The sequence below is a fragment of the Deinococcus wulumuqiensis R12 genome (assembly GCF_011067105.1).
Lineage (GTDB): Bacteria > Deinococcota > Deinococci > Deinococcales > Deinococcaceae > Deinococcus > Deinococcus wulumuqiensis.
The window spans coordinates 1,712,914-1,940,662 of the sequence record NZ_CP049357.1 but is presented as its reverse complement, the minus strand read 5'-3'; the positions used below and the strand labels follow the sequence as shown (position 1 = coordinate 1,940,662).

At 66.8% G+C, this 227,749-nt stretch carries 200 protein-coding genes, 5 tRNA genes and 1 riboswitch (2 of these 206 running past the window's edge); of the genes, 112 read left to right on the top strand and 93 right to left on the bottom strand.

Annotated elements, in window-relative coordinates:
• Together G6R31_RS09390 and G6R31_RS09385 are read right to left on the bottom strand one after the other, a co-directional pair.
• Positions 1-57, bottom strand: the beginning of a protein-coding gene (locus G6R31_RS09390) for a guanyl-specific ribonuclease (RefSeq protein ID WP_017871555.1). 402 nt of this gene lie to the left of the window's left edge; only the first 57 of its 459 coding nucleotides appear in the window; its start codon is at positions 55-57; the stop codon falls past the left edge of the window.
• A 56-nt stretch (positions 58-113) separates the two neighbouring features.
• On the bottom strand, positions 114-941 hold the full coding sequence (locus tag G6R31_RS09385; RefSeq protein WP_017871556.1) for an undecaprenyl-diphosphate phosphatase: 828 nt from the start codon (positions 939-941) through the stop codon (positions 114-116).
• Positions 942-997: 56 nt separating this feature from the next.
• On the opposite strand from G6R31_RS09385, the gene G6R31_RS09380 reads away from it, so the two are divergent.
• From G6R31_RS09380 to G6R31_RS09360, 5 genes are all read left to right on the top strand, one after another.
• Positions 998-1,585 carry an aminoglycoside phosphotransferase family protein gene (locus tag G6R31_RS09380; protein WP_017871557.1) on the top strand — a complete coding sequence of 196 codons (588 nt, stop codon included), beginning with the start codon at positions 998-1,000 and terminating at the stop codon, positions 1,583-1,585.
• A 52-nt stretch (positions 1,586-1,637) separates the two neighbouring features.
• On the top strand, positions 1,638-2,333 hold the full coding sequence (locus G6R31_RS09375) for a MotA/TolQ/ExbB proton channel family protein (RefSeq protein ID WP_017871558.1): 696 nt from the start codon (positions 1,638-1,640) through the stop codon (positions 2,331-2,333).
• 2 nt (positions 2,334-2,335) lie between these two features.
• The gene (locus G6R31_RS09370) at positions 2,336-2,752 is read left to right on the top strand and encodes an ExbD/TolR family protein (RefSeq protein ID WP_025568111.1); all 417 of its coding nucleotides are present in this window, start codon (positions 2,336-2,338) and stop codon (positions 2,750-2,752) included.
• Positions 2,753-2,780: 28 nt separating this feature from the next.
• Positions 2,781-5,276 (top strand): hypothetical protein, encoded by a 2,496-nt coding sequence (locus tag G6R31_RS09365; protein WP_164993979.1) that lies wholly within the window; start codon positions 2,781-2,783, stop codon positions 5,274-5,276.
• An 88-nt stretch (positions 5,277-5,364) separates the two neighbouring features.
• On the top strand, positions 5,365-6,060 hold the full coding sequence (locus tag G6R31_RS09360; RefSeq protein ID WP_017871562.1) for a hypothetical protein: 696 nt from the start codon (positions 5,365-5,367) through the stop codon (positions 6,058-6,060).
• 220 nt (positions 6,061-6,280) lie between these two features.
• Here G6R31_RS09360 and G6R31_RS17030 read toward each other — a convergent pair whose 3' ends face one another.
• Complete coding sequence (locus tag G6R31_RS17030) at positions 6,281-7,408, bottom strand: acetate--CoA ligase (RefSeq protein WP_235044838.1); 1,128 nt, start codon at positions 7,406-7,408, stop codon at positions 6,281-6,283.
• A 181-nt stretch (positions 7,409-7,589) separates the two neighbouring features.
• Entirely contained in the window at positions 7,590-8,345 is a 756-nt protein-coding gene (locus tag G6R31_RS17025) for an AMP-binding protein (protein ID WP_029732713.1), read from the bottom strand.
• A gap of 130 nt (positions 8,346-8,475) precedes the next feature.
• Between G6R31_RS17025 and G6R31_RS09345 the strand changes: the two genes are divergently transcribed.
• Positions 8,476-9,252 (top strand): type III pantothenate kinase, encoded by a 777-nt coding sequence (locus G6R31_RS09345; protein ID WP_017871563.1) that lies wholly within the window; start codon positions 8,476-8,478, stop codon positions 9,250-9,252.
• A gap of 132 nt (positions 9,253-9,384) precedes the next feature.
• The gene (tnpC, locus tag G6R31_RS09340) at positions 9,385-10,779 is read left to right on the top strand and encodes an IS66 family transposase (protein WP_380025067.1); all 1,395 of its coding nucleotides are present in this window, start codon (positions 9,385-9,387) and stop codon (positions 10,777-10,779) included.
• Positions 10,780-10,927: 148 nt separating this feature from the next.
• Here tnpC and treY read toward each other — a convergent pair whose 3' ends face one another.
• The 7 genes from treY to hisJ all read right to left on the bottom strand — a co-directional run bounded on the left by treY (position 10,928) and on the right by hisJ (position 23,084).
• Positions 10,928-13,798: a malto-oligosyltrehalose synthase gene (treY, locus tag G6R31_RS09335; RefSeq protein WP_017871545.1), complete on the bottom strand. Its 2,871-nt coding sequence runs from the start codon at positions 13,796-13,798 to the stop codon at positions 10,928-10,930.
• A 102-nt stretch (positions 13,799-13,900) separates the two neighbouring features.
• Positions 13,901-15,742, bottom strand: coding sequence for a malto-oligosyltrehalose trehalohydrolase (treZ, locus tag G6R31_RS09330; protein ID WP_081608325.1), 1,842 nt, complete (start codon positions 15,740-15,742; stop codon positions 13,901-13,903).
• 299 nt (positions 15,743-16,041) lie between these two features.
• Entirely contained in the window at positions 16,042-16,623 is a 582-nt protein-coding gene (locus G6R31_RS09325) for a CAP domain-containing protein (protein WP_017871543.1), read from the bottom strand.
• Between the two features lie 722 nt (positions 16,624-17,345).
• The gene (locus G6R31_RS09320) at positions 17,346-19,715 is read right to left on the bottom strand and encodes an EAL domain-containing protein (RefSeq protein WP_152423765.1); all 2,370 of its coding nucleotides are present in this window, start codon (positions 19,713-19,715) and stop codon (positions 17,346-17,348) included.
• Between the two features lie 198 nt (positions 19,716-19,913).
• Entirely contained in the window at positions 19,914-21,644 is a 1,731-nt protein-coding gene (locus tag G6R31_RS09315; RefSeq protein WP_017871541.1) for a DNA polymerase/3'-5' exonuclease PolX, read from the bottom strand.
• Positions 21,641-22,309 carry a class I SAM-dependent methyltransferase gene (locus tag G6R31_RS09310; RefSeq protein ID WP_017871540.1) on the bottom strand — a complete coding sequence of 223 codons (669 nt, stop codon included), beginning with the start codon at positions 22,307-22,309 and terminating at the stop codon, positions 21,641-21,643. Before G6R31_RS09310 ends, G6R31_RS09315 begins: the two co-directional genes overlap by 4 nt.
• A complete protein-coding gene (gene hisJ / locus G6R31_RS09305; RefSeq protein WP_017871539.1) occupies positions 22,302-23,084 on the bottom strand; it encodes a histidinol-phosphatase HisJ in 783 nt (260 codons plus the stop codon). Before hisJ ends, G6R31_RS09310 begins: the two co-directional genes overlap by 8 nt.
• A gap of 177 nt (positions 23,085-23,261) precedes the next feature.
• On the opposite strand from hisJ, the gene G6R31_RS09300 reads away from it, so the two are divergent.
• The 7 genes from G6R31_RS09300 (at position 23,262) to G6R31_RS09270 (ending at position 31,348) form a co-directional block, all read left to right on the top strand.
• Positions 23,262-24,002: a TIGR00730 family Rossman fold protein gene (locus G6R31_RS09300; protein ID WP_318825951.1), complete on the top strand. Its 741-nt coding sequence runs from the start codon at positions 23,262-23,264 to the stop codon at positions 24,000-24,002.
• Positions 24,003-24,051: 49 nt separating this feature from the next.
• Positions 24,052-25,035 (top strand): quinone oxidoreductase family protein, encoded by a 984-nt coding sequence (locus tag G6R31_RS09295; protein WP_017871537.1) that lies wholly within the window; start codon positions 24,052-24,054, stop codon positions 25,033-25,035.
• Positions 25,036-25,059: 24 nt separating this feature from the next.
• Positions 25,060-26,280, top strand: a complete 1,221-nt coding sequence (locus G6R31_RS09290) for a TCR/Tet family MFS transporter (protein WP_017871536.1) — start codon at positions 25,060-25,062, stop codon at positions 26,278-26,280.
• 358 nt (positions 26,281-26,638) lie between these two features.
• Positions 26,639-26,932 carry a DUF485 domain-containing protein gene (locus G6R31_RS09285; RefSeq protein WP_017871535.1) on the top strand — a complete coding sequence of 98 codons (294 nt, stop codon included), beginning with the start codon at positions 26,639-26,641 and terminating at the stop codon, positions 26,930-26,932.
• Positions 26,929-28,512 (top strand): solute symporter family protein, encoded by a 1,584-nt coding sequence (locus tag G6R31_RS09280; RefSeq protein ID WP_017871534.1) that lies wholly within the window; start codon positions 26,929-26,931, stop codon positions 28,510-28,512. Before G6R31_RS09285 ends, G6R31_RS09280 begins: the two co-directional genes overlap by 4 nt.
• 69 nt (positions 28,513-28,581) lie before the next feature.
• Positions 28,582-30,018, top strand: coding sequence for an IS4 family transposase (locus G6R31_RS09275; protein WP_081608361.1), 1,437 nt, complete (start codon positions 28,582-28,584; stop codon positions 30,016-30,018).
• Between the two features lie 64 nt (positions 30,019-30,082).
• Positions 30,083-31,348, top strand: coding sequence for a M24 family metallopeptidase (locus G6R31_RS09270; protein ID WP_225983129.1), 1,266 nt, complete (start codon positions 30,083-30,085; stop codon positions 31,346-31,348).
• Between the two features lie 72 nt (positions 31,349-31,420).
• On the opposite strand, the gene G6R31_RS09265 is transcribed toward G6R31_RS09270, so the two are convergent.
• Complete coding sequence (locus G6R31_RS09265) at positions 31,421-33,754, bottom strand: transglycosylase domain-containing protein (protein ID WP_051056486.1); 2,334 nt, start codon at positions 33,752-33,754, stop codon at positions 31,421-31,423.
• Between the two features lie 299 nt (positions 33,755-34,053).
• Between G6R31_RS09265 and ttcA the strand changes: the two genes are divergently transcribed.
• The gene (gene ttcA, locus G6R31_RS09260; RefSeq protein WP_017870476.1) at positions 34,054-34,944 is read left to right on the top strand and encodes a tRNA 2-thiocytidine(32) synthetase TtcA; all 891 of its coding nucleotides are present in this window, start codon (positions 34,054-34,056) and stop codon (positions 34,942-34,944) included.
• A gap of 109 nt (positions 34,945-35,053) precedes the next feature.
• Here ttcA and G6R31_RS09255 read toward each other — a convergent pair whose 3' ends face one another.
• From G6R31_RS09255 to G6R31_RS09240, 4 genes are read right to left on the bottom strand one after another with little or no spacing between them, the layout of a single operon-like run.
• Complete coding sequence (locus G6R31_RS09255; RefSeq protein WP_017870475.1) at positions 35,054-35,575, bottom strand: hypothetical protein; 522 nt, start codon at positions 35,573-35,575, stop codon at positions 35,054-35,056.
• Between the two features lie 16 nt (positions 35,576-35,591).
• Positions 35,592-36,599 (bottom strand): prohibitin family protein, encoded by a 1,008-nt coding sequence (locus G6R31_RS09250; RefSeq protein WP_025567725.1) that lies wholly within the window; start codon positions 36,597-36,599, stop codon positions 35,592-35,594.
• A 36-nt stretch (positions 36,600-36,635) separates the two neighbouring features.
• Complete coding sequence (locus G6R31_RS09245; protein ID WP_017870473.1) at positions 36,636-37,013, bottom strand: YchJ family protein; 378 nt, start codon at positions 37,011-37,013, stop codon at positions 36,636-36,638.
• Positions 37,014-37,058: 45 nt separating this feature from the next.
• Positions 37,059-38,003 carry an SEL1-like repeat protein gene (locus G6R31_RS09240; protein WP_017870472.1) on the bottom strand — a complete coding sequence of 315 codons (945 nt, stop codon included), beginning with the start codon at positions 38,001-38,003 and terminating at the stop codon, positions 37,059-37,061.
• An 84-nt stretch (positions 38,004-38,087) separates the two neighbouring features.
• Between G6R31_RS09240 and gltX the strand changes: the two genes are divergently transcribed.
• Complete coding sequence (gltX, locus tag G6R31_RS09235; RefSeq protein ID WP_025567724.1) at positions 38,088-39,509, top strand: glutamate--tRNA ligase; 1,422 nt, start codon at positions 38,088-38,090, stop codon at positions 39,507-39,509.
• A 78-nt stretch (positions 39,510-39,587) separates the two neighbouring features.
• Here the strand turns inward: gltX and G6R31_RS09230 are convergent, their stop codons facing one another.
• The 4 genes from G6R31_RS09230 to G6R31_RS09215 form a co-directional block, all read right to left on the bottom strand.
• Entirely contained in the window at positions 39,588-40,043 is a 456-nt protein-coding gene (locus tag G6R31_RS09230) for a hypothetical protein (RefSeq protein WP_017870470.1), read from the bottom strand.
• Positions 40,044-40,332: 289 nt separating this feature from the next.
• On the bottom strand, positions 40,333-41,520 hold the full coding sequence (locus G6R31_RS09225) for an ABC transporter permease (protein WP_017870469.1): 1,188 nt from the start codon (positions 41,518-41,520) through the stop codon (positions 40,333-40,335).
• Positions 41,521-41,822: 302 nt separating this feature from the next.
• Positions 41,823-42,266, bottom strand: coding sequence for a 3D domain-containing protein (locus G6R31_RS09220; protein ID WP_017870468.1), 444 nt, complete (start codon positions 42,264-42,266; stop codon positions 41,823-41,825).
• A gap of 605 nt (positions 42,267-42,871) precedes the next feature.
• A complete protein-coding gene (locus G6R31_RS09215; protein WP_017870467.1) occupies positions 42,872-43,561 on the bottom strand; it encodes a pyroglutamyl-peptidase I in 690 nt (229 codons plus the stop codon).
• A gap of 133 nt (positions 43,562-43,694) precedes the next feature.
• On the opposite strand from G6R31_RS09215, the gene G6R31_RS09210 reads away from it, so the two are divergent.
• The 7 genes from G6R31_RS09210 to sdaAB all read left to right on the top strand — a co-directional run bounded on the left by G6R31_RS09210 (position 43,695) and on the right by sdaAB (position 48,912).
• Positions 43,695-44,483, top strand: coding sequence for a type 1 glutamine amidotransferase domain-containing protein (locus G6R31_RS09210; protein WP_152423609.1), 789 nt, complete (start codon positions 43,695-43,697; stop codon positions 44,481-44,483).
• Positions 44,480-44,785, top strand: a complete 306-nt coding sequence (locus G6R31_RS09205; protein WP_017870465.1) for a putative quinol monooxygenase — start codon at positions 44,480-44,482, stop codon at positions 44,783-44,785. Before G6R31_RS09210 ends, G6R31_RS09205 begins: the two co-directional genes overlap by 4 nt.
• 97 nt (positions 44,786-44,882) lie before the next feature.
• A complete protein-coding gene (locus tag G6R31_RS09200; RefSeq protein WP_017870464.1) occupies positions 44,883-45,722 on the top strand; it encodes a DNA-formamidopyrimidine glycosylase in 840 nt (279 codons plus the stop codon).
• On the top strand, positions 45,722-46,123 hold the full coding sequence (locus G6R31_RS09195) for a four helix bundle protein (protein WP_017870463.1): 402 nt from the start codon (positions 45,722-45,724) through the stop codon (positions 46,121-46,123). The genes G6R31_RS09200 and G6R31_RS09195 overlap by 1 nt, the downstream gene beginning before the upstream one ends.
• Positions 46,124-46,186: 63 nt before the next feature.
• Entirely contained in the window at positions 46,187-46,831 is a 645-nt protein-coding gene (pdxH, locus tag G6R31_RS09190; RefSeq protein ID WP_025567876.1) for a pyridoxamine 5'-phosphate oxidase, read from the top strand.
• 74 nt (positions 46,832-46,905) lie between these two features.
• Entirely contained in the window at positions 46,906-48,264 is a 1,359-nt protein-coding gene (locus G6R31_RS09185) for an FAD-dependent oxidoreductase (RefSeq protein ID WP_017870461.1), read from the top strand.
• 75 nt (positions 48,265-48,339) lie between these two features.
• Positions 48,340-48,912: an L-serine ammonia-lyase, iron-sulfur-dependent subunit beta gene (gene sdaAB, locus G6R31_RS09180; protein WP_373284360.1), complete on the top strand. Its 573-nt coding sequence runs from the start codon at positions 48,340-48,342 to the stop codon at positions 48,910-48,912.
• A gap of 396 nt (positions 48,913-49,308) precedes the next feature.
• On the opposite strand, the gene G6R31_RS09175 is transcribed toward sdaAB, so the two are convergent.
• Both G6R31_RS09175 and G6R31_RS09170 read right to left on the bottom strand, forming a co-directional pair.
• Positions 49,309-49,383, bottom strand: a tRNA-Val gene (locus G6R31_RS09175).
• 16 nt (positions 49,384-49,399) lie between these two features.
• Positions 49,400-49,475: transfer RNA gene (locus tag G6R31_RS09170), tRNA-Ile, on the bottom strand.
• A 161-nt stretch (positions 49,476-49,636) separates the two neighbouring features.
• On the opposite strand from G6R31_RS09170, the gene murJ reads away from it, so the two are divergent.
• The 3 genes from murJ to G6R31_RS09155 all read left to right on the top strand — a co-directional run bounded on the left by murJ (position 49,637) and on the right by G6R31_RS09155 (position 53,109).
• A complete protein-coding gene (gene murJ / locus G6R31_RS09165; RefSeq protein ID WP_081608254.1) occupies positions 49,637-51,226 on the top strand; it encodes a murein biosynthesis integral membrane protein MurJ in 1,590 nt (529 codons plus the stop codon).
• An 87-nt stretch (positions 51,227-51,313) separates the two neighbouring features.
• Positions 51,314-52,246, top strand: a complete 933-nt coding sequence (locus G6R31_RS09160; protein WP_017870458.1) for an NAD(P)-dependent oxidoreductase — start codon at positions 51,314-51,316, stop codon at positions 52,244-52,246.
• A complete protein-coding gene (locus G6R31_RS09155) occupies positions 52,243-53,109 on the top strand; it encodes a DegV family protein (protein WP_017870457.1) in 867 nt (288 codons plus the stop codon). Before G6R31_RS09160 ends, G6R31_RS09155 begins: the two co-directional genes overlap by 4 nt.
• Before the next feature lies 1 nt (position 53,110).
• Here the strand turns inward: G6R31_RS09155 and G6R31_RS09150 are convergent, their stop codons facing one another.
• Positions 53,111-54,295 carry an RNA-guided endonuclease InsQ/TnpB family protein gene (locus G6R31_RS09150; protein ID WP_017870456.1) on the bottom strand — a complete coding sequence of 395 codons (1,185 nt, stop codon included), beginning with the start codon at positions 54,293-54,295 and terminating at the stop codon, positions 53,111-53,113.
• A 183-nt stretch (positions 54,296-54,478) separates the two neighbouring features.
• The gene (locus G6R31_RS09145) at positions 54,479-55,558 is read right to left on the bottom strand and encodes a quinone-dependent dihydroorotate dehydrogenase (RefSeq protein ID WP_017870455.1); all 1,080 of its coding nucleotides are present in this window, start codon (positions 55,556-55,558) and stop codon (positions 54,479-54,481) included.
• 43 nt (positions 55,559-55,601) lie between these two features.
• On the opposite strand from G6R31_RS09145, the gene G6R31_RS09140 reads away from it, so the two are divergent.
• Together G6R31_RS09140 and G6R31_RS09135 are read left to right on the top strand one after the other, a co-directional pair.
• Entirely contained in the window at positions 55,602-56,783 is a 1,182-nt protein-coding gene (locus G6R31_RS09140; RefSeq protein ID WP_017870454.1) for an alanyl-tRNA editing protein, read from the top strand.
• Between the two features lie 133 nt (positions 56,784-56,916).
• Positions 56,917-58,602, top strand: a complete 1,686-nt coding sequence (locus G6R31_RS09135) for a bifunctional metallophosphatase/5'-nucleotidase (RefSeq protein WP_017870453.1) — start codon at positions 56,917-56,919, stop codon at positions 58,600-58,602.
• An 85-nt stretch (positions 58,603-58,687) separates the two neighbouring features.
• Here the strand turns inward: G6R31_RS09135 and G6R31_RS09130 are convergent, their stop codons facing one another.
• From G6R31_RS09130 to G6R31_RS09120, 3 genes are all read right to left on the bottom strand, one after another.
• Positions 58,688-58,942 carry a hypothetical protein gene (locus G6R31_RS09130; protein WP_017870452.1) on the bottom strand — a complete coding sequence of 85 codons (255 nt, stop codon included), beginning with the start codon at positions 58,940-58,942 and terminating at the stop codon, positions 58,688-58,690.
• Between the two features lie 143 nt (positions 58,943-59,085).
• A complete protein-coding gene (locus G6R31_RS09125; RefSeq protein ID WP_017870451.1) occupies positions 59,086-59,553 on the bottom strand; it encodes an Rrf2 family transcriptional regulator in 468 nt (155 codons plus the stop codon).
• Between the two features lie 48 nt (positions 59,554-59,601).
• Positions 59,602-60,462: a DUF1028 domain-containing protein gene (locus G6R31_RS09120; protein ID WP_017870450.1), complete on the bottom strand. Its 861-nt coding sequence runs from the start codon at positions 60,460-60,462 to the stop codon at positions 59,602-59,604.
• A 58-nt stretch (positions 60,463-60,520) separates the two neighbouring features.
• Here G6R31_RS09120 and pyrF point away from each other — a divergent pair, with 58 nt between their 5' ends.
• The gene (gene pyrF / locus G6R31_RS09115; RefSeq protein ID WP_017870449.1) at positions 60,521-61,342 is read left to right on the top strand and encodes an orotidine-5'-phosphate decarboxylase; all 822 of its coding nucleotides are present in this window, start codon (positions 60,521-60,523) and stop codon (positions 61,340-61,342) included.
• A 42-nt stretch (positions 61,343-61,384) separates the two neighbouring features.
• On the opposite strand, the gene G6R31_RS09110 is transcribed toward pyrF, so the two are convergent.
• The 10 genes from G6R31_RS09110 to G6R31_RS09065 all read right to left on the bottom strand — a co-directional run bounded on the left by G6R31_RS09110 (position 61,385) and on the right by G6R31_RS09065 (position 71,727).
• Positions 61,385-63,181, bottom strand: a complete 1,797-nt coding sequence (locus G6R31_RS09110) for an AlbA family DNA-binding domain-containing protein (protein WP_025567418.1) — start codon at positions 63,179-63,181, stop codon at positions 61,385-61,387.
• Between the two features lie 77 nt (positions 63,182-63,258).
• Positions 63,259-63,453 carry a transporter substrate-binding domain-containing protein gene (locus G6R31_RS09105; RefSeq protein WP_029732772.1) on the bottom strand — a complete coding sequence of 65 codons (195 nt, stop codon included), beginning with the start codon at positions 63,451-63,453 and terminating at the stop codon, positions 63,259-63,261.
• A 154-nt stretch (positions 63,454-63,607) separates the two neighbouring features.
• The gene (locus G6R31_RS09100; RefSeq protein ID WP_081608252.1) at positions 63,608-64,186 is read right to left on the bottom strand and encodes an ABC transporter substrate-binding protein; all 579 of its coding nucleotides are present in this window, start codon (positions 64,184-64,186) and stop codon (positions 63,608-63,610) included.
• 70 nt (positions 64,187-64,256) lie between these two features.
• On the bottom strand, positions 64,257-64,964 hold the full coding sequence (locus G6R31_RS09095; protein WP_017870447.1) for an ABC transporter ATP-binding protein: 708 nt from the start codon (positions 64,962-64,964) through the stop codon (positions 64,257-64,259).
• Complete coding sequence (locus G6R31_RS09090) at positions 64,961-65,794, bottom strand: ABC transporter permease (protein WP_025568107.1); 834 nt, start codon at positions 65,792-65,794, stop codon at positions 64,961-64,963. Before G6R31_RS09090 ends, G6R31_RS09095 begins: the two co-directional genes overlap by 4 nt.
• A 405-nt stretch (positions 65,795-66,199) precedes the next feature.
• The gene (locus tag G6R31_RS09085; RefSeq protein ID WP_017870445.1) at positions 66,200-68,716 is read right to left on the bottom strand and encodes a glycosyltransferase family 1 protein; all 2,517 of its coding nucleotides are present in this window, start codon (positions 68,714-68,716) and stop codon (positions 66,200-66,202) included.
• 224 nt (positions 68,717-68,940) lie between these two features.
• Entirely contained in the window at positions 68,941-69,807 is an 867-nt protein-coding gene (gene lysX, locus G6R31_RS09080; protein WP_017870444.1) for a lysine biosynthesis protein LysX, read from the bottom strand.
• A gap of 77 nt (positions 69,808-69,884) precedes the next feature.
• Positions 69,885-70,058 carry a lysine biosynthesis protein LysW gene (gene lysW, locus G6R31_RS09075; protein WP_017870443.1) on the bottom strand — a complete coding sequence of 58 codons (174 nt, stop codon included), beginning with the start codon at positions 70,056-70,058 and terminating at the stop codon, positions 69,885-69,887.
• Between the two features lie 99 nt (positions 70,059-70,157).
• Positions 70,158-70,499, bottom strand: a complete 342-nt coding sequence (locus tag G6R31_RS09070; RefSeq protein ID WP_017870442.1) for a hypothetical protein — start codon at positions 70,497-70,499, stop codon at positions 70,158-70,160.
• 113 nt (positions 70,500-70,612) lie between these two features.
• Positions 70,613-71,727 (bottom strand): IS630 family transposase gene (locus tag G6R31_RS09065; protein ID WP_164993948.1). Its coding sequence is split into 2 segments (ribosomal slippage): positions 70,613-71,301 and positions 71,301-71,727, totalling 1,116 coding nucleotides; the frame shifts between segments, so codons are not numbered across the junction.
• 203 nt (positions 71,728-71,930) lie between these two features.
• On the opposite strand from G6R31_RS09065, the gene G6R31_RS09060 reads away from it, so the two are divergent.
• Together G6R31_RS09060 and G6R31_RS09055 are read left to right on the top strand one after the other, a co-directional pair.
• Positions 71,931-72,767, top strand: a complete 837-nt coding sequence (locus G6R31_RS09060; RefSeq protein WP_114671024.1) for a transposase — start codon at positions 71,931-71,933, stop codon at positions 72,765-72,767.
• Between the two features lie 268 nt (positions 72,768-73,035).
• Positions 73,036-73,710 carry an ABC transporter ATP-binding protein gene (locus G6R31_RS09055; RefSeq protein ID WP_017871458.1) on the top strand — a complete coding sequence of 225 codons (675 nt, stop codon included), beginning with the start codon at positions 73,036-73,038 and terminating at the stop codon, positions 73,708-73,710.
• 218 nt (positions 73,711-73,928) lie between these two features.
• Here G6R31_RS09055 and G6R31_RS09050 read toward each other — a convergent pair whose 3' ends face one another.
• Together G6R31_RS09050 and G6R31_RS09045 are read right to left on the bottom strand one after the other, a co-directional pair.
• A complete protein-coding gene (locus G6R31_RS09050) occupies positions 73,929-75,035 on the bottom strand; it encodes an NADH:flavin oxidoreductase/NADH oxidase (protein WP_017871457.1) in 1,107 nt (368 codons plus the stop codon).
• A 104-nt stretch (positions 75,036-75,139) separates the two neighbouring features.
• A complete protein-coding gene (locus G6R31_RS09045; protein ID WP_017871456.1) occupies positions 75,140-75,775 on the bottom strand; it encodes an LON peptidase substrate-binding domain-containing protein in 636 nt (211 codons plus the stop codon).
• A 641-nt stretch (positions 75,776-76,416) separates the two neighbouring features.
• On the opposite strand from G6R31_RS09045, the gene G6R31_RS09040 reads away from it, so the two are divergent.
• The 5 genes from G6R31_RS09040 to G6R31_RS09020 all read left to right on the top strand — a co-directional run bounded on the left by G6R31_RS09040 (position 76,417) and on the right by G6R31_RS09020 (position 88,433).
• Positions 76,417-77,340, top strand: coding sequence for a polysaccharide deacetylase family protein (locus G6R31_RS09040; RefSeq protein WP_017871455.1), 924 nt, complete (start codon positions 76,417-76,419; stop codon positions 77,338-77,340).
• On the top strand, positions 77,337-78,704 hold the full coding sequence (locus tag G6R31_RS09035) for an MFS transporter (protein WP_017871454.1): 1,368 nt from the start codon (positions 77,337-77,339) through the stop codon (positions 78,702-78,704). The genes G6R31_RS09040 and G6R31_RS09035 overlap by 4 nt, the downstream gene beginning before the upstream one ends.
• Before the next feature lie 471 nt (positions 78,705-79,175).
• The gene (locus tag G6R31_RS09030) at positions 79,176-82,559 is read left to right on the top strand and encodes a helicase-related protein (protein ID WP_017871453.1); all 3,384 of its coding nucleotides are present in this window, start codon (positions 79,176-79,178) and stop codon (positions 82,557-82,559) included.
• A gap of 49 nt (positions 82,560-82,608) precedes the next feature.
• The gene (locus G6R31_RS09025; protein ID WP_017871452.1) at positions 82,609-86,631 is read left to right on the top strand and encodes an Eco57I restriction-modification methylase domain-containing protein; all 4,023 of its coding nucleotides are present in this window, start codon (positions 82,609-82,611) and stop codon (positions 86,629-86,631) included.
• The gene (locus G6R31_RS09020; protein ID WP_017871451.1) at positions 86,628-88,433 is read left to right on the top strand and encodes a DUF262 domain-containing protein; all 1,806 of its coding nucleotides are present in this window, start codon (positions 86,628-86,630) and stop codon (positions 88,431-88,433) included. The genes G6R31_RS09025 and G6R31_RS09020 overlap by 4 nt, the downstream gene beginning before the upstream one ends.
• Positions 88,434-88,652: 219 nt before the next feature.
• Here G6R31_RS09020 and G6R31_RS09015 read toward each other — a convergent pair whose 3' ends face one another.
• From G6R31_RS09015 to G6R31_RS09000, 4 genes are all read right to left on the bottom strand, one after another.
• Complete coding sequence (locus G6R31_RS09015) at positions 88,653-89,873, bottom strand: DNA cytosine methyltransferase (RefSeq protein WP_017871450.1); 1,221 nt, start codon at positions 89,871-89,873, stop codon at positions 88,653-88,655.
• A 217-nt stretch (positions 89,874-90,090) separates the two neighbouring features.
• Positions 90,091-90,360, bottom strand: a complete 270-nt coding sequence (locus tag G6R31_RS09010) for a hypothetical protein (protein WP_152423757.1) — start codon at positions 90,358-90,360, stop codon at positions 90,091-90,093.
• A 230-nt stretch (positions 90,361-90,590) separates the two neighbouring features.
• Complete coding sequence (locus G6R31_RS09005; RefSeq protein WP_017871448.1) at positions 90,591-90,848, bottom strand: hypothetical protein; 258 nt, start codon at positions 90,846-90,848, stop codon at positions 90,591-90,593.
• Positions 90,849-91,688 carry a transposase gene (locus G6R31_RS09000; RefSeq protein ID WP_161618026.1) on the bottom strand — a complete coding sequence of 280 codons (840 nt, stop codon included), beginning with the start codon at positions 91,686-91,688 and terminating at the stop codon, positions 90,849-90,851.
• A gap of 167 nt (positions 91,689-91,855) precedes the next feature.
• On the opposite strand from G6R31_RS09000, the gene G6R31_RS08995 reads away from it, so the two are divergent.
• Entirely contained in the window at positions 91,856-92,668 is an 813-nt protein-coding gene (locus G6R31_RS08995; RefSeq protein WP_164993977.1) for an IS5-like element ISDra5 family transposase, read from the top strand.
• Positions 92,669-93,162: 494 nt separating this feature from the next.
• On the opposite strand, the gene G6R31_RS08990 is transcribed toward G6R31_RS08995, so the two are convergent.
• Positions 93,163-93,996 carry a hypothetical protein gene (locus G6R31_RS08990; RefSeq protein WP_017871253.1) on the bottom strand — a complete coding sequence of 278 codons (834 nt, stop codon included), beginning with the start codon at positions 93,994-93,996 and terminating at the stop codon, positions 93,163-93,165.
• Between the two features lie 37 nt (positions 93,997-94,033).
• Here G6R31_RS08990 and G6R31_RS08985 point away from each other — a divergent pair, with 37 nt between their 5' ends.
• Positions 94,034-94,828, top strand: coding sequence for an alpha/beta fold hydrolase (locus tag G6R31_RS08985; protein ID WP_017871254.1), 795 nt, complete (start codon positions 94,034-94,036; stop codon positions 94,826-94,828).
• Positions 94,829-94,838: 10 nt separating this feature from the next.
• Here the strand turns inward: G6R31_RS08985 and G6R31_RS08980 are convergent, their stop codons facing one another.
• The gene (locus tag G6R31_RS08980) at positions 94,839-96,197 is read right to left on the bottom strand and encodes a glycogen synthase (RefSeq protein ID WP_017871255.1); all 1,359 of its coding nucleotides are present in this window, start codon (positions 96,195-96,197) and stop codon (positions 94,839-94,841) included.
• 101 nt (positions 96,198-96,298) lie between these two features.
• On the opposite strand from G6R31_RS08980, the gene G6R31_RS08975 reads away from it, so the two are divergent.
• Positions 96,299-96,388 (top strand) — tRNA-Ser (locus G6R31_RS08975).
• Between the two features lie 62 nt (positions 96,389-96,450).
• Here the strand turns inward: G6R31_RS08975 and ruvB are convergent.
• The gene (gene ruvB, locus G6R31_RS08970) at positions 96,451-97,452 is read right to left on the bottom strand and encodes a Holliday junction branch migration DNA helicase RuvB (protein ID WP_017871256.1); all 1,002 of its coding nucleotides are present in this window, start codon (positions 97,450-97,452) and stop codon (positions 96,451-96,453) included.
• A gap of 69 nt (positions 97,453-97,521) precedes the next feature.
• The gene (locus tag G6R31_RS08965) at positions 97,522-98,208 is read right to left on the bottom strand and encodes an SCO family protein (RefSeq protein WP_017871257.1); all 687 of its coding nucleotides are present in this window, start codon (positions 98,206-98,208) and stop codon (positions 97,522-97,524) included.
• A 156-nt stretch (positions 98,209-98,364) separates the two neighbouring features.
• Between G6R31_RS08965 and G6R31_RS08960 the strand changes: the two genes are divergently transcribed.
• Positions 98,365-98,889: a M23 family metallopeptidase gene (locus G6R31_RS08960; RefSeq protein WP_017871258.1), complete on the top strand. Its 525-nt coding sequence runs from the start codon at positions 98,365-98,367 to the stop codon at positions 98,887-98,889.
• On the opposite strand, the gene G6R31_RS08955 is transcribed toward G6R31_RS08960, so the two are convergent.
• Together G6R31_RS08955 and G6R31_RS08950 are read right to left on the bottom strand one after the other, a co-directional pair.
• On the bottom strand, positions 98,852-99,676 hold the full coding sequence (locus tag G6R31_RS08955; protein ID WP_025567796.1) for an AAC(3) family N-acetyltransferase: 825 nt from the start codon (positions 99,674-99,676) through the stop codon (positions 98,852-98,854). The genes G6R31_RS08960 and G6R31_RS08955 overlap by 38 nt on opposite strands.
• Positions 99,677-99,898: 222 nt before the next feature.
• Positions 99,899-100,138 (bottom strand): hypothetical protein, encoded by a 240-nt coding sequence (locus tag G6R31_RS08950; RefSeq protein WP_017871260.1) that lies wholly within the window; start codon positions 100,136-100,138, stop codon positions 99,899-99,901.
• Between the two features lie 228 nt (positions 100,139-100,366).
• On the opposite strand from G6R31_RS08950, the gene dnaG reads away from it, so the two are divergent.
• Positions 100,367-102,127 (top strand): DNA primase, encoded by a 1,761-nt coding sequence (dnaG, locus tag G6R31_RS08945; RefSeq protein WP_051056507.1) that lies wholly within the window; start codon positions 100,367-100,369, stop codon positions 102,125-102,127.
• 157 nt (positions 102,128-102,284) lie between these two features.
• On the opposite strand, the gene G6R31_RS08940 is transcribed toward dnaG, so the two are convergent.
• From G6R31_RS08940 to G6R31_RS08920, 5 genes are all read right to left on the bottom strand, one after another.
• Positions 102,285-102,485, bottom strand: coding sequence for a histidine phosphatase family protein (locus tag G6R31_RS08940; RefSeq protein WP_017871262.1), 201 nt, complete (start codon positions 102,483-102,485; stop codon positions 102,285-102,287).
• Between the two features lie 75 nt (positions 102,486-102,560).
• Complete coding sequence (locus G6R31_RS08935) at positions 102,561-103,019, bottom strand: histidine phosphatase family protein (RefSeq protein ID WP_017871263.1); 459 nt, start codon at positions 103,017-103,019, stop codon at positions 102,561-102,563.
• Complete coding sequence (locus G6R31_RS08930) at positions 103,016-104,647, bottom strand: NUDIX domain-containing protein (protein ID WP_017871264.1); 1,632 nt, start codon at positions 104,645-104,647, stop codon at positions 103,016-103,018. The genes G6R31_RS08935 and G6R31_RS08930 overlap by 4 nt, the downstream gene beginning before the upstream one ends.
• On the bottom strand, positions 104,644-105,603 hold the full coding sequence (locus tag G6R31_RS08925) for a GNAT family N-acetyltransferase (protein WP_017871265.1): 960 nt from the start codon (positions 105,601-105,603) through the stop codon (positions 104,644-104,646). Before G6R31_RS08925 ends, G6R31_RS08930 begins: the two co-directional genes overlap by 4 nt.
• Complete coding sequence (locus G6R31_RS08920) at positions 105,600-106,205, bottom strand: GGDEF domain-containing protein (protein ID WP_025567431.1); 606 nt, start codon at positions 106,203-106,205, stop codon at positions 105,600-105,602. The genes G6R31_RS08925 and G6R31_RS08920 overlap by 4 nt, the downstream gene beginning before the upstream one ends.
• Positions 106,206-106,507: 302 nt before the next feature.
• Between G6R31_RS08920 and groES the strand changes: the two genes are divergently transcribed.
• Entirely contained in the window at positions 106,508-106,795 is a 288-nt protein-coding gene (groES, locus tag G6R31_RS08915) for a co-chaperone GroES (protein ID WP_017871267.1), read from the top strand.
• 74 nt (positions 106,796-106,869) lie between these two features.
• Positions 106,870-108,516, top strand: a complete 1,647-nt coding sequence (gene groL / locus G6R31_RS08910; RefSeq protein WP_017871268.1) for a chaperonin GroEL — start codon at positions 106,870-106,872, stop codon at positions 108,514-108,516.
• Between the two features lie 72 nt (positions 108,517-108,588).
• On the opposite strand, the gene G6R31_RS08905 is transcribed toward groL, so the two are convergent.
• Positions 108,589-109,047, bottom strand: coding sequence for a hypothetical protein (locus G6R31_RS08905; RefSeq protein WP_152423729.1), 459 nt, complete (start codon positions 109,045-109,047; stop codon positions 108,589-108,591).
• A 157-nt stretch (positions 109,048-109,204) separates the two neighbouring features.
• Here G6R31_RS08905 and G6R31_RS08900 point away from each other — a divergent pair, with 157 nt between their 5' ends.
• Entirely contained in the window at positions 109,205-109,867 is a 663-nt protein-coding gene (locus G6R31_RS08900; RefSeq protein ID WP_017871270.1) for a GNAT family N-acetyltransferase, read from the top strand.
• Positions 109,868-109,898: 31 nt separating this feature from the next.
• Here G6R31_RS08900 and G6R31_RS08895 read toward each other — a convergent pair whose 3' ends face one another.
• Complete coding sequence (locus tag G6R31_RS08895; protein WP_017871271.1) at positions 109,899-110,255, bottom strand: hypothetical protein; 357 nt, start codon at positions 110,253-110,255, stop codon at positions 109,899-109,901.
• On the opposite strand from G6R31_RS08895, the gene G6R31_RS08890 reads away from it, so the two are divergent.
• From G6R31_RS08890 to G6R31_RS08880, 3 genes are all read left to right on the top strand, one after another.
• Positions 110,254-110,763 (top strand): P-loop nucleotide/nucleoside kinase family protein, encoded by a 510-nt coding sequence (locus tag G6R31_RS08890; RefSeq protein ID WP_017871272.1) that lies wholly within the window; start codon positions 110,254-110,256, stop codon positions 110,761-110,763. The genes G6R31_RS08895 and G6R31_RS08890 overlap by 2 nt on opposite strands.
• A gap of 45 nt (positions 110,764-110,808) precedes the next feature.
• A complete protein-coding gene (locus tag G6R31_RS08885) occupies positions 110,809-111,825 on the top strand; it encodes an LLM class flavin-dependent oxidoreductase (RefSeq protein ID WP_017871273.1) in 1,017 nt (338 codons plus the stop codon).
• Positions 111,826-112,040: 215 nt separating this feature from the next.
• Positions 112,041-113,672 carry a M20/M25/M40 family metallo-hydrolase gene (locus G6R31_RS08880; RefSeq protein ID WP_040384555.1) on the top strand — a complete coding sequence of 544 codons (1,632 nt, stop codon included), beginning with the start codon at positions 112,041-112,043 and terminating at the stop codon, positions 113,670-113,672.
• Between the two features lie 464 nt (positions 113,673-114,136).
• On the opposite strand, the gene G6R31_RS08875 is transcribed toward G6R31_RS08880, so the two are convergent.
• Both G6R31_RS08875 and gntA read right to left on the bottom strand, forming a co-directional pair.
• Positions 114,137-114,784: a DUF1989 domain-containing protein gene (locus tag G6R31_RS08875; protein ID WP_017871275.1), complete on the bottom strand. Its 648-nt coding sequence runs from the start codon at positions 114,782-114,784 to the stop codon at positions 114,137-114,139.
• A gap of 5 nt (positions 114,785-114,789) precedes the next feature.
• The gene (gene gntA / locus G6R31_RS08870) at positions 114,790-115,587 is read right to left on the bottom strand and encodes a guanitoxin biosynthesis heme-dependent pre-guanitoxin N-hydroxylase GntA (protein ID WP_017871276.1); all 798 of its coding nucleotides are present in this window, start codon (positions 115,585-115,587) and stop codon (positions 114,790-114,792) included.
• A gap of 271 nt (positions 115,588-115,858) precedes the next feature.
• Here gntA and G6R31_RS08865 point away from each other — a divergent pair, with 271 nt between their 5' ends.
• The 5 genes from G6R31_RS08865 (at position 115,859) to G6R31_RS08845 (ending at position 122,448) form a co-directional block, all read left to right on the top strand.
• The gene (locus tag G6R31_RS08865) at positions 115,859-116,788 is read left to right on the top strand and encodes a LysR family transcriptional regulator (protein WP_017871277.1); all 930 of its coding nucleotides are present in this window, start codon (positions 115,859-115,861) and stop codon (positions 116,786-116,788) included.
• Positions 116,789-116,861: 73 nt separating this feature from the next.
• Complete coding sequence (locus G6R31_RS08860; RefSeq protein WP_114671024.1) at positions 116,862-117,698, top strand: transposase; 837 nt, start codon at positions 116,862-116,864, stop codon at positions 117,696-117,698.
• Between the two features lie 441 nt (positions 117,699-118,139).
• Positions 118,140-118,514, top strand: a complete 375-nt coding sequence (locus tag G6R31_RS08855) for a roadblock/LC7 domain-containing protein (RefSeq protein ID WP_017870097.1) — start codon at positions 118,140-118,142, stop codon at positions 118,512-118,514.
• A gap of 78 nt (positions 118,515-118,592) precedes the next feature.
• Positions 118,593-121,532 (top strand): insulinase family protein, encoded by a 2,940-nt coding sequence (locus tag G6R31_RS08850; RefSeq protein WP_025567317.1) that lies wholly within the window; start codon positions 118,593-118,595, stop codon positions 121,530-121,532.
• A gap of 160 nt (positions 121,533-121,692) precedes the next feature.
• Positions 121,693-122,448, top strand: a complete 756-nt coding sequence (locus tag G6R31_RS08845; protein WP_017870099.1) for a hypothetical protein — start codon at positions 121,693-121,695, stop codon at positions 122,446-122,448.
• A 6-nt stretch (positions 122,449-122,454) separates the two neighbouring features.
• Here the strand turns inward: G6R31_RS08845 and G6R31_RS08840 are convergent, their stop codons facing one another.
• From G6R31_RS08840 to G6R31_RS08830, 3 genes are read right to left on the bottom strand one after another with little or no spacing between them, the layout of a single operon-like run.
• Positions 122,455-122,895: a 23S rRNA (pseudouridine(1915)-N(3))-methyltransferase RlmH gene (locus tag G6R31_RS08840; RefSeq protein ID WP_017870100.1), complete on the bottom strand. Its 441-nt coding sequence runs from the start codon at positions 122,893-122,895 to the stop codon at positions 122,455-122,457.
• A 34-nt stretch (positions 122,896-122,929) separates the two neighbouring features.
• Entirely contained in the window at positions 122,930-125,869 is a 2,940-nt protein-coding gene (locus tag G6R31_RS08835; RefSeq protein ID WP_017870101.1) for a transglutaminaseTgpA domain-containing protein, read from the bottom strand.
• Positions 125,866-126,822 carry an AAA family ATPase gene (locus tag G6R31_RS08830; protein WP_017870102.1) on the bottom strand — a complete coding sequence of 319 codons (957 nt, stop codon included), beginning with the start codon at positions 126,820-126,822 and terminating at the stop codon, positions 125,866-125,868. The genes G6R31_RS08835 and G6R31_RS08830 overlap by 4 nt, the downstream gene beginning before the upstream one ends.
• Positions 126,823-127,662: 840 nt before the next feature.
• On the opposite strand from G6R31_RS08830, the gene G6R31_RS08825 reads away from it, so the two are divergent.
• From G6R31_RS08825 to G6R31_RS08775, 11 genes are all read left to right on the top strand, one after another.
• On the top strand, positions 127,663-128,007 hold the full coding sequence (locus G6R31_RS08825; protein WP_161617892.1) for a hypothetical protein: 345 nt from the start codon (positions 127,663-127,665) through the stop codon (positions 128,005-128,007).
• 210 nt (positions 128,008-128,217) lie between these two features.
• On the top strand, positions 128,218-129,384 hold the full coding sequence (locus G6R31_RS08820; RefSeq protein ID WP_017870104.1) for a pyridoxal phosphate-dependent aminotransferase: 1,167 nt from the start codon (positions 128,218-128,220) through the stop codon (positions 129,382-129,384).
• Positions 129,385-129,438: 54 nt separating this feature from the next.
• Complete coding sequence (locus G6R31_RS08815; RefSeq protein ID WP_017870105.1) at positions 129,439-130,227, top strand: AIM24 family protein; 789 nt, start codon at positions 129,439-129,441, stop codon at positions 130,225-130,227.
• 91 nt (positions 130,228-130,318) lie between these two features.
• Positions 130,319-131,497 (top strand): undecaprenyldiphospho-muramoylpentapeptide beta-N-acetylglucosaminyltransferase, encoded by a 1,179-nt coding sequence (gene murG / locus G6R31_RS08810; protein ID WP_025567313.1) that lies wholly within the window; start codon positions 130,319-130,321, stop codon positions 131,495-131,497.
• On the top strand, positions 131,490-132,902 hold the full coding sequence (gene murC, locus G6R31_RS08805) for a UDP-N-acetylmuramate--L-alanine ligase (protein ID WP_025567311.1): 1,413 nt from the start codon (positions 131,490-131,492) through the stop codon (positions 132,900-132,902). Before murG ends, murC begins: the two co-directional genes overlap by 8 nt.
• A complete protein-coding gene (locus G6R31_RS08800) occupies positions 132,899-133,771 on the top strand; it encodes a UDP-N-acetylmuramate dehydrogenase (RefSeq protein ID WP_017870108.1) in 873 nt (290 codons plus the stop codon). The genes murC and G6R31_RS08800 overlap by 4 nt, the downstream gene beginning before the upstream one ends.
• 116 nt (positions 133,772-133,887) lie before the next feature.
• Entirely contained in the window at positions 133,888-134,787 is a 900-nt protein-coding gene (locus G6R31_RS08795; RefSeq protein WP_017870109.1) for a cell division protein FtsQ/DivIB, read from the top strand.
• Positions 134,784-136,388 (top strand): cell division protein FtsA, encoded by a 1,605-nt coding sequence (ftsA, locus tag G6R31_RS08790; RefSeq protein WP_025568151.1) that lies wholly within the window; start codon positions 134,784-134,786, stop codon positions 136,386-136,388. Before G6R31_RS08795 ends, ftsA begins: the two co-directional genes overlap by 4 nt.
• Positions 136,389-136,472: 84 nt before the next feature.
• On the top strand, positions 136,473-137,585 hold the full coding sequence (ftsZ, locus tag G6R31_RS08785) for a cell division protein FtsZ (protein ID WP_017870110.1): 1,113 nt from the start codon (positions 136,473-136,475) through the stop codon (positions 137,583-137,585).
• 246 nt (positions 137,586-137,831) lie between these two features.
• Positions 137,832-138,539 (top strand): AzlC family ABC transporter permease, encoded by a 708-nt coding sequence (locus G6R31_RS08780; RefSeq protein WP_017870111.1) that lies wholly within the window; start codon positions 137,832-137,834, stop codon positions 138,537-138,539.
• Positions 138,536-138,832, top strand: a complete 297-nt coding sequence (locus G6R31_RS08775; protein WP_017870112.1) for an AzlD domain-containing protein — start codon at positions 138,536-138,538, stop codon at positions 138,830-138,832. Before G6R31_RS08780 ends, G6R31_RS08775 begins: the two co-directional genes overlap by 4 nt.
• 258 nt (positions 138,833-139,090) lie before the next feature.
• On the opposite strand, the gene pfkA is transcribed toward G6R31_RS08775, so the two are convergent.
• The 6 genes from pfkA to G6R31_RS08745 all read right to left on the bottom strand — a co-directional run bounded on the left by pfkA (position 139,091) and on the right by G6R31_RS08745 (position 142,032).
• Positions 139,091-140,095, bottom strand: a complete 1,005-nt coding sequence (pfkA, locus tag G6R31_RS08770; protein ID WP_017870113.1) for a 6-phosphofructokinase — start codon at positions 140,093-140,095, stop codon at positions 139,091-139,093.
• A 13-nt stretch (positions 140,096-140,108) separates the two neighbouring features.
• Positions 140,109-141,050, bottom strand: a complete 942-nt coding sequence (gene rsmI / locus G6R31_RS08765; RefSeq protein ID WP_017870114.1) for a 16S rRNA (cytidine(1402)-2'-O)-methyltransferase — start codon at positions 141,048-141,050, stop codon at positions 140,109-140,111.
• Positions 141,040-141,261 carry a hypothetical protein gene (locus G6R31_RS08760; RefSeq protein ID WP_017870115.1) on the bottom strand — a complete coding sequence of 74 codons (222 nt, stop codon included), beginning with the start codon at positions 141,259-141,261 and terminating at the stop codon, positions 141,040-141,042. Before G6R31_RS08760 ends, rsmI begins: the two co-directional genes overlap by 11 nt.
• A 79-nt stretch (positions 141,262-141,340) precedes the next feature.
• Complete coding sequence (locus tag G6R31_RS08755; RefSeq protein WP_017870116.1) at positions 141,341-141,769, bottom strand: hypothetical protein; 429 nt, start codon at positions 141,767-141,769, stop codon at positions 141,341-141,343.
• Positions 141,770-141,865: 96 nt separating this feature from the next.
• Positions 141,866-141,939: transfer RNA gene (locus G6R31_RS08750), tRNA-Gly, on the bottom strand.
• A 16-nt stretch (positions 141,940-141,955) separates the two neighbouring features.
• Positions 141,956-142,032: transfer RNA gene (locus G6R31_RS08745), tRNA-Pro, on the bottom strand.
• A 203-nt stretch (positions 142,033-142,235) separates the two neighbouring features.
• Between G6R31_RS08745 and metK the strand changes: the two genes are divergently transcribed.
• Positions 142,236-143,462, top strand: a complete 1,227-nt coding sequence (metK, locus tag G6R31_RS08740) for a methionine adenosyltransferase (protein WP_017870117.1) — start codon at positions 142,236-142,238, stop codon at positions 143,460-143,462.
• Positions 143,463-143,597: 135 nt separating this feature from the next.
• Here the strand turns inward: metK and coaD are convergent, their stop codons facing one another.
• From coaD to G6R31_RS08725, 3 genes are all read right to left on the bottom strand, one after another.
• Positions 143,598-144,107 carry a pantetheine-phosphate adenylyltransferase gene (coaD, locus tag G6R31_RS08735; RefSeq protein ID WP_017870118.1) on the bottom strand — a complete coding sequence of 170 codons (510 nt, stop codon included), beginning with the start codon at positions 144,105-144,107 and terminating at the stop codon, positions 143,598-143,600.
• An 11-nt stretch (positions 144,108-144,118) separates the two neighbouring features.
• Positions 144,119-144,697, bottom strand: coding sequence for an RsmD family RNA methyltransferase (locus tag G6R31_RS08730; RefSeq protein WP_017870119.1), 579 nt, complete (start codon positions 144,695-144,697; stop codon positions 144,119-144,121).
• A 126-nt stretch (positions 144,698-144,823) separates the two neighbouring features.
• Positions 144,824-145,381 carry a hypothetical protein gene (locus G6R31_RS08725; RefSeq protein WP_017870120.1) on the bottom strand — a complete coding sequence of 186 codons (558 nt, stop codon included), beginning with the start codon at positions 145,379-145,381 and terminating at the stop codon, positions 144,824-144,826.
• A 152-nt stretch (positions 145,382-145,533) separates the two neighbouring features.
• Here G6R31_RS08725 and mobA point away from each other — a divergent pair, with 152 nt between their 5' ends.
• Positions 145,534-146,127 (top strand): molybdenum cofactor guanylyltransferase, encoded by a 594-nt coding sequence (mobA, locus tag G6R31_RS08720; protein WP_152423569.1) that lies wholly within the window; start codon positions 145,534-145,536, stop codon positions 146,125-146,127.
• Between the two features lie 305 nt (positions 146,128-146,432).
• Here mobA and era read toward each other — a convergent pair whose 3' ends face one another.
• Entirely contained in the window at positions 146,433-147,383 is a 951-nt protein-coding gene (era, locus tag G6R31_RS08715) for a GTPase Era (protein WP_017870122.1), read from the bottom strand.
• A 122-nt stretch (positions 147,384-147,505) separates the two neighbouring features.
• On the opposite strand from era, the gene G6R31_RS08710 reads away from it, so the two are divergent.
• Positions 147,506-147,811, top strand: a complete 306-nt coding sequence (locus tag G6R31_RS08710; protein ID WP_017870123.1) for a hypothetical protein — start codon at positions 147,506-147,508, stop codon at positions 147,809-147,811.
• 78 nt (positions 147,812-147,889) lie between these two features.
• On the opposite strand, the gene rocF is transcribed toward G6R31_RS08710, so the two are convergent.
• The gene (gene rocF, locus G6R31_RS08705) at positions 147,890-148,795 is read right to left on the bottom strand and encodes an arginase (RefSeq protein ID WP_017870124.1); all 906 of its coding nucleotides are present in this window, start codon (positions 148,793-148,795) and stop codon (positions 147,890-147,892) included.
• Between the two features lie 125 nt (positions 148,796-148,920).
• The gene (locus G6R31_RS08700) at positions 148,921-149,463 is read right to left on the bottom strand and encodes a GNAT family N-acetyltransferase (RefSeq protein WP_017870125.1); all 543 of its coding nucleotides are present in this window, start codon (positions 149,461-149,463) and stop codon (positions 148,921-148,923) included.
• Between the two features lie 56 nt (positions 149,464-149,519).
• Here G6R31_RS08700 and G6R31_RS08695 point away from each other — a divergent pair, with 56 nt between their 5' ends.
• A complete protein-coding gene (locus tag G6R31_RS08695) occupies positions 149,520-150,161 on the top strand; it encodes a metallophosphoesterase (RefSeq protein ID WP_017870126.1) in 642 nt (213 codons plus the stop codon).
• Here G6R31_RS08695 and G6R31_RS08690 read toward each other — a convergent pair.
• Positions 150,158-151,111: an alpha/beta fold hydrolase gene (locus G6R31_RS08690; RefSeq protein ID WP_051056478.1), complete on the bottom strand. Its 954-nt coding sequence runs from the start codon at positions 151,109-151,111 to the stop codon at positions 150,158-150,160. The genes G6R31_RS08695 and G6R31_RS08690 overlap by 4 nt on opposite strands.
• 260 nt (positions 151,112-151,371) lie before the next feature.
• Positions 151,372-152,304 (bottom strand): MBL fold metallo-hydrolase, encoded by a 933-nt coding sequence (locus tag G6R31_RS08685; RefSeq protein ID WP_017870129.1) that lies wholly within the window; start codon positions 152,302-152,304, stop codon positions 151,372-151,374.
• Positions 152,305-152,552: 248 nt separating this feature from the next.
• Between G6R31_RS08685 and G6R31_RS08680 the strand changes: the two genes are divergently transcribed.
• The 3 genes from G6R31_RS08680 to G6R31_RS08670 all read left to right on the top strand — a co-directional run bounded on the left by G6R31_RS08680 (position 152,553) and on the right by G6R31_RS08670 (position 154,859).
• Positions 152,553-152,804 (top strand): ribbon-helix-helix domain-containing protein, encoded by a 252-nt coding sequence (locus G6R31_RS08680; protein ID WP_051056476.1) that lies wholly within the window; start codon positions 152,553-152,555, stop codon positions 152,802-152,804.
• Positions 152,795-153,142: a type II toxin-antitoxin system PemK/MazF family toxin gene (locus G6R31_RS08675; protein WP_017870131.1), complete on the top strand. Its 348-nt coding sequence runs from the start codon at positions 152,795-152,797 to the stop codon at positions 153,140-153,142. The genes G6R31_RS08680 and G6R31_RS08675 overlap by 10 nt, the downstream gene beginning before the upstream one ends.
• Before the next feature lie 514 nt (positions 153,143-153,656).
• Positions 153,657-154,859, top strand: coding sequence for a DUF6575 domain-containing protein (locus G6R31_RS08670; RefSeq protein WP_152423567.1), 1,203 nt, complete (start codon positions 153,657-153,659; stop codon positions 154,857-154,859).
• A gap of 12 nt (positions 154,860-154,871) precedes the next feature.
• Here the strand turns inward: G6R31_RS08670 and carB are convergent, their stop codons facing one another.
• The gene (gene carB, locus G6R31_RS08665; protein WP_017870132.1) at positions 154,872-158,072 is read right to left on the bottom strand and encodes a carbamoyl-phosphate synthase large subunit; all 3,201 of its coding nucleotides are present in this window, start codon (positions 158,070-158,072) and stop codon (positions 154,872-154,874) included.
• A gap of 166 nt (positions 158,073-158,238) precedes the next feature.
• On the opposite strand from carB, the gene G6R31_RS08660 reads away from it, so the two are divergent.
• The 29 genes from G6R31_RS08660 (at position 158,239) to G6R31_RS08520 (ending at position 194,682) form a co-directional block, all read left to right on the top strand.
• Entirely contained in the window at positions 158,239-158,748 is a 510-nt protein-coding gene (locus G6R31_RS08660; protein WP_017870133.1) for a hypothetical protein, read from the top strand.
• A 129-nt stretch (positions 158,749-158,877) separates the two neighbouring features.
• Positions 158,878-159,354 carry a hypothetical protein gene (locus tag G6R31_RS08655; RefSeq protein ID WP_017870134.1) on the top strand — a complete coding sequence of 159 codons (477 nt, stop codon included), beginning with the start codon at positions 158,878-158,880 and terminating at the stop codon, positions 159,352-159,354.
• Positions 159,355-159,758: 404 nt separating this feature from the next.
• A complete protein-coding gene (locus G6R31_RS08650) occupies positions 159,759-160,967 on the top strand; it encodes an argininosuccinate synthase (protein WP_017870135.1) in 1,209 nt (402 codons plus the stop codon).
• A complete protein-coding gene (locus tag G6R31_RS08645; RefSeq protein ID WP_017870136.1) occupies positions 160,964-161,407 on the top strand; it encodes a GNAT family N-acetyltransferase in 444 nt (147 codons plus the stop codon). Before G6R31_RS08650 ends, G6R31_RS08645 begins: the two co-directional genes overlap by 4 nt.
• Positions 161,404-161,586, top strand: a complete 183-nt coding sequence (locus G6R31_RS08640; protein ID WP_017870137.1) for a hypothetical protein — start codon at positions 161,404-161,406, stop codon at positions 161,584-161,586. Before G6R31_RS08645 ends, G6R31_RS08640 begins: the two co-directional genes overlap by 4 nt.
• On the top strand, positions 161,583-162,119 hold the full coding sequence (locus G6R31_RS08635) for a GNAT family N-acetyltransferase (protein ID WP_017870138.1): 537 nt from the start codon (positions 161,583-161,585) through the stop codon (positions 162,117-162,119). The genes G6R31_RS08640 and G6R31_RS08635 overlap by 4 nt, the downstream gene beginning before the upstream one ends.
• Positions 162,116-163,516, top strand: a complete 1,401-nt coding sequence (gene argH / locus G6R31_RS08630) for an argininosuccinate lyase (RefSeq protein ID WP_017870139.1) — start codon at positions 162,116-162,118, stop codon at positions 163,514-163,516. Before G6R31_RS08635 ends, argH begins: the two co-directional genes overlap by 4 nt.
• 113 nt (positions 163,517-163,629) lie before the next feature.
• Positions 163,630-164,118: an HIT family protein gene (locus G6R31_RS08625; RefSeq protein ID WP_017870141.1), complete on the top strand. Its 489-nt coding sequence runs from the start codon at positions 163,630-163,632 to the stop codon at positions 164,116-164,118.
• A gap of 47 nt (positions 164,119-164,165) precedes the next feature.
• Positions 164,166-164,648: a GNAT family N-acetyltransferase gene (locus tag G6R31_RS08620; protein ID WP_017870142.1), complete on the top strand. Its 483-nt coding sequence runs from the start codon at positions 164,166-164,168 to the stop codon at positions 164,646-164,648.
• A gap of 132 nt (positions 164,649-164,780) precedes the next feature.
• Complete coding sequence (locus G6R31_RS08615; RefSeq protein ID WP_017870143.1) at positions 164,781-165,236, top strand: GNAT family N-acetyltransferase; 456 nt, start codon at positions 164,781-164,783, stop codon at positions 165,234-165,236.
• A gap of 34 nt (positions 165,237-165,270) precedes the next feature.
• Positions 165,271-165,804: an N-acetyltransferase gene (locus G6R31_RS08610; protein WP_017870144.1), complete on the top strand. Its 534-nt coding sequence runs from the start codon at positions 165,271-165,273 to the stop codon at positions 165,802-165,804.
• 135 nt (positions 165,805-165,939) lie between these two features.
• The gene (gene carA / locus G6R31_RS08605) at positions 165,940-167,124 is read left to right on the top strand and encodes a glutamine-hydrolyzing carbamoyl-phosphate synthase small subunit (protein ID WP_017870145.1); all 1,185 of its coding nucleotides are present in this window, start codon (positions 165,940-165,942) and stop codon (positions 167,122-167,124) included.
• Positions 167,125-167,313: 189 nt separating this feature from the next.
• Positions 167,314-167,398, top strand: a riboswitch (cyclic di-GMP riboswitch).
• A 97-nt stretch (positions 167,399-167,495) separates the two neighbouring features.
• Entirely contained in the window at positions 167,496-169,526 is a 2,031-nt protein-coding gene (locus G6R31_RS08600; RefSeq protein WP_164993976.1) for a DUF11 domain-containing protein, read from the top strand.
• Between the two features lie 139 nt (positions 169,527-169,665).
• Positions 169,666-172,686, top strand: coding sequence for a DUF11 domain-containing protein (locus G6R31_RS08595; protein WP_029732804.1), 3,021 nt, complete (start codon positions 169,666-169,668; stop codon positions 172,684-172,686).
• Positions 172,687-172,688: 2 nt separating this feature from the next.
• A complete protein-coding gene (locus G6R31_RS08590; RefSeq protein WP_017870294.1) occupies positions 172,689-177,746 on the top strand; it encodes a YML083C domain-containing protein in 5,058 nt (1,685 codons plus the stop codon).
• A 93-nt stretch (positions 177,747-177,839) separates the two neighbouring features.
• Complete coding sequence (locus G6R31_RS08585) at positions 177,840-180,398, top strand: DUF11 domain-containing protein (protein WP_017870295.1); 2,559 nt, start codon at positions 177,840-177,842, stop codon at positions 180,396-180,398.
• A gap of 255 nt (positions 180,399-180,653) precedes the next feature.
• Positions 180,654-182,957 (top strand): uracil-DNA glycosylase, encoded by a 2,304-nt coding sequence (ung, locus tag G6R31_RS08580; protein WP_081608241.1) that lies wholly within the window; start codon positions 180,654-180,656, stop codon positions 182,955-182,957.
• A gap of 116 nt (positions 182,958-183,073) precedes the next feature.
• A complete protein-coding gene (locus G6R31_RS08575; protein WP_017870297.1) occupies positions 183,074-183,823 on the top strand; it encodes a hypothetical protein in 750 nt (249 codons plus the stop codon).
• A 195-nt stretch (positions 183,824-184,018) separates the two neighbouring features.
• A complete protein-coding gene (locus G6R31_RS08570) occupies positions 184,019-184,402 on the top strand; it encodes a P-II family nitrogen regulator (protein ID WP_017870298.1) in 384 nt (127 codons plus the stop codon).
• Complete coding sequence (locus tag G6R31_RS08565) at positions 184,399-185,712, top strand: ammonium transporter (protein ID WP_017870299.1); 1,314 nt, start codon at positions 184,399-184,401, stop codon at positions 185,710-185,712. Before G6R31_RS08570 ends, G6R31_RS08565 begins: the two co-directional genes overlap by 4 nt.
• Before the next feature lie 343 nt (positions 185,713-186,055).
• Positions 186,056-186,373, top strand: coding sequence for a V-type ATPase subunit subunit G family protein (locus G6R31_RS08560; RefSeq protein WP_025567149.1), 318 nt, complete (start codon positions 186,056-186,058; stop codon positions 186,371-186,373).
• Positions 186,370-188,451, top strand: a complete 2,082-nt coding sequence (locus G6R31_RS08555; RefSeq protein ID WP_025567148.1) for a V-type ATP synthase subunit I — start codon at positions 186,370-186,372, stop codon at positions 188,449-188,451. The genes G6R31_RS08560 and G6R31_RS08555 overlap by 4 nt, the downstream gene beginning before the upstream one ends.
• A gap of 19 nt (positions 188,452-188,470) precedes the next feature.
• A complete protein-coding gene (locus tag G6R31_RS08550) occupies positions 188,471-188,767 on the top strand; it encodes an ATP synthase subunit K (protein WP_017870302.1) in 297 nt (98 codons plus the stop codon).
• Between the two features lies 1 nt (position 188,768).
• Positions 188,769-189,326: a V-type ATP synthase subunit E gene (locus G6R31_RS08545; protein WP_017870303.1), complete on the top strand. Its 558-nt coding sequence runs from the start codon at positions 188,769-188,771 to the stop codon at positions 189,324-189,326.
• An 18-nt stretch (positions 189,327-189,344) separates the two neighbouring features.
• Complete coding sequence (locus G6R31_RS08540) at positions 189,345-190,322, top strand: V0D/AC39 family V-type ATPase subunit (RefSeq protein WP_017870304.1); 978 nt, start codon at positions 189,345-189,347, stop codon at positions 190,320-190,322.
• Complete coding sequence (locus G6R31_RS08535; RefSeq protein ID WP_017870305.1) at positions 190,319-190,666, top strand: V-type ATP synthase subunit F; 348 nt, start codon at positions 190,319-190,321, stop codon at positions 190,664-190,666. The genes G6R31_RS08540 and G6R31_RS08535 overlap by 4 nt, the downstream gene beginning before the upstream one ends.
• A 90-nt stretch (positions 190,667-190,756) precedes the next feature.
• Positions 190,757-192,505: a V-type ATP synthase subunit A gene (locus G6R31_RS08530; RefSeq protein ID WP_017870306.1), complete on the top strand. Its 1,749-nt coding sequence runs from the start codon at positions 190,757-190,759 to the stop codon at positions 192,503-192,505.
• Complete coding sequence (locus tag G6R31_RS08525) at positions 192,502-193,917, top strand: V-type ATP synthase subunit B (protein WP_017870307.1); 1,416 nt, start codon at positions 192,502-192,504, stop codon at positions 193,915-193,917. The genes G6R31_RS08530 and G6R31_RS08525 overlap by 4 nt, the downstream gene beginning before the upstream one ends.
• Before the next feature lie 90 nt (positions 193,918-194,007).
• Positions 194,008-194,682 (top strand): V-type ATP synthase subunit D, encoded by a 675-nt coding sequence (locus G6R31_RS08520; RefSeq protein WP_017870308.1) that lies wholly within the window; start codon positions 194,008-194,010, stop codon positions 194,680-194,682.
• Between the two features lie 108 nt (positions 194,683-194,790).
• Here the strand turns inward: G6R31_RS08520 and G6R31_RS08515 are convergent, their stop codons facing one another.
• The 12 genes from G6R31_RS08515 to G6R31_RS08460 form a co-directional block, all read right to left on the bottom strand.
• Positions 194,791-195,714 (bottom strand): MJ1477/TM1410 family putative glycoside hydrolase, encoded by a 924-nt coding sequence (locus G6R31_RS08515; protein ID WP_025567146.1) that lies wholly within the window; start codon positions 195,712-195,714, stop codon positions 194,791-194,793.
• Positions 195,711-196,499, bottom strand: coding sequence for a hypothetical protein (locus G6R31_RS08510; protein ID WP_017870310.1), 789 nt, complete (start codon positions 196,497-196,499; stop codon positions 195,711-195,713). Before G6R31_RS08510 ends, G6R31_RS08515 begins: the two co-directional genes overlap by 4 nt.
• A complete protein-coding gene (locus tag G6R31_RS08505) occupies positions 196,483-198,657 on the bottom strand; it encodes an Agd3-related carbohydrate-binding protein (RefSeq protein WP_025567144.1) in 2,175 nt (724 codons plus the stop codon). The genes G6R31_RS08510 and G6R31_RS08505 overlap by 17 nt, the downstream gene beginning before the upstream one ends.
• A 168-nt stretch (positions 198,658-198,825) precedes the next feature.
• Complete coding sequence (locus G6R31_RS08500; protein WP_017870312.1) at positions 198,826-201,039, bottom strand: Agd3-related carbohydrate deacetylase; 2,214 nt, start codon at positions 201,037-201,039, stop codon at positions 198,826-198,828.
• A gap of 184 nt (positions 201,040-201,223) precedes the next feature.
• On the bottom strand, positions 201,224-202,090 hold the full coding sequence (locus tag G6R31_RS08495; RefSeq protein WP_017870313.1) for an NAD-dependent epimerase/dehydratase family protein: 867 nt from the start codon (positions 202,088-202,090) through the stop codon (positions 201,224-201,226).
• Complete coding sequence (locus G6R31_RS08490; protein WP_017870314.1) at positions 202,087-202,830, bottom strand: nucleotidyltransferase family protein; 744 nt, start codon at positions 202,828-202,830, stop codon at positions 202,087-202,089. The genes G6R31_RS08495 and G6R31_RS08490 overlap by 4 nt, the downstream gene beginning before the upstream one ends.
• 79 nt (positions 202,831-202,909) lie before the next feature.
• Positions 202,910-203,944 (bottom strand): NAD-dependent 4,6-dehydratase LegB, encoded by a 1,035-nt coding sequence (locus G6R31_RS08485; RefSeq protein ID WP_017870315.1) that lies wholly within the window; start codon positions 203,942-203,944, stop codon positions 202,910-202,912.
• Positions 203,941-205,347, bottom strand: coding sequence for a hypothetical protein (locus G6R31_RS08480; RefSeq protein ID WP_025567921.1), 1,407 nt, complete (start codon positions 205,345-205,347; stop codon positions 203,941-203,943). The genes G6R31_RS08485 and G6R31_RS08480 overlap by 4 nt, the downstream gene beginning before the upstream one ends.
• Positions 205,341-206,897 (bottom strand): GT4 family glycosyltransferase PelF, encoded by a 1,557-nt coding sequence (gene pelF, locus G6R31_RS08475; protein ID WP_017870316.1) that lies wholly within the window; start codon positions 206,895-206,897, stop codon positions 205,341-205,343. The genes G6R31_RS08480 and pelF overlap by 7 nt, the downstream gene beginning before the upstream one ends.
• A gap of 425 nt (positions 206,898-207,322) precedes the next feature.
• The gene (locus G6R31_RS08470; protein WP_017870317.1) at positions 207,323-208,126 is read right to left on the bottom strand and encodes a hypothetical protein; all 804 of its coding nucleotides are present in this window, start codon (positions 208,124-208,126) and stop codon (positions 207,323-207,325) included.
• Positions 208,127-208,129: 3 nt separating this feature from the next.
• Positions 208,130-208,750 (bottom strand): mismatch-specific DNA-glycosylase, encoded by a 621-nt coding sequence (locus tag G6R31_RS08465; RefSeq protein WP_081608243.1) that lies wholly within the window; start codon positions 208,748-208,750, stop codon positions 208,130-208,132.
• Positions 208,743-209,339 carry a sulfite oxidase-like oxidoreductase gene (locus G6R31_RS08460; RefSeq protein WP_017870319.1) on the bottom strand — a complete coding sequence of 199 codons (597 nt, stop codon included), beginning with the start codon at positions 209,337-209,339 and terminating at the stop codon, positions 208,743-208,745. Before G6R31_RS08460 ends, G6R31_RS08465 begins: the two co-directional genes overlap by 8 nt.
• A 379-nt stretch (positions 209,340-209,718) precedes the next feature.
• On the opposite strand from G6R31_RS08460, the gene G6R31_RS08455 reads away from it, so the two are divergent.
• Positions 209,719-210,648, top strand: coding sequence for a DUF4032 domain-containing protein (locus tag G6R31_RS08455; protein ID WP_017870320.1), 930 nt, complete (start codon positions 209,719-209,721; stop codon positions 210,646-210,648).
• Between the two features lie 84 nt (positions 210,649-210,732).
• Here the strand turns inward: G6R31_RS08455 and G6R31_RS08450 are convergent, their stop codons facing one another.
• Positions 210,733-212,082, bottom strand: a complete 1,350-nt coding sequence (locus G6R31_RS08450) for a M17 family metallopeptidase (protein WP_017870321.1) — start codon at positions 212,080-212,082, stop codon at positions 210,733-210,735.
• An 82-nt stretch (positions 212,083-212,164) separates the two neighbouring features.
• Here G6R31_RS08450 and panD point away from each other — a divergent pair, with 82 nt between their 5' ends.
• The 4 genes from panD (at position 212,165) to G6R31_RS08430 (ending at position 217,010) form a co-directional block, all read left to right on the top strand.
• Positions 212,165-212,527, top strand: a complete 363-nt coding sequence (gene panD, locus G6R31_RS08445; protein WP_017870322.1) for an aspartate 1-decarboxylase — start codon at positions 212,165-212,167, stop codon at positions 212,525-212,527.
• A 480-nt stretch (positions 212,528-213,007) separates the two neighbouring features.
• Complete coding sequence (locus G6R31_RS08440; RefSeq protein WP_017872011.1) at positions 213,008-214,276, top strand: HD-GYP domain-containing protein; 1,269 nt, start codon at positions 213,008-213,010, stop codon at positions 214,274-214,276.
• Between the two features lie 282 nt (positions 214,277-214,558).
• Positions 214,559-216,379, top strand: a complete 1,821-nt coding sequence (locus tag G6R31_RS08435; protein WP_017872010.1) for an alpha-amylase family glycosyl hydrolase — start codon at positions 214,559-214,561, stop codon at positions 216,377-216,379.
• Between the two features lie 241 nt (positions 216,380-216,620).
• On the top strand, positions 216,621-217,010 hold the full coding sequence (locus G6R31_RS08430) for an NADH-quinone oxidoreductase subunit 15 (RefSeq protein WP_017872009.1): 390 nt from the start codon (positions 216,621-216,623) through the stop codon (positions 217,008-217,010).
• 217 nt (positions 217,011-217,227) lie between these two features.
• On the opposite strand, the gene G6R31_RS08425 is transcribed toward G6R31_RS08430, so the two are convergent.
• The 3 genes from G6R31_RS08425 to G6R31_RS08415 all read right to left on the bottom strand — a co-directional run bounded on the left by G6R31_RS08425 (position 217,228) and on the right by G6R31_RS08415 (position 220,233).
• Positions 217,228-218,424 carry a transposase gene (locus G6R31_RS08425; protein ID WP_164993975.1) on the bottom strand — a complete coding sequence of 399 codons (1,197 nt, stop codon included), beginning with the start codon at positions 218,422-218,424 and terminating at the stop codon, positions 217,228-217,230.
• Positions 218,425-218,537: 113 nt separating this feature from the next.
• A complete protein-coding gene (locus G6R31_RS08420) occupies positions 218,538-219,437 on the bottom strand; it encodes a carbohydrate kinase family protein (protein WP_025566830.1) in 900 nt (299 codons plus the stop codon).
• Positions 219,438-219,549: 112 nt separating this feature from the next.
• The gene (locus tag G6R31_RS08415) at positions 219,550-220,233 is read right to left on the bottom strand and encodes an HAD family hydrolase (RefSeq protein WP_017870657.1); all 684 of its coding nucleotides are present in this window, start codon (positions 220,231-220,233) and stop codon (positions 219,550-219,552) included.
• Positions 220,234-220,327: 94 nt separating this feature from the next.
• Between G6R31_RS08415 and G6R31_RS08410 the strand changes: the two genes are divergently transcribed.
• A complete protein-coding gene (locus G6R31_RS08410; RefSeq protein WP_017870658.1) occupies positions 220,328-221,074 on the top strand; it encodes an SDR family NAD(P)-dependent oxidoreductase in 747 nt (248 codons plus the stop codon).
• A gap of 19 nt (positions 221,075-221,093) precedes the next feature.
• Here the strand turns inward: G6R31_RS08410 and G6R31_RS08405 are convergent, their stop codons facing one another.
• A complete protein-coding gene (locus G6R31_RS08405) occupies positions 221,094-221,543 on the bottom strand; it encodes a response regulator (RefSeq protein ID WP_017870659.1) in 450 nt (149 codons plus the stop codon).
• Between the two features lie 255 nt (positions 221,544-221,798).
• Here G6R31_RS08405 and hisF point away from each other — a divergent pair, with 255 nt between their 5' ends.
• The 7 genes from hisF to G6R31_RS08370 form a co-directional block, all read left to right on the top strand.
• Complete coding sequence (hisF, locus tag G6R31_RS08400; protein ID WP_025566832.1) at positions 221,799-222,584, top strand: imidazole glycerol phosphate synthase subunit HisF; 786 nt, start codon at positions 221,799-221,801, stop codon at positions 222,582-222,584.
• Between the two features lie 44 nt (positions 222,585-222,628).
• Positions 222,629-223,300 (top strand): bifunctional phosphoribosyl-AMP cyclohydrolase/phosphoribosyl-ATP diphosphatase HisIE, encoded by a 672-nt coding sequence (hisIE, locus tag G6R31_RS08395; RefSeq protein WP_017870661.1) that lies wholly within the window; start codon positions 222,629-222,631, stop codon positions 223,298-223,300.
• Positions 223,301-223,338: 38 nt separating this feature from the next.
• Complete coding sequence (locus G6R31_RS08390; protein ID WP_017870662.1) at positions 223,339-223,557, top strand: hypothetical protein; 219 nt, start codon at positions 223,339-223,341, stop codon at positions 223,555-223,557.
• A 205-nt stretch (positions 223,558-223,762) separates the two neighbouring features.
• On the top strand, positions 223,763-224,359 hold the full coding sequence (locus tag G6R31_RS08385) for a TetR/AcrR family transcriptional regulator (RefSeq protein ID WP_017870663.1): 597 nt from the start codon (positions 223,763-223,765) through the stop codon (positions 224,357-224,359).
• 105 nt (positions 224,360-224,464) lie between these two features.
• Positions 224,465-225,922, top strand: a complete 1,458-nt coding sequence (locus tag G6R31_RS08380) for a TolC family protein (RefSeq protein ID WP_017870664.1) — start codon at positions 224,465-224,467, stop codon at positions 225,920-225,922.
• A complete protein-coding gene (locus tag G6R31_RS08375; protein ID WP_017870665.1) occupies positions 225,919-226,956 on the top strand; it encodes a TolC family protein in 1,038 nt (345 codons plus the stop codon). Before G6R31_RS08380 ends, G6R31_RS08375 begins: the two co-directional genes overlap by 4 nt.
• A gap of 3 nt (positions 226,957-226,959) precedes the next feature.
• Positions 226,960-227,749, top strand: partial view of an efflux RND transporter periplasmic adaptor subunit gene (locus G6R31_RS08370; RefSeq protein WP_017870666.1) — the 5' portion only. The gene runs 437 nt beyond the window's last position; 790 of the gene's 1,227 nt are visible here — the first part of the coding sequence; its start codon is at positions 226,960-226,962; its stop codon lies off the right edge, out of view.

Here is a 227,749-nt window from a genome sequence, read left to right as displayed (position 1 = left end):
CGAGCAGGACGGCAGCAGCAGCGAAAGCAGCAGCGCGGGAACGCGAAGGGCAGACATGGGGCGCAGGGTAGACCGCGCCGCCTGATACGAAGCTGACGAAACGCGCCGCCCGGTCACGCCAGCGACCCGTTTTGCATCACGCCCGTCGCCACCAGCGCCAGAATAATGACGCCGACGATGATGCGGTACACCGCGAAGCCCTTGAAGTTGTTGGTGGACACGAAGCGCAGCAGCCAGCCGATGGCGAGGTAGGCCACCACGAAGCTGGTGACGCTGCCGATCAGCACGTTGGTCAGGCCGATTTCCCCGAAAATCAGGTCGCGCGAGTCGTACAGGTTTTTCAGCGCCGCGCCGCCGAGGGTGGGCACGCCGAGGTAAAAGCTGAATTTGGTGGCGGTCTGGCGGTCCAGGCCCAGAATCATGCCGCCCAGAATCGAACTGGCGCTGCGCGAAAAGCCCGGCCACAGCAGCGCGAGGCATTGCAGCGCCCCGATCAGGAAAGATTTGGGCACGCCGATCTGCTCGATGGCGGTCACGCTCGGACGCACGCGCCGCGACTCGATGAGCCACATCAGCACGCCGCCCACGATCAGTGCCCACGCCACCACGCTGGGCCGGAACAGGTTGGCCTTGATGGTGTCGCCGAACAGCAGCCCCAGCACGACGGCGGGAATGGTGGCGACGAGTACGCCCAGCCAGAGATTCTGCTGCGACTTGTCGTGCCCGATGGTCCTGATCTGCAAAAAGTCGCGCCAGTAGTACACCAGCACGCTCAGGATGGCTCCGCCCTGAATCACGACCTCGAAGGCGTCCTTGACCTCCTTGCTCCAGGGCACCCCCATCAGGTTGCCGGTCAGAATCAGGTGGCCGGTGGAACTGATGGGCAAAAATTCGGTGATGCCCTCCACCACCCCGTAAACAATCGCGTAGAGCCAGTCCATATCCTGCGGAGTGTAGAGCCTGCGGGGAGCCGGGCGCCTCCGCGTAAAGTGGGAGGGTGCCTTCTCCCTTCGACCCCTGGCTGGCCCGCTGGTCCCTGACCCCGGACGGCGCGGCCCGGCGCACCCACAGCAGCGACCTGCTCCCGGTGCGGTGGCTGGGCGAAAGCGGGCAGAGGCAGGCGGCGATGCTCAAGCTCGCCCGCAGCGACGAGGAGCGCCGGGGCGCGGGGCTGATGGCCTTCTGGCAGGGCGACGGCGCGGCGCGGGTGCTGGCTGTCAGTAAGGACGGCGCCGCGCTGCTGCTTGAGCGGGTGAGCGGCCCCCGTTCGCTGACCGCGCTGGTCCATGCCGGGCACGACGACGAGGCAACCCGGCTTCTGTGCGCCGTTGCCGCTCGGCTGCACCGTCCGCGTTCCGCTACGTTGCCGCCGCTCCTGCCCCTCTCTGATACGGATTCCGCTTCATTCCTGCACAGTCGGGCCTGTACAGTTGGGAAGGCGCCGCCTGTGCATCCATATCGCAGAATCCGTATTTTTTCCTACTCGCATCCGCTCTGCTGCGCAGCTTTGCAAGTCGGATTGAATCTGAAACGACCAGATTCAATCGGAATCCGTATGAGCGAACGGGCGCGGCGACTTCTGTAACCCGGTGCGCTGTCTTCACCCTTGCCATGTGAAGCCATGCTAAAGGTGAAGGGTGAATGTTCTGGATCTCGCCCGCGCCGCCGGTCCCCTGCTGTGGGTGCTGCTGGCCCTGTCCCTGTACGTCGTCTATCTCGCGGTGGCCCGCTTGCTGGCGCTGATGCGCATGGGCCAGGACGCCTCGGCGCTGATCGAGCGGGCGCGGGCGCTCACCGCCGAAAGTGGCCCGCAAGTGGCGCTGCGTGAGGTGGAACTCTCGGGGCTGGACATCCCGGCGGCGCAGGTGCTGCGTGCGGGCCTGAGCCGCGCCGACCGGGGGCCGGAGGCCGCGCAGGCCGCCATGAACGCCGCGCTGATTCAGGAAGACGGTCGCATGTACGCGGGCCTGAGCGCCCTGGGCACCGCCGCGCAGGTCGCTCCGCTGCTGGGGCTGCTCGGCACCGTCATCGGCATGGTGCGCTCCTTCCTGGTGTTCAGCGGCACCACCAACCCCACCCCCACCGAACTGGCGCAGGGCATCAGTGAGGCGCTCATCAACACCGCCGCCGGACTGATCGTCGCCATCGTGGCGTATGTGGCCCGCAACGCCCTGCGCAACAAGGCCAACGCGGTGGCCGCGCAGGCCGAGCGGGTGCGCGAGGAACTCCCGAGCTGGCTGCTGCGCCCGGTGGCCGCGCCCGCCGCCCCGGTGCGTCCGGTGCCCGCCGCGCCTGAGCGCCCGGTGATGGCCCCGACCGGCGCGAGGCTGTGAGCATGAGCCTGCCGCGCAGAAGGCTGCGGGACGAAGCGGAAGGCGTGACCTTCGACTTCGCGCCGATGGTGGACATCGTGCTGCTGCTGCTGATCTTCTTTTTCCTGACCAGCAACCTGGGCGCCCGGCAAAACGTGTTGCCGCTGGACCTGCCCCGCGCCAGCACCACCGTGCAGGCCACCCCGGACATTCCCATCGTGACCGTGCATGAAAGTGGGCGGCTGTACCTCAACGGCTACGTCACCAACCTGGAGCAGCTGGAAAAGAAACTGCCCGCACTGGTCAAGAAATCCGGCGGCGTGGTGGGCGTGCGTGCCGACGAACGCGGCAACTACGGAACTGTGGTGCAGGTCATGGACGCCGTGAAGAAAGCGGGCGGCGAACGTCTGGCGCTGGGCACCCGTTCCGGAGACCAGTGACCTTTCGCCTCCCTGGAGGACCCTGTCTATGACGCCTTATTCCCGCTCACGCCACTTCGACCTCCACGACCCGGACGTTCGGGAGCGGCTGTGGTCGGCGGCGGCCACCTTCGCCCTGCACGCGGCGCTGGTCGCGGGGCTGACCCTGACCCGGCCCGAACCGCCGGTCAGTGTCGCCCTGCCACCCGACACCCGCCGCGCCCCGCTGGAAGTCGTGGCCCTCGCGCCCGAAGCCCCGAAAGCGGACGCCGCGCCGTCCCCGAGCACCCCCACCGTCACCCTCACAGCCCCGAACACCACATCCCCCGACGTGGCCCGCCCCGACACGCAGCCGCGCCCGGATGAGCAGGCGGCCCCGGAGCCGGAAGCGCCCACCCCGCCCGAACCTGCCCCCACCGAGCCGGACCCCGAACCCTCGCCGCCGGAACCGCCCGAGCCGGAAACGCCAGCACCCGAAACGCCGGAAGCCCAGACGCCGGAAGCTCAGGCCCCGGAAACTCAGCCCACAGAAACTCAAGTTCCAGAGCCACAGGCCCCGGAAAGTGAGGCACCCGCCCCTGAGTCTCCGGTGACCCCCGCGCCCACCCCGCAGCCCGCCGAGGTGCTTCAGCCGCCGGTTGCCCGGCCACAGCCGGTGGAGACGCCGCCCGTCCCCCAGACTGCGGAATCCCAGTCTCAGGAGTCCCAGACTCAGCAATCCCAGACTCAGCAATCCCAGTCTCGGGAACCCCAGGCACAACAGGCCCCAGCCCCCCAAACCCCAGCGGCCCAAACGCCGACCCAGACCCCGGCCTCCCGGTCGCCAGAGGCCCAGGCTCCCACCGGGCAGCCTGCGCGCAGCGCTCCGGCCCAGGCTCAGGCCAACGCCCCCGCCGGGTCGGTGGTGCCCGAACCGACGTTGCCTGAAGCCGCAGCGCCTGAGGCCGCTCCCGAAGCTGCTCCCGAGGCCAGCACCCCGACCGAATCGCCTGCCGTACCGGCCCGCGAAGCCGGGGGAGCACAGCCCGAAGCGGCAGCCGAACCTGCCGCCGCCCGCCCGGAAACGGCGTCGCCCGGTTCACAGGCCGCCGGTCCCGAGGCGGCTTCCCCGGTGGCCGTCACCCCCCGCAACGAGACGCCCGATGCCGCCGCTTCTGCCGGGCGGCCCAGTGCGGGGCGTGTGGTGGCGGCGCCGTCCGACGCGCCCTCCGGAGAGGCTGCGCCCGCCCGCACGTCCGGCTCGCAGGCGCTTCCCATTCCGGCGACCCCGATTCCGGCCACGCCGCAGGGCCGGGAAAGCAGCGGGGAGGCCGGACCAGTCGCAGCAGGACCAGTCGCGGCCCGGCCCGGTGCATCGGTTCCAGGTCCCGCCTCCTCAAGTCCGGCCGCTTCCAGACCGGCCACCGCCAGCCCAGCGTCCTCTGCCGCAGTCAGTGGGGACCGTTCCGACGTGTCGGGCCTGCCCCGGCGTGAGGACACCCTCCCGGAGAGTGCTCCGGTGGCGGCCAGCCCGTCCCGGGGCCAGACGGCGGCGAGCGGCGGCGCGAGTGCCCCCCGCACCGCGCCCGCCGCGCCGCGTGGTGGGGAAAGCGGCGCGGCGACCCCCTCGGCTCCGGCAGCGGCCCGTCCCGGCGCCACCAGTGGGGCGAATGCGGCCCAGTCCAGTCCAGCCCAGTCCAGTCCAGCTCAGTCGAGGCCCGCTCCGTCCGGTGCGTCCGGCGGAGGGGCCAGTGGCGAAGGAACCAGTGGCGAGGGGGTCAGCGCCCGCGCTCCCCAGGGCGGCGCTCCGGCAGCGACTGCGGCCCCGGCCACGTCAGGTCGTCCGGCCACCGGGACAGGCAACGCGGGCGCGGGCAACGGTTCCGGCAACGCCGCCCCCGCCGCTGCCCGACCCGGACAGGGCAGCGGCAGCGCCCCCGTGGACCTCGGCCTGACCGCCACCCGGGGAAATGGCAACAGTGGCCCCGGCAATGCGGGCACCAGTGCTGCGGGCGCGGCCCCGACCCCCTCACGGCCCGGTGCTGGCGGTGCAGGAAACGCGGGCAGCGGCACCGGCAGCGGCGCGGCTCCAGCGGCTGGGCGTGGTCCCGGCACCACGGGAACCGGCGCTTCCGGCAGCGGCCCGGCCCAGGGCACCGGCCCCGGCACGGCGGCGCGGGGCGGCGGCACGTCCCAGGGCGCGGGCACCGAGACCCGCCCGCTGACCTGCACGGTGGTCGTGGACGTGCGCGGTCTGGGCCGACTGGAAAGTGCCATGACCAGCTTCGTGATGGACAGCGCGGGCAATCAGGTCTGGCCCGACGCCGAACTGGTGAGGGGGGTGTCGACCCAGCTCGTGCAGGAAGGCAACCTGCAGCACTACGTGCGCTCCGAAGCGGACCTGGCGCCGTACAAGAATGTCACCCGCGTCAAGGCCAGCCGCCTGCGCCCCACCAAGTTCGCGCCCAACTCCAACTACCTGACCGACGTGGAACTGTCTGCCGACGCGGCCCAGGCGTTCCGCTCGGCGGGCAAGGCGTGCCGGGTCGTGTACCTGCGCGACTGAGCCTTCACTGAGCTGCCCCCGACTGTCTCCGGACTTCTCACCTCGCCATCAGCTCCGCGTCAACATTTTCCTTCCCAATGAGGTTGCTATGCGTAAAAGTCTGTTGCTGACCCTGTCCGTACTGCTCTCGGCCCCCGCTCTGGCCTGGGTGCCCAAGCTCGAGGAAACCACCGCCAAAAACGTCATCGACGGCGCTTATGGCCGCCGCGACCTGGCCCCCACCTACCTGACGGTGGACCTCGGCGTCAAAGACGGCCAGTTCGTCTCCGGCCCCGAGAGCGTTAAGGTGTTCGACGGCGGCGCCCAGTGCGTGACCGACTGGCTGGCCGCGCCCGGCGACTTCAGCCGGGGCAGCCGCGTGGCCTCGGTCACCGCCAGCGGGCAGGCCGACCAGCTCTACTTCCAGGCCACCGACGCCCGTGACAGCTTCAAGAACCTCAGCGCCGCCGACGCCCTGGGCGCGGACCTGAGCCAGGCCCGCCTCGCCGACGGCGAACTGCGCGTGGACCTCGCCGTGCGCGGCCTGCCCAGCGAAAAGGCCCGCGACGCCTACCTCGTGCGGATGCGCGGCGCCGACGGCAAGATGGTGACCCCCGTTCGCCGCAGTTACGTCAACGACTTCAAGCAGGGCGAGGACGGCAAGTGGAGCGGCACCCTGGTCTATTACTTCAAGCCCCTGGATGCGGGTGTCGGCGCCAGTGACCGCGTGGACCTGCTGCTGCGCACCGAGGCCGACACCAACTGCGCCTACAGCGTGGGCCTGAACCTGGCAAGCTTCCAGTAATACGGATTCCGCTTAATTTCTGCACAGTCGGGAAAGCGCCGCCTGTGCATCCATATCGCGTAACCCGTATCTTTTCCTACTCGCATCCGCTCTGCTGAGCAGCTTTGCAAGTCGGATTGAATCTGAAACTACCAGATTCAATCGGAATCCGTATAAGCAGAGGGTGGAGGGGAGAGGGCTGAGGGACAAACCCCTCTGCTCTCTCCCCTCCACCCTCTCCCTACTGGGTCAGGCGCCCCCGCACCGTGTCGAGCGCGTCCGGGTTTTCCAGGCTGGTCAGGTCGCCCGTCACTTCACCTGTCAGCAGCAGGTCGCGCAGGAGCCGCCGCATGATTTTGCCGCTGCGGGTGCGCGGCACGGTGGGCGTCACCACGACCTTGCCGGGGCGGGCAATGGCGCCTACGCCCGCCACCACCGCGTCGGCCAGTTCGTTTTCCAGCCACGTCAGGTCGGTGTCGAAGTTCAGGCCCGCACGCGGCACCACGAAGGCCACCGGCACCGCCCCCTTGATGTCGTCGGGCATCGCGACCACGGCGGCCTCGCTGACGGCGGGGTGGGTGAGCAGCGCCGCTTCCATCTCCATCGTGCCGAGGCGGTGCCCGGCCACGTTCATCACGTCGTCGAGGCGGCCCGTGACCCACAGTTGCCCGTCCGCGTCGAGCAGCGCGGCGTCGGCGGCGGCGTACTTGCCGGGGAACTCCCTCAGGTACGTTTCCACGTAGCGGTCATGGTCGCCCCAGACGGTCCGGGCAAGGCAGGGAAACGACTCGGTCAGCGTCAGCGAGCCGAGTTCGCCGGGGGCGCAGGGCGTGCCGTCCTCATGCACCACTTCGGCGCGGTAGCCGGGCAGCGGGTGGCCGCAGGAACCGGGGCGGGTGGGGGTCAGGCCCACCATGCTGCTCGCCCACGCCGTGCCGGTTTCGGTCTGCCCGTAGGTGTTGTTCACGAACATGGTGCCGCCCCCCAGAATGTCGTGCGTCCACTGCCACGTTTCGGGGTCGAGCGGCTCACCCACCAGCGCCACCAGCCCCATCCGGCTCAGGTCGTACTTTTTCACGGCGTCGTCGCCCGCCCGCCGCAGCATCCGCAGGGCGGTGGGGGCCGTGAACACCTTGTCGGCGCGGTACTTTTCGATGATCTGGTAGGGGCGCTCGGGCGTGGGTGTGTCGATGCTGCCCTCGTAAATCACGTGTGTGGCTCCGTGCGCCAGCCCGCCGACCAGCGCGAAAATCGGGAAGGTGAGCCAGCCCACGTCGGCGGTGCACCAGTACACGTCGTCCTGTTGCAGGTTCAGCGCCCATTTGACGTTGGCATAGGTGCCGGTCAGAAAGCCCAGGCCCGAATGCACCAGCCCCTTGGGTTTGCTGGTGGTGCCGGACGTGTAGAGCAGTTCTCCGAATTACGTGATGCGCGGAACAGCACCCCGCATCACTCCATTCTCTGCTTCGCAGCTTTGCAAGTCCGCCCTGCTCAGTGTTTTGCACTCGCTCCGCTCGCCAAAAAGACGTTACGTCTTTCTGTCAAATGCTCTAGATGATGAAGCCGGGGTCGTTGGCGTCCAGCGAGACGGGTTCGGCGCGGCGGGTGGTTTTTTGCAGCAGCTCGGCAAAATCGAGTTCCTTCTCGCCCAGCGGCAAAAAAGGGTCGATGCGCCGCGCCACGATGACGGTGGGTTTGTCCAGCCCCTCCAGCGCCTCGTCCAGCGTCGCCTTGAGGTGAATGTTGCGCCCGCGCCGCAGCGTGCCGTCGGTGCAGACGATCACTTTGGGCTGCGCGTCCACCAGCCGGTCACGCACCGCCGAGGCCGAGAAGCCCGCGAAAATCACCGAATAGATCGCCCCGATGCGGTAGCAGGCGTGAATGGCGATAAACGCCTCGGGCACGTTGGAGAGGTAAATCGCCACCCGGTCGCCCTTCTCCACGCCGAGGTCTTGCAGCGCGGCGGCGAAGCGGGCGGCAGCGTCGGTCAGGTCGCCGTAGCTCCAGGTTTCCTTCAGGCCATCTTCCCGCTCGTAGTACAGCGCCACGCGGTTTTTGGGGTGGCGGTCGAGGCAGTTCACGCTGACATTGCCCTTCGCGCCGGGAAAATACCGGAAATCCCCGAAGATGCCTTCCAGGGCGGTGGTCGGGGGCACGTCCCAGGTCAGTTCTCTGGCGATATCCAACCAGTAGTCGCTTGCGGGCATCTCGCGCAGGAGCCGCGCCTGCCCGGGCGTGACGGGGGCGGTGCGTTGCAGCGTATCGGTGGGCGGCACGAGGGGAGCCGTCAGAAGTGCGGTGTCCATGAGAGTCCTCCGGGGGGCGGATTGTGCTGTGGACACAGCATAGCGGAGGAACCTAACGAACGTTTGTCCGGTTGTCTGGCACACGGGTGGCCCGGCGCCGCTGCCGCTGCTACCCTCTACAATTCTCCCCGTGCCCGCTTTTCCCCTGCTCGCCGTGGACATCGGCAACACCAGCACCGTCATCGGTCTGGCCGACGCCTCGCACGCCCTGACGCACACCTGGCGGATTCGGACCAACCGCGACGTGTTGCCCGACGACCTCGCGTTGCAGCTGCACGGGCTGTTGACCCTGGCCGGCGCGCCGATTCCCCGCGCCGCCGTGCTGAGCAGCGTGGCCCCCCCGGTGGGCGAAAACTACGCGCTGGCGCTCAGGCGACACTTCATGATCGACGCCTTTGCCGTGAGTGCTGAAACCCTGCCCGACGTGAAGGTGGAACTCGACACCCCGACGGCGGTGGGGGCCGACCGGCTGTGCAACCTGTTCGGGGCCGAAAAGTACCTGGGGGGGCTGGACTACGCGGTGGTGGTGGATTTCGGCACCTCGACCAACTTCGACGTGATCGGGCGCGGGCGGCGCTTTCTGGGCGGCGTGCTGGCGACGGGTGCGCAGGTGAGCGCCGACGCCCTGTTCGCCCGCGCCGCCAAACTGCCGCGCATCACCCTCAGTGCCCCTGAGAATGCCATCGGCAAAAACACCGTCCACGCGCTGCAATCGGGGTTGGTGTTCGGCTACGCCGAGATGGTGGACGGGCTGCTGCGCCGCATCCGCGCCGAGTTGCCGGGGGAAGCCGTCACCATTGCCACCGGGGGCTTCTCGCGCACGGTGCAGGGCATCTGCCAGGAAATCGACTACTACGACGAAACCCTGACCCTGCGCGGTCTGGTGGAGTTGTGGGCGAGCCGGTAAGTGGGGGAATGGTCTAATACGGATTCCGATTGAATCCAGCAGATTTCTGGATTCAATCCGACTGAAAGGAGTAGGAAAAGAGTAACTGCTCAGCAGGGGGACTTGCGAAGCGGAAACGGGTAGAGTAGGGGCATCACGCAAGAGACCTGTCCTAACTGCGAACGACTTGCTGCCGAGGTGACTCGCCTCCAGGCTGAAGTCGCCGCATTGCAAGCCGAGTTGCGGGCTATCAAAACCCTGCTCGGTCTGAATAGCAGCAACTCCAATCAACCACCGAGCAAAGACCCGCCCTGGAAACCCAAGAGCGAGCGTCAGAAGAGCGAACGCTCTTCTGGTGGACAAAAGGGACACCCAGGGAAAACGCTGAAATTCAGTGACCAGCCCGACGAAATCCAAACGCTATCGCTCACCGGAGCCTGCTCTTGTGGGACTGTCTGGGACGAGGTGGATGTCACCGATCATCTTGCTCGACAGGTTCACGATTTGCCAGAACTGCGTCTCCATATCACCGAGTACCAGGCCGAAGTGAAACTCTGCCCGAACTGTGGCTGTCGTGGACAGGCCAATTTCCCCGAGCATGTCCCTGGTCAGGTGCAATACGGTCCGCAACTCCATGCCTTCACGACCTTGCTGAATGTGGGGCATTTCATTCCATTGGAGCGGGTCACCCAGATTACGGACGCGCTTTTTGGCGCGTCCATCAGCGATGGTACGGTGGTTCTCAACATCAACCTGGCTTCAGAACGCCTTGAGCCTTTCGAGGACGAGCTGAAAGCTGGCCTGAGGCAACAAGCCGTACTCCATGCGGATGAAACGGGCACCAAGGTGAATGGGAAGCTGAACTGGTTTCATGTGGCCTGTTTTGCCAGGGGAACGCTCTATACCTTGCACGAGAAGCGCGGCTACGCGGCTCTTGAGGCGGCTGGCGTGTTGACCGACTTTACGGGCGTCGTGGTTCACGACGCTTGGAACACCTATTTCCGTCTCCCTGGAGAACACGCGCTGTGCAATGCTCACCTGCTGCGCGAACTGCGCAAACTGGATGAGCATGACCAGCAGCCCTGGGCCGGTGAACTGCGGCGGGAATTGCAGCAGGTCTACCATGCCCAGAAGACGGGGATATTGACGAATGAGCAAAGAGCGGCGTTCTATACGCGATTTGACGAACTGGTGCTGGCGGGTCTGGAAGCAAATCCGGTGCAGGAACCTGTTCCAAAGCGGCGGGGGAAGCCCAAACAGCTTCCGGGACGCAACCTGGCCTTGCGGTGTCAGCAGCACCGCGCAGCGATGCTGCTTTTCCTGGAGCGTGCTGACGTGCCGTTTGACAACAATCAGGCGGAACGTGACATCAGGATGGCCTGCGTAAAACGCAAGGTTTCGGGTGGGTTTCGCTCGGAGGTCGGAGGTCAGGCGTTCTGCCGGATTCGCAGCTTCATTTCTACCCTTCAGAAGCAGGGCGTATCAGTTTGGACTGGCTTGGTTGACGTTTTTCGTGGCGTCTTACCCAAACTCGACTTCTCGTGCTGAGCAGTTACGGAAAAGATACGGATTTCGCGATATGGATGCACAGGCGGTGTAGTTCCGACTGTGCAGGAATTTAGCGGAATCCGTATAACGTCGAACGGTCAAACCGCTCAAAGCCCCCTGGACCCTCAGCGGTTAGACGGTTAGACAGTCAGCCCTTGACCAGCAAAGCCAAAGGAAAGTCCTCCAGCACCTTCGCCACCGGCACCTTGCCGCCACGGGCGCGCAGTTTTTCGCCGGTCAGGACGTTGGTGTAGGTGCCCGCGTCCAGCGTCAGGGTGCGGTTGCCCCAGCTTTCGGCCAGCGCCCAGGGGGTCTTTTCACGGGTGAGCGAGAGCGTCAGGCGCGGGGCCACCGTGACGGCGCTCTGGCCTGCGTGGTCGCGCGCAAAGGCGACGAGGTATTTGCCCGCTTCCAGCGGGCGGTAACGGCCCTGTCCGAACAGCTCCGGGTGGGCCTGCCGCGCTTGCAGGGCGGCCCAGGTGGTCATCACCTTGACCGCGCCGTCCTCGTAGTGGCCCAGCAGTTTGCGGGCGAGCGCGAGGTCGTGGCCTTTTTCCAGCCGGGTCAGCACCCGCCCCAGCCGGGCGTAGTCCACCGGGCGGCGGTTGTCGGGGTCCACCAGCGACTGGTTCCAGCTCTCGGTGCCCTGGTAGGTGTCGGGCACGCCGGGGGCGGTCAGGCGAATCAGCGTCGCCGAGAGGCCGTTTTGCGCTCCGTAGGGGCTGATGCGGCGGTGCAGCCCGCCCAGCGCCCCCAGAAAATCGTCGTTCGTGAAAAGTTTTTGCACCACGTCACTCAGCGCCGCCTCGTACTCCTCGTCGGGGGAGGCCCAGGAGGTTCGCAGTTTCGCCTCCCGCGCCGCCTTTTGCATGTAGGCGTTCAGGCGGTCCACGAAACCGCCGAGATTGCCGCTGAGGGGATAGGCCCCCAGCGCGTTTTGCAGCAGCACGTACAGGTCGCGGGTGGTGGGGGCGGGGCCGAGGTCGGTCTCGTGCAGTACGGAAAGCAGCAGCGAGGAATGCTCGCGCAGAAAGTCGGCCCAGCCTTGCGGGATTTCGCTCAGGACATGGATGCGGGCGCGGGTGTCCTCGCCGCGCTTGGTGTCGTGGGTGCTGCCGCCGAGCATGGCGTGGGGCCAGTGCTGCGCACGCCGCGCCGCCGCCGCGTGGAAGTCTTTTAGGGGCGTGCCGAAGTGCGCCGGGTCGCCGCCCACCTCGTTCAGAGAGATCAGGCGGGCGAAGCGGTAAAACGCCGTGTCCTCCGCGCCCTTGGCCGTCACCGGGCCGGTGAGCTGCTGAAACTTCAGCGCGAAGTCGGCGTAGGCGGCCCGCGTTCGCTCGTCTGGCGCGTTCAGCGTGAGCACGTTTTGCAGAAAGTCGAACACGCTCGGCGGCACCGGCTGCCCCTCGCGGCGGTTGTGGGCCTTGGCGTCCCGGACCGCCTGCGCGATTTTGGCGTTGTCGCCGGGTTCACGCTCGCCGTTTTCGCGGACATAGGTGCGGTACACCGGAAAACAGGCGATGACTTCCCGAATCGCCCCCCGCACGGCGCTGAGGGTAAAGTCGCGTGAGGTCAGGTCGGCCTCGGCCAGCCGCTCCAGATGCTCGGCCAGCACGTTGACTTCACCGGGCAGGCTCACGCGCTGAATCAGGTGCTTGCCCCGGTAGAGGTGGTCGGGGTAGCGGTCACGGTCGCCGGTAAAGCGGCGGTAGACGGCGCTGAGGTCGTCCTCGTGCGCGGTGTCCACGAACACGCCGCTGAGTTCGGCCAGAAAGTCGTAGCCGGTGGTCCCGTGAACCGCCCAGGCGTCGGGCAGCTTCTCGCCGGGTTCCAGAATCTTTTCGGCCACCACGTACAGCGGCTTACCTTCCCCTTCCTGCCCACTGCCTTCCTGCCCGTCCAGAGGTCGGCCCAGCACCGCGCCCGCTCCGGCCTGCAGCGCCCGGAAGTACCCGGCGGGGTCGTACAGCCCGTCGGTGTGGTCGAGGCGCACGCCCTGAATCAGCCCTTCGCGCAGCAACTCGAACAGCAGCGTGTGCGCCCAGGCAAAGACGCGGGGGTCTTCCATCCGCAGCGCGGCGAGGTCGTTGATGTCGAAAAAGCGGCGGTAGTTGATTTCCTCGGCGGCGACCTGCCACCACGCGAGGCGATAGTTCTGCTCGCTCACGAGCTGGTCGAGTTTCTGCGGGTCGGCGTTCACGCTCTCCAGCACGCTGCTCAGGGCCGCCCGCACGCTGGGCGCGCTGCCGAGCAGGGTAAAGAGGCGGCGCGACGCCACTTCGACTTCCTGCGCCCGGCTGAGCTTGTCGGTGTCGGTGAGCTGCGGGTCGTTGCTGCGCGGCAGGTTCTGGATGCTGCGGGTGATGCTGGCGAGTTCGGCGCTCGCTTCATCCGGCACTTGCCGCCCCAGCGCGCTTGGCACCCACGACAGCAGCAGGGCGACGCTGCGCGGCGACATCGGCAAGCGGCGTTCCCAGTAGCGCAGAAAAAAGCGTCCCGTTCCGTCCTGCTCTTCCCAACTCAGTTGCAACTCGCCGCGCTCCAGCACCCGCCCGTACTGGTCGCCCAGCGTGGGCAGCAGCACCTTGCCTTCCAGCGCCCTTTTCAGCGGCTGCCAGGAAATGTCGAAAAAGTGCGCGTAGCGGCTGCCCTGCCCGTGCCGGAGCACGTCTTCCCAGTAGGGGTTGTGCCCGCCCTGAATGCCCATGTGGTTGGGCACGAAGTCCACGATGACGCTCAGGCCGAGGTCCCGCGCCGCGCTGGAAAACCGCCGCAGGCCTTCCAGCCCGCCGAGTTCGGGGTTGATGCGGGCGTGGTCGGTCACGTCGTAGCCGTGGGTGCTGCCCGGCGTACTGGCCCAGATGGGGGAGAGGTACACGGCGGACACCCCCAGCCGCGCCAGATACGGCAACTGGCGGCGGGCGGCGGCGAACGGAAACCCGGCGTGCAGTTGCAGGCGGTAGGTGGAGGTGGGCAGGGTGACGGGGCGGGCCTGTTCGGTCGGGGAAGGTGTGGTCATGGGGGTCCTTTCAGGCGGGGGAGGGCAGAGGGCTGGGCGCAGATGGCGGATGGCGGATGGCCTGGGGCGGTTAGACGGTTAGACCTTTTGACCGCCCCCGGCTCAGTCTCCCAGCAGCGCTGCTTCTCCCGCGCCCAGGGTCGGTTCTGCCCGCCCCTCGGTGTGCAGCAGCAGCCGGGCAGGCAGCGCGAAGGGAAGGGACAGCTCGGCCACCTGCCGCGCCTGCTCGCCGAGGTTCCACAGCAGCACCCGCTTTCCCGCACTGGTCACGGTCCGCACCCACAGCAGGTCGCCGTCGTGCCCGGTGGTCAGGTTCCCGCGCTGGCGGTTTTGCAGCACGGGGTCGTCGCGCCGCAGCCGCAGCAGGTCGCGGTAGAGCCTCCAGGTCTTGGCGTGTTCGCCCTGCTCGCGCTCGGCCCAGTTGACCTTGGAGTTCAGGAAGGTCTGCTCGGCCTGCGGGTCGGGCACGTTCTCGCCGCTGAAGCCGCTGAAAGAGCCGAATTCCTTCTTGCGGCCCTCGGTCACGGCGCGCCCCAATTCGCCCGCGTGGTCGCTGAAAAACTGGAAGGGCGTGCTGGCGGCCCACTCCTGCCCCTGAAACAGCAGCGGGGTCATGGGCAGCGTGAGCAGCAGCGCGGCGGCCCCCCGGTACTCGGCCAGGGTGACGCCCCCCGACTGGTGCAGCCGCTCACCCAGGGGGCGGTTGCCGATCTGGTCGTGGTTCTGGATGCAGTAGACGAAGTTCGGGGCCTCCAGCCCGTCCGAGGAGTGCCCGCGCCCGTGCTCCTCGCCCCTGACGTCCCAGAATTGTCCCTCGTAGCGCCAGCCCCGGCGAATGGTGTAGGCCAGCGCCTCCGCGCCGCCCCGGTAGCCCGCGTAGTAGCCCTCCTGCTCGCCGGTCAGGGTCACGCGCACCTCGTGATGAAAGTCGTCGGTCCAGATGCCGTCGAGCCTGTTCTCGGTGACCAGGGTAGGCAGGTTGCGGTGGTCTTCGGCCAGCAGCAGGTGGGTGCCGCCGAGGGCATGGATCTCCTGCGCCAGCTCGGTCAGGATGTGGGTTTCGCTGTCGTCGGTCATGTACGGGGTGGCGTCGAGCCGCAGCCCGTCGAAGCGGTAGTCCTGCAGCCACATCCGGGCGTTGCCGGTCACGTACCGGCGCATGTGGGCTTCGGCAAAGTCCAGGCCCATGCCCCACGCGCTCGAAAAGCGGTCGGTGAAGTAGGTGGGCGCGTAGCTGCTCAGGTAGTTCCCGGCGGGGCCGAAGTGGTTGTACACCACGTCCAGAAAGACGCCCATGCCCAGGCCGTGCGCGGCGTCTATGAAAGCCATCAGGTCTTCCGGGCGACCATAGGGCGCAAACGGCGCGTAGAAGGCCACCCCGTCGTAGCCCCAGCCGCGCTGCCCGTCGAAAGCGGCCACCGGCATGATTTGCAGCGCAGTCACGCCGAGTTCCTTGAGATAAGGCAGCTTTTCCAGCGCGGCGTGGTAGGTGCCTTCCGGGGTAAAAGTGCCCACATGCAGCTCGTAGAACACGCACTGCTCCAGCGGCAGCCCGCGCCAGTCGGTGTGCTGCCACGCGTAGGCGCTCAGGTCCACCACCTCGGCCTCGCGGTGAACCCCGTCCGGCAGGAAGCGGGCGTAGGGGTCGGGGGTGGGCACGCCGTCGAGCACGAAGATGTAGCGGCTGCCGGGCTGCACAGGCAAGGTGACTTCGTATACCCCGCCGCCCAGCGAAGGCATCACGTGTTCGGTGCCGCCCACCCGCACGGCCACCGTCTGTGCGCGGGTGGTCCACAGGCGAAAGCGCGTGCCGCTCCCGTCCGGCAAAGGATGAGCGCCCAGGCGGGTTTCGGGGTCGTGGTGCGACCGCGTGCCGGAAGCGGAGGAGCCGGACACGGCAGAGCGGGTGTCAGGGGAACTGGAAGCAGGGGCAGGGTTCGTCATAGGTGGCTTGCACGGGCCGCGTGCCCGCCTACCCTAGCGGGGGCCAGCGCTCGGGCAGTGTGGTCCAGGCCCGGTTTGCGGCGGAGCGGAACCCGGCCCTGAAGGGGAAGGCCGCCCGCAAAGGACGCGCGACCACAACAGGAAGGACCCGGCTTCCCCCCTCACTGGGTCGCCGGGTCCTCGTGTTGTCGCGTGTGTGTTGGCCCCCTCTTCCTGGGCCAACTGGCGCCGGGTCCTCTCCCGTTCCTGCGCCTTACTTCCTGTTGCTTCCTGCTTGCCTCGCCTGTGGCTTGCCCGGCTCAGCGGGTGCCGAAGTCCTGCACCCAGTAGGTGCCGAACTTGCTGCCGGGCTGGTAGAGGTAGCTCATGCCGACTTCCTTCAGCTTGGGGTCCATCAGCGTCTGGCAGTGGTTGGGGCTGTCGAGCCAGCCCTGAATCACGTCGTGGACCGTGTACCCGGCGGCGATGTTCTCGCCCAGTTCCTGCCAGCCGGTGTAGCCCGACTGCTCGGCGCGCTGCTTCATGGTGCTGCCGCTGGGCGAGGTGTGGGCGAAGTAGCCCTGGTCGGCCATGTCTTTGGCGTGGGTCTTGGCGGCGGTGGCCAGGTAGCCGTTCCAGGTCACGGCGGGGGCGGCGGGCATGTAGCGGCTGCCGCAGGTGCGGCCCTGGGCGCGGGCGGCGTTGAGCTGCTCGAAGACGCTCTGCTCCTCGGCGCTGCGGGTCTGGGCGCCGCTGTCGTGGGGGGTCCGCACGGGGCTGTTGGTGGCGCTGGTGCTGCCGACGGCGGTGGGGCCGGAGGGAGCGGAAGGCGCCGAGGTGCCGCCACAGGAAGCGAGCAGGAGGACGGGAGCGAGCAGCAGGGGGAGGAATTTGTGGGTCATGAGGGGCAACTCCTGTGGGCGAGAGGGCGAAGAGGCGGGGGAGACCCGGGAAGACCCGGCGTTCTCAAGTGCCCCCAAGGTAGTCAGAGGCCCCTCTCCGGCCCTTTACAGCTCCGGTTTCTAAATACCCGCGCGCTTTTCCCTGAACCTCGCCACGCTCCGGCCCGCGCCAGGACGCCGTTTCTGTGCTGAACCCTCCGCCCGGACTGGCAACTGCCCGCCCCTTTTTTGTCAGACGGCCCCTATTCGTTGCAGTAAGACTCCTAAAAGCGTGGGGATGTATAAAAGCTTGACTGACATTTATCGGATTTACCGATTTATTTTGGTACAATGTAAATCTGATGTATAAATGAACTAGCCTCTCGGTTTTGTCAGAGTCCTGAATACCGTAGGGGGCGGAGGCTGCCCAGGTGCCCTACCCCCTGCGGCAGAAATCGCCGGGAAGTCCGTCCCTTTTCCGTCGGCTGTCCGCGAAGCGGAGCCGTCATACGGATTCCGCTTCATTCCTGCACAGTCGGGCCTATACAGTTGGGAAGGCGCCGCCTGTGCATCCATATCGCGGAATCCGTATTTTTTCCTACTCGCATCCGCTCTGCTGCGCAGCTTTGCAAGTCGGATTGAATCTGAAACTACCAGATTCAATCGGAATCCGTATCATTCAGCGTCGAACGTCGTTCGGGCACCTTGTCCCGAATCCACGTTTGTTTCGTTGTGGCCCTGGGTCAGGAGGGCTGCGCCGGAGGCGGGTCGGCGTGGCCCGGGGCCGGGTAGCCCCAGTCCGGGCGCAGGCGGTGCTGGCCTTCGGCCACGAGGGCGCGGGACTCGTACACGTCGAGGGCCGGGGAAAACAGGTAGCCCTGCCCCGAGTCGCAGCCCAGGGCGCGCAGGGCCGCGAGTTGCCGGGGCTGCTCGATGCCCTCGCCCACCACCTTCAGGTTGAGGTTTTTCGCCATGGCGACGATGGTGCGGACCAGTTCGGCGTTGCTGTCATTGTTCAGCATGCCCTGCACGAACGAGCGGTCGATCTTGAGCGCGTCGATGGGGTAGCGCTGCAGGTAACTCAGCGAGGAATACCCGGTCCCGAAGTCGTCGAGGTGCAGCCGCACGCCGAGTTCGCGCAGCCGCTCCATGTGGTGCCGCACGTCGCCCGATGGGGACAGCAGGCTGCTCTCGGTGATTTCCAGTTTGAGGTGCCGGGGGTCGAACCCCGTCTGGCGCAGCAACTCGGCCACCCACCCGGACACGTCGGGCAAGGCGAGGTGCTGGCCGCAAAAGTTGACGCTGAGGCTCAGGGGCGGGTCGCTCGGGTAAAGCTCGGCCCAGCGCGTCAAATCACGGCAGGCGCGGCGCAGCACCCAGCGGTCGATTTCGGGCAGCAGCCCGCTGTCTTCGGCAATCGGCGTGAAGTCGTCCGGTCCCAGCAGCCCGCGCTCGGGGTGTTGCCAGCGCACCAGCGCCTCGAAGCCCTCGATGCGGCCGCTGGCGAGGTCGAGGACCGGCTGATACTGCACCCGCAGCTCGTCCCCGGCCAGCGCCCGGCGCAGTTCGTGCTCCATGCGGTTGACGTACAGGATGTGCTCGCGCATTTCGGGGGTAAAGGTCCGGTGCGCGGCCCGCCCGCTGTCCTTGGCGCGGTACATGGCGATGTCGGCGTCGCGCAGCACCGCCATGGCCGAGTCGTACTCGGGGTGGCTGTGGACGATGCCCACGCTGACCGACATGGTGACCTGCTGGCCGCTCGCCGCCCCGCCGAGCTGCATGGGCCGGCGCAGCGCTCCCTGAATACGGCCAGCCACCCGCGCCGCGTGCTCCGCGTCCTGAAGCGGCTCGAGCAGAATGGTGAATTCGTCGCCGCCCAGCCGCGCCACGGTGTCGGTGGCCCGCAGGCAGGCGCGCAGACGCCGGGCCATCTCGACCAGCATGGCGTCGCCGGTGGGGTGGCCCAGGGTGTCGTTGATGCCCTTGAAGCGGTCCACGTCCAGAAACAGCACCGCGTACTGCGGCCCGCCCGGCAGCTTGGAACGGGCGATGGCCTGGGTGAGGCGGTCACTGAACAGCGCCCGGTTGGGCAGCCCGGTCAACGAGTCGTGCAGGGCGTCGTGCTGCGACTGCCGCGACAGGGCCTCCAGCTCGGCGGTCCGGGCCTGCACGCGCTCCTCGAGCTGGGCGTTGAGTTCGCGCAGGGCCTCCTGGGTGCGGCGCAGCTCGGTCACGTCGGTACCGTGGCCCAGGTAGAGCAGCAGTTCGCCGCTGTCGTCGAACAGCGGGGTGTAGTTGCGCAGGTGGTAGACCGTTTCACCGCTGGGGGTCACCATCTGTTCCTCGAACTGCACGGTGCGCCCGGTGCGTGCCGCTTCGTCCAGGTGGCGCTCGCGCTCTTCGGCCAGCGACACCGGAACACCGCGCTGGGCCACGTAGTCGGCGTCGGTGTGGCCCATGATCCACTCGCGAATCTGCGGATTGCCGATGGCCGCCGGGTTGCAAAAGCGGTAGCGCCGGTCAGGACCCAGAATCGCCAGCGAAGCGGGCAGCGCCGTGAGCAGCGACTCGTAAAAGTGCTGCCGGTCGGTCGGCACGCCGCTGTCGGATGGACTGTGGCTCTCGGTGCTGGTCAGCGACACCACCACGTACGCCACCGCGTCCTTCTCGCCACTGGCAGCGTGGACCGGCATCAGCGAGGCTTTGCTGAGGTGGGGTTGGCCCGAGGCGCCGCGCAGCGAGAGCGGCACCTCGTCCAGCCGCTCGCCTTGCCAGACCCGCCGCAGAAGGCTGCTCAGCCGCAACTCTTCCAGCGGGGAACTCAGCAGTTCGGCGAGCGGCTGCTGGGCTGCGCCCGGTTCCCAGCCCAGAAGCTGACACGCCGCGTTGCGGTGAACCACCATTTCCTGACGGTCCACCACGAAAATCGGCATGCCCAGGCCGGTCATCAGGTGCTGCGCCCACCTCGTCGTCTGCGCCGCGTTCCGCCCGCTGTCCAGCGCCCCCCGGACCAGCCGCAGCAGGCTCTGCCACTCGTGCAGGCTGGGGGCCACTTCGGCACGGAGGCCAGCCTGCCGGAGAAGCTGGTCGAGGTCGGGAATCGGCGTGGGCATCAAAGGTACCAGGTGCGGTGTCGCCAGGGCGGCGCGGCTCAGCCCCGGACAGGGCTGCGGAGGAGACTCGGGGGCAAAACGTGCGCCGGGGGACCGGGGACCCGAGGTCGGCGCGGCGCTGAAACTCAGGGCGCCCGGCGCAGGGGGTGGGCCTCGGGAGGTCCGGGTCAACGACGCTGCGAACTCAACATGGGGTCATTATGCACGCTCTGCCGGGGCCGCGCTGCTCCGCGCCGAGCGCTGCCGGGCCACGAAGTCCAGAAACGCCTGGCGCCCCAGCGAGTTGACCACCTGCGCCGGGGTCAGTCCGGCTTTGCGGGCCACCGCCACCCCGTAGCGGGCGTCGCCCAGCCCAGCGGGCACATGCGCGTCGGTGTTGATGGCCCAGGTCAGGCGCCCACGCCAGCGCAGCACCCAGCGCCAGTCGAGGTCGAGGCGGGCGGGGTTGGCGTTGAGTTCGACCACCGTGCCCGCCGCCTCGCACGCGCCCAGCACGGCGTCCACGTCCAGGGCGTACCCGGGGCGGCGCAGCAGCAGGCGGCCCGTGGGGTGTCCCAGCACCGTCACCAGGGGGTGCGAGGCGGCGCGAATCAGGCGCTCGGTCTGCCGCTCGGCGTCCAGCGTGAAACCGCTGTGGACGCTCGCCACCACGTAGTCGAGTTCGGCCAGCACGTCGTCGGGGAAGTCCAGCGAGCCGTCGTCCAGAATGTCCACCTCGCTTCCGGCCACGATGGGCAGCCCGGCCCGCTGCAACTCGCGCACTTCCTTCAGTTGTGCCCGCAGCCGCTCCACGCTCAGGCCGTTCGCGTAGTGCGCGGCGCGGGAATGGTCCGCCGTGCCGAGGTACTCGTGCCCCAGCCGCAGCGTTTCGCGGGCCATTTCCTCGATGCTCGCGCCGCCGTCGGACCACGTGGAATGGGTGTGAATCATGCCGCGCAAGTCGCTGACTTGCAGCAGGTCCTCCGGGGCGGGCAGGGCGCTCCACAGGCCGTCATGTTCGGGTTCGCGGTACTCGGCGGGGCGCAGCGTGACGCCCAGGTGCCGGGCCACGTCCGCTTCGGTGGGGGCGGGGACGACCTGGCCGCCCCGGAGCAGCCCCCGTGACCTCAGTTCCAGGCCCCGTGCCTGCGCCGCGTCAATGAGTTCCTGGCGGTACGCGCCGCTGCCCCCCATGAGCAGGTCCAGCGTGCCGCGCGCTTCCTCTGGCACAAAGGCGACCTCCACCGGCACGCCGTCCAGCCTCCCGGCCAGCACGGGGCGCTCCGGCACGCGTTCCAGTTCCTCCACCACGCCCGAAAGGCGCTCGGTGACGGCCTCCGGCGTGCCCGTCACGGTGACCCGCGCCACGCGCACCGTGTCCAGGCCGCGCCGCACGTCCCCGGACACGCGGGCGTCCAGGTCCGCCAGGCGGGATACGAGCGCCTCCGCCGCGTGCAACCCGGCGTCCAGGCGCTGGCGGGTCCGGGCTTCCAGCAGGAACTCCACGTTTTCCAGAATTCCGGCGGCACTCTTTGCCCCGAAGCCCTTCAGGGCCGCCAGTTCGCCGCCCTGCGCCGCTTCCCGCAGCCGCTCCAGCGAATCTATCCCCGAGAGCCAGAGGGAACGGATCTTCTTCGGCCCCAGCCCGCGCACGTCCAGCAGTTCCAGCAGACCGGGCGGCAACTGCGCGGCTGCCGCGTCCAGCGGGGCAAAGCTGCCCGTGCGGGCGAATTCGCTCAGTTCCGCCGCGATCCCCTTGCCCACGCGGGGAATCCCGGCGAAGTCCTTTGCGAGTAGTTCGGGCGTTTCTTCGGGCAACGTTTCCAGGCTGCGGGCCGCGCCCCGGTAGGCCCTCGACTTGAATTCTTCCTCGCCCAGAATGTCCAGCAGGTCAGCCGTGCGCTCCAGAGCGCGAACGAGGTATTTGCGGGCAGGCAGGGGCGCGGTCATGTGGGCAGTCTACGGGCCAGCACCACGTACCGCTCCTCACGGTAAAGCATCCCCTGTGCCCCTGCCTGCGCGTCCCAGTCGCTTTGCCGGGCTTCCTCTGCCATCCACTCGCAGCGGGTTTGCCAGTCGGCCCAGGTGGGCGCGTGGGCCAGCACCGAGGCCCGCCACTCGCCCAGCACCTCCCAGCCCACCGCCTGGAGCCGCTCGGGCACCTGCGGTACATGCAGGCGCGGCCCCACGTACAGGAACTGGGCGTCGGGGGCGGCCAGTTCAGGCAGGCGCAGAATCACCGAGGTCGGCCCACGCCGCGACACGATGAAGTCGAAGGGACCATTCAGGTCAGAGGGAATGTCCGTTTTGCCGTTCCAGAGGTGGAAATCGGCATGTGGGGCATTGTGTCGGGCCAGCTCCAGCAGTTCCGGCGCGAAATCGTAGGCGGCCCAGCGGGCAGCGAGTGGTCCGAAACGCGCAGCGTCCGGCCCGTGCCCGCAGCCCGCTTCCAGCACCCGCGTCTGCGGCGTCAGCAGGTCAGCCAGCAGCAAGTCGAAGGTGAGTTCGGGGTCGGGGCCGCTCAGCGTGCGCTGCCAGGGATGAAAGTATCCGCCCAGTTCGCGGGCGAGTCGGCCATAGCGTTTCTGCGCCGTTTCGGTGCGTCCCTCAGCCACGCTGCTTCCTCCCTTTGTACGTCACCACTTTTCCCCCCACCTCCCGAATCTCCTTCACCGCGTCGGTAAAACGGTGCCCGACTTCTTCCGGCTTGTGCGCGTCACTGCCCAGCACGAAGGGGATGCCGCGCTCGGCGGCGGCCCGCACGAGGTCGGGGGCCGGGTACGCCTCGGCCACGGGCTTGCGCCAGCCTGCCGTGTTGAAATCCAGCGCCAGCCCCTGCCCGGCCACCACGTCGAGCGCGTGCAGCGCGGCGTAACCTTCTGGGTCGCGGTGCCCGAATTTCTTGGGCAAGTCCAGATGGCCAATGGAGTCGAACAGGCCACTTTTTGCCGCGCCCTCCACCAGCGCGTAATAGTCGCGGTAAAGCTGCGTCAGGTCGCGTGCTTCGTACTCGTCCACGAATTCCGGGTTGTCGAACCCCCACGCGCCGAGGTAATGCACGCTGCCGATGACGTAATCCCAGTCGTGCATGTTCAGCACCTGTTCCACAAACTTCTCCGTGCCGGGGTGCAAGTCGGCCTCTAGGCCCAGCCGCACGTCCAGCCGCCCGGCAAACTCCTGCTGCACCGCCTGAATCTGGGCGATGTACTCCGGCAACTGTTCCAGCCGCATCCGCCAGGGCGCGTCGTACCAGCGCGGCATGGGCATGTGGTCGGTAAAGCACAGGCCCGCGAGTCCGGCGTCCAGCGCCGCCTGCGCGTACTCGCGGGGGGTACCGCTGGCGTGGCCGCACAGGGGCGTATGCAGGTGCGAGTCGCAGAGGCCGGTCATGGGGTTCAGGCTAGCGCTGAGGGGCCAGCGCCGCGTGCCCCCTTGTCTCCCCGGCGCCCGGAGGCGCACCTTGCGGCATGGACAACGGCATTCCGCACGACCAGCTCGACCACATGACCGAAGACGCCTGATACGGATTCCGATTGAATCTGGTCGTTTCAGATTCAATCCGAGCGGATGCGAGTAGGAAAAAATACGGATTCTGCGATATGGATGCACAGGCGGCGCTTTCCCGACTGTGCAGGAATTAAGCGGAATCCGTATGACGGATGTTCCGCGTCCTGGGCGAGTTTTCCATCGGATTCGACCGCATGGCGCATCTCAAGGTGCCGCTGGTCACGGTGTACGGCAGCGCCCGCACCGCGCTCACCGACCGCTTTTACGGCCTGGCGCAGACGCTGGGGCGCGAATTGGTGGGGGCAGGTTTCGGCGTGGTCACGGGCGGCGAACCAGGGCGCCTACGAGGCGGGCGGCGTCAGTGTGGGCCTCAACATCGCCTTGCCGCACGAGCAGCGGCACAATCCCTACCAGACGCTCTCGCTGGAGTTCGAGTATTTCCACGCCCGCAAGGTGATGCTGGCCCGCTATTCCCACGCCTTTGTCGCGTTTCCCGGCGGCTTCGGCACATTGGATGAGATGATGGAGATTCTGACGCTGGTGCAGACCCGCAAGATGCGCCCGGTGCCCATCTATTTCGTCGGCGAGGCGCACTGGCGCGGGCTGGTGGAGTGGTTCCGGGCCTCGCTGGTCGAACAGGGGGCCATTGCCGCCGACGACCTGAAGCTGTTCAAGCTGGTGGACGACGTTTCGCGGATTCCCGCCGACGTGCTGGCCTACCACGACCCCGGCACCGGCGACGGTTTCAAGCGCCCGACCGCTGCCGACACCGAGAAGGCGCGGGGCGAGCAGCCCACCTGAGCCTGCGGGCGACAGTAAGGGCTCGCAAGTGCCCAGTTAAGCTGGGGCCATGTCTTACGCCGTTTACGTGGAAAGGTTCGGTGGCCCCGAGGTGCTGCGCTGGCGCAGTCAGCCAGACCCTTCGCCTGCGCCGCTCGCCGGGCAGGTGCATCTGGAAATCAGCCACACCAGCGTCAATTACGCCGACGTGCTGGCCCGGCAGGGAAGGGGCGACAAGGCGGGAACGCTCCCCTTCATTCCCGGTTTGGACGCGCTCGGGAGCGTCACGGCGCTGGATGAAAATGTCCAGAACCTAACACTCGGCCAGCGGGTCGCCTGCTTTCCGCTGGGCGGCAGCTACGCCGAGGCACTCGTGGCGCCGGCCCACCTCTGTTTTCCGGTGCCGGCGGGCGTGCCGGACGCGGCGGCGGCGAGCCTGACCACGCTGGTGACGGCCTACAACGTCGTCCACCACGCCGGGCGCGTGCAGCCGGGCGAGACCGTGCTGGTTCACGCGGCGGCGGGCGGGGTCGGGCACCTCGCCGTGCAACTCGCGCGGCTTGCGGGGGCGGCCCGCATCGTCGGGGTGGTCAGCGGACCGCAGCGGGCCGACTTCGTGCGCGGCCTCGGTGCCGACGAGGTGGTCGACCGCCGGCAGGCCGACTTCGCCGAGCGGGTCCGGGCCGTGACAGACGGGCGCGGGGCAGACGTGATTCTGGATTCGGTCGGCGGCGAAACGGCGGAGCGCGGCCTGGGCGTGCTCGCTCCCTTCGGACGGCTGGTGCTCTACGGCCACGCGAGCGGCGAGGAAGCGCGCCTGCCGTCCAAACCGCTGCACCGCCAGAGCAAAAGCGTGATCGGCTACAGCAGCGGCCACCACCGCCAGGGCCGCCCGGAAGTCGTGCAGCAGGCGGCGGCGCGGGCCTTTGACCTCGTGGCGGCGGGGCAACTCCGGGTGCAGGTCGGCGCCGAGTTCGCTCTGGCAGACGCGGCGCAGGCCCACGCGCTGGTGGAAGGCGGCGACGTGCTCGGGCGAGTGCTGCTGCGGGCTTAGCCGCCTTCCACTACAGTGGGCCAGATGCCGCGCCGTCCGCCCGCCCTGCTGTTCATTCTGCTCACCGCCCTGATCGACGTGATGGGCATCGGCCTGATCATTCCGGTGCTGCCGGGGCTGGTCAAGGAACTCGCCGGGTCGGAAGTCGCCGGGGCGCGGTTTATCGGCTGGCTGACGGCGGCGTACGCGCTGATGCAGTTCGTGTTTGCCCCCATTCTGGGCACGCTCTCGGACCGCTACGGGCGGCGGCCCGTGCTGCTGCTGTCGCTGCTGGGCATGGCGCTCGATTACCTCGTGCTGTTTTTCGCGCCGAACCTGTGGTGGCTGCTGGTCGGGCGCCTGGTGGCCGGGGTCACGGGGGCCAGCCTGACCGTCGCCAACGCCTACATCGCCGACGTGACGGCCCCCGAGGACCGCGCCAGAAACTTCGGGATGCTGGGGGCCACCTTCGGCCTGGGGTTCATCCTGGGGCCGATGCTGGGCGGGCTGCTGGGCGAGTACGGGCTGCGTGTGCCCTTTCTGGTCGCGGCGGGGCTGACGGCGCTGAACTTCCTCTACGGCCTGCTGGTGCTGCCCGAGTCGCTGCCGCCCGAAAAGCGCGGCGCGGTGCAGGGAGGCACCTTCAACCCCTTGACCCCGCTGCGGGCGCTGGGCGAGTTCCCGATTCTGCGCCGCCTCGCCGCCACCTTCGTGCTGCTGGGGCTGGCCGGGCAGACGATTTTCAGCACCTGGGTGCTGTTCACCGAGAGCACGCTGGACTGGACCCCGAAGCAAAACGGCGTGGCCCTCGCCTTCTACGGTCTGCTGACGGCGGGCGTGCAGGCGGGACTGATCGGCTGGTTTATCGGCACCTTCGGCGAGCGGCGCACCATCATGACCGGGCTGGTCGCGTCCACGCTGGAATTCGTGGTCCTGAGCGTGGCCCGCAGCGGCCCCATGCTTTACCTCTCGCTGGTGGTCGGGGCGCTGGGGGGACTGGCGCAACCCGCGCTGCAAGGCCTGATTTCCCGGCAGGTCAGCGAGCAGGAACAGGGCCGGGCGATGGGCGCCCTGACCAGCCTGAACAGTCTGGTGGGCGTGTTCGGGCCTGTGGTCGCCACCAGCGTCTATGCCTTCGGCACCGCTGCGGGCTTTCCGGGCGCGGCCTTTGCGATGGGCGCCGCCCTCTCGGTGCTGGGCACGCTGCTGATTCTGGGGGTGCTGCGCGGGCTTGATGGTGGACGGGGAGAGGCGGAATCCGTCTGATACGGATTCCGCTTAATTCCTGCACAGTCGGGAAAGCGCCGCCTGTGCATCCATATCGCAGAATCCGTATTTTTTCCTACTCGCATCCGCTCGGATTGAATCTGAAACTACCAGATTCAATCGGAGTCCGTATGAGCGCCCCCCCACCTTCACGCAGGCACGGGGCGGTGTTCCCTGTCCTGGGGCAGAGGCCCAGCGCCGTCTAGATCTGTTCCAGGCCAGGGAACGAAGTTTTTACACCGGGTCCATTGCATTCGCCTGAGGGGAGACCTACTCTAGCGGCGTTCACACAATTTCGCTGCCGGACATGCGGTGCGCTCACCGCCGGTCGGCCCTTTCCCTTTTCTCAGGAGGTTTCATGACGGTCGCCGCCACCTCTGCTCCCCCCGTGCGCAACGCGGCCTACCGCGAACTGATGCGCCAGAAGAACAGTTTCATGATCAGCATGACCATCGCGTTCATGGTGCTGTTTTTCCTGCTGCCGCTGCTGGCCGGGTTCAACAAGCCGCTGATGGCGACCAAGGTGTTCGGTAACGTCAATTTCGGCTACGTGCTGGCGTTCCTCGAATTCATCATGGGGTGGGTCATGGCGCAGATTTATGTGGCCCGCGCCCGCACCTTCGACCGTCTGGCACTGGAGGCCCAGCAATGACCTTTCTGATGGCGGCCATCATCGTCCTGCTGACCCTGGGGATTACCTTCTGGGCCTCGGGGCGCAACACTTCTGCCGGGGACTTCTACGTCGCCGGGGGCAAAATCACCGCCACCCAGAACGGCATCGCCATCGCCGGGGACTACATGTCGGCGGCGTCCTTCCTGGGCATCACGGGCCTGATTGCGCTGAACGGCTACGACGGCTTCATGTACTCGGTGGCGTGGTTCATCGCCTACCTGACGGTGCTGTTCATCGTGGCCGAGCCGCTCAGGAACCTCGGCAAGTACACCCTGGCCGACATGCTGGTCTACCGCCTCAAGGACCAGAAGGTGCGCTTCTACGCGGCGTTTTCGACCATCGTCGTTTCAACCTTCTACATGATTGCCCAGGTGGTGGGCGCGGGCAGCCTGATTTCGCTGCTCTCGGGCGGGGCCATCAGCCCGACGCTCGCCATTCCGCTGGTCGGGGCGCTGATGATCGTCTACGTCGTGGTCGGTGGCATGCTGGCAACGACCTGGGTGCAAATCGTCAAGGCCATGCTGCTGATGTTCGCCACCATCGTGATGACGGTGCTGATTCTCGCCAAGTTCGGCTTCTCGTTCAGCAACCTGCTGGGCGAAGCTGCCCGCGTCAACGGCCAGGAATTCCTGGTGCCCGGTGCCAAATTCAAAAACCCCATCGACCTGATTTCGCTCTGCCTCGCGCTGGTGCTGGGGACGGCGGGGCTGCCGCACATCCTGACCCGCTTTTTCACCGTGCCCACCGCCCAGGACGCCCGCAAGAGCGTGGTCGTGGCGATGTGGCTGATCGGCGGCTTCTATGTCATGACCGCTTTCATGGGCAACGCGGCCAACGTGCTGGTCGGCAAGGACAAAATCATCGAGGCCAACGCCGCAGGCAACATGGCCGCGCCGCTGCTGGCCCAGGCACTCGGCGGGGTGGGAACGTTCACGGGTGAACTGTTCCTTGCCTTCGTGGTCGCCGTCGCCTTCGCCACCATTCTGGCGGTGGTCGCGGGCCTGACCATCAGCGCGAGCACGTCCTTTACCCACGACATCTACAACGGCGTGCTGCGCGGCGGCACCGTCAGCGAGCAGGAGCAGTTCAAGGTGGCGCGGATGGCGACCATCGCGGTCGGCGTCATCTCCATCATCCTGGGCCTGCTCGCCAAAGACCAGAACGTGGCCTTCCTGGTGGCCCTGGCCTTCGCCATCGCGTCGAGTGCCAACCTGCCAGTCATCCTGTTCACGCTGTTCTGGCGGCGCTTCAACGCCACGGGCGCGGTGTGGGGCATCATGGGCGGCCTGATCGTCACGCTGGCGCTGATTGCCGTCAGCCCCAACATCATGGGCATCGACCCCCCCGAAAAGACCAAGGCCCGGCACCCCATCCAGGCCCAGGCGATTTTCCCGTTGGAAAACCCCGGCATCGTCAGCATTCCCGCCGGGTTTGCCCTCGCCGCCATTGGCACCATGCTCGGCAAGCGCCGCCCCGAGGACGACGAGAACTTCGAGGCCATGCAGTACCGCGCCTACACGGGTGCGGGGGTGGACGGCTCGGTGGCGGCCCACGACTGAGCGTAGAGAGAGGAAAGTTCGGCCCCTTCCCACACCTTGTCATTCCCCAAATTGAGGCAGTCTATGTAGGTGACGACCTTTCACCCGCTACAGGCAGAGCAATGGGCACTGAAGCACTTTGGTGCTGTGGATCTTGGAGATCGGCGTAGAAATCAACGAGCAGTACGCATTGCGCAGGGGATGGCTTCCCGATCCGGGAAGTCCATCCCCAAGCTTTTTGACCGTAGAGCAGATGTCAAAGCGGCGTATACCTTCATGTCACGCAAGGAGGCAACCCCTGAGCGCCTTCAAACACCTCACCGCAACCATGTACGCGCAGCACTGGGGCAGGCAGGAACCTTCTTGCTGCTTGAAGACAGCAGCGAATTCATCTGGTCACGACATCAGGAGACTCCCGGCCTTGGGCGGACCGGGGATCTCAGATCCCCGGTTCGGCAGGGGTTTACCCTCCACACGACACTTGCTGTGAAATGGCAAAAACCCCATCAGCAAAGTGGGCAACGGCTTCCCGTTCAGGTTCTGGGCATACTCGATCAGGAGTATTACCTCCGGCAACCCGCACCCACAGCGTCAGAGAGCGACGCTGAGCGACGCCAGCGGGAAAACAAGGAAAGTGCGTTGTGGACAAGAGCAACTGAACGCATCGGAAAAGGGCCGGACGACCAAGACGTTCGATGGGTCAGAGTCTGTGACAGAGGGGCAGATATTGAGGTCTTTATGCGTGGCGTCATCGCTCAAGGACAGGGTTTCGTTGTCAGGGCAGCCCAAAACCGGCGGCTTCTTGATCCGAATGCCCGCACACGGGAGTGCATTGGGCATGTCTTTGAGGCAGCCAGGGCTGCCTCGCCGCTTGGAAGTTACACCATAGACCTTCGAGGGAGAAAAGGTCAGAAAGCACGTGCTGCACACGTTGAAGTGAGTGTTGTTCGTGCGTACCTTTGGCCGACACCAATGGCGGGTGGTCAAGGTAAACCTCGTCAGGAAGGGATACGGGTCAGCATTGTTCGTGTGGCAGAAAAGCCTTCGGATGACGTGAAAGAACCGTTGGAATGGATGCTGCTCACGGATGCCGACATTGAGACCTTTGAGGAAGCGCACGAAGTGGCGCTTCAGTACCAGGCCCGTTGGCTGGTGGAAGAGTTTCATAAAGGGTTGAAGACGGGCCTGGGAGCAGAGCGGCTCCAGTTGGAAGCGGGTCAGCGTCTCAAAGCCATGATTTCGATGATGAGTGTGGTGGCCACAAGGTTACTCGCGCTACGCGAGGATTCACGAGAACGCCCAAATGATCCAGCTCAGAGCGCTGGGTTGAGTGCCGTCGAACTTCAGGTGCTGAGCAAGGTTTTGAAACGGCAACTGAAGACTGTGCAGGACGTCATTTTGGCATTGGGAAGGTTGGGAGGACATATGAACCGAAAAAGCGATGGCCTGCCAGGGTGGCAGGCCTTGTGGGAGGGAATGAATATGCTTCAGGTCTATGTCGAGGGGTATAAGTTAGCTCGCACCTAATTTGGGGAATGACAAGTTCCCACACCGGGAGGGGGTTTTTGCCGTCTCCGTTATGCTGCTGGGCATGTCCAACCCAGCCACAGCCAACCCCATTCCTGCCATGCAAGCCGCCCTCGCGCAGACCGACCTGGGCGGCTGGCTGGTCTATGACTTTCAGGGCCTCAACCCCCACGCCCGCCGGGTGCTGGGCATTCCCGAAGGCGTGTTTTTGACCCGGCGCTTTTTCGTGTGGGTGCCGCGTGAGGGGCAGGCGGTCGTGCTGCACAACCACATCGAGGGCGGCAACTGGGGGCGGGTCACGCGGGACTGGGGCGCGAGGCTGCGGCCTTTCGGGTCACACGCCGAACTCGACGCCGCCCTGCGGGACGTGGTGGCGGGGCAGTCGCTGGCGATGGAATACAGCCCGGACGGAGCGGTGCCCTATGTCAGCCGGGTGGACGCTGGAACCGTAGAACGGGTGCGCCGCGCCGGGGCCGCCCACATCGCCAGCAGCGCCGACCTGCTCCAAGCCTTCCTGGTCTGGATGCCCGACGACCTCGCCGCGCACCGCCGGGCCGCCGCCGTGCTGATGGAAGCCAAGGACGCCGCCTTCCACCTCATCCACGAGCGACTTCAGGCGGGCCAGCCTGTGACCGAATGGGAAGTGCAGCAGCTCATCATGGAGCGCATTCACGCGGCGGGGATGCAGGCGGGGCACGACGTGAACGTGAGTTTCGGGGTCAACGCCGCCGACAGCCACTACGAACCGAGCGCCGAGCGCAGCGCGACGCTGGAGCCGGGGCAGTGCGTCCTGATTGACCTGTGGGCGCAGGAACCGGGCCGCCCCTTTGCCGACGTGACCTGGGTGGGCCACGCGGGCGAACCTTCGGCGGAATATCTGGACGCCTGGGCCGCCGTGCGTGCGGCACGCGACGCGGCAGTGGGACTGTTGCAAAGTCGCGTGCAGGCCGAGGGCTACGGGCGCTTGCAAGGCTGGGAACTCGACCGCGCCGCCCGTGACGCGATGGGGGAGACGTGGAGCCAGTTTTTCCTGCACCGCACCGGACACGACCTGGGCGTGCAGATTCACGGGGCGGGGGCCAACCTCGACGACTATGAAACCCGCGACACCCGCACCCTCACGCCGGGCCTCGCCGTCACCGTCGAACCCGGCACCTATCCCGCTGCTCCTTTTTCTGCGGGTCGGGGGGGCTTCGGCATCCGCTCGGAGGTGGACGTGTACCTCGCGCCGGGTGGCCCCGAAGTCACCACCCACGTGCAGCAGTTTCCCTTCGTGCTGGGCGTGGGCGACTGGGCAACGGTGCGGGCGCGGGGCTACGGCGAAGGGTAAAGAGGGAGAGGGCAGAGGATAGAGAGGAGAGGGTTTTGTCCTTTCCTCTCTATCCTCTGCCCTGTGCGCGCCCTACTGCCGGGGCGGCAGCGTCAGCTCGGGGGGAAGCCAGGGGTTCGTCTCCGGCTGAGCCGGGTCGCTGGGGGCCGGTTCAGCCGGGGCCGCGTCATCCGGTTGCACGTCGGTCGGGAACGCGTCCGTCGGCAAGGCGGGGTCAGTGGGCAGGTCGCCGGGCAGCGTTTCGGTGGGTGGTATTTCGCTCGGTGGCGGGTCGCTGGGAACGGGTTCGCTCGGCAGCGGCTCGGCGGGGTCGGGTTCACTGGAACTCGGCTCAGGCGTGCTGGGCACAGTCCAGGGCAGGGTCGTGTCCGGGGAAGTCGGAGCGGCCTGTTCAGTCTGTGCGGGCGGTGGCAGGGCGGGCTCAGGTGTGGGTTCGGCTTCCGGCTCGGCCTCCCGCTTGCTGCCGTCGTGACCCACTGGGGCTTGGTCGGCTTCCTCGGTGCGGAAGGCCATGTTCAGGCGGTAGTAGGTCCGGTACACGATGCCCTCGGGCGGCACGAAGGTCGCCGCCTCGCGCCCCGCCAGAGCGCCCGCCGTCGCCTGCTGCCAGACCGGGGTGGGAATGTCGCCGCTGTAGGCCCAGTTCGGCATGGCCCCGCCTTCCTGCTTGCCGACCCAGACCGCGCCGCTGGTGAGAGGTGTGACCCCCGCGAACCACAAGTCCTTGATGTCGTTGGTGGTGCCGGTCTTGCCGCCCACCTGCCAGCCCTCGATTCTGGCTTTGGTCGCCAGGCCGCCCTGGTAGGCGCTCAGGTCGTTGACCACACCGCGAATCATGTCCAGGCCCAGCCACGCCACCCGCTTGTCCCACACCCGTTTGCCCACCGGGTCGGGGCGCTGGTAAAGCACTTCCCCCTGGGCCGACTCGACCCGGCGCACTGTGCTGGGCGCGTAGTACAGGCCGCCGTTGGCGAAGGGCGCGTAGGCCGCCGCCAGTTGCAGCGGGCTGGCCTCCAGCGTGCCGATGCTCAGGCTCAGGCCGCCGTCCCTGGGCGGGGTCAGGCCCAGGTCGCGCAGTTTGGCCTCGAAGGTCGGAATGCCGATTTCCTGCGCCATCCGCACGGTGGGCAGGTTCAGGCTGTGGTTCAGGGCGTAGCGCATGGAAACGTACACGCCCGTCCAGGTGCCGGAGTAGTTCTTGGGCTGGTAGTCGCCCGAAATCGGTGAATCCAGAATGGTGTCGCTCTGTTTCCAGCCCTTTTCCAGCGCCAGGGTGTACAGCAGCGGCTTGATGGAACTGCCGACCTGACGGCGGCTCTGGGTGGCGTTGTTCCACTCGTTGGGCCGCCCGCCGGTCAGTTTCTGGCCGACCAGCGCCAGCGCCTCACCGTTCTGCGGGTTGACCAGCGCGATGCCCAGCGTGGCCCCGTCGGGCAACTGGGCGTTGCGGCTGGCCTGCTCGGCGGCCCGCTGCGCCTGAAGGTCCATGCCGGTAAAGATTTTCGCGCCGCCGTAGAGCGTGCCCCGGTCCACCTTGCCCGCCAGTTCGCGCTCGACTTCCTGGAGGTAGTAGAGCGAACGGTACTGCTCCCCCTGCGGCGTCATGCTCGCCAGATTTTCCGCGAGGCGCGAGGGCCGCTCCAGCACGGCGGTCCGCACGGTGCCGTCGGGATTCCAGCCGATGCGCCAGCCCGCCGGATAGATGGGCGTGATCCAGGCCTGTTCGGCCTGCTGCTTGGTGATCTGCCCGTCCTCGACCATGCGCGTCAGCACCGAGCGCATCAGGGGGCGGTAGGCCTTGAAGTCCTTGTAGCGGCGGTTGGGGGCCGGAATGATGGTCGCCAGATACACGCTCTCGGCGAGGTTGAGTTCCCAGGCTTCCTTCTTGAAATAGGCCCGCGCCGCGCCGCCCGCGCCGATGATGTCCTGCGGCCCGCCGTCGCCCCAGTAGATGACGTTGAGGTAGGCGTTCAGAATCTGGTCCTTGTTGAAGCGCTTGTCCACCTGATAGGCCAGCACCGCTTCCTTGAACTTGCGCTCGGCGGTGCGTGCGCCTCCCAGGTCGCGCAGCAGGGTGTTCTTGACGACCTGCTGGGTAATCGAACTGCCGCCTTCGAGGTCGTTGCGTAGCAGCCCCTTGAGCAGCCCGCGTGCCACGCCGATGGGGTCCACGCCGCTGTGCTGATAGAAGCGGCGGTCTTCGCTGGCGACCACGGCCTTTTGCAACCACGAACTGATTTGCTTGGGGCCGAGCAGTTCGCGGTTGACGTTGGTGCCGCTCGCCAGACTGGGCGAGAGCGTGCCGATCAGTTCGCCCCGGCGGTCGAAGACGCGGGTCTGTCCACTGAAATTAATCACGTCCAGGTCGGAAACTTTGGGGAGGTCGCGGCCCCATAGCAGCCACATGCCGCCGAACACCAGTCCAATGGTCAGCAGCACGCCCAGAATGAGGGTGGGCAGGCAGCCGCAGCCCCGCGCCTGTCCCGAAGTGGGTGCCGGAGACGGCGGGACAGGCACAGGAGTGGGCGTGGGGGCCGGGGGTTGGCCCTGGGGCGAGCGCGTCATACGCCCACAGCATAGACGCCCATTCTGAAAGTCGCGTCAACCCTTTGGCGGAGACCACCCATCGGGCGGGAACGGCACGGGCGAGCCGCACCCTTGCTAGCATGTGCCCCACTGCCCGCGCTGGCGCGGAGGCCCAACCTATGACCCTGAATCCGAATACCCTGACCCCACCCGACCTTTCCCGCCTGTTCGCCCCCATCGTGCGCGGCGCAGGGCAGGCCATCGGGGACTACCGCATGATCGAGCAGGGGGACCGGGTCATGGTCTGCCTGTCGGGGGGCAAGGACAGTTACACCCTGCTGGACGTGCTGCTGCACCTGCAAAAAAAGGCTCCCATCGACTTTGAAGTGGTGGCGGTCAACCTCGACCAGGGACAGCCCGGTTTCCCGAAGGACGTGCTGCCGCGCTACCTGCAAGGGCTCGGCGTGCGCCACGACATCCTGACCGAAGACACCTACAGCGTGGTCAAGGAAAAGACGCCCGAAGGCAAGACCACTTGTAGCCTGTGCAGTCGCCTGCGCCGGGGCATCCTGTACGCCCACGCCCGGCAAATCGGCGCGACCAAAATCGCGCTGGGTCACCACCGCGAAGACATCCTCGAAACGCTGTTCATGAACCTGTTTTTCGGGGCGCGGCTCAAGGCCATGCCGCCCAAGTTGCAGTCGGACGACGGCACGAACGTGGTGATTCGCCCGCTCGCCTACGTCGCCGAGGCCGACATCATCCGCTACGCGCAGGCCCGCGCCTTTCCCATCATTCCCTGCAACCTGTGCGGCTCCCAGCCCAACCTGCAACGCAAGGTCGTGGGCGAGATGCTGGCGGGCTGGGAGCGCGAGCATCCGGGGCGGCTGCAAAATATCCTCCGCAGCCTGACCCGCGTGACGCCGAGCCACCTGCTCGACCGCGACCTGTACGACTTCGCGTCCCTGAGCGTGACCCCGGCGGAAGGCGACACCGGCTTCGACGCCGAAAGCTACCCCGAGCGCGAGTTCATGGCGGGCCTGAGCGAGCTGAGTCTGCTGCCGCAGTAATGCTCAGCACGGCGCCCCCCGGCTGGAAGCCCTGAGCCAGCCCCGCTGCGGAGGTAAACCAGAAAGCGGGCCGGGCGGACAGTTCATCCGGCCCGGCCCGTTTCTCTGGCTACCCCCTGACGCGCCACTCCTCTGTCCCGGCCCCGAAGCGTTCGCGTAGAAAGCGGCCCTGGGTGAGCAGGCGGTCGGCGGCGGCGTGGTCACGGCGCAGGGCTTCGTGTACGCCGTTTTCCATCAGGGTGAGCTGTTCGTCGAGCAGTTGCTCGGGGCTTTGGCCCTGGGCGGTGAGCTGCCGCCGGGCGCCTTCGGTCAGGTGCAGGTAGGCCCGCACCGTGTCGGGCAGGTAGCTCTGGCGCGTCTGGGCGAGCAGGTAACGGGTGCGGGTGTCGGCGCTGCTCGTCTCGCTCAGGCCGTCGTGGACGAGGCACAGCAGCGCCCACGCGCGGCGCCGGGCCGGTTCGGGCAATTCGAGCAGCAGGGTCGCCGGGGCCGCTTCCTGCTCGGGCACCGGGTCGGGCAGTGCCGGAAAGGTCGCCCCGGGGGGCAACTCCTGACGCCGCGCCTGATGGTCGCGGTAGGTGACGAACCCGATGACCCCGAACACGACCAACAGAATCAGGAGTGCGGCCATGACGTCATCCTACCGTTCAGGGCTTGGCCGCGCCGTTGCCCGCGCTGGTGCCGGTCTGACCACTCGTCCCCCCTCTCCCCGGGGTCACGCCCAGGTCTTGCAGGTTGAGCAGGAAGTTGCCGTCCGTCGGCAGCATCACGGTCTGGATGCCGGGCGAGAGCTTTTCGGCCACCGTGAGCTGAATCAGTTGCGGGTTCTCGCGCAGGGCCCGCCCGCGCAGCGACAGCGCCTCGGCCTCGCCCCTGGCCGTCGCCACCGCCGCCTTCGCCTTGCCTTCCGCTTCGACCACCGCCTGCTGCGCCGAAATCTGGGCCTGCTGGAGCCGGTTTTTCTGCACCGACACCTGCTGCTCGGCGGTCTGCTTTTCCTCGATGGCCTTGGCGACCGATTCGGGAATCTTGAGTTCGCGCAGCAGCACCGAGTCGAGGATGAGGTGGTTGCGGCTGAATTCCTCGCGCAGGGCGCGGGTCACGCTCGCCTCCACCTGCTTGCGCTGGGTCGAAATCAGCTCGGCGGCGCCAAATTGTCCGATGGCGTCGCGCACCTTGCTTCTGACCTGGGGCCGAATGAGCGTGCGCTGGTAGTCGCGCCCGAGTTCCTTGTGCAGGATGGCCGCCTTGCTCCGGTCGATGCGAAACTGCACCGTCACGTCCGCCGTGATGTTCAGCCCCTCCTGACTGCGGGCGTTGATGGCCCCCTCGTCGCCGTCCTGCACGCCGTTTGCCAGGGTCACTTCCTGCAAGCGGGCGTCGTAGAGGTTGAGTTGCTGCAACCCCGGCACCACGAAATGCACCCCTTCTTGCAGGGTGGACAGCCCGCCGCTGAGCTTGTTGAAGGCCACCCCCACGTACCCCGCCGGCACCACGCGCACGCTCTGAAAGAGCAGCACGGCGGCCAGCGCCAGCCCGCCGAGCAGCAGGGCGCGGTTGGGGGCCAGACCGGGGGCGGGGGGCCGGGGGCGCTTGCTGCGGGCCTGCGGCGGCGTCACGTCACGAGGTGTCACGTTCTCAGGCGTCTGGGTCATGCCTCCAGTACGCGGCTGGGAGGGAAAAAGTTGCGGCTACTCGGCGGCGTCGAGGTACACCCAGCGTCCGTCCCACTGCACGAAGCGGCTGCGTTCGCGCATCCGGTGGGCTTGCCCGCCTGGGCCTTTCATGCTCGCCGTGAATTCCACCTCGCTCTCCTCCGCGCGGTGAATCCGCAGGCCGGTGTACTTCACCCCGTCGTTCAGGTCCAGATCACTGGGCACGGTGTCCGGGTGCCACGTCCGGCGCACGTAGTCGCTGTCGGCCAGCGCGTAGGCGGCGTAGCGCGAGCGCATGAGAAGCTCGGGGGTCGGCGCGTCCCGCTCGCCGGTATGAAACGGCTGGCAGCAGGCGGCGTAGCTGCGCCCACTGCCGCAGGGGCAGGGCTTGAAGGGAGGATGAGGCTGGGGCATAGGTGGATGCTAGCGGGGCCGGAGCCAGTGTTCAGGCGCCGGGGGTCAGACGCGGCAGCCCACCCGCCACAGCAGGTAGGTCCTGTACGCGGCGGGGTCGAACACGTCCTGATGGTCGGCACGGGTGATTTTCTTTTCGCATTCCAGGCCCATCAGGAGGTGCAGGGCATTGGTGGCTTCGTCGTGGTCGCCGCTGAGTTGTCGCTCGTGCAGCCGCCGTTTGAGAAACCAGACCGCCGTCTGGGGCTGCGCGGGAAAGTGGGGGTGGTCCTCGACCAGCACGAGCGCCATCTGCACCCACATGGCCGAGTTGTCGGTGCGCCGCGCCATCTCCAGCGCCCTGGGATAGTCGTGCGAATCGAGGTAAATCCCCATCAGCCAGTCCAGCGCCGTGCCAGCGTCCGGGTCGAGTTTGAGCACTTCTTCCAGAGAGGCGCGGGTCTGCCCGGCACTCGCCTGGAATCCGGGCAGGCGGGGGTCTTCGCGCCCGGGGTCGGTCTGCCGCGCCATCTCCAGCGCGACTTCTGCGCGCAGGTTGCCGCCCGAATGTGCGTAGGCACGCCGCAGATACCGGGCTGCCCGTTCGGGGTTTTTCGGTTGCCCCAGCAGGCTGTACGTGTAGACGTTGAACAGCAGCAGTTCCGCCGTGGCGAACTTGCGGTCGGCGGCCTTCGCGTACCACTTCAGGGCGACTTGGGCGTCCTGCGGGGTGCCCTGGCCCGTCGTGAACAGGTCGTAGGTGCGGGCGTACATGAACTGCGCCAGCGGGTCGCCCGCCTGCGCCCGCCCTGCGAGCCGCTCGCGCCATTCAGGAAGGCGCCGCACGTCCACCTGGCCCAGGCCCACGTCCATGACCCGAGCGAACGCCTGCGCCTCGGCCAGCGTGACCTGGGTGGTCAGTGGATACTGCGCCGCCTGTCCCGGCAGCGGAAACCCGGCCTGCGCCGAGGCCCCTCCAGTCAGGCAGAGCGCCAGCAGCAGCCGTTTCATGGCAGCAGGATAAGGCCACGCGGGGGGAACGCGCACCGGCCCCTCACCCGGCGGCGAGCGCCCGGCAGCCGTATGCTGTTTCCCATGTCTGTCGTCACCCGCATTGCCCCCAGTCCCACCGGCGACCCCCACGTCGGCACCGCTTATATCGGCCTGTTCAACCACACGCTCGCCCAGCAGAGTGGCGGGCGCTTCATCCTGCGCATCGAGGACACCGACCGCAACCGCTACGTGCCCGACAGTGAAAAACGCATTTTCCAGATGATGGCGTGGCTGGGCCTGACCCCCGACGAAAGCCCGCTGCAAGGCGGCCCCAACGGGCCTTACCGCCAGTCCGAGCGCTTTTCACTCTACGGCGACTATGCCCGGCAACTCGTGGCGTCCGGCCACGCCTACTACGCCTTCGAAACGTCCGACGAACTCGCCGCCCTGCGCGAGCAGGCGCAGCAGGAGGGCCACGTCATCGCCATTCCCAGCCGTGATCTGGACCCGGCGCAGGCACAGGCGCGGGTGGACGCGGGCGAGGCGGCCGTCATTCGCCTCAAGGTGGACCGGGACGGGGAAACGGTGGTGAACGACCTGCTGCGCGACCCCATCCACTTCGCCAACACGGAAATAGACGACAAGGTGCTGCTCAAGGCCGACGGGTTCCCCACCTACCACCTCGCCAACGTGGTGGACGACCACCTGATGGAAGTGACCCACGTGGTCCGCGCCGAGGAGTGGATCACGTCCACGCCCATTCACGTGCTGCTCTATCGCGCCTTCGGCTGGGCAGAACCCGTGTTCGCGCACATGCCCCTGCTGCGCAACGCCGACAAGTCCAAGATTTCCAAGCGCAAGAACCCCACCAGCGTGGAGTGGTACCAGCAGCAGGGCTACCTGCCCGAAGCGATGCTCAACTTTCTGGCGACGATGGGCTGGACGCACCCGGAGGGTCAGGAACTCTTCGACCTGGCCGAGTTTCAGCGGGTGTTCCGGCTGGAGGACGTGACGCTGGGCGGCCCGGTGTTCGACCTCGCCAAGCTGCGCTGGTACAACGGCAAGTACCTGCGCGAGGTGCTGAGCGAAGACGAAGTGGCCCGCAGGCTGCACGCTTTCCTGGCGCAGAACAAGGTGGACTTGCCCCTCGACGACTCTTTCCGCGCCGTCACCCGCCTGATGACCCCGCGCATCGACGTGTTTGCCGACTTCATGGACAAGACCGCCTACTTCTGGTCGGACGACTACCCCACCGACGAAAAGGCCCAGAAAGCCATCGACGCGGGCAAGGAATTGCTGCCCGACCTCGCCGCGAAGCTCAAGAACCTGCCGGTGTGGGAAGCGGCGAGCATCAAGCAGATGTTCCACGACTACGCCGAAGAAAAGGGCCTGAAAATGGGCAAGGTGATGCCCCCGGTCCGCGCCGCCGTCGCCGGAACGATGGAAAGCCCCGACCTGCCCGAGATGCTCGAAGCCCTGGGCCGCGAGCGCGTGGCGGCGCGGGTGGAAAAAGCTGCTCGCTGAGGAGGGGAGAGGGTGAAGGGTGGAGAGTCGAGGGAAAAAACCCTTTTCTCTCCACCCTCCTCCCTTCCCCCTCCCCCCTCAGCGAAGCTGCGCCGTGCAGCTCCCGAACTCGCTGCCCGAGAGGAACAGGCGGCCCGACAGACGGGTGGCGTTGGGCGTGGCGTTGTCGATGCGGCAGTTGAAATCGGTGCCGTTTTCGGACCAGTAGAAGTCCAGGCGCTGCGAGAGGCGGCTATAGGACACGGCGGGAAACAGGGTCGCGCCGGCTTCGGCCCGGCCCCGCTGCGCGGCGAGCAGTCCGGCAGGACCCAGGTTGCTGTAGATGCCGGGGGCCGCTTCGAGCACCTCGGCCAGTCGGAAGGTCATGCGCGAGCCGACGGCGAGGCTGCCGCCCTCCACCTCCCAGGTCTGTCCGGCCAGCAGCGGGGCCGAGGGCGCCGGGGCCGGGGTCTGGTTGCGCCCCAGCGCGTCGAGGGTGGGGGCGCACGAGGGCAGCAGCGCGGCGCAGGCGAGCAGGGGCAGCAGTTTGTTCATGCCCTGAACTGTAGCCCAGCCCGCTTGAGGCCGGGTGAATGGCGAGCGGAGGGGGAAGGGAGGAGGGCAGAGGGTGGAGAGTCGAGGAAAAAACCCTTTTCTCTCCACCCTCTCCCCTCCACCTTCTCCCCACTCATACGGATTCCGATTGAATCTGGTCGTTTCAGATTCAATCCGACTTGCAAAGCTGCGCAGCAGAGCGGATGCGAGTAGGAAAAAATACGGATTCCGCGATATGGATGCACAGGCGGCGCTTTCCCGACTGTGCAGGAATTAAGCGGAATCCGTATCAGCGCAAAATCCGCGCCGGTTCCACGCCTGCCGCCCGCCGCGCCGGAATCAGGGATGCGAGCAGCGTGGTGCCCAGGCCCACCAGATTCACCCATAGCAGGTCCTGCCAGCGCACCTGCACCGGCAACGCGGTGATGAAGTACAGGTCGCCCGGCAGCTGAAAAGGCCGCACCGTGAAGTACGCCGCGATGCCCAGCCCCAGCAGGTTGCCGAGCAGCAGCCCCGCCAGCCCCAGTACCATGCCCTCGATGACGAAGGTGCGGACGATCACGCTCCGGGTCGCGCCGATGGCCCGCAGGATGGCGATTTCCTGCGTCTTTTCGAACACGGCGAGGGTCAGCACGTTGGCGATGCCGAATGCCGCCACGATCACGATCAGGAACACCACGAAGGCGATGACGCGCTTTTGCAGCGCGAGCTGGTCGAGCAGCGTGCCGTAGATGTCCTGCCAGGGCAGCGCCGAGTACGGCTGGGTGCGTGTCAGGTCGAGTCCGGCGGCGCGGGCCTGTTCCGGGTCACGCAGCCGGAGCTGGTAGCCGGTGACGTTGCCGGTCTGCTGCAACGCCTGCAACGTGCCCAGACTGGTAAAGGCGTAGGCCGAGTCGATCAGGTAATTGCCGGTGGTAAAGACGCCCGCCACCTTCAGTTCGGTGCGCCGCTGCTGCGAGTTGAGCAGCCGCACCGTGTCCCCGGTAAACGCACCCACCGAGCGGGCGAGGGCCGCGCCGAGAAGCACCTGTCCCGGCCCCAGCGCGGCCAGCGTGCGGCTTTGCTCGGGCGGCAGCTCCAGCACCTGCGCGGCGGCGGGCGTGACCCCGAACAGCGTGGCGAAGTCCACCCCGGCGTCCCGGCCCTGCTCGGCGGGCCGCGTGAGCAGCCCCTTGTCGGCCAGAAAGGGCGTGAACGCCTCCACCCGCCTGTCGGCACGAATCAGCCGCTCGAGTTCGGGGCTGACAGGCCGGGCAGCAAACGAGTTGAGGCTCAGGTGGGGACTGGCCCGCAGGGTGGCGTTCACCAGCGCCCCGGAAAAGCCGTTGGTCAGGCTCAGCGCCGCGATCAGGACCATCACGCCCACCGCGATGCCCAGCACCGTCAGCAGGTTCTGCGTGCGCCGCCGGGCGAGGTGGGCGCGGGCCAGCAGCCAGGAGAAGGCGGCGGGGCGGGGGGAGGGCGTTGAAGCGGACATGCAGGGCCGAGGCTAGCGCAGCCGGGCACCGGGCAAAGCGACAGCGGCAAAAAGGGCCCCGGCCCGCGCAGCTTCGGGAGCTGTGCCGGGCCGGGTGACGGTCATGCGGGTTTGAGCCAGGTGTCCTGATACGGATTTCGCGATATGGATGCACAGGCGGTGTAGTTCCGACTGTGCAGGAACTTAGCGAAATCCGTATCTTTTCCTACTCCTTTCAGTCGGATTGAATCCAGAAATCTGCTGGATTCAATCGGAATCCGTATGACTCTATTTGGTCAAACTCCAGCGGAGAGAAGAGCTGTTCAGCGCAGCGCGGTCACGCGCACGGTGCTGGTGCCGAAGTTGATGGCTTCGCGGTAGGTGGGCATCCAGATGTCCACCTGGTTGGTCTTGCGGGCGTGCATGGTGTCCTCGACGATAAACACGCGGCCCGAGAAGTTGTACCGGCCCGAGAGGTCCTGAATGCTTACGCGGGTGCCGTAGGGAAAGAGCTTGAGCATGTCGCGCGACATGGCGATCACGCCGGGGCGGGTGCGGGTGCCGGTGGCGGTGATGTGCGGGGTGGAGTCGGTCTGGTTGGGCAGGCTGTTGTACGCCGTCGCCTTGAGCACCGCGCTGCGGCCCGCCACGCGCGAAGCGCCGAACAGGTCCCCGGACGTGGCCTGCGCGGAAGCGGGGGAAAGGGCCATCACGCTCAGCAGCCCCAGGGCGGCGACAGACAGCACGGACTTGAGTGGGTACGACATCGGTTCTCCTCTGGGGCTTGCCTCGGCAACGGCCCCGGCCAAACGGCCTTGGTTCTCTTGATGGCAGGGGTTCTCTTGATTGCAGCTTGTCTTGCTGGCCTGATGCTCGTGGTTCAGTAACTCGTGGTTCAAATTCTCCAGGCAGATGTCACGGTCCAGGGGGTCCTGGCGCGGCATCCGGCCCTGTTCCGCCTCTCCGCACCGGGTGCGGGTATTCCGCGTCCGGCGCTTGCCTTTCCGGGGCGACAGGCAGAACCGGGCAGAGAACTGCACCAGATGAGCGTAGAGACTGCAAATAAGTGATTTCTGAGAGAAATACTTTTCCGACACATGTTCGGCAGCTTGCCCTCCCCCCGGCTTCTCAGACTTGTCAAGAAAGTGCGATGGCTGCCTGCTTCGCCAGATGAGGAAGACGACAAGCGGGGTGCCTCCTTCCTCATCTGGACAGCGGTCAGCAGGCCCGGTTTCGGGGGTCAAATGTAGGCGGAGTGGGAGTAGAAAAGTAACGCTGGTTGCAGCTTCGGCCCCTTCGGGGGTCCTGTCCCCGTCCGTGCCCGCAGCGGTGGGGGGGCCATCAGCTTCCCGTCAGTCCCGGATATGAAAAATCACATCTTTCCCATCTGCTCCTGGGCCGGCTCACTTGGGGCAGGCTCATTCTGGAACGCCGTTCTCTCTGCAATCGTTTCCGCCGCCACCCGCACCGCCCGCGTGATTTCGCTCTGCGGCAGGTAGGGCAGGGGCGGGCGGTCAGTCGGGACCGAGAGGGCGACCGCCGCGTTGGCCGGAACGTGCAGAAAGCCGCAGGGCACCGCGCCGCGTCCCTGCTCGTTCAGCCAGTGCAGCGCGTGGTAAAGCACGAAGTTGCACACGTACAGCCCCGCCGAGTTGGAAATGTCCCCCGGAATCTCTGCCCCGCGCCACGCCGCCAGAACCGCCCGCAGCGGCAACGTGGCGAGGTGGGCAGCGGGTGCGTCCGCCCGAATCGGCTGGTCCTGATAGGTCTGCCCGGCGTTGTCGGGAATGCGGAAATCCATGACCCCGACGGCCACCCGCTCCAGGGTCACGTGGGGCCGCCCCGCCGCGAGGCCGGTGAGCAGCACCGCGTCCGGCGCCCGCTCGCCCAGCAGCCGGGTCAGGGTCGCCCCCGCCGCGTGGGGTTCCACCGGCAGCAGTTCCGAGTGAACGTGCCAGCCGCCCGGCAGCTCGGTCCCGTGCAGTTCCCGCGCCGCGTGGGCACTGGGGTTGTCGGGGTGGGTGTGAAACGGCTCGAAACCGGTCAGCAGCAGGGTGGGCATGGCTGAAGATAGGCGAAGGGGCCGCAGCGCAGCCACACGCACCATCCACACGCCAACCGGACCGGGCGTCACTTTATTTTTCACAGTGCTTTGGTTTCACTCGCCGGGAAGGGGGATGGCCTATGCTCTGCCCATGACGACTTCCACTTCTTCTTCCCGGCGCATCCTCGTGGTGATGTCCAGCGCCCAGCAGCTTGCGCTTCAGGGCCACGAGACGCACAACACCGGCTACTTTCTCAACGAGTTCGGCGTGCCCGCAAAGCGCCTGACCGACGCCGGGTACGAACTGGTGATCGCCACTCCACGCGGCAACGTGCCCGCGATGGACCAGAGCAGCGACCACGCCATGTTCTTCAAGAACAAGGAAGAACACGAAGAAATCAAGGCGTTTGTCGGCGACCTGCTCAGCCACGCGAGCATTCAGACCACTGAAGCTGTCGCCGCTGAGGGCACCCAGGGCTACGCCGCGCTGTTCCTGCCCGGCGGTCACGCCCCCATGACCGACCTGATGGTGGACCCCGGGCTGGGCGACATCCTGCGGCAGTTCCACGCCGCTGCCAAACCCACCGCGCTGATTTGCCACGCGCCCACCGCGCTGCTCGCGGCGCAGGCCGACCCCGTCGCCTTCCAGAAGGGTATGGAAGCGGGCGAGCAGCCCAGCGCACAGGACTTCACCTACCAGGGCTACCGCGTGACCGTGTACTCCAACGCGGAGGAGGAGGCCACCGAAAAGACCTTCGAGGCCCCGATGCTCTACTACCCCGCCAACGCACTCGCCCAGGGGGGGGCCGATGTCCACAACGGTGAAGCGATGAAGCCCAATGTGGTCCGTGACCGCGAACTGCTCACCGGCCAGAACCCCTTCAGCGACGAGCCGTTCGTCGGGGAGCTGCTGGACATGCTGGGCGGGGCCAGGGCATGAGTCCGGTCAGCGTTCACGCGGTCCTGACCCCTAAGCCCGAGCACCTGGCCGAGGTCGAGGCCGAACTGCGCGTGATGGCCCGCGCCTCCCGCCAGGAGGAAGGCAACCTGCGCTACGACCTGACCCGCGAGCGCACGGAGAGCGGCGTGCGGCTGCATATCAGCGAGCGTTACCGCGACGAGGCTGCGGTGCAGGCCCACCGCGACTCCGCCCACTATCAGGCCTACCGCGCCAAAGCTGCCGGTTGGCTGGCCGAGCCGCCGCAGGTCAGTGTGATGGAAGAAGTGGACGTGGCCGGGTAAAGCAGCGCTGCGAGGCACAGGCCGCTCCCCGTGTGGGGGCGGTTTTTTCATGCCCTGGACTGCGGTGTTCTGCCCAGCTTTGGCCTATGCTCGCGCCATGCCCGAACTGCCGGAAGTGGAAACGACCCGCCGCAAAATCGAGCCGCTGCTGCGCGGCAAGGTCATCGAGCGGCTGGCCCACGACGCCCCGCACAAATACCCGAACACCCACCTCGCGCACGGCAAGCGGGTGCGTGCCCTGACCCGCCGGGGCAAATACCTGCTGCTGCACCTCGCGGCGGCGGACGCGGCGGAGACGCAGCCGCACGACCTCGAACTCATCGTCCACCTCGGCATGACGGGCGGTTTCCGGCTGGAAGAGGGGCCGCATACCCGCGTCACCTTCGAACTCGAAGGCGGCGAGCGGCTGTACTTCAACGACCCCCGGCGCTTCGGCAAGGTGGCGGCGGTGTCGCCCGGCGAGTACGCCTCCATGCCCACCCTCGCGGCGATGGGGCCGGAGCCGCTTTCGGACGACTTCACCGAGGCCGAGTTCGTGCAGGCGGCGGCGGGGTGCGGCGCGGTCAAGGTCTGGCTGCTCTCGCAAAAGCCCGTGAGCGGCGTGGGCAACATCTACGCCGACGAGAGTTTGTGGCTGTCCAAAATCCATCCCGCGCAGACGAAATTGACTGCCGACGAAGCGTCCCGGCTCTATCACGCGGTGCGCGAAGTGATGCACGAGGCGGTCGAGCGGGGCGGCAGTTCGCTCGGCAACGGCGTCGGCAACTACCGCCAGCACGACGGGGAGGGCGGCGGCTACCAGACCCGGCACCACGCCTACGGCAAGACCGGGCAGCCGTGCGAACGCTGCGGCACCCCCATCGAGAAAATCGTGCTGGGGCAGCGGGGGACGCATTTTTGCCCTGCTTGTCAGCAGGTGAGAAAGGCGGATAGCTGATGGCAGATGGCGAGGGCTGGGCCTCGGCTCTTAGTGAAGGGGGATTTTTCGGCTTTGAGCGGCTGGAGGTGTATCGCCTGTCCGTACGACTGGCTAAGGAGGTCTACTCGCTGACCCGCCGCCTTCCCGCAGACGAGCGCTTCGGGCTGACCAATCAATTGCGCCGGGCCGCCACCTCAGTCACCCTCAACATCGCTGAAGGGCGGGGCCGAGGGACGGACCGTGACTTTGCGCGGTTTCTGATGCAGGCGCGGGGGTCGTTGTACGAAGTGGTCAGCGCTCTTCACCTCACCGCAGAACTGGATTACCTGCCTGCCCAGGATTGTAAGGAGGCGGTCACACTGGCTCAGACGCTCGCATCCAAATTGACCGCTTTCGCGCAAAAATTGAACCCATCATGAGCCATCTGCTTTTTGCTATCTGCCATCCGCCATCGGCTCTCTGCTCTCCCCTGAAGGCGTCACATGACTGATTTAACTTCTATGCGAATCTCCTACACCCGCGCCGAACTGCGCCGGGCTGACCTGAAGGCCGACCCGCTCGCCCAATTTCAGACTTGGTTTGGCGAAGCCCTCGCCGCCGAACTGCCCGAACCCTACGCCATGCAGGTCGCCACGGCGAACGCGGCGGGCCGCCCCAGCCTCCGCACCGTGCTCCTGCGGGGCGCGACCGAAGAGGGGCTGACCTTCTATACCAACTTCGAGAGCCACAAGGGGCTGGATTTGGCGGATAACCCGCAGGCCGAAGTGCTGTTCTACTGGGCCGAGCTGGAGCGGCAGGTGCGGGCTTATGGCCCGGTGGTCAAAGTGCCTGACGCCGAAGCCGACGAGTATTTCCACGTTCGCCCCCGTGAAAGCCAGCTTGCCGCGCACGCCAGCGACCCGCAAAGCGCTCCTCTCCAAAACCGGGAGGCGCTGGAAGCCAAATTCACCGCGCTGCACGGACGGTTTCCCGAAGGCACGACCATTCCGCGCCCCGAGTTCTGGGGCGGCTACCGCCTCCAGGTGCAGGAGTGGGAATTCTGGCAGGGACGGCCCAACCGGATGCACGACCGCTTCCGGTATGCGCGGGAAGGAGACGGGTGGCGTCTGGAACGGCTGATGCCCTGAAGGAAGAGTCACGTGCCCTTGCTCTCCATCCCGGTTGCGGCCCCCCATTCCCGGCACCCACTAAACTTTCCCTTATGACGCTTTACTCCCCCGAACGCCCCCTGCGCGTCGCTGTCATCGGCTCCGGCCCCAGCGGAATCTACGCCGCCGAAGCGCTGCTCAAGCAGACCGAGTTTCCGGTGGAGGTGGACGTGTACGACCGCCTGCCGACCCCCTACGGCCTCGTGCGCTACGGCGTGGCGCCCGACCACCTGACCATCAAGAGCGTGACCAAGGGCTTCGAAAAGACCCTTTCCGACCCCCGCGTGCGCTTCCTCGGCAACGTGGAATTCGGCAAAGACCTGACCGCCGAGGACGCCCGCGCCCACTACGACGCGGTGATGTACACCGTCGGCGCGAGCAGTGACCGCCGCCTGAACATCCCCGGCGAAGACCTGCAAGGCTCCATGAGCGCCACCGAATTTGTCGCGTGGTACAACGGCCACCCCGACGCGGCGACCCGCGACATGCTGCTGGGCGCCGAGGGCGTGGCGGTGGTCGGCGTGGGCAACGTGGCGCTGGACGTGAGCCGCATCCTCGCCAAGACGGTGGGCGAACTGCGCGAGTCCGACATCGCCCCGCACGCGCTGCCCGCGCTGGAACGCAGCAACGTCAAGGACATTTACATCCTCGGGCGGCGCGGCCCGGCGCAGGCGGCGTTTACCACCAAGGAACTGCGCGAATTCGGCGAACTCTCGGGGGCTGAACCCGTCGTCAAGCCTGCCGAGGTACAACTGCGCGAAGAAGAGGAAGCGCAGGTCACCGACAACGTGAAGAAGAAGAACATTGAGGTGTTGCGCGACTTCGCCATCCGCACGCCCGAGGGCAAAGAGCGCCGCGTTCATCTGCGCTTTCTGGTGTCGCCCGTCGAGATTCTGGACGACGGCGAGGGAAATGTGGCGGGCCTCAAAGTGGAGCGCAACCGCCTGGACGAAAACGGGAATGCCGTCGGCACCGGCGAATACGAAACGCTGCCCGTGCAGATGGTGCTGCGTTCGGTGGGCTACCGGGGCGTGGCGCTGCCCGGCGTGCCCTTCGACGAGGGGCGCGGCGTGATTCCCAACGAGGAAGGCCGCGTGACGGGGCAAATCGGCGAGTACACCGCTGGCTGGATCAAGCGCGGCCCCAGTGGGGTGGTCGGCACCAACCGCAAGGACGCGACAGACACCGTGGCGCACCTGCTCAGTGACGCCCGCGACGGCAAACTGCTCTCACCCGCACGGCCCACCCGTGCCGACGTGGACGCACTGCTCGCGCAAAAGGGTGCCGACGTGTTCACCTTCGAGGACTGGCAGGCCCTCGACGCCCACGAACTCGCCCAGGGCAAAGAGCAGGGCCGTCCCCGGCACAAGGTGGCGCTGAAAGAAGAAATGCTGAAGCTGCGTCGGCGCTGAGGGGAAAGCGGAGAGGGTGCAGGGGAGAGAGAAACAGAACCCTCCACCCTCCTCGCTACGCCCTACACTTGTTTCATGTCCCTCCTCGACATGATTGGCCCGGTCATGATCGGCCCGAGCAGTTCCCACACGGCGGGTGCTTGCCGTCTGGGGCTGGTGGCCCATTTCCTCCTCGGTGAGACGCCCGCGAGCGCCCACATCGGCCTGCACGCTTCCTTTGCCAAGACGGGGCGCGGACACGGCACGCACCTCGCCCTCATCGCCGGGATTCTGGGCTACGCGCCGCACGACCCGCGTCTGGCCCGCGCCTTCGGGGAAGCGGAAGCCGCCGGGCTGAAGTTCGAGTTCGAGGACGTGGACCTCGGTGACGTTCACCCCAACACGGCGCACATCGTCCTCAGGGGCAAGACCCAGGAAGTCACCGTGCAGGGCAGCAGCACCGGCGGCGGCGTGATTCTGGTCACGCAGGTGCAGGGCCTGGGCGTGAATTTCAGCGGGGCGAGTCCCACGCTGGTGGTGCGCTACGCCGACGCGGTGGGCATGATCGCCCGCGTGACCAACGTCATCGCGGCGGCAGGCGTCAACATCGCCACGCTGACCTGTACCCGCGCCGCACGCGGGGGGCAGGCGTCAACATCGCCACGCTGACCTGTACCCGCGCCGCACGCGGGGGGCAGGCGCTGCTCGCCATCGAACTCGACGCGCCGCTCTCGCCGGAAGCGGTGGCCTTTCTGGGCAGCTGGCAGGACGTGAACTGGGTGCGGATGCTGCCCAAGTTGATGGACGGCTGAAGGCGGGAGGGTCAGACCGTCGAACCGTCAAAAGGTCTGACCGCCTGATACGGATTCCGATTGAATCTGGTAGTTTCAGATTCAATCCGAGCGGATGCGAGTAGGAAAAAATACGGATTCCGCGATATGGATGCACAGGCGGCGCTTTCCCGACTGTGCAGGAATTAAGCGGAATCCGTATGAGTCGAATCTCAAGCGGTCAGGCTGTTGGGGATGGCAAAAAGAAAACCCCGGCAACTGCCGAGGCTTTTTCTGGTGGGCGGTATAGGACTTGAACCTACGACCCTTCGCGTGTGAAGCGAATGCTCTACCACTGAGCTAACCGCCCGTCTCTCACCAGATGTTGGTGGGCCCTGCCGGATTTGAACCGGCAACCAATCGGTTATGAGCCGACTGCTCTGACCGTTGAGCTAAGAGCCCGCTGTGAACGGTCTTTCGCCCTGCGTCAAGGCGAGAGGAAGTGTAGCAGCGGCCCCCAGGCTTGTCAAACGAGGCCGCGCGGGGGCGGGGCACGCTGGACAACACGGCGAAAAGGAGCCGCAGGACGCCCGGACCGGCGGGGGGCAGAGTACAGTAGCCGCGTGACTGTGCCGCCCGCTGCCCCCGATCCCCATGCGCCGCCCCAGGGTCCAGCCTCGCCCGCTCCCGCACCTGCTCCCGTTCCCAAAAGGTCGCTGCGGGCCAACACCCTGATTGTCATGGCCGGGACGCTCGGCTCGCGGCTGTCGGGCATCGTGCGCCAGCAGGTCATCAACCTGTTCGACACCACGCTCACCGACGCCTTCAACGTGGCGATCAGGGTGCCCAACCTGATGCGCGAACTGCTCGCCGAGGGTGCCCTGGTCAACTCGTTCATTCCGGTGTACAAGACGCTGGACGCCGCCGAGCGCCGCCGACTCGCGCAGAGCTTCAGCGGCCTCTTGATCGCCATCAATCTGATCCTGATGGCCCTGGGCATCTTCGCCGCGCCCTGGGTGGTGGGGCTGCTGACCTCGGCAGACGCCAACATCGACCGGGCGGTCGCCATCTACATGACGCAGCTCGTCATGCCGTTTCTGACCCTCATCAGCCTCTCGGCGGTGGCGATGGGGCTGCTCAACGCCGACGAACATTTCCGCGAAAGCAGCTTCGCGCCCGTCGCCTTCAACATCGCCAGCATCGCCGCGCTGCTGCTGCTGCCCGACAACGCGACCTGGCTGGCGTTCGGCTGGCTGATCGGCGGGGTGGCACAACTGCTCGTGCAGCTTCCGGCGCTGCGGCGCTTCGGCCTGCTGCCCGAGCCGCGTCTGGGGGGACACCCCGCGCTGGGGCGGGTGCTGCGGCAGATGGCTCCCTTTACCCTCACCGCCGGGGCGCGGCAGTTCCTGAACCTGTACGTGACGCGGCTGCTGACCGACGCCTCGCAGTTCAAACCCGGCACCCAGACCGGCTACAGCAATGCCGAGGCCCTGTTCACGATGGCGAACGGCCTGTTCGTGGTGTCGCCCGCGCTCGCCGTGTTTCCCCGCTTCTCGCAGCACGCCGCCGAGGGCAACTGGGCCGAGTTCCGCTCGCTCACGGTACAGACCATTCGCACGAGTACCTTTCTCGCCGCGCCGGTCAGCGCCCTGCTGCTGGTGCTCGCCCCCTACGCCGTCAGCATCTACAACCTCAAGACGGCGTTCGACCCCAACCGCTTCGAGGCCGGGGCGGGCATCCTGGCGGGGTGGGCGCTGGCGCTGATTCCCTGGGCGGTGGTGACCATTCTGCTGCGGACCTTCTACGCCCGCGAACGCACCCGCGAGGCGGTCATCGTCAGCGCCGTCGGGTTCGTGCTGGAAGTGGGGCTGTACCGGCTGCTGGTGCCTGGGCTGGGGCTGTTCGGGTTCGGCCTGAGCACCACCATCAGCGGCCTGCTGATGGCTTTCGCCCTGGCGCTGATGTACCAGCGCTCGCTGGGGTTTCCCTGGCAAGCGGTGGGCGAACACCTGGGCCGCGTGGTGCCGCTGGCGATGCTGGCCGGGCTGGTCGCCTGGGCCGTATCGCGCTTTTTGCCGGCGCCCGGCTTTTTCGTGCCGGGGTTGCTGGGGCTGGCGGTGGCGGGCGGCGCGGGGCTGCTCGTCTACCTGCTGGGCGCCACGCTGCTGAAGATGCCGGAAATGGCCGGGTTGCGGCGGCGACTGCGGCGCTGAGGCGGGGACACACCGGGGGAGAGGGCCAAAACTTTGACCGGGTTCAGTTTTTGACTCCGGCTGCCGTTCAGACACTAGCCTGAAAGGATGGGCACTCTTTCCGCCGCTTCCGCTGCTGACCCGCACGCGGGGAGCGCCACCACCACCGCGTTTCTGGGTCTGGGAGCGATGGGCTATCCGATGGCGGCCCATCTGGCGCGGCAGGCGGCAGCCAGCGGGGGCCGCGCCCTCGTGTGGAACCGCACCGAGGCCAGGGCGCAGAAACACGCCGAGCATTACGGCAGCGAGGCCGTTTCGTTAGCGCAGGCCGCGCGCGCCGACCTGCTGTTCACCTGCCTGCCCACCAGTGCCGAGGTGGACGACCTCATCGCCGCGTTGACCCCGCACCTGCGCCCCGGCACCGTCTGGGTGGACTGCACCAGCGGACACCCCGACGCGGCCCGGCGCCAGCGTGAGCGGCTCGCCGCGCTGGGCGTGAAGTTTCTGGACGCCCCGGTCAGCGGTGGCACGGGCGGCGCCGAGGCCGGCACCCTGACGGTGATGCTCGGCGGCCCGGCAGACGAGGTGGAGGCTGCGCGCCCGCACCTCGCCTTTGCGGGCAAGGTCGTGCGGGTGGGTGAGACCGGCGCAGGCTTCGCGGTCAAGGCCATCAACAACGTGCTGCTCGCCGTCAATCTGTGGGCGGCGGGGGAAGGGCTGGCGGCGCTCGGGCGCGGCGGCGTGGACCTCGGCGCGGCGCTGAGCGTCATCAACGCGAGCAGTGGCCGCTCCAACGCCTCGGAACACCTGATTCCCCAGCGGGTGCTGACCCGCGAGTTTCCGGCGACCTTTGCCCTCGGCCTGCTCGCCAAGGATGCCGGGATTGCGCTGGACGTGGTGCAGAGCGCCGGAGCGAGTGCCCCCACGCTGGCCCAGGTCGCGGGACTTATCCGCGCCGCGTCGCACGTGGTGGGACCCCATGAAGACCACACCGCCGCCCTCAAACTCATTGAGCAGATGAACCGCCAGGAGATCAAATGACCCCGACTGACCCCCGCCCGTTCGCCGTCGTGACCGATGGCGGCATGGACCCGCTGCCCAGCCTGCACAACGACGTGCCGGTGGCACCTTTCTCGGTCAACTTCGGGGAAAAGTCCTACCCGATGACCGAGATCACGTCGCAGTGGCTTTATCAGGAATTGCGGACCAACCCGGTGCATCCCACCAGTTCGCAGCCTTCGCCGCAGCAGTGGGTGGACGCTTTTGCGCGGGCGGGCGAGGGCGACATTCTCGCCATCACCGTCAGCTCGGGGCTGAGCGGCAGCCGCAACGCCGCCGAGCAGGCGCGTGACCTCTCGGGGCGCCGGGTCACCATCCACGACAGCATGACCATCAGCGGGGCGCAGTCGTTTCAGGTCCACGCCGCCCGCGTCGCCGCCGAGCGGGGCGAGAGCCTGGACACCGCCCTGGCCTGGATGCGGCAGGTCCGCGACGAAACCGAGTTCTACTTCACCATCGAAACGCTGGACTACCTGCGTAAGGGCGGGCGCATCGGGCGGGTGGCGGCGGCGATGGGCGGGCTGCTCAATCTCAAGCCCGTCATCACGGTGGACAAGTCCGACGGCACCTACGCCAATGTCGCCCGCGTCCGCAGTTTCAAGGGCAGCATCGAGGCGATGACGCAGCAGGTCACCAAGCGCTACGGCGAAGGCACCCCGCTGCGCGTCGCCCTGATGTACGGCTCGCACCCCGAGGACGCCGACGCCGCGCTGGAGCAGCTCCGGCAGCGTCACCCCATCGTCTGGACGGACCGGGCGGGCGTGAACCCGGTGCTGAGCGTGCACGTCGGCCCCCGGGCGCTGGAAGTCACGGCGGCGCCGGGCGACTGGCCCTGGGAACGGTGACCTACTCCCCGTCCTGAAGGACGGGGCTTCTCAGCCCACGCATAACTTCTACGTTCTGGACTGATGGCAAGGCCCTTGCCAGAATGTTCAGAGCGGCGTTCCAGTCGGCATTTGCCGTATGACCGCAACTCTGACACACAAACCGCGACCTACTGACCCGGCTCTCCCGGCAGGTGTGCCCGCATTTGCTGCACGCCTGACTGGTGTAGCGGGGGTCTACGGCGATAACCGTCCGAGCGGCGCTTGCAGCCTTCTGGGACAGGAGAGAGAAGAACTGACCCCAACCGACATCGTGGATTGACCGGGCCAAGTTGCCCTTGCCCATCCCCGACACGTTCAGGTCTTCGTGTGCCACCAAGTCGTTCTCCCGGATGAGCTTGGCAGCCGTCTTGTGGTGGAAGTCCAGCCGTTGCCGCGCCACTTTGCGGTGCAACTTGGCGACAGCAGCTTTGGCCTTCTTCCGGCGATTGGAACCGCGTTTTCTGCGGCTGAGGGAGCGTTGCCCCACCCGCAGCGCCTTCATGCTGGAGTTGAAGTAGCGCGGGTTCTCCACAAACTCCCCATCGGAGGTGATGCAGAAGTATGTCGTTCCCACGTCCACGCCCACTGAGCTTCCCGTTTCGGGAAGCGGCTGGGATTCCACTTCGCACACGTAGCTGACGTACCATTCCCCGCAGTCCCGCGTGATGGTTGCCGTTTTCAGCTTGCCCTCTAGCGGGCGGTGCAGCCGGATTCGAATGTTCCCAATTTTGGAGAAGAACGCCGTCTTGTCGGACACGCTGAACCCAGACTGTGGGTAGCAGATGGAATCGTACCAACCTGCCCCCTTGAATCTGGGATAACCGGGCGTCTGCCCTGCCCTCACGCGCCTGAAAAACGCCTTGAACGCTTTGTCCAGTCGTTTGAGCACATCCTGAAGCACCTGCGAATAGACCCCGGCGTATTCCGGCAGCGCGGCCTTGATTTCGGTCAGGGACTTCATCTGGTCGTACCCGGTGACCGTCTTCCCGGCTTTCTTGTAGGCGTCCCGACGTTCCTGCAAAGCGGCGTTGTACAGGCTGCGGCAGAGCTGTAGCTGCTCGGTCAACGTCGCTTCCTGCGCTTTGGTAGGGCGAAGCCGATAGCGGAATGCCTTGAGATGCGTGGTAGTTTGGATTTGCGTCACCTCCCTTAAGGTGATTGCCACGGCTCAGGGTGTTGGAAGCACCGCTGGGCCTTTGCTGTTTCAGCATACCACGCTGCAAGGCTTTAGCTCTGGACAGAAGCATCAGTACCGCCCCCTTCGGGGGCCTGGGCTATCCATCTCCGGGTTTCAACCCGGAGCATTCCGCCCAGACCCTTTTCTGTAAGAGGGGAGGGGGGAAGGGTATTACCCCTGCCCCACCACCTCGGCCACGTTGCGCACGCCGTCGCGTTCCAGCAACCGGACCAGCCCGGCGTTGATGTCGCGCACCAGCCCTGGCCCCCGGTAGATGAGGGCCGAGTAGACCTCCACGAGGTCGGCCCCGGCTCTCAGCTTGGCGTAGGCGTCCTCGGCGCTGAAGATGCCGCCCACGCCGACAATCGGCACCCGGCCCCGCGTCAGGCGGTAGGCGCTCCGCACCAGTTCGGTGGAGCGGGCCGTCAGCGGGCGTCCGCTCAGGCCCCCGGCCTGCTCGCGATTGGCGTGGGTCAGGCCGTCACGGGAAAGGGTGGTGTTGGAAATGATGAGGCCACCCGCGCCCGCGTCCAGCACCGCGCCCACGCTCGCCTCGAAGTCGGCGGGGTGCAGGTCGGGGGCCAGTTTGACCAGCACGGGCGGGCGGCGCAGGCGACGCACCCGGCCCGCGTCCACCTCCTCCAGCACGGCCCGCACGAGCTGCGCGAGGTCGTCCGCCGCCTGAAGCGCCCGCAAGCCCGGCGTGTTGGGGCTGCTCACGTTGACCACGAAGGCGTCGGCCACGTCCTGCAGGGCACGCACGCATTTGCGGTAGTCCTCGGCGGCGTCCTCGTTGGGGGTGGCCTTGTTCTTGCCGATGTTGACCCACACGGGCGCAGGCCGCTCCCCCAGCGCGGCGAGGCGGTCATGCAGCGCCTGTGCCCCGGCGTTGTTGAAGCCCATGCGGTTAATCAGGGCTTCGTCGGGGGGCAGTCGAAAGAGGCGGGGCCGCTCGTTGCCACTTTGCGCGAGCGGCGTGACCGTGCCGACCTCGACAAAGCCGAAGCCGAAGGCACTGAAGGCGGGGACGGCCTGACCGTTCTTGTCCAGGCCCGCCGCGAGGCCCACCGGCGAGTCGAAGGTCTGCCCCCACAGCGTGCGCCGCAGCGCCGCGCCGCCCGGCACCGTCAGCGTGCGGGCCAGCCGGGGGAGCAGCGGCAGACCCGAGGCGAGTTCCAGCCCGCGCAGGGTGAGGTGGTGGGCGTCCTCGGCGTCCATGCCGAACAGCAGCGGGCGAACAGTCTGGTACATCGCCTTTCAGGATAACGGGGCGGCGTGACCTATCCTCGCCCACATGACCCGCGCCCTGTACCATGAAGACGGCCTGCACCTTCAGTTTTCTGCCCCCGTGACCGACGTGCAGGGGCAGGAAGTCGCCCTGGCCGCCACGGCCTTTTACCCCGAAAGCGGCGGCCAGAGCAGCGACGTGGGTGCCCTGAGCTGGGCAGGCGGCGCGGCGCGGGTCACGCACGCCCGCAAGGACAAGGCAACAGGCACGATTTGGCACCGTCTGTCGGGGGACTTGCCGCCACTGGGCGCGGAAGTGACCGGCGAAGTCGAAGCCGCCCCCCGCTGGCGGCACACCCAGCGCCACAGCGCCGAGCATCTGCTGGCGCAGGCGTTCCGGCGCGTGAATCCGGTGTTCGAGGTCGCCTCGGTGAGCATAACCGGCCCCGAATGCCACATCGATTTTCTGGGCGACCCTGCCGAAGTCCACATCCAGGCCGCCGAAACGTTGCTGCGCGGGACGCTGGGCAGAGACGACCTGACGCTGGAAACGCCGATTGTCCCCGAAGACGAACTGGCAAATTATCCGCTGCGCCGTGAAAGCAAGGTGGGCGGGCAGGTGCGGCTGGTTATCTTCCGCGACCCGGTGGGCGAATATTTCGACGTGAGTGCGTGCGGCGGCACCCACGTTCCCCGCGCCGCCATGTGCGCCCCGGTGGTCGTGCTGCGTTCCGAGCGGGTGCGCGGCGGTCAGACCCGCGTGGTGTTCATGGCGGGCGAGGAGGCGAGCGAGTACCTCAGCGGCGTCTACCGCGAGGCCCGCGCCCTGGCGCAGAGCTTCAGCGTCCCGGTGGAGCAGCTTCCCGAACGGGTGGACGCGCTGCGGGCCGAGTTGAGTGCCGCCCGCGCCGACGCCGAAACGCTGCGCCGCGAACTGGCGCGGCACCTGCTGGCCTCGGCCCCGGTGCAGGGTGACCTCTCCCTCAAGACGCTGACCCTGAGCGACCCCGCGCTGCTGCTGCCGGTGCTGACGCAGGTGGCGGCAGGTGAAGTGGTCGCCGCCGCCGAACCGGGCGGGCGCTGCGGCGTCGCCAGCGGACGGCCCGACGTGAAAGCAGGTGAGCTGCTGCGCTCGGCCCTGGCGGTCACGGGCGGCAAGGGCGGCGGCAAACCCGACCTCGCGCAGGGAACGACGCCCGACGCGGCAGGCTTTCTGGCGGCGGTGCGGGAGGTGCTGGGGCAGAGCTGACAGTACTTGAAAAAGAGACAAGTCAAGTCCTTTTTCTTCCGGGAAGGGGGAGAAACTCGCCCTTCCATCACCCATCATCCATCACCACTTTCTGACGCTGCCCTGATAAGGCCACCCCTAAACTGAGAGGCGCATGAAAAACAACCTTCTCCTGATTGGTGCCGCCCTGACCCTGAGCAGTTGCTCGATGGTCGCTGGCCCCGCCACCCAAGACGTGACCGTGATTGGCGTCAACGACCTGCACGGCAACCTGCTGCCCACCTCTTTCCGCGTTCCCGACCCCGCCGACCGCAGCAAGACCCTCACCGTCCAGGCGGGCGGCATTGAGGCCATCGGCGGCGTGCTGGACGAAGCCCGCAAAGCCAACCCCAACACCATTTTCGTGGGCGTGGGCGACATGACCGGGGCCAGCCCGCTGGTCAGTGCCCTGCTGCGCGACGAGCCGACCATCAAGGCGCTCAGCGACCTGGGGATGGCGGTCAACGTGGTCGGCAACCACGAATTCGACTATGGCGTGCAGGAACTCGCCCGCTTCCAGAAGGGGGGCTGTAACTCCAACGCCCCCGAGAAAGCCTGTGTGTTCGACAAGACCTTTGCGGGTGCGGGCTTTACCTACCTCGCCGCCAACGTCAAAAACAGCGCGGGTCAGAACGTGCTGCCCGCCTACAAAATCGTGCAGAGCGGCAAGGCCCGCATCGCCTTCGTGGGCGCGGTGCTGCAGGCGACCCCCACCGTCGTTTCGCCTTCCGGTGTGGCGGGCCTGAAGTTCGAGGAAGAAGCGGCTTCCATCAACGCCGTGATTCCCGCCATCAAGGCGCAGAAACCCGACGCCATCATCGCGCTCGTTCACCAGGGCGGCACGGCCAAGGACGCCTTCGACGTGGTGGACTGCAAGACGCTCAGCGGCGACATCGTCAAGATTGCCCAGACCCTCGACCCGGCAGTGGGGGCCATCATGACCGGGCACACCCACCGGGGCTACAACTGCACGGTGGCCGGGCCGGACGGCGCCCCGCGCCCGGTGATTCAGGGCGACGCCTACGGCCACCTGCTGCAACGCCTCGACCTGCAGGTGGACACCCGCGCCCACAAGCTGCTGGCGGTCAAGGCGAGCAACGTCGTGGTGAACGCCGCGACTGGCCCCAAGAACGCCGCCATGACCGCACTCGTGAAGCGGGCGCAGGAAATGACCGACCCCCTCGCCAAGCGTCAGGTCGCCACGCTGGGGGCCGAGCAGATCACCCGCACCGCGAATGCCGCTGGTGAAAGTCCGCTGGGCCGCGTGATTGCCGACGCGCAACTCGCCGCCGCGAGCAGCCCCGACAAGGGCGGAGCCGTCATCGCCTTCATGAACCCCGGCGGCATCCGCGCCGACCTGCCCGTGAACGTGCCCAACGCGAGCAAGGGCGTGACCTACGGCGACGTGTTCACGGTGCAACCTTTTGGCAACGTGATGATGGTGGTGTCTCTGACCGGCGCCCAGGTCAAGGAAGCCCTGGAGCAGCAGTTCGACAACCCCGCGCCCGGCCAGAACCGCATCCTGCAAGTCAGCCGGGGCCTGACCTACACCTGGGACGCCGCCAAGCCCAAGGGTGAGAAGGTCAGCGACCTCAAGCTGGGCGGCGTAGCCCTCGACCCCGCCGCCACCTACCGCGTGACCATGAACAACTTCCTGGCAGACGGCGGCGACGGCTTCACCGTCTTTGCCAAGGGCACCGAGCGCCTCGGCGGGGCGGTGGACCTCGACGCCTTGCAGGAGTACCTGAAGGCCGGGACGGTCACGCCCGACGACGCGGCCCGGATCACCAAGCTGAACTGAAGAAGTTGATGGGGGAGGGCAGAGGGGGAAGGGAAAAGACCTTCGACCCTCTGCTCTTTTTTGCGGCTTTTCTACGGAACCCGGATCAGGCTTCCAGGTCACCCAGCAGCGACTGTATGAAGGCTTCGGCCTCGGCGCGGCTGGGAAAAGAGCGTACGGGCGCAATTTTGTCCTGAAAAAACACGGCGACTTCGTAGGCCCCGGTGAGTTCGTGGCGTTCTTCCAGCGGGTCTTTTTCGCTTTCCCCGACCCGTTGCAGCTGGGGGCGCACCATCACGCCGTCGATGCGGCTGACGTTGATCCAGACACTCTCGCCCTCGACTTTGACAAATTTGGTCATGGTGTTCCTCATACGGGTTCCGCTTAATTCCTGCACAGTCGGGAAAGCGCCGCCTGTGCATCCATATCGCGGAACCCGTATTTTTTCCTACTCGCATCCGCTCGGATTGAATCTGAAACTACCAGATTCAATCGGAATCCGTATCAGGCGTTGGGCTTGAGCAGGTGCCCGAGGCAGTGGCCGTAGCTCACGCCCTGCCGCGCGTCGGTCACGAGGTCCTCGACGCTGAATTCCTGCAGCACGCCGAGCATGGCGTCGCGCATCCGGGTGTAGACGGTGGCGCGGGCATGGCAGCGTCCCTCCTCCACGCACGGCTCGTGCCAGTTGAGGCTGATACACGACAGCGGGGCCACCGGGCCGTCCACCGCCCGCACCACCTCGCACAGCGAAATCAGGGTGGGTTTACGGGCCAGCGCGTAGCCGCCGCCGATGCCTTTTTTGCTCTTGACGATGCCCTTGGTGGACAGCGCCGCCAGAATACGGACGAGGTAAGGACGGTGAACGCCCGTGTTCTCGCTGATTTCTTCGCTCGACACCCAGTGCTCCGGGTTCTGTGTGCCCAGGAATCCCAGAGCCTGAAAGGCGTAGACATCGGTGGCCGACAGGCGCATGACACAGAGTTTACCCCGCGAGTGCGGGCAGAACTGTTCGGCAGGTGGTCAAAAGGGTTCGGGGTAGCGCTTCTGCAGGTACGCCAGCGCCACGGGGTCCACCGCGCCGCCCGCTGCCCAGCGCTCCTCCAGGTTCTCGGTGCCGTAGAGCGCCCAGGCCGCCGCCTCGGTGTCGGGGTCCCAGGGACCGGCGGGCAGCGACGTGGCGTAGTCCTGCCGGATGAGCAGCCCGCGCAGCCACTTCAGTTCGTCCCCGGTCAGCGGGCGGGTCTGCTGCGGGCGCCCGAACAGCAGGTCGTGAAGGTCCAGCAGCCGCGCCAGTTCGCCGCAGGGGTCGGGGTGGTCGTCGGCCCGCAGGTTCACCCAGTCGTCGGTCAGGCCGCCGTAGCCGCGCCCCGGTCCCGCGCACACCAGCGCCGCCGACTGCCGCCCGCGCCGGTCACCGCCCGCGTCCTCTCCCGCCCGCAGCGTGGCGAGCAGGCGGTGGGGCAGGGGCCGCTCGCTGCCCGCTTCCCAGGCCGCCCGCATCGCTTGCACTACCTCCGGCCCGGCGAGGACGTTGCCCTGAATCGCCACGTCCGGCCCGGCCCAGCCGCCCGCCCAGCGGTGACAGTCCGTGCCGGTGAACGTCGCACTTTGCCCGTTTGCCCCCACCAGACCGAACTGGCGCTGCTCTATCTCTGTGTCTCCTTCCCGAAACCGCGTGGCGATGGCCTGCGGGTCAAGCCCCTGGGCCAGCAGGTTCAGCCCGTCGGGACCGAAGTTGGGGTTGACATAGCTCTGGGTCGCCACCGCGCCCACGCCGCCGCGCACGAAGGGCACCAGCGCCCCCACCGCCAGGAACTTGCTCGCCACCGCCACGCCCAGGTCGCCGGTCCGGGGGTCGCGCCCCACGACAGAAAAGGTCATGCCCGGCAGTCTACCGGCCCCGCTCCCCCCTCACAGCCGCCCCTTACACTGGCAGACGATGACTTCCCCCCGCTTTGCCCAGGCCGTCACCGAGCGCACCCTTTCGCTGAACACCCGCCTGTGCGTGGGCCTCGACCCCCGGCTGGGTGAGTACCGGGACGTGGCCGCGCTCCGGCAGCACACGCTGGACGTGCTGGAAGCGAGTGCGCCCTACGCCGCCTGTGTCAAGCCGCAACTCGCCTTTTTCGAGGCGCTGGGGCTGCCCGGTTTTACGCTGCTGGAAGAGGTCTGCGCCGCCGCCCGCACGCTGGGCCTGCCGGTGCTGCTCGACGGCAAGCGCGGCGACATCGGCACCACCGCCGCCGCCTACGCTGCGGGCTGGCTGAGCGGCCCACACGCGGGCGACGCCCTGACCGTGAACCCGTTTCTGGGCTTCCAGACGCTGACGCCCTTCGTGCAGGCCGCGCGGGAAAACGGCGGCGCGATTTTCGTGCTGGTCAAGACCTCCAACCCCGACCAGCAGGACGTGCAGGGCCAGGGTGTCAGCGAGCGTGTGGCCGTCGAGTTGGCCCGGCTGGGGGCCGAGGAAAGCCTGGAGCCGGGCCAGTACGCCAGCGTGGGCGCGGTGGTCGGGGCCACCCATCCCGCCGACCTCGCCACCTTCCGCAACCTGATGCCGCGTGCGCTGCTGCTGCTGCCGGGGCTGGGGGCGCAGGGCGCGAAAGCGGGCGACCTGGCGGGGGCCTTCCATTCTGGCGGCACCGGGGCACTGGCGAGCGCGAGCCGGGCGGTGCAGTACGCGCAGGGGCTGGACGTGGGCGCGGCGCGGGAGGCGGCGAAGGGCCTGCGCGACGAACTGAACGCGGCGCTGGGGGTGTAAGGGCCTCCAAGCCCTCGGCCCTCCACGCTCTGCCCTTTGCCCTTACCCCTCCACCCGCAGCCCCGCGCCCTCGCCCAACTCGTAGTAGGCGTCCCGCGTGCCGCTGCCGAGTCGCCGCAGCATCCCGGCGTTCACCAGCCCGCGCAGCACCCGCCACGCCTGCTGGTTGGTCAGGCCGCAGACTTCGCGCAGGTCGGCGTTGCGGACCCGGCCCCGTTCGCGGGCCAGCGTCAGGGCGATGGCGCGGGTTTCGCCCGCAGACGGTCCGGCAGGATTGGCCGGAGCCGGATCAGGAGCGCGGCGCGGCGCAGCGGGGCCAGCGGGCACAGGCGACGGAGCAGCGGCAGCCGGGGCCAGCAACGTCGGGCGCCCCACGGGTTCGGGCAGGCCGGGGGACACGCTCAGGCCGCGTTGCCGCTCCTGACCGAGGGACTGGGCCACGTCCGGCGCGAGGTGGTAGGCGATGCCGCGCCCGACCCCGGCCCGCACGATCAGCCCGAGGTCTTCCATCTGGCGCAGCAGCCTCGGCGTGCGGTCCTCGGGCAGTTGCAGGGCGCGGGCGAGCTGGGCGCGGGGGGCCTCGCCCTCACGCGAAAGCACACTCAGCACAATCAGCATGTCGAGCGAGAGTTGCGGCAGTTCTTCCTGCTTTTTGGCGACAAAGCGCACGAAATCCGAGTCGAAGGCCGACCCGTGCAGCGTCAGCGTCACCGCGTCGGGGTAGTTGTCGTATTCGGGCGGCTCCTTGCCGTGACGCAGCATCAGGCTGAACATCTTGTCCACGCCCACACCCGCCTGCTCGACCAGCCCCAGCCGCGCCAGAACCCCCGCCAGCAGCGGATTGCGGCGCTTGGGCTGGTGGCGCAGGATGTTGCCGGGCGTGATGCCGCCGGGCAGCCCGCCGGGGTTCATGATTTCCAGTCGGTCGGGGTAGTGGTGGACATGCACCACGTCGCGCAGGGTGTAGTCGCGGTGCGAGAGGGCGTTGAGCAGCGCCTCGCGGTACACCGATTCGTCGTGGTCCCAGACCTCCACCCGGAACAGGCCCACCTGCACGGGTGTAAAGCGGTTGCGGGCCTGAATCAGTTCGGACAGCCGCAGCAGCAGCGCGGGAATCGGGCGGCGCAGGTCCTCGCGGAACTGAAACTCCACGTCGTTGGTGGCGTGGTGGAAATAGCAGACTTCGGCCTGGGGCAGATGCGCCCGCAGCGCCGCGCCCGTGCCCGCCAGCAAAATCGCCGCCAGCGTGGGCCGCAGCGCCCCGCCGCTGGGCACGAGCAGGCCGAGTTCCTGCAAAAAGTCGAGGTCGGGCAGGTGGGCGGCCTCGATGCGCCGTCCCAGCAGCCGCAACCTGCCCACCTCGGCGGGGTCGAGGTCGGCCAGCGAAGCGTCGGGCGGCACGACGGCGGTGTAGTCCTGGTCGGCCACCGGCTCGCCTTCGCCCGGCAGCACGGGGACGAGGTGCGCTCCGTCCCAGGCCATCACCGCGCCGTCGGGGGCGGCCAGCACATACGGCGCTTGCGGCACGAACACCGTCAGCACCCGCGCCCCGCCCGGCACCCGCTGATGCTGCACATTGACCGTGAGCCGCCCGCCCGACAGCTCGAAGATGGCGTGGGTAATCATCAGCGGGTGCAGTTCGCCCGCGTCGCGCTCGGCGTGGGGGTCGCCCACCACGTCCACCCCCACCATGACCGTGCCGCCGCGCGCGTTCGCCAGCCCCACCGCGTAGCGGGCGAGTTCCTGCGGCGTGACGTTCAGCGGCAGGTGCACGCAGGTTGGCCCGGCGGGGGGCAACACCCCGAGGGGGGACAGGGCGTGGGCGGGTTCGGTGGTCACGAGGGAAAAGTATACGGCGAGCCGGGACACCGGGCAGCGGTCACGTGCCGCCCCCGACTCTCCCGGCTCCTGGTCCCTTACTTGCAGCGAACGTCGCGCCCGAAGTACTTCTGCGACAGCTTGAGATAGGTGCCGTCCTCCGTCATCTTCTTCATCTGGGCATTGACCGCCCCTGTCAGCGAGGCGTTGCCCTTCTGAATGGCGAAGCCGACCCGCTCGGTGGTCAGGCGCTGGCCGACCTTCAGCGTCTTGCCGTGGGCGCTGCCTTTCATCTCATACGGATTCCGCTTCATTCCTGCACAGTCGGGCCTATACAGTTGGGAAGGCGCCGCCTGTGCATCCATATCGCAGAATCCGTATTTTTCCTACTCGCATCCGCTCTGCTGCGCAGCTTTGCAAGTCGGATTGAATCTGAAACGACCAGATTCAATCGGAAGCCGTATCATAGGCGAAAAACTGGTCGACCAGAATGGCGTCGACTTTCCGGGCGGTGAGGGCTTGCAGCGCCGCAGTGGTGGACGGAAACGTCTTGACCTGAGCGCCCTGAACCCCGCTGGCAATCTTGCTGTAGGTGGTGCCGACCGCCACGCCGATGGCCTTGCCCTTCAGGGCCGCCGCCGTGGCCGGGCCGTTCGTCGTGGTCAGAATGGTGCCGCCCGAGCAGTAGTCCGGCGCGGAAAAATCGACGGCCCGCAGGCGCTCGGGGGTGATGCCGTGCGAGGCGATGACCATGTCGTAGCGGTTCTGGCCCAGGCCGATGAGCAACGTGTCGAATTTGTTGTACTTCCACTCCACCTTGACGCCGAGGCGGCGGGCAAGTTCTTCGCCCAGTTCGACCTCGAAGCCGGTGAGCTTGCCCCCTTCCTCGTAGAAAAAAGGCTTGTAGGGCGGGTCGGTGGCGATGACGATTTTGCCCGATTTCAGCAGCTCGCTCAGGGGACGGGCCTGGGCCGCCTGGCTCAGCGGCAACAGGGTCAGGCCCAACATGACGGACACTCTGTTCATAGCCAACCTCCTGCAACCTCTGCTGGAATGGTTGGACTATGGCCGCCGGAGAGGGCAAAGTTGATGGCCCTCAGCCTGCCAGCACCCGCTTCAGTTCGCCCACGCTCAGGCCCTTGCTGGGGGCGTCCAGCGCGACCTCGCCGCCGCGCAGCGCGACCACCCGCTGACCCAGGTGCAGCGCCTCGTCGAGCTGGTGCGTCACGAACACCACCGTCACCTTCTGCTGCCACCAGATGCCGAGCAGTTCGTCGGCCAGCGCGGTGCGGGTGGCGTGGTCGAGCGCACTGAACGGTTCGTCCAGCAGCAGCAGTCCCGGACGCACGGCCAGGGCGCGGGCGATGCTCACGCGCTGGCGCTGGCCGCCCGAGAGTTCATGCGGGCGGCGAGACTCGTACCCGCCCAGGCCCACCAGCCGCAGGGCGTCCGTCACCCGCGCCGCCTTCTCCCCGGCGTTCAGCCCCTTCAGTCCGAACGCGACATTCCCGCCCACCGTCAGCCAGGGAAACAGGGCCGCTTCCTGCTGCACCAGCGTCAGCGCGGGGTGCGGGCCGCGCACGACCTCGCCGCCGAGCCGAATCTCGCCCGTCTGGGGCCGCAGGAAGCCCGAGAGCAGCGACAGCAGCGTGCTTTTGCCGCTCCCCGACGGCCCCACGATGCACAGAAACTCGCCGGGTTCGACGTGCAGGTTCAGCGGCCCCACGCCCGCCCCGCCGCGCCCGTAGCGGTAGGTCACGCCGCTCAGGTCGAGGCTCTGTCCCAGTGCGCCGTGGGCCGTCATGCACCGACCTCCAGCCCGTAGTTGCGCCGCACCCGGCCCTCGACCAGCCGCAGCAGCGCGTCGAACACGCCCCCGATGATGCCGATAATCAGGATGGTGGACAGCACCAGCGCCACGTTCGCGGTGTTGCGCCCGACTTCGAGTTGTTCGCCCAGACTCTTGGCTCCGGCAATCAGCAGTTCGCCGCCCACCAGCGCCCGCCACGCGAAACTCCAGGCGGTGCGCAGCCCGCTGAGCACGTTGGGCAGTGCGGCGGGCAGCGACACCCGCAGCAGCAGCCCCAGCCCGCTCGCGCCCAGGGTGCGCCCCGCCGTCCGCAGCGTGGGCGGCACGTTGAGCAGCGCCCCCGACACCGCCAGCGCCACCGGAATGAAGCCTTCCAGAATCACCACGGCCAGCACCGCCCGCTCGTTCAGCCCGAAAAACAGGATGGCGAAGGGCACGAAGGCGATGCTCGGCACGCTTTGCAGCCCCGTCAGGTACGCGCCCAGCGTGGCCCGCAGCGGCCACCACGCGCCCATCAGCAGGCCGACCACGCCGCCGAGCACCACCGCCGCCACGTACCCCGTCAGCACCCGGCGCAGGCTGCCGCCGATGGCCGCGAGCAGCTTGCCGTCCTGCGGCCCGGTGCCCCACAGCCCGTAGGAAATCTCGGTCCACACGGCACTGGGGCCGGGAAACACGTAGGGCGGATAGAGCTGCAATTTGTCGGTCAGCAGCCACCACACGGCCAGAATCAGCGCCAAGCCCAGCAGTTGCCAGCCCAGCACCTGCCAGCGCGAAGGTGCGGCGCCCTTTTCCCGGCGCGAGGAGGGGAGAGAAGCAGTCATTGACCCAAAAGGTACACTATTTTGTTGACCAAAAAGCTCATCTTTGGCGCGGTTGTCTGCAAGGTACGGCTTTGAAAAAGAGTTTGGGGATCTGCTTATCTACCACCCCTGATGTAACGCACGCTGAAGCCAAAACGGAACGCCTGCAAAGGTATGCCGGACTGCGGTGGAGTGTAGTTACAAACCCGTGACTTTATACGGATTCCGCTTCATTCCTGCACAGTCGGGCCTGTACAGTTGGGAAGGCGCCGCCTGTACATCCATATCGCAGAATCCGTATTTTTTCCTACTCGCATCCGCTCTGCTGCGCAGCTTTGCAAGTCGGATTGAATCTGGTAGTTTCAGATTCAATCGGAATCCGTATTAGTCATGGGTAGTTGATAGCTTCATTGCAACGGAATTGGCTCACGCCCACTTGATCAGTCCCGCTTCGAGGTCGTTGCTCAGGCCCTCGATCAGCGGCAGCATCCGCACGCCCACCGAGTACAGGCCGCTGTCGTCCAGCAAGATTTCGGCGCTGTAGCTCTGCCCCTCGCCGTGGGTCAGCGGGAAACGCCGCACCTCGTCGCCGCGCTTGAGGACCGCTTCCACGCGCAGTTCCTCGGGGCGAATCCCGGCGGGGTCGACCTGTGCCGACACCGTGACCTTCTCGCCGGGCCGGGCGGTGGCGGGCAGGTGGGCCTGCGCGGTGATGCTGGTGTGCGGCCACTGCTGCCGGACCCACGCCTTCCACCCGGCGATTTCGCGGGCGCGGGTGCTGCCGTTTTCGCTGAGCCTCGCGCCGCGAAGCGACAGGGGAATGTAGTACTGCCGCACGTAGTCGATGACCTGCCGCTGCATGGAAAAGCGCGGGCTGACCGTTTCGATGGCGTCGCGGACGGTGTGCGCCCAGCTTTCGTCGCCGGTCTTCTTGCCGTAGTAGCGCGGGGCGATGTCGTGTTCAAGGCGCTGGTACAGGTCGAAGGCGTCGGCGTCGTCCTGCACGTTCAGGTCGGCGTATTCGCGCTCCTCGCCGATGGGCCAGCCGTTGGTGCCGTCGTAGCCTTCGCGCCACCAGCCGTCCAGCACGCTGAAGTTGGGCGAGCCGTTGAAACTGGCCTTCATGCCCGAGGTGCCCGAAGCCTCCAGCGGGCGCCGGGGGTTGTTCAGCCAGATGTCCACGCCCTGCACGAGGTGACGGGCCACGTGCATGTCGTAGTTTTCCAGAATCACGATTTTGCCCTTGAACTCCGGCTCCTGACTGACGCGGTAAATCTCCTGAATGAACGCCTTGCCGGGGTTGTCGGCGGGGTGCGCTTTGCCCGCGAACACGAACTGCACCGGGCGCTCGGGGTTGTTGACGATGGCCGCGAGGCGCTTTTTGTCGCGCAGCAGCAGCGTGGCCCGCTTGTAGGTCGCAAAGCGGCGGGCAAAGCCGATGGTGAGGGTGTTCTCGTCGAGCAAGCTGCCCACGTCCGCCACGTCGGCGGCGCTCGCCCCGTTGCGCTGAAGCTGTTCGCGCACCCGGCCCCGGATAAAGGCAATCATCTCGCGCTTCATCTCGCGCTGCACGTCGCTCAGTTGCTCGTCGCTGAGCTTCTCCACGGCCTGCCACATCGCTTCGTCTTCCAGGCGCTCGGTCCAGTCGGCGGGGAGCACGGTGGACAGCAGGTCGCGCATCCGCTGGCTGGTGAAGGTCAGGTTGTGCGCCCCGTTGGTGACGTGACCGATGGGCACTTCACGCTCCTCGGCGCCGGGGTACAGGAAGTTCCACATGCCCCGGCTGACTTCGCCGTGCAGTTCGGACACGCCGTTGGCCGCCCGGCTCATGTTCAGCGCGAACACAGTCATGGAAAAGGCCGGGACCATGTGACCGTCCCACTGCTGGTCGTGCCGAGCCAGCCCGTACAGTTCGTCGCGTCCGGCGTGTAGCAGGCCCGGCCACTCGCCGATGTACTTGTCCATCAGGTCGTAGGCGAAGGCGTCGTTGCCCGCCGCGACGGGGGTGTGGGTGGTAAACAGCGTGCTGCTCGCGGCGGTTTCATGAGCGGTGCGGAAGTCCAGCCCGCCCGCCACGTACTCGCGCATCCGCTCCAGGCTCATCAGGGCGGCGTGCCCCTCGTTCATGTGGTACACCTCCGCCGGCACGTCCAGCGCCCGCAGTGCCCGGATGCCTGCCACGCCCAGCAGGACGTACTGCTGAACGCGGAGTTCCTGATTGCCGCCGTAGAGCCGGGCCGTCAGCTTCTGGTCTTCTTCGCTGTTTTCCGGCAGCTTGGTGTCGAGCAGCAGCACCCGGATGCGCCCGACTTGCAGTGTCCAGACCTTCACGGCAATCTCGCGCCCGGCAATCCTGACCGAGACCCGCACTTCCTCGCCTGCCGCGTTGACAGCGGGGTGAATCGGTAGGGTGGTCAGGTCGAGTTCGTCGTACGCCTCGTTCTGCCAGCCGTCCTTGTCGAACAGTTGCCGGAAGTAGCCCTGGTGAAACAGCATCCCCACGGCGGTAAACGGAATGTCGAGGTCCGACGCGCTCTTGCAGTGGTCGCCCGCCAGCACGCCGAGGCCGCCCGAATAGATGGGCAGCGACTCGTGGAAGGCGTACTCCATGCTGAAGTAGGCCACCGGCTTCATCTGCGCGGCGTTGCTGACCGCCCAGGTGTCTTTTTTGCCCATGTAGGCGTCGAAATCGGCCATCACCTGCGCGTAGCGTTCCAGGTAGGCAGGGTCCTGCGCGGCGGCGTTCAGGCGCTCTTGGTCCACTTCCAGCAGCAGCCGCACCGGGTTGTGCTGGAAGCGCTCCCAAAGTTCCGGCGACAGGTCCTGGTAGAGCCGCTGCGCGTGCGGGGTCCAGGACCAGTACAGGTTGTACGCGAGTTCGGACAGCCGCGCAATTTCGGGCGGGAGCTGCGGCAGCACCGTGACCTTGCCGATGACGTTCATATGTCCGGCAGCTTACACGAGCCTCTCACGGAGTGCGTGAAGGGCAGAGTCAGGCGCCCGCGGCCCCTCTGCCCCCTCCCGTCTTTGCCTCATACGGATTCCGATTGAATCTGGTAGTTTCAGATTCAATCCGAGCGGATGCGAGTAGGAAAAAATACGGATTCTGCGATATGGATGCACAGGCGGCGCTTTCCCGACTGTGCAGGAATTAAGCGGAATCCGTATCAGTTCAGCAGGCTGATGGCGTACTCACCCATCAGGCGCGGAATGTTCACGCCCGTGGTGCTGACCGAGTTCTTGAACTCCATCGTGTGGTTGATTTCGATGACCAGCAGCCCGCCCCACTTGTTCTGGCGCCCCGGGTCTTCCACCAGGTCAATCGCCACGATTTGCCCGTCCACGGCGGCGGCGGCCTTCTCGGCGAGGTCGGCCAGTTCGGGCGTGACCTCGCACTTGCTCGCCTTCGCGCCCCGCGCCGTGTTGGTAATCCAGTGCTCGCTGGTGCGGTAAATCGCGCCGATGCAGCGCCCGCCCACCACGAAGGCGCGGATATCGCGCTCGGGCTTGTTGACCAGTTCCTGCACGTAGAACACGCCGTGCTGCGGTCCGCCCAGCACTTCCTTGTGCTCGATGACGGCTTCGGCGGCGTCGCGGTCGTTGAGCTTGCTGACCATGCGCCCCCACGAACCGACGGTGGGCTTGAGCACCACCGGATACCCCATCTCCTCAATCAGCTTCAGGGCGCTTTCGCCGTCGAAGGCGACGCCCGTGCGCGGGGTGGGCAGCCCAGCGGCGGCGAGGCGCGAATTGGTCGCCAGCTTGTCGCCGCACACTTCGATGACGTGCGCGGGGTTGATGACCTTCACGCCGAAGCCTTCGAGCGCACGGGTCACGGCGTGGCCCCGGCTCTGGCTCACGCAGCGTTCGATGGCGACCTTCCAGGGCACGTTGGCCTGGCCTGCTTCATCGAAGGTGAGGGTGAGCTGCGGCGTGTACACCTTGTCGTAGGGCACGCCGAGGTCGTCGAGGGCCTCGAACAGCATCTTCTCGTCGGGGCGAATACGGTCGTAGAGAACGGCAAGTTCGGCCATAAGGTTGCCTGCGGCAAGTCGAAAGGTCCAAGGGTCTAAGAGTCGGAAAAGACCCTTAGACCCTCGACCCTGCGGCCTTACTCGCCCCAGTCCTCCGCTTCCTGCGGGGCCGCCTCGAGGCGGGGCGGGTCGATGGACACCACTTCGTATTCCACGCCCGTTTCGTCGTCAATCACCAGTTCGCCCAGTTCGGGGTTGGTCAGTTCGATGGTCGCGCCGGTTTCGGGGTTTTCAAATTGAACAGTCGCCATAAGTGCTCCTTACGTTTGAGAGACTAACAGGCTACTGGCTTTTCAATTGAAATTGTCTAGACCCCTTGTGTCTGCCTGAACCCGGCGTGCGTGTCGTGTTCAGAGTCCGGTCGCCACGTCCTCGGTCAGTTCGAGTTCGATGCGGGCGCGGCAGTGCGGGCAGTCCACCAGGCTCACGCTCACGCCGTCCACGCTCTCGATGACCGGCGCGGTCGCCAGCATGTCTTCCGTGACCTCGAATTCCTCGCTGCAGCCGGGGCACACCGTCAGGATGCCCAGCAGCTCGAGGTCGAAGTCCTCGCCGCTGTTGTGCGTCACTTCCATCTCGGCGTTGCACGAGTCGCACACCAGCACGTCACCGACCTGCAATTCGGCGCGGTCGCTGTCGGTGAGTTCGAGCACTTCGCCGCACACGGGGCAATCGATTTCCAGGGTCGCCATATCGCCTGAGTCTAGAGCGAATTACGCTCTGCCTCGCAGCTTTGCAAGTCGGACAGAAACGCTCCGCTTTTTCTGTCAAATGCTCTAGTGGATGACCAAGGGCATGATTGAGGCTATTCGACTTGCTTGTAGTGACGCGCCATTTTGCCTCTTGCTGCCTGGGTCGTGAATTCCCAATTCACTTTGACTGCCCTGGCGTTTCTGTGCCGCTCCCAGGCGGCAACTTCCGTCTCAAGTGCTTCTTTCGCCGCTATACGGCGATCCAGACACTGACGTTGCAGAGCGGCCCATTCCATCTCGGCCATATTCAGCCAGGACGCGTGTTTTGGCGTATAGATCCACTCGAACCGCTTTCTCAAGCGGTTCGCTTCTTCTGCGGGCAATGTGTCGTAGAGCGCTGCTGGTGAATGGGTCGAAAGCTGGTCCTGGATCAGCCGGATTTTCTTCGCCTCTGGGTAGCGTCGATCCAATGCTTGCAAACGAGCTGCGTATTCCTGTGACGTTCGCCGCTCAGTCACCGTCACACTGCGCTGCCCCGTCAGCGGCTCAAATTCGATAAAGAGATTAACTGTCCCACAGCGCTTGTACTCGTGATCGACCCGTGCCGGGTATCCCGGCACGGGTGGGAGCGGCTCACGAACATGATCGAGAAGCTGGACAGATTTTTCATCGAGGCAGACCACTGGATATTCAGGGTCATAGGGCAAAGCGTACGTATCCAGCACTTCCTCCATACGCCAGACAAAGTCTGCCCCTACTTTGGAGACGCACCAGCTCTCGACCTGCCAGGGTTTGAGTGCGTTTTTTTAAGCGTTTTTCGGACGGTCTCATCAGAAATACTGTCTACGACGCCTAAAGCGACAAGACGATCAGCGAGAAGCTGCATCGTCCACTTCGCGTACCCCTCTGGCGCATCCGAGCAGGTTTCTGCGATCAGGATCGCCGTGGCTTTCGGATCAAGTTTTGGGGGCTGCTTGGGGCGCGGTTTTTCGTAAAGAGCAGCAGCTACCCCGTCAGTCGCATATTTTCTGCGGATTTGACCGATCATTCCTTTGCTGACGGCCAGCCGTTCAGCGATCACCTTGTCATGCAGCTGTTCATCTGCCAGGAGAAGGACACGTGCGCGAGTCATGACTCGCGCACTGATCATTCCCTTCTTCGTCATATCGATGAGCTTCTGACGCTCAGCTTCAGGAAGGTTGACGACGAATCGCTTTTGGCGTCCCATGCAGCATTATAAGCCTTCTCATGCCCTTGGTCATCCACTAGAGCATTTGACAAAAAGACGTTATACGGATTCCGATTGAATCTGGTAGTTTCAGATTCAATCCGACTTGCAAAGCTGCGCAGCAGAGCGGATGCGAGTAGGAAAAAATACGGATTCACCTCGGGTGCGGCGCAAGAAGGGGCGAAAAAAGCGAAGCTGGGGTTATGCGAACCAGCCAGCTTCTGGAATATTTTAGCCTGCCCGACCTCTTCACACTGGCCTACGTCCTTGTCGACGACCATCTCCAACTGCTCAGCGCCATGGGAAGCTACCAGCTTCCCATGGCCCGCAACCGTCAGGCCACTCCTTCTGAACTGATCACTATCGCCCTCGTGGGCGACCTTCTTGGTCAGAAGAACAGCGAGACCTGGTTCGCCCTCGTTCGTCAGCTTTACGCCGACCTCTTCCCACACCTCCCCGAACGCAGTCGCTACCACCGCCATTTACTCGCAGCCAGGCATCTCATCGCATCTTTCGGGCTGTCCCTCAGCCCGAAAGATGCAGACATCCTCATTATCGACAGTAAACCCCTCCCCATTGCTCAGGGTGCCCGAATGAAGCGGCCCAGACAGCAGTCAGAAGCAAAAATAGGCCCAGGGAGTATGGGCTGGGTGATGGGCTACAAGCTTCACGGCGTCGTCGACACGCAGGGCTACTTCACGAAGTTTGCCATTGTCGCTGCCAACGAATCCGAGCAGGGCGTGGCCCGTGAGCTGCTCTCTGAATACGAACGCAGCCGCACGCTTGGGGACAAAGGCTACGTCGGGAGTGGCGTGTACGCCAAGTCACGGGAGAACGCGAAGACACCGGTGGCATGGCCACCGGTGCTGGGGAAACTAAGAAAGCGCATAGAATCGGTCTTTTCCAGGTTAGCGAGATGCTGCTCTCTGGGTGAGGTGCAGCTGAATTCCTTCCAGGCCGTCGTAGCCCGCACGTGCCGTGCGGTTGCGGCCCACAACCTGATGCTGCACCTAGAGCGCTACGTGCGTTCAGCAGCTTAGATTCCGCCGCACCCGAGGTGATTCTGCGATATGGATGCACAGGCGGCGCTTTCCCGCCTGTGCAGGAATTAAGCGGAATCCGTATTACGTCTTTTTGGCGAGCGGACTGGGACAGCTTGCAGAGAGCGAGTGCAAAACACGGAGCAGGGCAGACTTGCAAAGCTGCGCAGCAGACTGGTACAGCTCCGCAGGAGAGAATGGAGTGATGCGGGGTGCCGTTCCGCGCATCACGTAATTCGGAGAACTGCTCTAGAGGCACTGCTCTAGAATGCCCGCCGTGTCTGCCGCCCCCCCCGCCCTCGAAGCCCGCCACGTCGTGCAGCGTTACGGCTCCGCGACCATCCTGCACGGCGTGTCGCTGACGGTGGCTCCGGGCGAGGTGGTGGCGGTCAGCGGTCCCTCGGGCAGCGGCAAAAGCACCCTGCTGCACCTGCTCGGCGGCCTCGACGCGCCCACGGAGGGCGAAGTCTGGTGGGCCGGTGAACGGGTGGACACCCTCGACACCCAGACCCGCTCGCGGCGCCGGGCCGGGCGGCTGGGGCTGGTGTTTCAGCACCATTACCTGCTCGAAGACCTGACGCTGCAGCAAAACGTGCTGGTGCCGGGCATGCTCGCAGGAAGTCCCGACGCGGGCCGCGCCCAACAACTGCTCGACCGGGTGGGGCTGGGCCACCGCACCGCTGACTTTCCGGGCGTCCTGAGCGGTGGCGAGCGGCAAAGGGTCGCCCTGGCGCGGGCGCTGGCGGTGCGGCCCGCCGCTGTCCTGGCCGACGAACCCACCGGCAGTCTGGACCGCGCCGGGGCCGAGCGGGTGGCCGAGTTGCTCATCGAACTGGCGCGGGCCGAGGGCGCAGGCGTGCTCCTCGTGACCCACGACGAACGTCTGGCGGCCCGTGCCGACCGGACCTTGCATCTGCTGGACGGACGGCTGGGAGAGGGTTGATACGGATTCCGATTGAATCTGGTAGTTTCAGATTCAATCCGACTTGCAAAGCTGCGCAGCAGAGCGGATGCGAGTAGGAAAAAATACGGGTTACGCGATATGGATGCACAGGCGGCGCTTTCCCGACTGTGCAGGAATTAAGCGGAATCCGTATGAGAGGAGAGGGTGAAGGGGAAGAGTCTTTACCCTCTCCTCTCAACCCTTCACCCTCCCCACCCTCACCACCCGGCGCGGGCGTACTGCTCGGGCAGGGCGGGGCGCAGACCCAGTTCGCGGGCGGCGCGCTGCGTCCAGTGCGGATCACGCAGGAAGGGGCGGCCCAGCGCGATCAGGTCGGCGTCGCCGGATTGCAGCACGGCCTCGGCCTGGGCGCCGGTTTCGATCATGCCGACCGTCATCACCGCGATTTCCGTCTCGGCGCGGCTGACGGCGGCGGCAAACGGCACCTGATAGCCGGGGCCGACCTCGATCTGTTGCGCGGTGGTCAGCCCCCCACTGCTGATGTCGAGCACGTCCACGCCCTCGTACTTCAGCAGGTGCCCCAGCTGCACCGTCTGGTCCACGTCCCAGCCGCCCTCGGCCCAGTCGGTGGCGCTCAGGCGCACGAACAGCGGCAGGTGGTCGGGCCAGACGTGGCGCACGGCGCGAACGACTTCGAGCAGCAGCCGGGTGCGGTTCTCGAAGGAGCCGCCGTAATCGTCGGTGCGGGCATTCGCCAGCGGCGACAGGAACTGGTGCAGCAGGTAGCCGTGCGCGGCGTGAATCTCCACGGCGTCGAACCCCGCCACCTGAGCGCGGCGGGCGGCGGCAGCAAACGCGTCCACCACGCCGCGCAGCTCGCCCGCGCCCATCATCAGCGGGGTCGGGAACAGGTCGTGAAAGCGCTGCTCGTCCGGCCCGATGACCTGCCAGCCGCCCGCTTCCGGGGGCACCGCGCCCTTGCCGCGCCAGGGGGCGTAGGTGCTCGCCTTGCGCCCGGCGTGGGCGAGCTGCACCCCGATGCGCCCGCCGTGCCGGTGAACGAAATCGGTGATGTGCCCCAGCGGCACGATCTGGCGGTCGTCCCACAGCCCCAGGTCCTCGGGGCTGATGCGGCCCTCGGGCGAGACGGCGGTGGCCTCGGCCAGAATCAGTCCGGCCCCCCCGAGCGCGTACTGGCCGAGGTGAACGAGGTGAAACTCGTTGGCGACACCGTCCGTGGCCGAATAGGTGCACATGGGCGAGACGACCACCCGGTTGGGCAGTTCCAGACTGCGGAGTTTGAGGGGTGTGAACAGCAGCGGCGAGGCGGCGCCGGACGGGGAGGGGAGAGAGGGTTCGGTCATGGCCGAAATTTAAGGGGTGCTCCAGCCGTCTGACCAGGGCCGGAGGCGCCGCGTGAGAAAAGGAGCGAGAAACGGCGAAGTCGGGGGCGGCCCCATTCCCAGGTTCAGTGCAGCGCCGCGCTGTCTGTGGCGGGCGTTGCCGGGAGCGCGGCGAGCAGCAGCTCAAGCCGTTCGAGCAGGGTGGGCGCGGCCAGCGCCACGTTGCAGGCAGGCGCGGCCCGGTCGGCGCTCAGGGCGCACAGCAGGCTGGCGGCGTAGCTGGCGAGCAGCAGCGGGTCGGCCGGAGCTTCCTGCCTCAGCACGGCGGCGCGTTCGGGCCAGGAGCGCTGCATCCCGGCGAGCAGGGCGGCGGCACATTGCTCGGTGTATTCGGCGGCACTCTGCGCGGGCCGGGGCAGCGGCCACAGCTCCGCGCTGGCCATCAGGTAAGGCTCGCCGAACGACAGCCCGGCGATCCGGAAGCGCTCGCCGCCGACCACCAGAATCGAACTCGTGCCGTCCTCGTGCTGCTCGGTCTGCATCAGGTGGGCCAGCGTTCCCACCCCTGACACCCGCTCGTGCAGCGGGGCCGCGCTGTCACGGCTGCTGCGCTTGATGTACACCACCCCGAACGGCTCGCCGCTGGCCTGCACCCGCCGCAGCAGGGCGCGGTAGCGCTCCTCGAAGACATACAGCGGCAGCACCTGTCCCGGAAACAGCACCGTGGGCAGGGGAAAGAGAGGAAGAGGGAGGCTCGACATAAAAGGAGACCAGACGGGTTGGTCCTACGTTCTGGGGTGGCCCCCGCCTACGGACACAGCTCACCATTTCGCGCCGTGCCGGGCAATTCTGCCGCCTGTCCCACCTTTCGCCGCCTCCGGGGGGGGCTTTGTGTGAGCAGGCTTACCGAGTGCGCCCCGGAGGCAGCGACCAACCAAAAAAAACCCCCTCACAGGGAGGGAGTTTCTTTGCTGGTCGAGGCGGCGAGATTTGAACTCACGACCCCTACCACCCCAAGATTGACGGCCCTGTCCCATATCTTCCCGGCATTTCGGGAATCGCCCTCCCAGACGCTGCTTTTCCGGGAGCCCTTTCACGGTTCTTCCCGACGTTTCCCAGGTCGTAGCACCGCCGTAGCACAGGCGTAGCACAGAAGGCCGTTTGAAATCCCGCCGCGCTGGACAGTGCTTTTCCCTCCTCAGCTCCAGTTCGGGTGCAACGGGCCCAGGCCGGGGCGATACGTATGCGGTCCTGGTTGCACCTCCTCTTTCTTCTGTCGGGGTCCTGCGACTTTTGAGGAAGGGTTGGCATGCCCCCCGGCCGCTGCATGCCCCAGGCCCCAGCGGCGTGTACGATCAGGGCATCCGCAACTGAATCCAGCGTGCCAGGAGGCCAGCTCATCATGAGTGCACTTCATGCTCTTCCCGCCATCAACCCGGCCCTGGGGGACCTGGGCTTTACCCCACGCGACCGCCTGGTAATTTTCCACGCAGACGACCTGGGCATGTGCGAGGCGAGTGTGTCGGCCTACAGGGACCTGCTGGAGGTGGGGCTCCTGTCGTCTGCCAGCGTGATGATGCCCTGCGCCTGGAGCCCCCTGGCCGCTCAGGTCGCCCTGGCGCACCCGGCGAGTGACGTGGGTGTTCACCTCACCCTGACGAGCGAATGGGCGGGCTGTCGCTGGCGCCCCCTGACCTGCCCGGAAGATTCCAGTCTGGTCGACGAGCATGGCTTCTTCCACGCCACAGTGCAGGGCGCGCGGCGGACGGACGCGGTCACGGTGGGCCGCGAACTCCGGGCGCAACTGGAGACTGCTCTTGCCTGGGGCCTGGACGTCACGCACATGGACGCTCATATGGGCACGGCCGCCGATCCCCGCTACGTGCGGGAGGTCATCGGGCTCTCGGCGCAGTACGGCGTCCCGATGAACTTTCCGCGTCTCCAGGCCGCCGCGTGGCTTGAACTTGGCCTGGACGCGGCGCAGGCTACGCAGGCCGAGGCGCTCGCGGCGGAACTCGAAGCGCAGGGCTTCCTTCTGATTGATCACGTCCGGATGTTGCCCCTGGAAGTGGGCGGCGACCATGCGGCGCTCACCCTGCAGCTGCTCCGTGACCTGCCGCCTGGCATCACGCATTTCATTTTGCATCCCGCGCGGGACACCCCGGAACTTCGCACGCTCTGTCCGGACTTCGCGGGCCGGGTGGCGAACAGGGCGGCTTTTGCCCGCGAGGAGCTGGCGCGTGAAATTCGCAACCTGGGGATTGAAGTCATCGGGTACAGACCGCTGCAGCAGCTGTTGCGCCGCCGGCTGGGAGTCGAGCGGTGACGGCGGCCCTCCCCGAAGTTGCCGTCACCTCTCCCCACGTGCGCTGGCGCTACGCGCTGATGAACCTCGGTCTGGTCATTCCGGCACAGGTCAGCAGTTTCTTCTTCCTGTACTACGTCGATCACCTGAAAGCCGATCCCCTGAAGTTCGCAGCGGTGATGTCCGTCTTCGCGCTGTACAACGCCGTGGACAACCCGGTGATTGGGTATCTGTCCGACCGGACGCGTTCGAGGTGGGGGCGCCGCCTGCCCTACCTGCGCTTCGCCACCCTGCCCTGCATGATCGCCCTGGCGCTGCTGTTCAATGCGCCTTTTGACGGCGTGGAGAGCCCCACGGCCTTGCTGGTCTACTTCGCCGTGCTGTGGGTGCTGTGGGAGACGACGGGGACCATGATAGGGAGTGCCTACCTGAGTCTGCTGCCGGAGATGTTTCGCACCTTCCCCGAGCGAACCGACGTGGCCGTGAAGATGAACGTCGTGCAGGTGGTCGGCTTGCTGATCGGCCTGGCCCTGCCGCCTCTGCTGGCCGCACAGATCGGCTGGGGTCCGATGGCGCTTCTGTTCGCGGTGGTCGCCTGCGTCGCGGTGTACAGCAACCTGGGACAGATGTTCGAGTCGCCGCTTCCCCGCCAGTCTGCACTCCCACTTGTTCATGCCCTGCGGCATACCTTCGCAAACCGCAGTTTCCTCACCGTAGTCACGGCCCAGACGATGCGTTTCGTGGCCACTGGCACGCTGGCCACCGGGATGGGCTTTTTCGTGAAGTACAGCCTGGGCCTGAACAGTGGCCTGTCCACCACGCTGCTGCTCGCCGCGGCCTTCGTCACTGCGGGGCTTTGCCTGTGGCCCTGGCGGGTCATCGTCGCCAACAGGTACGGACCGCGGACCACCCTGCTGCTGGCCTTCGCGCTGTGTGGTCTGGCGGTCTTGCCCCTCTTGGTCATTCAGACCTTTGCGGCGGCTCTCGCAACCACCGTGCTCTTCGGTGTGGGGCTGGCGGGCCTGATCCTGATGGGCGACGTGATTCTTGCGGACGTCATCGACGAGGACGAGCTGCGTACCGGGGAGCGGCGCGAAGGGTCGTACTACGGCTTGGCAGGCCTGATCACCACCCTGAGTTCCGCCATTGTGGCCGCCGTGTTCGGTTGGGTGGCGCACCGCTACGGGTACGACCCGAAACTTGCCGCGCAGCCTGAAAGTGTCGCGCAGGGCTTCCGCTTTTTCATGACCGTGCCTCCCCTGATCGGCTCAGCCCTGGCATTCGTGCTGCTGCTGTTCTATCCGCTCCACGGCTCCAGACTGCGGGAGGTTCGGGAGGCTCTGATGCGGCAGTCGAGATCGGTGGCACGGCCAGCGCAAGACTGACGTGATACGGATTCCGATTGAATCTGGTAGTTTCAGATTCAATCCGACTTGCAAAGCTGCGCAGCAGAGCGGATGCGAGTAGGAAAAAATACGGATTCTGCGATATGGATGCACAGGCGGCGCTTTCCCGACTGTGCAGGAATTAAGCGGAATCCGTATCAGCTACTGCGGGGCCGATCAAGCGAATGGAGGTGGCGGTGCCTACCGGGACCCGCTGGTCGCCTGTTCCCTGCGGGGAAAGGCCAACCCCGATCCCCCGGGACGCCCAAGCACAAACAACTCAAAATGCTGGCGTGGGGGAGTCAAAAAGAGACGACCTCTACTCTGAGCAAGTGGCGTGCTGACTTGGGCGGCGAGGGTTGAAGCCCTGGTCGCAACACCCTGGAGATTGGCGGGGCTTTCGCATAGCCGCCCGAGGTGGACTCCAAAAGACTTAACAAAGAACTCCTAGGCTAAGCTGTCGCTGACAGCATGCCGAAGATCCTCGACAACATTGACCTCAAGCTTATCGATGATTTGCGAAGCTCCATGCAGAGCGCCGTCCGGGCCGACTTCTGCGTCGGATACTTCAACCTGCGCGGCTGGAAGCTTATCGACGACCTTGCGGATCAGTGGTCAGGGCAGGACGGAGCCAAGACTCGACTGATCGTGGGCATGCAAGAGCTTCCCGAGGGCGAGTTGCGCTCCTCCCTCTCCCTACTGGAAAAGAATGACGGCCTGGACAACCAGACGGCCCTGCGCCTCAGGAAGCGGGTGGCTGAAGCTTTCCGACAACAACTGATGCTGGGCGCGCCCTCAAACAGCGATGAGGCTGGCCTGCGTCGCCTGAGTCGTCAGCTGAAGGAAGGCAAGGTGCAGGTCAAGCTGTACCTGCGCTCGCTGCTGCACGCCAAGTTGTACCTTCTCCACCGCAAGGACCACGTCTCCCCCCGCGTCGCATACGTCGGAAGCAGCAACCTGACCTTCGCGGGCCTCAAGCGGCAGGGGGAGCTGAACGTGGACGTGGTGGACGGCGACTCCACCGAGAAGCTCGCGCAGTGGTTCGAGGACCGCTGGAACGACCGCTGGGCGCTGGACATCACCCTCGAACTCGCGCAGATCATCGACGACAGTTGGGCCGGGCAACAGGGGCACACGCCCTACCAGATCTACTTGAAGATGGCTTACCACCTTTCACGGGAAGCGCGGGCGGGTGTGGGCGGATTTCGCATCCCGAAGGACATGGCGCGCATCCTCTTTCCCTATCAGGCGGCGGCGGTCCAGATCGCGGCCCATCACCTCAACAAGCGCGGCGGCGTGATGCTGGGCGACGTGGTGGGCCTCGGCAAGACCCTGATGGCGACAGCCCTGGTCAAGGTGATGCAGGAGGCGCAGGACATCCGCACCCTCATCGTGTGCCCCGTCAACCTGGTGCCGATGTGGCGGGACTATGTTCACCGCTACGGCCTGCTGGCGAAGGTGCTGCCTATCAGCCAAGTCACGGGCACCCTGGCTGATGAAAAGCGCTACCAACTCGTCTTGATCGACGAAAGCCACAACCTGCGTAACCGCGAGGGCAAACGCTACCGGGCCATCCAGGAATACGTGGCCTTCAACGAAAGCAAGGTCATCCTGCTCTCGGCCACCCCCTACAACAAGAGCTACGAAGACCTGGGCGCGCAACTGCGCCTCTTCGTTCCTGAAGACGTCGACCTCGGCATTCGCCCCGAACAACTCATGCGCGAAGTCGGGGAGGCCAACTTCCGGGCCAAGTTCCAGGCCCCGGCGCGCAGCATCGCCGCCTTCGAAAAGAGCGAGTATCCCGACGACTGGCGCGACCTGATGCGGCTGTATCTGGTCCGGCGAACCCGCAGCTTCGTGCAGGCGAACTATGCCGAGGTCGACGAAGCCAGCGGCAGGCGCTACCTGACCTTCGGCGATGGGCGCCGCAACTATTTCCCGGTGCGTCGCCCCCGCACCGTGACTTTCGCGGTCGACGAGAGTAATCCCCAGGACGCCTACGCCCGCTTGTACGCCCAGGACGTGGTGGACACCATCGGCAAGCTGCTGCTGCCCCGCTATGGCCTCGGCAACTATGTCAACGACAAGACCAAGGGCAGCGCGACGCCCACCGAAAAGGAGCAACTGGCCAACCTGGGCCGCGCCGGAAAACGCCTTATCGGCTTCTCGCGCACCAACCTCTTCAAGCGGCTGGAAAGCGGCGGGGCCACCTTCGTGCAGTCGCTGGAGCGGCATGTGCTGCGGAACTACGTCTTCTTGCAGGCGCTTGAGGCCGGGAAGCCGCTGCCGATTGGCCCGCAGAACGCGGAACTCCTCGATGAGCGCGATGACGATGAGGAGACCCTTTTCACGCAAGACGGCGATGAAACCACCCCGGCCGAGAGCGCCGACGAGGTGGTCGGTGACGCCGAGACCGATGAGCTGGCTCTGACCGAAGCCGCCTACCGTGCCCGCGCCCAGAAGGTCTATGGCCTCTACGAAACGACCTACAAGAAACGCTTCAAGTGGGTACGCTCGGAGTTCTTTACCAAGAAGCTGGCCGAAGCCCTCCGCAAGGACGCCCGTGCCCTCCTGGGGGTACTGGCGCAGGCGGGGGAATGGCGGCCCGAGAACGATCCGAAGCTCAATGCTCTGCACGAGCTGCTGACCCAGACCCACCCCAATGAAAAGGTTCTGGTGTTTACCCAGTTCGCCGACACCGTGGACTATCTGGTGAGCGAACTCAGGAAACGGGGCGTGACGCATATTGCGGGCGCCGTCGGCTCCAGCGAAGACCCCACCGCACTCGCCTGGCAGTTCTCGCCACGCAGCAACGACAAGGATTACGCGCCGCAGTCGCAAATCCGGGTGCTGATCGCCACGGACGTGCTCTCGGAGGGACAGAACCTTCAGGACGCCCACATCGTCGTGAACTTCGACCTGCCGTGGGCCATCATCCGCCTGATTCAGCGGGCGGGGCGCGTCGACCGCATCGGGCAGGCGGCCGAAGAAATTGAGGTGTACTCTTTCCTGCCCTCGGAAGGCGTGGAGCGGCTCATCAACCTGCGCTCACGCGTGCGCCAGCGGCTGGCGGAAAACGCGGAGGTGGTCGGTACCGACGAACGCTTCTTCGAGGACGACGAGGCTCAAAAGCTGGTCGACCTGTACAACGAGAAGTCCGGTCTGCTGGACGGCGACGCCGACAACGAGGTGGACCTGGCCAGCTACGCCTTCCAGATCTGGCAAAACGCCCTCAAGGCCGACCCCACCCTCAACGCGAAGATTCCGGCTTTGCCCGACGTCGTCTACAGCACCAAGGCCCATCAAGAGACGCTGGCGACCCCCGACGGCGTGCTGGTCTACATGCGGACGGCCAGCGGGTATGACGCCCTGGCCTGGATGGACGGGCGGGGCGAAAGCGTCACCCAGAGCCAGCTCAAAGTCTTGCAGGCGGCTGAGTGCGCGCCGGATACACCTTCTCTCGAACGCTGGCCGGGGCACCACGAACTGGTCAAGGCCGGCATCGACCACATCAACACGCAGGAGGCCGGGCTCTCGGGCGGCGAACTGGGCAGACCCAACGGGCCCCGTGCGCGAACCTACGAACGCCTCAAAAGGTATGCCAACAGCATCGACGCCACGCTTTACGCTTCGCCGGAGCTGACGCGAGCCATCGACGACATCTACCGTTATCCGCTGCGCTCTACGGCGGCCGACACCCTGGCCCGGCAACTGCGAACCGGGATTGACGACGCGACCCTGGCCGCGCTGGTGCTCAGCCTGCGCGACGATGACCGGCTCAGCCTCAAGAACGAGGACGACGAAGTGGCCCGCGAGCCACAGGTCATCTGTTCCCTCGGGCTGCGCTGCCTGTGACTTTTCGCCCACCGCTCCCTCCCCACATCGCCCTGCCTGGAGACTTCCTATGATCAAAGCCACCCTGAGCGTCACTGAACTCAAGCATCTGCGTCAGAGCCTGCGGGACTTTGACTTCACCGAAACCATGAGCCTTCTCGGCTGGAGCCGGGCCAGCGGCAGCAGCAACGTAACGGTCGGCGAGGAGACGTTCAAGCTCAGGCCCATCGCCCGGCTGGGTGGCGTGCAGGTCATCGAGGTCACGGGCGGCCAGAACCCTGGCACGCTGCCGCTGGAGGGGGTGCGGCACAAGGTCAGCGACGAGGTGGTCAAGACCGCCCACGAGCACGTCCTGGTCTTCGTGAACGAGGGGCGCAACCAGAGTCACTGGTACTGGGTCAAGCGCGGCCTGAACGAGGAAGGCAAGCACAAGGCGCAGCCGCGCACCCACACCTACGTGAGGGGCCAGCCCGACGACCTCTTCGTGAGCAAACTGTCGGGGCTGTTCGTGGACATCGGGGAGCTGAACGAGGACGGTGAGCTGCCGGTGTTGGAAGCCGCGCAGCGCCTGCAAAATGCCCTCGACAGCGAACACGTCGTCAAGAAGTTCTACAACCAGTTCAAGGACGTGCGCGAGGAATTCGCCTCGCAAATTCGGGGCATCAGCGACGACCGTGACCGGGCGTGGTACGCCAGCGTCATCCTCAACCGCCTGATGTTCGTGTACTTCCTGCAAGGCAAGGGCTTCCTGGGCCGCCCCAACAGTGGCAGCGACGGTGACCGCCGCTACCTGCAACAGCACATGGCCGCGAGCCGCAAGCGGGGCGCCGACCGCTACTACAGCGAGTTCCTGCATCACCTCTTTTTCGATGCCTTTGCCAAGCCGGAAGACGGGCGCAGCGACGAGACCAGGACAATGGTGGGGCAGATTCCCTACCTCAACGGCGGCCTGTTTCTCAAGCACAGCATCGAACTGAAGTACCCGGACATCGCCATCCCCGACCACGCCTTCGACATCATCCTGAAGCTGTTCGGGGACTACGAGTGGAATCTCAGCGACGACGATAAGCACGCGGGCGGCCTCGACCCGGACGTGCTGGGCCACATCTTCGAGAAGTACATCAACCAGAAGGGTTTCGGGGCGTACTACACCCGCCCGGAAATCACCGAGTACCTGTGCGAGCAGACGGTACGCAAACTGGTGCTGGACAAAATCAAGGCCTACCGCCCCGACGACAAGCAGCTTCACCTCAACCTCGGCGACGCCCTGACCCGCGCCGACGTGGGGCTGGTGCGCTGGCTGCTGACCGCCGACGACGGCCTGAAGCAACTCAGTCTGCTGGACCCGGCCTGCGGTTCGGGCGCGTTTCTAGTGTCGGCCCTCAAGACCCTGCTCGACATCTACACCGCCCTGATGGGCCGCATCGACGCCTTCAACGACCCCACCCTGAACGCGTGGCGCAGCGACCTGCGCGGCAAGCACGAGAGCGCCAACTACAACCTCAAAAAGAAAATCATCACCGAGAACCTGTACGGCGTCGACCTGATGCCCGAAGCGGGCGAAATCGCCAAGCTGCGCCTTTTCCTCGCGCTGGTCAGCAGTGCCAACAAGCTCGAAGACCTTGAACCGCTGCCCAACATCGATTTCAACATCCTGGCGGGCAACAGCCTCATCGGGCTGCTGGAAGTGGACGAGAAGGCCTACAACGCCCAGCGTGGCGGCAAGGGCGCAGCCGTCACGCCCCTGCTGGGCATCGGCTCGGTGACCTACAGCGACATCGTGAAGGAGCGCCAGCGTCTGCTGCGCGACTACCGCAACGCCAGCAAACTGGGCATCCAGAACCTCACCTCTTTGCGCGAGGACATCCAGCGGCAGAAGGAAACCGCCTACGAAACCCTCAACGCCCTGTTGCACAAGCAGTTCCATGACCTCGGTATCAAGTACGAGCAGGCCACCTGGGACGCTGCCAAGGGCAAGGAAGGCAAAAGCACCAAGCGGGCGCTGACCCTGGCTGACATCACGGCCCTCAAGCCCTTTCACTGGGCCTTCGAGTTTGCCGAGGTGATGGAGCGCGGCGGCTTTGACGGCGTGATTGCCAACCCGCCGTGGGACATCGTGAAGCCCAACGGCAAAGAGTTCTTGCAGTCGCACGCGCCGACCATTCAAAAGAACAAGATGCTGATTAAGGACTTCGAGAAGGAGCAGTCCAAGCTGCTGGCCGACGACGCTATTCGCGCCGAGTGGTTGGCCTACCAGTCGAGCTACCCCCACGTCAGCGCCTACTACCGCGCCGCGCCGCAGTTCACGCATCAGTCCAGCACCGTCAACGGCAAAAAGACGGGCAGCGACCTGAACCTCTACAAGCTGTTTCTGGAGCAGGGCTACCGCTTGCTGCGAGACGGCGGCGAGTGCGGCATCGTGATACCCAGCGGCGTATACACCGACCTGGGCGCGAAGGGATTGCGCGAGATGCTATTCAACAAGACGAGCATCACGTCACTTTTCGGTCTTTCTAATGAAAAATTTCTATTTGAAGATGTACATCACTCATTTAAGTTCTGCATTTTGACTTTTGGTAAGGGTGAGCAAAGTTTTGATTTTCCGGCGGCTTTTAGAATTAATCCTCGGGAAGCTATTGGGAAAGATAAGCTGCGAAATTTCTTGTATGATAGTAACCAGCATATTGTAATGAAAGTTGATTTGATTCGACGCCTCTCGCCCGACAGTCTGAGCGTGATGGAGTTCAAGACCGAACTGGACGCCCACATTGCCCAGAAGATGCTGAAATTTCCGCTGCTGGGCGAGCAGTTGCCGGATGTATGGAACCTGAAACTGACCCGCGAGTTTGACATGACCAACGACAGTCACCTGTTCCGCACCGAGCCGGGGCCGGGGCGCTTGCCGCTGTACGAAGGCAAGATGATTCACCAGTTCCGCCACGACTTCGCCGGGCCACGCTACTGGGTGGACGAGAAGGAGGGGCGACAAGGTGTTCTTGGACGCGGGAGGGACACAGGCAAACAGTTGGCATATCAGACTTACCGTCTTGGCTTCCGAGCCATTGCGAGAAGTACAGATTCCCGAACTTTCATAGTCGGTCCAGTTCCGAAAAATGTCTTTGCAGGTAACTCTATTCTGGTTTCTACTGATACCGAAAACTCTGCAAATGACTTGGAAATCCTTTATGTACAGTCTGTAATGAACAGTTTTGTAGCGGATTACAGCATCCGTCAAGCAGTATCCGCCAACATCAATATGTTTTTTATCTATCAAGTCCCCGTCCCTCGCCTCACCCCATCTGACCCCGACTTCCAACCCATCGTGACGGCGGCGGCGAAGCTCATCTGCACGACCCCAGAGTTTGACGACCTTGCCAAAGCGGCGGGCCTGCGCGGGTCTCAGGACGGCGTGACCGACGAAGCGGGGCGGGCCAGGCTGCGGGCAGAACTGGACGGGCGGGTGGCCCACCTGTACGGCCTGACCGAAGACGAGTTTGAGCACATCCTGGGGACTTTCCCCCTGGTGGCTGGTGACGTGAAGGCGGCGGCGCTGCAAGCCTTCCGCGACCTTGCGCCGCTGGGGGGCGACCCCGAACTGGTGCGGCTGGTGCGCGGGGGCGAGGGACAGCAACTGGAGTTCAAGGAGACGTTTGCCTGGGACGTGCGCGGAGCCAAGCAGGCCGACTACATCAAGGATGAAGTCTTCAAGACGGTGGCCGCTTTCGCCAACGCTTCGGGCGGCACCCTGCTGATTGGCGTGACCGACGAGGGGCGCGGGATGGGGCTGGACGCTGACTTCAAGCTGCGCGGCAAGGCGGAGCGCACCAACGACAAGTTCGAGCTTTACCTGCGCCAGGAGCTGCGGAAGGCCCTGGAACCGGATGTGGGCGAGTGGGTCAGCGTGACTTTCCCGGTGCTGGACGGTCAACAGGTTTGCCGCGTCGACGTGCGGACCTCGCCGGAGGACATCTTTACCAGGGACGGCACCCTGTACGTCCGCCGGGGCAACGAGTCGCGCAAGCTCAAGGGAGCGGAACTGGCGGGCCATATTCGGCGGCGCGTCCAGACCACGGAGCAAGGAGAAATCGCATGACGACATCGTTCACACCGGACAAAAAATCCCTTTCCGACATGATGCGGTCGGTCGCGGAGGGCAAGATTCAGCTTCCTGATTTTCAGCGGGGCTGGGTGTGGACGGATGACCACATCCGCAGCCTGCTCGCCAGCGTATCCATGTCCTATCCCATCGGGGCGGTCATGATGCTCGAAACCGGCAACCCGGATGTGCGCTTCAAGGTGCGCTCGCTTGAGGGAGCGGAACCGGCCTCTACAGTGGCCCCGGACCACTTGCTCCTTGACGGTCAGCAGCGCATGACCAGTCTGTTTCAGGCCATCAGCAGCGGCAAGGTCGTCGAGACACGCGACGCCCGCAACAAGCTCATCAAGCGCTGGTACTACGTGGACATGAAGAAAGCCACCGACCCGAATGCTGATCGGGAAGAGGCGTTTATCAGCCTGCCGGAGGACCGTCAGCTTCGCAATTTCCAGGGGAAGGTCGTGGCCGACTACAGCACCGCCGAACTGGAGCGTGCGGCGGGGCTGTTTCCTCTGGGCCTGATGTTCGATGCGATGGGTCAGAACCAGTGGATGATGGCCCACGTTGGCAGTGACCCAAACCAGATGCAAGCGCGGCTTCTCGAATGGCAGGCGTTTACCGAGGCAGTCCTGCACCCCTTTCAGCAGTATCAGGTGCCTGTTATCACGATGGGCAGGGGCACGCCCAAGGAAGCGGTCTGTCAGGTCTTCGAGAAGGTCAATACGGGCGGTGTGAGCCTGACTGTCTTCGAGCTGTTGACCGCGACCTTTGCCGCCGACAATTACCGCCTGCGCGAGGCGTGGCTGGGCGACACGAGCGGTGAAGTGGGGATCAAGGGGCGACTGCATCAACACCCCGTTCTGACCAATGTCGAGAGCACCGACTTCCTTCAGGCGGTGACGCTGCTGGCGACCCGCGCCCGCCGTCTGGAGCAGCTACAGGGTGGAAAGAGCGAACAGGAGGCGGCGGCAGTCTCGTGCAAGCGCAAAGACATCCTGAGGCTTACCCTGGCCGAGTATCAGGCGCACGCCCCAGCCGTAGAGCAGGGCTTTTTGAAAGCGGCGCAATTCCTGCGAACGCAGAAGATGTTCACCGCCCGCGACTTGCCTTACCGGACGCAACTGACACCCCTGGCGGCGGCACTCGCTGTACTGGGCGATAAGGCCGAAGGGATAGCCGTAAAAGACAAGTTGGCAGAGTGGTACTGGAACGGCGTGTTCGGCGAACTGTACGCCGGCGCGACGGAGACCCGCTTTGCCAAGGACTTCCCGGAACTGCTGGCGTGGATGGCCGGTGGCACTGAGCCGGATACGGTGCGCGAAGCCAACTTCAATGCCCAGCGCCTCGACGAGTTGCGAACCCGCAACAGTGCCGCCTACAAGGGGGTCTACGCTCTGCTGATGCGTGATGGCGCGGAGGACTTCCGCACCGGTGACCCCGCCACCCACCTGGCCTATTTCGAAGAGAACATCGACATTCACCACATCTTTCCGCAAGAATGGTGTATCAGGCAGGGCATAGATAAGCGTGTCTATGACAGTGTCATCAACAAGACTCCGCTCACTTACAAGACTAATCGCAAGATCGGCGGTGTTGCCCCAAGTGTTTATCTTGAAAAGCTGCAATCGGATAGGCAGGCCCCTATCTCTCCAAGCCGGATGGACGACATTCTGCAGACCCATGTCATAGACGTAGAAGCATTGAGAAATGACGATTTTGAGGGCTTCTATAATGCCCGCCGAGCCGCCTTGCTGGAACGCATTTCAGGAGCTATGAAGAAGCGGATTATAAGAGAATAACAACTGCTCTATGCCATTCGGGCGAGCAGGAGGTGGAGGGGATACGTCCCCTCTTTTCACTTATCTGATGACAGAGCCCGACGACTGGCCGGTCTACGACTACATCGTCCGCCACACCCGATGCGACGACAAGGGGCGCTCTCAGGGTAGACGGAAGAGCTGGATACGGGCTTCCCGGATACGGCAAACCGGATTGGGAAAACCCGTCACTACAGGCAGTCACGAACGAACGGAGAGAAGCTGGGTGCGGATACTGCTGGCAAAGATTTCCCCGAGCTGCGCCGGCACCGCATTGCCAAGCTGCTGGATACAGGCGCCCCAGGTCCCGAGGAATTCCCACTCGTCAGGGAAGGTCTGAAGTCGGGCAGCCTCGCGGGTCGTGAAGTAGCGCAGTACGCCCTCGTGCTCAGCATTCAGGACGTTCTCGCCGCCGGGTGTCCCATGACCGTGCATGCCAGCCTTGAGGGCTTTGGCGGGCATGTCAGGAACGCTGCCGATGTGGCGCGGCGGATAAATGCGTGCCCCCGGATGCTGAACGTGATTGATCACCTGTGGTGCCACGCCGCGTGGGACGGGGGCTGGCAGATCTTGGATGGCGTCCCGAACTGTTCGCCAGGGCCTCCGGCCATCAGGTGGCAGCCGCGGCGCCTGCGCCTGGAGAGCGGCCCTGATTGTCCTGTCGCGCTTGCCCAGGGGCTCCACCGGCCTGAGCCCATGACGAAGCCAGGAGTCGCCCGTCACCCACTGGTCATGCATCAAGGCCAGCTTGCTCCGGGTAGGGCCGGGGAAGGCCGGCTCCAGTCCCAGGTCGGCGCGCAGAGCCAGGAAGAACACTCGCTCACGCCGCTGCGGCACACCGTAGTCGGCCGTGTCGATCAGACGCACGGCGAGGGCGTACTTTTCCTCGTCGGCAAAGTCCGCAGGTCTGACCCGCTTCAACACCTCCAGTTGCTCCTGCCAGGAGGCTTCCGGATCAAGCGGGCAGCAGGGAAAACGCAGCCGCAGTTGGATGTACTCCATATACGGCGCGAACTTGGCCTGCGTCAGGCCCTTGACGTTCTCCAGCAAAACGGCGCGGGGCCGGACCTGCTTGACCGCGTCGAGAAAGGTCGGAAACATATTGCGGGGATCGGTCTGACCACCGCCGGCACCGCCAGTCGAGAACGGCTGGCAGGGCGGCCCGCCACTCAACAGATCGACCCGTCCCGCGAAGGCGCTGTAATCGATGCTCTGTGCAGCAGCGTGAATGACCCGCGCTGGATCGGTACCCAGGACCCGCTCACTGTTGAGGCGCAGGGTGGCGACGGCGTACCGCTCCCACTCGATCAACCCGAGGTGCTCGAAGCCGGCCTGATGCACCCCCACAGCCAGGCCCTCCGCTCCAGCGAACAGTTCCAGTGCCGTGAGCGTGTCGTTTCCGCTTTGCTGCTTGACTTGCATGTCGGTATGCCGCCCATCACCCAAAGGCAAGGTGCTCAACTTGCCAGCCCTGCGAGGAGTCGCGTTGTATGCGATGAGATGTTGGGCTGCCGGCAGAGGGCGGTGTCAGCAAAGACCATGCGTCCCGGACTGTACGCGACTGCGGGCGATAAGGCGACTGACCTGCTCTCGTGTCAATCGCCTACGTCAGGGGTGCCAGTTCCCCGCAGGGAACGTTTCAGGGCAGCAGGTAGAGATTGGCCCTGCGGTTGTCCAACGTGTTGCCATTCAGGTGACCGACGCGGTCATCAGGACCAGCCCCGAGCAGCAGGCGGTGAAGCAAAACCGTGCCGGCGCCGGGCATACAGGTCACCACGTACTTGCGCTTCCGGCCCCCCAGATACCAACGGTGCAGCTGCGCTTGCTCCACATCCTGGGGGTCAACCAACGCTTGCGCCACAGCAACCCCGTTGCGGCCTCCAGCGCGTCCATACACAGTCAGAGTCATGCCCTGAGCATCCGTGCTCCCCCGGGCACCGCAGAGGGCGTTAAATTTTGCTCTCAGTGGCAAAGCGGCAAACCACCGCGACCTGTCTCCCCCCGCCAGCTCCCATCCGTAGCGTTCCACCCCCGCCCCCCCCGGGTCGGGATGGGAACCGAGGGGCGCGGCTGAGAGTTGCCGTCCTCCTACCCGCTCGTGCAAAGAACGATGGGCAAGGGCCACACCCGGGCGGTCTCCTAGAACACGAGATCTTCGTCGTCAGAGCGCTCGGTGTCCTCAGGGAGAGCGGCGAGCTCCTCCTCTGTAGGCGAAGCCGTCAGGGTCGGGTCGGGGATGTATTCCAGAACGTCGAGCAGGCTGACCCGCTTGCCGGTGAGCCGGGTCAGCCCATCAAGCACCAACGCAAGCGTCGGGAGGTCGACCCGAGTGGGCTCATTGCCCCGCCGGGCGATACGATAAATGGTATTCATGCGGGTGATACTCATGAGTTGCATTCATGCAGCCTGCCGAGTTTTTTCCGACAGCAATGTCAGTTCAGCAGCATCCAAGCGGGAGAGGGCGGCAAGAAGCAGGTGCCGAATAACATGTGGCATGAGGGTGAGGCGGACTTCCTCCGCTGCTTCACCCAGGGTCAGGCGCCAGGCCGGACGTTGGCCTTGTGTCATCCCTGCTTTGAATTGCGTATAGAGCGCCAGACCAATGCTGAGCCACACGAGAAAGAGCCAATTCTCGATGCCCGTCTCCGTTCGGAGACGGGTTTCCTTCAATCCGAAATCATGCTTGGCTGACTTGAAGAACGACTCGATCAGCCAGCGTCGCTTGTGGCGTCTGGTCAGCGTCCTTGCCTCTCCCGGTTGTGTGTCCAGCACGTAGAAACGTTTGATCTTTCCGTCGTGGGGCAGTTCGACCCACGACACGTACAGGGGCAGACCGGGCAGCCCACTCAGTTCGATGCGCTCACCACGACGGGCCTCCTTCAGACGGCGACCATCGGACAGCAGAAGATTCGAGCGACCACCGATGCTGACATGCTTAAAGCCCCACCAGCGCAGCAGGTCCATCGCATCTGCACTGTAGAAACCCGAGTCCATCACGAGAAACTGCGGGAGGTCTCCCCAGAAGTAAGGATGAAAGCGCCGAATCAGCTTCAGAGCCAACTGGATCGGTGTTTCGTCATGAGCCGGGTCGTAGATGGCGTGGCCCATCGGAAAGCTGAGCTTTCCGATGCTGACGTGGAGGACAACGAGATGGATGCCGAACACCCCGTTGTAGGTTCGTGTGTACGGGAGGCTCTTTCCCGTTTTCTCGATGCTGGTCAGGTCGACCCGAATCACCAGCCAGGGTTTTTGACCACGTAGGCGGTGGTAAGCAGCCCGGAGAGCTTCCATCTGAAAGCGCAAACGCGCTTTCTCTAGAGCCTGTCAGTCTAGCAATCTGACTTTTTATAAAAAATATGTAAATAGCATAGTAAGGGTGTCACGGCTGGGTGTAGAACTGGGACATGCTGTCAGAGCGAAAACCCTACAAGAGCGACCTGGATGACGAAACTTACCTCTTCATCCTGCCTTACTTTCTGCTCGCTCCAGAAGACGCTCACCAGCGCGTCTACCCGATACGTGAAGTCCTCAATGCCGCTCTGTGGTTTGGCCGCACAGGGAGTCAGTGGGAGTACCTCCCACACGACTTTCCGCCATACAAAATTGTCCATCAGCAACTGATGCGGTGGTTTGAACGAGGTTGCTTCGAGAACCTCGCTCACGACCTGCATTCACTGGTTCGCGAGGACGCCCTCAAGGAGGGCGTTCCTACCGTTGCCATCGTGGATAGCCGCACTCTGCAAAGCACGCCCGAGAGTGGCGGACGTGCTGGATATGACGGTGGAAAGCGTCGTAAGGGCAGCAAAATCCACGCTGCTGTCGACACGATGGGTAATGTCATGACGTTGCTCGTCACCCCTGGCAATGAGCAAGACCGAGAGCAGGTCTATGACTTGTGCCGCGAGGTGCAGCAGGTCACTGGTGACCACATTGATGTCGTTATCGCCGACCAGGGGTACACCGGAGAGCAGCCGCAGATTGATGCTTCCTTGAACGATGTGGAACTTGTTGTGGTGAAACGCCCGACTGGAGCGACGGGCTTTGTGCTGCTTCCGTTGCGATGGGTGGTTGAACGGACATTCGCCTGGACAGCACGTTTTCGCCGTCTATCACGTGATTTGGAGAGGCTGCAAAGCAGTCTCCTCGGCTTTCACTGGCTCGCGGTATCTGTTACGCTCCTAAACAAATTAAAGCCAATTCTTGGCTCGCTAGCCTGACAGCCTCTAGAGTATTTGACAAAAAGACGCAACGTCTTTTTGGCGAGCGGAGCGAGTGCAAAACACTGAGCAGGGCGGAGAATGGAGTGATGCGGGGTGCCGTTCCGCGCATCACGTAATTCGGAGAACTGCTCTAACGGTTTGATGTCCACCGTGTTGAGCAGTCGACTGACGGTGCTGGCCGAGCAGGTCTTGACCTGACGGAGTTGCTTGCGGCCTCCCCCTTCGAGAAACATACCCAAGGTGCCCTCGAACGTGCGCCATGCCGTTGGGGTCAATTCAGCCTCCAGGGCGCGGTAGAGTTCGTGTACGTCTGGGAGCGAGTTTTTCTTTTTGGTCACGCAAGACAGAAAAGCACGTCCCAGACGTGCTTATTGGGAATATTCACCCATTGCAACTCATGAGTATGAGGTGGCTTTGAAAAACAGATTTCGCCTGAAGTCGGTTTTTCCGGGCGCAGGCGAGTCCAAGCGGAGACGAGGTTGGAGCGCCCCTCACCCCGCCGCGTAGATGGGATTTTCAAACTGAATGTCCAGCCCCAGCGCGAGGTCGGCGGCGAGTTCTTCGGGGGTGTCGCCCCAGCTTTCCAGGCTGATGTCCCCGAAGCCCCGGGCGCGGGCCTGGGCGCAGACGCCGAGAAGCAGCGCCTGACGCAGCGAGGTGTGGCGCAGGTCGGCGCGCACGCCGGGGGCGTCGATGCGCACGTACCCTTCCTCCTCCGCGGCGCGGCAGATGCCGCAGGCCCGGCCCTCCCCGTCCAGCGCGATGAGGCTCAGGGCGCTGTCGTAGCCCCCGGCCCCGTCCTCGGCGGCGGCAGGCAACACGGCGTGGTGGCCGATGCGGTCCTCGTAACTGGCAAGGGCGTCCAGCCGCGCCGCGAGGTCGGGCACCTCGGCCAGCGGGCGCAGGGTCAGCCCGTCGGGGGCAGGCACCGTTTCCTGCGGCGTCGGCCCGGCGAGCAGGCGGTAGGCGCCGACCTCCTGAAACCCGGCGCGGGCCAGCGACACGGCGCCGAACAGGTGGCCGTCGGCGAAGGCATAGACCTTCCCGGCGTCCCGGTGCGCGGCCTGGGCGAGCGCGGTCTGCACGGCTTCCTCCTCGGCGGGTTCTCCGGCCAGCGCCCCGCCCATCAGTTCCAGGCCATGCGCGGGACTCGGCCTGACCCCGGCGGCGCCGCGCACGTTGTTTTCCTCGTCCAGCACCACCCAGGCAGCCTGGAGGGTGTCGGCCAGCCAGGCCATGTCCTCGGCGGCAGCGCCGTACAGGGCGGCGAACACGGGCAGCAGTTCGGCGGGCGGGGCAGGGACGACGCGGAGGGTGGGGGTCACGCCCCCAGGGTAACGTGAGGGTAACGCGGAGGCGAGTGTGAGCGTTTCCGACACGTTGCCCTGTGCCGTGCCGCTCTACCCTGACCAGATGACCTCCAACGAAACGGCCCGCACCGGAGCCACCCCTGCGACCCCCAAGCCCCGCACCGCCGTTCTGCTCCACGCTTATCCCCTCGCCGCCGACATGTGGCGCGAGCAGCGTGCCGCCCTGGAAGGGGCCGGGCTGACGGTCCTGACGCCCGACCTGCCGGGATTCGGCGGGCGCGAGGGGGCGATGGAGACGCTCCCCCAGGCAGTCGAGGCGCTGCTGGCCGAGTTGCCGCAGGAACCGCTGAGCGTGGTGGGCCTGAGCATGGGCGGGTATCTGGCCCTCGAACTGCTGCGTCAGGCCCCGGAGCGTGTGGGGCGGCTGGTGCTGGCCGACACCTCCAGCCGCGCCGACAGCCCCGAAAAGCAGAAGGACCGCCGCCAGCAGGCCAGCCGCGTGCTGGTCGAGGGCCGCGACTTCATCATCGACGCGGCCCGCGAGGAACATTCCGCCGCCACCTTCGGAAAGGTCCTGCCGCTGATTGAGCGTGCTTCCCGTGAGGGCATCGCCGGGGCGCTGGGCGCGATGGCCGCCCGAGAGGAAGGCCGCACTACCCTGCAAGGGGCGCAGGTGCCTCTGCTGGTCATCGTGGGCCGCGAGGACACCCTGACCCCGGTGGACATGGCGCAGGAAATCGCCGACGCCGGGCGCGGAGAACTCGTCGTTCTCGAGGGCGCCGCGCACCTGTCCAACCTCGACCAACCGGAAGCGTTTAACGCCGAGCTGCTGAAGTTCCTGGCCTGAGGGCCGGGGTTCAGGTCTGCGGGTGGGCCGTCCCCAGCAGACTCTCGTACAGCGCCAGATATTTGTGCGCCGGACCGTCCCACGAAAAGTCCAGCGACATGGCGAGCGCGGCGCGGGCCTGCCACTGCGCCGGGTCCTGGTAGGCGGCGTGGGCTTCGCGGCTGGCCTGCGTCAGCGCCTGCGCGGTCGCCTCGGCAAAGCGGAAGCCGACTTCATGCGGCACGGTGTCCACCAGTCCGCCGGTTTCGCGCACCACCGGCAAGGTGCCGTAGCGCATGGCGATGAGCTGCGACAGGCCGCACGGCTCGAAGCGGCTGGGCATGGCAAAGGCGTCGGCCCCGGCGTAGATGCGGTGCGCCAGCGGCTCGTTCATGCCCTGAGCGAAGGCCACGCGCGGGTGGTGCGCCCAGCCGGTGAAGGCCGAGGTGAGCAGCGGGTCGCCGCCGCCGAGGACCACCACGTTCCAGTCGCGCACCAGTTCGGGCAGGGCGGTGAGCAGCAGGTCCATGCCCTTCTGGTCGGCCAGACGGCTGACGGCAGCGAGAACGGGTGCGTCGTCCAGGCCGAATTCCTGGCGCAGGTCGGCCCCCGCCCCTGCCTTGCCCGCCGGGTCGCCGTAGGCGGCGATGTCGGGGTCGGTGCGCGGGTTCCAGCGGTCCTGGTCCAGCCCGTTGAGGATGCCCGAGAGGCGGCCCTGGTGGGTCAGTCGCGTGAGCAGGCCGTCCAGCCCCTCGCCGTACTGCGGCGTGGTGATTTCCTGCGCGTAGGTCGGGCTGACGGTGGTGACGTGGTCGGCAAAGCTCAGCCCCGCCTTCATCAGGTTCAGGTCTCCGAAAAACTCCACCCCCTCGGGGCCGAAAGCCCAGTCCGGCAGCCCGGTCCAGCCCGCCGCCTCGTGCAGGTTCCAGCGGCCCTGGTACTGGAGGTTGTGAACCGAAAAGACGGTTCTCAGCCCACGCAGGTGGGCGTGCGCGACCACCAGACCCGCCTGCCAGTCGTGCCCGTGCAGTACGTCGGGCGTCACGCCGGTGGCGTCCAGGGCCGGAAGCGCCGCTCGCCCGAAGGCGCAGAAGCGCTCCACGTCGTCGGGGTGGTACAGACCGGGCCGCTGAAAGGCGCTCAGCCCCAGAAACAGAAAGCGCACGCCGCCCTGCCGGAGTTCACCCAGCCACGTCTCCTGCCCCCCGAGTTCGCCGCGCCAGAGTTCCTGCGGCTCGCCGTCCAGCGAGGCGTACCAGGGCGAAAGCACCGTAACTTCTGTTTCCTGCTCCAGCCGCGCCTGCACAGCGGGCAGGGCGCCCAGCACGTCGCCCAGACCACCGGACCGGGAAAAGGGAAACACCTCGGAAGCGACATGCAGCACGCGCATGGCTTTACTGTACGCCGCGGCCCGCACTCTGCCGTCCCCCCTCGTCAAAGGCGCGGAGGTGTGCTACACTCCCGCTTGCCCGAGTGACGGGCAGGCCGTGTGGAGAGGTGGCAGAGTGGTTGAATGCGTCGCTCTCGAAAAGCGGAGTACTCGCAAGGGTACCGTGGGTTCGAATCCCACCCTCTTCGCCAAAAGAAAATCCCCCGTCCGGATGAAGGACGGGGGATTTCTTGTGTACCTCAGTTCGGAAAGCTCAGTTCAGAAAAAGGCCGCTGCCGTCCTCCGCGCCGCCCACAGGCAGCCCCAGATGGTCGTAGGCGTGCGCCGTCGCCACGCGGCCACGCGGCGTGCGCTTGATGAAGCCGAGCTGAATCAGGTACGGCTCGTACACGTCTTCCAGCGTCAGGGCGTCCTCGCTGATGGCGGTGGCGAGGGTGTCCACGCCCACCGGCCCCCCGGCGAAGCGGTGAATCAGCGTTTCGAGGTACTTCTTGTCGCGGTCGTCCAGCCCCGCCGAGTCCAGGCCGAGCTTGTCGAGCGCGCTGTGCGCCCGGTCGATGCCGATGGTGGTTTCGCCCGCCACGTCGGCGTAGTCGCGCACGCGCCGCAGCAGCCGCTTGGCGATGCGCATGGTGCCGCGTGACCGGGCGCCGATTTCCAGCCCCGCTTCTTCTTCCAGCCCGAAGCCCAGCAGCCGGGCGTCGCGCAGCAGGTTGGCAGCGATTTCCTCGGCGGTGTAGTACTCCAGATGCTCGATGATGCCGAAGCGCGAGCGCATGGGCGCGGTGATCAGGCCGGGCCGGGTGGTCGCGCCCACCAGCGTGAAGCGCGGCAGCGGCAGTTCGATGGTCCGCGCCGCAGGCCCCTGCCCCAGCACGATGTCGAGCTTGAAATCTTCCATCGCCGGGTAGAGGTGCTCCTCGGCCACGCGGCCCAGACGGTGAATCTCGTCGATGAACAGCACGTCGCCTTCTTCCAGCGAGTTGGTCAGGATGGCGGCGAGGTCGCCCGGCTTCTCGATGGCAGGCCCGGAGGTCACGCGGATATTCACGCCGAGTTCGTAGGCGATGATGTGCGCCAGCGTGGTCTTGCCGAGGCCCGGAGGCCCGAACAGCAGCGTGTGGTCCAGCGCCTCACGGCGGCCCCGGGCGGCCTGAAGGTAAACGCCGAGCTTGTCCTTGAGCCGTTCTTGCCCGACATACTCGGCCAGGGTCTTGGGACGCAGCGCGGCGTCGAGATTCTCGGGGGCAGTCATGGCTCCTATATTATGCTATTTGCGAAATGAGGGAAAGCCGGTTGGGTGATTTGCGGCTCTGCTCCGGTTTCAGCTGCCCGCGTACTGCCGCACGAGCGCGGGCAGGTCGCGTTCCAGGGTGCCGTCCATCACCTCGGTGTTGGTGTAGACCCGCACGAACTGACCGCCGGGGTCCAGCACCCGCACCTCGTCGCCGTGGATGCGGGCGGCTTCGGCGGCGGTGACGGCGGGCGCACTGCTCGCCCCGTCCGTCTGCAGGTGGGCGCTGTGGTCGGTGGCGGGGGGCGGGGCCACATTGTTCACGAACAGGGCCCTGGCCGCCGCGTTGATGGTTTCGGGCTTGCCGGTCAGGCCGGTGAAGGCCGGGTCGAACCTGTTCAGGTACTCGCGCAGCACCGGCGGCGTGTCGTTCACGGGGTCCACCGTCACCAGTTGCACCTGCACGCGGCGCCGCTGCTCGTCTTCAAGCGTCTTGTAGGTGCGGGCGAGGCTGGCGAGGGTGATGGGGCACACGTCGGGGCAGCGGGCGAAGCCGAAAAACACCAGCCGCAGCCGCCCGTCCGACGCGGCGAGGGTGGTTGGGCGGCCCTGGTCGTCGGTCAGGGCCAGCGCCGGAACTGCCAGCGGCGTCTCCAGCGCGGTACCCCCCGACAGCCCGCCTGCTCCGGGCAAAAGCCCAGGGTTGAGGGCGCGAATGATCAGCAGCCCGGCCAGCACAGCAGCGACGGACAGCAGGGCGGCGGTGAGCCATTTCATACGGGAGTCAGAGTAGGCGGCCCGGCGCGGGCGCGTGTCCCCGCTGCCGCTTCCCTGGTGCCTGCCGCCTGGTGCCTGCTTCCTGGTGATCGCCGCGCCGCCCGACTGCAACTTTTGCCGGATTCCTCCCCGCCCCGCCCGCGCCATGCTGACCGGATGCGGCCTTTCGGCACCCTGGTCTTCGTGGCCTTCCTGGTTTTTCTGGCGTGGCTGTTCTGGCCCCTGCTGCGGCCCTCGGTGGAGCAGGCGCGGCGCTCGGGCGCTCTGCTCTCGGCTCCGGCACCCAGCGCCCTGCCCCACCCGCTGCCGGGCCGGGGCCTGACCGACACCTGGGGGGGTGCCCGCAGTGGAGGTCGAAAGCACGAAGGCATCGACATTTTCGCCCCGCGTGACACCCCGATTCGGGCCACCACCGAGGGCATCGTCCTCAACGTCGGCCCCAACACGCTCGGCGGGCGCACCGTCATGCTTCTGGGTCCGGGCGGGCAGCGGCACTACTACGCGCACCTCGAGCGCTATCCCGACCTGTCCGAAGGCGACTGGGTCAACGCGGGCGACGTGGTGGGCTACGTGGGCGACAGCGGCAACGCCAGGGGAACCCCGCCCCACCTGCACTACGGCATCTACACGGCGGCGGGGGCCATCAACCCTTATCCGCTGCTGCGGGCAGGGCAGAAGTAGTGCGCCAGAGCTTCACCGCGAAATCGACCAGCTCGCGCTGCGACATCAGCCGCGCCTGCGCCGAGCCGACCTGACCGCGCACCACCCCGCCCGCCGCCTCGAACGCCGCCTTGACCGGCGCGAAGGTTTCGGCGTCGTAAGCGGCCTCGTCGAAGGTGAGCCACTGCCGCTCGCCATTCACCATGACCGGCCCGCTGACGGCCACGGTGGGCCGCACCCCGGCGCGGATTTCGGCGAGGTGCAGGCTGGTGTTGCTCTCGGTGCCGAGGAGCAGCACCCGGCCCCCGAGGTCATAGACGCGGGCGAGCGGCGAGCCTTCCCCGAGTGAGAAGGCCAGCGTGTGCCCGGCCGTTACGACCTCTGCGTGCCGCCCCCACGCGGCGAAGGAGTTGTGCGGGTGGTCGCTGCGGCGCACGCCGGGCCAGCGGCGAAACAGTTCGGGAATGCGGCCCATCCCGCGCGTGGGCGTGAGCGCCGGGTCGAAGGCCGGAAGCTCGGCCCGGATGACCTCCCACCAGGCCTCCGGCACCGGCGGATGGAGCCAGCCGGCGGGGTCGGTCAGGTCGCTGCTGTGGGTGGGCATGACCAGCGTGCCCTGCGGCGTCAGTACGTCCTGAAGCGCCTGGATAACCGCCACCGCGCCGCCCGCCACCCACCCGAGGCGGCTGAGGCTGGAATGCACCAGCAGCACGTCCCCCGCCTGCACGCCCAGCGAGCGCAGGTCGGCGGCGAGGCTGGCGCGGGTGCGGGGCGCGTTGGCGTAGGCGACGGCGGTTTCTTCGGACATGGCACCAGCGTAGGCCACCCGGCGCGACGGGGCATCTGCCGGGTGGCCTGTCTCTGACGGTTCTTATACGGTTTTAAGGAGATGGACGGGCATCCGGCGCCTTTCCGGATGTTCGGGAATCGGATTAAAACCGTATCTTTCCATGCGCTCCGCGCAAAATTGCGCCCGGACATGTCCGGGACTCAATTTGAAACCGTATTATCTGGCTTTTCTTATCTGGCTTTACGCCGCCTGCTCCAGGCTCAGCCGCCGTTCGAGGTCGTCGAGCGCTTCCTGATACAGCGAGTCGGGCAGTTGGGACAGCACCGCCAGAAAGGTGGCCGCTTCGTGCAGCCCGGGGTGGGTGCTTTCGTGGGACCAGCCCGGCCCCTCCGCCACCAGTCGCACACGGCCCTGGGTGATGAGAAACCGGACGCGGCCCTCCCCCGTCCGCGTATCGCTGAAATGACGAATCACGTTCATGTCCTCAGCGTAACGCGCCAGGCTGACCCTTGCATCAGCCGAAATGATGAGACCTTGAGACAGGGGAGGGGAGGGCCGGGGGAAGCGGCGCCTCTGGAACCTTTCAGAAACAGTTGCGGCGGCGGGCGGGCGGCAGAGTGGTGGCCCGGATTCTCAGCCGCCGACCGCCCCTTGGCTCTAAACTCGAGGTCTGCCCGGCGAGCGGTCCGGCGGGGGAGGTGAGGTCACATGGGAACGAAGGAAGATGTCCGCGCACGGCTGAATATTGCCGATGTGGTGGGCGAATATGTGCGCCTGACCCCCGCCGGGAAAGGGCGCATGAAGGGCCTGTGCCCCTTTCACAAGGAAAAGACCCCCAGTTTTCAGGTGGACACCGAAAAGGGCTACTACCACTGCTTCGGGTGCAAGGCGAGCGGCGACGTGTTCGGCTTCGTGCAGCAGGTCGAGTCGCTCAGCTTCGGCGACGCGCTTCGCAAGCTGGCCGACCGCGCCGGGATTCAGATCGACGCCAAGTACGGCGAAAAGACCAGCCGCGACCTGTACGAGGTCAACGCCTTCGCGCTCGCCTATTTCCGCTCGCACCTGCCGGGACCGGCGCTGGACTACCTGCGCGGACGCGGCCTGAGCGACGAGACGATTGCCGCCTTCGAGTTGGGCTACGCGCCCGACGGCTGGGACGGGCTGCTGAAACTCGCCCGCACCAAAGGCTTGACCGAAAGGCAACTGCTCGAAGCCGGGCTGCTCACCGAGAATCCGGAAAACGGGCGCATCTACGACCGCTTCCGGGGCCGCGTCATGTTTCCCATTCGTGACCACCTCGGGCGGCTGGTCGGCTTCGGTGGGCGCGTGCTGGACGACTCCAAACCCAAATACCTGAACACGCCGGAAACGGCGGCCTTTAAAAAGGGCGAACTGCTCTACGGGCTGGACCGGGCACGCACCGGCCTGGGCAGCGGCACCGAACTGGTGGTGGTCGAGGGGTATATGGACGTGATTTCCATGCACCAGCACGGGTTTACCGGGGCCGTCGCCTCGCTGGGCACTGCCCTGACCGCCGAACACGCGCAGCTCCTTGAGAGGCTGGGCGCCCAGAGCATCGTCCTCATGTTCGACCAGGACGGCGCGGGCCTCAAGGCGACGCTGGCGGGACTCGACCAGACCATCGGCGCCAGGTTCCGCGTGCGGGCCACCTCCGTGCCCAGCGGCAAGGACCCCGCCGACGCGCTGTTTTCGGGAGATGAAGCGGGCATCCGGCAGGCGCTCGCCGGGGGGCTGGACGAGGTGAAATACCGCGTGCAGGCCGCCACCGAGAAGTACGGCGTGGACACCAACGAGGGCAAGCGCGGCGTCCTGATGGAGCTGCTGCCCCGGATGCAGAACCTCGACCCGCTGGACAGCATCGCGCAGGACATGCGAACGGCGGCGTGCGAACTGCTCGGCATCCGGCCAGGGGCGCTGCTCGACTGGATCGGTTCCAAGGCCAAACGCCGCACCTTGACCGACACCCACCTGGCGGGCATGAGCCAGAGCGGGGGCGAGGAGGAGCACGAGCTGGCGCTGCTGCGGCAACTGCTGGTGGACCCCTCGCTCCTGGCCAAGCTCGACGGCTCGATGCCCTGGCGCAACGAGGCGGTGCGCAAGGTGATGCTCGCCGCCCGGGGCGCCCAGAGTTCCGACGACATTCTGGACCTCTTCCGGGGGCAGCCCGAGGAGCAGCTCCTCATCCGCCTGATGTTCGAGGGCCGCGATTCGGGCAGCCTGTCACGGGCGTCCTCGCAGGAATACGAGCAGAAGGTCACGGCCTACGCCGCTGCCGCCGTGGACGACATTCAGGTCACGCTGAACATCGACGCGCTGAAAAATGAGGTGGAGCTGCTGAAAAAGCAGATTGCGGTGGTGCCGCCCGCCGAGCAGACCGCCCTCCTGGGCCAGATCAGCGAGTTGCAGCGGGCCATCGAGGCGGAAAAGCGGGCGCGGCGGGGAAACTGAATCATACGGATTCCGCTTAATTCCTGCACAGTCGGGAAGGCGCCGCCTGTGCATCCATATCGCAGAATCCGTATTTTTTCCTACTCGCATCCGCTCTGCTGCGCAGCTTTGCAAGTCGGATTGAATCTGAAACTACCAGATTCAATCGGAATCGGTATCACTCCGCCAGATGCGGCCCCAGATTCACGCCCGTCAGCAGCACCGTCTGGGAGGTGCGGCTCAGCCGAAGGTTCGCAAAGCGGGTGTCCTCGAAGGCGAACCAACCGTGCTGTACGCCCATCAGCTCACGCAGCACCGTGTTGAGCAGGCCGCCGTGCGACACCACCAGGACATTCTCCCCGCCGCCCTGCCAAATCATACGGATTCCGCTTAATTCCTGCACAGTCGGGAAAGCGCCGCCTGTGCATCCATATCGCAGAATCCGTATTTTTTCCTACTCGCATCCGCTCGGATTGAATCTGAAACTACCAGATTCAATCGGAATCCGTATCAGTTCCAGCGCTTGCAGGGCGCGGGCGCGGATGGCGGCCTGTGACTCGCCGCCGTCGCGGGTGAGGGGGTCGAGGTCGTGCCGGAAGGCGGGAATCGGGTATTTTTCCAGCGCTTCCTCACGTCCCATGCCCGCCAGCGGGCCGTTGTCCCACTCGCGCAGCAGGTCGGTGGGGGTCAGCGGCAGCCCCAGGGCGTCGGTCACGATGTGCGCGGTTTCGTGCGCCCGCAGCAGCGTGGAGCAGTACGCCCGGTCAAAGTTCGGGGGCTGCGTCGCCCAGTACGCCGCCAGAGCCTGCGCCTGGGCGCGGCCCACGTCGGTCAGCGGCGAATCGTAACGGCCTTCATGCACGCCCTCGTCGTCGGCGCGGGAGCGGCCATGTCGCAGCAGGGTGAGATTCATGCGGGCCTCCGGGTCGCCAGAATGACCCGTTCCTTGCGCGTCACCTGAAGCTCGCTGCACACCAGCTGGGGATGGGCGAACAGGGCGTCCCGCTCGGCGTCGCCGCCGTGTAAGCCGTCAGGCAGATACATCGGCGGCGAGAAGTTGTCCAGAACCAGCGAGCCGCCGGGACGGAGCGCGCCTACCAGACTGTTCAAGGCGGCGGGTGTTTTGGCGGTTCCCACATCGGCAAAGATAAGGTCGAACGGCCCGTCCTCCAAAGCGTCGGCCCAGTCCGTTGTCAGCACCCGCGCCCGTTCGTCGGTACGCAGCAGTTCTGCCGCCTGCGCCGCCCGCTCCGGGTCGTTTTCTATCGTGAGCAGCGTGGCCCCGGCGTCCATGCCCGCCAGCAGCCACGCCGTGCCTGCGCCCAGCCCGCTGCCGAGTTCCAGCACCCGCCCGCCCGGTTTGCTCGCCGCCAGGGTTCGCAGCAGCCGCCCGGTTTCCTCGCTGCACGAGCGGTCAAAGCCGGAGGCACGCGCCAGTTCGTCAGCACGGGCGACGAGCGGCGGCGCTTGCAGGTGCGGCGGCGTCTGCCCCCGCGCGGCGAGCACCTGCCGCAGTTGCACGTCGTCGGCCCAGGGCAGCGCGTGGGGGTTGACCCAGATGAGGGGGCGGCCCTCGGGACTGCTTTCGAGCGTCAGCACCCGCAGCGGCACGCACACCGAATCCGAGCCGTCGGTCAGGGTCCAGCCTGCGCCGGCCACCTCGCAGCGGGCGCCGGCTTCTTCCCAGGCCTCGCGTACGGCGGCCTGCTCGGGCGTTTCGCCTCTCTCGATGCCGCCGCCGGGCAGCGTCCAGCCGGCCCGCGCCCCGGTCATCAGGACGAAGCCGTCCTCACGCTCAATCCAGGCGCAGGCCCGCCCGGTGCGTTCCAGGCCGGGCGAGAGGTCGAGGGCGAAAGTGACGTGCCGGGCCGGGGACAGGTCGGCCAGAAGGTCCAGCCAGTCCAGCGGCAACGCGCCGCCCAGCAGTTCGGTCAGCGCGTCTTGCAGCCCGGCCCCGCCCGAGCGCAGGCGCGAGAGGGTGCCGGAAACGTGGAGTTCGCGGGCGGCCCTGAAATCGGCCTTGTGGGACGCGAAACTTTGCAGGAAACGGTCTTCGGGCCGGTGGCCTTCTTCCAGAAACCCCACCAGCGTCAGGCGCAGCGCCGCCCGTTGCAGGGGTTCGGGGGCGCGGCCCACCCGCATGCCTTTGCTGCTCACGTAGGGGTCGTCGGTCAGCAGCCGGGCGCAGCCGCCCCAGGGGTCGGGGGCCGCGTAGCTCACCCCGCGAATGCCACTCATGGCAACCGCTCCGGCGCACTGCGGGCAGGGTTCCACGGTGGTGAGCACCGTCCACGACAGGCACTCGGGGCGGCGGATATCGGGCACGCTCAGCAGCGCGTTGATTTCGGCGTGCGCGAGGTCGTGGCCGCCAATCACGCCCGCGTGTGCCCGGCGCGGCTCGCCCAGACGGTTGCGCCCGCGCCCGACCACGTTCCCTTCGGCGTCCACGATGCACGCGCCGATGGGGTAGGAGCCGTAGAGATAGCCGTCCCACGCCTCACTCATGGCGGTCAGCCAGCCGGGGAGGAAAGGGTCGGTCATGCGCTTGCCCCGTTGACGTGGCTCTCAGTGTCGTGGCTCTCAGTGTCCTGGCTCTCGGTGTCCTGGCTGAAGACATTGACCCAGGTTTCCCCCCGCTGCTGCCAGATGGAGGTCACCAGCACGCGGTGAAGGTCAGGCGAATCCGGCGCGGTGAACTCGGCCCGGTAACTCAGCAGCAGCAGCCCTGGCGCCAGCGTCCTGACCTGCTCCGCGCTCAGGGTGTAGGTCGCCACGCTCGGCCCGGCCCCCAGTTGCGCGGCGTGTGCCTCGCGCCCCGCACGTCCCGCCGCGTAGACGCCCAGAAAATCCTCGGAAAGCAGGCGCCGGTCAGCCTCCGCGTCGCCATTTTTCAGGGCTTCCCAGACCTGTTTTTCCAGGTCCAGAACCGTTTGGAGGGGATCGGGCCGGGCCTCACCCGACAGCCGCGCCCCTACCTCCGGCCACTCCGAACGCGTGACCGAGTACATCACCGTGTCGCGCATCGTGCCGTCGGCGCGGCGCATGTGCGAGCGCAACACGCCTTCCCGGACCGCGCCTAGCCCCTCAATCGCTCGCTGAGAGCGCGTATTCAGGAGGTCGGTCTTGAGTTGCACCCGCTCCATCCCCATCTCCTCGAAGGCGTGGCGGAGCATCAGAAGCTTCATGCGGCGGTTTGTTCCGGTGCGCCAGTGCTCCGGCGTAAGCCACGTCCAGCCGATTTCCAGCCCCGAATGCGCGGCGCGGATGTCGCCGTAGCGCGTGCTGCCTGCCAGTTTCCCGCCGACCTCGACCACGAAGGCCATCTGCGCTGGGTCGGTCAGTGCGCCCCGGTAATAGTCGGGCGTGTTCGGCGGCGTGCCCATCAGCCGCAGCGCCTCGGCGTGGGCGCTGGCGAGGTCGCACAGCGGCTGAATATCGGCCTCGGTCAGCGGGCGCAGGGTGAGGGCGCCGCCTTGCAGGGTCAGGTCGTGCTTCACAGTTCTCCCCGGTGCCGTTCAATCAGGTCGTCGAGCGCCTCACGCAGCAGGCTGGCCTCGGTGCGGCCCAGGGCGCCGGAGAGTTTGGCGAGGCGTTCGAGCTGGCTTTTGGGGTAGTAGTTCGACTTGAGGACCATCTTGGATTCCACGTAGATGCACACGCGGCTCCGGCCCTCGCGCTTGGCCCGCAGCAGGGCTTCGTCGGCGGCGCGGTACAGCTCGGCGTACTCGCTGGCGTGGGCAGGCCGGGCGGCGAGGCCAACACTCAGGCCCAGGCTCCGGGGCCACTGCGGGTCGCGGTGGATGTGAAAGTGCTTGATGACCTCGTCGAACAGAATCAGCGCGGTTTCGGCGGCGGTCTCGGGCAAAATCGCCGCGTATTCGTCGCCGCCGATGCGCCCGATGACGCTCCCGCTCGGCAGGCTGCCCGAAAGCAGCCGCTCGACGACCTTCAGCACCCGGTCGCCTTCGGTGTGCCCGAGCGAGTCGTTCAGCAGCTTGAAATGGTCGAGGTCCAGCACCGCCAGCGTCAGCGGCGCCGGACCGAGCTTCTCGAAGGCCTCCTCGAAAGGGGCGCGTGACAAAATCGCGGGTCTTGCCATGATGGGGAAACCTCCGGGGCAGAGCGGGATAAACAGGGGCCGACCGACGCCTCGCAGCGTCAGTTTATGATCATCTGTATTTGTCCCTTACATATATATGTTCTAAGTAGTATCTAGCAAGTGGCTACGCCTATTTCGCGTGCTGGTGCACCTTGAGCGTCCTAGACTCAGATTGTCAGATTCAGTTGGTTGACATTTTTCTTACTGCCGCTCTACCATCCGAGGCGGATTGAAGGTGCTGCGCAGGAAAACGCCCGCCAGCACGACCTTCCGCCATCATCTCACCCACAGGAGGACCCCACATGCTGAAACCACTTGGTGACCGCGTTCTGGTTGAAATTATCGAAGAAGCCGAGCAGAAGACTGCCGGCGGTCTGTACGTTCCCGATTCCGCCAAGGAAAAGAGCCAGCGCGGCAAAGTCGTTGCCGTCGGCACGGGTAAGACCCTGGACAACGGCACCAAGGTGCCCATGGAAGTCAAGGAAGGCGACACCGTTTACTTCGCCAAGTACGGCGGCACCGAAGTCAGCCTCGAAGGCAAGAACTACAGCCTGCTGAGCGAGCGCGACCTGCTCGCCATTGTCGAGTAAGGCTCCGGGTCAGGTTCTGAGCCTGTTCGTTTCCTGTTTTTCTTCCTCATTTCACTTTTCAAGGAGCAATCACAATGGCTAAACAGCTCGTGTTTGATGAATCCGCCCGCCGCAGCCTCGAGCGCGGTGTCAATGCCGTCGCCAACGCCGTCAAGGTGACCCTCGGGCCGCGTGGCCGCAACGTGGTCATCGAGAAGAAGTTCGGCAGCCCCACCATCACCAAGGACGGCGTGACCGTCGCCAAGGAAGTGGAGCTGGAGGACAAGCTGGAGAACATCGGCGCCCAGCTTCTCAAGGAAGTCGCCAGCAAGACCAACGACATCACGGGTGACGGCACCACCACCGCCACCGTGCTGGGCCAGGCCATCGTGAAGGAAGGTCTGCGTAACGTGGCCGCCGGCGCCAACCCCCTCGCCCTGAAGCGCGGCATTGACAAGGCCGTGGCTGTCGCCATCGAGGAAATCAAGAAGCTGGCCGTGCCCGTCGAGGACAGCGAAGCCATCAAGAAGGTCGCGGGCATTTCGGCCAACGACGAAACTGTCGGCCAGGAAATCGCTTCTGCGATGGACAAGGTGGGCAAGGAAGGCGTCATCACCATCGAAGAGTCCAAGGGCTTCGACACCGAAGTGGACGTCGTGGAAGGGATGCAGTTCGACAAGGGCTTTATCAACCCCTACTTCATCACCAACCCCGAGAAGATGGAAGCCGTCCTCGAAGACGCCTACATCCTGATCAACGAGAAGAAGATCAGCAACCTCAAGGACATGCTGCCGATTCTCGAAAAGGTCGTGCAGACCGGCAAGCCCCTGCTCATCATCGCCGAGGACGTGGAAGGCGAAGCCCTCGCCACCCTGGTCGTCAACAAGCTGCGCGGCAGCCTGAACATCGCTGCGGTCAAGGCCCCCGGCTTCGGTGACCGCCGCAAGGAGATGCTGCGCGACATCGCTGCCGTCACGGGCGGCGAAGTGGTCAGCGAAGACCTCGGCCACAAGCTGGAAAATGTCGGCATGGAAATGCTGGGCCGCGCCGCCCGCATCCGCATCACCAAGGACGAAACCACCATCGTGGACGGCAAAGGTGAGCAGTCGGCCATTGACGCCCGCGTCAACGCCATCAAGGGCGAACTCGACAGCACCGACTCCGACTACGCCCGCGAGAAGCTCCAGGAGCGCCTCGCCAAGCTGAGCGGCGGCGTCGCCGTCATCCGCGTGGGTGCCGCGACCGAAACCGAACTCAAGGAAAAGAAGCACCGCTACGAAGACGCCCTGTCCACCGCCCGCTCGGCTGTGGAAGAAGGCATCGTGGCGGGCGGCGGCACCACCCTGCTGCGCGTGATTCCCGCCGTCAAGCAGGCTGCCGAAGGCCTCAGCGGTGACGAAGCGACGGGTGCCCGCATCCTGATTCGCGCCCTGGAAGAACCCGCCCGCCAGATCGCCGCGAACGCCGGCGAAGAAGGCAGCGTCATCGTCAACGCCGTGATCAACAGCGACAAGGCCCGTTACGGCTTCAACGCCGCGACCGGCGAGTACGTGGAGGACATGGTGGCCGCCGGGATCGTGGACCCCGCCAAGGTGACCCGCACCGCGCTGCAGAACGCCGCGAGCATCGGCGCCCTGATCCTGACCACCGAAGCCATCGTCAGCGACAAGCCCGAGAAGGCTGCGCCTGCGATGCCTCAGGGTGGCGGCGACATGGGCGGCATGGGCGGCATGGACTTCTAAAACAGTTGATGGTCAATGGTTGACCGTTGATAGAAAAAGAGCCGGGGCCAAGTGCCTCGGCTTTTTTTTGCGTTAGTGAGCGGCGGGCGCAGTCAACCAGTCGAACCGCGCGACGAACTCACCGCAGGTGTCCTGGCGCTTCACGCTGATGAACTGTCCCTCAAAGGTTGGCTGCCCAAACGCATCGTAAAAGCCCTGTGCCTCACCGCAATTTGGGCGAGTCGGAGGGTCAAAATGAATGGGTGTGACGCTCAGCTTGGGCCGCAGCGTCACGCGCTGGAAGTTCAGCCCATCTTCTACTTGCGGAACACGGCTTGACGCCTGCGTGAAAAGCATGGCGTGGGCGGCAGGTTGGGCAAAGAGTGGGTGACCACCGACCCAAGTGACTCCGCCGAGATCAGAAGAAATCAGTGCCGTTTTGCTCGCAAGGATGGCCCCGGCTCCGTTGTTAGTCGTTTCTACCACCAGCACCCCATCCACTGCATGGACACCGACGATGACCGCAAGCTTTTCGCGCTTCTGCCACAGCACGCGCCCAGCGTTATTGTAGGCAGTCAGGTCGGTGGTGTAATCCTCCCTTTTTGGCCTCCCCGGCACTGGCGAAAGCGCCCCCGTCCGCGCAAGAGTTCCAATACCGGGGCGCAGCAGGTGTGGGCCAATGTTTCGTCTGCCTGTATAGTGAGGGGCTATGTCTGTTCCGTCCTCTGTCTCCTTTCAAACCCTGTCCGGTGATTTTGGCCCCGTGCTGGGTGAAGTGGCCCGCCTGCGCCTGAGCCTGTTCCGCGAGTTTCCCTACCTCTACGACGGCACCGAGGAAGCCGAGGCCGCCCATCTCCAGACCTACGTGCAGGCGCCGGGGGCGCTGCTGGTGCTGGCCCGCGACGAGACCGCCGGGGGGCGCGTGGTGGGAGCCTGCACCGCTGTCCCGCTGGTGGCCGAGGACGCCGACTTTTTGCGGCCCTTCGCAGCGGCAGGGATTGACCCCGCCACGGTGCTGTACCTGGGCGAGGCGTTGCTGGAAGACGAGTATCAGAGTCGGGGGCTGGGCGGTGAACTGCTCAGCCAAGTCGAGGCCCACGCGCAGGCCCTCGGCTTGCCCATCGTGGCGGCGGCGATGGTGGTGCGCTCCGAAGACCACCCGCAAAGGCCACGGGGCTGGCGCTCGCCGAGTCACCTGCTGGAGCGGCGCGGCTACGTCATGCACCCTGAACTCGAGATCACGCTGAGCTGGCAGGAAATCGGCGAAAGCGCCCCCAGCTCCAAGCCGATGCGCTTTTGGGTCAAGGGACTGGAAGGCCAGAGCAGGATGGAGAATGGAGCAGGTGGCGGCGCCGTCAGGGCGCCTGCGTAATTCGGAGAACTGCTCTTCGTTTTTTTTGTAGTTATTCCAGTGACCGTGCTTTTTCGGCCAGAAACCGCTGCTGCGCCTCCCAGTCGCGCTCCCTGGCGTCGGCGTAGGCCAGGGCAATGCTGCGAATGCCGTTTAAGGCCGTTAGAAAGGCGGGGTCATGGGCGTGGCCCAGGCGGGCGCCGTGCAACTGCACCGTTTCGGGCAGGTAGTCCAGCAGCGCGGCCCTGGCGTGGTCGTGCCAGGAGGGGTCGACTCCCTGCTCGGCGCGGGCAAGATTTTCGCGCAGGTCGGCGAGCAGGGCCTGAACTGTTGCCGACGCCAGGAGTTCGGCCTGCCTTCCCTGCGGCGCGGCGTCGTGCGCCTTTTGGATGACGTACCCTCCCCCCATGCTTCTCGTCCTCTCCGGCATCCCCGGCACCGGCAAAAGCACCCTCGCCCGTGAGCTTTCGCGGCGGCTAGGAGCCGTTTATCTGCGGGTGGATACGGTAGAAGCCGCGCTGCTCAACGCCGGACACGCTGGAATCACGGTGGAAGGCTACGCGACGGCCTACGCTATTGCCGCCGATAACCTCGCGCTGGGGCTGAACGTGGTGGCCGACTGCGTGAACCCGGTAGCCGAAACGCGGGAGGCGTGGGCCGAAGTGGCGCGGGAAGCAGGCGCACGGCTGGTCAACGTGGAAGTGGTTTGCTCGGACGGGGCCGAACACCGCCGCCGGGTGGAATCTCGCCACGCCGATGCTACGGCCCACGCGGGCCACTGGTCGCCGCCCGACTGGGAAGCGGTAGCAAAGTGGCCTTATCAGCCCTGGCAAACGCCGGTGCTGCGGGTGGATACGGCGCGGGACTCGGTAACGGAGCTGGCCGACCGACTGCTGACCGAACCCAAAAGTATATAAACTAAACCGCTTTATTTTATAAACCAAAGACGCTATGCTTTCCCCATGAAGAAGATCGGCTTTCTCTCCTTCGGTCACTGGAACCCTCACCCGCAGTCCCGGACGCGCTCGGCGGGCGACGTGCTGCGGCAATCCATCGACCTCGCGGTGGCGGCGGAGGAACTGGGCGCGGACGGCGCTTATTTCCGGGTGCACCATTTCGCGCAGCAGCTCGCCTCGCCGTTTCCGCTGCTCGCGGCAGTCGGCGCGAAGACGAGCAACATCGAAATCGGCACCGGCGTCATCGACATGCGCTACGAAAACCCCTTCTCCATGGCCGAGAACGCGGGCGCGGCCGACCTGATCGCGGGCGGGCGGCTGCAACTCGGCCTCAGCCGGGGGTCGCCGGAACAGGTGATCGACGGCTGGCGGCACTTCGGCTTTCAGCCGGCGCCGGGTGAAACCGAACAGGACATGGCCCGGCGACACACCGAGGTGTTTCTGGACCTGCTCAGGGGCGAAGGCTTCGCGCAGCCCAACCCGCGGCCGATGTTTCCCAACCCGCCTGGGCTGCTGCGGCTCGAACCCCACTCCGAGGGCCTGCGCGAGCGCATCTGGTGGGGCGCGGCGTCTAACGCGACGGCGGTGTGGGCGGCCAGGATGGGCATGAACCTGCAAAGCTCCACCCTGAAAACCGACGAGACGGGGCAGCCGTTCCACGTTCAGCAGGCTGAGCAACTGCGGGCCTTCAAGGCGGCCTGGCAGGAAGCGGGCCATGCCCACACGCCGCGCACGTCGGTCAGCCGCTCCATTTTTGCGATCACCAGTGACCTTGACCGCGCCTATTTCGGTCGCCAGCAAGGCAGCGACCAGTTCGGGCACATCGACAATTTCCGCGCCGTGTTCGGACGCAGCTACGCCGCCGAGCCGGACAAACTGATTGACCAGCTCCGGCAGGACGAAGCGATTGCCGAGGCCGATACGCTGCTGCTCACCGTGCCCAACCAGCTCGGGGTGGAGTACAACGCGCACGTCATCGAGAACATCCTGAAACACGTGGCCCCGGCGCTCGGCTGGCGCTGACGGCTTTTCCTGGCAAGCAGGCCGGGTGATACCACTCTGAAAAATAGTTTGCATACGCAAACTATTTTTCCGAACGGAGTGAGTCAGAGAAAATACGGGTCTGGACGGCGCGTAGCGCATTCGGGCGTTTTTCCCGAATGCGCGAAGTAGAGTTCAGACCCGTATGACCTGCCCTCCTGTTGTAGGGAGGGGCAGGTCACCCTATGCTGGCAGGCATGATTGTATCCAATATCCAAACACCCTCGGCCCGTGAGGTGACGCTCGAACTGGTGCGGGCGGCGAGCGTGACGAATACGGCGGGCGAGCAGGCGTTCCCCGATACCCTGCTGCGGGTGCTTGGACGCCTGCCTTATTTTCAGGACCACCCGGAGGACCTGTGGGCGGAAGTCATCGAAAACGATCCCTACGGGCGGTGCAACGTGTACGCGCTGGTGCGCGGCGGCAGCCCGGCGACGGTGGTGCTGACCGGGCATTACGACGTGGTGTCGGTCTCCAACTACGGCCCCCACGCGGACGTGGCCTTCGACCCCGAGGCGCTGCTGCCCCGCCTGATTGAAGACCTGCGCGTGAACGCCCGCAGCGAGGCCGAGCACCGCGCCCTGAAGGACCTGGAAAGCGGCGATTTCCTGCCCGGACGCGGGGTGCTCGACATGAAATCGGGACTGGCGGCGGGCATCGCGGCGCTGGCCGAATTTGCCGGGCAGACGGAGCGCAGCGGCAACGTGCTGTTTCTGGCGGTGGCCGACGAGGAAGTCAGTTCGCACGGCGCACGCTGGGCCGCGCCGCAGCTTCCGGCGTGGGCGGAGCGCGAGGGGCTGGACCTGCGGCTGGTCATCAACCTCGACGCGACGAGCGACAACGGCGACGGCAGCGCGGGGCAGGCCGTGTACGTGGGCACGGTGGGCAAGCTGCTGGTGTCGGCCTTCGTGGTCGGCGTGGACACCCATGCGGGCTACTCGCTCGACGGCGTGAACGTCAATTTCCTGGCGAGCGAACTGACGCGGGCCTTCGAACTCAACCCCGACCTGACCGACCGCAGCGCCGGAATCACGGGCACGCCGCCCACGCTGCTGCGGCAGCAGGACCTCAAGACCTACTACGACGTGACCACCCCGGCGCGGGCCTGGCTGTGTGTCAATGCCCCCACGCACGGGATGGACGCGGGCGCGGTGCTGGAGCGCTTCGTGGACGTGGCGAGGACCGCCCTGGCCGATGCCCTGGACACCCTGCGCCGCCGCGCCGAGGTTCTCGGGGAGGCGGGCAGCGCCGCGCACGGGGCCACCCCGCTGGTGCTGACCTCCGCCGAACTGCTGGCCCAGGCGCGGCAGAACGTGCCTGACCTGGACGCGGCGTTTGCCGCCTACGACGCCGAACTGGACCCGCACCTCGACTTTCCCACCCGCAGCGCCTGCCTGACCGGCTGGCTGTGGGACGCGGCGGGGCTGCTCGGCCCGGCGGCGGTGCTGGGCTTCGCGTCGCTGCACTACCCCAACACCACGCTCGACGCCCGCAAACCCGCCGAGGCGCAGGCCCTCGACCTCGTCCGCGCCACCCTGCGCGAGAAGGGCGCGGAACTCGGCGTGAGTATCAGCGAGCGGCCCATCTTCACCGGCATCAGCGACATGAGCTGGTTCGGGTCCGCCGACCCCGCCGACATCGAAGTCGTCAACGCCAACACGCCCGCCCGCGCCGCCCATATCCACGCGCCGCCCGCGGGCCTGCCCTGCATCAACCTCGGGCCGTGGGGCCGCGACTACCACCAGTGGCTCGAGCGGGCCTACGCGCCCTACTGCTTCGGCACCCTGCCCCGGCTGGTGTCGGCGCTGACAGAAGCGTTCTTGCGCTGAGGAGAGGGGGCCGCGCCGCCCCCTTTTCTCCTGCTCTTGAGAACGTGCAAAGTTGGTCTCAAGCCTCCTGTGCCGACTGGCTCATGGCCCGTAGCTCATGGCAAGGGGAATATGGCTTCTCGGCAAATGATACGGACATAGCGCGTTATCAGTAATTCCCCTGCCAGCTCCCTTGACAGCAAAAAAAAGAACCCCGCGTGGGGGTTCCGGATGGTGCGTTTTGACGGGGTTTTCCCGCTCCAACACTCGCACGTCCGTTTTTATTTCTCGGAGGTGGACGTCTCCCTCGGTGCATCTTCTGTCTGCGTTCCTGTCATGACTTGGGCCGGGCAACAGCACAGAAGGCGTACAGGGCGGAATGTACCGCACGGCGCCCGGAGGCGGCCAGAAGGATAATCTTAATCGAGTTATCAAGAAATGTCAAGGACAGCGAGAGGATGTCCCGCCGTCCTGTTCGGCTGCGTCTACTCGGCGCGTGTGCCCGCCGGAATCACGAAGTAGTCGATGGGCTTGAAGGTGCCGTTGTTGCTGCCTTCTGCCGAGCACGCTGTGAGGCCCACGATCAGGTCCATCTCGGCGCGCAGTTCGAGCCGTTGCCCCGGCTGCGAGATGGGCGGGCCGATGTTGACCTTGCCCTTTTCGTCCACCAGCACGTTCATGAAGATGTTGAGGGTGGTGGGAATCTGGTCGGGCTGAATCCCGAATGGTGCGAACGCCTTGACCAGGTTGCCGAAGCAGCTCGGGTGCCCCTCGGCGGTGCCGGGCGGGTACAGAATCTCGAAGGTTTCCGTCGAGCAGGGCGTGAGCAGAAAGTCGTGGCGGCCCACGTCGTCGCGCAGCAGCGTGAACATCACCCGCGAGCGGTTGGAGTACAGCCGGTGCCCGGTGGTGAGGTAAATCGTCTCGTTGTAGTCGAAGGTGCGGCCCGAGGACAGCCATTCATCCTGGTTGTCAGCGGCGAAGGCCATCAGATCGGACACCTGCTCGCCCATCGGGTCGATGACGACGAGTACGTCGCCCTTTTGCAGGCAAAAGCCGGTGCCGGTCTGCGGCGCGATGCGGTAGGGCCGCGCTTCCGTCGGGGCCTCGGTGGAAGTGGGGGGCTGGGTCATATGCCTCAGTCTGCCCCGTCGCCGAAGCCGAAGGGACAGCGGCCCCCTGTGGGAGTGTTGGGAAACGGGGCCACCCAGCCGGGCTCCACCGCGCGGCCCGAGTACTGCCGGGCTTCGGGCGCTTCGCCGTAGTTGGCGAGATTGGGGTTGAGGCTGCCCTGCAACTTCAGCTCGCGGCTGCGGATGGTCTGCTGCATCCGCTCGAAGCGCCCGGTGTCGCGCAGCTGCTGAAACTGGCGGTGGGCGTTGAACACCAGTGCAGGCACCGGAAACGCCCGCGCCACGCGGCTGCTGCCGGGGTGGAGGCCGATGATGAAAAACCCGCGTCCGGCAAACGAAAACCCGAACTTGTTGCTGTGCGGGTCGGCGCTGACTTCCTCGCTGTAGGGCGCCGTATCGAGCTGGTGCAGAGCGCGAAGCTGCTGCCACAGCCGGTCCTCGAACTCGTGCTCGGTCATGCCCTCCGGCGCGCCGAAGGTGGCGATGAAGGACGTGAAATCGCTGCCGAGGTCGTCCTGGTCCTGCACGAAGCGGGCGAGGTCGTGTGCGAGGCCGAGGGTGGCGCCCAGGCTGCCAAGTTCGCCGTACACGCCGAGCGCGTAGGCGCTGGTGTTCATGGACGCCTTGGCCGCCACGCAGGAAAAGTCGGGGGCCAGGATTTTTTCGCGAAAGGCCGCGTTCAGTTCCTGGGCACGCGCCGACACCGGGCCACGGGTGGGCCGCAGTTCGCCCGCGTGGGTCAGGTGGTACTCGCCGGGCACGCCGGGGGGCGCGAAGGTTTGGGGAAGGGTCGAGAGGGTCATGAAAAAAGCGCTCCTGTGAGGGCAAGACGTGGGAACATCAACCAAAACGCCCCCACCCTATCCGCCTGCCGGCTTCTGGCAATGTACGAATGGCCTCGGAAACTTCATGCTCTAACGAACCGTCAAGCCCAGATGAGTGGCTGGGGGCCGGGAGACATGGGGCCGCGCTGGGAAGCGTCATAGGGACTGCAAGCGAAGCCCTATGTTCGGGGAAGGGACTCCAACCAGCGGGAACAAGGGGAAGTTGTCAAATGCTCTAAGCTGCGCGGCAATGGAACTGCGACACCTGCGCCACTTCGTCGCCCTGGCCGAGGAAGAACACTTCGGGCGGGCCGCCGAGCGCGTGTTCGTGGTGCAGCAGGCGCTGAGCAGCTCGATTCGCAACCTCGAAGAAGAAGTGGGCGTGCAGCTCGTGACCCGCACCACCCGGCGCGTGCAGCTCACCCCGGCGGGCGAGGAATTTCTGGTCGGGGCGCGGGCGACTTTGGCGCAGGCGGCGCAGACGGTGGAGCGGGCGCGCCGGGCCGCCCAGGGCGAGGTGGGGCGGCTGACCGTGGGCTTTGTCAGCGGGCTGGCCTTCGGGGGGCTGCCGGAAATCGTGCGGCGCTTTCGCGAGCTGTACCCGGCGGTCAGCGTGGACCTGCGCGAACTGACCGCCGGGGAACAGGAAGCGGCGCTGCGCGGCGGTCAGATCGACGTGGGGCTGCTGCTGCTGCCGGTGCGTGACCCGGCGCTGGCGTCCCGGGCGCTGTGGCGGCAACGGCTGGTGGCGGCCCTGCCCGCCGCACACCCACTCGCGCAGCGGGAACGGCTCCGGATTGCCGACCTCGCCGACGAAGCGTTCGTCTTTTTTCCGCGCTACCTGCGGGCCAGCTATTTCGACCAGGTCATGCACTGGTGCGCGGATGCGGGCTTTACCCCCCGGGTGGTGCAGGAGGCCATTGAGATTCCCACCCTGCTCTCGCTGGTGGCGGCGGGCGTGGGCGTGTTTCTGCCCATCGAATTTTTCTCGCGGCTGGCGCTTCCCGGCGTGGTCTACCGTCCGCTGGAGGGTGCTCCGGTCATCGAGATCGTGGCGGTGTGGCGCCGGGACACGGCGGGCGAGCAGCCCACCCGCCCCACCGTGCAGGCGTTCTTGCAGGTCGCCGAGCGGGTGCTGCACGACGCCTCCGAGCCGCTGCCAGCAGCGGGGGCGGAGTAAAACCCAGCTTGGTAACGTACGGAATCACCTCGGGTGCGGCGCAAGAAGGGGCGAAAAAAGCGAAGCTGGGGTTATGCGAACCAGCCAGCTTCTGGAATATTTTAGCCTGCCCGACCTCTTCACACTGGCCTACGTCCTTGTCGACGACCATCTCCAACTGCTCAGCGCCATGGGAAGCTACCAGCTTCCCATGGCCCGCAACCGTCAGGCCACTCCTTCTGAACTGATCACTATCGCCCTCGTGGGCGACCTTCTTGGTCAGAAGAACAGCGAGACCTGGTTCGCCCTCGTTCGTCAGCTTTACGCCGACCTCTTCCCACACCTCCCCGAACGCAGTCGCTACCACCGCCATTTACTCGCAGCCAGGCATCTCATCGCATCTTTCGGGCTGTCCCTCAGCCCGAAAGATGCAGACATCCTCATTATCGACAGTAAACCCCTCCCCATTGCTCAGGGTGCCCGAATGAAGCGGCCCAGACAGCAGTCAGAAGCAAAAATAGGCCCAGGGAGTATGGGCTGGGTGATGGGCTACAAGCTTCACGGCGTCGTCGACACGCAGGGCTACTTCACGAAGTTTGCCATTGTCGCTGCCAACGAATCCGAGCAGGGCGTGGCCCGTGAGCTGCTCTCTGAATACGAACGCAGCCGCACGCTTGGGGACAAAGGCTACGTCGGGAGTGGCGTGTACGCCAAGTCACGGGAGAACGCGAAGACACCGGTGGCATGGCCACCGGTGCTGGGGAAACTAAGAAAGCGCATAGAATCGGTCTTTTCCAGGTTAGCGAGATGCTGCTCTCTGGGTGAGGTGCAGCTGAATTCCTTCCAGGCCGTCGTAGCCCGCACGTGCCGTGCGGTTGCGGCCCACAACCTGATGCTGCACCTAGAGCGCTACGTGCGTTCAGCAGCTTAGATTCCGCCGCACCCGAGGTGAATCCGTCTCTTTATCCTTCCTCATCCGGTCGGCTTTCATCCTGTTGGCCACAGGATTCGGTCGGAGTCGGGATCAGGGCACGGGCGGGAACTGGACAGCCGATCCGTTCTCGCCTTATACGAATTCCGATTGAATCCAGCAGATTTCTGGATTCAATCCGACTGAAAGGAGTAGGAAAAGATACGGATTTTGCGATATGGATGCACAGGCGGTGTAGTTCCGACTGTGCAGGAATTTAGCGGAATCCGTATTACTTTTTGACTGGCCGTGCTTCCTGGTCCGCAGCGTCCGGTCCGGGCTTGTTATGGTCTTGATAGACGAAAAGGTGTCTAGTCACTCTGGAAGACGGCGGCGAAACGCTGCTTCGCGACTGGGTTACCTATCTTCGCTCCCCGTCCACGGCCCAAGGAGGCACCCCTTATGACCATGCTGAGCAAACCTGAACGACTGAAGTCCATCCTGCAAAACCTGCGTATGTCGCTGCCCGAACTGCGCGGCGCGATGGTGGCGACCACCGACGGTCTGCCCATCGCCCAGGCGTTCAGCGACAACACCGACGCCAACCGCGTGGCCGCCATGGCCGCCACGGCGCTGGGCCTGGGCAAGCGCATCAACGACACGCTGGGCACGGGCAGCCTGAACGAAATGTCGGTGAGTGGAATGGACGGTCAGGTCTTCATCTACTCGGTGGGGGCCAAGGGCGTGCTGGCCGTGGTGGCGCCGTCGGGCACCAACCTTGGCCTGCTGCATATGGAAGCCCGTGAAGCGGCCCAGGCCGTCGCCAGCGTGCTCTGAGCCGCAGTTAACAACCGCAGCTGAACTCAGCCGCAGTCAGGCCGCCGGGTGTTTTCGCCCGGCGCTATTCTTTGGCCCATGACTGCCATCAAATCTCCGCTCCCCGGTGTGGGAGAGACACTGGGCCGTTACACCGTCGAGCGCGTCGAAACCCTGCCCGAGATGTCGGGCCAGCTCGTGCTGCTGCGCCACGAAAACGGCGCCCGGCACGCCCACGTCGCCCGCGAGGACGACAACCTCGTGTTCGGCGTGACCTTTCCCACCGTGCCCAAAGACAGCACGGGCGTGGCGCACATCCTGGAACACAACGTGCTGATGGGGTCGCAGAAATACCCCGTCCCCGACCCCTTTTTCTCCATGATTCCGCGCTCGCTGAACACCTTCATGAACGCGATGACGGCGGGCGACTGGACGACCTACCCCTTTTCCACCCGCAACGTGCAGGACTATTTCAACCTGCTGTCGGTGTATCTGGACGCGACCTTTTTCCCGCTGCTGCGCTACGAGAGCTTCCGGCAAGACGGGCACCGCTTCGAGTTCGAGACGCCCGACGACCCGACCAGCACCCTGAAACTGCAGGGCGTGGTCTACAACGAGATGAAAGGCGCGATGGCCTCGCCCGGCAGCGTGATGTGGCGCTCGTTCGGCAAGGCGCTCTACCCCGACCTGACCTACGCCAACAACTCCGGCGGGTCGCCCGAGAACATTCCGGAGCTGACCTACGAGGACCTGCGGGCCTTCCACGCGGCGCACTACCACCCGTCCAACGCCTACTTCTACAGCTACGGCAATCAGGACCTGGGGCGCGTGCTGGACGCCATCGAGCAGCATGTGATGACCCGTTTCCAGAAGCAGGAACTGGACGTGAGCATTCCCGACCAGCCCAGTTTCAGCGAGCCGCGCCGCGTGGACGTGAGCTACCCCGGTTCGGACACCGAGCGCGGCGGTCAGGTGCTGCTGGGCTGGAAACTGGGCTACGCCAGCGACCCCGACGCGAGCCTGCGCTGGGGCGTGCTGAGCGACGTGCTGCTGGGCAACGCGGCGGCCCCGCTGACCCGGCCCCTGATCGAGTCGGGCCTGGGCGCACAGCTCGCTGACCTGACGGGCTACCGCGACGACTTCCGCGAGGCGGCTTTCGCGGTGGGCCTCAAGGGACTGAGCACCGATAAGGCCGACGCCGTGCAGGAACTGGTGCTGTCCACCCTGCGCCAGATTGCCGAGGAGGGCATCGACCCCGCACTCATTGAAGCCAGCCTGCACCAGTTCGAAATCAGCCAGAAGGAAGTCAGCAACGCGGGCTACCCCTACGGCCTGGGCGTGATGTTCCGGCTGCTGGGACCGTGGCTCAGCGGCGGCGACCCGGTGACGGGCCTGCGCCTGGACGCCGAACTGGGGCGGCTGCGCGACGACCTGAAGCGGGGCCGGGTCTTTGAACCCATGATTGAAAAGTGGCTGCTGCAAAACCCCCACCGCGTGACCCTGGTCGTCCGCCCTGACCCCGCGCTGGCCGAGCGCACCGAGCAGGCCGAGCGCGAACTGGTCGAGCGGCTGAGCAAGGACTTCACCGACGAGGACCGCGCCCGCATCGTCCGCGAGAGCCTCAACCTGAAAAACCTTCAGGGCCAGGAATCCGACCCGAACGTGCTGCCGACCCTCACGCTGGCCGACGTGCCCGCGCAGGTGCCGCGCCCGGCGTACGAGACCGAGCGCTCCGGGCGGGCGCTGGTGGGGCGCGTGCCGCAGCCGACCGGCGGACTGACCTATCTCGACGTGAAGGTCCGGCTGCCTGAGCTGCCGCGTGACCTGCTGCCGGTGCTGCCGCTCTACACCTTCGCCGTGACGCGCAGCGGAGCCGCCGGGCAGGACTACGTGTCGCTCGCCCGCCGCATCGAGGCCGTGACCGGCGGCATCGGCGCGAGCGCGGGGGTCGGCAACGGCCCGGACACGGTGGACGACCTGCGGCTTTCGGTGTCGTTCAGCGGCAAGGCGCTGGCCCGCAACGCGGGGGAACTGGTGGCGGTGCTGCGCGACGTGATTGCGGCGCCCGAGTTTGACCGCGAGCGGCTGCGTCAACTGCTCGAGCAGCGTCTGGCGGGCATGAAAGCCAGTGTGGTCAGCGCGGGCAACGCCTACGCCGAGCGGCTGGCGAGCGCCCAGGTCAGCCCCGGCGCGGCACTCGGCGAGCAGTTCAGCGGCCTCACCGCGCTGGCGACCCTCAAGGCCATCGTGGAAGGCGCAGAAGGGCAGGCCGACGACCTCGAAGGCCGACTGGACGCGCTGCTCGCGCAGTTCGGGCGCCTGACCACCCTCATCACGCAGGGCGAGCCGCTGGTCTGCCTGACCGCGCTGCCGGAGGACGTGGGGCTGGACCTCACGCCCGTCACCACGCTGTTTCAGGGCGACGCGCCCGTCGGCCACCCCCGCCCGCAACTCGCGGCGCAGGTGCCGCAGGCCCGCACCACCGACTCGCCCGTCGCGTTCAACGCGGTGGCCTTTTCCACGGTGCCGTATACCCACGCCGACAGCCCGGCGCTGCTGGTGCTCTCGCGGCTTCTCAGAAGTGAGTACCTGCTCGCCGAAATCCGCGAGAAGGGCGGGGCCTACGGCGGCGGCGCCAGCTTCGACGCCCGCAGCGGCGTGTTCGCCATGAGCAGCTACCGCGACCCCAACATCGCCCGCACCTATGGGGTGTTCCGTGACGCCCGGCAGTTCCTGGACACCGACCTGGGCGAGCGCGAACTCACCGAGGCGATTCTGGGCGCGAGCAAGACCCTCGACCCCCTCACCAGCCCCGATACGGTGGGCCGCCTGCGCTTCTACGGCGACCAGTCGGGCTTTACCCCTGAGGTGCAGGAGGCGTACAAGGCGCGGTTGCTCCGGGTCACGCTGGACGACCTGCGCCGCGTGATGGATACCCACCTGACCCCCGAGCGGGCCGCATACGCGCTGGTGGCGGGCAAGGACCCCAGCGAGGACACGGCTGAGCTGGGCCTGAAGTGGGACGTACAGGGGATTTGAGGGTGGGTGATGGTTGATAGTTGATGGTTCCGGCCTGTCGGCCTGATGGATGATGGAAGAAAGACCGCTGAGGCGAAGGCTTCGGCGGTTTTTCTTCCATCATCCATCAGCGCAGCGGAACCATCAACACCTCGTCAGGTTTCCGACCTATCCTGCGCCCATGCCGCGCCCCTTCCTGCTGCCTCTGCGGGCCCTCTCGCTCAGCGGTTGCCAACTGCTGCCCGCTGCGGCCCAGCTTCCCGTGCGGGTAGGGCAGGCATGCGGCGACATCGTGGAATTTTCGCTGCTCGGCAACCTCAGCCGCTGCGACCTTGTGGAAGTGCGGGTGACGCTGGCCCGCCCCGCCGTCCCCGAGACGGTGAGCGGGGAACTCGTCAACCTGAACACCGGGGCCGTCATCGCGTTGCGACTCGGACACGCCGACCTCCAGAGTGGCGAGGTGTCGCTCTCGCCCGCACGGGGGCAGGACTGGCAGAAAATTTTCGCTTATGACACTGACTACGAACTGCGCGTCACGGCGCTGGACGGGGAGGGGCGCAAGCTGGCGCGGCAGGTCAGACTGCACACCGAAAAAGCCCCCTACGCGCTGGCGTGGGTGAAAACGGCACTCCCACAACCCGGCGACAAAGTCGTGACGGCGACCATCGCCAACCGCGCCCCGGAACCCATTCCAGCGGGGGCGCTGCGGCTAAGCGTGGTGTGTGACCAACGGCGCGGAACCGAGCACCAGACGGTCTATTTCGGCTCCGATACGCAAAGTTTCGCCGCCAATGAAACGCGTCAGGTGCGTCTGCCCCTGCTCACGCAGCGCGACTTTCAGCCTCAGCCCTGGGCCGACGTTCCCTTTACCGAGTGCCGCAACGAATATGTGGAGGGGTTGCGGGGCCGCCGGGTCATCCCCTCGCGGACTCCGTAAGCGCGTTTAGCCCCGGTGATAAGGCTCACCCGCCGAAATCGTGGCGGCGCGGTACAGCGCCTCGACCAGCACCAGCATGGCGAGGTCGTGCGGCAGCGTCAGCTCGCCCAGGCTCCAGAGCAGGTGCGCCCGCGAGCGCAGTTCGTCGGTGTGTCCGTCGGGCCCGCCGATGGCGAAGGCCAGTTCGCCGTGACCGCCCAGCGCCTGCGCGTCCAGATATTCACTCAGGTTCTCACTGGAAAACTGCTTGCCGCGTGGGTCGAGCAAAATCAGCAAGCTCTTGCCTGCCGCTTTCAGCACGGCTTCGCTCTCGGCCTGCTGGGTCTTGCCGCTCACCCGGCTCACCTGAACCTTGTGGTAGCGCCGCAGCCGCTTTTCGTATTCGTCCCAGCCGCTGCGGGCGTAGGCGAGTTTGGGTTCTCCGACGGTAATCAGGTGCAGGCGCATGGGGGCAGGGTAGGGCAGGGTAGAGGGTGAGGGGTCAGGTCCGCTCGGTTCGCCGCACCTGCCTCACCAGCGCCTGAAGCTGCCGCAGCTCCTCCGGGGACGCCTGGGGGCCGTAGCGCAGGGCGTTGAAGCGGCGGGCGATATCGCGCAGGAGGGGAGCTTGCTGCGGCGAGTGGGCGGCGGCCCGCTCCGCGTAGGCGGTCGGCGTCTCGCCGGGGCCGCGCGGCAGCCGCAGCCGGGTGCTGAGGTCGTGCAGGGCGAGCAGCGCCGGGTCACGCGGCAGGGCGCGGCGGCGCACGAAGGCCAGCGCGGGCAGCAGCGTGAGCGCCGCTGCGCCGAGCAGGGCCAGCAGGTACAGCGGCGACCCCGTCCCCGACACGCCCAGCCGCGAGAGCAGCGAGCGTTGCTGCGCCCCGTCGTAGCTCACCACCCAGGTGTTCCACTGGTTCTGCAGGGCGTCGAGCCGCAGTTTGGCCCGTTCCAGCGTGGTCCGCTCGCGCGGCGCGGTGGCCTGCGGCTGCGTCAGGGCCGTGCCCAGGTCCGCCTGCACGCGGGCCGGGGCGACGGCGGCGGTGGGGTCCACCCGCACCCAGCCCTGGCCCTGAAGCCACACCTCGGTCCAGGCATGGGCGTTTTGCTGCCGCACGATGAGGTAGCCGCCGTCCGGGTTGACCTCGCCGCCCTGGTAGCCGCCGACAATCCGCGCCGGGACGCCCGCCACCCGCATCAGGAAAGCGAAGGCGCTGGAGTAGTGCTCGCAAAAGCCGCGCTTGCTGCCAAACAGGAAAGCGTCGATGCGGTTCGCGCTGGGCAGCTTGGGGGGGGTGAGGGTATACGCGAAGCCCCCCTTGCGAAACACGTCCAGCCCCGCCTGCACCCGCTGCTCCGGCGCCAGCGTGCGCCACGACGCGGCGAGGGCGCGGGACTGCGGGTTGGCGGCGTCCGGCGTCTCGGGCAGGGTCAGGTTGAGGCCGAGCCGCTCCTGGCTTTCTTGCCGTCCCAGCACCGCCGCCTGACTGTTCCACTCGTAGCGCGTGCGCAGCGAGGCCGGGCGCAGGGTGGCGGCCTGAAACGCGCCGGTCAGCAGGGCGCTTTGTGGCAATGTGGTGGGCAGGTCCAGCGCCAGCAGCCAGGGCTTGCCGCTCGGTTCCAGGGTGATGGAATAGCTCCAGACCGGCGCCCCCGGACGCGCTTCGGCAGACGGCGCGGCGAAGCGGCCCCGCACCTGTTGCCAGCCCTGACCGTCGAACAGTTCGTAGACCGGACCGCGCCAGTAGCGCTCGTCGGGCGGGGGCAGCGGCCCGCCAAAGTCGGCACGGAAGGCCACCGCGTCACTCTGCGCGAGGTTGCTGTATTCCCCGGCGCTGATCTGGTCGGCCAGCCCGGTCCTGGCCCCCTGATTGATGGGCAACTGCCACAGCGGACCGTCCGGACGCGGGAAAAACACGAACAGCAGCGCCGCCAGCGGCAGGGAAAGCAGCAGCAGCCGGGCGCTCAGCCCCAGCAGCGGGCGGGGAACGGTCGGGCTGAGCGCCGCCTGCGCCGCCGGGTCGCCCCTGTCGCCCATCCAGCGGGCCGCCGCTGCCAGCAGCAGCACGCTGGCGAGCAGGCTGTGCAGCGCCGTCAGCGGTCCCTGGTCATGGAAGAAATGGGTGCTGGTCACGAACAGCCCCAGCAGTGTGAGCAGCCGGGCGTCACGCACCGTGCGCGTCTCGGCGGCCTTGAGCGCGAGCAGCGCGGCCAGCAGCGCCGTGCCCCCGTCCTGTCCCAGCAGCGTGCCGTAGGTCGCGTTCAGCCCGAAGGCGGCCACCCCCACCAGCACCAGCAGCAGCGGCGGCGGCAGGGTGCGGAGCCTGCGCCCCGGCTCGGCCTGCAGGCCCCGGTAGGTCAGCAGCCACAGCACCAGCGCACTCGCCCACAGCGGCCAGCGCAGCAGCCCCGGCAGCAGCGCCACCCCGAGGGCCAGCAGCGAGAATTGCAGCGGCGCGGCAGGCAGCGGCGCGCTCGGCGCCTCGGTGGTGTTCGGTCCCCCCAGCCACGCCGGGCGGCTCAGGAACTCGTTCCCGGCCTTCTGCTCAGGTGGGGCCGGAAAAGGCGGGTGCAGCGCCAGCGCCCGCAGTGCCCGGCCCGCGTGCGCGTCTCCGCTCCCGACGGGCAGGCTCTGCCCCGGCAACGTCAGCCGGAACGGCAGGCCCGCCGCCCGCGCCGCTGTCACCCAGGCCGCCAGCCGCGAGAGCCGCGCCTCCTGCTCACCCTGAGCCGCGTTCCAGTTCAGGTCGAGCGCCTGTCCCAGCGGCGCGTCGAACTCGCGGGTCACGAGCTGCCCGCTGCGGGCCGCGTGCCGCCAGGAAATCAGCCGGGGCGCGTCGCCCGCCGCGTAGGGCCGCAGTCCGGCGAAGTCCTCCTGTCCGGCGGTGCGCCGCCCGGCCTCGCCGCTGCCCGCCGCCGTGAGCGTGGGCGGCGCGGGCGCGTCGGCTTCCGGCGCGGGCAGGACGGCGGTTTGGGCCTGTGCCGTCACGGTTCGGGTCGCCTGCCACAGCCCGAAGGGGTCGTGTGCGACGAGCTGCACGCCCGTCAGCCGCAGCGGGCCGCGCACCGGGTCGGAAAGCCGCAGCGCGGCGGTCTGTGTGTGCCCGGCACCGACGAAAAGGGCGGCGCTCAGCGGCACCCGCTGGCCGTTTTGCTCGGCCCAGCCCCGCAGCGTGACCGGACTCGCCGCGCCGCTCTGCCGGACCTGCGCCGTAAACGCCGTTTCGTGCCCGGCCACCGCCTCGGCGGGCGGCTGCACGGTCAGGTCAAGGGTGGCCGCCGCCCGCCGCGCCTGCGCCGCCGTGACGATCCACACGCCGACCAGCAGGAAAGTCAGGCCGTAGCCCAGGCTCAGCGCGTAGTTGATGCAGCCGATGAGGGTCAGCAGCACCAGTCCCAGAAACGCCCAGCCGAAGCGGGTCGGCCACAGCGCCGGCCGCCTCACGGAATGGGCGTCTCGTCCAGCAGGCGCCGGAGCACGTCGCCGGGCCGCGCCGCCGGGTCACGCAGCGCCAGCCGGTGCGAGGCGAGCGCGGGGAAAACCGCCTGCACGTCTTCGGGCAGCACCATGTCGCGTCCGTCGAGATACGCCCAGGCCCGCGCCGCCGCCAGCAGGGCGAGCAGGGCGCGGGGACTCAGGCCCGCAGCGATGGCCGGATGCTCACGGCTGGCGCGGGCCAGCAGTTGCAGGTAATCGAGCAGCGCGGGCGCGGCGTACACGGCGTCCACTTCCGCCTGTGCCCGCAGCAGCGTCGGCGCGTCCAGCACGGCGGGCAGGTCGCGCACGCTCTGGCCTCGCCCGCCGGTTTCGAGCAGGGTGCGTTCGGCGCGGGCGTCGGGGTAGCCCAGCGTGACGGTCATCAAAAAGCGGTCGAGTTGCGCTTCGGGCAGCGGAGAAGTGCCCACGAACGCCGCCGGGTTCTGGGTGGCGATCACGAAAAAGGGGTCGGGCAGCGGTCTGGTCACGCCGCCCTCACTCACCTGCCGCTCCTCCATCGCCTCCAGCAGGGCGCCCTGGGTGCGCGGGGTGGCCCGGTTGATCTCGTCGGCCAGCAGCAGCTCGGAGAAAATCGGCCCCGGCTGGTGGCGAAAGCTGCCGCTCGCCGCGTCCCAGATACTGACCCCCAGCAGGTCGGCGGGCAGCAGGTCGGACGTGAACTGCACCCGCCGGAACCCCAGCCCCAGCGTGCGGGCCAGGGCCTGCGCCAGCGTCGTTTTGCCCACGCCGGGCTGGTCCTCGATCAGCAGGTGCCCCCGCGCCAGCAGGCAGGCCAGTGCCAGCCGCAGCTGCGTGGGCTTGCCCAGAATCACCCGGTCGAGCTGCTCGAGTGCCCGGTGAATGGCCTGATTCGCGGCGCTGCCGGAAACGGCGGGAGAGGACGGAAGGGCGGTCGCCATGCCCTCACCCTACGGGGCAGGCTCTGACAGAACTGGGACTTGCAGCAGGGAAATGCGGAAAAAGACGCACGGCACGCTGCCTTCATCTGCTTATACGGATTCCGATTGAATCTGGTCGTTTCAGATTCAATCCGAGCGGATGCAAGTAGGAAAAAATACGAATTCTGCGATATGGATGCACAGGCGGCGCTTTCCCGACTGTGCAGGAATTAAGCGGAATCCGTATTAGGACTTCATCTATGCATCAGGCGCGAAGCTACCCCGAAAACCCCCGTTTCCGACGCGAGGAAGCGGGCTGCATAAAAAGCCTCACCCTTCTCTGACACCTTTTCGGGCGATTCGGGCGAGTGTGCGGGGGTGCCGGAAGCCCGGTTCAAGCTGTCCAGGCCGCGCCGCAGTGGGCCTCCCAGCCTTTAGGAAGCAGGCTGTCAAGGCGCCGACAGAACCCGGCTTCTACTCTGGGCGCACTTCGGCTTCTCCGGCGCACGGCGCGGGGAAAACAGGCGTGCCCACCGCCGAAGACCCAGCGGCACGCCCAGGTGTGAGTTTCGGACTGGACGGCCCAGTGAGGGGGGACGTCCAGTCCTTTTTTGTGGCCTGTTGCTTTCCTGCTGCCCTCCCCAAACAGTCATGCCCAGAAGAGGGGGTGGGCAAGACGCCCAGGTCGGGCCAGCGGTTCTCAGCCCCCGATCTGCCGGGGCGGTTAAGCTGCCCCCCATGTCCTCACGCCTGTTGCCGGGCCTCCTGGCCTGCCTGTTTGCCGGTTCCCTTTCTGCCGCCTGCGCCCAGGGAGGGGACCGGCCGCTGTTCGTCCAGCCTCCGCAAATCCAGGAGGCGCCGGTGTCTCCTTCTGCCGGTGGCGTTCCGCTGCCCCCGGCTCCGGTCCCTGCGCCCGTGCAGGCGGCACCCGTCAAGCCCGCACCTGACAGGCCCGCACCCGCCAAGCCTGCACCCGTGAGGCTCGCACCGGGGCAAACCGCTCCCGCCGTTCCGGTGCGCCGCGCTCCGGGGGTCGTGCCGTCGCCCGCTTCGGGGGTGCGTCCGGCGCCCGCCTGGGTGCGGCCCGCCGCGTCCGTCAAGCTCCGGCTGATGCCCGCCTGGACCGGGCAGTTTCTGGTCAGGCCGCGCGAAGTCGCTCCCTTCAATCCGCTGGGGCTGCCGCTGAGTACGGCGCCCGTGTGGTGAGGTCTGCCCTTTACAGTGGGCTGTTCTAGAGCATTTGACAAAAGAATGTTTGCCTCGTTTGACCCTCTCCCCTTGTGGGGGACTTGTAAAGCTCCGCAGGAGAGGGCGTTGCGAAGCGACGGGTGGGGGGGCGTCCAGACCAGCTTTTTTTTGTCAACTGCTCTAGGGGTGCGGCCCGCCTGGCCCGCGCCGCCCCTTTAGCCTGACCGCATGGCCTCGCCCTTTCGCCTGTCCGCCCGCGCCCAGAGCCTCAAGCCGTCCGCGACGGTGGCGGTCACGTCCCGCGCCCTCGAACTGCGCAGGCAGGGCGCGGACATCATTTCCATGAGCGTGGGCGAGCCGGATTTCGACACGCCGCCGCACGTCCGGGCCGCCGCCATCGCCGCCATCGAAGCCGGGCACACCAGATACACCCCGGTGGGCGGCATTCCCGAACTGCGCAGCGCCGTCAGTGCCAAGTTCCGCCGGGAAAACGGACTGGCCTACGCCCCCGACGCCGTGACCGTGACCAGCGGCGGCAAACAGGCGCTGTTCAACGCCCTGTTCGCGCTGCTCGGCTCCGGCGACGAGGTGCTGATTCCGGCGCCCTACTGGGTCAGCTACCCCGAAATGGTCGCCCTGACCGGCGCGGTGCCGGTGGCGGTGCCCACCACGCCGGAAAGCGGCTTTCAGCTCGACCCCGAGCGCCTCGCCGCCGCCGTCACGCCGCGCACCCGCATGGTGATTCTCAACAGCCCCGGCAACCCCACCGGCGCGGTGTTTCCCCCGGAGACGCTGCGGGCGGTGGCCGAACTCGCGCAGCGCTGCGGGCTTGTCGTCGTGACCGACGAAATCTACGAGCACCTCGTCTACGACGCCGAGCAGGTCAGCATCGGCACCTACGCGCCCGAGCACACCCTGACCATCAACGGCGCGAGCAAGGCCTACGCCATGACCGGCTGGCGCATCGGCTACGCGGGCGGGCCGAAACACGTCATCGCCGCCATGAACGCCCTGCAGTCCCAGAGCACCAGCAACGCCAGCAGCGTCAGCCAGTACGCCGCCCTCGCCGCGCTGGAAGGGCACGAGGACACCGCCCGCTTTATCGCCATAGCCCGCGCCGCCTACCGCGAGCGCCGCGACCGCATCGTGGCGGGCCTCAATGCTCTGGGGCTGCCCACGCCCACGCCACAGGGCGCCTTTTACGTGATGGCCGACACCCGCGCCGTTCACCCCGACGAACTTCAGGCCGCCCGCATCATTCTGGACGAGGCGCAGGTGGCCGCCGTGCCCGGCACCGATTTCGCCGCGCCGGGGCAGGTCCGACTGAGCTACGCGACGAGCATGGAGAACATCGAGGAAGTGCTGCGGCGGCTGGACCGGGTGGTCGGGCGGTAAGCGGTGGGGATGGCCGGGAACCTTTTGCCGCCCGCTCCCGTATGCTTTTCCGAAATGACCAACATGCACCCCGCCAACATGCAACCCGGCAGTGACGGCACCTACTCCCTGCGTGACTTTCTGGCCCAGACCGCCGAGCGCGACAACCCCGGCGAGGTCTTCGAACTCGAATCGAGCAAGATGCTCGAAGTCAAGGTCAACGGCCGCGTCTGGAGCAAACTCGGCGCGATGGTGGCCTACAAGGGCCAGCTTTCCTTCAAGCGCGAAGGCACCCTGGAAGGCGGCCTGATGAAGGCCCTCAAGCGGGCGGTCAGCCAGGAAATGTCGCCGCTCGCCAAAATCGAGGGCTGGGGCGTGGCGTACCTCGCCGACCAGGGCAAGGAAATCCAGATTCTGCGCCTCGCGGGCGAGAGCCTGAACGTCAACGGCAACGACCTGCTCGCCTTCGAAGACAGCGTGCAGTACGACATCACCATGCAGCGCCGGGTGGCGGGCATGGCGGCGGGCGGGCTGTTCAGCGTGCGGGTGCAGGGGCACGGCATGGTCGCCGTCCTCAGCCACGGCAAGCCGCTGACCCTGCGTGTGACCCCGCACGAGCCGATTTTCACTGACCCCAACGCCACCATCGCCTGGAGCGGCAACTTGCAGCCGCAACTCGTGATGGACACCAGCCTGCGCTCCATCTTCGGGCGCGGCGGCGGCGAAAGCTACCAGATGGTCTTCCAGGGTGACGGCTTCGTGGTCGTGCAGCCCTACGAGGAGTTCGACGCGGGCATGCTCGGCGGCGGCGACAGCGGGCACAGCGGCGGCCTCGGGCGCACGCTGGGCGACCTGTTCGACTGAGGACAGAGAGCAGAGGGTGGATGGCAGATGGCTCTGAGCTATCCGCTATCCGCCCTCTGCTCTGCGTCCCCCGCTGCTACACTCACTCCCGATGAGTCTGGTGGTCATGGCAACAGGGGGGACGGGTGGACACATTTACCCCGCCGTCGCCACCGCACACGAGCTTCGGGAGCGCGGCTACGACGTAGCGTTGATGGGTCAAAAGGGCGGCATGGAAGAGCGCATCGCCGAGCGCGAGGGGCTGACCTTCTACGGCGTGGACGCGGGCAAACTCGCCCGCAGCGGGCAGGGCCGCCCCGACCCCCGGCAACTGCTCAGGGCGGCGCAGGGCCTCGCGCAGGCGCGGCGCACCCTGGCGGGCCTGACCCCGGCGGCGGTGGTGGGCTACGGCGGCTTCGCCAGCCTGCCTGGTGTGCTCGCGGCGCAGAGCCTCGGGATTCCTACCGTCCTGCACGAGCAAAACGCCCGGCTGGGCCTCACGCAGCGCCTCGCCGTGCGCCGGGCGCAGGCCGTGGGCACCGCCTACGAACAGGTCATCGGCCTCGACTCCCGCAAGGCCACCCTGGTCGGCATGCCGGTGCGCGAGGACCGTCTGCCCCGCGCCGAGGCCCTGGCCACGCTCGGCCTGCGCGACGGCCCGGTCACCGTGATGGTGATGGGCGGCTCGCAGGGGTCGCTGTTCCTCAACGAGCGGGTGCCGGGCATCCTGTGGCGGCTGTTCGGCAAGGTCGGCAAGCTGCGCGGCAAGGGCGATGGGGTGCCGCCCATCGACCTCGACCTGCGCGGCCCGCACCTCATCGAAAACGAGCGCAGCCGCGAGGTGCAGGTCATCCACGCGACCGGCCCGCGCTGGCTGGAATCGGTGCAGCCCAAGGTGGAGAACCTGCCCTGGTACCACGTCACCGGCTACGTGGACGCGGTGGCGGCGTGGTCGGCGGCGGACCTTGCCATCACCCGCGCCGGAACCGGCACCCTGGCCGAAGCGGCCTTTCACGGCGTGCCGCTGATTATGGTGCCGCTGCCCGAGTCGGCCGAAAACCACCAGTACCACAACGCGGTGGCGGTGGAGAGAGCCGGGGCGGGCCGGGTGGTGGAGCAGAAGGACTTGGAAGGGACTCTGGAAAAGGTGGTGTTAGAGTGTGCCGCACCGGGCAAGCGCAGCGCCATGCGCGACGCCGCCCAGAAACGCGCCCGACCCGGCGCCGCCGCCCGCTTCGCCGACCTCATCGAGGTGCATCTGCGCCGGGCTTCCCCTACCTCCCATGACTGACTCTGCCCCCCTTTCTGAACCGGCTTCCTCCTCGTCCTCTCTCCATTACCACCTGCTCGGCATCGGCGGCATCGGCATGAGTGCCTTTGCGCGGCTGCTCGCGGCGCGGGGCCACCGGGTCAGCGGTTGCGACCAGAGTCTCGGCGCCCAGACGGCGGGCCTGGAAGCCCAGGGAATTCCCGTCGCGGCGGGCCACGACGCCAGCCACGTCACCGCGCAGCCTTTCGGCCCCATCGACGTGCTCGTCGCGTCCGAAGCGGTGCCCAAGTCGCACCCCGAACTCGTCGCGGCGCGGGCGGCGGGCGTGGTGGTGCGTCCCCGCATGGCGCTGCTCGGTGAACTGCTCGCGGGCGGCCCCGGCGTGGGCGTCATCGGCACGCACGGCAAGACCACGACCACCAGCATGATTGCGGTGGCGATGTACGGCGCGGGCCTGGACCCCTCCGCCTTCGTGGGCGGCAACGTGCCCGAGTTCGGCGGCAACGCCCGCACCGGCAGCGGTCCCTTCGTGGCCGAGGTGGACGAGTCCGACCGGGGCTTTGCGCTGCTCGGCTGCGAAACCGCCGTCTTTACCAACGCCGAGGACGACCACGTGGGCGGCGATCTGGCGACCTACTGGGCGACGGTGGAGGAGCAGCACGCCGCCTTCGCCCGCTTCGTGGCGCAGTCGGGCCGGGTGCTGTACTGCGCCGACTGGGAAGGACTGGACGCGCTGTGTGCAGGCGCCAGGGAAACGCTGACCTACGGCCAGAGCGAGGGCGCCGACTACCGCGCCGTGCAGGTGCGCCCCGACGAGAGCGGCACCACCTTCGATGTGGCGTACCGGGGCGAGCGGCTGGGCGAGGCCCGCGTGAGTCTGCCCGGCACCCACAATGTCCTCAACGGACTGGCGGCGCTGGCGGTCACGCACCTCTACGGCGGCGACTTTGCCCGTGCAGCTCAGGCCCTGGCCGACTTTCACGGCCCCGGTCGCCGCTGGGAAATCAAGGGCGAGCGCGGCGGCGCCCTGGTGGTGGACGATTACGCCCACAACGCGACCAAGGTGGCCTCGGCGGTGCAGGCGGCGCGGCAGACCGGGCGCCGGGTCCGTGTGGTGTTTCAGCCCCACCGTTACCTGCGCACCCAGCAGAGCTGGCCCCGCCTCGCCGACGCGCTGATGGACGCCGACGAGGTGCTGGTGCTCGATATCGCCGCCGCGTCCGAAACCCCTATCGAGGGCATTCACGCGACCCTGATTACTGGGCGCATGGCGCAGGGGGGACATACCAACGTGCGCTACTGCCCCGACCGCGCCGCCGTCGTGCGCGAGCTGCGCGAGTCGGCGCGGCCCGGCGACATCATCGTGACGATGGGCGCGGGCGACGTGTACCGCATCGCCGAAGAGGTCGTGGGGGAAGGAGCATGAGCCGCACCGGAGCGCGGGTGGAGAGACAGCCGCTGGCCCGCTACACCACCCTGGGTGTGGGCGGCGAGTCCGAAGTGTGGTTCGTGGAGACCCACGAGCAGCTCGCCGAGGCGATGGAGGCCCCTTACCGCATCCTCGGCGGCGGCAGCAACCTCGTCGTTTCGGATGCGGGCGTGCCCGAGCGGGTCATCCGCCTCAGCGGGCCGCTGGCCGAGCGCGACCTGACGCCCGACCCCGCGCTGTCCACGCCTGACCTCATCGTGACCGGCTGGGTCGGCGGGGGCGCGCCGCTGCCCGGCCTGCTCCGCGCGCTGCAAAAGCTCGGCTGGAGCGGACTGGAAGGCACGGTGGGCATCCCCGGACAGGTGGGCGGCTCGGTGTGGATGAACGCAGGCACCCGCTTCGGCGAGATGTTCGACGGGCTGCACACCATCGAAATCGCCACGCCGGACGGGGTGCGGCAGGTCACGCCGGATGATCTCGATTGGGGCTACCGTCAGAGCGGGATTCCGCGTAACCACATCGTCACGCGGGTGCGCCTGAAGCTGCGGCCCTCCACCCCCGAAGCGGTGCTGGAAAAGATGGACCAGGCCGACCAGGCCCGCAAAGGCCAGCCCAAGAACAAGACGCCCGGCTGCGCCTTCAAAAACCCCGGCGGTGTGAGCGCAGGCAAACTGATCGACGAGGCGGGGCTGAAGGGCACCCAGGTCGGCAACGCCCGGATTGCACCCGAGCACGGCAACTTCATCGTCAACCTCGGCGGAGCGACGGCATCTGACGTTCACGCGCTGCTCGACCTCATCCGCGAGCGGGTGGGTGTGCCGCTCGAACTCGAATACGAGCTGTGGCCCGAACACCTCGGCAGCTGAAGGCGTCAACGCAACGCAGCGGAGCAGTGAGAGGGAGCGGCCCGGACAGGTGCCCTCCCTTTTCTCTGTTCTCTGCGGCACAATGTCGGCGTGAACCGACCGATGAGGGCCTGCCCGTGAAGGACGACCCGCGCCCCGCCCCCCCGCCGCCCGCCGACGCCCGTTCGCCGCGCCCCCCACGTCTGGACTTCGACCTGAACGACTTTTCCGCGCCGCGCCCGGCCGGTCAGGAGCCGCCGGTGTCTCGCCCGGAACCGGCCTCTGCTGCGGCTGGGGCCGCGCCGGGGGCCAGGGGAGCCGACGTGCCGCCCCCCGGCGCCGCTCCCGCCACGAAGCCGCCGCCGGTGCCCGCGCGCCCCTCTCCGCGCCGCCCCCGCCGCGCCCTCAAGCCGGGATGGTGGGTGCTGGGCGCGGCGCTGCTCGCCGGGCTGCTCTACCTGAGCTGGACGCAGGTGCCGGTGCGTCAGGTGGTGGTGAGCGGCAATACCCGCCTCACGGCGGAGCAGGTGCGGCGCCTGGCCGGGCTGCCGGTGGGGGAAGCCCCTTTCGGCTGGCTGTACTACGGGCGCTGGAAGGCGAAGGGGCTGCTCGACTCGCCCTGGGTCGCGTCGGCGGAAGTCGTCCGGCAGTTTCCCGACACTGTCCGCATTCAGGTGAACGAGCGCCGTCCCCTGGCCCGCTGGAACCGCCCCGGCAAGCCGCCGCTGCTGCTCGCCGAGGACGGCACCGCGCTTCCGGTGGGGCCTGGGGTGACGCCGGGCAACGTGGCGGCGCTGCCGGTCATCAGCGGCTGGGGTCCCGAGCGGCTGACCGAGGCCCTGCGGCTGACCCGCGCCCTGTCGCGCTACACTGTGCAATCGGTGACGTATACCCCGTCGGGCCTGAGTGCGCAGACCGCCACTGGGACGGCGTGGGGCGGCGACCTGAAAACCTTCGTCAAGTATGCTGGGAGTATCGGCATGTATCCAAATAAGAAAATCCATATTTACCCCTGGGGGGTGAGCGTCCAGGAATGAGAGAAAACAGCATCATCGTGGGCCTGGACATCGGTACCACCAAGATCACCACCGTGATCGGCGAGGTCGCGCCCGACGGGACCATCGACATCATCGGTGAGGGCAGCGTGCCGAGCGAGGGCATGAAGCGCGGCAGCGTCGTCAATCTGGAACGGGCGACCCAGGCCATCAAGCAGTCGCTTCACGCCGCCGAGCGCGTCAGCGGGGTGCGGGCCTGGAACGTCTTCGTCAGTGTAGGCGGCAACCACACCAAGGCCATGACCAGCCACGGCCTCGCCGCCATTCGCCGTCAGCAGGAAATCAGTCCGCCCGACGTGGAACGCGCCATCGAGAACGCCCGCGCCGTGCCGCTCGACCCCAGCCTGGAAGTCCTGCACACCATTCCTCAGGAATACGTGGTGGACGGTCAGGAGGGCATCAAGAACCCGGTGGGGATGCACGGCGTGCGCCTTGAGGTGGACGTGCACATCGTCGCCGGGTCGGCTGGTCCCCTGCTCAACCTGCGCCGCTGCGTACAGGAAGCGGGACTGCAGATCGAGGGCTTCGTGCTGCACTCGCTCGCCTCGGGGCTGGCGACGCTCGACCAGAGCGAGCAGAACCAGACCACCGTCGTGGTGGACATGGGCGGCGGCACCACCGACATCGGGGTGTTCAAGCGCGGCAACCTCGCCCACTCGGCGAGCATTCCCATCGGCGGCGACCACGTGACCGCCGACCTCGCGCAGATTCTCAAGATTCCGATGGAAGAAGCGGAAAAGGTCAAGCGGCACTACGGCGCGGCCATTCCCGAACTTGCCGACCAGGAACTGACGCTGGAAATCACCACCGCGTCGGGCGCCACCCACGCCATCAGCGCCTACGAACTGTCGCGGGTGATTCGTCCCCGCGTGAGCGAGATCTACGGCCTGATTCGTGACGAAATCGACCAGGCGCTCGGTCCGGTCGAACTCGTCGCGCAGTCGGTGGTCCTGACCGGCGGCGGCGCCCAGTTGCCCGGCGCGGTGGACCTCGCCCGCGAGCGTTTCCGGCTGCCCACCCGCCTCGGGCGGCCCCGGGGCATCCACGGCCTGAGCGACATCGTGGGCGACCCGGCGCACGCATGCAGCGTGGGCATGGTGCTCTACGGCATCACCCAGGACGGGCGGGTGCCCAGCGGCCTCGACGACAGCGACCCCGCCGCCTACGCCGAGTACCCTGGCCGACATGACCAGGGTTACCCCCAGGGCGGCTCCCCGGTGCCGGGCTACCTCACCGCTCCTACGGGTGGCGTGCATGGGGGCGGAGCGCCGGTCTCGCTGTCTGGCTCGCCGCAGGGCGCTTCCGGTGCCTACCCGGCCTCCGGGTACGTCATCGGGCAGCCCCAGGGTCAGTACCCGGCCACCCCCGGCTACCAGGGGTCGGCCTATCCAGGGGCAGGCCACCAGGGACCGGCTGGCCCAGTCGGCGGGCAGCTGGTCGGCGGGCAAGTGGTCGGCGGGCAAGTGGTCGGGGTGGACCCGCACGCCCAGGTGCTGGTGGACGGCCAGCCCCAGAAGCCCCCGAGCGGCCCCAAGGTCAGTCTGATGGACAAGGTCAAGGCCCTGTTCCGCGACTGGTTCTGAAGCGTTTTTCCAGTTTGACCCCCAGCGTGACACCCCCGCAGGCGACCCGACAGGGCGGGCGGGCGAAGAAATAAGGAGAACACCATGCAAGCGGCCAGAATTCGCGTAATTGGCTTGGGCGGGGCCGGCAACAATGCCGTCAACCGCATGATCGAATCGGGACTCGAAGGCGTCGAGTTCATCGCCGGGAACACCGACGCGCAGGTGCTCGCCAAGAGCCACGCCGAAGTGCGGATTCAGCTCGGTGACCGCCTGACCCGTGGTCTGGGGGCGGGCGCGGACCCCAAGGTGGGCGAGGAAGCCGCCGTCGAGGACCGTGACCGCATCAAGGAATATCTCGACGACACCGACATGCTCTTTATCACGGCGGGCATGGGCGGCGGCACCGGCACCGGCTCGGCGCCCGTGGTGGCCGAGATCGCCCGCGAAATGGGCATCCTGACGGTCGGCATCGTGACCCGTCCCTTCAAGTTCGAAGGCCCCAAGCGCATGCGCGTGGCGGAAGAAGGCATGAGCAAGCTGGCCGACCGGGTGGACGGCATGATTGTCGTCAACAACGAAAAGCTGCTGACCGCCGTGGACAAGAAGGTGTCGTTCCGCGAAGCCTTCCTGATTGCCGACCGCGTGCTGTACTACGGCGTCAAGGGCATCAGCGACGTGATCAACGTCGAGGGCATGATCAACCTCGACTTTGCCGACGTGCGCAACCTGCTCGCCAACTCCGGCACCGTCCTGATGGGCATCGGCGCGGGCCGGGGCGACAAGATGGCCGAGGAAGCGGCCCTGAGCGCCATTCACTCGCCGCTGCTCGAACGCGGCATTCAGGGCGCCCGCCGCATTCTGGTCAACGTGACCGGCGGCTACGACCTGTCCATGACCGACGCCAACGAAATCGTGGAGAAAATCCGCGAGGCCACCGAGATCGAGGACCCCGACATCCTCTTCGGCATCACCCCCGACGAAGCGGCGGGCGACGAAGTGCGCGTGACCGTCATCGCCACCGGCTTCGGCGACAGTGGCTACACCGCGCCCCTGGGCGGCGTGGTCAGCGGCGGACGCGGCGGCTACGACCAGAACTACGGCAGCGGCCTGGTGCGCCCCGTGCGTGGCGGCCCCAGCGGCCTGAGTGGCGGCAGCAACTACGACCCCAAGGACTACGACATCCCCGCCTTCTTGCGGAACGTGGGCGGCCAGTAAAACCGAAGGGAAACAGAGCCGGGGCCAGTGGGTCCCGGTTTTTGCTGTCGGGGTGCCGGAGGCTGCGGCACATCTGCCCAAACCCGTCTCATACGGATTCCGATTGAATCTGGTAGTTTCAGATTCAATCCGAGCGGATGCGAGTAGGAAAAAATACGGATTCCGCGATATGGATGCACAGGCGGCGCTTTCCCGACTGTGCAGGAATTAAGCGGAATCCGTATCAGGCTTTACCTTGAGGCGCAGATGACTTTTTCCACTTCTTTTTGGCAGGGCTTCCGGGCGCTGGTGCCGGTCTGGTTGGGCACCGTGCCCTTTGCGCTGGCCTACGCCGTGACAGCGCGGGGCGCGGGGCTGAGCGTCTGGGAGACCTGCCTGATGAGCCTGACCACCTTCGCCGGGGCCTCACAGTTTGCGGCGGCGGGGATGTTCGGTGCGCACGCCGGCGGGCTGAGCATCGTCCTGACCACCTTTTTGCTCAATGCCCGGCATATGCTCTACGGCCTGAGTCTGGCCCAGCAGATGCCACTGACGCCACTTCAGCGCCTGACCGCCGCGCAGTTTCTGACCGACGAAGCGTATGGCGTGGCGGTCGTGAACGGTGCCCGGCAGCCCGGCAGTCTGAATTTTGCCTTCCTGCTGGGGGCCGAACTCAGCCTCTACCTGTCGTGGAACGTCAGCACCCTGCTGGGGGCGCTGGCCGGGTCGGTGCTGCCCCCGCCCGAACAGCTCGGGGTGGGCGTGGTGTTTCCCCTCGCTTTCCTGGGGCTGCTGGTGCCGCTGATCTCCGACCGGCTCGGCCTGCTGGTGGCGCTGGTGGCCGGTCTGGGCGCCTGGGGCCTCTCGCGGGTGCTGCCGGGCGGACTGGTGATTCTGGCAGCCGGCGTCGGTGGGGCGCTGCTGGGCGCGGTCCTGATGACGCGGCGGGAGCAGCGGGCAGGAGCGCAGCCATGAGCACGACCGTCATCCTGCTGCTGATGTGGGCCGTGACCTATCCCATGCGGCTGCTCGGCCTGTCGCTCGGCGGCGTGCGGCTGCCCCCCTTCTGGCTCAACTTTCTGAAGTTCGTGCCGGTCAGCGTGTTCGCGGCCCTGGTCGTCCCGGACGTGCTCGGCAGTCCCGAATGGACCTGGCGCCTGCCCGCTGCCCTGGTCGCGGGCCTGCTGATCTGGCGCACCAGAAACCTCGGGGCGGGCATCCTGGCAGGCTTCGCGGCCTACTGGCTGGTGCGGGGGGCCGGGCTGTAGAACAGCTTCAGGGCCGCGTTCCCGTGTTCAGGGCGTGGCCCCAGCTCCTTCGTTCCTTCCTTGCTTTGACTCACCCTGCTTTGAACCAGAGATGACTTGCCTTATACGGATTCCGATTGAATCTGGTAGTTTCAGATTCAATCCGAGCGGATGCGAGTAGGAAAAAATACGGATTCCGCGATATGGATGCACAGGCGGCGCTTTCCCGACTGTGCAGGAATTAAGCGGAATCCGTATTAGCTCTGGTTCGAAGTCGTATCAGATGCTCAGCATCTTGGCGCAGCGGTAAAGGTCGCGGCTCACGTCCTTGCGCTTTTCCCAGGTTTCGTGCAGGGGGGTGTAGGTGATGCCGCCAGCGGTGCGGCCCACCATCACGCCTTTTTTGCCGTCCATCAGGGCGTAGACGGCGGCTTCACCCAGGCGGCTCGCCAGGATGCGGTCGGAGCTGACCGGGGTGCCGCCGCGCTGGATGTGGCCCAGGATGCTGACGCGGGTTTCCAGGCCGGTGCCTTCCTGAATCGCTTCGGCAACCGCCTCGGCGCCGCCCTGATAGCCCTCGGCCACGATGATGATGCTGCCGCGCTTGCCCTTGGCGACACTGTCCTTGACGATGGCCACCACGTCGCCGATGGGTTTTTTGTCCTCGGGAATAAACACTTCCTCGGCGCCGCCCGCCACCGCCACGTCCAGCGCGATGTGCCCGGCGTGGCGGCCCATGACCTCGATCACGAAGATGCGCTCGTGGCTCGCCCCGGTGTCGCGCAGCTTGTCCACCGCCGAGAGCGCCGTTTCCACCGCCGTGAAGTAGCCGATGGTGTGGTCGGTGCCGTACAGGTCGTTGTCGATGGTGCCCGGCACGCCGATGACCGGAATGCCGTGCTCCTCCTGCAGGAAGTGGCCCCCGTGAAAGGAGCCGTCGCCCCCGATCACGATCAGGCCGTCCACGCCCCACTCGCGCAGCACGGCGGCGCCTTTGGCCCGGCCCTCCGGCGTGCGCCAGGTGTGGCTGCGGGCCGTGAGCAGAATCGTGCCGCCGCGCTGAATGGTGTTGGCGACGTCACGCGGCCCGAGCCGTTGCAGCTCCCCCCGGTGCAGGCCCGAAAAGCCCCGGCGCACACCGACGACCTCGATGCCCTGCTGGGCGCCGGTGCGGACCACGGCGCGAATGGCGGCGTTCATGCCGGGTGCGTCGCCGCCGCTGGTCAGGACGGCCACGCGCTTGATCCCGGCGAGATTGGGGTGGGCAATGTCAGGTTGGGTCATAGGCATCCTCTCCTCACAGGGTATCCGAGGCAATCGCCGGCCCGCCCGCTTGCAGCGCCAGGGCATAGGCCTCGTTTTTGCGCAGGCCCGCCGCCATCAGCCGGGCGCGGAGGTCGCGCACGCTCAGGCCCTCGGCGGCGAGCTGGGCGGCGAGGGCGGCGTAGTCGGGCGCCCCGGCCTGCGCTTCCTCGTCACTGCGCCCCGAGACGACCACCACGATTTCGCCGCGCACGCCCCCGGCAAAATGCTCCGCCAGCTCGCTCAGCGGGCCGCGCCGCGTTTCCTCGAAGCGTTTGGACAGTTCGCGGGTCACGCTCGCCGCCCGTCCGTCGCCGCAGTGCAGCGCGAGGTCCAGCAGCGTGGCGTGCAGGCGGTGGGGGCTTTCGTACAGCAGGGTCGTTTCCGCGCGGGACGCGATGGCCGAGAGCCGCTCCTTGCGCTCGCGCCCGCTGCGGGGCAAGAAGCCCTCGAAGGTAAAGCGGGCGGTGGGCAGCCCCGAGAGCACCAGCGCAGGCACGAAGGCGGTGGCGCCGGGCAACACCTCCACCGGCAAATCGAGGTCGAGGGCCGCCTGCACCAGTTCCGCGCCCGGGTCGCTGATGCCGGGCGTACCCGCGTCGGACACGTAGGCGAGCCGGGGGTACTTTTCGAGCACCTGTGCGGCGCGGTGCATGGTGTGGGCGTCGAGCCTCACCAGCGGGCGGCGAATGTCCAGGTGGGACAGCAGCGCCCCCGTGCGGCGGGTGTCCTCGCAGGCCACCGCGTCGGCGCCGCGCAGCACCTCCAGCGCCCGCAGCGTCAGGTCCCCGAGGTTGCCGACCGGGGTGGGCACCAGCCAGACGCGGCCTCCCTCCGCCGGGTCAGGGCTGGCGGGCCGGTCCCAGCCGAACCCGTCGTGCTCAGCCCCATCGTGCTCGGCCCCGTCGTTCTGGGCTGCGTCGTCCTCAGTCCGCATCCGGCTCCGGGGGGCACTGCTCCAGCGCCAGGCGCGGGCTTTGCGGCTTGAGACGGATTTTGACCTTGGGGGCGCGGCGAATCACGTTGCTGATGCGGGCGCGGAGCAGCTCGGTTTCGCCGACGGTGACGGTCACGGCGGTGCCTTCGGGCAGCCGGGCGCCGATCACCACGACCACGCCGTTCTCGACGATGCCCGGGTAGGCTCTCACGCGGCGCTCCGCAAGGGGGAAAAGTCGGTCATGGTGCTTCCATTGTGCCGCCTCGGGGCCGGGGGGACACGGGGGCGGCTCACGCTTGCTCCCGCTGTGCCCGGCGCTGCCGCCGCTCGGCCTGGCTGAGCGCCTCGCGCAGCGCCACGATTTCCGACTCGCGGGCGCCACCCAGACGCGAGTAGCGGTCGATCACTTCGGCGGCTTCCCGGCGGCGGCCCAGCGCCAGCAGCATCCGCCCCAGATGTTCGCCCTGCACGAAGTAGGCGCGGGGGTCGTCGGGGTCGGCGGCCACCTGGGCGCGGGCCTCGGTCAGCCGCGAGAGCCGCAGCGAGTGCCGCCCCACCTGCCAGCGCACCAGATACGCGGTGATGCCGAACACCAGCGCCGCGCCCAGCACCGACGCCCCCAGCGCCTCGGGAATGCCCAGGGCCACCCCCAGCCGCACCGTGATGGGAAAGCAGAACGCCAGAATCACCAGCACGGCCAGCGTCGCGGCGTAGTTCACAGGGAAGGGCCTCGCAAAAGCATCGGGCACAGTTTAGCGTCCCAGAGGAGGGGACGGGAACACAAAAAAACTCCCCCGTGATGGAGGAGTCGTCGTTGGAGCGGGATCACGGATTCGAACCGAGGCCAGAAGCTTGGAAGGCTGCTGTGCTACCACTACACCAATCCCGCATGTGCACGCTCAATCTGGTCGGGAAGACAGGATTCGAACCTGCGACCCCCTGGTCCCAAACCAGGTGCGCTACCGGCCTGCGCTACTTCCCGGATGCGTGCGCCAAAAAACTATAGCAGAACCGGCGGACGAGGTGGCAAGGGGCAGCTGTCCGCTTTTCCCGGCTCCGGCGGTGCGTCATACTGTCGGGGTTGCCTCAGGCCACGCGGTCTGGGCACGCGGCGACGGGGAATTCTGGGCGACATCCCTCTCCAGGCCGTTCTGTGAGACGCTGCCCCGCGCCCAAGGAGACCCTATGAGCCAGTTGACCGTGCGCAAGTTCTACACCTCGGAATCGGTGTCCGAAGGGCACCCCGACAAACTTTCCGACTTCATCTCGGACAGCATCCTCGACGAGTTTCTGCGTCAGGAGGCGACCAGCCGCGTGGCGGTCGAGACGCTGGTGACGACCGGCATGGCGGTGGTGGCGGGCGAGGTGCGTGCCCACACCGCCCATGTGGACATCCAGAAAACGGTGCGCGAGGCCGTGATGAAGGTCGGCTACACCCGCGCCAACTACGGCTTCGACGCCGAATACAGCGCGGTGCTGGTTGCCATCCACGAGCAGTCGCCCGAAATCGCCAGCGGGGTGGACCACTCCGAGGAATGGCGCGAGATGAGCGACGAGGAACGCCAGAAGCCGGAAAACGCCTACAGCCGGGTCGGCGCGGGTGACCAGGGCCTGATGTTCGGCTACGCCACCGACGAAACGCCCGAGCTGATGCCGCTGCCGATCAGCCTCGCGCACGGCCTGACCCGCAAACTGGCCGAACTGCGCAAGGACGGCACCCTGCCCTACCTGCGCCCCGACGCCAAGGCCCAGGTCACGGTCGTTCGCAACGGCGAGCCACACAGCGCCACTGAAACGGCGGTGGACACCATCGTCATTTCCACCCAGCACTCCGAAGACGTGACCCAGGAGCAGATTCGTGCCGACATGCTCGCGCACGTCATTCCGGCGGTCATTCCGGCTGAGCTGCTCACGCCGGACACCCGTTACTTCATCAACCCCAGCGGGCGCTTCGTCATCGGCGGGCCGCACGGCGACACCGGCCTGACCGGACGCAAGATCATCGTGGACACCTACGGCGGCGCGGTGCCGCACGGCGGCGGGGCGTTTTCCGGCAAGGACCCGACCAAGGTGGACCGCTCGGCGGCCTACTACGCCCGCTACGTCGCCAAGAACATCGTCGCGGCGGGGCTGGCGCGGCGGGCACTGGTCGAAATCGCTTACGCGATTGGCCGCGCCCACCCGGTGTCGCTGCGCGTGGACACCTACGGCACCGGCACCGTCAGCGACGAAAAACTGGCCGAACTGGTCAGCGCGCACTTCGACGCCCGTCCGCAGGCCATCATCGCGCAGCTCGACCTGCAACGCCCCATCTACGCGCAGACCGCCGCCTACGGCCACTTCGGGCGCCCCGAGTTCCCCTGGGAGCAGACCGACAAGGCGCAGGCGCTGAGGGCTGCGGCACAGGGCTGAAGCGACCACACAGAGGGCCGGAAGGGGGAGAACCTTTCCGGCCCTTTTTTCGTCTTGGCGTCAGGGCGTGACGGTCACGGGAAGGTCGAACACGCCGGAGAGGGGGTATCCAACCCATTCCCCTTGTGCCGGGCCTCAGCCCGCTTCGCCCGCCTTCGTCGCGTACATCTCGGCAAACTTGCGCCGCAGCGCCGCTTCGCTGGCGGGGGGCACCATCTCGTGAATCTGGCCGCCGTAGCTGGCGATTTCCTTGACCATGCTGCTGCTGACGAAGCTCCACTGCGTCGCCGCCATGATGAACACCGTTTCGACCTCGCCGATCTGGCGGTTGAGGTGGGCGATCTGGAGTTCGTACTCGTAGTCGCTGACCGCCCGCAGGCCGCGCACGATGACGCTCCTCTCCTGCTGCGCCACGTAGTCCACCAGCAGCCCACCGAAGCTGTCCACCCGGACGTTGGGCAGCCCGGCGGTGGCCTCGCGCAAAATCTCCAGCCGCTCTTCCAGGGTGAAGAGGTGGTGGCCCTGCTTGCGGGCGTTGTGCATGACGGTGACGGTGACTTGCTCGAACATGTGGCTGGCACGCGTCAGCACGTCCATGTGCCCGGAGGTCACGGGATCAAAGGAACCGGGGAAAACGGCGTTCATCGTCTTTCACCTTACTCTGCCGGCTCGGCACTTGCTGACTCGGCCCCTGCTGACTCGGACCCGTCGCGCCAGTAAAACGTCAGCACGTTGCTGCCCTGACGCCGCACGTCGCGCGTGTATCCGGCGTGTTCAGGCAGCGAGACCTGCGTGGGATGCTGGCAGATCACCACGCCGCCGGGCCGCACCGCGCCGCTGTCCAGCACTGCCCGCGCCACGCCGGGGATATCGGCCTGATACGGCGGGTCGCTGAAAATGATGTCGGCCTGCCCGACGCGGGGGAGCTGCCCGAGCGCGTCGCCGCGCAGAACCCGCGCGTTCAGTCCCAGGGCGCGGGCGTTTTTCTCCAGTGCCCCCACCGCCCGGCTGTCTTTTTCGATCAGGGTCACGCGCCATCCCCGGCTGGCCGCTTCCAGGCCGATGGCGCCGCTGCCGCCGTGCAGGTCGAGAAAATCGGGAAAGCGTCCGGCAGGGGCGCGGGCCGCCAGCAGGTCGAACAGGCTTTTGCGAATGCGGGCGCCGCTGGGCCGCGCCGAGTCGGGCACCCGCAGTTCGCGCCCCTTGGCGACGCCGCCCAGAATACGAATGCTCAAGAAGGCCACCTCATGTCTGCGAGGATAGCCCCTGCGCCCTGCCCGGTCCCCCGCACCGACGTGCTGGCGGTCCAAAAAAACTGACCCCCACGGGGGAGGTCAGGATGAAGGACTGAAGAGAAAGGCTCAGCGCACCGTGACGGGCGTGCAGATCACGCCGCTGTCGGCGAGGGCGCCGCTGAAGTCGCGCCCGTGGTGAACGTTGATGTACGCCGCGTCGCGGATCAGGGCGGTGGGCACCATCCCCTGAAGCGTGACCTTGCCGTCGGCCGAGGCCTGCGCGATCATGCGGCTTTCCATGATGGCCGGGCCGTTGGTGCTGCACACGTTGGCGCCGGACATGTCGGACATGGGGGTCATTGTCGTCGTGCTGGTCGTGGCCGCCGCGTCAGTGCCGGTGCTCGCCTGCGTGGTGGTTGCGGCGGGGGTGGCCGCCGCAGGAGCTGCGCCGGCCTTGTGGTAGTGCGCCACGTAGATGGCGTAGGGGGCCATGCCGGTCAGGGTGAGGGTGGTGCGGGTCACGCCCAGCGCTTCTTGCACCTGCGCGGTGCCCGCCGGGGCGTAGGTCGGGCCGACCGGCTTCACGACCGCCTGGGGCGCGAAGGTGTAGTTGTCTTCGGTGGGGCCTGCCAGGGTGCAAGAAGCGAGGACCAGCGGCAGGGCGATCAGGGCCAGTTTCTTCATCGGTATTCCTCCTGTGGCTTGAGCGCTTGATGCTCTCCGCTGGCTTCCCCAGCGAGCGTAAGACATGACACACTGTGAGAAACAGCTCAAAGGGAAGGGGGCGCGGGCGGGTTTGCGCCCTGCCCTGGGCCAGCCGTCACAATGGCGACGTGCTGCCCGTCGATGTATTGCCCGCCACTGCCGCCATCACCGCCGGGGGCCAGTCGAGCCGCTTCGGAAGCGACAAGGCGCTGGCCTGCTGGCAGGGGCGGACGCTGCTGGACCACGTGGCGGCGGGGCTGGCCGGGTGTGAGCGGCGCCTGCTGCTTGCTCCGCGTGGCCGCTACTGCTTGCCCGGTTGGGAAACCTGGCCCGATGCCCGGCCCGGTGAGGGACCGCTGGCCGGCCTCGAAACGGCCCTGACCCACGCCTCCCCCGGCTGGGTGGCCTTTACAGGTGTGGACAACCCGGCGCTGTCTCCCGAGTATTGGCACGCCCTGCTCGCCGCCCGGCGCCCGAACGCCCGGAGTGTGCAGGCCGTGCACCCGGAGCGCGGGCCGCAGCCGCTCGGGGCGCTGTACCACACCGACCTGTTGCCCCACGTCACGGCGCTGCTCGACGCCGGGGAACGCCGCCTGCGCCTCGCCGCACCCGCCGGGCAGACCGTTCTGGTGCCCGGCCTTCCCACTGGCTTTTTTCAGAACGTGAACCGCCCAGCCGACCTCGCGGGGCTGAGCGGTGGGAAACAGGGCAGCGAAGCGAACTGAGCTTTGCTCCGAGAGTTCGGGTTGAAGCGGAATGCGAAACGCTGTTCAAGGCACGTCCAGCACGACGCCTTTTCCATCATCCATCAGCGAAGCGGAACCATCATCCATCACCAGACGGGCATTCGGGCGTCTTGACCCGAATGCCCGTCTTATACGGATTCCGATTGAATCTGGTAGTTTCAGATTCAATCCGACTTGCAAAGCTGCGCAGCAGAGCGGATGCGAGTAGGAAAAAATACGGATTCCGCGATATGGATGCACAGGCGGCGCTTTCCCGACTGTGCAGGAATTAAGCGGAATCCGTATTACTCGTAGCCCAGTTCGCGCAGGGCCTCTTCGTCCTCGCGCCAGCCGGGAATGACGATCACTTCGAGGCCGAGAAACACCTTGGTGTTCAGGAACACCTCCAGCTGCTTCCTGGCCGCCTGCCCGATTTCGCGCAGTTGCTTGCCGCCCGCGCCGATGACCATGCCCTTGTGGGCGTTTTTCTCGACGACGATTTCGCCCTCGATGCGTTGCAGGCCGTCCTCGCGCTCGGTCCAGCGGTTCACACGGGTGGCGACGGCGTAGGGCAGCTCGTCGCGCAGCTTTTTCATCGCTTCCTCGCGGATGATTTCGGCGGCCCACATCTCGCGGCTCTGGTCGCTGGCGGCGCCCTGCGGGAAGAAGAAGGGGTTTTCGGGCAGCACCTCCAGCAGTTGCTCGCGCAGGGTCGCCACGGCATTCACGTTGTTCTGCGCCGAGAGCATCGTCTCGCTGACCGGCAGGTCTTGGCCCCGGCCTTCGAGCAGCGCCCCGTAGAGCTTCATCGCCTCGTCGGGGTACTTGGCGGCGTCGGTCTTGTTGCCGACCAGAAACAGCGGCTTGGGCAGGTCACGTACCGAGTTGGCGACCAGACGGTCCTCGTCGGTGGGCGGGTGGCGCAGGTCCACGACCCACACCACGGCGTCCACGTCGGAAAGCGCCGAGTGAACCTCGTTGTTCATGTATTTGCCCAGCGCGTCCTTGGGTTTGTGCATCCCCGGCGTGTCCACGAAAATCAGCTGGCGGCCTTCAAAGGTGTGGATGCCGCGCACGCCCCGGCGGGTGGTCTGCGGGCGGGGGCTGGTCGGGGCGACCTTGGTGCCCAGAAAAGCGTTGAGCAGCGTGGATTTGCCCACGTTGGGCTTGCCGACAATCGCCACGAACCCGGCGCGGGTCTGGGCCTCGCCGCTGGCAGGGGTGGTGGGGTCGGGGAACTCTGGAAGCTCAGTCATTGCCTTCATTGTCTCACGCCCCTGTACTCCGCAAAGGAAGATGGGACGCCAGATGAAGACGGGCGCCCAGATGAAGACATGAACAGCGCGGCGGGGCGGGCGCGGGCGGTAGAACGGCAGGCGTGACCCACCCGCTTGCCGCAGACAGCGCCCCCGGCCTTTCCTGGCGCGGCCTCGAAACCCGCGTGGGCCTGGACGCCTTGCCCGCCTTTCACCGCGCTTTCCTGCGCTGGCGCGGCGTGGAGGGCACGGAAAGCATGCCCCTGCGCCGGGTGCAGCAGCGGGTGGAAGCCGAACTCAACCGCATGGTGCAGGCGGGCCTCGCCGTGCGGGAGGGCGACGACTGGCACTTGACGCCCGGCGCTCTGGAAGGCTTTGAGGACGCGGCGCCCTATCTGCCGGGGGAGCCGGACAGCTTACCGATGTAAGGGAGTCGAGAAGTCAAAACGTCGAGGAGTCGAGAAGGGATTCTCCTCGACTCCTCAACCTCTCGGCTTTTCCTGAACTTACAGAATACGCTGTCCCAGCAGGCTCGCCGCCATGCCCACCATCACCTCGGCGGTCTGGTTGCGGGTGTCGAGAATCGGGTTGACCTCCACGATGTCCATGCTGGTCACGCGGCCCGACTCGGACAGCAGTTCCATCAGGAGGTGCCCCTCGCGGTAGCTCAGCCCACCGGGGATCGGGGTGCCCACGCCGGGGCACACGCCGGGGTCGAGGGCGTCGGCGTCGAAGGAGACGTGCAGGCGCTCCACGTCGCTCAGGCGCTCCTGCGTTTCTTCGTGAATGCGGGTGATGCCGAGCTGGTCCACGTCCTTCATGGTGTAGGCCTTGATGCCCGCTTCGCGCAGCAGCTCGCGCTCGCGGGCGTCCACGCTGCGAATGCCGATCATCACCACGTCCTCGGGGCGGATGGCCCAGTCTCCGCTGACCAGACCGTCCAGCCGGGTCAGCCGCTCGTCGCCGCGCCCGGTCAGGTGCGCCACCGGCATGCCGTGAATGTTCCCGCTGGGGCTGCTCTCGGGGGTGTTGTAGTCGGTGTGGGCGTCCACCCAGACCACCCCGGTGCGCTGCGGGCGCCCGCGCAGGCCGTTGCCGGTCACGGTGCCCATGCTCACCGAGTGGTCGCCGCCCAGGGTGAGCGGAAACACGTCTTCCGGCAGCGCCATCACGCGCTCGGCGGCGGTGCGGCAGGCGGCCAGGATGGGGTCGAGAAAGACCAGCCCCGCCGCCGCGTGCTTGTCGAGGGTTTCGGGAATCGCCACGTCGATGTCGCCCAGGTCGCTGACGTGGTGGCCGAGGTCGCGCAGCGCGTGGGCGAGGTGGGCGTTGCGCAGCGCCGACGGCCCCATGTCCACGCCCCGCCGCCCCGCGCCGAGGTCCATCGGGATGCCCAGAATCGAGATGTTCATGGACTTCAGCGTAAGGGACGAAAGAGGCTATGCCTCAGCCCTGCAACTTTATGTGCGCGGGCGGTGAGGGCAGGCGGGTCCCGGCGCGTCCCCTGAATATTCATGCTGTCCTCAGCCCTCCACCTTCAGCTCTCGACCGCCCAGAGGGTCACGGCGCCGTCTTCCTCGTCCCAGCGGCGGTCCATGCGGGCAAACCCGACCTTTTCCAGCACCCGTTCGCTGGCGCGGTTGCCCAGCACCGTCCGCGCCGTCACGGTTCTGACGCGGGGCTGCGTGAGCAGATGCACCGTCAGGGCGTGGACGGCCTCGGTCGCGTAGCCCTGGCCCCAGACGCCGGGGTTGAACCCGTAGCCGATTTCCAGCTCGCCGCCCACGCTCACGCTGCCCTTGCTGCCGAGCATGCCGACGGCGGTGGGGGCATCACGGGTCACACCTTCACGGGTTACAGCCACGAAGCTGCCTTCCTTCTCATCACCGGGCAGCGAGGCCAGCCACAGCGGAAAGAGCGGCAGCGGGTCGCCGGGCCACTCGGCGGGAAACTGCACGTCCTGCCGCCCTTCGCCCGGCCAGGGCAGGGACAGGGTAAACGAGTCCGCCTCGCTGCGGCGCTCCAGCACGGCGCGGGACAGGGGCAGCAGAACGAGACGCGGGGTTTCGAGCATCGGCATCGGTTCCCTTATACGCGAATTTCACGGGGGGGCACACGCGGTAGACTCAGGCCGTTTTGTCCGTGCCTGCCCCCAAACGGCTGCTGCTGCTCGCCGACCATGTTCACCCCTACGTCTACCGCCAGGGATTTCCGCAGGGACTCGGGCCGCTCGATCTGGTCCTCGCGGCGGGCGACCTGCCGGGCGACTACCTGGAATTCGTCGCCACCAAACTGCCCGTGCCGCTGGTCTACGTGCCGGGCAACCACGAGAACGAGTATGTCCACGAGGAAGGCCAGGGCCGCGTGCCGCCGCGCGGCGTCATCAATGCCCACGGGCGGCTGGTCAGGGTCGCCGGGTTGACCGTCGCCGGGTGGGGCGGCGTGCCGCGTTACCGGGAGGGCGCGGGGCAGTACGACCCGGGCGAGGCCCGCCGGGGACTGGGGCGCGTCGGCTGGCGGCTCGCCTGGGCACGGCGCCCGCTCGATATTCTGCTCACCCACGCCCCGCCGCTCGGTCCCCACGCGGGCAGTGACTACGCCCACCGGGGCTGCGAGGAACTCACGCGCTTCATGCGGGCGCGGCGCCCCGGACTGCTGGTGCACGGCCACGTCCACGAGTACGAGGGCAAAAAGGTCGAGTACACCGACCCCCTCTCCGGCACCCGCGTGGTCAACGCCTACGGCTACCGGGTGCTGGAGGTGCCCGCCCGGAGCTAGCGGGTCAGGGCCTCGTCAAGGGCGCCAGCAAAGGCGTCCTCGTCGTCCAGCCAGGGGTAATGGCCGGTGTCGAGCACCGTGAGGTCGCCCCCGGCGAGGTCCACCACCCAGTCGGTCTGCTCGGGATAGCTGGTGCGGTCGTGGACCCCGGCAATCACGAACACCGGGCGGCGAATTTCTCCCATGAACGCCGGGTACTCGAACTCCCACAGGCCCTGGTTGACGAGCGCCTGCTGCATTTCGCCGCCGCCGAGAAGCTGGCTTTCCACGTCCAGAAACTCCAGTCGCATCCGGCTGGGGGCGTCCACGAACTGCAGCGCGTTGAGCAGGTCGCGGGCATTGAGCAGCCCGAACGCCGCTTCCACCCGCGCCGCGCCGATGGGGGGGTGCTGGCCTTCGGGCGTCTGTGCCCGCAGTTTGGGGGCCGGGTCCTCGAACTGCCCGCCGGTGATGCCCGCCGCCTCGCGCAGCAGCGTCAGCGCCAGCGCCGGGTAATGCACCCAGGGGTTGACGACGACCACGCGGGCGGTCCGGGTGGGGTAGCGCCGGGCGTACTCCAGCGCAATCAGCGCCCCGAAGCCGTGCCCCAGCGGCACGATCTGCTCGGCCCCCAGAAACTCGCGCAGTTCCTCCACGTCGGCCACCAGCGTGTCGAGGTCGAGGGTCTCGGCGTGCCCGGCGGCCTGCGCCTGTTCGGTGTCTTCGAGCGCCCCCGAACGTCCCGCGCCGCGCTGGTCGAGGTAAACCACCCGCCGCCCCGACGCTTCGAGGTGGTCGCCCATCAGCTCACGAAACGAATAGGCGTTGTAGCCGGGGCCGCCGTGCAGATACACCAGGGGCGGCACGCCCGCTTGCCCCTCACCCACGACCTCGAAATACAGGTCGGCGCCGTTCAGGTGCGCTTCGTAGATGCCGGCGGGCAGGGGTTCGGGAGACGGCTGGGAAGTCATGCGGGGCATTGTAAGGCGAGCTGACGGACTGCGCCCCTGTACGTCGCCAAGCTGACCCAGGTGGACGACGCCGCCAGCGCCAACGGCAAGAGCCTGAACGTGAGCTGGATCAAGCTCGGCCACGGCACCGACGCCGAAATCGGCGCAGCCATCCGCCGCCTGGACTGAGCCGCAAGGGAAGAAGGCCGCCCCCGAAAAATGGGGTGGCCTTCTCCTTTTTGCGGTGTGCCGCCTGTGCCGGGGTCGAGCGAAGGTCCGTATTACCGCCGCCGCGTCAGCAGCCACAGGGCGCCCGCTGCCCCCACCGCGCCGAGCACATAGCCGCGCATGGGGTCGGGGCGTCCGGCCTGCGGCTGGCCCTGTGGCACCGGGTGCGAGAGATACCAGCCGCGTCCGGGTCGCCCGTTGGGGTCGTGGTCGAAGTCTTGGGCGAGGCGCCCCAGGGTCGCCGCCAACTCTTGTCCCGCCAGCGGGTGCCCGTGCCCGGTCACGACCAGCCGGGGCCGGAGCGCGGCCAGGGTGCGCACCGAGTCGCTGGCCGCGTCCCAGTTGGGCGTGTAGTACGCGGGCGGGCGGCGCAGCACCGTCGGCGTGGACGCCAGCGCCCCCGGCACCGTTTCCTGCGGCGTGGTCACCACCGCGTCGCCCGCAATCAGCAGGCCGCCTTGCTCCCGCCACAGCGAGACGTGCCCCTCGGTGTGGCCGGGCGTATGAATCCAGCGCCAGCCGGGGCATCCGGGCACCGCACCGTCGGCGGGCAGCGGGCGAACACTGGCCCCGAAGTCGAACGGCCCCGGCAGAAACAGCGGCGAGGTCAGGCTCATGGCGCCGCCCACCGTCGGGTCGGGGAAGGGGTAGGCCACCTTCCCGGTCAGGTGCGGCAGTTCGAAGGGGTGGGCGTAGACGGGCACGTTCCATTCCGCCAGCAGCGGGCGCAGCGCCCCCACATGGTCGAAGTGCCCGTGCGTGAGCACGATGGCTTGCGGCGGGCGGCTGCCGTACACCTGCGCCGCCGCCTGCCGAATCAGGCCCGCCGTGCCGGGCAGCCCCGCGTCCACCAGCACCCAGTCGCCGCCGGGCGCCCCCAGAAAAAACACGTTGACCATCGGCAGGCGCACGCGCACCACGTCGGGCGCAAGGCGCTGCACGCCGCCGAGAAGGGAAGGGTTGGGGGGCAGAAGTGTGTCGGACATGCCCCACGCTACCCGCTGCCGCCCGCGCTCGGGTGTCCGGCACCCTGAGCTGAACTTCAGGCAGTTCGGTGGGCTGGGCCTCCGCGCTCGCTGCCTGCGCGTACCCCTCGGGCGGGCAACCCCTCCATCACCCATCAGGCCGCAAGGCCGAACCCATCATCGCGCCCCAGCCCCTACCCCCACAGAGACACAGCACAGAGTCAAGAGGAATCTCAACGACACTCCTGTATGCAAGATAGTATGCACTTATGACATACCGTAATGCTCAACGAATCACCGCCAGCTTGCCGCCCAACCTGGCCACCTTCATTGACGAGTACCAGAAGCAGACAGGCACCAGCAAAAGCGAAATCATCGCCCTTGGCCTGAGAGCGCTGCAAGAAAAACTGCTGGCCGAGCAGTACGCCGCCCTGGCCGCCGAGAACGACCCGGAACGCGCCCTGTTCCTTGAAGGCAACGTTGACGGTCTTGAACCCAGTGACGGCAGCGAATGGCTGTAAGCCTCATCCGGCGCGGCGATATTTTCCTGACGCACTTCGGCCCAGCCCGCGCTGGTGAGCCGGACTTCAAACGCCCCGCTGTGGTCATCACCAACAACGTCGCCAACGCCAAAGCGGATGCCCTGACGGTGGTTCCACTCACGAGCAACCTGAACACCGTATATGACTTTCAGCTTCTGCTGCCCACCGAGCGCACCGGTCTAAATCTGGACAGCAAAGCCCAGACGGAACTCATCACCTGCATTGCCGTCAGCCGAATCGGCAAGCGCCTGGGGCAAGTTCCTGAAGAGCTGATGACCGAACTGGACGCCAGAATCCGCCTGCACCTGGCCTTATAAAGGGGCGGGGAGTCGGGCCACCCCGTCCCCCACCTTCCTCCTCTGCCCGCTTCCCCTGCCCCTGCTGCCCCGCCAAAGCAGAGGCTTGGGCTAAAAATATGTATCTTAAATAGTATGGCTTGGCCTGCCCACTACCCGGAAGGATGTCCACCAGAAGAGTGCATTGCTCCTGCTGGCCGCTTTTACCGGGTTGTGATGGAGATACCGCCCACGCAATTTGATTTCCAATCACATTATGAGCGTGATCCAGAGCATGTATGGCCTGATCCATGCCGAGCCAGAGGCTTGTCGATTTATCCAGAAGTTAGACATGCTAGGAAGACCATACGATCATCGGCTGCGTTGCGAGGTCTAGCCGCAGGAGTTGTTGAGCTTAATCTGGATGGAGCTGCTGGGGCGTTACTCAGAACTCCTCCACCTGGCGCTGCCCCCACCCATCCTCACCATACGTGGTGGGTATCTCTAGATTTTGATCCATTTTCAACGATCGTTACGACTCATCAGGTGGTTGGCAATGCAAACTAAAGACACGCCACTTGGGAATTTAACTCTCGTTACAGTGTTTGAATTCAATGATTTCCCAATTTTATTCTCGTGCAAGAATGACACCGACCAAATCTTTATCGCTAATTGGATAGCCTCATCTACAACTATTGACGAGTGGCTGTTTTGTCCCGTTTCTCCTTTAAGGCACTCACAAGTCGTCCGTGGTGAAATGGACTACTATTCTATATTCAAAAACTCCGAGACGAAGCATTCAATGGTCATCCGATACAATAAGTTGGGATCTGTTGAAGCATTTGAATGGGTAGAGTCTGCTAGTATCCCTGACGACAAACTGCCACTGCCTGGCGACTTTGCTGAGATTGAGCCATTAGAGGTAGCAGACCAACTCCGACCTGCTAGTGAAGACATTGTAGCCAGAGCAATTGAACTGAGATCAACGGTTGGTCATCTTCACTTCGATGAGCGCGATGTACGAGGACACAAGGCCTCTACTCACCTAGTTGGTAAAGGACTGGTGGAGTTTCAAGCTGTACTTGATGCAGTAGGGCAAGCCGTAGAGGGACAACCTACATATCGTGGAAGTATCAGTAGAGAAATTCTAGGCCAGACACACACGTATGTTGTAGCTTTTAACAGTGGCAGCTTAGATGTAGAGATTGCTGCCGACGATACGGCGACCCTCTACGATAATTCGTTAACTGTCAACGCATTTTACAAAGCTGCGCAGATTATTGCTGACAGCGGGGATTATCAGAAACTTCAAGCTATTATGCCTCAGATGGGGCCACGTGTTGCGGCGAGATACAAAAGATTCCTGTCTACTTTGAAAGATTACAGAGCAGATGTAGTATTTGAATTTTCTGGCGCGGCGGGCGTTGTGGGCGGCAGAAGCGGAGTTACCTATGAACAAGCAGTTGTTGCTTTTGAAAATATTACGCGCCTACAAGAGGATATTGCAGAAAAAATTACCGTCATTGGCACTTTAATAGGTTTGGACAAATCCAACAACCATTTCACTATTAGGGATACTGAAATGAAAGTGTATTCCGGAAAATTCAATGAAGATGACGGCGATTACGCAAGTGGGGCTGTTATTGATGCTAGCTACTCAGCTCAACTAGTGAGAATGGTTGAGATAGACACAGTTTCAGGCAAAGAGACATCGCGCTGGATCTTAAAGGGCTTAACCCTAATCTCTTTGCCTGAATGAACTGATTAAAAGCTATTTCGCGTTAACCCACTCCTGCAATCCCTTCACTCCCAGCTCCGCGCCCACGGCGGCCTGAATCGCCCGTGCCGTCCACTCCGCGCCTTCTCGTGTGCTGACAATCGGCACGCCGCGTTCCAGGGCGGTTCGCAGCAGCGCCGAGCCGGTCACGTCGATCAGCAGGTCAGGCAACTCTTCGCCGTTCTGCTCCCGGATGACCTTCAATCCGGCTCCTTGCAGCATTCCGGCCACGTCGTCCAGCCCGTCCCCGATGAGCAGGGCGGTTCCCTCCAGCGGCAGGTAGTTTTTCGCGCCGAGTTGCGCCCGGTAGAACGCCAGGTACGGGTCGGCGTCGATGCCCATGCTTTCGCCGGTGCTTTTCATTTCCGGCCCCAGCACGGGCAGCACGTCCTTGAACTTCAGGAACGGCAGGTGCACTTCCTTCACCGAGTACATGCGCGGCGTGGGGGTTTCCAGCAGGCCAATCTGCTCCAGCGTTTGCCCGGCGGCAATGCGGGCGGCACTCTTGGCGAGCGGGTGGTTCACGGCCTTGGATACGAACGGCACGGTACGGCTGGCGCGGGGGTTCGCTTCCAGGATGTACGCCACGCCGTCCTTCACGGCCCACTGCACGTTCATCAGGCCCTTGACGCCCAGGGCGAGCGCGAGGCGTTCCGTGTCGGCCTTCACGCGCTGGGTGAGTTCGGGCGACAGGTTCACGGGCGGCAGGACGCACGCGCTGTCCCCGCTGTGCACCCCGGCGGCTTCGACGTGTTCCATGATGCCCGCGACCACCGCACGTTCCCCGTCGCAGAGGGTGTCCACGTCCAGTTCCAGTGCGCCTTCCAGAAACTGATCGAGGAGGATGCTGGGCTGCCCTTCCACGGCGGCGTACACCTCGTCCAGATAGGTGGTCAGCTCGTCCATGCTACGCACGGTGCGCATGGCCCGCCCGCCGAGGACGTAGCTGGGCCGCGCCATCAGCGGGAAACCGAGTTCGGCGGCGAGTTCCCGCGCCTGGGCGGGCGTCTGCGCCACTTTGCCCCTCGGCTGCGGCAGGCCCAGGCGTTCGCACAGAGCGTTGAAGGAGGCGCGGTCTTCGGCCTCGTGGATGGTCTCGGGGCTGGTGCCGATGATGGGCGCACCCGCATCCGCGAGTTTGCGGGCCAGTTTCAGCGGCGTCTGCCCGCCGAGTTGCACGATCACGCCCACGGGCTTCTCGTGCTCGACGATGTTCATCACGTCCTCGAAGGTGAGCGGCTCGAAGTACAGGCGGTCGGCGGTGTCGTAGTCGGTGCTGACCGTCTCGGGGTTGGAGTTGACCATGATGGTCTCATACCCCGCTTCCTGAAGCGCCCAGACCGCGTGAACGGTGGCGTAATCGAACTCCACCCCCTGCCCGATGCGGTTGGGGCCGCTGCCCAGGATCACCACTTTGGGTTTGTCGGTGGGGGCCACCTCGTCTTCCCACTCGTAGGTGGAGTAGTGGTACGGCGTGTGCGCCTCGAACTCGGCGGCGCAGGTGTCCACGGTCTTGTAGACGGGCGTGGCCTTGGCTTTTTTGCGGAGGGCGCGGACTTCGAGTTCGGTCATCGGGGTGGATGGTGCTTGCCCATCCCGAGCGGAGCGAGTGCCCCCTGTGGGAGCGTCGGTAGCTGGAGAGGCTGACTCTGGTGGTGTTCCAGAGGCGGACTCGGAAGCGGACGGCGCGACCTGGCCGACGATCTCGCCGATTCTCGCGTCACTGAAGCCCAGCCGCTTGATTTCACGCCAGATTTCGTACTTCCATTCCGCGATGGGGCCGAGGTCGAGGATTTCCTTCTCGGCGTCCATGATCTCCTTGAGCTGCGAGAGGAACCAGCGGTCGATCTTGGTGGCGTCGAAGAGGCTCTCCACGCTCTCGCCCCGGCGCAGCAGTTCGATCACGGCCTCGATGCGGCGCGGGTTGGGGTACAGCAGCGCCCGCAGTCCGGCCTCGTCCATCTCGGCGTACACGCCCCGGATGTCGCCCTCGGTCGAGCGCAGCGCCTTTTGCAACGACTCCTTGAAGGTGCGGCCAATCGCCATGACCTCGCCCACGCTGCGCATCTGCGTGCCCAGGTGGTCGGAGGTGCCCGGAAACTTCTCGAAGGCGAAGCGCGGAATCTTGGTCACCACGTAGTCGATGCTCGGCTCGAAGCTCGCGGGCGTCACGCGGGTGATGTCGTTGGGCAGCTCGTCGAGGTGGTACCCCACCGCCAGCAGCGCGGCGATCTTGGCAATCGGGAAGCCGGTGGCCTTGCTCGCCAGCGCCGAGGAACGGCTCACGCGCGGGTTCATCTCGATCACGATCACGCGCCCGTTGTCGGGGTTCACGGCAAACTGAATGTTGCTGCCGCCCGTCGCCACGCCGATTTCGCGGATGATGGCGAGGCTCTGGTCGCGCAGGCGCTGGTATTCCACGTCGCTGAGGGTCTGGGCCGGGGCCACCGTGATGGAGTCGCCGGTGTGGACGCCCATCGGGTCGAAGTTCTCGATGGAGGTGATGATGATGACGGTGTCCGCCGTGTCGCGCATCACTTCCAGCTCGTATTCCTTCCAGCCCAGGATGCTTTCTTCGAGCAGCACGCTCGTCACGGGGCTGTCGCGCAGGCCGCCTTCCGTAATCGCCAGGAACTCCTCGTAGGTGTGCGCGATGCCGCCGCCCGTGCCGCCGAGGGTAAAGCTGGGCCGGATGACGATGGGCAGGCCGATTTCCTTCTGGTACTCCACGGCTTCTTCCATCGAATGCACCATCTTGCCGCGTGCGGTTTCCACGCCGATCTTCTTCATGGCGGCCTGGAACAGCTCGCGGTCTTCGCCCTTCTTGATGGCCTCCACGCCCGCGCCGATGAGTTCCACGCCGTATTTTTCCAGCGTGCCGCGCTCGTGCAGTTCCATCGCCAGGTTCAGCGCCGTCTGCCCACCCAGCGTGGGCAAAATCGCGTCCGGCTTTTCCTTCTCGATGATCTTCTCCACGAACTCCGGCGTCAGCGGCTCCAGATACGTCGCGTCGGCCAGTTCCGGGTCGGTCATGATGGTCGCCGGGTTCGAGTTGACCAGCACCACCCGGTAGCCCTCGCTTTTCAGCGCCTTGAGCGCCTGCGTGCCGGAATAATCGAACTCGGCGGCCTGCCCGATCTGAATGGGGCCGCTGCCGAGAATCAGGATGGTCTGGAGGTCTGTACGCTTAGGCATTCCAGACAATGAGTATGACAGGTAGAGGGGGGAGGGGGGCGGATGGATATGCACAGGTCTGCTGGTACCTGCGCTGGCCCAGCGGTTCCCGGGCACCCTGATCGGATGTTCAGGGCATGAGGGCTGCATTAAGCCTCTCTGACCTCGATTCATCTACACTTCTCTCATGAAGAAGCTTGCCCTTTCACTGCTTGCCCTCACCGCCCTTTCTTCCGCCAGCGCCGCCGAGCGCTTCGGGTTCTACCTCCTCGGTGCCCAGTATGAGCGCGACACCAACGCCACCGACGCCTTCCGCGTGGGCCTGGGCCTGCCGGTGGCCGGGGTGTTCGAAGGCACCGGCGTGGTGGGCGTGACCGGCAACGTGGGCTGGCTGCGCCACACCCGCGCCCTGAACGGCGACGGCACCGGCGTGCAGCCCTACTACGGCGCGGGCCTGGGGCTGAGCACCGTTTTCGCCAGCAACAGCCAAGCCAGCGTCGGCGGCGTCGTGGTCTACCCCCACGTCCTGGGCGGCGCCAACTTCGGCCTGAATGACCGCTGGGCGCTGTTCGCCGAAGCCTCGGCGGGCGTCAACGTCTACGCGGTGGGTGCCAGCAGCTCCTACAGCTCCGACTCGACCAGCGGCGTAGGCCCCGGCTTCGGGCTGCGCGTGGGCGCGAGCTACCGCATCCGCTGAGCTTCATCTTCACCAACGGCGTCGTGAGCCTGTCTCCGGCGCTGTTTCTTGCTCCTTTGGGCGCGCCCCTGCCATGTTCCTCAAGCGCTTCACATGTGGCCCATCGGAACAGATTTAGAGTGCCGGGCTATGAAGACTTCTCTTTTCCAAGGCGCGGCCCTGGCTCTGATTCTCGGGACTCCGACGGCGCAGGCGGCCTCGGTCGGCGGGTTTGTCGGCAGTGACGCGGGTGTGTACTACCAGAGCAACCAGCCGGGGTCTTCCACCCGCTACGGCCTGACCGGGCTGGGCCTGTTCTCGCAGCAGGTGACGGTGGCCGGTGAGGTGTCCTCGCTGCGCGACTTCGCCTCCACTTCTTCCACCACTTTCGGCGGTCTGGTGCCCTACTACGGCTTCGGCCTGGGCGCCGGGGTCAGCCTGGGGGGCAGCAACAACGTCACGGTCTACCCCCACGCCCTGCTGGGCCTGCGCTCCAACACCCGCTCGCCGCTGAGCGTGTTCGGTGAAGTCAACGCCGGACCCAAGGCCAGCTTCGGCAACGGCAGCACCAACGTGACCTTCGGCGGCGGCGCCCGCGTGGGTGTGAACCTCAACGTCGCCAACTAATACGGATTCCGCTTAATTCCTGCACAGTCGGGAAAGCGCCGCCTGTGCATCCATATCGCGGAATCCGTATTTTTTCCTACTCACATCCGCTCTGCTGCGCAGCTTTGCAAGTCGGATTGAATCTGAAACGACCAGATTCAATCGGAATCCGTATAAGTTCTTTGCCTTCCCTTCCCCGGCCATACCCAGAGCGCCGGGGAGTTTTTATGCCCTGCGGTTGACCCTCCCGGCGTCCGCTGCTACCCTGGGTGTATAGCTATGCGAGATATTGCATAGTCATACAGCATATGCAGACCCTGACCTCCCGACGCTGAAGCCTCCGCCTGTTCCTCTGTGGACACGGGCGGACGTTTCACGTCTGGGGGGCTTGCGTTGCCTTCACGAAAACGCGGGAGAATACCGACATGAGTAAAGAAAAGATTGTGCTGGCGTACAGCGGCGGCCTCGACACCTCCATCATCCTCAAGTGGCTCCAGACCGAGAAAAATTACGACGTGGTGTGCTTCACCGCCGACCTCGGGCAGGGCGACGAGGTGGAAGAAGCCCGCGTCAAGGCGCTCAACACCGGCGCGGTGGCCGCCTACGCGCTGGACCTGCGCGAGGAATTCGTGCGCGACTACGTGTTCCCGATGATGCGCTCCTCCGCGCTGTACGAGGGCTATTACCTGCTGGGCACGTCCATCGCCCGGCCCCTGATTGCCAAGAAGATGGTCGAGATTGCCGAGAAGGAAGGCGCAGTCGCCATCTCGCACGGCGCGACCGGCAAGGGCAACGACCAGGTGCGCTTCGAGATGAGCGCGTATGCCCTCAAGCCCGACATCGTGACGGTGGCCCCCTGGCGCGACTGGGATTTCCAGGGCCGCGCCGACCTCGAGGCTTTTGCCCGTGAGCACGGCATTCCGGTGCCCACCACCAAGAAAGACCCCTGGAGCATGGACGCCAACATGCTGCACATTTCCTACGAGGGCGGCCCGCTGGAAGACCCCTGGCAGGAGCCCCCCACCCACATGTTCAAGCTGACGGTGAACCCCGAGGACGCGCCGAACGAGGCCGAGTACGTCGAAATCGAGTACGTGAACGGCGACCCGGTGGCGATTGACGGTGAGCAGCTCTCACCCGCCGCGCTGCTGACGAAGGCGAACGAAATCGCCGGGCGGCACGGCGTGGGCCGCATCGACCTCGTGGAAAACCGCTTCGTGGGCATGAAGTCGCGCGGCGTGTACGAAACCCCCGGCGGCACGCTGCTGTACCACGGCCGCCGCGCCGTCGAAAGCCTGACCCTGGACCGCGAAGTGCTGCACCAGCGCGACGCCCTGGGGCCGAAGTACGCCGAACTCGTCTACAACGGCTTCTGGTTCGCCCCCGAGCGCGAAGCCTTGCAGGTCTATATGGACCATGTGGCGCAGTCGGTCACGGGCACGGCCCGCCTGAAGCTGTACAAGGGCAACGCGACGGTGGTGGGCCGCAAGGCGCCGAAGAGCCTGTACGACAAGGACCTCGTGAGCTTCGAGGCGGGCGGCGACTACAACCAGCACGACGCGGGCGCCTTCATCAAGCTGAACGCCCTGCGGATGCGCGTGCAGGCGCGGGTCGAGGCCAAAGCCGGGAAGTGACCTTGCTGCTGCGCCCCGCCACTCCTGCGGACGCCGACGCCATCGCCGCGCATCGGTATCCGGACGGAGAAGATGCGGCGGCTCGACCGGCCTATGCCACGTGGGTGCGGGAAGCGCTGGTCAGCGGCGATTATCTGGGCCTTCTGGCCGAAATGGATTTCGAGGTCGTGGCGGGCGCGGGCCTGGTGCTGCTGAACTGGGGGCCGGGTCGCCATGATCCCAGCCCCATCCGGGCGCGGCTGGTCAACGTCTGGACGCACGAACACCACAGGCGGAAGGGGCTGGCGCGGCAGCTGACCGGGGAATTACTGGCTCAGGCCAGGGCGCGGGGCATCGGGACCGTCTCGCTGGCCCATACCGGGATGAGCCGCCCGCTTTACGAGAGTCTGGGGTTTCGGGCGTATCCACAGGAGATGCTTTTGAAGTTGGAGGCCACATGAAGATCTGTCCTGCACTGCCTGACACCGCCCTGATCTTTGCCGGGCAGCGCGGCCTGCTGCTCCGCGCCAGAACGCCCTGGCTGAGTGCCGGGCAACGGGGCCGGAACATGGACGCGCTTCTGGGTGTAGTGGTGGCAGCTTCCCCTGAGCTGCGCTTGACACTGGGCGGCTCCGCATGACCTGGACGTTCCATTACCCCGACGGCTTCGCTTACCGCCGCGTGACCCCGGCCGACCTGCCCGCTTTCCTGGCGGTCATGCAGGGGGCGGGCATGGACGCGCGCTCGGCGTGGCACCAGACGACCATTTCCGACCTGGAGCAGTCGCTGTTCGGCGGGCCGCACTCCGGCGGCTTTCTGGCGCTGAGCAGCGGGGGAGAGGCCGTGGGCTGCGTCGGATTTCGCCCCGACCTGCACGACCCGCACACCCTGACCCTGAACAAGCTGGCGACCTTGCCGCAAGTGCGCGGGCACGGCGTGGCGCGGCATCTGGTGGGCGAGGTCGAAGGTGTGGCGGCGCGGGAAGGCTTTCGCCGGGTGCTGCTGGCGGTCAGTCAGGTGAACCTGAGCGTGCAGCCTTTCTACGAGGGGCTGGGCTACCGGCCCGTGGACGAAACCTACGCCTTCAGCAGCGGCAAGAACGGGCGGCCCGTGGTGCTGGCGAAAGCCGTCACCCCTGCGGCGGCGCGGCCCCACAAGGAGGCTCAACCATGACTCAAAAACAGGAAACAAAACTCTGGGGCGGGCGCTTTGCGGAAGCCACCGCCGAACTCGTGGAACTGTTCAACGCTTCTGTCGGCTTCGACCAGAGATTGGCCGAGCAGGATATTCGCGGCTCGCTCGCGCACGTGGCGATGCTGGGCCAGCAGGGCATCCTGACCGCCGAGGAAGTGACGCAGATTCAAGGCGGCCTGAACGCCGTGCTGGCCGACATCCGCGCCGGAAATTTCGAGTGGCGGCTCGACCGTGAGGATGTCCACATGAACGTGGAAGCCGCGCTGCGTGACCGGATTGGCCCGGTGGCGGGCAAGTTGCACACGGCCCGTTCCAGAAACGACCAGGTGGCGGTGGATTTTCGCCTGTTCACCAAGGAAGCCGCGCTGGATTTGGCCGACCTGACCCGCCAGCTCCGTGCCGTGATGCTGGCCGAGGCCGAAAAGCATTTGCAGGACGAAGTCATTCTCCCCGGCTACACCCACCTGCAAGTCGCGCAGCCCATCCTGCTCTCGCACTGGTTCATGGCGTATGTGGCGATGCTGGAACGCGACGAGGGCCGTTTCCGCGACGCCGCCACCCGCATGGACGAAAGCCCGCTCGGGTCGTCGGCGCTGGCGGGCACGCCCTGGCCGCTCGATAGACATGCCACTGCTTCCGCTCTGGGCTTTGCACGGCCCACCGCCAATAGCCTGGATGGGGTGGGCAGCCGCGACTTTGCGCTGGAATTTCTGAGCGCCTGCGCGATTCTCGCCGCGCACCTCTCGCGCCTGTCGGAAGAACTGATTCTGTATTCCACCTTCGAGTTCGGCTTCATCACGCTGCCCGACTCGCACACCACCGGCTCCAGCATCATGCCGCAGAAGAAAAACCCCGACGTGTCCGAACTCGCACGCGGCAAGGCGGGGCGCGTCTTCGGCAACCTGATGGGCCTCTTGACGGTGGTCAAGGGCACGCCGCTGGCCTACAACAAGGACTTGCAGGAGGACAAGGAAGGCGTGTTCGACTCCTACGACACCCTGAGCATCGTCCTGCGCCTGTACGCCGAGATGATGCCCAAAACGGTCTGGCACGCTGAGGTCACGAAGGCAGCGGCGGCACGGGGCTACAGCACCGCCACCGATGTCGCGGATTACCTGGCGCGGGGCGGCCTGCCCTTCCGCGAGGCGCATGAGGTCGTGGGCGGTCTGGTGGGGCTGGCGAGCCGCTCTGGTCGGCAACTCTGGGAACTGACCGACGAGGAGTTGCGCTCGGCCCATCCACTCCTTTCCGCCGAAGTCGCGCAGAAACTCACCGTGGAAGAAAGCGTCCGCAGCCGCCAGAGCTACGGGGGTACTGCGCCGGAGCGGGTGAAAGAGGCGATTGAGGCGGCGAAGCGGCAGATGGCCGAAGGCTGAAAGCGGATGGCGGAGGCGCTCGCCTCCACCTTCCAATATCAGTTTCACATCGCCGCCACCCCCGCCGATGCTCCCGCTCCGGCCGCGTACATCAACTGTCTGGGAGGCACCGCATGAAATTTGAAGTCCAACTGGGCGGCACGCTGCTGCAAAAGCGCGAGCAGGAGTGGGCGCATTACCTCGCCCAGCCGCAGGAAAATCCACTGATTCCCGACAAGGCTGGCCGCCTGCGGGGCGAAAATCAACGCTTCACTTTGCAAAATGACCTCTGCGTCTACAGCCAGCTTGAGCCGCAATACGCCGAGGGCTTACTTCACTCCGGCGTGATCGTCACCAGGCGGCCCTGTGAAACGGTTTTCGACCTGACGCCCGAGGAAGCCGCCGCCGTTCACGCCCTGCTGCACGAAGTCCGTGCCCATCTGGACGCCACCGTTCGGCCCGACGGCTACACGGTGGGCTGGAATGTCTACCCGGCGGGCGGGCAGCACATCCCGCACGTTCACCTGCACGTCGTTCCGCGCTGGAATACGGACGCGGCGGCAGGTGCGGGCCTGCGGTATTTCCTGAAAACCGTCGCCCAGGCCAGCGAACGACCAAGTTAAGCCATCCGCCCTCTGCCTTCTGCCACATCCGCCCCAAAGGAGTCCCCTTGACCCTCTCCGACAAACACATCCGCCTTCTTCAGGCTGGCCCGGACGACTTTTCCACCATCACGGCGCTGCTGGAAGCGTCCGGCCTATACACCAGCAGCGTGACCTCAGAAGGTTCGACCTACTGGATTGCTTTTCTCGACGGCCACCCCGGCGGCTGCATCGGTCTGGAACATGGACGCGGCGCGTCGCTGATTCGCTCGACGGCGGTGCTGCCCGAGTTCCGCAGCCACGGCCTGGGGCGGGCGCTGGTGCTCTCGGCCCTGACGCACGCGTCGCTGCGCGGCGACCACACCGTCTACCTGTTTTCCTCGGAAGCAGGCGATTACTGGAAACGCTTCGGCTTCGTGCCCAGCACGGCGGCAGAAATCGAAGCGGCCATTCCCGAGGCCCCGCAGGTCAAAAGCGGCATGTGCAAGGGCTGGATTCAGGAAGAACAGGTCTGGAAACGCGAGCTGCTTCAGGTGGGGGCGCAGGGGTGAACTGGGGGGGAAAAGAGCAGACAGGCCCTCCTGTCGCGCGCCCGCTGCGCTATGCTGCGGCCACAGCACAATTCGTCATACCTGCACGGCGCGGCTTACGGGCCGCTGTCCTTGCCACAGGAGGGAAGCATCATGTCCGATACCACCCTGACCACCCGTCTCGCCACTGCCCAGGACAAGCCCAACGTGACCCGCGTATTTTCCGAAGCGGGACTGGACACCGACGCCACGCTGGAAGGCGGCACGACCTACTGGATCATGGAGCGCAACGGCGAAGCGGTCGGTGCGGTGGGCCTGGAACATGGCGACGGGGTGAGCCTGCTGCGCGGCGCGGCGGTGGCGCCCTCGGCGCGGGGGCTGGGCCTCGGGCGGCAACTGGTCATCAGCGCGGTGGAGTATGCGCGGGGGCGCGGCGACCGGGCCATCTACATGTTTTCCAAGGGGGGCAAATGGGAATCTTTCGGCTTCACCCAGATTCCGCTGGCGGTGGTCATGGGCGACATCCCCGACGCGCCGCAGATTCAGGCGTACCGGGCGCGGGGCGAGCGGCCCGGCGGCAGCACCTGGATGCGCGACCTGACCCAGTAGAGCGTCTGGGCCTGCGGGCGTGGGGAGGGTCGCCGTGACCTTCCTCGCGCTCGATTCCATTGCCATTCCTGACATTCACCCGCAGGCGCCGCTGTCCGAGCGCAAGGCCAGACTGTCGGACATCGACGCCATCCACGAACTCATCGGGTACTGGGCCGCCCGGGGGCTGATGCTGGTGCGCTCCAAGACCCTGCTGGCCGAAACCATCCGTGACTTTCATCTGGTGCTGGCCGGGGCGCATGAGGGACACCCCGGCGGCCTGGCGGGGGTGTGCGGCCTGCATCTGCTGGCACCCGACCTCGCCGAAGTTCGCGGCCTCGCCATTCACCCCGCCATGCAGGGGCGCGGCCTGGGCAAGCGGCTCGTAGAGGCGTGTGAGGCCGAGGCGCGGGCCATCGATCTGCCCGCCCTGTTCGCCTGGACCTACCAGCAGGGTTTTTTCGAGAAGTGCGGCTTCCGGCGCATCGAAAAGACCAGCCTGCACCCCAAGGTGTGGTCCGAATGCCAGCGTTGCGCTTTTTTCGAGAACTGCAACGAAATCGCCATGTACCGGGAGCTGACGCCCTGAGACGTACGTGTGGGGCAGGGGCCTGTGCGGTGGGCGCAAACGCAGTACCATCTGCCCTCGGCGTGCGTTCTTCGGCGCCGCGCCTGTGTCCAAGCCCTATTAACCGCGTCCCGTGAGGCGCGAATGGAGGTCTCTATGATTCGCAAAGAACGCGCCATCCTGGCTCTGGAAGACGGCACCGTGTACCGTGGCTACGCTTTCGGCTACCGGGGCGAGACCGTCGGTGAAGTGGTGTTCAACACCTCCATGACCGGCTACCAGGAAATCATGACCGATCCCTCGTACAACGGGCAGATCGTGACCATCACCTACCCCCATGTCGGCAACTACGGCGTCGCCATCTACGACATGGAAAGCAACAAGCCCTACGTGCGCGGCTTCATTTCCCGCGAGTTCAGCGGCGAATACTCCAATTTCCGGGCGCAGCAGTCGCTCGAAGCGTTCATGCAGCAGTACGGCGTCGTGTCCATTCAGGGCATCGACACCCGCGCCCTGGTGCGGCGCTTGCGTTCAGGCGGCGTGGTCAAGGGCGTGATCGCCCACCGCAGCTTCACCCACCCCGAGGACGCTTACGGCGAGTTCACCCCCGCCGAGGAGCAGATCTACGTCCAGCGTGCCCGCGACCACCAGGACATCGACGGGCACGACATGACCAAAGAAGTCACCACCGCGCTTCCTTACGCCTTTCCGACCTTGCGCCAGGGCAAGCGCGTGGTGCTGATGGATTTCGGCATCAAGCACACCATCATCGAGCGGCTGGCCGAAGTGGGCATCGAACCCATCGTGGTGCCTGCGCATACCACCCCGGCGCAGATCATGGCGCTGCAACCGCACGGCCTCTTCCTCAGCAACGGCCCCGGCGACCCCGCCCCCCTGGAGTACGCCCACAAGACCGCGTGGGAGATGATGGGCCTGCTGCCCACGTTCGGCATCTGCCTGGGCCACCAGATTCTGGGCCTCGCGGCGGGCGGTCAGACCTTCAAGATGAAGTTCGGGCACCGGGGCGGCAACCAGCCGGTCAAGAACCTGCTGACCGGCAACGTGGAAATCACCAGCCAGAACCACGGCTACGCGGTGGACCTCGAAAGCATTCCAGGCGGCGCTTTCGTCGCCACCCACGTCAACCTCAACGACGGCACCCTGGAAGGCATGGCGCACAGCCGCTACCCGGTGTTCAGCGTGCAGTACCACCCCGAGGCCAGCCCCGGTCCCCACGACAGCCGTTACCTGTTCGACCGCTTCATTGAGGAAATCGACGCCTTCGATGGAGGCAACGGTACCCCCATTATTAAGGCCAATTCTGGGCGTTTGGGGGTTTGACAAGCCCCTGTCGGTCCAGAATGATGGTGTTCGTCTTAGGAGAGTTTCTTCACAGGCAGCAGGCCTAACCCGGCAATTTGAACCTGGTTCATGCATTGTGAAAAATCTCATATAAGGCCGGCTCTTTTGAGCCATCATGTATGGGTCATTGCTCTCTCATGCCTGGCCGTATGAGGAGTGTGTACGACGAAGTGGTTTTGAAGCAAAGAAACATCTGACGCATTCGGGCGCCTTGTCAGATGTGGAGCGAGTGGCGCGACCGGCAAAGCTGTGGCAACACACCTTGCCGGTCTTTTCGTTGTTTTTGTCGGTCTACGGTTTCGCGTTCTCATCTCTCTGTATCCTCATCTCTCTGTATCAAGGAGTCGCACATGCGCAAGCTCTCTTCTTTCTTCTCCGTCGTCGCTGCACTCGCGCTGGGTGCCGCTGGTGCTCAGTCCAGCACCACTCCCAGCACCGCCGTGACCCCCGCCGGCACCGAGATCATCAACAAGGCGGAAATCACCTTCACGCCCGAACCCACCCCGGCCAACCCCAACCCCCCCAGTGAGACGGTTGAAACGCCCCCCGTCGTCACGGTGGTCAACCCGGTTCCCAGCTTCACCATTACGCCCAACGACGGCAGCGCGGACCCCACCCAGCCTGACTACACCCAGCCCGGTCAGACCAAGGAAGTCAAGCCCTGCGACAAGAACGTGACCTTCGTCTACACGCTGATCAACACCGGCAACGTCAACGGCGAGTCCTACACCCTGACCAACACCCCTGATCCCACCGGCGCGGTCAAGACCCCCGAGAACGTCCGGTTCTACCGGGACACCAACGGCAACGGTCAGCTCGAGCAGGCCGAAATCGACGCGGGCACCACCACCACCATCACGGGCGTGGCCATCGGCCAGTCGGTCCAGTTCTTCCAGGTCTACGACGTGCCCTGCACCGCGACCAGCACCGACAAGTTCGGTGGCGATCCCACCGGCACCCGCAACGACAACCCCAACTTCAGCAACGATCCCACCCTGCCGCGTGACGCCAACAACTCCAACACCGTGACTGTCAACCGTCAGGACGGCGTCGTGATCGGGCCTAAGGCTGACCCGGACGGCAACGGCAACCCCGTGACCCCCGCTTACACCAGCCCCGAAGGCGTGGCGATCTCGCCCACCGCCAACGACAGCCAGATTGCCACCGTGACCACGCTGCCCGCGAGCGGCATCACCGTGACCTTCACCAACACGCTCCAGAACACCGGCAACCGCACGGATACCTTCGAGCTGACCCAGACCAACACCTTCCCGGCTGGCAGCACCATCACCTTCCGTGACGCGAACGGCAACGCTCTGCCCGATGCCGACGGCGACGGCAACCCCGAAGTGCCGAACGTGCCCGCCGGTCAGACCGCCGACATTCAGGTGATCGTGACCCTGCCTGCTGGCGTGACCCCCACCCAGCTCGCCGGTCAGCCCGCTGTGGTTATCACCACCACCAGCCAGAACGACCCGAGCAAGAGTGACAAGACCACCGATATCATCCACGTCAAGGTGCCCGGTCTGTCGTTCGGTAACCCCACCCCCACCCCCGGTGGTGACCCCGCCCCCGTCGGCACGCCCCCTGCTGGCGTTCCCGGTAACCCCAACACCCCCCTGGTCCCCGGCAACCCCGAGACCTGCACCGCGCCCATCCGCACCTACCTGCCGATGGAAATCGCCAACCTGGGCAGCCAGGACGACGCCTTCGTGGTCAGCGGCACCGCGCCTGTGACCGTCCTCAACCCCGACGGCACCGTCAACCCCACCCCCGTGATCGTGCCCGTGGTGTACTACCGCGACGTGAACGGCGACGGCAGGCTCGACGCCGGCGACACCGCGCTCCAGGGCGGCAACACCGGCACCATCAAGCCCGGTGAAGAAGTCAAGCTGATCGCTGTGGTCGACGTGCCCTGCGCGGCTGCCAAGCAGACCATCACCCTCAACCAGGAAGCCAAGTCGCCCACCACCGGCGTGTCGGTCAAGGACCCCAACGACACCATCACCGTCGGCGACAACGGCGGCAAGCCCACCGTGACCAAGACGGTCGACAAGCCCACCGCCAACCCCGGCGAGACGCTGACCTACACCATCATCGGCAAGAACTCCTCGAACGCCAACGTGACCAAGGCCCTGGTGTGCGACACCGTGCCCACCAACACTACGTTCGTGAGCTTCACCGCCACCACCACCGCCAGCGGCACCGTCGTGTACTCGAACGATGGCGGCAAAACTTGGAGCGCCAGCGCCAGTGCGCCCGCTGCGGGCAGCAAGGTGTGCGCGGGTGTGGACACCAACAACGGTGGAGGTGTCACCGAGACCGACCTCCTCAAGCCCGGCGAGTCCATCAACGTGACCTACCAGGTCAAGGTGAACTGAGGTTTCTCGTGAGGCGGCGCACGCACCCTGCCTGCGGGCGGGGGTGGCGCCGCCTCTTTCTTCTTCCACCTTTTGTTCCGCTACAACATGAGAAGCCTATTTTTAAGCAAGCAGAGTCGTTCCTGATCTGGGAGGCACCGTGCAACAATCCCTTGGACTGAAAGAGTCTCGCCCGAACCTTGTCGGGCCGTTGCTGGCCCTGACCCTCGCGCTGGGCACGCCCGCGCTGGCCGCAGGTACGCCTGCCGGGACCATCATTCGCAACCAGGCCACCCTGGAATACCGTTCGGTCGGTGGCACTCCCGAAGTGGTACTCAGCCCACCCGTCGAAACCGTGGTCAACCCGATCTGTAGCGCCAGCGTGCTGCCCAACGGCACGGTCAGTGCGCCCGGTCAGAGCCTGACGCTGGACCCGGGTGCGAGTGGCCTGCTGCGCTACACCCTGTTCAACGCGGGCAACACCACCAACACCTACGGCCTGAGCGCCGTGAACGAAGCCGGGTCGGAGTTTGCGCCGCAACTCGCCGTCTATCAGGACCTCAACGGCAACGGCAGGGTCGATGCGGGCGAAGGCCCCCTGAGCAGCGTGGCGGTGCGTGCCGACCAGACCGTCAATCTGCTGGTGCAGGTGGCGACGACCAGCGCGTCGCGGGGCACGGCCTTCCCGAACCTGATCGCCAGTTGCGGTGGGGCCACCGGGGGAGCCGGACGCGACGGCGACAACGTCTCGCAGGTGATTCTGACCACTCCGCCCGTGCTGGCGCTGCAAAAGACGTTTACGCCCGACACGGTCCGTCCGGGTGCCGAAACCACGGTCAACCTCACCCTGACCAACACGGGCGGCGACTCGCAGCCCGCGGTGCTGACCGACCTGCTCAACACGCCCGAGCTGCGTGACTTCGTGTTCGTGAGCGGCAGCGCCCGCATCGGCGGCAGCGCGGCAGCCGGGGCGGCCCTGGAATACACCGCCGACGGCGGCACCTGGAACACGGCGCAGCCTGGGACGGTCGCGGGCATCCGTGTGCGGACCGCCTCGGTGCCTGCCGGTGGCACCCTGCAACTGACCTTTACACTGCGGGCGCCGCGCGTGGCGGCCACCACCCGGCGCAACGTCGCCACGCTGGTGAGCGGCGCTCAGACCATAGAGGCGACCGCGCCCGTCACGATTCGCCCGGTGGCAGAAATCGCTCTGGGACCGCAGGGCAACCCCCGCGCTCTGCCGGGCGGCGAAATGAGTCCCGACGACCGCCAGGTGCGCGACAGCGTCGTGGGCGGCCAGGAAGTGTGCTTTACCCACACCGTGCAGAACCTGGGCGACCTGCCCGACACCATCACCACCGGGGTCGCCAGGCTCAGTGAGGGCGCTTCGGTGCGACTGCGCGACGCGGCAGGAACCCCCCTGAACGGTGAGTTCGTGGTGACCCTGGATCCGCAGCAGACCGCCGACTTCCAGGCGTGCTACACCTACCCGTCGCCCGAGCAGACCACCTTCGAGGCCGTGCTGGTCAGCCGCAGCTCGCAGGGCGCCGCCGAAAACCGCACGGTGGACCAGATCACCACCGTCTACCCCAACACCATCGGCCTGACCAAGACGAGTGACCGGGGCCAGAATGCCCTGGTCGGCCCTGGTGACGAGCTGACCTACACCCTGTCCTTCACCAACACCCTTCCGGTGCCGCTGATCGACGTGGTCGTGCGCGACCCCCTGGGCGTGCTTTACCCGCCCGGTACCCCCGCACCCGTGATTCAGCCGACGGCCATTTCGCGTCCCGGCGCCGCAGGGCAGACGGTCAGCCAGCCGGGGAGCAAGGTGGCGTCTACCGCTACAGGCAGTGTGACCACGACCGGTCGGCCCCTGTCTTCTCAGGCCACCAGCATCGGCGCCCTCGAGTTTGTGCGGGCCGATCAGGGTGGAGTGCTGGAAAACGGGGAAGTCGTGTGGCGTCTGGGGACCGTGCAGCCGGGACAGACCGTGACGCTGCGCCTGACGGTGCGGGTGCCCGAGACGGCGACCGACGGAACCGTGATCCACAACATCTACACCCTGACCAGCCGGGAGCTGCCCACCCCGCTGGTGTCGCCCCCCGCCACCAACACGGTGTTCAACCCCAGCAATTTCGAACTCTCGAAAACCAGCAACCCCACCACGGTGGTCTTCGGTGAGGCGATCACCTACATCTTCACCGTCACCAACAAGAGCACGGTGGTGCCGCTCAAGAATGTCGAGATTCAGGACACCCTGCCCGCCGGTCTGAACTACGTCCCCGGAAGCAGCGGCTACCGCGCCGGGCTGTCGGGCGAGTTCGTGCCGATTCAGCCTGTCGTCCGTGACCGCACCTACGTGTGGACGATTCCCGAGGTGGCGCCGGGCGCGAGTGCCCAGGTCAGCTTCCGTGCCATCGTGACGCCTGATGCCGGGACGCAACTGCGCAACAACGCCATCGGCCGCGCCATCGCCAGTGAGCGCGAGACCAACTCGCGGCCGTCCCAGGTCATCAACCGGGTCGAGCCGCTGAGCTTCGGGGTCAACAACGCCGACGTGGTGGGTTACGTCTTCCTGGACCGCAACCGCAACGGGGTGTACGACTACCTGTTCGACCTCCCCTGTCCGAAAGCCCGCGTGATTCTCGCCAACGGCCGCATCGCCCTGACCGACAACGAGGGCCGCTACCACTTCCGCAACGTGCGCGAGCAGACCTGGGGCCTGCGCCTCGATCCCAACTCGGTGGCGCTGCCCGCCCTGCAGGTGCCGCAGGACAGTGGTCGCCCCGGCAGCCGTCAGGTGTACGTGCGCGGCCTGACCAGCGTGGACTTCCCGCTGGCCCCCGACGGCGGTGACATCGCCGTGATTCGTGACACCACGCTGCGCATCACCGGCGGCCCCGAGGGCGCACAGAAGACCATGCAGGTCCAGAAGCAGGTCTTTACCACCGCCGATGCGGGCGTCTACCGCGTGCAGCTCATCCTGGGCAACGGGCAGCCGCTGCCCGGTTTTACCCTGACCGATCCGCTTCCTGCGGGCGCACAGCTCGTGGACGGCGAGAACGTACTCAATTTCGATCCCCTTCCCAGTGGAGAACGTGCGGTGACCTACCGCTTCCGCTGGCAGGGTGATTCCAAGGCCGCCGTCACCGACCCGACGGCAAGCTGGAGGTACTGAGAGTGAAACGCGCCATTACCACCCTGACGGCGGCGCTGCTGGGCGCGGCGACCGCGCAGGAAATCGCCACCTCCCTGCCCCTGACCTCGGTCGGCAACAAGCTGATGTGGACCGTCGGGGACCAGGACCTGAAACTGGTCGTGGGCGTCTCCTCTCGCGTGCAGCTCGACGTGTACGGAGCGCAGTTCGACCCCCAGGACTACCGCAGCCCCGATTACTTCGGCGACGAGAACTACTCGGCCGCCAAGCCCAAAGAGCCGGTGTCCAGCACCTTCATCTTGACCAACGCCAGCGGCGAGGTCGTCAAGGAGTTCGACTACGGCGCCGGAGCGCAGGACTGGCAGACCTTCATCAACGAGGACCTGCCCGCCGGAACCTATACCCTCAAGGTCCGCACCGAGGGCAACGGCAAAAACACCTTCGCCTTCCGCCTGAACTCGATCAGCGCGGCGGTGCAGGCCGATCACCTCAACGTCACGGTTCGCAGCAACGACTGGGTGCCTGCGCTCAACGTCTACAACCCTGGCGGTCCCCTGACCGTCAAGCTGTACGACGGCGACGGTCCCCAGGAACTTGAGGCCGAGCTGCGTGACGCGCAGGGCAACGTCTACCCGATCAAGGTCAGCGGCCAGCTCGAGTGGGACGACATTCAGGTGCCTGAAGCCAAGGGCAACTACACCGTGTTCCTGCGCCAGCCCAAGGACACGTTCCAGTACTCCAACACGGTGGGCTTCCAGCTCACCGGTGCCCCGATCACGGTCGTCAACGCCGACACCACCGGCAAGCTGCAACTGGTGGCCGAACTGGTGCTGCCGGACGAAACGCTGCCCACCCAGGCCACCGTGCAGGTCGGGGAGCAGAGCTACGAAGTGCAGGGGGCGGCGGGTCCGTTTACCCTGCCCGCGCAGGAGTACCCCGTCACCGCTGCCCCCATCAAGGGGGCCGAGGTCACGGTGGACCAGTCGGCGGTCACGGTCGAGAAGGAACAGACCAAGACCGTCAAGGTGCAGGTCCGCCCCGACGTGGCCCTGAGCTTCAGCGCCGACAAGCCCGAGGTGTGCGTGGGCGACGTGGTGAAATTCACCGCCCGCGCCACCACCGAGTTCGAGCGCCAGACGCTGCCCGCGACGATGCAGGTCAAGCTGCCCGGGGGCTTTACCGCTGCCGGCGAAACCACGGTCACCGCCAAGGTGGACGCGAACAACCCCGGCGAGCTGGTCTTCGAGGCCAAAGCGGAGGCGAGCGCGGCTGGAGAGCGCCAAGTCACCGCGACCCTGCTGCCCTGGAACAAGACCCAGGACCTCGGCGTGCGCGTGCTGCCGACGGCCACCCAGATCGAGCTGCGCCGCGCCGACCTCGCCGCCGCCCAGCCGGGCGACACCGTGACGGTCACGCTGACCCTGAAAAACACCAGCGCCGTGTCCGCGCCCTACCAGCTCACCGACAACCCCGGCGAGCGTCTGGAAGCTCTGGACCCCGCGACCTTCAGCGGCGAACTCGCCCCAGGTGAAGAAAAGACCCTGAGCTACCGCGCCCGCGTCCGGGGTGAAGCGGCAGGCCAGAGCGACCTTCAGGCCACCCTGAGCAGCGCCTGCGACAGCCAGCAGACGGTGGCAGGTACGCTCAGCGTCACCCCGCCCCCGCCGCCCCCCGCCAAGACCGTCGTGGCGGTGCAGCGCGAAAGCACGGTGCGCATTCCCTTCGACTCGCCCAAGGCGGCCACCCAGATCGTCATCGCGCACGAGCCGCCGCAGGACGCGGTGTACGTGCCGGGCAGCAGCACCCTGAACGGCAAGGGTGTGGCCGACCCCGAAACCGGTCCCAGCGGCAAACTGTACTGGACCACTCCGGGTGCGCCGCGCGGCGTGCTGACCTACAAGGTGACGCACGAAGGAGCGCTGGGCGCCCTCGCCAGCCCCACCCTGGTCGGCAAATACGCCAAGAACAACCTGGAAGTGCTGGTCGGTGACGGCAACCTCGACGACCTCGGCAGCCTGCGCAAGATCAGCAGCGCGGCGGAGAGCGAGGAAAACCCCGGCGCCGTCAGGCTGCCCCTGGACGGCACTGTCTACCGCGACCGCGACCGCGTGACCGTGGCGGTGCAGGGCACGGTGGACGACGAGGCCGTGCCGACGGTCAACGGCGTGGCGGTGGACGCCGCGACGCTGGGCAAGAAAGTCACCGACCCCGGCAAGGGCACGCTGCGCCGCGAGTATTTCGGGCAACTGCTCAAGCCCGGCGAGAACGTCATTTCCTACGGTGGGCAGCAGGTCAAGGTCTACCTGGCGGGCACGCCGGTCAGCGCCGAACTGACCCCGCTGCAACTCGTGGCCGACGGCGTGACCCCCATCAAGGTCAAGATCAAGCTGCTCGACGCTGCCGGAATCGCCAACGGCACCTCGGTGACGGTGCAGACCTCGCTCGAACCCGAGCGCCGCGACGCGCAGCCGCTGGTGGGCAGCTACCAGATCAACCTCAAGGACGGCGAGGGCGTGCTGGAAATGCAGCCGCTCAACACCCCCACCCGGTTCGACGTGAAGGTGCTGGTGGGCGACACGCCGGTCAGCCGCAGCTTTGAGGCGATTCCGAGCAAGACCCGCGTGGGCATCGGCACGGTCAGCGCCGGAGCGCTGCTTGGCGGTGGCGGCGTGGCGGGCGAGGTGCGGGCCGCCGGGTATCTGGAAACCCCCATCGGTGAAGGCAAGCTGTACGTGGCGGGCGCCGGCGCCCTGAACGCCGAGCCGGACAAGGACGGCCAGATCAAGTTCGCGCAGGACCGTCAGGCCGGACTGCCCACCACCGCCAACCCGCTGGAGCGTTACCCCAACTACGGCGATTCCAGCACCCACGACATTCCCCTCCAGGGCATCGACCCGGTGGCTTTCCGTTACGAGCACCCCGATTTCAACGTGCAGTACCGCCAGTCGGCGCTGCCGGTGGACGTGTTCAACCTTGGCATCAACCCGACGGCGCTCAGCGGCTTTACCCGCACCAACCCGCAGGTTTCGGGCTTCGTGGCCGCGCTGCCCAAGGACGAGGTGCGCGCCGAGTTCCCGGCCAACGGCACCCGCGTCCTGAGCCTGGGGAAAGCCGGACTGCTGGCCGACAGCGAAGTGATCGAACTGGTTTCGGTGGACGCCCGCACGGGGGCCGAGCGCATCACCACGCTCCAGCGCCTGCGCGAGTACACCGTGGACTATGCCAGCGGCGTCGTCTACTTCCAGAAGGCCGTGGGCCTGACCGATGTGGAGGGCAACCCGCAGGTGGTGCGCGTGCGCTACCGCCTCGACGACGCGATGGCCCAGCGCCAGATCGCCTGGGGCGTGCAGGCCAGTTCGCGCCTGATGGACGATCGCCTGACCCTGGGCGCCGCCGCCGTGCAACTCGACGGCGTGACCAGTGTGGGTGTGCGCGCCCGCTACGCCGACGGCATCAGCCGCGCCGACCTGCTGGCGGCCCACAGCGGCGGCCTGCTGGTCAACGGCACTGCCGACGTCAAGACCGAGCGCCTCGAAGCCCGCGCCAGCGTGCGTTACCAGGACCCCGGCTACCAGGGACTCAACCAGGTCGAGGACGTCATCGCCGCCGACGCCCGTGCCCAGTACAAGCTCACCGAGCGTCTGGGTGTGGGGGTGGCGGGCTACTACCGCAAGGACATCGACACCGACGGGAAGCCCGAAGGCGACCGCAACGGCGGCTACGCCGATGTCCGTGCCACCTACGACTTCAAGCCCTTCAGCGTGGGGCTGGGCGTGCGGGCCGGCTTCGGTGACCAGCGCGGCGTCGGTCTGGTGGGAAGCGCCGGTTACAGCCAGGGCGGCTACGTGGTCAAGGTCGAACATGCCCAGCCCATCAGCGGCGAACTGACCCCGACCACCACCCTGACCGCCACCGCGCCTGTGGCCGAGAACGTGACCCTGACCGCCCGCGACGAAGTGCGCTGGGGCGAAGGCAGCCGCGGCTCCATCGGCCTGAACTCGCGCTTCGGCATGACCAACGTGGCGGTCAACTACGACCTGCCCGGCGCCGGTGGCTGGGGCAACCGCGCCCGCTTCGGGGTGGATACCGCCCTGCCGCTGGGCGAGAAGGTTTCGCTGGGCCTCAACGCAGGCTACCTGCTCGATCTGGCGGGCGACGACGACGGCTGGAACGCGGGCGCGAGCGTGCGCTACAAAGACGAGCAACTGGTCGCCACCCTCGGCAGCGACGTGGCCCACAAGAAGGACGGCTTCCGCGTGGCCCTCAAGGGCGGAGCGAGCTACTCGCTCAACGACCGCCTGACCCTGAGCGCCGACGCGACCCACGTGAGGGGGCCGCAGCCCACCGATGCCGGCACCAACGTCGCCCTGAGTGCGGCGCTGCGGGCCAGCCAGTGGCAGGGCCTGGCTTACCTGCGCTACAAGGACGGCGCCCTGGCCGCGCAGAAACCCGAAGTCATCGGGGAAGCGAACCTCGAATACCACATGCCCCGCTACGCCCTGCGCGGCGGCATCGCGGGCCGCATGCTGCTCAAGCAGCCCGAGAGCGCGACCTATCAGGTTTCGGCCAGCGGCACCTATTACGTCACCGACCGCCTGGGCCTGGGTCTCGCCGGACGCGCCCTGCTTCAGCCCGCCACCGGGTACCAGGCGTACAGCTTCGGCGTCGAGGGCAGCGTGCGCGCCCTGCCCGGCACCTGGGTCACGCTGGGGTACAACCCGCTGGGCTTCAGCGGCATCAACTCCAACCTCTACACCCGCCAGGGGGCCTATGTGCGCCTCGACCTGATGCTCGATGATGCGCAGTACGGGGGCGCTGGTCTGCCCGCGCAGCCCGAGCCGCTGCCGCAGGACAGCCCCGCCGCGCCGCAGCCCACCCTGCCCCAGACCGCTCCCACGGTCCCGCAGACCGAACCCGCCGCGCCGCAGGGACGGCAGACCCCCCCGGTCAACCTCAACTTGAAGGGGCAAAGCGGTTTCTGGGAGCTGGCTACCCCCAAACCCGGCATCCCGGATGCGGCGCCCAACGCTGTGGCCGCGCCGATTCTGGCCCCCACGACCGCCCCGACGGAGGGAAACTAAATGAGTGAGCACTTCTCTCGACCAGAAATCTCTGGGTCGGATCTTTCCAGGCCAGGCCAGCGCAAGGGCCGCTCTCTGCTCCGGTCCCTGCTGGTGCTGTCCGCGGCGCTGGGCAGCCTGACGGCCCTGGGAGAAGCGGGCGCAGCGTCCTACACGGACCTCGCGGTGTTCAAGGACGTTGACCTCAGCAACAGCCGTGACCCCCGCATCAGCAAGTTCTATGTGGGCGACACTGTGCGTTACTCGCTTCAGGTCGTCAACAACGGCTCGGTGGCCGTCAGCGGCGCCACGCTGACCGACGTGGCCGAGCCGGGCCTGGAGGGGCTGACCTGGAGCTGCACGGTGGTCAAGGGCGACGCCCAGTGTCCGGCACCGTCCGGCACGGGCCTGCCCAACTTCACCATTCCCAAACTGGGTGCCAACAGCGAACTCCGCATCACCTACAGCGCCAAGGTCGCGGCGGTGGACGCGCAGCTCACGAACACGGCCCAGATTGCTCTGCCTGCGGGCTTTATCGACACCAACCCGGTCAACAACAAAGACAGCGTCTACATCTGCACCTTCGACACCTTTTTGCCGCGCGACACCACGCTGACGCTGGCGAAAAGCAGCAACGGCCCCTGGACGGTCGGACAGAGCGGCGCCCAGTACACGCTGACGGTCGGCAACAACTCCAACTTCGACACGCAGGGTACCGTCACGGTGCGCGACCTGCTGCCCAGCGGCATCACGCCGGTCAGCTCCAGCTTCACGTCGGCGCCGAACTGGAGTTGCACCACCAGCGGGCAGGTCGTGACCTGCACCACCTCGCAGCCCGTGGTCGCCACCAAGACGCTGACCCTGACCATTCCCGTCAAGGTGGGCAGCGCGGCGGTGGGCAATGTCGTCAACCGCGCGGCGGTGGGCGGCAGCGGCGACCCCGACCCCATCCCCGACCCGGCCACCTGCGTGCCGGGCACGACCAACCCCGCCAACCAGTGCGCCCAGACCACCACGCCGGTCACCGCCCCCCCCACCGACCCCAACGTGCCGGTGCCCACCCAGTGCACCACCCTGTACGGCCTGATGATTCCCAGCACGGGGTCGCGCAATGGCCGCACCATCAACGTGATTGACCCCCGGACCAACGCAGTCGGGACGCGGGTGGCGACGCTGCCGACGGTGGGGGGAAGCTATGGCACCGCCCTGACTTCGGCGGCGCTGGCGGTGTCGCCCGACGGGCAGACCTTCTACGTGTCGACCGACGCCTACAGCGGAGGCCCCGCTGCCCTGTGGAGCTACAACGCGGCGACGGCCCGCTGGACGCAGCTCAGCTCCTTCAGTGGGGTGGAAGGCCGCATCGTCCGCATGGCGATGACCCGCAGCGGCGTCGGCTACGCGATGGACGTGGGCGGCAACCTCTGGAGCTTCACGGCGGATGGTCGTGTTCAGTCGCTGGGCAAGTTGACGCCTTCGGGCAACAGCGGCCCCGGGTTTTACGACAACGGTGATTTCTTCGCCACCGCCGACGGCAAGCTCTACCTGCTCAGCGCACAGACCGGGGGCAACGTCAGCCTGTGGTTCGTGGACCCGCGCACCCTCAAGGCCGAGTACCTGGGCAACCTGACCAGCGCCTCGCAGTCCGTGCAGTACAACGGCCTCGCCGCCCTGCCGGGTGCGGTCTATGCCGCGAACTCGGCGGGCGAACTCGCCACCCTCGACCTGACCAACATCTCCCTGACCTCGGTGGGCAGCCGCAACATCGGCTCGACCGACCTCGCGAGCTGTTACTACCCCGACTACACCCCGCGTATCGAGGTCACCAAGAGCGCCAAGAAGGTGGGCGGCGACATGAGCACGCCTGTGGTGCAGCCGGGCGACGTGCTGGAATTCACCATCGTCGTGCGTAACGCGGGCGAGCTGCCTGCCGGTGGCGTGTCCTTCACCGACCCGCTGCCGCAGGGCGTGACCTACGTGGCGGACAGCGCCCGCATCAACGGCGCGACCAGCACCGTGTACCAGGGCAGAGAAATCAACCTCGCCGGGTCCACCTACCCGTTCGCGCAGCCGCTCGGCGTTTGCAGCCTGAGTTCTGGGGCCTGCACCAACCAGGTGCTGCGGGTGGACACCACGCCCGGCACGCTCGACCAGGAAGCGGTCGTCACGTTCCGTGTGCGCGTGGACGACCCGTTCACCAAGTCCGACAGCAAGGTCGTGAACCAGGCCGTGGTGACCTACACCGACGGAGGCACGCCCTCCAAACCGATTCCCAGCAATCCGGTGGAGGTGCCGGTCAACCGTCCGGTCAAGCTCAATGCCGTCAAGACCGTGCAGAACATCACGGCGGGCGGTCCGGTGGGGACCACCGGCAGCGGCAAGCCCGGCGACGTGCTGGAGTACTGCATCACGACCAGCAACGTGGGGAGCGGCGTGGCGACCAACCTGCGCTTCAGTGACGTGGTGCCGACCAACACCATCTTCCAGCTCGGCGGCTACGGCCTGTCGGGTCAGGACGTGCGCTACACGGGGCCGAACGGGGTGCGCCTGCTGAGCGCCGCCGCCGACGGCGACCCCGCTACCCTCAGCGGTGGCCGCGTGCTCGTCAACAGCATTCCGTCGCGTCTGGAACCCGGCCAGCAGTATCAGGTCTGCTTCCGCACGACCATTCGCTGAGACCGCCTCCAAAGCTCAGACCACCTGTTTCGCGGGTGGTCTTTTTTCATGTCTTGAAGAAGTGAGGCGCAGCTCTTTGGTATCTGATACGGATTCCGCTTAATTCCTGCACAGTCGGGAAAGCGCCGCCTGTGCATCCATATTGCAGAATCCGTATTTTTTCCTACTCGCATCCGCTCTGCTGCGCAGCTTTGCAAGTCGGATTGAATCTGAAACTACCAGATTCAATCGGAATCCGTATGACAGAATAGCTGCGTGTCTGTTCAAGTGGTCTGGTTCAAGAAGGACTTGCGGCTGCGCGACCATGCTCCCCTGCACGAAGCGGCGCGGCGCGGGCCGGTGCTGCCGCTGTACGTCTACGAGCCGGAGCAGCTGGAGCACGAGGAATTCGACGGGCACCACCTGAGCTACCTCAACGCCTGTCTGCGCGAACTGGGGGAAGGACTGGCCGGGCTGGGGGCGCCGCTGGTCATCCGGCGCGGCGAGGTCACCGGGGTGCTGGAGCAGCTCAGCCGCGAGGTGGACATCGCGGGCCTGTGGGCGCACGAGGAAACCGGCAACATGGTCAGCTTTCGGCGTGACCTGCGGGTCCATGCCTGGGCACGCTCGCGGGGGGTGCGCTTCGCTGAAGTCCCGCAAAACGGGGTCGTTCGCCGCCTGAAAAGCCGGGGACACGGCGGCCAGGACTCGTGGAACGACCTCTGGGAAGAGCGCATGTCGGCCTCACTGCTCCCGGTGCCGACGGCCCTGGACGGAGTGAGGCTCCCTTCGCTGGGTGTCCTGGGACACGGCGAACTCGGGGTGCCGCTCAGTTCCAAGGTCATCCCGGCAGGGGGGGAACGCGAGGCGCAGGCCACCCTGGACTCGTTTCTCACGGTGCGCGGCGTGAACTACATGCGCGAGATGAGCAGTCCCCTGACCGCCGGAGAAAGCTGCTCGCGGCTCTCGGCGCCGCTGGCCTTCGGGACGGTTTCGCTGCGCGACGTGCTTCAGCGCACCCGGCAGCGGCTCGCGGCGGTCAGGGGCGACCCCGCCGCCGACGAGCGCTGGGTGCGTTCGCTGCGCTCCTACGAGTCGCGGCTGCACTGGCACTGCCACTTCATACAGCGCCTGGAATCCGAGCCGGAAATGGAGTTCAGGAACCTCAACCCGGCTTTCGACGGTCTGCGGCCCGACGTGGGCGAGCCGGGCTGGAACGCGGAGCACTTCGACCGCTGGCGGGCCGGGCAGACGGGCTATCCGCTGGTGGACGCCTGCCTGCGCTCGCTGGAAGCGACCGGCTGGCTCAATTTCCGGATGCGGGCGCTGGTGGTGTCGTTTGCCAGTCAGTTGCTGTGGCTGCACTGGCGGCAGCCGGGCCTGCACCTGGCGCGGCAGTGGCTCGACAACGAACCCGGCATCCACTGGTCGCAGATGCAGATGCAGAGCAGCACCGTCGGCATCAACCGTGTCCGCATCTACAACCCCACCCGGCAGGCGCGCGAGCAGGACCCGCAGGGCGAGTTCATCCGGCGCTGGGTGCCCGAACTCGCCGACGTGCCTGGCGACTTTCTCCACGCCCCCTGGGAATGGAGCGGGGCCGGACGGCTGAACTACCCGCCCCCCGTGGTGGACGCCGAACGCGAGATGCGCCGGGCGCGGGAGCGAATCTTCGCGGTCCGGGCGACGCAAGCGTTCGAGCAGGAGGCCCGGCGGCTGTACCTCAAGCACGGCAGCCGCAAGAAAGCGGCCCTGCGAGCCGAACGAAAAGCGAAAGGCCTGCCGCAAGCATCGCCCTCCCCGAAGCGGCAGACTGCCCGGCGAAGGAGTGCATCCATGACCGACCAACCCGACCTGTTCGGCCTCGCGCCCGAAGCGCCTAAGCCCATCATTCCCGGCAACCTGCCCGCCGACTGGCAGGCGGCGCTGCTCTCCGAGTTTTCGGCGCCCTACTTTCACGAACTCACCGACTTTCTGCGCCAGGAGCGCAAGGAACACACCATCTATCCCCCGGCCCCCGACGTGTTCAATGCCCTGCGCTACACCCCGCTGGGCGACGTCAAGGTGCTGATTCTGGGCCAGGACCCCTACCACGGCCCCGGGCAGGCGCACGGGCTGAGTTTCAGCGTGCGCCCCGGCGTGCGGGTGCCGCCGAGCCTGCGCAACATCTACAAGGAACTCACCGAGGACGTTCCCGGCTTCGTGGCGCCCAAGCACGGCTCCCTGCGCTCCTGGGCCGAACAGGGCGTGCTGCTGCTCAACGCGGTGCTGACCGTGCGGGCAGGGCAGGCGAACAGCCACCAGGGAAAAGGCTGGGAACACTTCACCGACGCGGTCATCCGGGCGGTCAACGCCAAGGAGGAACGGGTCGTCTTTATTCTGTGGGGCAGCTACGCCCGCAAGAAAAAGAAGCTGGTCACCGGCAAAAACCATGTGGTGCTCGAGTCGGGCCATCCCTCGCCGCTGAGCGAGCAGTACTTCTTCGGCACCCGGCCCTTTTCCAGAACCAACGAACTGCTGCAAAAGGCGGGGCGCGACCCGGTCGAGTGGCAGCTTCCGGCGACGGTGGCGGAGGACTGACGCCGAGCATGGGGGGCGTGACCCATTCCGAGGCCGCCCCGAAGCGGAGGCTGAAAAGTGAGCGCACCCTGCGCCCGCGTGGGCGGGCACCCGGCGCCGGAACGCTAAAGTAAGGCATGAAAAAAGCTTCTCTCGTTTTGCCGCTGCTCGCGCTGGGGCTGGGGCTGACGGCCTGTGCGCCCACCACCCAGGGCACGTCGCCTGCGGCCACGACCCAGGGCCAGCCGCTAATTTCGGCCACCGGGCAGCCCATCCGCATGGCGTTGACGCCGGGCTTTGCCGACCAGCCCGGCGACGTGTTCCGGGGCATGGAGCAGGTGGGCGACCCCGGCCTGTGGGTGCTGCGTGGCCGGACCCGCGCCGACGTGGACGGCCTGAAGGTGCAGGGCCGGGCGCTGCGTGAGCCGGTCAACGTGGTCCTCATCGACCTGTTCGCCAAGACGCCTCAGGACGCGCTGCTGCGGGCCACCGCTGCGCTCGACGCCGTGGGCCTCAAGCCGAGTGACCGCTACACGCACGGGTATCAGGCTTACCTGAACGGCACGTTTCAGCCCGAGGTGCCTGCCGGGCAGGCCTTCGCCAGGGGCGTCGGCAGCGCCCGCGAGGAGCGGCTGCGCCTCTTCGGTCCCTGGAAATCCGGCGACGGCTACGTGTTTCTGGCCGGGATCGCCGCGCAGAACGTGACCGGGCAAGGGCGCACCTTCAGCGACTTCATGGTGACGCGCGAAGCCACCGCCGACGCCCTGAACAGCCGCACGGTCTTCAAGAAAAAAGGCTACGTGGACCTGCTGAGCAAGGTGGACACCCCCCGCGAAACCACCGCCGACCACGACGGCTGCGCGGTGATTCTGGTGGCCCGCGAGTAGACCTCCGCCGTCACCCCCGGCAAATGAGCACCCACCCCTCCGAGGCGGTGGGTGTTTCTGTGGACCCCCGAGCCGCTTCGGTGGACCGTTTTTGTAATTTGTCCAGATTTATTTTCACAAATTGCAAAAAAGTATCTACTCTTCTCGGTAAGAGGCTGATAAGTCTGCACAATGTCAGCCAAAAGGGGGAAGGGTATGAAGCTCATCACAGCGGTGGTTCGGCCCGAGCGGGTGCAGCAGGTCAAGGAGGCTCTGTTTCAGGCCGGTATCAGCGGACTCACGCTGGGCCGGGTCAGTGGGCACGGCGGCGAGCAGGAACTGGTCGAGCACTACCGGGGCACGCGGGTCATGATCGAATTTCGTGACAAGGTGGAACTGCGCATGGCGGTCAGCGAGCCGTTCGTGGAGCCGGCCATCGCCGCCATCTGCCGCAGCGCCCGGACCGGGGAGGTCGGCGACGGCAAGATTTTCGTGCAGCCGCTGGAGCGCGTCGTGCGCATCCGCACCGGCGAGGAGGACCACGCGGCGCTCACGCCCGTGACCGAATCCCGCGCCGTTCCCCTGGGAGAAGTCCTGTGACCCGCCGACTCCCTGCACCGCTCTGGCTGCTGGCTGGCATCAGCCTGCTTTCGTCTGCGTCTGCCAGTGCCGCTGCCCCCCGGCTCGACACGGGCGACACCGCCTGGATGCTGATGTCGGCGGCGCTGGTGCTGCTGATGACGCCCGGCCTCGCCTTCTTTTACGGCGGCCTGACCCGCGCCCGCAGCGTTCTGAACACCATGATGATGAGTGTGGTCAGCCTGGGGCTGGTCGGGGTGCTGTGGATGGTGGCCGGTTATTCGCTCGCCTTCGGGAAGGGCGGCGCGTGGTTCGGCGACCTGAGCCATGCCGGACTCGCTGGCCTGGCCGGGCAGCTCACGGGCACCGTGCCCACGTACGTTTTTGCGGCGTTTCAGGCCATGTTCGCCATCATCGCCGTCGCCCTGATTTCGGGCGCGGTGGTCGAGCGGATGCGTTTCGGGGCGTTCGTGCTGTTTGCCGGTCTCTGGAGCCTGCTGATCTATTCGCCGCTGGCCCACTGGGTCTGGAGCGCGGACGGCTGGCTGTTCAAGGACGGCGCCCTGGACTTCGCGGGCGGCACGGTCATTCACATCTCGGCGGGGGTGTCGGCGCTGGTGGCGGCCTGGGTGCTGGGGCCGCGCCTGGGCTACCCGCGCCGCACCCACCTGCCGCACAATGTCCCGCTGGTGCTGCTCGGGGCCGGGCTGCTCTGGTTTGGCTGGATGGGCTTCAACGCCGGGTCCGCGCTGGGGGCCAACCAGACGGCGGCGCTGGCCTTCATGAATACCCTGGTCGCGCCCGCCGCCGCAATGCTGGCGTGGTTGGGCTGGGAAAGCCGCAACGGGGGCAAGCCGACGGCGGTGGGGGCCGCCACCGGGCTGGTGGTGGGACTCGTGGCGATTACCCCGGCGTGCGCCTTCGTGTCGCCCTGGGCCGCCGTGCTGACCGGTCTGCTGGGGGCCAGCGCGAGCTACTGGACCGTGCAGGTCAAGCACCGCCTGCTGCCGGACGACGCCCTCGACGTGTTTGCCTGTCACGGGGTCGCGGGCATCGTGGGGGCGCTGCTGACCGGGCTGCTGGCGTGGACCACCGGCAGCGGCAAACCGGTGCCCGAGCAGTTCATGACCCAGCTCGTCAGCGTCGTCGCAGCCCTGGCGTTTGCCGGAATCGGCAGTTTCGTGCTGCTCAAGCTGGTGTCGCTCGTCGTGCCGCTGAGGGTGTCGGCCCAGTCGGAAGTCTCGGGCATGGACCTCGGCGCCCACAGCGAACAGGGGTACAGCGAACACGAACTGACTCTTGGGGCCCCCGTGTTTCTGGGTGGCGACTGAGGCGGGAGGCCACGCAATGCGGGCGACACAGAAGGCCACCCACCCCACCGGGGGACAGCGGGTGGCCTCCTCAATTTGTGAAAGAAAAATTAAGGCTGTCCTGGGGCGCTGAACGCGGGCGCGACGCGCGGTTGGAGGTCACGAGGCACGTGAGGAGGGCCGCTGCCGGGACTCCTGCCCCACAGAGAGTGAATTAAGCGTGTGTTAGGATGGTGACGAGTCTGACGCAATCATCACAAGGTCGGGCCATCAGGATTCACCGCACCCTACCCGCGCAACCTCATCCACGGATGAGGCTTTCGTCTGGGGTCTGGCTGAAGAGTGAAGGGAAAGGAGGAGGGAGTTGGACGTTTCAAGTCGAGTCTTGAGTGAACTGGCGAGTCGCGAAGCCGCCCTCGATCAGCAGATCGAGCAGGCCCGCGAGGAAGCCCGGCGCGAAGTCGCAGCCGCCGAGCAGGAAGCCCGCCGGATCGTCTCGGAAGCTGAGGCGCGTGCCGGGCAGTTGCAGGCCGAGCACGACCGCACGCTGGAAGCAGAAACCGGTCGCATTCGCGAAGAAGCCCGTGCCCAGGCTCAGGCCCAGGCGCAGGACACCCAGGCCCGCGCTGCCGGGCGCGTGCAGCAGGCCGCCGAGCAGATTCTGAGGGCGGTGCTGCCGTGATTAGCCCCATGCAGCAGGTCGTGATCGCCGTGCGTAAGCGCGACAGCGAAGCGGTCATCACGGCCCTGCAGGACGCTGGGGTGCTGCATCTCAAGCCCATCGCGGAAGGCCCCCTCAGCACCGGCAACCTCGCCGGGCAGGACGCCCACGAACGGCGCGAGGACGAGCGTCTGCTCGCCCGCGTCGAGAGCACCATCGCCGAACTCGGCACCTACCGCCCGGCGCCCGCGCCGCTGCCCGCTCAGAGCGAGTGGGACGCGGTGATCGAGGCCGCCGCGCAGCCGGTGGCGGGGCTGGCCCGGCAGCGTCAGGAGTTGCAGTCGGACCTCGACGTGGACCGCACCTACGGGGACGCGGTGCGTGCGCTGGCGCGGATGGTCGGAACACTCGACCGCAGCCGCCGGGTGGCGCTGCTGCCGTTTCTGGTCGGCCCGACCGAGAACCTGGGCGAGCTTGACGGCGCCCTGCGCGAAGCCCTGGGGGACCGCTATACCCTGGCGAGCGAAACCGTCGGCGCCAACCGCGTGGGCGTGGTCGCCACCCTGCGCGGCGACCGCGACGCGGCCCGCGCAGCGCTGAGCAAAGCCCGCCTGGGCGAGCTGCGTCTGCCCGGACGCTTCGACACCATGCCGCTGAGCGACGCCGCCGCCGAACTCGACCGCGTTCGTCAGGGCGGCGATGGCCTGCAACGTGGCCTGAACGCCGAGCGTGACCGCCTGGCGCAGCAGCACGGCCCGGCGCTGTACGCGGTGCGTGACGCCCTGAAGGACCGGGTCGCTGTCCACGACGTGCGGGCGGTGTCGGCACGCGGCAAGTACAGCCTGGCGATGCAGGGCTACGTACCCGCCGACCGCGTGGCTGGCCTGCAAGCCGCTCTGGGACGCTTCGGCGACGCGGTGAGCTACGAGGTTCACCCCGTAGACGAGCACCACGACCAGGGCGTGCCGGTCGAGCTGCAAAACAGCGGCTACGCGACCCCCTTCCAGAACACGGTGATGGGCATGATGAGCCTGCCCAAGTACGGTTCTTTCGACCCGACCCCGGTGGTCGCGCTGTTCGTGCCCCTGTTTTTCGGGATCATCATGGCCGACATCGGGTACGGCCTGCTGTTTCTCGCGTTCGGGATGTGGCTGCTGGGCAAGGCGCGGCGCGGCGAAGGCTGGAACGTGCCGCTGTTGGGCACCTACCTCGCTCCGCAGGCCCTGCGTGACCTCGGCTTCGTGACCAATGTCATGGCCGCCTGGACCATTCTTTGGGGATTCCTGACGGGTGAGTTCTTCGGCACCCTGCTGGAGCACATGGGCGTGTTCTATATGAACAACGACCTCCTCAACCGCCTCTGGGGCTGGACCGGCGTGCACTTCGGCGGCACGCACGGCGCGGCCGACGCGGCGCATCACGGCACCGGCCTGATTCCTATCGTGTTTCCGCGTCTGGACACCGAGAACTTCGGCAACATCGCCCTGGTGTTCGCGCTGATGTTCGGGGTGTTGCAAGTTCTCTGGGGTTGGGGCATTCGCGTGCAGCAGGGCCTCAAGCACAGGGACCAGGTGCATGTCTGGGAAGGCCTCGCCATGTTCGGCGGCGTCGGCGCCCTGATCCTGCTGGCCTTTATCAGCCGTGGCGCTCAGGACTTCGGTGCACTCGGCAACTTCGCCGATCCCCGCGTGTGGCTGATGGTGCTGGGCTTCCTGATGTTTATCGTCGGGTACCTGCGCGTCGCCAAGCAGTTCCCCATGCTGCCCATCGAACTGATGTCGCAGGGCGGCTCGGTCGTGAGTTACGCCCGTATCTTCGCCGTCGGCCTGGTGTCGGCCATCCTCGCCAAGCTCTGTACGGACCTCGGCTGGGCGATGTACCAGCAGATCGGGTTCCTGGGCATCATCCTCGGCATCGTCGTCGGGGCGCTGCTGCACCTCTTCGTGCTGGCGCTGACCCTGATCGGCCACGTCCTGCAACCCATCCGTCTCCACATGGTCGAGTTCCTGAACCCCACCGGCTTCAACAACGAGACCAGCCCCCGTTACGCCCCCCTTCGCCGCCTCAGCCCCGCCTCCCAGGCCGGGCAGGTCAAATAAACTTTCAGGAGAAACTGCCATGACCAACACCACCAAGATTGCCCTCGCCGCTCTCGTTCTCGCCCTCGCCAGCACCGGTTTCGCTCAGGAAACCGTGGCTGCCAACGCCACCAACAACGAAGGCCTCGCCGCCATCGGCAAGGGCCTGGCCCTGGGCCTGGGCGCTCTGGGCACCGGTATCGCTCAGGCCCGCATCGGTTCGAGCCTGGTCGGCGCCGCCGCCGAAGACCCCAGCAAGCTCGGTCAGCTGCTGCTCGTCTTCCTGCTCCCCGAAACCCTGGTCATCTTCGGCTTCCTGGCCCTGTTCCTGATCTGATATGGCCCTCGACAAGCTCCTCGAAAACGAAGCGCAGAGCGAGATCGAGCGCATTCGCGCCGAAGCTCGGGGACGCGCGGAGCAGATCGTTCAGGACGCTCGTGAACGCGCCCAGACGCTGCTTGACAGCCGTCAGCGCCTGCTGGACACCCAGTACCAGGCTGGTCTGGTGCGGGCGCGTTCGGCGGCCGACCTCGAACTCAACGCCTCGCGCCTGACCGCCAGCGAAAGCGGCGTCACGCAGGTCTACCAGATGGTCGAGGACTACCTGGAGAACGTGACCAGCGCTCCCGAGTACGGCAACATCCTCTCCCGGCTGATTCAGCAGGGGCTGGAAGCGGTGCCCGACGCCGAAGCCATCGAAGTCAATCCCGCCGAGGCCCACATCGCCCGTCACCTGGTGACCGGGGTGGACGTGCGCGAAAACCCCGCCATCCGGGGCGGCGTGCGCGTGGTGGCCCGTGGCGGCAAGAGCGGCGTGACCAACACCCTGAGTGGGCGACTCGAGCGGGTCAAGGCCGACATGGCCCCGCAAATCAGCCGCCTGCTCGCGGAATAAGGGCCCGGAAAGGACTGTATGCCCGACGACTACTCCTACATCAACACGCGCGTTCGCGTCATGCGGACCAAGCTGCTGGACGGGCGTGCCCTGGACGCGGCGCTCGCGTCGGGCAGCTACCAGGAATTCCTGCGTGTCCTGAGCGAGACGGATTTCGCTGCGAACATGCGTGAAACCACCTCCGAGGGCGCGGGTCTGCCCGAACTCGACCGCGCCCTGTCGCAAAACCTCTTCGACACCACGCAGCGGGTGCTGGGCTTTGCCGACGGCGACGCCAAGCGTGAAATCGAGACCCTGCTGATGAAGTGGGACCTCACCAACCTCAAGACCCTGGCGCGCGGCATCGTCAGTGGGCGCGGCACCGAGGCGATCCGGCAAAACCTGATTCCCGGTGGCACCCTCAAGCCCAGCGTGCTGCAAACCGCGTCGCAGGCGACCGACCTCGCCAGCGCGGCGACGGCCCTGAGCGTCGGCGGGCACCCGCTCGCCAAGGCCTTCCGCAGCGCCGTGACCTCGTACACGACCAGCGGGCGCCTGCTCGACCTCGAAGTGATGCTCGACCAGGGCTACTACCGCCACGCGGCCCAGGTGTCCCGCGACACCAGCCTGCGCCGGTACCTCAGCCGCGAAATCGATATCACCAACGCCCTGATCGCCCGCAACTCGCGCGGCGGGGCGCTCGACCCCAACCTGTTCGTGCCGGGCGGCAGTCTCGACGCCGCCGGGTACAGCCGCCTGGGGACGGGGGACGCCGGGGGCAACGCCGACGTCGCCGCCATCCTGGAGGCCCCGAGCATCGAAGAGGCCGAAGTCGCCGCCCGCTCCGCCCTTGACCGGGCCGCCCGCAACAGCGCGGTGTCGGACGTGGAAGGCGTAGGCATCATCCTCGACTTCCTGCGCCGCAAGGAAATCGAGATCGCCAAGCTTCGCCTGATCGGGCGCGGCAAGTACTACGAGCTGCCTGCCGATCAGATCCGCCGGGAGGTGCAGGCATGACCAGAGGCGAAAGCACCATGCAGCGCGTCGCCGTGCTGAGCGACGCCGAAACCGCCACCGGCTACCGTCTGGCAGGCGCCAGCGTGATCGAGGCCAGCCCCGAGAACGCGGTGCAGACGCTGGAGCAGGCGATCACCGAGGGTGGATACGGCCTGATTGCCGTGGACACCGGCCTGATTCCTGACCCGACGACCGCCACCGCCCGCATCATGCGGGGGCGCGACCTGCCGATCCTGCTGCCGATTCCCAGCCTGCGCGACGCTTTTTCGAGCGACACCGTAGACGCCAAGGCGTACATGGGCAAGCTGGTGCGCGACACCATCGGGTTCGACATCAAACTGTAAAAACGTTGATAGTTGATGGTTGGCTGTCGATAGAAAATCGTTCTGTTTACCGTCAACCCTCAACCACCGACTTCTTTGAAGGAGCATCAAATGACGCAACAGAAGCAAGGCGTCGTGCAGAGCATCGCCGGCCCGGCAGTGATTGCCAAGGGTATGTACGGTGCCAAGATGTACGACATCGTGCGCGTGGGCCAGGAGCGCCTCGTGGGCGAGATCATTCGCCTCGACGGCGACACCGCTTTCGTGCAGGTGTACGAAGACACCGCCGGTCTGACCGTGGGTGAACCCGTCGAAACCACCGGCCTGCCCCTCTCGGTCGAACTCGGGCCGGGCATGCTCAACGGCATCTACGACGGCATTCAGCGCCCCCTCGACAAGATCCGCGAAGCCTCCGGCGACTTTATCGCCCGTGGCATCGAAGTCAGCTCGCTCAACCGCGAGCAGAAGTGGGACTTTACCCCCAGCGTGCAGGTCGGCGACACCGTCGTGGGCAGCGGCATCCTGGGCACGGTTCCCGAGTTCAGCTTCACCCACAAGATCCTGACCCCCCCCGACAAGGGCGGCAAAATCCGCTGGATTGCCCCGGCCGGTCAGTACACCATCGACGACACCATCGCCGAACTCGAAGACGGCACCAAGCTGCGCCTGGCACACTACTGGCCGGTGCGTGCGCCGCGTCCGGTGCAGAAGAAGCTCGATCCCAGCCTGCCCTTCCTTACCGGGATGCGCATCCTCGACGTGATGTTCCCGCTGGTGATGGGCGGCGCGGCGGCGATTCCTGGGCCGTTCGGCTCGGGCAAGACCGTGACGCAGCAGTCGGTCGCCAAGTACGGCAACGCCGACATCGTGGTGTACGTGGGCTGCGGCGAGCGCGGCAACGAGATGACCGACGTTCTGGTGGAATTCCCCGAACTGGAAGACCCCAAGACCGGCGGGCCGCTGATGCACCGCACCATCCTGATCGCCAACACCTCCAACATGCCGGTGGCGGCGCGTGAAGCCTCGGTGTACACCGGCGTGACGCTGGCCGAGTACTTCCGCGACCAGGGCTACAGCGTGTCGCTGATGGCCGACAGCACCTCCCGCTGGGCCGAGGCGCTGCGCGAAATCTCCTCGCGCCTCGAAGAAATGCCCGCCGAAGAAGGCTACCCGCCCTACCTGGGCGCCAAACTCGCCGCCTTCTACGAGCGTGCCGGTGCGGTCAAGACCCTGGCCGGTGAAGACGGCGCGGTGTCGGTGATCGGCGCCGTGTCGCCCGCAGGCGGCGACATGTCCGAACCCGTGACCCAGGCCACCCTGCGTATCACCGGCGCCTTCTGGCGTCTGGACGCGGGCCTCGCCCGGCGCCGTCACTTCCCGGCGATCAACTGGAACGGCTCCTACTCGCTGTTTACGCCCATTCTGGACAAGTGGTACCGCGAGAACGTCGGCGCCGACTTCCCCGAACTGCGTCAGCGTATCGGCACGCTGCTTCAGCAGGAAGCCGCGCTGCAGGAAGTCGTGCAGCTCGTCGGCCCCGACGCCCTTCAGGACAACGAGCGCCTCATCATCGAAACGGGCCGCATGCTCAGGCAAGACTTCTTGCAGCAAAACGGCTTCGACCCGGTGGACGCCTCGGCCTCCATGCCCAAGAACTACGGGCTGATGAAGATGTTCCTCAAGTTCTACGACGAAGCCGAAGCGGGCCTGAAAAACGGGCTGACCATCGACGAAATCATTCAAAACCCGGTCATCGAGAAGCTCGCCCGCGCCCGCTACACGCCTGAAAACGAATTCCTGGCGTACGGCGAAGCTGTGATGGACGAACTCGACAAGACCTTCAAGGCGGTGAAAGCGTGACCCTTCTCCAGAAGGAATACAACGATGTCGCGTACATCTCCGGCCCGCTGCTGTTCGTCAACGCGGCCAGCGACCTGCCGAACGGCGCCATCGTCAACATCAAGGACAGCCGGGGCAAGCTTCGCGGCGGCCGCGTCATCAGCGTGTCCGACCAGAACGCCGTGATTCAGGTGTTCGAAGAAACCCGTGGTCTCGACCTCGCGACCGCCAGCGTCAGCCTGGTGGAAGACGTGGCGCGCCTCGGCGTGAGCAAGGAAATGATCGGACGCCGCTTCGACGGCCTGGGCCGCCCCATCGACGGGCTGCCCGCCGTGGTGGCCGAGCAGCGCCTGAGCGTGGACGGTCAGCCGATGAACCCGGCGGCACGCGCCAAGCCCGAGGAGTTCATTCAGACCGGCATCAGCACCATCGACGTGCAGACCAGCCTGATTCGTGGTCAGAAGCTCCCGATCTTCTCGGGCTCGGGCCTCCCGCACAACGAACTTGCCGCCCAGATCGCCCGTCAGGCCAAGGTGCCCGGCCACGAAGGCGACTTCGCGGTGGTGTTCGCCGCGATGGGTCTGACCCAGCGTGAAGTCAGCTTCTTTACCCAGGAGTTCGAGCGCACGGGCGCACTGGCCCGCTCGGTCCTCTTCCTGAACAAGGCCGACGACCCCGCCGTGGAGCGTCTGCTGACCCCCCGCATGGCCCTGACGACCGCCGAGTACCTCGCGTTCGAGCACGGCTACCACGTGCTGGTGATCCTGACCGACCTCACGAACTACTGCGAAGCGCTGCGTGAAATTGGCGGGGCGCGCGAAGAAATCCCCGGTCGCCGCGGCTTCCCCGGTTACATGTACACCGACCTCGCGTCGCTCTACGAACGCGCTGGCGTGATCGAAGGCAAGCCCGGTTCGGTGACCCAGGTGCCGATCCTGTCGATGCCCGACGACGACATCACCCACCCCATTCCCGACCTGACCGGCTACATTACCGAAGGGCAGATCGTGGTGGACCGCACCCTGAACTCCAAGGGCGTGTTTCCGCCGATCAACCCGCTGCCCAGCCTGTCGCGTCTGCAGGGCAACGGCATCGGCAAAGGCAAGACCCGCGCCGACCACAAGAACGTGGCCGACCAGCTGTTCGCCGCCTACGCCAACGGCCTCGACCTGCGTAAGCTCGTGGCGATCACGGGTGAGGACGCGCTGACCGAAACCGACAAGCTGTACCTGAAGTTCTCCGATGATTTCGAAAACTACTTCATCGGCCAGGGCGACCAGGACCGCAGCATCGACGACTCGCTCACCGTCGCCTGGGGCATTCTCTCCAAGTTGCCGCAGAGCCAGCTCACCCGTCTGTCCAAGGACTCCATCGACAAGTACTACGGCACCAAGATGGACGAGATGTGGCGGGGCGGCCGCTCGATGCAGTAAATGGTCGATAGTTGATGGTTGATGGAAAAAGATTTTAGCCATCAACTATCAACCATCGACGATCAACACAACTGACGAAGGAGGTGAATCATGGCAGGACAAATCAGCCCCACCCGCTCCGCACTGCTCGCCAGCAAGGCCAGCCTCAAGACCGCCAACGACGGCGCCGACCTGCTCAAGCGCAAGCGTGACGCCCTGATCGGAGAGTTCTTCGCGCTGGTCAAAGACGCGCTCGCTGCCCGGGAACAGCTTTCAGGCGTGAGCAAGGGCGCGTACACCAGCCTCTTCGGCGCCAAGGCCTGGGACAGCCCCGAGGCCGTCGAGAGCCTGAGCCTCGCCGGAACCGGCGACTACGCCGTGGACATGCAGATCGAGAGCATCTACGGCGTCAAGGTGCCCAAGATCAACATTCCCGAGCGGGCCGCCCAGAGCCACTTCAGCCCGATCAACGTCGGCGCCCGCACCATTCAGGCGTCGAACGACTTCGGCGGGGTCCTCGAAGCCATCGTGAAGGTCGCCGCCACCGAAACCAAGCTGCGCCGCATCGGTGAGGAGATCAAGAAGACCTCGCGCCGCGTGAACGCGCTCGAACAGGTGGTCATCCCCGGCATCCACGACGACATCCGCTTCATCCGCAGCGTGCTCGACCAGCGCGAGCGCGAAGCGGGCTTTACCCAGAAGAAGATCAAGGCCAAGATCGAGGGCAAGAACAAGGCCGCCCGTGAAGCCGCCGCCGCGACCAGCCACGGCAGCGCCGCCGACTGACCTCGGACGCTGCTGGTGCCGCCCTCCGCGTGGGGGCGGCGCTTTTTCGTTGATGCCCCCGCTCCGGAAGAAGCGGGGGGCACGCCGCCACCCCTGTTCAAAGGGGGATCAGGGCTGATTCAGGATCAGTCGGTTCAGACTCCGCTCGGCGAGGTAAGGCACCAGCCCCGCTGCCCGTGCCCGCGCCGCCGCGCTGCTCATCAGGTCGGGCTGATCGGCGTACTCGATGGTGAACACCGGTTTGCCCGCCCGCTGCCACAGCCGGTAGTCGGCCAGCAAGTCGCGCTGGCGCTCGGCTTCGGTGGGCTGGTTGGTGGCGTAGACGTAGGTTTCCTCGTTGCCGCTGGCGTCCACGCAGGCCACGTAACCGGGATCGCGGATCAGCTCGGCGGCGTTCTGGGGGATGATGACGAAATTGGGGTTTTTGGCGCGGGCGTGCGCGGCGATCCGGCAGACCCACTGCACCATCTCGGCGCGGGCGGTCGGGCGGGTATCGTTGCGCTCGTAGGCGTCGATCAGGTCCATGTACACGCCGCCGAAGCCCTGCGCGATCACCCGGTCAAGCTGCGCCAGGGCGATCTTTTGCCACTCGGGGTCCCAGTAGGCCACATCGAAATTGCCCGGCCAGTCGGGGTCCTCGCGCAGCAGCCACGCGGGTGAGCCGACTTTCCAGCCGTCTTGCCAGTAAGGGCGGTAACTCTCGGCGGCGCCCATGCTGAGGTAGGCGACCAGCCAGCGGCCCTGCGCGGCGCTCCTCACCTCGGCGGCGGGCCAGGGCACCCCGTCGTCGTCGAAGGGGTCCACGACGGCCAGTTCGAAGGGCGAGGTGCGCACCGTGTTCAGGCGGGCCTGACCGTAGCCGGTGAGCTGTAAGGCCCAGTGCTGGACGGCGCCCAGGGCAGGTCGCCCGGCAGTGGACGACGTGGGGACGGTGACCGGCGGGGCAGGTGCCCGACCACTGGCAGGGGCCTGGGACGTGGGGGTGTCCCCACAGGCAGAGAGCATCAGCAGGGCGCAGACGAACGGTTTCACAGGAGAGCCTCCAGGGGGGTCGGGCCGACTGGTTCTGGAATCGGCCAGCCGCCGGGCCAGACCAGATCGCGGTCACTGACGAAGGTGCGAAGGCCGAGGGCAGCGGCCCGCGCCCGCGCCGCCGCCGCCAGTTCGGGCCGGTCGGCGTAGTCCAGCGCGTGCACCGGCAGCCCGCTGCGGCGCACCTCGGCCAGCCAGTGAGCCGTGTAGGCGAGGCCCGGCGGGTCGTGGAGAGCGTAGCAGGGCGTGTGGCGGGTGCTCAGCGCCTCGAACAGCACGCCGTGGTCCGGGGCGCCCCGCAGCACTTCGGGCAGCTCGGGCCAGAGGGCAAACCCCCGGTTGGCCCACAGCGCCGCGTCCGGAAAGGCCCCGCGAAGCTGCCGCAGCAGGGCCAGGGTCGCCACCGGGTCTGCACTGTCCAGCGTGTCGAGCAGCAGGCCGTCGGTGTGTTCGAGGATCTGCGCGGCCCGCGTCAGCAGCACGTCTGCCCAGAGCGGGTGCGCGGCGTCCACCACCACACTCGCCCACTCGGTGTTGGGCTGCTGGTGGTACGGCGCCGCGCCCGGCACGCACGCCCAGTCGCCGAGCGGGTGGTCTTCTCCGACGCTGAGGTACGCCAGCACGCGGGTGCCGCCCCGCCGCAGCGCCGCGAGCTGTTCGGGCGAGTACAGCGGCGCCTGCACCGCCACCCGGGGAAAGGTCGCCAGCGTCGCAAGCGCCTGCTCCGTGGCCGGGCCGTAGTACACGGCGAGCGTGGGGGAGGGGGGGTCAGCGCGGGGTGACATTCACGGTGAGCTGGCCGCTGACATCGCCGCTTTGCAGCCGCAGGGCGCCGTAAGGTGTGCCCGCCGCGCCTCCCGTGAGCAGGTAGGGAAGGGGGGCCTTGCTGCTCAGGGTGACCGTATTGCTCGCGCGGTCGTACACGCCGCTCAGGTCGCCCCGGTCCTGGGCCTGGATGGTCCGGGTGCGGCGTTCGAGGTAGGGGCCGAGGTCGTCCCAGCGCAGCGTGGTCAGCGGCAGGGTCGAAACGGAGGAGTAGCGCCGCAGCAGCGCCCGCACCCAGTCGCTCGCCACGCTCTGCCCGGGGGCGTACTCGCGCAGGTTGGCCTGGTGCATGTAGTGCGGGAAAGCGCCGCCGTCGAGCAGGTGACCCAGCGCAAAGCCGCTTTCCTGGTCGAGCAGTTCGGCGTAGCTGAGGTTGTGGTCCCAGTGGGGTGCCGTGCCCTGCGGCCCGTACACGCTGTTGTAGTACCCCGTCACCTCGTCGGGCGTGGTCGAGAAGTAGGCCACGCCGTTGGGCCAGCGCGGAACCAGAAAAACGTTCTGGTTCAGGGGGTGGCGCACGCCGCAGGTCGGGCAGCCCGCGTCCCACTGGCTGGCGACGCTGTGGTTGGAAGCGATATAGCGCGTCCCCGTCTTGTTCATGGCCGTCAGCAGATTGACGTTGCTGCGTTGCAGCCCGAGGTCCTGTTTGGGCTGAAGGTAGGCCGCGTCGTTGCGGGTGCCGTCGTCGCTGGGGTCCATGTAGCCCAGGCCCGACTGCTCGCCGGTCACCAGGGCGCTGCGGCTGAGCTTGAGGCCCAGTTGCGCCCCGATCAGGAGGTTGTCGGCAAGCTGGGTGGTGGCCGTCGCCTCGTCCATCACGTCCATGCGGAGGTGGTCGCGGGTGTGGTTGAACCAGTCGAAGCTGTCGGCCAGGCAGCGCGACGCACTGCTGAGCGGGTCAGGGCTGCCGGGCAGCGACGCACGGGTACACAGCAGCGGCGCGTCGGTGCGGGCGCCCATCCCGTTGAAGGCCAGCGCGTAGCGAAAGTCGCGGGCCACCGGAAAGTCGGCGGCGATGGTCTGCTGCTGGTCGCGCAGGGAGAGCGCGTCGCTGCCGCCGATGCGAAAAGGGTCCGGGTAAAAGCCGCCCGTCGCCGCGTTGTAGTGCGAACCGGGCAAAAACCAGTCGTCGATGTCGATTTGCAGGAAGCGGCGGTGCTCCCCGAGATGCACGCCCCGCGTCAGCCATTCCATCAGGCCGTAGCCGAGGAGCTGGGTGTGCGGCAACGTGGGCGCTTGCATGGTGGTCAGCAGCAGCCGCTCGCGCCCGTCGCTGGTGGTCGAGGCCGCCGCCAGCACCCGCCCGTTCGGGTCGGTCAGCAGCGGCGTGGTACTCGATACCCCACTCACCGCCACCACCTCGGCGGGGTAGGTGTAGGCGTGGAGCACCTGCACGGGCCGGGGGGTCAGGTCCGGGAGCGCCCGCTGTCCCTCGGGGGTCGCCTGGGCGGTGGTGAGGGTAGTGGCGTCGCCTGCGGCCCGCAGGCCGTAGTCCTCGGGCACCGCGCCCGGCCAGCCGAACAGGGCGAGTTGCCGCACCCGGTAGGCCCGCTCGTACTCGAACAGCGTGGCCCACTCCGCACTGTCGAGCGCACTCGGCAGCGGCCCCGGCGTACTTGACGGCATCAGGAGGGCGCTGCTGGTCAAGATGACGCCCTGATAGCGGCCCACGCCGTCCCCCCGCACCAGCGTGTCCATCGTCAGCGGCTGGGTGCTGGCGTCGAACACGTCGTAGGGAATGGCCGATTCCTTGAGCATGCTCACGGCGCTGCTCAGCCCGAAGTCGCCCGCGCCGCTCGACAGCACCAGCACCTTGAGCGCCACCCGGTTCGTCTGAGCACCTGCGGGCAGGGCCTGAGCGTGCAGGCTGGGGCCGCGTGGCACGTAGCCTTCCTGAAGTCGCCGGGCGGCGCTCTGGGCCTCCGGCGAGAGAGGCTGGGGTGCAGGACTGTTCAGGGGCAGGGCCAGAACGTCGGAACCTGTGGCGCTGGCCGGGGCAGTGTTGGGGGCAGGTGATAGCCGCTGTCCCGGTTGGCTTGTTCCCGGTTGACTCTGGCCGCAGGCGGCAAGCAGCAGCGCGGCGGACAGCAGGGCGGGCAGGGGGGCGAGACGTTTCATGAGGGGTCCTCCGGTTCGACAGCATCTCAGGCTGAGGGGGACTGTTTGTGGAGCGGCTTTCTTTCTGCTCGCAGCCCGAACAGATGAAAGGCGCTGTGTCCAGGTGGCTGAAAAAACCCGCCTCTGGCGAACCAGAACGTCGGGTCATGGAAAGGGGTGAGGGTAACCTCAGCGTGGCGTGACGGCCACAGTCAGGGTGCCGCTGACCGTGCCCTTCTGAATGCGCTGAGCGCCGTAGGGGGTGCCGCTGTTGCCGCCGGTGAGGGTGTAGGGCAGCGGCGCCGCGCTTTGCAGGGTGACCGTGTTGCTGGCGCGGTCGTAGACCCCGGTCAGGAGACCGGCGGCCTTGGCCTTTTCTTCCTGGGTGCGGCGCTCGACGTAGGGGCCGAGGTCGTCCCAGCGCAGGGTGCTGAGCGGCAGGGTGGTGTACTTGCTGTACTTGGTCAGCAGCGCCCGAATCCAGTCGCTCGCCAGGCTCTTGCCCCAGCTGTATTCGCGCAGGTTGGGCTGGTGCATGTAGTGCGGGAACGCGCCGCCGTCGAGCACGTGGTTGAGCGCCACGTCGCTCTCGTAGTCGAGGAATTCCGTGTAGGTCAGGTTGCTGGGAAAGTACGGAAAGCGCCCCTGCGGTCCGTAGACGCTGTTGAAAAAGGCGGTGGCCTCGGTGGGGGTGGTCACGTGGTAGGCCACCCCGTTGGGCCAGCGCGGGACCAGGAACACGCCGGCGTTCAGCGGGTGCGGCACGCCGCAGGTGGGGCAACTGGCGTCCCAGTGACTCTTGACGCTGTGGTCGGAGGCCAGATACCGGATGCCGTTGTTGGTGGCGGCGCTCAGGAGATTCACGTTGCTGCGTTCCAGCCCCAGGTCGGTTTTGGGCAGGTTCACGTCCGAGTCGTTGTAGGTGCCGTCGTCGGTGGGGTCCATGTTGCCCAGGCCCGAGTGTTCGCCCGTCACCAGCGAGTTGCGGCTCATGTTCAGGCCCATGCGCGAGCCGATCACGAAGTTGTCGGCCAGCTGGCTGTTGGCGGTGGCGTAGTCCATCACGTCCATCCGCAGGTGGTCTTTGGTGTGGTTGACCCAGTCGAAGGTGTCGTTCAGGCACTTGCTGGCGCTGCTCAGCGAGTCCTTGGCGAAGCCGGTAAACAGGGTGGTGCACAGGGTCGCCACGTCGGTGCGGGCGCCGCCGCCGTTGAAGGCCATCGCGTAGCGGAAGTTGCGGGCCACCGGGAAACTGCTCCGAATCCAGCCTTGCTGGTCGCGCACCGCCAGCGCGTCGTTGCCGCTGATGCGGAAAGGGTCGGCGTAGAGCTGCCCGGTGGAGGCGTTGTAGTGGTCGCCGCCCAGGAACCAGTCGTCGATGTCCACTTGCAGGAAGCGGCGGTGTTCACCCAGCGACACGCCCCGGGTCAGCCAGCCGACCAGACCGTAGCTCAGGAGTTGCGAGTGCCGCAGCGCCGGGTTTTGCGCCATGGTGAGAATCAGGCGCTCGCGGCCGTCGCTGCTGGTGGAGGTGGCCCCCAGCACGCGCCCGCTTGGGTCGGTCAGCAGCGGGGTGGTGCTCACGCCCGGCACGCTCGTGACCGCCGAGGGGTAGGTGTAGGCGTAGCGCACCGGAATCACGGTGCCGGTGAGGTCACTCAGGACGCCCCGGCCCGCCGCAGTCGGCTTCATGGAGGTGGTGGTGGTCTCCGCACCTGCCACGGCCCGCAGGCCGTAGTCCTCGGGCACGGTGCCCGGCGAGCCGTAGAGCGCGAGCTGCCGCACGCGGTAGGCCCGCTCGTACTCGAACAGCGTCTCCCACTCGGCGCTGTCGAGCGCACTCGGCACCAGCCCCGCACTGTCGGGCTGCATCAGCAGGGCGCTGCTGGTCAGGATGACGCCCTGGTAGCGGCCCACGCCGTCCTCACGCACCAGCGCGTCCATCGTCAGCGGCTGGGTGCTGGCGTCGAACACGTCGTAGGGCACGCCCGACTCGCCCAGCATGTTGCGGGCTTCGGGCAGGCCGAAGTCGCCCTCGCCACTCGACAGGACCAGCACCTTGAGCGCCACCCGGTTCGTCTGCGCTCCGGCGGGCAGGGTCTGGGCCGAGAGCCGCTGGCCCTGCGGCACATACGCCGTACCCAGGCGGGCGCGGGCGGCGGGGGCATCGGCACTTTCGGCCTGCAGCAGCGCCGAGCGCCGGGGGTCGGGCAGTGCCGTAGCCTCGGCAGGCGCCCGGACGACCGTCACTTCGTCGATGACGGCGGGCGAGGGGGGAGCGTCGGCGGTGGTGGGGGGTTGCGTTCCCTGACCACAGGCGGTCAGGACAAGGGCGAGCGTGAGGGCAGACAGGGGGGCAGACAGGGGGGCAGACAGGGCGGCGGGGACACGGCGGTGGGTCATCGGGAACTCCTGGGCGGCAGAAATTCCACCCTCAGACGGGGGAGGCGACGGGGGAGGCCCGGTCAGGCGCCGTCCATGCTGGCGGGGGGGGGGTGGAACACTGCCCAAAATGAAGGTGGGCTTCCTTTCCGTTCGGGTGAAGCGGCGCGGCGCCGGTTTTTCCTTCGGGAAAGATGTGAAAAACCTAACTTCCCTCAACATACAACTCACCCAGGGCCAGGGCCAGAGGCACAGTGGGGGTATACCCGCTCATCTTAAGGGCCGTTAAATCCGCCCGCTGGTACGGCACGTCGCCGCTGCGGGGGCTGCCGGGCGCGTCTTCCAGAATCTCGCCGCTGTAGCCCGCAATCCGGGCCAGCTCGGTCACGATGTCGCGCACCGGGCGGGCCTCGCCGCTGCCGAGGTTGAGCACCCCCCGCGCCTGCGCCCCCGCCTGATCGGGCAGAAAGTGCAGGGCGGCCCGGCCCACGTCCCGCGCCGCGATGAAGTCGCGGTAGGCCCCCAGCGGCCCGAAGCGCACGCTGCCCCGCCCCTGTTCGGCGGCGGCCCGCAGCTCCCGCGCCGCCCGGCCCGGCAGCGACCCCGGATTCATGCCCGCGCCCACCGGGTTGGTCAGCCGCAGCGCCAGCGCGTCGGCGCGGCCCGTGCGCACCGCTTCTTGCAGCAGCACGGTGCCCGCCAGCTTGCTGGCCCCGTAGGGCGAGAGCGGCTGCGCCGGGCCGTCCTCGCGGCTCGCCTCGCCTTCCGGGGTGCGTCCGTACTCGGCGGCGGACGCGAGGTGAATCAGGCGCACGTTCGCCGCCTGCGCCGCTTCCAGCACGCCCGCGAGCAGCAGCACGTTGGCGCGGGTCAGTTCGGCGAGGCTGCCGAAGGTGCGCCCGGCGGCGTTGACCACCGCGTCTGCCCCGTCAAGCTCTCTGGCCCAGTCTCCGGGGCCAAGGGCAGTCAGGTCGCCGCTGGTCGTTCGCACGTCCACCCCGGCTTCCCGCAGCTCGCGGGCGATGACGCCGCCCAGAAAGCCGCCCGCGCCGAGCAGCAGCACGCGGCTCATGGTTGCGCCGGACGCGGGGGCACGCCGCCGGGCAGCAGCACCTTCTGCATCTCGCTCCACTGCTCGTTGGCGGTGTCGTAGTCCTCGGGGCGCCCGATGTCGAGCCAGTACCCGCCGAACAGGTCGCTGCGCGGGTGTTCGCCCGCCGCGAGCAGGTCGAGCATCAGTGTGTCGAACCCCAGCACCTGCCCCGGCTGGTAGCGCCCCAGGGTGCTTTTCGTCATGCCGTACACGCCCATGCTGACCTGAAAGGGCACGGCGGGCTTTTCCCGGAAGGCGACAATGTGCTCACCCGAGTCGTCCACGTCGAGCACGCCGAATTCGCTGCGAATCTCGCGGTGGTACGTCGAGACGGTCAGCGGCGCCCCGCTTTGCATGTGGCCGCGCAAAAAAGCGCCGTAGTCGAGGTCGGTGAGCACGTCGCCGTTCATGACCAGAAAATGCTCGGGCAGCCAGGGCAGTACGTTCAGCACCGGGCCGATGGTGCCGAGCGGCGTGTCTTCCTCGGTGTAGTCGATGTCCAGGCCGTACTGCCGTCCGTTGCCGACAAAGGCCCGGATCAGGTGGCTGAGGTGCCCCACCGCCAGCGTGACGCGGGTAAACCCGAACGACTTGAGCTGGTAGAGCACGATTTCCAGAATCGAGAGTTCGCCGCCGATGGGCACGAGCGGCTTGGGAACGCGGGTGGTGTAGGGGCGCAGGCGGGTGCCTTGGCCTCCGGCGAGGATGACAGCGTGCATGGGTTCCTCCTGGGGTGAGGGCGGAGAGTGGAGGGTCGAGGGTTTTTCATCTTTTCCCCTCGCCCCTTCCCCCTCCACTTCAGATGGTGTACTGGTCCACGCGGTAGCGGGCGAGGTTGCCAGCGTCGGTAAACCACTCGGCGGTGCGCTTCAGGCCCTCTTCGAGCGTGACCTGGGGCTGCCAGCCGGTGAGCGACTGCAACTCGCGGTGGTCGGCGAGCAGGCGCATCACCTCGCTGCCTTCGGGGCGCAGGCGCTGGTCGTCCTGCTGGACCTCCACCTCTTTGCCCATGACCTGCGCAATCAGCCGGACCGTGTCGCCCACGCTGATTTCACGCCCCGACCCGGCGTTGAGGGTGCGGCCCAGCACGTCCGGCCCCGCCTCGCCCACCGCACGGAAGGCGCGGGCGGTGTCAGCGACATAGTTGAAGTCGCGGGTGGGGCGCAGGTCCCCGAGCTTGACTTCGCGGCGCCCGGCGGCGAGCTGCGAGATGATGGTGGGAATGACCGCGCGGGCCGACTGGCGCGGGCCGTAGGTGTTGAAGGGCCGCAGCGTGACCACCGGCAGCCCGAAGCTGAGGAAGTAGCTTTCGGCCAGCTTGTCGGCGCCGATTTTGGTGGCCGAGTAGGGCGACTGGCCCTGCAAGGGGTGAGACTCGTGGATGGGCACGCTGCGGGCGGTGCCGTAGACCTCGGAGGTCGAGGTGTGGACCACGCGCCCGGTGCCGAGGTCGCGGGCGGCTTCCAGCACGTTCAGGGTGCCGGTGATGTTCGTTTCCACGTACGAGCGCGGCGCCACGTAGGAATAGGGAATGGCGATCAGTGCGGCGAGGTGGTACACGGTCTGGGCGTCCCGCATCAGCGCCCGCACGCTGCCCGCGTCGCGCACGTCCCCGAGCTGCACTTCGACGTGTTCCATGACCTCGGCGGGCACGGTGTCGAGCCAGCCGGAGCTGCCCTGCGAGTTGTAGATCGCCATCGCCCGCACGCGGTAGCCCGCCCGCACGAGGTCTTCGGTGAGGTGCGAGCCGATAAAGCCGTCGGCGCCGGTCACGGCCACCAGGGGGCGGCCAGCAGAAGGAGCAGCGGGGACGGACAGGTCAGTGTGGTTCATCGGTAACTCCGGAGGTCATACAGGGCGAGAAGGGTGGGCGGAATCAGTGCGAGCGCCGCAAGCAGCGAGAGCCTGGGGGGGGACACCCCCAGCACCAGCAGCCCGCCGAAACCCAGCCAGAAGGCGAGCAGCCAGCGCTCGCGCCGCTGGTTGGCGAGCCAGGTGCTGAGCAGCAGCGCGGCGCCGAAAGCGGGCACGGTGAGCAGCGCGGTGCGGCCAAGCTCCCTGGCGGTGGGCAGGAGGTCAGGCCAGGCCCAGCGCACCCCGGCCACCAGCGCGAACACGGCGAGCAGGCCCAGGGCGTAGGCCAGCGCCGTGCCCAGCACCCGCGCCGCGCCCCGGCGCACCAGCAGGGTGAAGCTGCCCTGCTGCCGGGCCACGTATTGCAGGCCCTGCTGCGCGTTCCACACCCCGGCTTCCAGCACCCCGGCGCTGAGGACCAGCGGCAGCAAGGCCCAGCCGCCCAGCCGCAGGCTCAGTTCGGCAAAGGCGGCGGCGAGCGCCCAGCCGTAGGCCGCCAGCCCCAGGCCGGGGCGCAGGGTGGCCAGGCGGGCGGGCAGGTCGCCCGGCTCGCGCGTCACCCGCAGGGCCAGCAGCGCCGGAAAAAGGGCGAGGGCGGCGAGGGACGCCAGCGCCAGTTCCACGCCCGGCACGACATACAGCATGCCGCCGAGCAGCAGGGCGGGCGCAAAGGCCCCGGCCACCTGAGCACGTTCGCCCAGCGCCAGCATGACCCCGGCGGCGGAACCGGCCAGGGCGACCGCGCCGCCCATTGCCGTGCCCCACAGCCAGTCGGCGGGGCCTTGCCCGGCAAACAGCAGGGCGCTCAGGGCGCCGCCGAGCAGCCCGCAGGCGCCGCCCAGCCACAGGGTCAGCCGCAGCGCCCGCCCCGGCGTGCCGAGCGGCTCGGCGTAGCGCACGCTGGCAATCAGCAGCGAGTAGCCCCAGCCGAAGGCCGCCGCGAACATGAAGGCCCGCCCGGTCACCGGGGGCGTGGCCTGCGCGATGAGCAGCCCGCACAGCCCCGGCAGCAGGTACAGCGGCCCGCGCTGCGCGAGTTCCCAGGGAAAACGCGGCGGCGCTTCCCGGCGGGGCCGCACCAGCGCCCGCCCGGTGCCGCGCTGCGCGTAGAGCCATTCGGCGGCGGCAAACAGGCCCCCCGCGCCGTAGCGGTCACGCAGGCCCTCGTCGTTCAGGCCGTCGGCTTCGAGGTAGGCGGCGAGTTCCAGCGCGTCCACCGCCCGCTCGCGGTCCGGGCGCAGCGTCAGGTCCACTTCGCGCAGCTTGTCGGGCAGCGGCAACTCGGCGAGGTCGTCGGGGTGCGGCGCAGCCGGGTCCGGCATGGCTCGCCCGGCCAGCACGTCGAAGCCGGTCAGGGGTTCGGAGGGCCGACCTTTTACCACAGGTTCCTCGGTGCCAGGTTGCCAGGCAGCAGGTTCCCCGGCAGGTCGGTGTCTCCCGGCAGCCGGGCGGCGCGGGCAACCGGGTAGGCGCGGCGGTAGGCGTCCAGGCAGCCGTCGAGGGTAAAGAGGTCCATGACCCGGGCGCGGGCGGCCTGTCCGAGCTGCCGGCGCAGCGGCGCGTCGCCGAGCAGTTTGGTCAGGGCGTTCGCCACCCCCAGCGCGTCACGCGGGCGCACGATCAGCCCGGCGTCGCCCACCGCTTCGGGCACCCCGCCCACCCGCGTCGCCACCGGGGGGCGGCCCATCGCCATCGCCTCGATGACCGTGTACGGAAAGCCCTCGCTCACGCTGGTCAGGGCGACCACCTGCCCGGCGCGGTAGGCGTCGGTGATGTCGTCCACCCGGCCCTCGAAACTGACGATGCCGTCGAGGTTCAGGCCCCGCGCCACCTGTCGGCAGTGCTGCTCGTAGCCCTCGTTTCCGGCGGGCGTGCCGCCGAACAGCCGCAGCCGGGCGTCGGGGCGGCGGCGGCGCACCAGGTCGAAGGCGCGAATCAGGGTTTCGAGGTCCTTGAGGGGGTCCACCCGGCCCACCCAGCTCACCACCGGCTCTGCGGGTTCCGACTCGGCGGGCGGAAAGATACTGGGGTCGATGCCGTTGTACACGCACTGAATCTTGTCGGGGTCGGCGCCCAGCCGCTCTTCCCAGCGGCGGTTGTAGTGCGAGCCGGGCAGCACCAGCGCCGCGTCCTGATACGCCGCCGAGCACAGCAGGCGGTAAAACCGCAGCAGCATCGTCTTGTAGCCCGGCGCGTGCCCGGCGCGGCGAAACTCGATGTAGCGCTCGCGCAGGTAGATGCCGTGTTCGGTGAGCACGAAGGGGGTGCCGCGCTGCCAGCGTCCGTGCAGCGCCAGCAGCGCCGCGAAGCCGTTGCTGACCGCGTGCCCCACGTCGGCTTCGGGCGGCACGCTGCTCAGGGGGCGCAGGGCGTGTTCCAGCCAGATCTGCACGTCGAGCGCCTCGGCCACCGTGGGGCGCGGCAGCCGGGGGCTGAGGCGGTCACGCCGGGCGGCGAGTGCGCGCGCCTCGCGGTCCCAGAGGTTGAGGGTCAGTTGCGCGGCCCGCGCACTGTCGAGCGCCGGGGTCAGGCTGCCGCGTTGCCCGAGGTCGCTCAGGCGCCGCAGCGCCCCGGCAAAGGCGGACACGTCGAGGCGGCACAGAGCGCTCAAGAGCGCCTCGTAAGCCGCCAGCACCTCACCCTCGAAACTGCGCTGCCGGGCCTGTCGCCACCGCTGCCCGCCGGCGCTGCCCGGAGGCGGCCCCCACAGCGGCACCTGCTCGACCTGCACGTTGCCGGGCACCTCCAGCGCGGTGCGGGTAAACGGCAGCCCCGAAATCGCCTGCAACGCGAACTGGTGGTCGCCCAGGCCGCGCACGAGCTGGTCGACCCACACGCTCACGCCGCCGTGCGCCTGCGGGTAGGTGCCTTCGGTGTACAGCGCGACGCGGGTGCGGAACCCGGACGGTGGAGCAGGAGAAAAGGCAGTCATAGGCAGGCGTAAACAGGAAGAAGAGGAATCGGAGCAACTGCCCGTGTGACAGGGGGAGAAGGCGGCTGTCGGGTACACACCCCCACCTTCGAGGCAGAAATGTGAAAATCCTCACACCATTCTAGGCCAAGTTGACCCTTACCGGGCCGTGACAGGTCGGCACGGCGGGACAGGGCCGCCGGGCAGCGTGGGCGGCCCTGTCCGGGCACGGCCCCGTTTCCCCTGTGGCGGCGGAGGCCGGAGCACGCGGGGCCTGGGGTTGGAACTGGAAGGGGAAGAGGGAAAAACACAGACATACGAACGACCCACGAAGGAGCACAGGCCAGGACGGCCAGCCCAGGGAACGGTGCGGGCGGGAGTGGCCCGGAGAAGTCGGGAGCCGCCGGACAGGGGGGCACCCGCGCCGCCTGTTTTCGCGCAGGGCGTCACTCAGAATTCTTACGGTACTTGTCCGTGAGGTAGTGCCCGTGTGCCGCCAGCGTGCGTTGCTGGGCGGGGGTCCGTTCATGCCGGACCTCGACCATCCTTTGCTCGATCAGCCGCAACTGATCAAGCAGAGCCGCCTCGTTTGCGGTGGGGTCCGGCAGCGCCCGGTACGCCGTGAGCAGGTCCGGCAGGTCTTCCCGCGCCGCCTGCCGCGCGTCGAAAGCGGCGCGGGAGAGCGTGGTGTCTCCGGCGGTGGCCCGCAGCGCGTCGCGGGTGGCGATGACGGTGGCGTGCAGGGCGGGGCGCGTGGCGGGCGGCAGCGCACGCTCGTGCTGGCGCAGCAGCCGCAGCAGGTCGTTTTCCTCGGCACTCGCGGCGGCGGGGGGCAGGGTCAGGGGGGTGCGCAGCAGGCGAGCCGCTTTCCAGCCCGTCCACAGCAGCCCCAGCACGCCCAGCAGCGCGGTTGCCAGCAGCCATCCCGCCGGGGCGCTGCCGTTCGCCACGCCGATGCCCAGCACGAGCAGCACGCCCAGCAGCAGCAGGGTGCCCAGCCCCGCCAGCAGCAGCAGCACGGCGAGGCTGACACCGCGCCGCGCCACCTGCCCGCCGACCTGACGGCCCACCCGTTTGGCGCGTTGCCAGCGGGCCGCGCTGCTTTCGATACTGTCCCACGAATCGTCGCCCGCCCCGGCAGGCGGGGCAGAGGACAGGCCGCGCCCCGCCCGCGTTTCCTCGGGCAGACCCTGAGGCGAATCGGCGACGGTGCGGGGAGAAGGTGAAGTCAGGGGCGGACGCGGTTCCATTGCCTACAGTACGTCCCTTCCCGCCTCCGGGTTCCCGCGCAGCTCGCGCACCCGGTCGGCCAGCGCCTGCCAGGGTTCGATGCGGAAATGGGTGTGCCCCAGCGGACTCGTCGAGGGCAGCACCCACAGTTCGGACCCCCCCGGCCAGCCCAGCGGCGGTATCTGCGGGCCGTAGGGCAGTTTGCCGGTGGGCAGGCCCAGCGTTTCGGAAGCGCCGCGCTTGCTGGTAAACGCCACGATGCGGGGGCGGTAGTGCTCCACCTTGCTCCGCAGTTCGTCGGGGCGCCACGCCTCGCCGGGCAGCGCCGCGTCCACCCCGCTGTGGCGCTTGGCGACGTCGGTCAGGCCCAGGCCGTAGCGCGGCAGGGTCGCGTACTCCTGCGGCGCGAGTTGCCGGGGGGTAAGGCCCACCGCGTGCAGCGTGCGCCAGAACTTGTTTTCGGGGTTGGCGTAGTAGGCCCGCGCCCGCGCACTGATGCCGCTCGGGGCCGTGCCCACCAGCACCAGCGTCAGGCCCGGTTCCAGCACGTCGGGCACGAGGTATTCGCCGCCGCCGGTCAGGTCGGGCACGTTCGGGGGACTGGATTTCGGGGGACTGGATTTCTGGGGACTGGGTTCAGTCATCGTCGTACCGCTGCTCTTTGAAGGGGTCGCCGCGCATGTGGTAGCCGTTTTTTTCCCAGAATCCGGGGGCGTCGCCCGCCATGAATTCGAGTTCGGTGACCCATTTGGCGGATTTCCAGAAATACAGATGTGGAACCACTGTCCGCAGCGGTCCCCCGTGCTCGGGCGTCAGCGGCTCGCCGCCGAAGGTGTGGGCCAGCAGGTTCTCAGGCCGGGCGAAGTCGTCTAGGGACAGGTTGGTGCTGTAGCCGCCCACGCTGCGCTGCATGACGTGGGTGGCGCGCGGGTCGAGGTCGAGCAGCGCCAGCAGGTCGGTCACCCGCACGCCGGTCCAGGTGGTGCCCAGCTTGCTCCAGTGGGTCACGCAGTGGATGTCGCACTCCAGCGTGGTCTGCGGCAGCGCCAGCAACTCGTCCCAGCCGAAGGTGCGCGGCTGCGCCAGTCCGGTGACGCGGAGCTGCACCTCCTCCGGGGCGTAGTGCTGCGCCGGGCCGTAGGTCAGCACCGGAAAACGGGTGGTCAGCGCCTGACCGGGGGGCACGCGCCCGCCCATGTCGTCCGCCGGTTTTTTGAAGAATTTGCCGAGCATCCTGCCACTAGACCGCGCCGGAGCCGGGCCGGGATGAACCGGGGGAGAGCAGAGGGTTAATACGGATTCCGCTTCATTCCTGCACAGTCGGGAAAGCGCCGCCTGTGCATCCATATCGCGGAATCCGTATTTTTTCCTACTCGCATCCGCTCTGCTGCGCAGCTTTGCAAGTCGGATTGAATCTGAAACTACCAGATTCAATCGGAATCCGCATAAGACGGGGCCGCGCCAGAGTTTTGCCAGAGGCCAGAGTCTTGCCACGGGTCAGAGTTTTGCCCCCAGTCAGAGTCTTGATAGGGCCGAAGGTGTACTCTGAACACCAAGCCGGGGCTTTCTTTTCCCCCACACCCAGGCTCGCCCCGTCGAGGAGACGGTCGTCATGAATGCTGCCGACAAACGAGAGCAGGCCAAACAGGAAGTCGAACGCGCCCGCCTGATGAGCGACGTGCGCGGGTTTCTGGCGGTGTTGCGCCGCACGCCCGCCGAGTTGCTGCCCTTCGACTGGGTCAAGTACCTGTCGCCCGAGGGGGAGCATCAGCTCGGTGTGCAGCCCATCGAGGTGGACCGCATCATCGGGTCGGTGGACCGCTACCGCGAGTTCGACCGTCACTATCTGCCGCGTGAAAAGCACCTCGACGAACGCTGGATCGGCGTGCGCTCGGCGCAGCTTCAGGGCAAGGAACTGCCGCCGATTCAGGTCTACGAAGTGGGCGGGCGCTACTTCGTCAAGGACGGCAACCACCGCGTCTCGGTTGCCCGGCGCCAGGGCCAGAAGTACATCGACGCCAGCGTTATCCGCTTGCAGGTGCCGGTGCCCCTGAGCGGCGACGAGGACCTGCGCGACATCATCATCAAGGGCGAGTACGCCCGCTTTCTGCGCGTGACCCGCCTCGGCGAACTCGTCCCCGGGCACCGGCCTATCTGCTTTACCACGCCAGGGCGCTACGACAAGCTGCTGGACCACATCCGCACCCGGCAGTACTACCTCGACCGAAAACCGGGGCGCGAGGGCCTGCCGCCCGTGACCTGGGAAGAAGCGGTGGAAAGCTGGTATCGCCGCCTCTACCTGCGCATCATCCATAAGATCGAAGACCACGACGTGATGCTCCGTTTTCCGGGCCGCACCGAGGCCGACCTGTACCTGTGGATTATGGACCACCGCTACTTCCTGACCGAGCAGGCCGGTCACGACGTGGGCAGCGAGCAGGCCACGGTGGATTTCAGCGAGCGCCACGCGCCGCCGCTCTACCGCCGCGTGGGGCAGCGGGTGCGGCTGCTGCTCGGGGGGAAGGTCCACCCGACGGTGTAGGCGTGGGGTAGGCGGAGGAGAGGAGAGAGGGTGAAAGGATGAGGGGGCCAGGACTCGACCTCTGGCCCCCTTTCCGTTCAGTGCTCAGCCCTGCGCCAGCACGTACTCCACCAATGTGCCCACGCCCCAGCCGGTCGCCACGCTGTCTTTCTCGGCGTTGCCCGCGATGTCGAGGTGCGCCCAGGGCCGGGTGACGAATTCCTGCAAAAAGAGCGCGGCCTTGATGCTCGCCCCGGCAGGCTGCATGTCGCTGTTTTTCAGGTCGGCCAGGGTGTCTTTCTGGTACCCGCGCAGGTAGGGGCGGTGCAGCGGCAGTTCCCAGACCATCTCCCCGGCGCTTTCGGCGGCCTGCGCCAGCCCGGCGGCGAGGGCGCGGTCGTTGCAAAACAGCGCGGCCATGTCGTTGCCCAGCGCCGACACCTTCACGCCGGTCAGGGTGGCGAGGTCGATGATCTCGGTGGCGCCCTCGTCGCAGGCCACGGTCAGCGCGTCACCCAGGACGAGGCGCCCTTCGGCGTCGGTGTTGGTGACTTCCACCGTCTTGCCGTTGGCGGCGCGGTAGATGTCGCCGGGGCGCATGGCACGGGGGCCGACCATGTTCTCGGCGGCGGCGACGTAGGCGCGGACCTCGACCCCTTCCGGCACCTGCTCACGCAATTCGGAGAGTGCGGCCATCGCCCCCAGAACCGCCGCCGCGCCGCCCATGTCGTTTTTCATGCCGTACATGCCCGCTGCGGCCTTGAGCGAGTAGCCGCCCGTATCGAAGGTGATGCCCTTGCCGACCAGCGCGATGACCTTGCGCCGTTGCCCCCGCGCCGGGAGGGTCAGGCGAATCAGGCGCGGCCCCGTTTCGCTGCCCGCCGCCACCGCCAGCAGCAGGCCCATGCCGCGTGCCTGAATGTCCGACTCGTCCCAGACCTCGACCTGCAGGTGTTCGCTCGCCAGCCTCCGCGCCTCACGGGCCAGGGTGGCGGGGTTGATGACGTTGGCGGGGGCGCTGGTCAGCTCGCGGGCAAAGGTGACGCCGCGCAGCAGGCCCTCGACGCGGCGGCGCTCCGCTTCGCTCAGGCCGCTGACGTGAAGCTGCATTTCGCCAGATTCCAGTGCTCCGGCTGCCCCCTCGCCCTTGTAACGGCGGTCCTGCCACCCCGCGGCGGCGGCGGCCCCGGCGAGGGCGGCGGGAAAGTCGCACTCGTCCACGCTCAGGGCGCTGGCCCCCAGTTCGCGGGCCAGTTTCGCCAGGGCGCGGCCCACCTCGCGGGCGTCGGCGGGCGTGGTGGGGGCCAGGGCCAGCGCCTCGTCGTGCGCCTCGTGGCGGGCCAGCAGGCGAAGTTCGCCGGGCTTGAGGCTCTGGCCCACTCGCCCCGCCGCGTCCGTGCTGGCGGCGAAATGCAGGGTCAGGTCGGGGGACGACGGCTGGGTTGTCAGGTGCATGGGCCGAGTAAAGCACGCATGGAGGCCAAGCCGGAACTGCGACACACTGCGGCCCGCTCCGCAGGCACTACAATCCGCCCCCGTGGAACGCATCATGTTCAGGGCCAAGATTCACCGCGCGACCGTGACCCAGGCGGACCTGGATTACGTGGGCAGCGTGACCATCGACCAGGACCTCCTCGACGCGGCGGACATCCTCGTCAATGAAAAGGTGGACATCTGGAACATCACCAACGGCAACCGCCTGCACACCTACGCGCTCAGTGGGCCGCGTGGCAGCGGCGTCATCGGCATCAACGGCGCCGCCGCGCACCTGATGCGGCCCGGCGACATGGTGATTATCGCGGCGTTCGGCAACTTCTCCGAGGAAGAAGCCCGCACCCTGGAGCCGAAAGTGGTGCTGGTGGACGCCAAAAACCGTCTGCTCGACCTGCAACCGGCCTAGAGCAGTTCTCCGAATGGAGTGATGCGCGGAACGGCACCCCGCATCACTTCATTCTCTCCTGCGGAGCTGTCCCAGTCTGCTGCGGACTCGCAGAGCTGCCCCGCAGAGCTTTGCAAGTCCGCCCTGCTCCGTGTTTTGCACTCGCTCTCTGCGAGCTGTCCCAGTCCGCTCGCCAAAAAGACGTAATACGGATTCCGATTGAATCCAGCAGATTTCTGGATTCAATCCGACTGAAAGGAGTAGGAAAAGATACGGATTTTGCGATATGGATGCACAGGCGGTGTAGTTCCGACTGTGCAGGAATTTAGCGAAATCCGTATAACGTCTTTTTGTCAAATGCTCTGAGCCTTGCCGCCCGGAGATTTCGGTCCGGGTGCTAGATTGACTTTCGTGGTTTCTTCTCGCCCTCTGCTTCTCGCTTTGTTGGTGTTGGCTGTAGTTGCTGTCGGGTACGCGGCGTTTCAGGACCAGCAAGGGCTGATGATTGGAGCGGCGCTGCTGGCGGCGGCGGTGGCCCTCAGCCTGGGGGGAGCGCTGCGCTGGGCGGGACTGGCGGCGTACCCCGTGGCATTTCTGGCTTCCCTGGCGACCCAGGGCAGCAGCGCTCCCACCGCCGACATGCTGGTGGGGGCGCTGCTGACCATCGTGGCGCTGGCGTGGCTGCTGCTGCACGACCAGAACCAGGATCAGGAGCTGAGGTGGCGGCGCAACGTGGTCAGTGCGCTGCGCAGCGGCTCCGAGCGGTTAAACGAGGCCCGCAACGACGAGGCGATTATTCGCGCCGGTCTGAACATCCTGGTGAAGTTGCAGGTGGCGCCCAACCTCGCCTTCGTCGCCTACCGCCAGGGCACGCCGTATGTGATGGCCGCGCAGGGGGCGTTCGAGGATTTCCTGAACAAGCCGGTGCATCCCAGCGACAACGACAGCCGCTCGGTGCAGGCCGACCACTGGGTCGCCGAGGAAGTCCTGGCCCTGCTCGGCCGCGACCAGCGCCAGTCCTTTCACGTGGCTGAGGTCTACGGGCGCGACTCGACCCACCTGGGCCTGCTGATTCTGTCCCGGCCCACCGGGCAGCCCTTTTCCTCCGAGGAGCGCGGCGTGACCGAGTCGTTTGCCCGCTTGCTGGGGGCGCAGCTCGGCCAGGAACGGGCCAACCGCAACCTGCGCGAAGCGAACGAATTGACCCTGCGCTCTCTGGGTGCGGCCCTGGAGCGGCGCGACGACGAAACCGGGGGCCACACGGCGCGGGTGGTCAACCTCTCGACCCGACTGGCCCGGCGCCTGGGCTGGGACGAGGAGCAGGTGCGGGCGCTGCGCTGGGGGGCCTACCTGCACGACCTGGGCAAGATCGCCATTCCGGACCGGATTCTGCACAAGAACGGTCCGCTCGACGCCCAGGAGCGGCAGGTCATCCGTTCGCACACGTCGGTCGGGTACGAGATGCTTCAGGACCTCCACTTTCTGCCCGCCGAAACGCTCGACCTCGTGCGGTACCACCACGAGCGCTGGGACGGCACCGGCTACCCCTCGGGCCTGCGCGGGGCGAACATTCCCGACGCGGCCCGTATTTTCAGCATCATCGACGTGTACGACGCGCTGACCAGCGAGCGGCCCTACAAGCCGGCCTGGACCCAGGAACGCGCCCTGCAGGAAATCCGCGCCGGGGCCGGAGCGCACTTCGACCCGCAGTACGTGGACGCCTTCCTGCACCTGATGGCCGAGCAGGACGACGCCCGCCTCGTGTCCTGAACTGGTGTCCTGAACTGGTGGCCTGAAGTTTCAGCAGCCAGTGGCCGGGGACAGTCCAGAACTCCCCTGGCCTTGACCCCGACGCCCTTTTCCCGCACACTTGCCTGCAAACCCGAAGGCAACGCTTGCCCCCTCCGGCACGACCTCTCCCCGAGACTTCAGGGAAAGGCTGTGCCGGAGCCGCATTTTGCTGTCACTCGGAGAACTGCTCTCCCGTTTTCACCCCCCTTCGCTCGACAAAGACACGCAAGGTCTTTTTGCCCAACGCTCCAAGGAGTTTCCATGCACCTGACCGCTGCCCTGCCCGCCCAGCACGACCACACCCCCGGCTACACCGCTCAGCTCGGCGCACCCCTGGGCGGCCACGTCCGCATTCGGCTGAGGACCACCCTGCCGGTCGAAGGGGTGCGGCTCAAAGTCGTGCAGGTGGGTGAAATCGAGACGTTGCCCGCCCAGGAAGTGACCGGGCTGGCGGGCGAGGGCCGCTGGTTCGAGGCCGAACTCCCGCTGCACGAGGCCCGCGTGCGCTACGCCTGGCAACTCGACCTGCCCGGCGACCACCTCAACCTCACGCGGCTGGGGCTGCACCACTCGCGCCGGGGCTTCCGTTCGTGGTTTCAGTACCTTGCGGGCTACAGCGCCCCGGAATGGGCGTGGAAATCGGTCTTTTACCAGATTTTCCCCGACCGTTTCCGCAACGGCGACCCCGAAAACGACGTGCAGACCGGCGAATATATTTACGAGGGCCGCCCCGTCGAGCGGGTGGACTGGAACCACCCCGTAGACGCCTGGGGCGACATTCACGGGCACTACGGCGGCGACCTCGCGGGCATCACGCAGGCGCTGCCGTACCTGAAAAGCCTCGGCGTCACGGGGCTGTGGCTCACGCCGATTTTCACCTCGCCCAGCAACCACCGCTACGACATCACCGATTACCGCGCCGTCGACCCGCATCTGGGCGGCGAGGCGGCCTGGGACGAACTGGTGACAGGTGCGGAGGCTGCCGGAATCAAAATCGTCTTGGACGGCGTGTTCAACCACATGGGCAACGAGAACGCGCTGTTTCAGGCTGCCCTCGCCGCCGAGGACGCGCCCGAGCGGGCCATGTTCACCTGGCGCGACACCCCCGGCAAACCGCCTTACCACTCCTTTTTCGACGTGCCGACGCTGCCCAAAATCGATTACGGCAACGAACGGGCCGTCGAGGAGTTTTTCAGCGGCGAGCAGAGCGTGGTGCGCCACTGGCTGCGGCGGGGCGCGGCGGGCTGGCGGCTGGACGTGGCGCACATGCTGGGCAAGGGCGGCACCGAGGCCGACAACCTGCCGCTGCACCGCACCCTCAAGGCGGCGGCGCGGCAGGAAAAGGCCGACGCCTACGTGTTCGGCGAGCGTTTCTACGACCCCGAACTGGCGCTGGACGGTCAGGGCGAGGACGGCGCGATGAACTACCACGGCTTCGGGTTGCCCGTCATGCAGTGGCTGGCGGGCGCGACCTATTTCGGTGAACCGAGCAAGCTGGACGGCGCAGAACTGGCCGAAATCCTCTGGGACGCCTACCACGCCCTGCCGCCACAGGCCGCGCTGAACATGTTCAACCTGCTCGAATCGCACGACATCGGGCGGGCGCACTGGCGGCTCGCTGGGAACCGCACCAAATACCGCGCCGCGCTGACCCTCCTGCTGGCCTATGCGGGGGTGCCGTGCCTGTACTACGGCAGCGAAATCGGCCTCTCGCAGTCGCGCAACGGCAACATGCCCTGGTGCCGCGAGCCGATGCCCTGGGACGAGGGGCAGTGGGACACCGAGCTGCTCGAACACGTCCGGGCGCTGGTGCGGGTGCGCCGTGAAACGCCCGTGCTGCATACGGGGGCGCTGCGCTTTCTCCACGCCGAAGCCGACGCGATAGCCCTGCTGCGCGAAGTGACGGACGCCGAAGGGAACGTCGCGCAGGTGGTCGCTGTCGCCAGTCGCCGGGCCGAACCTCATTCCGTCACCCTCACCCTTCCGGGAGGCGAGTGGCAGGACGCCCTGAGCGGCGCAACGCTGACAGGCGGCGAGGTGACGCTGGACGCGACGGGCGGACGACTCCTGCTGAAAGTTTGATGGTGGATGATGGGTTCGCTGCGCGGATGGATGACGGAAAGAGCGGGGTGCAGCGCTTTTATACGGATTCCGATTGAATCCAGCAGATTTCTGGATTCAATCCGACTGAAAGGAGTAGGAAAAGATACGGATTTCGCGATATGGATGCACAGGCGGTGTAGTTCCGACTGTGCAGGAATTTAGCGGAATCCGTATTAGAGCATTCTGCAAGCTGCTCTGAGAACGCGCTAGACTGCACCAAATGGCAAACTCAGACAAGGCGGCGCTGTACCGGCAGTGGGTCGAACTCCTGGGCTGGCTGGAACAGGAGGCGGCGGTGCGGGGGCTGAGCACCGAGAAGGTGGCGGATTTTCCCGACTACATCTACCGCATGGAGCGGCCCTACGACCTGCCCACCACCGTCATGAGCGTGAGCGTGGGCCGGGGCGGTCAGGCGCTGCTGGTGGCCGCCGTCAGTCCCCGCCATGTGGACCTCGGGGGCGTGAGCCTGCGCCTGATGGGGGGCAGCAAGCACTGGCACCTGCACGCGGGCGAGGGCGGACTGCTCGAAGGCAAGCGCCCCTTTACCCGCGAGCGCCTGGGCGCCCTGCTCGACGGTGCGTTGCAGGGCAGGAGCACGCTGGCGGTTTGAGGGAGAGGGGAGAGGGTGGAGAGTTGAGGGTCACTTCCCTTCACTCTCTACCCTCCACCCTTTATACGGATTCCGATTGAATCTGGTAGTTTCAGATTCAATCCGAGCGGATGCGAGTAGGAAAAAATACGGATTCCGCGATATGGATGCACAGGCGGCGCTTTCCCGACTGTGCAGGAATGAAGCGGAATCCGTATTACCAATGGTGCGGACAGTTTTAGGCGGCTTTGACGCCGAGTTCAAGCGGCCTAGTCGGATGTTTTTCCAACTCGTGAAATCGCGCCTCAAGACCGAGATTGCGAAGAATTCGGCGGGCAAAAAGCTGGTTGTAGGCCCGCCTTTTGATGTCTTCATAGGAGAACACCATCCGGGAGGCAGGACGCTGCAGGCGTCCTGCCTCTTCGAGCAAGACCTCTGCCCGTCCCAGACTCAGCGCAAAGAAGGCGGCATTCCAGTGGTTTTCCAACGCGATGGTGCGGCGAAGCTGACACGTGTTCAACCCCGCGAACTGCTTGGCATCCCGGAACACGAATTCCAGCCTGAACCGGGCGCTGTAGAGCGCCCGAATCTGCTCCGCTGGCAGAGTCGGGTCCGTGCTACAGAGCACCACATGCCCCTTCACCTTGCCGCGTCGGTCCAAATTTTGGATGACCACAACTCGGAGGAACCGCGTATAGTGGGGGGCCCACACGACGCGCGTCCACACCCGTTCTCGGTCCTCACCAGGCACACTGGCCCACCCATCGAAGTGGATGAAATCAACCTTTCCAGCCCATTTCTGTCGGCCTCCTCGCCGCTTGGGATGTGCGCCGGTAAAGGGGTAAAGCAGGTTGGCGTTGCACTGCATTTTGGTCACGAAGGCGTAGCCTTCGCGACTCACGGCGTCCATGAACATCGTCTTGGCGTACTGACCATCGGCGACCACCACCCGGAGATGCTGAGCTAACCAGGCGCGGCGCTGCTTGAGGAAAGACACCAGTTGATCCAGGTACTGTTCGAGGCGGTCAGCCTTTTGTCCACGTGGTTGAGTTTGTTGCACATGGACAGGGAAGGCATGATGGCCCGACCAGCTCAGCAGCGCCAGACACGACAGCTCCAAGCCGGTTTCGGAACGGTGCATCGCACCGTTCCAGAAGGCCCCCAACCCCGGAGTGTGCTTGCCCGACTTGGGAACGAAGCTGGCATCCAGGGCCAAGATGAAGCGCCCCTCCAACACGCCCAGTCGGACCAAGAGTTGTAGCAGACCCCAGTGCAACTCCGCCCACGGCAAGGTCTTCTGAAACCAGCGACGGAGCGTTCGTTCGTTCCAGCCGCTGTAGCGGCTGAAATTCCTGGCATTGACCCGACCGGGAATAGCTTGCCAGAGTGGAATGAGCGCGGCAAAGAAACGATGTTGGTGGGCGGGCAGAGCCAAGAGGGTCAGCAGAATCGGTAATATCAAAGCAGGTCTCCTGTGCGTGAAGTCGTTTCAACCTCACCGTACCGGAGATCTCTCCTTTACCCCCTCGAAACTGTCCGCACCATTGATTACCCGCCTTCTACTTCTTCCCGCGTGGGCGCGTACGCCCCGGCGTGGGCACAGGTCACGGCGGCGGCCCGCAGCCCGAACTTCAGGTGGTCGGTCCACAGCCGGTCGGGGTGTTCGGTGGCGCTGACCAGCAGCCCGGCGCACAGGCTGTCGCCCGCGCCCACCGTGTCGGCCACCTGCACCGGGGGTGCGGGCAGGTCCACCCGTCCGGCGCTGTGGTACAGGGTCGCGCCCGCCGCTCCCCGCGTGACCACGATGGGGCAGCGGGGGTTGAGGCCGCGCAGCTCCTGCATGGCCCGCGCCTCGCCCGCGCCGGGGAAGAAAAAGGCCAGATCCTCGTCGCTGAACTTGAGGAGGTCGGCCCGTTTGGTAACCGCCGCGAACACTGCCGGATAGTCGGGGTGGTGGTGCGCGGTGCGGGCGTTGGGGTCGAAACTGAGGCGCACCCCCGCCGCCCGCGCCGATTCGATGACGCCGAGCAGCGTGTTGGCCAGCGGCCAGCGGGCGAGGCTGATGCCGCCCACATGCAGCCAGCGGGCCGCGCCCAGCCAGCCGCCCGGCAGCCGGGTGGGGTCGAAATGCAGGTCGGCGCTGTTTTCGCCCAGAAAGCGGTACTTCGGGGGCCGGGCGCTGTAGACCACCGCCATCAGGGTGGGGACAGGCCAGCGCTGCAAAAAGCGGGGGTCGAGGCCCGCCTCCAGCGACTCGCGCCAGAGGTCGTCGCCGAAGTTGTCCTGCCCCACCGCGCCCGCAAAGGCGCTGGGCACCCCCAGCCGGGCGCAGGCGCGGGCCACGTTCCAGCCCGCGCCGCCGGGGTGCGCGTGCCAGGCGTTGCCCCCGGCGGTCACGAGGTCGGTCAGCGCTTCGCCCGCGCTCACGATCAGGGGCAGGGAGGTCATGGGGCGCAGCATACGGGCGCCGCGTCCTCAGCGAATAGACCCCCCCGGCAGACGTGTCCTTCCCCGGAGGCGGCAGCGGGCTACGCGGCACCGGGCTACGTGCTGCCGGGGTTCAGCTCGTGGCCTTTTTCAGTTCCGCCAGCAGCTCGGCGGGGTCGCTCAGCACATGCGGCTCGGTGTTCAGACCCGGAGACCCCCCGGCCCGCAGCACCACGCACGCGACCCCGGCAGCGCGGGCGGCGCGGGCGTCGTAGGTGGTGTCGCCCACGAACAGCGCCTGCGCCGCGCTCACCCCAGCTTTGGCGAGGGCCGCCTGAAGCACGTCGGGCGCGGGCTTGGTCCGCTGCACCTCGTCCGAGCGCACCCGCAGCGGCACGAGGTCGCCCACGCCGATCTGCTCCAGCAGCGCGTCCACGATGTCGTCCTCGCCGCTCGACGCGAGCACCACCTTCAGCCCCTGCGTGCGCGCCCATTCCAGCAGCTCGCGGGCGCCGCCCAGCGGGGCAATCTCCGGAATCATCGGCCCGAAATGGTCCTGCCAGCCCTGCACCAGTGCCTTGCCGAGTTCGCTCCGGTCACTCTCGCCGGTCAGGGCGGGCACGAGCTGGTCGCCGCCCATGCCGATCAGGGGCCGCACCTCACTTTCCTCGCGGGTGATGTCCTGGTCGGCCAGGGCCTGCACCCAGGCGCGGGCGTGCGCGTCGTTGGAGTCGGCCAGGGTGCCGTCGAGGTCGAGCAGCAGCGCCCGCAGGTCCGGGACAGCGGGCAGCGCGGGGGTCTGGGGAGAAAGGCGCATACCGGCGTACGTTACGCCCGCCGGGGACGGGCAGACTTTCGGAAAACCTTGAGTCAAAGCGGAGGCGGGGGTGCCCTCCGCTCAGACTGGGGCCATGACGGACCTTCCTCTGGTGGTTGTGACCGGCGCGGCCCGCGGCATAGGCCGGGCCATCGCCGAGCTGTATGCCGAGCGCGGGCACCCGGTGCTGGGGGCCGACCTGGGCCTGCCGCCTGCCCTGGCCGGGCAGCGCCGGGTCAAGGCGGACATCACGACCGCTGCCGGACGCGCCCGAATTATGAAGGCGGCCCGCGAGCAGGGGCCGGTCGGGGTGCTGGTTCACAACGCCGCGTATCAGGACGCGCACGGCAGCGTGCTGGAGGTCAGCGAGCGAGGCTGGGCGCGGACCCTGAACGTCAACCTGACGGCGCCGCTGCTGCTCACCCGTGAGCTAATCGAGCTGCTCCCCTCCGGCAGTGCGGTGGTCAATGTCGCCAGCGTGCAGGGCCTGTTCGCCGAGCAGGGCAACGCCGCCTACAACGCCTCCAAGGGCGGGCTGGTCAACCTGACCCGCGCCATGTGCCTGGACCTCGCCCCGCGCGGCGTGCGGGTCAACGCGGTGGCTCCCGGCGCCATCGCCACCGAAGCCGTCTTGCAGGCGATTGCCGACAGCGACGACCCCGAACGGACCCGCCGCGACTACGAGGACCTGCACGCCCTGCGGCGTCTGGGCACCCCGCGTGAGGTCGCGCAGCTCGTGTACTTCCTGGGCAGCCCCGAGGCGAGTTTCCTGACCGGGGCGATTGTGCCGGTCGATGGCGGCATGACCGCCAGTTTCATGATGGCGGGGCGGCCCGTCTGACCGCATTTGGAGAACGGCTCTAGGCCAGACCTTTCAGGCCGGTCAGGTCGCCGCTGGCCCCGGACCCGCCGGAGGAGAGCCAGCGCCGCCGGACCCGCGCCAGCGCTTCCCGGAACTTGTCGAGGTCGAGGGCCTTGACCACGTAGTCGTTGGCCCCGTGCGCGTAGGACGCCTGCCGGTCACGGGCCTCGCTGCTGGTGGTGAGCACGACGACCGGAATATTGCGGGTCTGTTCCCCGGCCCGCAGCGCGTCGAGCACCTCCAGGCCGTTCATCTGGGGCATGTTCAGGTCGAGCAGAATCAGGCCGGGCTGCTCGGCGGGGCCGCTCTGACCCTGCAGGTAGTCGAGCGCTTCACGGCCACTGGAAGTCACCTTGACCTCGGCAACCTCGTCGGCGTCCAGCGCCAGCAGGGTCAGTTCGACGTCGTGGGGGTTGTCGTCGACCAGCAGAATCGAGCAGTGATCCATAGGGAAAGCCTCCGGAACTTCAATATATGAAAGAAACGTCAAGCTTCCGTGAACTTGACACTATTTTGGCACAGCCCCGGCCTTTCAGCCGTTCAGCCAGGGAGGTGTCCAGACAGGGAGTTCACTGCGTTCCCAGCGCGACTGGGCCAGAAGCCGTGTCAGGCGCTTGCCGAAGGTGAAAAAGGCGCCCGCGAGGTTCCGGCGGTCTGCACAATGCCGCCCGCGCCGGAAGACCGGGCGGCTATGCTGCGGGGCGTGCTCGCCAAACGCATCGTTCCCTGCCTGGATGTCCAACATGGCCGCGTGGTCAAGAACGTGCGTTTTTTCGAAAACCACCGTGACGCGGGCGACCCCCTGCGGCTCGCGCAGGCGTACGAGGCGCAGCAGGCCGACGAACTCGTCTTTTACGACATCACTGCGACCCATGAAGGCCGCTCACTGATGCTGGACGTGGCGGCGCGGGTGGCCGAGCAGGTGATGATGCCGCTGACCGTGGGGGGCGGGGTCAATGCGCTGTCCGACTTCCGGCAGTTGCTGCTCGCCGGGGCCGACAAAATCAGCGTGAACAGCGGCGCGGTCCGGCGCCCCGAACTGATTCGCGAGGCGAGCGACCACTACGGGGCGCAGTGCGTGATGCTCAGTATCGACGCCAAGCGGCGCCCGAATGGGCAGGGCTGGACCGTGCACGTCGGCGGCGGGCGGGTGGACACCGGCCTGGACCTGCTGGAATGGGCGCGGCGCGGTCAGGAACTCGGCGCTGGAGAACTGTGCCTGAACGTGATGGACGCCGACGGCACCCGCGCGGGCTTCGACCTGGAAGCGACCCGCGCCGTGGCCCGTGAGGTGGACCTGCCCGTCATCGCGTCGGGCGGAGCAGGCAAATTGCAGGACTTCCGCGACGTGCTGACCACCGGCGAAGCCGACGCCGCGCTCGCCGCCAGCGTCTTTCATTTCGGCGAATTGACGGTGCCGCAGGTCAAGGCGTACCTGGCTGGGGAGGGCGTGGCGGTGCGGCCCGAGTGGAAAGGCAAGGCAGACTAAAAACTACGTGCCCACCGAACTTTTGCTCCCCTGGAGGATTTGCCATGACCGACCTTTCCCAGCTCAACTTTGACCAGAGCGGCCTGATTCCCGTCGTCACCCAGGACGCCCGCACCGGCACGGTGCTGATGCAGGCGTATGCCGACCGCGCCGCCCTGGAACGCACCTTGCAGACCCGCGAGGCGACGTACTACAGCCGCTCACGCGGGGAGCAGTGGGTCAAGGGCCAGACCAGCGGCCACACGCAGCGCGTTCTCAGCGTGCAGGCCGACTGCGACGGCGACAGCCTGCTCTACCGCGTGGAACAGACCGGCCCGGCGTGCCACACCGGGGAATACTCGTGTTTTTGCCGCCCGCTGCTGGGGGAAGACGCGCCGGGGGCAGCGCAGCCGGACACCGGACTGGACGGCACGCTGGAACGCGTCTACGCCACCATTTCCGAGCGGCTTGCCACCCTGCCGGAAGGCAGTTACGTGGCGCGGCTGCACGCCGGGGGCCTGGACCGGGTGCTGAAAAAAATCAGCGAGGAAGCGGGCGAGGTGTTGCTCGCCGCCAAGAACGCCGACCGTGCCGAACTGTCCACCGAAGTGGCCGACCTGCTGTTTCACACCCTGTTCGCGATGGCCGAGGTGGGCGTTTCCCCCGCCGACGTGGCCGCCGTCCTGCGCGGGCGCGAGGGCAAAAGCGGGCTGAAGGGGCCGAAAGAAGTGGGCTGAGCGCCGCTGACAGCCAAGTGCCCGACTATGCTGCTCCCATGACCGCTGACCCGCGCCTGTCCCGACTGCTTGCCGCCGAACCTTACTGGGTGGCCCGCGCCATGCAGGAGCAGGGAAGCCGGTTTTACCGGGCGCTGGGGCAGGCGCTCGAAGCGGCGGACGCCCAGAACCGCCGCCTGATTTACGCGACCTGGACGGCAGAGTGTTGGGACTTTTACGAGCGCGGTGAACGGCTGCGACAGGCCGAGGAAGGCTAATCTCGCTTTGAAAAATAGTTTGGGTAGCCAGTCCATCTTTACGAATGGAGTGAGCCGGAGAAAACGCGGGAGTGAACGGCGCAGAGGGGTAGCAGAGCTTCGACCATCAGCCAGCGACGCACGATCAGCGCAGCGGAACCAGCAACAACCGAACTTGTAAACCCGCCTACAGTCGAACCTGCGATTAATGAGCCTATACTCACTTATGGCCCGGCCCCGCACGATTACCGACGAACGGCTGCTGGAAGCGGCCCGCGAGGTGTTTCTGGAACAGGGCGTGTCGGCCACCACGTCGGCCATCGCGCGGCGGGCGGAGGTGTCGGAAGGCACGCTGTTCAAGCGCTTTTCGACGAAAGAAGAACTGTTCGAGGCGGCGATGGGCCTGCACGACTACGGCCTGTGGCGCGCGGAGTTGCTTGCCCAGGTGGGGCAGGGCGAAGTGCGGCGCAACCTCGAACGGGCGGCGCTGGCGCAGATTGCCGAGGCCAAGCGGCTGTTTCCGCACCTGACCGCCGTATTCGCGCGGGGCTACAGCCCGGAGCACAACCCGTTGCTGCGGCGCCTCGACGACCCTGTTCGCCACGACGCCGACGCCATAGCCCGTTACCTGCGGGAAGAAACCGCGCTCGGGCGCGTGCGGCCCCACGACTCCGACGTGGCCGCGCTGGGCGTGGTCGGGGCCACCGGGCAGTACATCCACCGCGAGCACCTGCTGCCGTGCGAACCGGGGCGCGAGGCCATAGACGCCGGACGCTTCGTGCGCGGGCTGTTCGACATGCTGTGGCCGGGGCTGAGGCCATGAGCTGACTTCCCGGTCAAATAGTGAGTCGCCACTTTCTTTCTCCTCTTTCCTCCCCTGAGGTTGCTTTTGAAACACCGATGCCTTTTTTCTCTGCTTCTGCCTGCCGTGCTTGGGGTGGCCGCCGCGCAGGGCGCTCCCCCCCCGACGTCGCCCCCTCCGGCCCCGGCCCCCGCTCTCAGCGCGGCGCAGCCTGCCGCCCTGAACCTGCCGCAACTTTTGCGTGACCTCCGCACCTCCCCCGGCTGGCGGGGGGCCGACCTGACCTACCGCGCCGCCGAACTGGGACTGCAAAGCGCCCGTGCCCGTGCGGGCCTGACGGTGCAGGCGGGGGCCAGTGCCACCCTCAGCAAGTTTCCCTGGGACAGTGGCGACTGGGCGCTGAGTCCGGCGGTGACGGCTTCTTTCGCGCTTCCGGTACTGCCCTGGTCGCCGCAGCGCGAAGGAGTGCGGAGCGCGGAACGGGTGCTGAGCGCCGCCGCCATCGAGTTGCGCTCCGCGCGGGCCGGGCTGACGGTGCAGGCGCTTCAGGCCTACGCGAGTGCCCGCAACGCCGCCGCTGCTCGGCAACTCGCCGCCGCGCAACTGGCCCTGGCCGACAACCTGCTGCATGTCGCCGGGCAACAGCGCGAACAGAACCTGATTTCGCAGGCCGCGTTGCTGGAGCGTCAGGCCGCCGCCGAGCAGGCCCGCGCTGCCGCCGAGCAGACGGACCGGGGCCTGACCCTCGCCGCCGCGCAGCTTTCGCGGGTGCTGGGCCGGAGTGTCACCCTGTCGGGCAATCCCGCCGACTACGCGCCCGTCGGCACGCTGGTTCCGGCAGGGCTGCTGGAACAGCCGCTCGACGCCCTGCTCGCCCGCGCCCTCACCCAGCGGCCTGAACTTGCCCGCGCTCAGGCGGGACTGGCCGACGCGCAGGCGGCCCTCGCTGCCGCCGAACGCGACCAGAAGGTGCCGGACCTCACCGCCTCGGTGCAGGCCGGACAGGTTTCGGGCAGTGGCGCCGGGCGCACGGTGGGCGGCAGTTTCGGCCTGAAGTCCGGCACGGTGTCGGGGCAGGTCAATTTCCCGCTCACGGAACCGACCACCAAAGTCACCGCGCCGGGGCCGGACGGGGCGCCCGTGACCCGCGAAGTGGCGCTGCCGAGCGGCCTCGCCCTCAACCTCAGCGGCACCTTCACCCTGCTCGGCAGCGGGCGCTCGCAGGCCACCGCGCAGGCGCAGGCGGCGACGGAGCAGGCCGCCCTCGCCCTGGACAGTGCGCGGCAGGGCGTGGAACTGGAGGTCCGTTCACGCTTTGCCGACCTGGAAAATGCCCGCGACGCTCTGACCGCCGCCCGGACCTCGCTGACCCGTGCCGAAACGGGCCTGAACGACGCCCGCGCCCGGCTGGAAGCGGGGCTGGGAACGGCCCTCGAAGTCGCGCAGGCCGAACTCGCCCTGACGCAGGCCCGCCAGACCCTCGCCAACCTGGAGGCGCAGGTTGCCCTCGCCGCCCTGAACCTCGCGCAGGCCACCGGCGACCTCGACCCGCTGCTGCTCACCCCACCCGGAGAACGCCCATGAAAAAGATTGCTTCTGCCCTGCTGCTGACCCTCGCCCTTTCGCCCGCCGCCGCCGCCCAGACGCGGCTGACCCTCGCCAGTGCCGTGAGTCAGGCCCTCCAGAACGGCCCCGACGTGACCAGCGCCCGCGCCAACCTGCAAAAGGCGCAGGCCAACTTGCGGGCGGTGCGGGCCGACCCCACCTCTATCGTCACCACGCTCACCCAGGCCGAGCAGGACGCCGCCGCTCAGCTCGCCGCCTTGCAGGGGGGCAAACTTTCCACCGCGCAGACCGTCATCGGTCAGTACGTCGCCGCGTATGAGGCGCAGGGCCGCATCAACCTCAACCGCGCCCAGGTCGCGCTGGACGAACGCAACCTGCAGATTGCCCGCGCCCGACTCGAAGCCCGCGTCGCCACGCCACTGGACGTGAGCCGCGCCCAGACCAGCCTGAACAGCAACCGTCAGGAACTCGCCGACGCCCAGGCCCAGCTCCCGGTGCTCGAAGCGCAGCTCGCCCGCACCCTGGGCCTGAATGCGGGGACCAATCTGGTGCTGGCCGCGCCGCCTGCGCCGCCCAAACTCAGCGTCTCGCTCGCTGCCCTGCAAAGTGGGCTGGACAAGCGCCTGCCCAGACTGGTGCAGGCGGCGAACGGCGCGGCCCTCGCGCAGCTTCAGGTCAAGCTCTCGAACAACGACTACACCCCGGCCCGCACCCTGCAAGACGCCCAGATTGCCCTCGCCAACGCCCAGCGCACCCTGAACGACGCGACGCGGGCGAGCAGAACCGGGGTCAGCGACGCCTACCGCGCCACGCAAAACGCCGCGCGGCAACTGGACATCGCCCGGCAGCAGGCCGCCAACGCGCAGACCGCGCTCACCCAGGCCCAGGCCCGGCTCAAGGCCGGAACCGCCGCCGCCGTCGAGGTGCAGCAGGCACAGGTCCAGGCGCAGCAGGCCAGCCTCGGCGTGCAGCAGGCGCAGGGCGGGCTGTGGCAAGCACTGGCCGCGCTCGGGGCCGCCAGCGGGATGGACGTGACGGGGCTGGTGAAGTAAGGCGTGAAACCACAGAAGGCCGCTCCCTTCGCGGGCCTACTGCTGAGCGCCCTCCTGCTCGCCAGTTGCTCGCCCGAGTCTGAAACCAAGGCCAACGACCTCGACGCCGCGCCGCCCAAGACGACCACGCTCAGTGTCCGGACCGTGACGGCCCAGACCGGCACCCTGACCGCCCAGCGCAGCGCCAGCGCGACCATTCAGGCCGAGCGTGACAGCCAGGTGGCGACGCAGTCTTCCGGCACCGTGCAGAGCATTCCCGTGTCTCAGGGCGAGGCGGTCGCCAGGGGAGACGTGCTGGTCAAGCTCGACGACACGGGGCAGCAGCAGGCGCTGGAAAATGCCCGGCTGCAACTGCGGCAGGCGCAAATCGGCCTCACCCAGACCCAGCAGACCACCACCCAGGCGACGGGGGCGCTCCAGGCGAGCGTGACCTCGGCCCAGGCGGCCCTGGCCCAGGCCGAGCAAAGCGCCCAGAGCGCCGAAAAGCTCTATGACCTTGGCGGCATCAGCCTCGCCGACCTGCAAGCCGCCCGCTCGCAACTCGCGCAGGCGCAGTCGCAACTCGCGCAGGCCCGCAACGCGCTGGACCAGAACGGGCGCAGCGCTCAGAACTCGGTGCCGCTCTCGCAGGTGCAGCTCGACACCGCCCAGGCCGCCGTGCGCCAGGCCGAAGAAAATCTGCGCCGCACCGCCGTCCGCGCTCCCTTTGCCGGAACGGTGGCCGACGTCCTGACCGAGGTGGGCGAGTTCGCCGGACAGGGCACCCCCGTCGTTCGTCTGGTGGACCCCGGCA

What these genes read in the sequence shown, in the direction of transcription:
- G6R31_RS08700 (WP_017870125.1), bottom strand. Translation starts at nt 149,463, where the DNA reads ATGCCGATGCTCGAAACCCCGCGTCTCGTTCTGCTGCCCCTGTCCCGC.
- G6R31_RS08775 (WP_017870112.1), top strand. Translation starts at nt 138,536, where the DNA reads ATGAGCACGACCGTCATCCTGCTGCTGATGTGGGCCGTGACCTATCCC.
- G6R31_RS09320 (WP_152423765.1), bottom strand. Translation starts at nt 19,715, where the DNA reads ATGCCCACGCCGATTCCCGACCTCGACCAGCTTCTCCGGCAGGCTGGC.
- G6R31_RS08635 (WP_017870138.1), top strand. Translation starts at nt 161,583, where the DNA reads ATGACCTGGACGTTCCATTACCCCGACGGCTTCGCTTACCGCCGCGTG.
- ruvB (WP_017871256.1), bottom strand. Translation starts at nt 97,452, where the DNA reads ATGACTGCCCCCGAGAATCTCGACGCCGCGCTGCGTCCCAAGACCCTG.
- G6R31_RS08920 (WP_025567431.1), bottom strand. Translation starts at nt 106,205, where the DNA reads ATGGCAAGACCCGCGATTTTGTCACGCGCCCCTTTCGAGGAGGCCTTC.
- G6R31_RS08385 (WP_017870663.1), top strand. Translation starts at nt 223,763, where the DNA reads ATGGCCCGGCCCCGCACGATTACCGACGAACGGCTGCTGGAAGCGGCC.
- G6R31_RS08880 (WP_040384555.1), top strand. Translation starts at nt 112,041, where the DNA reads ATGATTGTATCCAATATCCAAACACCCTCGGCCCGTGAGGTGACGCTC.
- G6R31_RS08725 (WP_017870120.1), bottom strand. Translation starts at nt 145,381, where the DNA reads ATGAAGAAACTGGCCCTGATCGCCCTGCCGCTGGTCCTCGCTTCTTGC.
- groL (WP_017871268.1), top strand. Translation starts at nt 106,870, where the DNA reads ATGGCTAAACAGCTCGTGTTTGATGAATCCGCCCGCCGCAGCCTCGAG.
- G6R31_RS08550 (WP_017870302.1), top strand. Translation starts at nt 188,471, where the DNA reads ATGACCAACACCACCAAGATTGCCCTCGCCGCTCTCGTTCTCGCCCTC.
- G6R31_RS09370 (WP_025568111.1), top strand. Translation starts at nt 2,336, where the DNA reads ATGAGCCTGCCGCGCAGAAGGCTGCGGGACGAAGCGGAAGGCGTGACC.
- G6R31_RS08685 (WP_017870129.1), bottom strand. Translation starts at nt 152,304, where the DNA reads ATGTCCGACACACTTCTGCCCCCCAACCCTTCCCTTCTCGGCGGCGTG.
- hisJ (WP_017871539.1), bottom strand. Translation starts at nt 23,084, where the DNA reads ATGACCGGCCTCTGCGACTCGCACCTGCATACGCCCCTGTGCGGCCAC.
- ttcA (WP_017870476.1), top strand. Translation starts at nt 34,054, where the DNA reads ATGACCCTGAATCCGAATACCCTGACCCCACCCGACCTTTCCCGCCTG.
- G6R31_RS09385 (WP_017871556.1), bottom strand. Translation starts at nt 941, where the DNA reads ATGGACTGGCTCTACGCGATTGTTTACGGGGTGGTGGAGGGCATCACC.
- G6R31_RS09365 (WP_164993979.1), top strand. Translation starts at nt 2,781, where the DNA reads ATGACGCCTTATTCCCGCTCACGCCACTTCGACCTCCACGACCCGGAC.
- lysW (WP_017870443.1), bottom strand. Translation starts at nt 70,058, where the DNA reads ATGGCGACTGTTCAATTTGAAAACCCCGAAACCGGCGCGACCATCGAA.
- G6R31_RS09285 (WP_017871535.1), top strand. Translation starts at nt 26,639, where the DNA reads ATGACGGTCGCCGCCACCTCTGCTCCCCCCGTGCGCAACGCGGCCTAC.
- sdaAB (WP_373284360.1), top strand. Translation starts at nt 48,340, where the DNA reads ATGTCCCTCCTCGACATGATTGGCCCGGTCATGATCGGCCCGAGCAGT.
- G6R31_RS08660 (WP_017870133.1), top strand. Translation starts at nt 158,239, where the DNA reads ATGAAGAAGCTTGCCCTTTCACTGCTTGCCCTCACCGCCCTTTCTTCC.
- G6R31_RS08435 (WP_017872010.1), top strand. Translation starts at nt 214,559, where the DNA reads ATGCACCTGACCGCTGCCCTGCCCGCCCAGCACGACCACACCCCCGGC.
- era (WP_017870122.1), bottom strand. Translation starts at nt 147,383, where the DNA reads ATGACTGAGCTTCCAGAGTTCCCCGACCCCACCACCCCTGCCAGCGGC.
- G6R31_RS08965 (WP_017871257.1), bottom strand. Translation starts at nt 98,208, where the DNA reads ATGAAATGGCTCACCGCCGCCCTGCTGTCCGTCGCTGCTGTGCTGGCC.
- G6R31_RS09205 (WP_017870465.1), top strand. Translation starts at nt 44,480, where the DNA reads ATGAGTCCGGTCAGCGTTCACGCGGTCCTGACCCCTAAGCCCGAGCAC.
- G6R31_RS09030 (WP_017871453.1), top strand. Translation starts at nt 79,176, where the DNA reads ATGCCGAAGATCCTCGACAACATTGACCTCAAGCTTATCGATGATTTG.
- G6R31_RS08460 (WP_017870319.1), bottom strand. Translation starts at nt 209,339, where the DNA reads ATGCTCGGCAAATTCTTCAAAAAACCGGCGGACGACATGGGCGGGCGC.
- G6R31_RS17025 (WP_029732713.1), bottom strand. Translation starts at nt 8,345, where the DNA reads ATGGACACCGCACTTCTGACGGCTCCCCTCGTGCCGCCCACCGATACG.
- G6R31_RS08995 (WP_164993977.1), top strand. Translation starts at nt 91,856, where the DNA reads ATGCTGTCAGAGCGAAAACCCTACAAGAGCGACCTGGATGACGAAACT.
- carB (WP_017870132.1), bottom strand. Translation starts at nt 158,072, where the DNA reads ATGCCTAAGCGTACAGACCTCCAGACCATCCTGATTCTCGGCAGCGGC.
- G6R31_RS08455 (WP_017870320.1), top strand. Translation starts at nt 209,719, where the DNA reads ATGAATGCTGCCGACAAACGAGAGCAGGCCAAACAGGAAGTCGAACGC.
- G6R31_RS08410 (WP_017870658.1), top strand. Translation starts at nt 220,328, where the DNA reads ATGACGGACCTTCCTCTGGTGGTTGTGACCGGCGCGGCCCGCGGCATA.
- G6R31_RS09130 (WP_017870452.1), bottom strand. Translation starts at nt 58,942, where the DNA reads ATGACCAAATTTGTCAAAGTCGAGGGCGAGAGTGTCTGGATCAACGTC.
- G6R31_RS08780 (WP_017870111.1), top strand. Translation starts at nt 137,832, where the DNA reads ATGACTTTTTCCACTTCTTTTTGGCAGGGCTTCCGGGCGCTGGTGCCG.
- G6R31_RS08850 (WP_025567317.1), top strand. Translation starts at nt 118,593, where the DNA reads ATGACTGCCATCAAATCTCCGCTCCCCGGTGTGGGAGAGACACTGGGC.
- G6R31_RS08440 (WP_017872011.1), top strand. Translation starts at nt 213,008, where the DNA reads ATGATTGGAGCGGCGCTGCTGGCGGCGGCGGTGGCCCTCAGCCTGGGG.
- G6R31_RS09135 (WP_017870453.1), top strand. Translation starts at nt 56,917, where the DNA reads ATGAAAAACAACCTTCTCCTGATTGGTGCCGCCCTGACCCTGAGCAGT.
- G6R31_RS08890 (WP_017871272.1), top strand. Translation starts at nt 110,254, where the DNA reads ATGCTTCTCGTCCTCTCCGGCATCCCCGGCACCGGCAAAAGCACCCTC.
- G6R31_RS09050 (WP_017871457.1), bottom strand. Translation starts at nt 75,035, where the DNA reads ATGACCGAACCCTCTCTCCCCTCCCCGTCCGGCGCCGCCTCGCCGCTG.
- G6R31_RS09055 (WP_017871458.1), top strand. Translation starts at nt 73,036, where the DNA reads ATGCCCGCCGTGTCTGCCGCCCCCCCCGCCCTCGAAGCCCGCCACGTC.
- G6R31_RS08405 (WP_017870659.1), bottom strand. Translation starts at nt 221,543, where the DNA reads ATGGATCACTGCTCGATTCTGCTGGTCGACGACAACCCCCACGACGTC.
- G6R31_RS09095 (WP_017870447.1), bottom strand. Translation starts at nt 64,964, where the DNA reads ATGACGGCCCACGGCGCACTGGGACAGAGCCTCGACCTGAGCGGCGTG.
- G6R31_RS08500 (WP_017870312.1), bottom strand. Translation starts at nt 201,039, where the DNA reads ATGACCCACCGCCGTGTCCCCGCCGCCCTGTCTGCCCCCCTGTCTGCC.
- G6R31_RS08855 (WP_017870097.1), top strand. Translation starts at nt 118,140, where the DNA reads ATGACCATGCTGAGCAAACCTGAACGACTGAAGTCCATCCTGCAAAAC.
- G6R31_RS08640 (WP_017870137.1), top strand. Translation starts at nt 161,404, where the DNA reads ATGAAGATCTGTCCTGCACTGCCTGACACCGCCCTGATCTTTGCCGGG.
- G6R31_RS08650 (WP_017870135.1), top strand. Translation starts at nt 159,759, where the DNA reads ATGAGTAAAGAAAAGATTGTGCTGGCGTACAGCGGCGGCCTCGACACC.
- G6R31_RS08830 (WP_017870102.1), bottom strand. Translation starts at nt 126,822, where the DNA reads ATGGCGACCGCCCTTCCGTCCTCTCCCGCCGTTTCCGGCAGCGCCGCG.
- G6R31_RS08895 (WP_017871271.1), bottom strand. Translation starts at nt 110,255, where the DNA reads ATGGGGGGAGGGTACGTCATCCAAAAGGCGCACGACGCCGCGCCGCAG.
- G6R31_RS09195 (WP_017870463.1), top strand. Translation starts at nt 45,722, where the DNA reads ATGGCAGATGGCGAGGGCTGGGCCTCGGCTCTTAGTGAAGGGGGATTT.
- G6R31_RS09145 (WP_017870455.1), bottom strand. Translation starts at nt 55,558, where the DNA reads ATGTACCAGACTGTTCGCCCGCTGCTGTTCGGCATGGACGCCGAGGAC.
- G6R31_RS08470 (WP_017870317.1), bottom strand. Translation starts at nt 208,126, where the DNA reads ATGGAACCGCGTCCGCCCCTGACTTCACCTTCTCCCCGCACCGTCGCC.
- G6R31_RS09140 (WP_017870454.1), top strand. Translation starts at nt 55,602, where the DNA reads ATGACCCGCGCCCTGTACCATGAAGACGGCCTGCACCTTCAGTTTTCT.
- G6R31_RS09325 (WP_017871543.1), bottom strand. Translation starts at nt 16,623, where the DNA reads ATGACCCACAAATTCCTCCCCCTGCTGCTCGCTCCCGTCCTCCTGCTC.
- pfkA (WP_017870113.1), bottom strand. Translation starts at nt 140,095, where the DNA reads ATGACCCAACCTGACATTGCCCACCCCAATCTCGCCGGGATCAAGCGC.
- coaD (WP_017870118.1), bottom strand. Translation starts at nt 144,107, where the DNA reads ATGAACGCCGTTTTCCCCGGTTCCTTTGATCCCGTGACCTCCGGGCAC.
- G6R31_RS09270 (WP_225983129.1), top strand. Translation starts at nt 30,083, where the DNA reads ATGTCCAACCCAGCCACAGCCAACCCCATTCCTGCCATGCAAGCCGCC.
- G6R31_RS09060 (WP_114671024.1), top strand. Translation starts at nt 71,931, where the DNA reads ATGCGAACCAGCCAGCTTCTGGAATATTTTAGCCTGCCCGACCTCTTC.
- G6R31_RS09245 (WP_017870473.1), bottom strand. Translation starts at nt 37,013, where the DNA reads ATGCCCCAGCCTCATCCTCCCTTCAAGCCCTGCCCCTGCGGCAGTGGG.
- G6R31_RS09120 (WP_017870450.1), bottom strand. Translation starts at nt 60,462, where the DNA reads ATGACCTTTTCTGTCGTGGGGCGCGACCCCCGGACCGGCGACCTGGGC.
- rsmI (WP_017870114.1), bottom strand. Translation starts at nt 141,050, where the DNA reads ATGCGGACTGAGGACGACGCAGCCCAGAACGACGGGGCCGAGCACGAT.
- G6R31_RS09005 (WP_017871448.1), bottom strand. Translation starts at nt 90,848, where the DNA reads ATGCAACTCATGAGTATCACCCGCATGAATACCATTTATCGTATCGCC.
- G6R31_RS08390 (WP_017870662.1), top strand. Translation starts at nt 223,339, where the DNA reads ATGACCGCTGACCCGCGCCTGTCCCGACTGCTTGCCGCCGAACCTTAC.
- murC (WP_025567311.1), top strand. Translation starts at nt 131,490, where the DNA reads ATGACTGACTCTGCCCCCCTTTCTGAACCGGCTTCCTCCTCGTCCTCT.
- G6R31_RS08840 (WP_017870100.1), bottom strand. Translation starts at nt 122,895, where the DNA reads ATGCGCCTGCACCTGATTACCGTCGGAGAACCCAAACTCGCCTACGCC.
- G6R31_RS08510 (WP_017870310.1), bottom strand. Translation starts at nt 196,499, where the DNA reads ATGTCACCCCGCGCTGACCCCCCCTCCCCCACGCTCGCCGTGTACTAC.
- G6R31_RS08800 (WP_017870108.1), top strand. Translation starts at nt 132,899, where the DNA reads ATGAGCCGCACCGGAGCGCGGGTGGAGAGACAGCCGCTGGCCCGCTAC.
- rocF (WP_017870124.1), bottom strand. Translation starts at nt 148,795, where the DNA reads ATGAACATCTCGATTCTGGGCATCCCGATGGACCTCGGCGCGGGGCGG.
- G6R31_RS09290 (WP_017871536.1), top strand. Translation starts at nt 25,060, where the DNA reads ATGCCGCGCCGTCCGCCCGCCCTGCTGTTCATTCTGCTCACCGCCCTG.
- G6R31_RS08940 (WP_017871262.1), bottom strand. Translation starts at nt 102,485, where the DNA reads ATGATTTGGCAGGGCGGCGGGGAGAATGTCCTGGTGGTGTCGCACGGC.
- hisIE (WP_017870661.1), top strand. Translation starts at nt 222,629, where the DNA reads ATGACCGACCTTTCCCAGCTCAACTTTGACCAGAGCGGCCTGATTCCC.
- G6R31_RS09185 (WP_017870461.1), top strand. Translation starts at nt 46,906, where the DNA reads ATGACGCTTTACTCCCCCGAACGCCCCCTGCGCGTCGCTGTCATCGGC.
- G6R31_RS08540 (WP_017870304.1), top strand. Translation starts at nt 189,345, where the DNA reads ATGCCCGACGACTACTCCTACATCAACACGCGCGTTCGCGTCATGCGG.
- G6R31_RS08885 (WP_017871273.1), top strand. Translation starts at nt 110,809, where the DNA reads ATGAAGAAGATCGGCTTTCTCTCCTTCGGTCACTGGAACCCTCACCCG.
- G6R31_RS08845 (WP_017870099.1), top strand. Translation starts at nt 121,693, where the DNA reads ATGCCGCGCCCCTTCCTGCTGCCTCTGCGGGCCCTCTCGCTCAGCGGT.
- G6R31_RS09160 (WP_017870458.1), top strand. Translation starts at nt 51,314, where the DNA reads ATGGGCACTCTTTCCGCCGCTTCCGCTGCTGACCCGCACGCGGGGAGC.
- pdxH (WP_025567876.1), top strand. Translation starts at nt 46,187, where the DNA reads ATGACTGATTTAACTTCTATGCGAATCTCCTACACCCGCGCCGAACTG.
- treY (WP_017871545.1), bottom strand. Translation starts at nt 13,798, where the DNA reads ATGACCACACCTTCCCCGACCGAACAGGCCCGCCCCGTCACCCTGCCC.
- G6R31_RS09090 (WP_025568107.1), bottom strand. Translation starts at nt 65,794, where the DNA reads ATGACTGCTTCTCTCCCCTCCTCGCGCCGGGAAAAGGGCGCCGCACCT.
- G6R31_RS08485 (WP_017870315.1), bottom strand. Translation starts at nt 203,944, where the DNA reads ATGAACCACACTGACCTGTCCGTCCCCGCTGCTCCTTCTGCTGGCCGC.
- G6R31_RS08670 (WP_152423567.1), top strand. Translation starts at nt 153,657, where the DNA reads ATGCAAACTAAAGACACGCCACTTGGGAATTTAACTCTCGTTACAGTG.
- G6R31_RS08930 (WP_017871264.1), bottom strand. Translation starts at nt 104,647, where the DNA reads ATGACCGACCCTTTCCTCCCCGGCTGGCTGACCGCCATGAGTGAGGCG.
- G6R31_RS08570 (WP_017870298.1), top strand. Translation starts at nt 184,019, where the DNA reads ATGAAGCTCATCACAGCGGTGGTTCGGCCCGAGCGGGTGCAGCAGGTC.
- G6R31_RS08495 (WP_017870313.1), bottom strand. Translation starts at nt 202,090, where the DNA reads ATGAGCCGCGTGCTGCTGCTCGGCGCGGGCGGCTTTCTGGGCGGCGTC.
- G6R31_RS09020 (WP_017871451.1), top strand. Translation starts at nt 86,628, where the DNA reads ATGACGACATCGTTCACACCGGACAAAAAATCCCTTTCCGACATGATG.
- G6R31_RS08490 (WP_017870314.1), bottom strand. Translation starts at nt 202,830, where the DNA reads ATGCACGCTGTCATCCTCGCCGGAGGCCAAGGCACCCGCCTGCGCCCC.
- G6R31_RS08865 (WP_017871277.1), top strand. Translation starts at nt 115,859, where the DNA reads ATGGAACTGCGACACCTGCGCCACTTCGTCGCCCTGGCCGAGGAAGAA.
- G6R31_RS08820 (WP_017870104.1), top strand. Translation starts at nt 128,218, where the DNA reads ATGGCCTCGCCCTTTCGCCTGTCCGCCCGCGCCCAGAGCCTCAAGCCG.
- G6R31_RS08625 (WP_017870141.1), top strand. Translation starts at nt 163,630, where the DNA reads ATGAAATTTGAAGTCCAACTGGGCGGCACGCTGCTGCAAAAGCGCGAG.
- G6R31_RS08655 (WP_017870134.1), top strand. Translation starts at nt 158,878, where the DNA reads ATGAAGACTTCTCTTTTCCAAGGCGCGGCCCTGGCTCTGATTCTCGGG.
- G6R31_RS08935 (WP_017871263.1), bottom strand. Translation starts at nt 103,019, where the DNA reads ATGAATCTCACCCTGCTGCGACATGGCCGCTCCCGCGCCGACGACGAG.
- G6R31_RS09250 (WP_025567725.1), bottom strand. Translation starts at nt 36,599, where the DNA reads ATGACCCAGACGCCTGAGAACGTGACACCTCGTGACGTGACGCCGCCG.
- G6R31_RS09315 (WP_017871541.1), bottom strand. Translation starts at nt 21,644, where the DNA reads ATGACCGCGCCCCTGCCTGCCCGCAAATACCTCGTTCGCGCTCTGGAG.
- G6R31_RS09295 (WP_017871537.1), top strand. Translation starts at nt 24,052, where the DNA reads ATGTCTTACGCCGTTTACGTGGAAAGGTTCGGTGGCCCCGAGGTGCTG.
- G6R31_RS09010 (WP_152423757.1), bottom strand. Translation starts at nt 90,360, where the DNA reads ATGACTCTGACTGTGTATGGACGCGCTGGAGGCCGCAACGGGGTTGCT.
- G6R31_RS08675 (WP_017870131.1), top strand. Translation starts at nt 152,795, where the DNA reads ATGGCTGTAAGCCTCATCCGGCGCGGCGATATTTTCCTGACGCACTTC.
- G6R31_RS08535 (WP_017870305.1), top strand. Translation starts at nt 190,319, where the DNA reads ATGACCAGAGGCGAAAGCACCATGCAGCGCGTCGCCGTGCTGAGCGAC.
- pyrF (WP_017870449.1), top strand. Translation starts at nt 60,521, where the DNA reads ATGACTTCCCCCCGCTTTGCCCAGGCCGTCACCGAGCGCACCCTTTCG.
- G6R31_RS09225 (WP_017870469.1), bottom strand. Translation starts at nt 41,520, where the DNA reads ATGTCCGCTTCAACGCCCTCCCCCCGCCCCGCCGCCTTCTCCTGGCTG.
- G6R31_RS09220 (WP_017870468.1), bottom strand. Translation starts at nt 42,266, where the DNA reads ATGTCGTACCCACTCAAGTCCGTGCTGTCTGTCGCCGCCCTGGGGCTG.
- G6R31_RS08465 (WP_081608243.1), bottom strand. Translation starts at nt 208,750, where the DNA reads ATGACTGAACCCAGTCCCCAGAAATCCAGTCCCCCGAAATCCAGTCCC.
- G6R31_RS08430 (WP_017872009.1), top strand. Translation starts at nt 216,621, where the DNA reads ATGGCAAACTCAGACAAGGCGGCGCTGTACCGGCAGTGGGTCGAACTC.
- lysX (WP_017870444.1), bottom strand. Translation starts at nt 69,807, where the DNA reads ATGGCCGAACTTGCCGTTCTCTACGACCGTATTCGCCCCGACGAGAAG.
- ftsA (WP_025568151.1), top strand. Translation starts at nt 134,784, where the DNA reads ATGAGAGAAAACAGCATCATCGTGGGCCTGGACATCGGTACCACCAAG.
- G6R31_RS09230 (WP_017870470.1), bottom strand. Translation starts at nt 40,043, where the DNA reads ATGAACAAACTGCTGCCCCTGCTCGCCTGCGCCGCGCTGCTGCCCTCG.
- G6R31_RS09215 (WP_017870467.1), bottom strand. Translation starts at nt 43,561, where the DNA reads ATGCCCACCCTGCTGCTGACCGGTTTCGAGCCGTTTCACACCCACCCC.
- G6R31_RS08860 (WP_114671024.1), top strand. Translation starts at nt 116,862, where the DNA reads ATGCGAACCAGCCAGCTTCTGGAATATTTTAGCCTGCCCGACCTCTTC.
- G6R31_RS09105 (WP_029732772.1), bottom strand. Translation starts at nt 63,453, where the DNA reads ATGAAAGGCAGCGCCCACGGCAAGACGCTGAAGGTCGGCCAGCGCCTG.
- G6R31_RS08955 (WP_025567796.1), bottom strand. Translation starts at nt 99,676, where the DNA reads ATGTCCGAAGAAACCGCCGTCGCCTACGCCAACGCGCCCCGCACCCGC.
- metK (WP_017870117.1), top strand. Translation starts at nt 142,236, where the DNA reads ATGAGCCAGTTGACCGTGCGCAAGTTCTACACCTCGGAATCGGTGTCC.
- G6R31_RS08520 (WP_017870308.1), top strand. Translation starts at nt 194,008, where the DNA reads ATGGCAGGACAAATCAGCCCCACCCGCTCCGCACTGCTCGCCAGCAAG.
- G6R31_RS08415 (WP_017870657.1), bottom strand. Translation starts at nt 220,233, where the DNA reads ATGCGCCTTTCTCCCCAGACCCCCGCGCTGCCCGCTGTCCCGGACCTG.
- G6R31_RS08505 (WP_025567144.1), bottom strand. Translation starts at nt 198,657, where the DNA reads ATGAAACGTCTCGCCCCCCTGCCCGCCCTGCTGTCCGCCGCGCTGCTG.
- G6R31_RS08530 (WP_017870306.1), top strand. Translation starts at nt 190,757, where the DNA reads ATGACGCAACAGAAGCAAGGCGTCGTGCAGAGCATCGCCGGCCCGGCA.
- G6R31_RS09085 (WP_017870445.1), bottom strand. Translation starts at nt 68,716, where the DNA reads ATGAACGTCATCGGCAAGGTCACGGTGCTGCCGCAGCTCCCGCCCGAA.
- G6R31_RS08960 (WP_017871258.1), top strand. Translation starts at nt 98,365, where the DNA reads ATGCGGCCTTTCGGCACCCTGGTCTTCGTGGCCTTCCTGGTTTTTCTG.
- G6R31_RS09200 (WP_017870464.1), top strand. Translation starts at nt 44,883, where the DNA reads ATGCCCGAACTGCCGGAAGTGGAAACGACCCGCCGCAAAATCGAGCCG.
- G6R31_RS08980 (WP_017871255.1), bottom strand. Translation starts at nt 96,197, where the DNA reads ATGCGCGTGCTGCATGTCGCTTCCGAGGTGTTTCCCTTTTCCCGGTCC.
- G6R31_RS09360 (WP_017871562.1), top strand. Translation starts at nt 5,365, where the DNA reads ATGCGTAAAAGTCTGTTGCTGACCCTGTCCGTACTGCTCTCGGCCCCC.
- G6R31_RS09015 (WP_017871450.1), bottom strand. Translation starts at nt 89,873, where the DNA reads ATGCAAGTCAAGCAGCAAAGCGGAAACGACACGCTCACGGCACTGGAA.
- treZ (WP_081608325.1), bottom strand. Translation starts at nt 15,742, where the DNA reads ATGACGAACCCTGCCCCTGCTTCCAGTTCCCCTGACACCCGCTCTGCC.
- G6R31_RS08875 (WP_017871275.1), bottom strand. Translation starts at nt 114,784, where the DNA reads ATGACCCAGCCCCCCACTTCCACCGAGGCCCCGACGGAAGCGCGGCCC.
- G6R31_RS08575 (WP_017870297.1), top strand. Translation starts at nt 183,074, where the DNA reads ATGAAAAAAGCTTCTCTCGTTTTGCCGCTGCTCGCGCTGGGGCTGGGG.
- G6R31_RS09280 (WP_017871534.1), top strand. Translation starts at nt 26,929, where the DNA reads ATGACCTTTCTGATGGCGGCCATCATCGTCCTGCTGACCCTGGGGATT.
- G6R31_RS09100 (WP_081608252.1), bottom strand. Translation starts at nt 64,186, where the DNA reads ATGAACAGAGTGTCCGTCATGTTGGGCCTGACCCTGTTGCCGCTGAGC.
- G6R31_RS09025 (WP_017871452.1), top strand. Translation starts at nt 82,609, where the DNA reads ATGATCAAAGCCACCCTGAGCGTCACTGAACTCAAGCATCTGCGTCAG.
- argH (WP_017870139.1), top strand. Translation starts at nt 162,116, where the DNA reads ATGACTCAAAAACAGGAAACAAAACTCTGGGGCGGGCGCTTTGCGGAA.
- gltX (WP_025567724.1), top strand. Translation starts at nt 38,088, where the DNA reads ATGTCTGTCGTCACCCGCATTGCCCCCAGTCCCACCGGCGACCCCCAC.
- G6R31_RS09070 (WP_017870442.1), bottom strand. Translation starts at nt 70,499, where the DNA reads ATGGCGACCCTGGAAATCGATTGCCCCGTGTGCGGCGAAGTGCTCGAA.
- groES (WP_017871267.1), top strand. Translation starts at nt 106,508, where the DNA reads ATGCTGAAACCACTTGGTGACCGCGTTCTGGTTGAAATTATCGAAGAA.
- G6R31_RS08600 (WP_164993976.1), top strand. Translation starts at nt 167,496, where the DNA reads ATGCGCAAGCTCTCTTCTTTCTTCTCCGTCGTCGCTGCACTCGCGCTG.
- G6R31_RS08450 (WP_017870321.1), bottom strand. Translation starts at nt 212,082, where the DNA reads ATGCACCTGACAACCCAGCCGTCGTCCCCCGACCTGACCCTGCATTTC.
- G6R31_RS09300 (WP_318825951.1), top strand. Translation starts at nt 23,262, where the DNA reads ATGCGAGTAGGAAAAAATACGGATTCTGCGATATGGATGCACAGGCGG.
- G6R31_RS09240 (WP_017870472.1), bottom strand. Translation starts at nt 38,003, where the DNA reads ATGAAACGGCTGCTGCTGGCGCTCTGCCTGACTGGAGGGGCCTCGGCG.
- G6R31_RS08815 (WP_017870105.1), top strand. Translation starts at nt 129,439, where the DNA reads ATGACCAACATGCACCCCGCCAACATGCAACCCGGCAGTGACGGCACC.
- G6R31_RS08690 (WP_051056478.1), bottom strand. Translation starts at nt 151,111, where the DNA reads ATGACTTCCCAGCCGTCTCCCGAACCCCTGCCCGCCGGCATCTACGAA.
- G6R31_RS08950 (WP_017871260.1), bottom strand. Translation starts at nt 100,138, where the DNA reads ATGAACGTGATTCGTCATTTCAGCGATACGCGGACGGGGGAGGGCCGC.
- dnaG (WP_051056507.1), top strand. Translation starts at nt 100,367, where the DNA reads ATGGGAACGAAGGAAGATGTCCGCGCACGGCTGAATATTGCCGATGTG.
- pelF (WP_017870316.1), bottom strand. Translation starts at nt 206,897, where the DNA reads ATGACTGCCTTTTCTCCTGCTCCACCGTCCGGGTTCCGCACCCGCGTC.
- G6R31_RS09265 (WP_051056486.1), bottom strand. Translation starts at nt 33,754, where the DNA reads ATGTGGCTGCTATGGGGCCGCGACCTCCCCAAAGTTTCCGACCTGGAC.
- ftsZ (WP_017870110.1), top strand. Translation starts at nt 136,473, where the DNA reads ATGCAAGCGGCCAGAATTCGCGTAATTGGCTTGGGCGGGGCCGGCAAC.
- gntA (WP_017871276.1), bottom strand. Translation starts at nt 115,587, where the DNA reads ATGACCCTCTCGACCCTTCCCCAAACCTTCGCGCCCCCCGGCGTGCCC.
- G6R31_RS08900 (WP_017871270.1), top strand. Translation starts at nt 109,205, where the DNA reads ATGTCTGTTCCGTCCTCTGTCTCCTTTCAAACCCTGTCCGGTGATTTT.
- G6R31_RS09210 (WP_152423609.1), top strand. Translation starts at nt 43,695, where the DNA reads ATGACGACTTCCACTTCTTCTTCCCGGCGCATCCTCGTGGTGATGTCC.
- carA (WP_017870145.1), top strand. Translation starts at nt 165,940, where the DNA reads ATGATTCGCAAAGAACGCGCCATCCTGGCTCTGGAAGACGGCACCGTG.
- G6R31_RS09045 (WP_017871456.1), bottom strand. Translation starts at nt 75,775, where the DNA reads ATGTCGAGCCTCCCTCTTCCTCTCTTTCCCCTGCCCACGGTGCTGTTT.
- G6R31_RS08420 (WP_025566830.1), bottom strand. Translation starts at nt 219,437, where the DNA reads ATGACCTCCCTGCCCCTGATCGTGAGCGCGGGCGAAGCGCTGACCGAC.
- G6R31_RS08615 (WP_017870143.1), top strand. Translation starts at nt 164,781, where the DNA reads ATGTCCGATACCACCCTGACCACCCGTCTCGCCACTGCCCAGGACAAG.
- G6R31_RS09125 (WP_017870451.1), bottom strand. Translation starts at nt 59,553, where the DNA reads ATGCGCCTGTCGGCCACCGATGTCTACGCCTTTCAGGCTCTGGGATTC.
- G6R31_RS08375 (WP_017870665.1), top strand. Translation starts at nt 225,919, where the DNA reads ATGAAAAAGATTGCTTCTGCCCTGCTGCTGACCCTCGCCCTTTCGCCC.
- G6R31_RS09040 (WP_017871455.1), top strand. Translation starts at nt 76,417, where the DNA reads ATGAGTGCACTTCATGCTCTTCCCGCCATCAACCCGGCCCTGGGGGAC.
- G6R31_RS08545 (WP_017870303.1), top strand. Translation starts at nt 188,769, where the DNA reads ATGGCCCTCGACAAGCTCCTCGAAAACGAAGCGCAGAGCGAGATCGAG.
- murG (WP_025567313.1), top strand. Translation starts at nt 130,319, where the DNA reads ATGAGTCTGGTGGTCATGGCAACAGGGGGGACGGGTGGACACATTTAC.
- G6R31_RS09255 (WP_017870475.1), bottom strand. Translation starts at nt 35,575, where the DNA reads ATGGCCGCACTCCTGATTCTGTTGGTCGTGTTCGGGGTCATCGGGTTC.
- G6R31_RS08680 (WP_051056476.1), top strand. Translation starts at nt 152,553, where the DNA reads ATGACATACCGTAATGCTCAACGAATCACCGCCAGCTTGCCGCCCAAC.
- G6R31_RS09155 (WP_017870457.1), top strand. Translation starts at nt 52,243, where the DNA reads ATGACCCCGACTGACCCCCGCCCGTTCGCCGTCGTGACCGATGGCGGC.